Raw genomic sequence first — 230,686 nt, forward strand, 5'->3', positions numbered from 1 at the left:
AGTCATTACATCGTCATCAGATTCAGCAGCTAAGGCAAAGTTGTCTTTCTTAGCGATGTCAGTTAGCTCTGCACGAAGTTTATCTAACTCTGGCTCAATAAGGTCTGCTGGGCGGCATGTAATAGCTTCTGCGCCATCTAATACACGAGCTTGTAGCTCTGCATTAACTGGAGCTGGTGTAGCGCCGTATTCGCCTTTTAGTACGCCTTCAGTTTCTTTGGCCAGAGTTTTATAACGTTCGCCCATTAATACATTGATAACTGATTGGGTACCCACAATTTGAGATGTTGGGGTCACTAGGGGTAAAAAGCCTAAATCTTCACGGACACGTGGAATTTCTTCAAGCACAGCATCCATTTTGTCTGCCGCTCCTTGCTCTTTCAGTTGGTTTTCCATGTTGGTTAACATGCCACCTGGAACTTGAGCGCGGAGAATGCGTGAATCAATGCCTTTTAGTGCACCTTCAAAGCGCGCATACTTTTTACGTACTTCTCTGAAGTAAGCGGCTATCTCTTCGAGCGTTGCCATGTCATAACCAGTAGAGCGGCCATTATCTTCCGCCATCGCTACCAATGTCTCAGTGGCTGAGTGACCATAGGTTTGGCTCATAGATGAAATGGCCGTATCAAGCACATCAATACCCGCCTCAATGGCTTTTTGGTAAGTTGCAGTGCTCAAGCCAGTTGTCGCATGACAATGCATAGACACAGTTAAATCAGTTTGCGACTTTAAACGGCTAATAAGGTCGTAGGCTTCCATTGGCTTAAGTAAACCAGCCATATCTTTAATACAAAGCGAATCACAACCTAAGTCTTCAAGATTTTTAGCCATTGAAACCCAAGTATCAACCGTGTGAACTGGGCTAGTGGTAAATGAAATCGTGCCTTGTGCATGACCACCAACCTGTTTAACAGCTTTAACAGCGGTTTCGAGATTACGTACATCGTTCATGGCGTCAAACACACGGAACACGTCAACACCGTTTGTGTGGGCGCGTTCAACAAAGCGAGTCACTACGTCATCAGCGTAGTGGCGGTAACCTAATAAATTCTGACCACGCAATAACATTTGCTGTGGTGTATTTGGCATAACTTTTTTAAGTTCGCGAATACGATCCCAAGGATCTTCACCTAAATAACGAATACAAGAATCAAACGTTGCACCACCCCATGACTCTAAAGACCAAAAACCAACTTTATCCAGTAAAGGAGCGATAGGTAACATATCGTCTAAACGAAGGCGGGTTGCCAAAATAGACTGATGGGCGTCTCGTAGTACTACGTCGGTTAACGCTAAAGGCTTGCTCATAAAAACTCCTAAACTTTAATCTTTTGCACGATACTGATGAATAGCAGAAGTAATTGCCGCTATTAACTTAGGATCAAGTGTTGCTGATGCTGCGACAGGTGCTGGCACATGAGCAACGGCAGGTTGATTCTCTGACTTGCATAATCTGGCGACAATTTTAATGCCGACAATTAGCATACTTAAAAATATGAATACTAAGCTCATCCCCATTATCATCACGCCTAGGGCGTTAAATAATTGCTCAGATATTGAAGTCATACATCCTCTCTTGTCTTAATGTTCAATCAGCGATTGCACATAGGATCCATTTATACTGCGTAAAGCCGATGAAGTCTTTTAGGTCAATAAACGATGCACCATTTTTAAGCATCAAGTATTGGGTTAACGCCACTTAGAATAATTATTCAGTCCATATTAACCAATTTCAGATTATATAAAACTGTTTAAACTATTAGGTTTGGTTATATTAAAATTTTCACCGACGAAAAATATAACCAATCTATAACAATTTTTCCAACATCTTGTAAATTGGTCAGACCAAAAATAACAATATTCAACCACACTATATGATAATTCAATAAAAATATTGCGACTACACTGAGGATTATTCAAATTTGTAGGTTTTATTCAAAAAATGACAAGATTATGACGAGTTAGCTATAAAAAGAGATATCAAGAATAAGAACAACCAATCGCCCCAAACCTGTGCAGCCATGCTAAAAAGCATAAATATGTCATTTTTATCGCTCGAAGATGACTAAATATGAAAAAGAACGCTTGAATGGGATGCAAACTAGTGAAGTATTCTGGCCACTATGACTAATGGTACTAACTTTCTCTTTATGGCTTTAATTTAGTAGAGAGGAAATCTAAAGCGTATTCAGTCGGAACGACTTATATATAAGACGTGTTTGTAACAGATAAGCATTGAGGGGAATTATAAAAAGATCTGGAAGGCGTGAATTTCAGGTAAAAAAATACCCTGTAGTGATCTACAGGGTATTTTCTTAAACATGGTGCGGATGGGAGGATTCGAACCTCCGACCGCCTGGTTCGTAGCCAGGTACTCTATCCAGCTGAGCTACATCCGCAAATTTTTTACTATCACTTCATACTCAGTGCTAATTGAGCTTAGTTGCATATTCAATATATGCAAATAATGGCGGAGAGGGAGGGATTCGAACCCTCGATGGGAGTTAAAGCCCATACTCCCTTAGCAGGGGAGCGCCTTCGGCCACTCGGCCACCTCTCCGAATTATGGTGCGGATGGGAGGATTCGAACCTCCGACCGCCTGGTTCGTAGCCAGGTACTCTATCCAGCTGAGCTACATCCGCATAATTTGGTATGAATTTTATATGGTGCGGATGGGAGGATTCGAACCTCCGACCGCCTGGTTCGTAGCCAGGTACTCTATCCAGCTGAGCTACATCCGCATATATAAAATGGTAAAGCTTTTGAATAATTTAATGGTGCGGATGGGAGGATTCGAACCTCCGACCGCCTGGTTCGTAGCCAGGTACTCTATCCAGCTGAGCTACATCCGCTCATTAAATAACTCAAACACAAAAATAGCAATGGTGCGGATGGGAGGATTCGAACCTCCGACCGCCTGGTTCGTAGCCAGGTACTCTATCCAGCTGAGCTACATCCGCATCGCTTACTATTTTTTAAGAAATGGCGGAGAGGGAGGGATTCGAACCCTCGATGGGAGTTAAAGCCCATACTCCCTTAGCAGGGGAGCGCCTTCGGCCACTCGGCCACCTCTCCGTTTCTTGGGCGGTATATTACTGTTTGAAGAAAATAAGTCAAACCCTTTTTCAGAAACATATATTCATTTGAACTGTTTTTAATCATATTGCCGACTTAAGCCACAAATATTGTCAATTCACCGTGCCGATTTTTGTGTTTTATGATCAAAACAATTAAATCTAGTTTTAACGCTCGCAGGAAAAAGGTTCGTTTAAAATCTTTATATCCATTTCTAGCGATTATTTGATTTATACACAAACTACAAATAAGACTAGCAATACAATGAGTTTAGAAAACAGCCGTAATTAGCATCATTATTAATGAGTGAAGCCCTAAAGTTGAGAATATTGAGACTAAAAGAGAAGAATTGGAAGTCTCCAGAAGAAGATACCTTGAAGAATTTAGATAACTAAACTGCACTATGAAAGTAATAAGCAGGTTTAAAATAAAGCATTAAATTTTAGGTACAAAAAAACCAGCTTGCACTGGCTTTAATAGTATAACGCTTCACAATTCTGATTTATCAGAAATTGCCACCCTCAGGTGCAGTGTTTCCAGATTTTTCAGACTGAATACGTTGGTAAATTTCTTCACGGTGAACTGATACTTCTTTAGGTGCATTCACACCGATACGCACTTGGTTACCTTTAACACCCAGCACAGTAACAGTAACTTCATCACCTATCATTAATGTTTCGCCTACACGACGAGTCAAAATCAGCATTCGATTGCTCCTTTAGTCCAATCAGCATACACCAGCTTCTATCCGTAATATGCGCGTTTTAATAGTGTTAGCTTAATACAAATCATTAGTGACGACACTAAATCAATAAAAATTTTAAGCTTTTTAGCGTAAAAAATCGAAAATCGACGATATTTGGCAATTTACAGGTCTACTTGTATCAAGCTGTTAACATTTGCAGACCATTCTTTAGACAAAGCTAAAACAGAACCTTCAAAACAAGTTGATGCTTTCATAAACAAAAAAGCATAAAAAACTATACTCAATTAATTTACAGTGCTTTGAACCAGATTTTAATAAAAAACGATGTCTCATAACTCGTTAATCGACATCGATATTTATACTATGCCAAACCTTCAACAATCCCTCAAGCCATAAAGCAACAGACTTTAATTGTTGATGAAATAACGTAACTCAAATCACTTTATTAATCTCATTTCATTAATAACGCTTAACTTAGTTATTTCATCAATCTTTGCTTGGCAATATCGCTTTAGAGTTTTTATCTATGTTTAATTAGTTTAAGCGTTCACTTAACCAAGGTTGAACCAATGCTAAAGCATCATCGAGCTTCTCTGGCTGAGTACCACCAGCTTGTGCCATATCTGGACGTCCACCGCCCTTACCGCCAACCTGCTGTGCAACCATAGCAACTAGCTCACCAGCTTTAACTTTACCGACTAAATCTTTACTCACACCGGCAATTAAGTTCACTTTGCCTTCGTTTGCTATACCTAATACGATAATTGCCGAGTTAAGCTTTTGCTTCAGCTCATCTTGCAACCCACGTAATGATTTAGGATCAACACCCTCAAGCTTTTTAACTAATACTTTAACGCCGTTAAGCTCAATCGCTTCGCCAGCGATATCAGCACTTGCAGCAGCAGCCAGCTTATCTTTTAACTGCGACATTTCTTTTTCAAGTTGTTTCACTTTATCAAGCTGAGCTTTTAGTTTAACAACCACTGAAGCCGAATCTGACTTTAATAGTGAGGCCGCTTTATCAAGTTGCGCTTGTTGTTCAGCGACATACGCCATCGCAGCAGCACCTGTAACTGCTTCAATACGACGAATACCTGCAGCAATACCACCTTCAGAAGTGATTTTGAATAAACCAATATCACCAGTACGGCCTACGTGAGTACCACCACATAGCTCAATAGAGAAATCTCCCATTGTTACCACACGTACTTCACTGTCATATTTTTCACCAAACAAGGCCATTGCGCCCTGCTCTTTGGCTTCATCAATTCCCATAACCGCAGTTTTTAACTGATGATTACGACGAATTTGAGTATTTACCATATCTTCAACTTGCTTAAGCTCTGCAGCGGTAACAGCTTCAAAATGAGCAAAGTCAAAACGTAAACGTTCAGGGTTAACCAAAGAACCTTTTTGATTTACATGAGTACCTAATACATTGCGAAGAGCAGAATGTAATAAGTGGGTTACTGAGTGATTTAATTGCGTGCGGTGACGTAATTTCTTATCCACTTCTGCCGTAACAGTTTGGCCAACAGTTAAAGTACCTGAGGTTAACTTACCTTCATGACCGAAGGCTTGACCAAATATTTGAGTATCAGCAACTTTGAAAACATTCTCATCAATAGTCAGTTGACCTTTATCACCAACTTGGCCGCCTGATTCTGCGTAGAACGGCGTATTATCTAGTACGATAACAGCTTCTTGTCCTGCGCTAAGTGACTCTACAGCAACACCTTCAACGTAAATTGCAGTTACAGCACCTTGACCATTTAATTCGGTATAACCACAGAATTCAGTCTCACCTTCGATTTTCAGGCCACTATTATAATCAGTACCAAAGTTACCAGCTGCTTGTGCACGGCTTCTTTGTTCAGCCATTGCTGCTTCGAAACCTGTTTCATCAACGGTAATATCACGCTCACGGCAAACATCTGCAGTTAAATCCACAGGGAAACCATAAGTGTCGTATAGTTTGAACGCAGTTTCGCCATCAAGCACCTTGGTGCTTAACTGATTTAATGCGGTATCTAAAATGCCTAAACCACGTTCTAGCGTTCTAGCAAATTGCTCTTCTTCTGCTTTTAAAGATTTTTCAATTATCGCTTGCGCTTCAACAAGACCCTTACCTGCATCACCCATCACTTCAATCAGTGTTGGAAGTAACTTATAGAAGAAAGTGTCATTGGCACCAAGCTTGTTTCCGTGACGTACTGCACGGCGAATGATACGACGCAGAACATAACCACGGCCTTCATTCGATGGCATAACACCATCAGCGATAAGGAAAGAACAAGAACGAATGTGATCAGCAATTACACGTAATGATTTATTCTCTAAATCTTCAACGCCAATGATCTCTGCCGCTTTTTTAATTAACGCTTGGAAAATATCAATTTCGTAGTTTGAATGAACGCCTTGCATAATTGCAGCAATACGCTCGATACCCATACCAGTATCAACAGATGGTTTTGGTAGCGGCTTCATTTCACCGTCAGCTTGACGGTTATACTGCATGAATACGATGTTCCAAATCTCAATAAAGCGATCGCCATCTTCTTCAGGCGTGCCAGGACGGCCGCCCCAAATGTGCTCACCATGATCATAAAAAATTTCAGAACATGGACCACAAGGGCCTGTATCACCCATCTGCCAGAAATTATCTGATGCATATGGTGCACCTTTATTGTCGCCAATACGGATAATATTTTCAGCAGCAACACCAATCTTTTTATTCCAGATTTCAAATGCTTCATCATCTGTATCATAGATAGTGACGCATAACTTCTCTGTAGGTAATTTCAATGTTTCAGTTAGGAAGTTCCATGCGTAAGAAATCGCTTCTTCTTTAAAGTAATCACCGAAGCTGAAGTTACCTAACATTTCGAAGAACGTATGGTGACGAGCGGTATAACCCACATTGTCTAAATCATTATGTTTACCACCAGCACGAACACAGCGTTGTGACGTTGTCGCACGTGTGTAACCACGGTTTTCTAAGCCAAGAAAAGCTTCTTTAAACTGGTTCATACCAGCATTAGTGAATAATAACGTTGGGTCGTTATGAGGTACTAAAGAGCTACTATCGACAACTTGGTGTCCGTTGTTACCAAAATACGCTAAAAATGCGCTTCTTAATTCTGTGGTGGTCTGAAACATGAAATCGCCCTAAATGGATAAATTCTATTTATCATGAAGCTGTATATCAGCTCGAATATTGGCAACATTATATACTTAAACAAACTGAAGGTGCGAGAATCTAGCGGCTTAGATTAGCGATTTTATTACATTGAATGGCGATTGAGTTAATCGGCTATTCAATTTTGCTCACGTAGATACCATGAAAAATGACTAAATAGCTTATATTTTGACAACTAAGACAGTGCAGCTAATAGTGATTTCACGGAGATGATAAAAAAAGAACATAAAAAATCGCGATGGGCATGTGCCTATCGCGATTAAGATATTTGCATCAAGTGGCTAGCAATTCGCCTTTAACCAAAGTTTAGAAAACTTAAGTTAAACTAAACTTAAAACACTTCACCAGTTTCTAAGTCAATGTTTTCATCAGACTCAGCAGGAGCTGCATCTTTTTCTTTGCTTAGTAGCATTTGACGTAAGTTAGCTTCAATCTCTTCAGCAATTGCTGGGTTCTCAACTAAATACTTACCTGCATTCGCACGGCCCTGACCAATTTTATTGCCTTGGTAGCTGTACCATGCACCTGCTTTTTCAACAAGCTTATGTGCTACACCTAAATCAACTAATTCCCCTGTACGGTTAATACCTTTTCCGTAAAGGATTTGGAATTCAGCTTGTCTAAATGGCGCAGCAATTTTGTTCTTAACCACTTTAACGCGGGTTTCGTTACCCACTACAGCATCGCCATCTTTAATTGCACCAGTACGACGGATATCTAAACGAACAGAAGCATAAAACTTAAGTGCGTTACCACCTGTTGTGGTTTCTGGGTTACCAAACATTACACCGATTTTCATACGGATTTGGTTAATAAAGATAAGCAAAGTATTTGATTGCTTAAGGTTACCTGCCAGCTTACGCATTGCTTGGCTCATCATACGTGCCGCTAGGCCCATATGTGAATCACCAATTTCACCTTCAATTTCAGCTTTAGGAGTCAATGCAGCAACTGAATCGACAATGATAACGTCAACCGCGCCAGAGCGAGTTAATGCATCACAAATCTCAAGCGCTTGCTCTCCAGTATCTGGCTGAGAACATAAAAGGTTATCAATATCTACACCTAAATTCTTAGCATAGATAGGATCAAGAGCATGCTCGGCATCGATAAAGGCGCAAGTTTTACCTTGGCGTTGCGCTGCAGCAATCACTTCAAGTGTTAAGGTTGTTTTACCTGAAGATTCTGGACCGTAAATTTCTACGATACGACCCATAGGTAAACCACCAGCACCTAATGCAACATCCAATGAAAGCGAACCAGTAGAAATAGTTTCAACATCCATTGTGCGATCAGCGCCCAATTTCATGATTGAACCTTTACCAAATTGCTTTTCAATTTGACCTAGTACGGCGTTTAGCGCTTTCTCTTTATTTGGATCTGCTTTCATTCTCTTTATCCCTTTAAGGTGACTCAGTTCGGCATGCGAACTTGGTAACGAATAAATTTGTCTGTCTAACAATATGAGCTCAGTATACTGTATAATCATACAGTATCAATAGTTACTGTATACTTTTTTGACATTAATTGAGCCACAATAAAATAAAACCTTAAAAATCAATGGTTAGATGTAGATATAAATTTTTACCATCAAAACTCACTCACAAAAAACCACTGTATATACAGGTAGAGGATACTGTAAACATCTGAGATATAAACTATTTAACTTGTTTAAAATTCCACTAGTTAACCCTTTAAACACGACTGTATGAAGATAGCTTATTGGGAATCAAACTAATTATTGTTAAGATGAGCGCCGTAAACAATTCCGTGTTAAAGCCAGATTAAGAGCAACGACTTAATGACCGTAAATGAAGACCCAAGTTTAGAAAAGCATACCCCAATGATGCGTCAATATTTAACGCTAAAAGCACAGCATCCTGAGATGTTGTTGTTTTATCGTATGGGGGACTTTTATGAATTATTTTATGAAGATGCCAAGCTGGCTTCTGAATTACTTGGGATTTCACTTACAGCACGAGGTAAAAGTGGTGGTAATGCGATTCCGATGGCAGGCTTACCCTATCATGCAGTTGAAGGTTACCTCGCAAAACTGGTTCAAATAGGACAGTCTGTCGCCATTTGTGAGCAGGTTGGCGATCCTGCAACGAGTAAAGGCCCAGTAGAACGTAAAGTTGTACGAATCGTAACGCCGGGGACCTTAACCGATGAAGCTCTGCTACAAGAAAGACAAGACAATTTACTTGCTGCTGTTTATCAAGGTAAAACTGGCTACGGCTATGCGACCTTAGATGTGTCATCAGGTCGCTTTGTGGTTGTTGAACTTGAAAATGCAGAAACGTTGGAAGCTGAATTACAGCGCACAAGTCCAGCAGAACTACTTTACAGCGAAGACTTGGCTGATCGTCACTTAATCGAAAACCTTAAAGGAATAAGACGCAGACCTGAATGGGAATTTGATTACGATACTAGTATTCAGTTATTGCTAGAGCAGTTTGGTACTAAAGACCTACACGGTTTTGGCATAACAAACGCAAGGCTGTCGCTGCAAGCTGCTGGCTGTTTGATGCAATACGTCAAAGACACCCAAAAAACGTCTTTACCACATATCAATAGCATCACCATGTTTAATCAGGCTGATACTATTATTCTAGATGCTGCCACAAGACGTAATCTTGAGTTAACAGTTAACTTGTCAGGATCTCGGGATAACACACTTGCATGGGTATTAGATAAAACGGCTACACCGATGGGCAGTCGAATGCTGCAACGCTGGATCCATCAACCCCTTCGAGATCAACAGCATATCAGCCAACGCCAACAAGCCGTTGCAGAATTGATTGAAACAGGTTTATACGCCGATTTACACCAGCAATTAAAAGCCCTTGGCGACATTGAACGTATCATGGCTCGTTTGGCGATACGCAGTGCACGTCCTCGAGATTTTGCACGACTACGCCAAGCATTAGCATTATTACCTGAGATTCAACAAACCTTAAGCCATTGCAATCAAGATGAAGTAAAGCGATTAGCTGGGTTACTTGGTGAATTCCCTGAACAACAACAGCTATTAGAAGCGGCCATTGTAGATAGCCCACCTATGCTTATTCGTGACGGCGGCGTTATTCGCACTGGCTATAATGCACAGCTCGATGAATGGCGTGGTCTTAGTGAAGGTGCTAATGATTATTTAGTGCAAATGGAAGCCCGTGAAAAAGAGCAAACCGGGATAAACACCTTAAAAGTCGGCTATAACCGCGTCCACGGTTATTACATTGAAGTAAGTCGGTTACAATCAGATCAAGTGCCACTGAGTTATCAACGTCGCCAAACCCTAAAAAATACTGAACGCTATATCACTCCAGAGCTTAAAGAGTACGAAGAAAAAGTCCTTTCAAGCCAAGGTAAGGCTCTGGCAATTGAAAAACAACTTTGGGAAGAGTTATTCGATCTACTCTTACCTAAATTACACGAATTACAGCAATTTGCTCAAGCGGCTTCAGAATTAGATGTACTGAGCAACTTTGCAGAACGAGCTGAAACCTTAGGTTATCATTGCCCTCAAATCAGCAATGACATCGGAATTAATATTGAAGCAGGTCGTCACCCTGTTGTCGAATTAGTCAGCCAAGCACCGTTCATTGCTAACCCGGTTGTGTTAGCACCAGAGCGACGTATGTTGATTGTTACTGGTCCGAATATGGGTGGTAAATCGACTTACATGAGACAAGTTGCACTAATCACCTTAATGGCTCATATTGGCAGCTTTGTTCCTGCACAAAAAGCGGTTATTGGTCCTATTGATCGCATATTTACCCGTATTGGCGCATCTGACGATCTTGCCTCTGGTCGCTCAACCTTCATGGTAGAAATGACTGAGACAGCCAATATTCTTCATAATGCGACGTCAAAAAGTTTAGTGTTAATGGATGAAATTGGCCGCGGAACATCAACCTATGATGGATTATCTCTTGCTTGGTCAGCAGCGGAATACTTAGCCGAAAAAGTGGCAGCATTAACGTTGTTCGCAACCCACTACTTCGAATTAACCCAATTACCTGAACAGATGATAGGTGCTGCCAACGTACATTTAGATGCTGTTGAACATGATGACACGATTGCCTTTATGCATGCTGTTCAAGAAGGTGCTGCGAGTAAAAGCTACGGCTTACAAGTCGCATCTTTAGCAGGTGTTCCAGCTCATGTGATTAAAGCCGCTAAACAAAAACTGCATATGCTTGAAAGCAGAGACTTGGCAAACACTCACCAAGTCCCCATTCAAGAAGCCCTTAATCTGACAATGCCAGAGCCACAATCATCAGCAGCCACCGAAAAGCTCAGCCAAATTAATCCAGATGATTACAGCCCTAAACAAGCACTAGACATGCTTTACGAGCTTAAAAGACTAGCCAGTTTGTAAATAAGGTTACTTTCCAAGTGAAACAAAAAAGCCGCTACGATAAACTTTAGCGGCTTTTTGCTGTCATTAACTCGGAGTTAAAAGACCTACTTTTCAAGGGATTTTAATGCATCAGTATCAACATCTTTCATCACTTCACGCTCTAATGCATGTTGCGCAGCTAAGTCATTACTTTTCTTTTGTTGTTGTAGTTTTTGCTGCTCAATACTCATTCTGACTTGTCGTTGAATTGACTCTTGCTCTGTTTCGCACTGCCTGAAACCATCACTCCAACCTTGAGCATAATCAGCTTCTTCATTAAAACGTTTAACGTCTTTTTTGAATTCATCAAACAAACTGCCACCCGCTTTATTACCACTATCACAACCATCTTGAAAACCATCAGCATAGGCCAAAGGATAACCTTGCTCAATCATACTATCGCGAGTACTTTGACAAGCAGAAATAATAAATAAGCTTAGTGGTAATAAGATTAAAACGATTTTTTTATTCATAAAAAACCTCATATGACAGAATCAATAAATAATAAAAAAGGGCATAAATGCCCTGTTTACTTTGAAATTTTAAAAGTGTTAACTTCTAAATAATGCTTCAACAGACAAGCCTTGAGCACCTAAAACATCTTTCAATCGTTTCAATGCTTCTACTTGAATTTGGCGAACACGTTCACGTGTTAATCCAATTTCAGCACCAACATTTTCTAATGTAGATGGTTCATAACCGAGTAAACCAAAACGTCTTGCTAGCACTTCACGTTGTTTGGTATTTAACTCATTTAGCCATCCTACTATTGAATTAGATAAGTCTTCATCTTGTACTTTATAATCTGGCCCAACAGAATCATCATCAGCAATCACATCAAGTAAGGCTTTATCGTTATCACCACCTAAAGGGGTATCAACTGAGGTGATTTTTTCGTTTAGCTTTAACATGCGGCTTACATCGCTGGTAGAGACATCAAGAGTGTCAGCGATTTCTTCAGCCGTTGGCTCATGATCTAGTTTTTGAGCTAGCTGTCTTGCTGTACGTAAGTACACATTAAGCTCTTTAACGACATGAATAGGTAAACGAATAGTACGGGTTTGATTCATGATAGCTCTCTCGATGGTTTGTCTAATCCACCAAGTCGCATAAGTTGAAAAACGGAATCCTCGCTCTGGGTCAAATTTTTCGACCGCGCGAATAAGCCCTAGATTGCCTTCTTCAATAAGATCAAGTAACGCTAAACCTCGGTTGTTATACCTTCTGGCAATTTTAACAACCAAGCGTAAATTACTTTCTATCATGCGGTTACGAGACTTCTCGCAGCCTTTGAGTGCTTTACGTGAAAAGAAGACTTCTTCTTCTGCACTAAGCAAAGGGGAAAAACCGATCTCACCTAGATATAGCTGAGTGGCGTCAAGATTCTTTTGCAGATCATCTTGAACTTGTTGATCAATATCGGATTGCTGCCCTTCTTTGGCTTTTCCTGCCTTCGGCGCAACCTCTTGTGGTTGTGTAGCTAAATCCATAAGCTCTACTGCGACTGCAGCGTTTTGTTTTTGGCTCATATGGTGCTCTCCCAAACCTGGTAAATTTAATTAAACTAGTGCACTTGCCTATCCTCCGTTTTAATGTGAACTAAACAATTAGCGTTTAGGTAAGTAATTTAATGGGTTAACAGACTTACCATGTAGACGTATTTCAAAATGTAACATCACTTGGTTTGCCCCTGTGCTACCCATTTTCGCTACTGTCTGTCCAGCATTTACATATTGCTTTTCTTTGACCAATATTGAATCTGCATGGGCATATGCACTTAAATAGTCATCGTTATGTTTGATAATAACCAAATTACCATAACCACGAAGTGCATTACCTGCATAAACAACTCTTCCATCAGCAGCGGCTTTAATAATATCGCCACGAGAACCTGCAACCTTAATTCCTTGATTGCCCTGCTGAGTTGTAGAGAAATATCCTATTATTCTGCCTTTATTTGGCCAGTTCCACTTACTTACTTTCTTCGGTAAGCCCTGAACAGGATTTTTAGCTACTTGAACCGTTTTTTCTGGGGTAGTTTTTACAGAATACGCAGGCTTAGCTTTGTGATCAAGCTCTTTTTTTGTACTATTTTTGCTAGCTGACGTACTAGCTTGTTTTGGCACTGTAGTCTGTTTTGGCTGTGTTTTCTTTACGGGCGTGGGTTTGGTGTTCGCTATAGCAACCGGTTTAGAAACAGTTTTAGTGGCTGCAGGTTTATATAATTTTAAGGTCTGACCAGGATAAATTGTATATGGCGCTTTTAGCTTATTGTAAGCAGCAATATCACTGAAGTCCTTGCCTGCTCCCCATGAAATTGAATACAAGGTATCACCGCGCTTAACTTTGTAGCTTCCGGCGGTTATTGACCCTTTATTATATTTAGGACCAGCAGATGATGAAATGCTTTGTACAGGTGCAGGGCTATGAGCTTGAAAGCTACAGCCTGATAAAAAAATTATCAAAAAAATAATGCAAAGCCAATTGTGATACTTCAAGCATTCTCTCCAGCTAAAACAGGAAATATCATCCTAGTTAAGCAAGTTCGCCATTAACCAACGGTACAAATTTAACTGCTTCAATGATTTGCGATTTAAATTCATTATTATTTCGAGTTATTTTTAACAGTTGTTGTGAGTCTTCGCCTACGGGAATGACTAATACTCCACCTTCGGAGAGTTGGCTTAATAATGCCTCTGGTACTGAAGATGCAGCAGCGGTGACCATAATCGCATCAAAGGGGGCTTTATTTTGCCAACCTTTCCATCCGTCGCCATATTTAAATGACACATTGTGTAGATCTAAACGTTTCAATCTTTGCCTTGCTTGGATTTGCAAAGCTTTGATTCGTTCAATTGTGCATAGTTGTGGTACCAACTGAGCTAAGATTGCAGCTTGATAACCCGAACCCGTACCAATTTCTAACACTTTAGCGGGATTATGTTGCAATAATAGTTCAGTCATACGCGCTACAATATAAGGCTGAGATATCGTTTGTCCTTGCCCGATAGGCAATGCAGTATTTTCATAAGCTTTATGAGCAAGTGCACCGTCTAAGAATAACTCTCTAGGTGTATTAGAAACGGCTTCTAAAACCGCACTATTACAAATGCCAGCTTCCTGTAGTTTTCTCGCTAAATTGATAGCAACAGTTGAGGCTATCTGACTCATAGTTTTTTTACCCAGTTCTCTAAACCAGCAAGCTGGTTATATGCTGTTAAATCGACCGTTAGCGGCGTGATTGAAACATAACCTTGTTCAACTGTACCAAAGTCAGTATCCGCACCGGCATCTTGTTCTTTTCCTGGCGGGCCAAGCCAATATATATCGCGCCCAGCAGGGTCTTGAGACTTAATCATACCCTCGGCTTTATGCCTTGAACCTAAGCGAGTCACCTTCATTCCTTTAATTTGCTCTAAAGGCAAATCCGGAACATTTACATTTAAAATTTGATCGCTATTGATTGGATGATCAAGCAAACCTTGCACAATTTTGACAGCGTAAACTGCCGCAGTTTTATAGTGTATTAACTCTTTACCCACTAGAGAAACCGCAATAGCAGGTAACCCTAAGAATCGCCCTTCAGTCGCAGCCGCAACAGTGCCAGAATACAAGGTATCATCGCCCATGTTCGCTCCAGCATTAATACCAGAAACTACAATATTGGGCTCAGTTTCACATAATTCTCTTATGGCTAAATGAACGCAATCAGATGGCGTGCCATTGACCGAAGTATAACCATTATCTAAGTTATTAATTCTTAATGGGTTAGTCAAGGTCAAAGAGTTACTTGCTGCTGAGCAATTACGATCTGGAGCAACAACTTTTACTTTCGCAATTTGGCTTAATTCTTCAGCTAGCGCTTTTATGCCAGCAGCGGTTACGCCATCATCATTGCTAACGAGTATATTAATCACGCTGTTGGCTCTTGTTTAAGTTCTTGTTCAGACTCTTGTTTAGAAAGTGAGGCTGAAGCTTTGGCAAGCGCTTGTTGTTGAGCTGCAGCATTTTGCTCGGCCACCATTTGTTGGCGTTTCACCTCTTGCACGTCTTGATAATCCAGTAACTCTCTAAGAACTGACGTTGCATAACTGCCTGCCGGTAAAATGAATTCAATAATTAAGTTATTTTGTTCAAGTCGATATTTCATCGCTTGTGGCTTAAGCAATAAAGGACGACGCTCTTGTTCTAGCCCAGCTTGTTCAAGTCCTGCAAGATCTTGAGTTAATTCGGCTAAAGCAGCTTGCTCTACAGACGCTGCATCAGCTTGAGGAAGCATTGCGCCTCGACCCCATAACGGCGCAGATAATTGAATGTCGTTATCAGACAAACGTTTTAGCGTAGCAGGATCCCATTTTTCAGTGACAAAAAAGCTCTTACTACCTGCAAGCATTACGCAATCGCCCGTTAATGGTGCGACACTATGATGGTGTAATCGGTATGAGACAACCTGATTAAATACATTTGAACGAACAGCTGACAGATACATGCTACGTTTTTTGCGATCTTTTACTTTTTTACCAGCCAACATTTGTTGGCCAAAAATTAAATTTTTGCCTTGATGACCAAAACGTTGTTCACCAAAGTAATTTGGTACACCTGTTTCAATGACCTGTTGGATACGTTTTTCAACAGCATCTTTATCTGACACATTTCGTAATGTCAGCTCAAAGCGATTACCTAATAACGCGCCAATACGTAATTTTTTACTATGACGCTGGCTCGATAAAATAGTCAAACGAGCTTGGTTAGTGTCATTACCTCTACTTGAAGTATCTGCAGATGCTTCTGTATTTGGCGTTGTTAAGGATTGCCAATCAGGGGTTTCTTTACCAGGAATTCGCACACCGAACCATTGTTCGGTGACCGCATTTTTGTCTTTTTGACCTGCGTAAGTCACTTCTTTTTGATGTACCTTTGCAAACTTAGCCAGCATCTCAGCCACTTGATTGGTGTTCAAGCCCTCTTTACGAACATGGATCATATGATGCTCACCTTCCCCTGTAGGACTAAAAGGCAGCATTTCCTTCACGATAAAGTCGCTATTGAAAGTGCGTAAATCAGCGGTGCAGGTAGGTTTATCAAAAAGGTAATGTAACGAGCTCATGTCATGTTCTCAAAATATTAGGTTTATTGTGGCTAACGGCTAACTAACTTTTATAGTTTTATAATGCTTTGGACATCAAAACAACAGATTCAACCGCAATGCCTTCTTTACGTCCGGTAAAACCTAATTTTTCAGTCGTGGTCGCTTTCACATTAATGTTATCAATGGCTGTTTCTAAATCTTGCGCTAAGCATTCTCTTATCGCTTGAATATGCGGGAGCATTTTAGGTGCCTGAGCAATAATTGTGACATCAAGATTACCGATAACAAACTGCTTTTGCTTGGCTAATTTATAACAATGCCTTAAAAGTACTCTACTGTCAGCGCCTGCAAACTCTGAATCAGTATCTGGAAAATGCTTACCTATATCACCTAAAGCCATAGAACCTAGAATCGCATCTGAAATAGCATGTAAGACCACATCACCATCAGAGTGAGCAATCAGACCTGTTTCATAAGGTACGGTAACACCACCTAATATTAACGGCTTGTCACCACCGAATTTATGTACGTCAAATCCATGCCCAATTCGTATATTCATTATTTTTGATTACCGTTGATTATATTACTGTTATTGCTATAAATTTTAATGATTAACACTTTTTAACCTGAGTTATACCATTAAAGCGACTCAATGTTGGCTAAAAATAGCTTAGCTAATTGTAAATCATCTGGATGAGTGACTTTAATATTATCAGCCCTACCTGATACTAACCCAGGATTCACGCCTGCCCATTCCATTGCGCTCGCTTCATCGGTGATATTAACGCCTTGTTCAAGGGCTGCAGATAAATTTTGTTTTAGTTGCTGACTAGGGAACAATTGTGGAGTTAACGCATGCCACAAATTATCACGGCAAACTGTTTCAGCTATTTCAACTTTACTTACAGCTTTGTCCGCAGCATTAGCAACAATACTTCTCTTCATTGTGTCTCTCACTGGCATAGCTAAAATTGCCCCTTGGCTATGCACAGCACGAGACTCGAGTAACTTATCGATATCAGTTTGAGTTAAACAAGGTCTAGCTGCATCATGGACCAGTGACCAAGTCGAGTGCTCACTCGTAATATCAGTAGTTACATCATTGGTTTCATCATCTAAGCTATTCAATGCAGCAAGAACTGAGTCAGCACGCTCGTTGCCGCCTATTACTGTCAAAACTTTTTCATGATTGGCTTGTGTTAGTTTTGCAAAAAAGTCATCTTCAGGGTGCAATGCCACAATCACTTTGCTGATGTCAGGATGTGAAATTAAACTATCCAAGGTATGCGCTAATATGGTTTGTTCGCCAAGCATTAAGTATTGCTTAGGAATAGACGCGCCCATTCTGGCACCAATGCCAGCAGCTGGCACAATAGCGACAACAGATTGCTTTGCAGACTTCATAATGTTTACTGACCAAATGTAGAATTATTTCGGGGATTATTACCAACAACACGATAGAAAGTTTCACCTTCTTTGACCATACCCAACTCATTACGCGCACGCTCTTCGATGGCTTCTGTGCCACTTTTTAAATCTACGATTTCAGCAATTAGCACTTGGTTACGGGCGATCAGTTTGTTATTACTTTCTTGTTGGCTGGCAATCTGCTTTTGCAGATTCATATACTGGGAAAGATTGTTCTCGCCTAACCAAAGTCGATACTGCAACAAGCCTACTAAGATAATCAGTAATAGTAAAAGTCGTTTCATAAATCGGTTATCAGCGATATTTATTAGTAATTGTTACGTTATAGTACAACAAAAAAGGCCACCGAGTGGTGGCCTTTTTAAGATTTAGTAAAGATTAAGCTTGGCCTTTCACTTCTTTAAGACCGTTGTAAGGTGCTTTTTCACCTAATGCTTCTTCGATACGAAGCAGTTGGTTGTACTTAGCAACACGATCAGAACGGCTTAAAGAACCCGTTTTAATTTGGCCTGCTGCAGTACCAACGGCTAGATCAGCAATGGTTGCATCTTCAGTTTCACCACTACGGTGAGAAATTACAACGGTAAAACCAGCATCTTTAGCCATTTTTATCGCAGCTAAAGTTTCAGTTAATGAACCAATTTGGTTGAACTTGATTAAGATAGAGTTAGCAATACCATTATCGATACCACGCTTCAAAATCTTAGTGTTAGTTACGAATAAGTCATCACCAACCAATTGAATTTTGTCACCCATCAATTTAGTTTGATGTGCAAAACCTTCCCAATCTGATTCATCAAGACCATCTTCGATAGAAACGATTGGATATTCTTTAGTAAGATCTTGTAAGAAGTAGTTAAACTCTTCAGAAGTGAATTTCTTACCTTCACCTTTAAGATCGTAGATGTTGGCTTCTTTATCAAAGAATTCAGAAGCAGCACAATCCATCGCTAAAGTGATGTCTTTACCTAACTCGTAACCTGCATTCGCCACAGCCACTTTAATCGCAGCTAAAGCAGAAGCATTTGATGGAAGGTTTGGTGCGAAACCACCTTCATCACCTACTGCAGTTGAATGGCCGTCAGCTTTAAGTACTTTTGCTAGGCTATGGAAAACTTCAGCGCCCATTCTTAGGCCTTCACGGAAGTTAGCAGCGCCAACTGGTTGGATCATAAACTCTTGGATATCAACACTGTTGTCAGCATGCTCACCACCATTGATGATGTTCATCATTGGTAGAGGCATAGAGTAAACACCAGGAGTACCGTTTAAGTCAGCGATGTGCGTATATAAAGGTACTTTCTTTGAAGCCGCTGCCGCTTTTGCTGCTGCTAAAGAAACTGCCAAGATTGCGTTTGCGCCAAACTTAGCTTTGTTTTCAGTGCCATCTAGGTCAATCATGATTTGGTCAAGTTCAGCTTGAGCCAATGCATCTTTACCTTTTAACGCCTGCGCGATTGGACCATTAACAGCTTCAACCGCTTTTAATACACCTTTACCTAAGTAACGAGCTTTGTCGCCGTCACGTAATTCTAATGCTTCACGTGAACCAGTAGAAGCACCTGAAGGAGCAGCAGCCATACCGAAAGAACCATCAGCAAGATGGACTTCAGCTTCAACTGTTGGGTTACCGCGTGAATCCATGATTTCGCGACCAATGACATTAATAATGTTAGCCATAACTTCCTCGATAAATGTAATATAAAATTAAAATAGAAAATCAATACCAGTAATCAGCAACATTTCTATAATTGAAGATTGATTATTGGTATTTCACTTTCAGTTTGGTAATTAATTGTCAACTAGAAGCATAGCATAGACCTATTATCCTGACGCTTCAACTATCAAAGTGACAACTTGGAATACACCATGAAAAAAAAGCCATTGATGAACTCATCAATGGCTTTCGTTATCTAGCTAGCTTCACCTTTTTGATGAGCAGCAGCAGCGGCTACAAACCCTTCAAATAGAGGGTGACCATCACGCGGTGTTGAGGTGAACTCAGGGTGGAATTGACCAGCAACAAACCAAGGGTGATTTGGCAGCTCAATCATTTCAACTAATTTGCGGTCAGATGATAGACCACTGAATACTAAGCCTGCTTTCTCTAAGCGCTCAACATAATTGTTGTTCACTTCAAAACGATGGCGATGACGCTCAACACAAGTATTAGAATTGTAAGCAGCAGCAGCTTTAGTACCATCAGCTAAATGACATAGCTGAGCACCTAAACGCATTGTGCCACCTAAATCAGATTCTTCATGGCGAGTTTCAACATTACCTTCTTCATTGATCCACTCAGTGATCAAACCAATCACAGGATGATCAGTCTTAGAATTGAACTCAGTTGAATGAGCATCAGCAAGCTTAGCTACGTTACGAGCAAACTCAATAAGAGCCACTTGCATACCTAAACAGATACCGAAATAAGGGATGTTGTTTTCACGTGCGTATTGAGCCGCAAAAATCTTACCTTCAACACCACGCTCACCGAAACCGCCAGGAACTAAAATGCCGTCCAAGCCAGTTAAGACTTCAGCGCCTTTTGCTTCAACAGTTTGTGAATCAACATATTGAATGTTCACTGTCACGCGGTTTTTAAGGCCTGCATGTTTTAATGCTTCATTTACTGACTTATATGCATCTGGTAATTCAATGTATTTACCCACCATACCGATAGTGATTTCACCAGTTGGGTTAGCTTCTTGATAAATAACATTTTCCCATTCAGATAAATCAGCTTCTTTACAATCAATACCAAAACGCTTGATAACTAACTCATCAAGGCCTTGTGAACGAAGTAAAGCTGGGATTTTGTAAATACTATCTACGTCTTTTAACGAGATAACCGCTTTTTCTTCTACATTACAGAACAGCGAGATTTTCGCTTTTTCGTTTGCAGGAATTGCGCGGTCACCACGACAAACTAATACGTCTGGCGCGATACCAATTGAGCGAAGCTCTTTTACAGAGTGCTGTGTTGGTTTAGTTTTAATTTCGCCTGCAGCGCCTAAGAATGGCACTAACGTCAAATGCATGAATAAAGTGCGGTCACGTCCTAGCTCAGCACTTAGTTGACGAATTGATTCTAAGAATGGCAGTGATTCGATATCACCTACTGTGCCACCGATTTCTACGATAGCAACATCATGGCCTTCGCCACCTTCAAGTACTTTTTCTTTAATCGCATTAGTAATATGCGGAATGACCTGAATAGTTGCGCCTAAATAGTCACCACGACGTTCTTTACGTAGCACTTGCTCGTAAATACGACCAGTAGTGAAGTTATTACGACGGTTCATTTTGGTACGAATAAAACGTTCGTAATGACCTAAATCTAAATCAGTTTCAGCACCATCTTCAGTAACGAATACTTCACCATGCTGAGTTGGGCTCATGGTACCTGGATCGACGTTAATGTATGGGTCCAGTTTCATAATGGTTACATTGAGGCCACGCGCCTCTAAAATTGCTGCTAGAGATGCTGCTGCAATGCCTTTACCTAGTGAAGAAACAACGCCACCAGTTACGAAGATATACCTTGTAGTCATGCTGAACCTGAGAATGTGAGTTTGAAAAATACGTGCTTGTAAGAAAGCACTAGGACGGGGCGACATTCTACCAAAATTGCTCGATAACAACAAACAATAAACTCATTAAATTGCGATAATAATGTTTAATAAGCCAACAGCCTCATTCTATGTGTTTTTTAGGCCATCAAAGCAATGAGTACTAAGGCAGGTTGCCGTCACTTATACATCGACTCACGCTGATTTAAGCCTAAATTTTTAAAGCCTTTCCTGTTGTTTAACTTGATCCCAATATGCGTCTAACTCATCTAAAGAGTGTTCATTCATCGACTTTCCGCTTTGCTTAGCAAAGTGCTCTACACCACGGAAACGTCGTTCAAACTTTTGGTTTGCTTGTCTTAAAGCTTGCTCAGGTTCAACGCCCAAATGTCTTGCCATATTAGCAACAGCAAATAACAAATCGCCCATTTCATCGACCACACGTTCATGATAAATCTCTAGCTGCGTTTTAAGGTGTTGTGCCTCTTCCATCACTTCATCGATTTCTTCATGGACTTTAGCCACAACTGGCGCTAAATCAGGCCAATCAAACCCTACCTTAGCGACTCTTTTTTGAATTTTTATCGAACGATTTAATGCAGGCAGAGCCACAGGAATATCATCGAGTAATGAAAACTGCTGTTTTTGCTCGCGCTCCGTTTGTTTAATTGCATCCCAGGATTGTTTAACTTTTTCCGCATTGGCACGTGGCGAACTGGTGCCACTATCCTTAACGGTAAACACATGGGGATGACGCCGCGTCAGCTTGTCACAAATTTTCTCAACCACAACAGCAAAGTCAAACATGCCCTGCTCACTCGCCAACTGACAATAAAACACCACCTGAAACAGTAGATCACCTAGTTCATCAGGCAGCGATTCAAAATCAGCTTGTTCTATTGCATCCGCTACTTCATAAGCTTCTTCGAGCGTAAATGGCACAATCGTCGCAAATGTTTGTTGTTTATCCCAAGGACAACCGGTTTCAGGATCGCGTAACTTCTCCATAATCGTTAATAATGGTTGAATAATATTATGAGTTTGAGATGACTCTTTAGACATGGAAAATATCCAAATAATTAGGACTAAACAAAAAGGTGGTAAACCTAACGATTTACCACCTCTATTAATTCACATTAACTTACGTATTTGCGCATTATAAGCGCCTTGCTTCAATGACGCCTTCAATTTGGCCCAATTTCGCTAAGATACGCGATAAGCCATCAAGGTTATAAAGCTCTAATTCAAGATCAACCGCCGCAGTTTGGTTCTTTTCATCTGATGTTGAGCTCATTGCCATCACATTCGACTTTTCTGCCGCAAGTACTGTGGTGACGTCTCTTAATAACCCGCTTCTATCATGAGCATTTACTTGTACTTTAATGCGATATCCACCAGAGTAATTTTCACCCCACACGACTTCTACATTACGCTCAGGATGAGCACGCATTAATTCTTTAACTTGAGCACAGTCACTGCGATGTACTGAAACCCCTCGCCCCATAGTAATGTAACCAAAAATTTCATCACCCGGAACAGGTTTACAACAACTGGCAATATGGCTCAGTAAGTTACCCACGCCATTAACTTCAACTTGACCTTTCCCTTTACGGGCTGGTTTAGTGTGCGAACGCTTTATGATCTCTTCAACAATTTCTTGCTCTGAACTCGGCTCTTTACGCAGGCTGGTTTCGATATAATTAACCACTTGGTTAAGGCGAAGATCGCCGCCGCCAATAGCCGCTAACATGTCATCCATTGAGTTCATGTTAAATCGCTCAACAGCCACTTGCGCGTCTTTAATTTTTAATGATATCCGTGTGAGTTCAGCTTCAAGTAACTCTTTACCGGCAACCATGTTTTTATCGCGGTCTTGTTGCTTAAACCAATGTTGAATTTTAGAGCGTGAGCGAGACGACTTGATATAGCCTAAATTCGGGTTTAACCAGTCTCTTTTCGGATTTGGATGCTTTGAGGTAATAATCTCAATCCGCTCACCTGTTTCAACTTGATAAGTAAATGGCACAATACGTCCATCCACTTTTGCACCAATACATTTATGACCCACATGCGAGTGAATGTAGTAAGCAAAGTCCAGTACAGTTGAACCCAGTGGCAAATCAACCACTTCGCCGTTAGGGGTAAATACATATGCTCGGTCTTCGAAAACCTGACTGCGCACTTCTTCAACTAGGTTGCCTGTTTCGGCCACATCTTCTTGCCAAAGTAAGATCTTACGTAGCCAGTTAATCTTTTCTTCATAACCACTTTGTTTTCCACCAGCCGTACCTTCTTTGTACTTCCAGTGCGCAGCCACACCTAGCTCTGCATCTTGATGCATCGCTTCGGTACGAATTTGGATCTCAACAGTTTTACCTTCGGGCCCTACAACGACGGTATGGATTGATTGGTAGCCGTTAGGTTTAGGATTTGCCACATAGTCATCAAATTCACGTGGAATATGATGCCAAAGGGTATGGACGACACCTAATGCGCCATAACAATCTTGAAGGCGGTCAGTGACAATACGCACTGCGCGGACATCAAACAGTTCATCGAACTTAAGATCTTTGCCCTTCATTTTGCGCCAGATGCTGTAGATGTGTTTTGGGCGACCATAGACTTTTGCACGTATTTGATCGGCATCTAAACGTTCTTGCAGCTGGGTTACAAACTTTTCGACAAACACTTCTCTATCGACACGCTTGCCGTCTAATTGTTTAGCAATGTCTTTATAGACAACTGGATGAAGGTATCTGAATGAAATATCTTCTAATTCCCATTTAAGCTGACCGATACCTAATCTATTGGCTAATGGCGCATAAATATCGGCAACTTCACGCGCAACTAACACGCGAGTCTCTTCATCGACGTTTTTAATTTCACGTAGTAGGCGTAATCGCTCAGCAAGTTTGATCACGACAGCGCGGACATCTTCCACCATCGCCAATAACATTTTACGAATATTATCAATTTGCGGTTCTGCGGTGCGTGAATCTTGACTAACTTTTAAAGCGCCAATGGCTTCCATCGTGACAACACTTGCCACCAACTGACTTAAACTTTTACCAAACTTTTCTTCTATGTCTTCAATCGAAAGAATGCCTGCATCATGAATGATAAATAATAGGGATGCTTGCAGGGTTTCAATGTCCATATTCAGTGGAGCAAGGATTTCAACCATTTCACGAGCACGGTCTAATAGTTCGCGATGAATATCTGGGGATGGAGTCGGCAGCGCATCTAACTGTTTAATAAGATCCAGCAACATTTGGGCTTCTTCGGCATTATCTAAATAACGCATCACCCATTCGTCGATATTAAAATCGGCTGAATTAAAATGTGCTTCTCGGACTGAGACCATAATTAACTTCCTTATTGGTACTTATTAACTACCAGTAAAACAAACCTGTTTATTTTCAATAAACCGTCTATTGCAGACGCGCTCTGCAGTATGACAAAAGAATCATCTTGAATGTTCAGTAATCTATGTCAAATTAATATTAATCATTTTACAAATTCTTACTTAAAAAAACGAAAAAGGTTTAATTTTCCATCAATTTCTAGCTTAAATAAGATTTATATTCATCTGCTTTCAATAATAAAGCATCAGATTGCTAACGGATGTTCCCCTGGCAACACTCAAGCTATCTTAGCCTGCTTCATTTTGTCTCAAATAACGCCATTGCTTCAATATGGTGAGTTTGAGGAAACATATCTAGCATGGTAATTTTTTTCAATTTATAACCTTGCTCAATCAAAACTTGGCTGTCTCGCGCTAAACTCGCTGGGTTACAAGATACGTAAACCACTTTTTTGGGTTTCATTTTAGAAAGCCATTGCAAACTTTCAAAAGCGCCCGCTCTGGCAGGGTCAAGTAATAATTTATCGATGCGACCAAGCCATGATGCTTCAGATAAATCAGCACTGAGATCGGCGTGAAAGAAACTTAAGTTAGTTAAGTTATTGTCTTGGGCGTTTTGCTTAGCCTGAGCCACCATTTCAGGCACTCCCTCAACCCCAATAACATCTGCGGCTTGTGTTGCGAGTGGCAAACTAAAGTTACCGACTCCACAAAATAAATCTAAAATACGCTCGTTCGCTTGTGGCTCAAGCCATTCAATTGCCTGGGCAACCATACGCTGATTGATATCTGCATTAACCTGCACAAAGTTACCAGGGCTAAATCGGCAATCAACTTTACCATCAGCTAAACTGTATTGAGGCAACTCTAGCTCAGCTTGATGACTAGAGACAACCTCAGAATATAGTGAATGAATCGCACTTTCATTGTCTTGAACTAACAAATTAATCTGATGAGTTTGAGCAAAGCTCACTAACAGTTGTTTATCAGCATCTTTTAAATCTTTAGTAAGTCGCAATACAGCAAACAAGCCATTATCTGCTTCAGTAAGCTCTAAATGCCCTAAAGTAGTTTTAGCCTGCAGTTGGTTGAGTAACTCAGTAAATGGCGCTATTAATACCGATAAGGGTTTAGCTAACACATCACATTGCTTGATTTGCACGATATCGCTGCTATTAGCAGCACGAAAGCCTAGTTGTAAGGTTTTAGATTTTTTATCAAATAAGGTGGCTAAGCGCGCGCGGCGACGGTAATGCCAAGCTTCACCAATAACAGCTTCAGTCACCATAGATGAATCAACTTTGATAGCCAGCTTGCTGATTAAATTAGTTAATGCAGATTGCTTGTGTTCACGCTGAGCTTCAATGCTCATATGTTGTAAATCGCAGCCGCCACACTGCTGATAATGCGGACACTGTGCATCGACACGCTTGGGTGTCGATTTCTCAACTTTTATCAACTTAGCTTTAGCATATTTTTTCTTTTGCTCGGTTAACTGAGCTGTAACGGTTTCACCAGGTAGCGCACCCGGTACAAACACGACTTTCCCGTTATGTTGTGCAATACCAGCACCGAGATGATCGAGTTGTGATACCGTTAAACTCAACTTTGCTGATAACTGCTTAGTCTTGTTTGGTTTTGCTTTAAAAAATTGCGCCATTTTGGCCTCTGGTTTTGAATAAATTACTGGTCAAGAGTGCTGCATTTCTGGCAATCTAGACAACATAATTGATAAAAGTCTTTAGGAATAACAACTTCACGATGAATAAAGCTAACAACATGACCAAATACAGCCTCCGTTCATGGGTGCTGGTACTTGCGTTAGCGCCTACTGTAATGGTGGGTATTCTACTTGGAAGTTACTTCACCATAAACCGTTTTTATGAACTTGAAGAAACCTTAATCGCCCAAGGCAGAAGTATTGTCGAACCTTTAGCCATTGCAAGTGAATTTGGCTTAGTCACAGAAGACCGAGAAGCCAGCAAACGCTTATTAGCTGCTTCCCAACTTAATAACTCCTCTTTGATACATTCCATTGCCTTATTTGATATCGATAACCAGCTATTTGTTACCTCTCATTATCACAAAGATTTTGAGAGCATGCGTTATACCAGAGCCCTTGAGTCATTAATCGCCAGTCAATATGAAACCATAGACGACACTATGGTGATCCGCGTCCCCATTATTTCTAATACTGGTGTCAATCAACAAAATAACAATTACACGGCTACCGCTTCTCCTGGCCAAACGGTAACACCCACGATTACAAATGCTGAAGGTCAGCAGATACTTGGCTATATTGCGATACTGCTTAATAAAGAAAATGCACTGCTTGAACAACACCGCGCTGCTATTGCAGCTTTTGTCATCGTATTGATTGGTGTGCAATTAAACTTATTTTTCACATTTAGATTAGTAAAACACGTTAACTACCCTATTACTGAAATGGTTAGGGTGGTGGCGAAAATCCGTGAGGGTAAGCTCGATACTCGCTTGGATGGTCAACTGATTGGTGAACTTGATTTATTGAAGCGTGGTATCAATGCCATGGCAAGTTCATTATCTGAATACCATGATGAAATGCAGCAAAATATTGACCAAGCCACCTCTGATTTACGAGAAACCTTAGAACAAATCGAAATTCAAAATGTTGAATTAGATTTAGCCAAAAAGCGGGCATTAGAAGCCAGTCGAATTAAATCTGAATTTTTAGCCAATATGTCCCATGAATTAAGAACCCCGCTGAATGGTGTGATTGGCTTCTCAAGACAGCTTATCAAAACCCCTTTGCATTCAAGTCAGCTTGATTACATCAAAACAATTGAAAGAAGCGCCAGTAACTTACTTGGCATTATTAATGACATCCTTGATTTCTCAAAGCTTGAAGCGGGGAAAATGGTGCTTGAAAAAATGCCATTCGCACTGAGAGAAACCATCTCAGAAACCGTCAGCATTGTATCTGGAAGCGCTCAACAAAAGGGTATTGAGCTAGTTATAGATATCGATGATAACGTGCCAGAAAGCGTCAGCGGTGATGCCATGCGTGTCGGTCAAATCATGACAAACCTTATCGGTAATGCGATTAAGTTTACCGACCACGGTAGCGTGGTATTAAAAATTCATCTGGTTGGCCAAAAAGATGAAAACATCACCCTACGCTGTGAAGTCATAGATACGGGGATTGGCATTGATGAAAGCCAGCAAGAATATTTATTCCAAGCATTTGGCCAAGCAGACTCCTCAATTTCAAGACGGTTTGGCGGCACAGGACTCGGACTGGTGATCACTAAACGTTTGATCAACCAGATGGGCGGTCAAATAGGCTTTACCTCTTCGCCCAATAAAGGCTCAACTTTTTGGTTTATGCTGCCGTTAGACTTGAGTCAATTCCATATTGGGGAAGTACTGCACTTAGAAACTTTACGCGATAAAACGCTACTTTTATTTGAATCTCGTGAATTAACTCGTGATACCTTCAATCGCCGCTTTGAAGCTTGGGGATTGCACTTAACATCAGTGGGCCAAGTAAATCATTTAGAATCAACGCTATCATCTAGCCAAGTACACTATGATTATATTCTGATCAGTTGTCACGGCTTTGAGAATATCGAACAGCTAATGACAGTTTTAAAAGCTGCCAGACAAAAGACATCCTGCTTAGTGTTACTGCATGATTGCATCGAGCAACAAGAAATACTCAATCAAGCACTGCGTCCAAACTCAGATATTTTAATGAGTATGCCAACCAGTGACTATGATTTGGCAAACCAGCTGATCCATCCACCAACTCAAAAAGCACTGTTAACAGAGCAAACTCAAGGCGTGGTTTATGAACGTAAAAACTTAAGCGTGCTGGCGGTTGACGACAACCTTGCAAACTTAAAGCTAATCGATACTTTATTAAAAGAAATCGTTGTCAACGTAATATCTGTCAACAATGGGGATGATGCGGTTAAGCACGCTAAGCAGCAGGCATTCGATGTCATCTTTATGGACATTCAAATGCCTGGCACCGATGGCATTACCGCAACCAAATTTATTCGCCAAGAATCCCTAAATCGTAATACACCTATTATTGCGGTCACGGCTCACGCCATTGCTGAAGAACGAGAATTGATTTTAGGCAGTGGTATGGATGGTTACTTACCAAAACCGATTGATGAAGCCGCACTTAAAGGCGTCATAGACCGTTGGATCAATAAACCTAAGTTTACCCATTTCGATATACATACCCTTAATTGGGAGCTGTGCTTAGCGCAAACGAATCAAAAGCCTGATTTGGCTATCGAGATGCTACAAATGCTAGTCGACTCTTTACCCGATAGTGTTAATGACATCGAGACCGCTTTAAAAGATGGCAATAATGAGCTAATGCTGCAAACAGTTCATAAACTACATGGCGCCAGTTGCTACTGCGGAGTACCCAATACTCAAAAGCTTTGCCAAGAGATAGAATCAGCATTGAAGAAAAAAATCAGCCTTGATGATCTAGAACCGGAAATACTAGAGTTACTTGATGAGCTAACTAAGGTAGAATCAGCAGCAAATCAAGTGATATCACAGTTATCAGCGGATGTTCCCAATGAGTAATAAACCCGGCTTTTTTAAACGCTTAAAAGCGTTATCTTTACCTCAAAAGCAATTATTTGCGACCGCACTTTGTCAGCGTATGCTGCCTAACTACCAATTATTTTCAGAAGTGTGTGAGTTTGGCGAGCCAAAAATGTTAAGCACAGTCTTAGACTTGCTTTGGCAATCTCAGTACGACAAGAAGCTTAAGTTCAATTACGATATCCATTTACAACGCCTTGAGGATAATACTCCTGAGCCAAGTGACTTTGAAGCTTACGGTGTTTACCCAGCAATGGATGCAGCCGTTGCATTAACCACTCTGTTAGGTGGCATTCAAGGAAAAATCGAAGAAGACATTACTAATATCAGTAAGCTTTCTTCAAGCACTGTTGCCAATTACATTGAAGCTATCAGTGTTGAACAACTTCAAGATGAGTTGAACGAAGAAGTGGTTGAAGAATTTGTTTTCAATCACCCAGTGATGCAAGAAGAGAAAGAACTGCAAGGCATGTTATTGGATATCATAGAAGATAACCCAAAACTAACTACTGAGTTCATTAAAGAGCTACGTAAAGAAATCGTCGATGCTGGCGTATCCAATATTGGGATTAGTATTCAGCAATAATTTACAACCAAATGACTAATAACGTATTCGTTATTAGTCATTTGCGTGTTATCAAAGGGAGTCGCTATGGCCATGATTTAATTATGCTTCAGTCATGCATTAGACGCTCCCTTCACTTTAAAGGCATTAAGGCCTCAATTAACAACTCATACGCCATACTCTTAAGTAAAACGTAAAACCCTCATTTTAGTAATCCAAAACTACGCAAAATAGCCACCATGTCTTTTGTGTTCATTCTGCCAATTATCGTTTTTGATCGTGCATGGCGTAGATTAAGTTAACATGAGGCGCTGACAAGTTTTCAATAGAATTAACACTCGAAATTCGCCTATACTGATCACTTAATTCATTAAGGAAGGAATGAGGGATGTCCAGTATTCTTACCCCTCTTATAGCAGTATTCGGTATTATGCTTTTAGGCTTTGTTGTGCAAAAGCTAAAACTATTGCCACATGACACCGATTTTACACTTAATGAATATGTTTATTATGTTGCCTTCCCCGCTATTTTATTTATTGCCCTAGCCGAAACTGATATTAATGAAATCCTACAATGGGGTTTTATTTTCTCATTTGGCGCTGCAATGATTGTCACCTACTTTGTCACCGCAGTGTTGTCATTATGGGCTGATAAAAAACAGTCTGCACTTGCTGCAATTAGAGGCCTCAATACCAGCTTTGGTAATACAGCTTTTATCGGGATTCCCTTAATGATGATGTTATATCCAGGCAATAATCACGCGATTACCGCTGCTGCGATTGCCAGTTTGCTTTCCATTGTCATGTTTGCCTTTGCCATGGTAAGCATGGAGTTAGCGATTAACAAACAGCAGCAACGACATCCTATTTTAATCATGTTAAACGCACTTATTAGTAACCCTATTGTGATTGGCTGTATTCTTGGTGTAATGGCATCAGCGTTAACAATACCAATCCCTGATAGCATTAGCATGATGATGAGACTCATTGGTAACACGTCAAGTCCTTGCGCACTATTTGCTATAGGTATGGTGTTGGCTAAAGCTATGCACGGAGGTTCTGAAGAAACTGCACCTAGAAGACATATTGCAATCGAGATGACTTTGCTGAATATATTAAAACTCATATTTCAGCCGATAATCGCTTATGTGCTGCTACGTTATTTCGGCGTTAACCCTGAACTGCTTGTTATGGGGGTTATTCTGGCAGCGCTTCCAACTGCAGCAAGTGTTTACTTACTCGCTCAGCGTTATCAAACCTACGGTTTAGCAAGTGCTAAGTGTATTCTCATCAGTACTATCGCCACTTTTATCACCCTACCGATTATTGAAAAAATGCTGCATAGCTTGAGTTAACAGAGCTTAGCAATTGTTTTAATGGAGATTAAAAATCAAGCGGCAAAAATCTATCGCTGACGCTTTACTGTATAAAAAAACAGTGTACACTGTTTGTAGATACAGTGGTTTGATGATTATTCACACAAGGATTGATTATGCTTTGCCAATTAAGCATTAATAATTTCGCGATTGTACGTTTTCTAGAGCTCGACTTTAAAGCCGGCATGACTAGTATTACTGGTGAGACTGGTGCGGGTAAGTCCATTGCTATAGATGCTTTGGGTCTATGTTTGGGTAATCGTGCAGATGCCAATACAGTAAGACCTGGCGCTAATAAAGCTGAAGTCAGCGCACGCTTTACTTTGGATGATGTTCCATTTGCTAAACGTTGGCTTGAAGTCAATGATCTCGATGTGGAAGATGAATGTATATTACGTCGAACTATCAGCGCTGACGGTCGTTCTCGCGCCTACATTAATGGCAACCCTGTTCCACTTTCGCAATTAAAAGCACTGGGGCAATTATTTGTCGGTATTCATGGTCAGCATGCACACCACGCCATGCTTAAAAGTGAGCATCAACTTACCTTACTCGATAGCTATGCCAACCATAAACTCTTACTTGATACCGTTAGTAAGAGTTACCAACGCTGTAAAAATATCGAAAATGAGCTAAAGCAGTTACAACAAAACCAGCAAGAACGCATCGCCCGAAAGCAATTGGTACAGTATCAAGTTGAAGAATTGGATGAATTTGCGTTGTTACCTGGCGAGTTTGAACAAATTGAACAAGAACATAAACGCCTAGCAAACGGCACCGATTTAATAGATAGTTGTCAAAATACCCTGCAACTTCTGAGCGAAGATGACGAACATAATGTGGAGTCATTGCTTAATCGTGCTGTAGGCTTTGCTGATAACTTACAAAGTTTTGACCCTGCACTTAAAAATATTGCCGAGATGCTTAATGAAGCGTTAATTCAAGTTCAAGAAAGTAGCAGCGAAGTACAAGATTACCTCAGTAGAATTGAACTCGATCCTGAGCATTTTGCCTTTCTTGAGCAACGCATTTCTAAAGCAATGCAACTGGCTAGAAAGCACCATGTACAAACGGAAAATCTTGCTGCACATCATCAACAACTAAAAGCGGAACTCACAGAGTTAAGTAATGATGCTAGCCGTCTTGATGAAATACAGCTGCAAGTTGATGACAGTAAACAAGCTTATATCCAAAATGCGCAAAAACTCAGCCAGAGCCGTTTACGTTACGCTAAAGAGCTAAATAAATTAGTGACTCAATCAATTCATGAATTGAATATGCCTAAAGGAAAGTTCTGCATCACTGTTAACTTTAACCCTGAAATACAGTCTTTAACTGGCAGTGACCAAATTGAATTTCAAGTCACGACTAATCCGGGGCAACCACTTCAACCTATTGCCAAGGTGGCATCAGGTGGCGAGCTTTCACGTATTGGTTTAGGCATTCAAGTGATTACAGCTAAGAAAGTTTCTACTCCAACCTTAATATTTGATGAAGTCGATGTGGGAATTTCAGGCCCTACCGCCGCTGTTGTCGGGCGAATGCTTAGAAGCCTAGGCGAATCAACACAGGTTATTTGTGTAACCCATTTACCTCAGGTTGCAGGTAACGGTCATCAGCATATGTTAGTGAATAAGTTTACCAAGAGTGGCGGTACAGAAACACAAATGAAGCCATTGGATAAAGAACAACGTATTAGTGAATTAGCAAGACTGCTTGCTGGTGATGTTATTACCGAGAATACACTCGCCAATGCGAGAGAACTTTTGCATTAAACATTAAGGCTGATGAGCTTTGAATACAATGTAATGAATTTAAATTTAAGAGACCAAACTAAAAAGCCCACTATTAAGTGGGCTTTTGTATATGAATTCGTAGTAATTAATAGGGCTCTAAGACCTATTAATACACAAAACTGAAGACTTCATTTACACGAAGTAATAAATAGCCTGTAGACAGATTAACGCAAAGATCCCCGCTAGCACATCATCAATCATGATGCCGAATCCACCATGTACTTTGGCATCTAACCAACGAATAGGCCAAGGCTTGAGAATGTCAAAGAAACGAAATAAAGCAAAGCCAATCACCATCCATATTAGCCCTGCTGGCGCCGCTATCATGGTGATCATCAATCCCGCAACTTCATCCCAAACAATAGCGCCATGATCATGGACGCCCATGTCTTTTGCGGCTTTATCACAAATATAAAAACCTACCAGCGTACTGATAACAGTGATAATAATAAAAGCGGTTAAGCTTAAGTGTCCCATCAAATACACTAAAGGCACTGCAGCAAGGGTACCAAAAGTACCCGGTGCTTTGGCAGATAAGCCACTACCAAAACCCAGCGCTAAAAAGTGCACTGGATTTTTTAAAGATAGTTTTAATACTGCAGGATCAGTTGATAATAATTTCATTAAAAGTGCTCAAAGTGTTTCGAGTCGAGTTCAAAAGGTTGGCCATCGGCTACCAGTCGTAATTTATCACCTGCGCAAATTTGACCAATTTTGACAAACTTAACACCAGCATGAATTAACGCAGTATCCAACGCTCCTCGTTGCGACTCAGGTACAGTAAATAGTAGTTCATAATCTTCACCACCTGTCAGCGCATAATTGATCGCATCGTTTTTGCCTACTGACTCAAGAAGTGATTGCGATAACGGTAACTCATTCACATCAATAATGGCACCCACATTCGAGGCTTTTAAAACATGCTTAATGTCTGAGTTTAAACCATCTGATAAATCAATCGCACTGGTTGCTAATGTTCGAAGCGCTTGACCCGCTATAATCCTTGGTGTTGGATGATAATGGCGATTAATTAAAAAACCTCTGTATTGAGGATCAACCTCTTTTTTGCCCAGCAGCACATCTAGACCTAAGGCTGAATCACCTAAGGTACCAGTAACATAAATCCAATCGCCAATCTTAGCGCCGCCACGAGTCAATGCTTTGCCCGTGGGCACTTGGCCATGAATGGTGATGTTAATACAACGAGGTCCACGAGTCGTGTCGCCACCAATCAAACTCACGCTGTAGTATTCTGCAGCCTCAAATAAACCTTCACTGAATTCTTGTAACCATTGGTTATCAACATCAGGCAAAGTTAATGCGAGTGTCATCCAAGCAGGATCTGCACCCATTGCCGCTAAATCAGACAAGTTTACCGCTACAGATTTATAACCAAGCTCATGGGCTGGCATCGTTGGTAAAAAGTGAATATTTTCGACGAGAGTGTCGCAAGAAATTGCGATTGATTTGTTTTCGGCAGGTTGCACTATTGCGCAATCATCACCGATACCGAGATGTACATCACGGCGCTGCTGACCTTTATCACGGAAAAATTGTTCAATAATTTGGAATTCTTTCACGATAAACCTGGTACGGTTGCCCGCCCACCTATATTTTATAGAAGTATCTAAGCCATACAAAAACGGTATCCGAAGATACCGTTTTCATTCATTACTTACGAGTAACAAGCTTATCTAGCATACCATTGACAAACTTATGGCTGTCGTCAGCACCAAACGCTTTCGCTAATTCGATACCTTCGTTGATAGCCACTTTATATGGCACATCTTTACGATAAGTTAATTCATATGCAGCTAAGCGCACAATGGCTTTTTCAACTGGAGATACATCTTCAATATCACGATCTAAGTGAGGTTTTAGAAGATCATCAAGTTGAGTTGCTTTCGTGGCTACACCTGATAGCAATTCACGAAAATAAGCTACATCAACACCGTTAATGTTTTGCTCAGTTAAAAATTCATGTTCAACATCAGCAACGTTATTCTTGCTTAATTGCCACGAATAAATAGCTTGAACAGCTAAACGGCGTGCCTTACGGCGCTCTGAAGGCTTCATTACTTTTCCTACTACTATACCAACTGTTGTTCTAATTCTTGCAGAACGTTAACCATTTCAAGCAGACCTAGGGCAGCTTCAGTGCCTTTGTTACCTGCTTTAGTACCAGAGCGTTCAATTGCTTGCTCAATAGTATCTGTGGTCAACACGCCAAATGAAACAGGGATATCAAACTCTAAAGCAACTTGAGCTAGACCCTTGTTACATTCACCTGCAACTAAATCAAAATGCGGAGTACCACCACGAATCACTGCACCAAGTGCAATGATACCGTCAAACTTTCCACATGCAGCAACACGACGTGCAGCTAGTGGTAATTCAACAGCGCCAGGAACACGAACAACAGTAATGTTGTCATCTTCAACCTGACCAAAACGTTTTAGTGTATCTATTGCGCCATCAAGCAGACTCTCAACTAAAAAACTGTTGAAACGCGATACTACGATCGCAACTTTGGCATTTTTTGCTTCGATATTACCTTGAACTACGTTCATTATCTTACCTAAATTAGCTAAAGCACCCAGCTCTGGGCAAAAGTGGCGGTATAATACCACAGCAAAATGCCCTGAGTCCTGTGCAATTAATGATAAATGTTAACTTCACTAAATTAGTGAATTATTCTGCAATGTAATCAGTAACTTCTAAACCAAAGCCTGACAACGAATGATAATGTTTCGGTGAGCTCAATAGACGCATTGTGCTAACACCAAGACTTGATAGAATTTGTGAGCCGATACCCACCTTACGAGATGTTCCTTCCCACTTAGCCGATGCAGGCGCTTGACCATTGTCTTCTGCTTCAAACGCTTTTACTTTTGCCAGCATTTCACTTGAGTGCTCTTCATGACCCAGTAACACTAAAACACCGCCTTCTGATGCGATTCGTTCCATGGCTTTCTCTAAAGGCCAGCTACGTTTTTGATCGCGCTCTGAATGTAATAAGTCATTAAAGGTATTCTGTAAGTGAACTCGTACTAGACAGTTCTCTTCAACATCCCCTTTCACTAATGCGTAGTGTAATTGATTGTCGATAGTGTCTCGGAAAGTTACCATTTTGAACTCACCAAAACGCGTTGGTAAATTGCACTCTGCTTCGCGAACTACAGTAGTTTCTTTAGTGTTACGGTACTCAATTAAATCAGCAATCGTACCCATTTTAACGCCGTGCTTTTCACTGAAAAGTTCTAAATCAGGGCAACGTGCCATAGTGCCGTCATCATTTAGGATTTCAACAATCACACCAGACGGCTCAAGACCTGCTAATCGAGCTAAATCGCAACCTGCTTCAGTGTGGCCCGCGCGAGTCAGTACGCCGCCATCTTGTGCCATTAATGGGAATATATGGCCTGGTTGAACTAAGTCAGCCGCTTTCGCTTCTTTAGCGACTGCAGCTTGGACTGTAACAGCACGATCGTGGGCTGATATGCCTGTCGTCACACCTGTTGCGGCTTCAATAGAAACAGTGAAATTGGTTGAAAACTGAGCGTTATTATTGGTCACCATTAACGGTAAATTTAATTGCTGGCAACGGTCTCTAGTCATAGTTTGACAAATTAAACCACGTCCATAAGTGGCCATGAAGTTAATTGCTTCTGGCGTGACCTTTTCGGCAGCCATGATTAAATCGCCTTCATTTTCTCTGTCTTCATCGTCCATCAAGATAACCATTTTACCTTGGCGAATGTCTTCGATGATCTCTTCTATACTATGTAGTGCCATGTTAAGACCTTTATGTAGTTATTTCCCATATCTGCAATATAGGGTAAAAATAGGGTTATCGCATAAATCCAGCGCTGGCTAACATTTCCATCGTGACTCCGCCTGTTGCTTTGGCAGGCTTTCCCGGATTCATTAGTCGTTCTAAATATCGTGCAATGAGGTCAACTTCAATATTGACCTTATCGCCTGCTTTTAATACTGTCAGGGTTGTTTCTGATGCTGTGTGCGGCACTATCGTTAATCGAAAACGATGACCATCAATTTCATTCACAGTTAGGCTAACACCATCAATAGTAATTGAGCCTTTATGGGCTATATAATGGGCTAACTCAGCAGGCGCAGCTAACCAAAACTCTATGGCCTTACCGCGAACACTGCGTTGTTCTACAACAGCGATTCCATCAACATGGCCGCTGACCATATGACCACCAAGACGTGTGGTTGGCAGTACGGCTTTTTCAAGATTAACTTTTTGGCCAACGTGATAGTTAGCAAAACCGGTCAGCGCGACCGTTTCAGCCGAAATATCGGCGACATAGCCATCAGCTAAACACTCCACCACGGTTAAACATACACCGTTAGTGGCAATACTATCGCCTAACTTCACATCAGCTAAATCCAAGTGACCACTGGCAACGGTTAAACGAATATCATCACCTTTACGCTCGATTTTTCTCAATGTGCCTAAGGCTTCAATAATGCCGGTAAACATAAGTACTCACTTATTTGTGGTTCAGTTCTGATAGGTTGTATTCAGCTCAATTAGCTTTGTCAAAAAGGTTCATTCTCAACAAGGTTATTATCGTAAACGATGTAACCAGCTAAAGATTAAAAATCATCCGTTGATCTTCGCCTACTCGGCGCGAATCTACTAATTGTAACTCAGGAATTTGTTCCATAGTTTGATAGTCGTTCAGTTGTAATAAATTTCGGCCATGACTACCTAAAATTTTCATTGCTTGATAAAGATAAAGCTCATCTGCAAGTTTTGCATCTAGTACGCTACCAGCAAGACAGGCTCCAGCCTCAACCAGTACTGAGTTACATTGCTTACCTAAATAAGTAAATAACGCATGTAAATCAACGCGTCCATCTTCATTTGTGGCAATAGTGATACAACTAACATGATTGTTAAATTTTTCTTGTACTTCTGCGGGGTAATCCACACAGGAAACCAACAATACAGGTGATGTAAAATCAAATAGCTTCATTTCACTCGTTAGCCTTGCTTTACTATCTAAAATAACCCGCAAAGGCTGTTGCAGATCTGAGGGCACAAGTGAGCTTTTCAAGCTGCCTAACTCCTCATAACGCACATTTAGCGTTGGGTTATCAGCAAGTACTGTTTCAACACCCGTTACCAGTGCACAATGACGAGCGCGTAACTTTTGCACGTCAGCTCGTGCATCTGGACCTGTTATCCACTTTGATACTCCATTTGAAAGCGCTGTTTTACCGTCGATACTTGCAGCTAATTTTATGGTGATGCGAGGCAGGCCTGTGGTCATTTTTTTAGTGAAGCCTAAATTGAGTAATTTGGCTTGTTCGGTAAGTAAGCCAACATCAACTTGAATGCCCGCTTCTTTTAAAAGCCTTATACCATTACCGGCAACTTGTGGGTTCGCATCGACTTCGGCGACGACTACTCTTTTAACCCCTGCTTTGATTAATGCCAAGGCACAAGGAGGCGTGCGACCATAATGACTGCAAGGCTCAAGCGTGACATAGGCGGTGGCCAGAGAAAGTTTATGTTGGTTTTGCTTGGTGTCTACATCATGAAGGGCATGAATTTCAGCATGAGGGCCGCCCGCTTTAATGTGATATCCCTGACCAATGATTTTATCATCAACAGCAATAACACAGCCGACATTAGGATTAGGGCGGGTGGTATAACGCCCTTTTTCAGCCAATGAAATTGCTAGGCTCATCATTTCGATGTCAATAACGGACCACTGAGACATAAACACCTACTTGAATAGTGGCTGCAAAATATAATCTACAGCCTCAATATTGGGAACAGAAATTACTTTTGTAGTTTAGCGATGGCTTCGCCAAACTGAGACACATCTTCAAAGGCACGATATACAGAAGCAAAGCGAATATAAGCCACTTTATCTAGTACCATTAATTGTTCCATCATTAAATTACCAATCATTGCTGAGTCAATTTCGCGCTCACCAGTGCCACGTAAAGTAGATTTGATTTTAGTTAATGCTTGTTCAATTTGGTCAATAGATACTGGACGTTTCTCCACAGCACGAAGCATTCCGCCTCGCAGTTTATCTTCATCAAATGGTTGGCGAGTACCATCTTGTTTGATAACCCGTGGCATAACCAGCTCAGCACCCTCAAAGGTAGTGAATCTCTCATGGCACAATGTACATTCCCGACGGCGACGCACTTGATGGCCATCAGCCACCAGACGAGAGTCAATCACTTTGGTATCTGTCGCGCTACAAAATGGGCAATGCATATTCGCTCCTGGAAAATAAAATAAAATGGCTGTAAGCACAAAGTACTTACAGCCATTAAAGTTTATCCTATTTACTTTATAAGGTTAACCTTATCGATAAGATAATCCTACTTAGTTAAAATGGATCATGTGTCTAAATAAGAGAAGCAATACAAGCTTGGATTAATTAGCACGGTCTTGCTTAACGACTATCAACACAAATTAACGGTTTTATCCGTAATTTTTATCCGTAAACAGGGTATTTAGCACACAACTCAAGCACTTGGTTCTTAACGCGCTCAATTGTACCTTCATTAGTAATGTCATCTAGTACATCACACATCCAGTTTGTTAGCTCTACCGATTCAGTTTCTGTGAAACCACGGCGAGTAATCGCTGGAGAACCAATACGTAGACCAGAGGTCACGAAAGGTGAACGTGGGTCATTCGGTACTGAATTTTTGTTTACTGTGATGTTAGCTTTACCTAACGCAGCATCAGCATCTTTACCAGTCATATCTTTGCTAATCAAATCAAGCAAGAATAAGTGGTTATCAGTGCCACCAGAAACAACATCGTAGCCACGCTCAATGAAGGTTTTCGCCATCACTTTAGCATTGGCAACAACTTGCTCTTGGTAAGTGGTAAATTCAGGATCGAGAGCTTCTTTAAATGCAACCGCTTTAGCAGCGATAACGTGCATTAAAGGGCCGCCTTGGCCACCTGGGAATACTGCTGAATTTAACTTTTTGTAGATGTCTTCATCATTTGCAGCAGAAAGGATTAAACCACCACGAGGGCCAGCAAGTGTTTTATGAGTTGTTGTCGTTACAACGTGCGCATGTGGCAGTGGATTCGGGTAGATACCCGCAGCAACAAGACCTGCAACGTGGGCCATATCAACAAATAAGTAAGCACCGACTTTATCAGCGATTTCGCGGAATTTACCCCAATCGATAATACCTGAGTAAGCAGAGAAACCAGCAATAATCATTTTTGGATTGTGCTCTACAGCTAAACGCTCAACTTCAGCGTAATCGATTTTACCAGTCGTTTCATCGATACCGTACTGAACAGCATTATAAAGCTTGCCAGAAAAACTAACGTGAGAACCATGGGTCAAGTGACCACCATGGGCTAGGCTCATACCTAAAACAGTATCACCGCCTTGAAGTAGCGCCATGAAAACTGCTGAGTTTGCTTGAGAACCAGAATGCGGCTGTACGTTTGCGTATGTAGCGCCAAATAATTCTTTTGCACGAGAAATAGCTAACTCTTCTGCAATATCTACATGCTCACAACCGCCGTAGTAACGCTTACCAGGGTAACCTTCAGCATACTTGTTAGTTAGCTGAGAACCTTGTGCTTCAAGAACACGTGGGCTGGTATAGTTTTCTGACGCGATTAATTCAATGTGCTCTTCTTGGCGACGAGTCTCATCTTCAATGGCTTGAAACAGTTGTGGATCGTAATCCGCGATATTCATAGCTTTCTTTAGCATTGGTGTCTCCAACAGCAGTTCTTATATATAGGGTTGCGCGGTATTCTACTCTGCTCTGCGTCACAATCCCAGTATTTACAACATGAATTTCTTTGGAAATTATCATTATTTTAATTAATCCAAAATTTGAGTTAACCGAAAAATAAAGTAGAATTATCATCATCATTGGTCACCAAAGAACCTCAAAAATGGCTCAATTTGTCTATAGTATGCTGCGGGTAGGAAAGATTGTTCCGCCTAAGAAACAAATTCTTAAAGATATTTCACTCAGTTTTTTCCCTGGCGCCAAAATTGGTGTCTTAGGTTTAAACGGTTCAGGCAAATCCACTTTACTTCGTATCATGGCAGGGTTAGATACTGAAATCGAAGGCGAAGCGCGCCCGATGCAAGATCTAAAAATCGGATACCTTCCACAAGAGCCTAAGCTTGATGAATCGCAAACCGTACGTGAAGCCATTGAAGAAGCGGTAAGTGAAGCTAAGAATGCCCTCACCCGTTTAGATGAAGTGTATGCACTATATGCTGAACCTGATGCTGACTTTGATGCACTTGCTAAAGAGCAAGGTCAACTGGAAGCGATTATTCAATCTCAAGATGCGCATAACCTTGATGTGGTGCTAGATCGCGCAGCGAATGCTTTACGTCTTCCTGATTGGGATGAAAAAATCGAAGTATTATCAGGTGGTGAACGTCGCCGCGTAGCAATCTGTCGTCTGTTACTTGAAAAACCAGACATGTTGCTACTTGATGAACCAACCAACCACTTGGATGCAGAATCTGTTGCATGGCTTGAGCGCTTCTTACAAGATTACACAGGCACCGTTGTGGCCATTACCCATGATAGATATTTCTTGGATAATGCCGCTGGGTGGATTTTGGAACTTGACCGTGGTGAAGGTATTCCGTGGGAAGGTAACTATTCTTCGTGGTTAGAGCAAAAAGATGCTCGTCTACAACAAGAATCATCTACAGAAAGTGCGCGCCAGAAAACCATTCAAAAAGAATTAGAATGGGTACGCCAAGGCAGTAAAGGTCGTCAATCTAAAGGCAAAGCCCGTATGGCTCGCTTTGAAGAATTGAACACCAACGACTATCAAAAGCGTAACGAAACTAATGAATTGTTCATTCCACCAGGGCCTCGTTTAGGTGACAAAGTAATTGAGGTTAATAACTTAACTAAGTCATATGGCGATCGCGTATTGATTGATGACTTAACCTTTGCCGTCCCTAAAGGTGCCATTGTCGGTATTATCGGTGCTAACGGCGCGGGTAAATCAACTTTGTTTAAGATGATTTCAGGTGCAGAACAGCCTGATAGCGGCAGCATCGAAGTGGGTGAGTCTGTACAAATTGCGTCTGTTGAGCAGTTCCGTGATTCGATGAATGATAAAAATACTGTTTGGCAAGAAATTTCCGACGGTCAAGATATCATGCGTATTAATAACACAGAGATCCCAAGTCGCGCTTATGTTGGCCGCTTTAACTTCCGTGGTGGCGATCAGCAAAAAATCATTGGCACATTGTCTGGTGGTGAGCGTAACCGTGTCCATTTAGCAAAACTGCTACAAGCAGGTGGTAACGTACTCCTACTCGATGAACCAACCAATGACTTAGATGTTGAAACACTACGTGCGCTAGAAGAAGCGTTATTAGAGTTCCCTGGTTGTGCCATGGTTATTTCCCATGACCGTTGGTTCTTAGACAGAATCGCCACTCATATTTTAGATTATCGTGATGAAGGCCAAGTTAACTTCTATGAAGGTAACTACACAGAATATACCGCATGGTTAAAAGAGCATTTAGGCACAGAAGCGATTGAGCCTCATCGTCTTAAGTACAAGCGTATTGCCAAGTAGCACCACCTGTTAGTGTAAACAAAACGCGTTAAAATAATTAAGCCCCATTAAATCATCCTTTTTGTAAAGAAAGGTTGTTTAAACTGGGGCTTTTTAATATTTCAAACAAAAATAAAGACCTAATCGACTTTCATTTTAAGTGGTCATTTTACAATGGTTAGCAATAACTTCTTGAATATAAAATCATGAATTGTAAGCAAGTGGTAACAACCAAGATCGTTTAGCAACATTTGCGTTCACTTTAATAAACACTTTTGTTATCAGCATGTTTCGTTACAATCTTATATGCTTTGCTTTACATTCCTTTACCCTTATATGCCGTTTTTTAATTAAAATAGACCCTAATTCATCAACCGGTCTGATGATATTTTCTTAGAGTTCATAAAATGAAAAAATTGGCAATTGTTATCATAGTCAGCAGCCTTATCGCTGCGGTGGTGTCTTTTAGTGGTTTATCCCAAGCTGATAAAACGAAAGCTCAGTCGCAAGGGAAGCCGCAGAAAACTATTCCAGTCGTCACCGGCATTGTTGATCAGCATGAACTATCACAATCATTATCGCTAATAGGTAAGCTTGACGCTGAACAATCTGTCTATATTTCATCTCAAGTTGCTGGCCAAATTAGTAAAATTTTAATTAAACCCGATCAAGATATTCAGGCTGGCCAAATCATCGTTCAATTAGATGATGCTAAGGCGAAAGCTGCTACTGCCGAAGCCGCCGCTTATCTGGCCGATGAAAAGCGTAAACTCAAAGAGTTTCTAAAACTGATTTCAAGTAATGCAATTACTCAGACCGAAATTGATGCCCAGCGTGCCAGCGTGGATATGGCAGCTGCACGATTAGCTGCTGCTCAAGCCGATTTAAATTATCACTCTCTAAATGCGCCATTTTCTGGCTCTGCTGGCTTAATTGATTTTAGTGTAGGTAAGATGATTTCTGTCGGTACCGAACTTTTATCTTTTGATAACCTTTCAACCATGAGACTCGACCTACAAGTCCCAGAACATTACTTATCATTACTTTCAAATGGTATGCAAGTTACAGCTCAGAGCCGCGCTTGGCCATCTCAAGAGTTTAAAGGAGAAATTATTGCCATTGACTCTCGTATTAACCAAGACACATTAAATTTACGCGTCAGAGTCCAGTTTGTTAATCCCGACAACAAATTAAAGCCGGGCATGATGATGGCCGCAACGCTTAACTTCCCTGCTGTATCTGAACCTGTTATCCCAGTTCAGGCTATTGAGTACTCTGGAACTAAACGCTTTGTTTACCTCGTTGATAATAACAATGTTGCGAATCGCACCGAAGTCATTTTAGGCGCCCGTATTGATAATGAAGTGCTCATCACAGAAGGGCTCAGCATTGGCGATAATGTTGTCGTTCAAGGGTTAGTTAATATGCGTGATGGCGTGTCAGTTGATGTGTTAGAGCAGCAAAGCACTGCGTCACGTTTAGCTCATGAATCATCAGAGCAAGAACCCGAAACATCTGCAGATACAATCACGAATGCGGTACAGGAGAAAAGTTAATGTGGCTCTCTGATGTATCCGTAAAACGTCCTGTTGTTGCGATTGTTCTCAGCTTATTACTGGTAGTTTTTGGTCTCGTTTCTCTATCAAAACTGTCAGTAAGAGAGATGCCAGATGTCGAAAACCCTGTTGTTACTGTAATGACAACCTATAGTGGCGCTTCTGCGACCATTATGGAAAGCCAGATTACCACGACGATTGAAGATGAACTTACCGGTATCAGTGGTGTAGATGAAATTGAGTCTATCACTCGAAACGGCATGTCTCGCATTACAGTGACATTTCTTTTGGGTTGGGATTTAACTGAAGGTGTCAGTGATGTGCGTGATGCAGTTGCCCGTGCTCAGCGTCGCTTACCCGATGAAGCCGACGATCCCGTAGTATCTAAAGACAATGGTTCTGGCGAGCCATCTATATATGTCAATTTAAGTTCATCAATGATGGACAGAACGCAATTGACTGACTACTCCCAGCGAGTACTTGAAGATCGTTTCAATTTAATCACAGGTGTCAGCTCAATTTCGCTATCGGGTGGCTTATACAAAGTCATGTACGTACAGTTAAAGCCTGAATTAATGGCTGGCCGTAATGTTTCAGCCAATGATATTGTTTCGGCGCTTAATACTGAAAACGTGGAAACACCAGGTGGTGAAGTCCGAAACGACACCACGGTAATGACAGTAAGAACTGCAAGGCTTTATAACAATCCTGATGACTTTGATTATTTGGTTGTTCGCACCGCTGAAGATGGCACACCTATTTACTTAAAAGATGTTGCAGATGTCTTTATTGGTGCAGAAAACGAAAACTCGACTTTTAAAAGTGACGGCGTTACAAACATTAGCTTAGGAATCATTGCTCAATCTGATGCTAACCCACTTGATGTCGCGAAACTCGTCCACAAAGAAGTTGATAGAATCCAAGAATTTTTGCCACAGGGCACGGCACTCGTTGTTGACTATGACTCAACCATTTTTATCTCTCGTTCAATCGATGAGGTATATAACACTCTCATTATCACTGCCATTCTGGTTATTTTAGTGCTGTATATTTTCATCGGTCAAGTACGCGCAACCTTAATCCCTGCTGTCACGGTTCCTGTTTCACTTATTTCAGCCTTTATCGCCGCTAATACTTTTGGCTTCTCTATTAACCTTTTAACCTTAATGGCATTGATACTGTCCATTGGTTTAGTCGTTGACGATGCTATTGTCGTTGTGGAAAACATTTTCCATCACATTGAAAAAGGCGAGCCCCCTATTCTAGCTGCCTACAAAGGCGCACGAGAAGTTGGTTTTGCTGTAATGGCGACCACTGCAGTACTGGTTATGGTATTTTTACCGATTTCCTTCATGGAAGGCATGGTAGGTCTATTGTTTACTGAGTTCTCGGTCATGTTGGCAGTGTCGGTGTTATTTTCCTCTCTCATTGCACTCACCTTAACGCCTGTGTTGGGTAGTAAATTGCTTAAAGCCAATGTCAAACCAAACCGTTTTAACCTATGGGTTGATGGGTTATTCGACAAGCTTGAAAAGCAATACCGCCGTGTAGTCTCAAAAGCTGTTCAGTATCGAGCAGCAGCGCCTGTTGTCATCATTGCCTGTGTCATTGGTAGTGGTTGGTTATTAAATCAAGTACCAGCGCAACTTGCTCCACAAGAAGACCGCGGGGTTATATTTGCGTTTATTAAAGGCGCTGAAGGAACCAGTTACAACCGTATGGCTGCCAACATGGACATTGTTGAGGAACGCTTGATGCCGATGTTAGGTAACGGCATCATAAAATCTTTCAGTACTCAAGCTCCCGCTTTTGGCGGCCGAGCAGGCGACCAAACTGGTTTTGTAATCATTCAGTTAGAAGAATGGAAAGACCGAAACATCAATGCGCAGCAAGCTTTAGGAATTGTAGCTAAAGCTCTTGAAGGCATTCCCGATGTGATGGTTCGACCTATGCTTCCAGGTTTTAGAGGCCAATCAAGTGAACCAGTGCAGTTTGTATTAGGTGGTTCTGATTACAATGAACTATTTGATTGGGCCCAGAAGTTACAGCTTGAGGCTGATTTGAGCCCTATTTTAGAAGGTGCAGATCTTGATTATGCCGAAACCACCCCAGAGCTATTAGTTTCAGTGGATCGTGAACGAGCAGCAGAGCTTGGTGTAAGTGTCACGGAAGTGTCAGACACTTTAGAAATCATGTTAGGCGGCCGTAGTGAAACCACCTTCATTGAGCGTGGTGAAGAATACGATGTCTATCTTCGTGGCGATGAAAATAGCTTCAATAGCGTGGCAGATTTAAGTCAAATTTACATGCGAACGGCTACAGGTAAGTTAATTACCTTAGATACGATTACCCAAATTGACGAGGTAGCTTCAGCGCAAAAGTTAAGTCACCTTAATAAGCAAAAGTCGATTACATTGAAAGCAAACCTTGGAGCTGGGCACACCTTAGGTGAAGCATTGGATTTTCTCGATGCTAAAGCGATTGAAATGTTACCCAGTGACATTACCGTGTCATACACTGGTGAATCAAAAGACTTTAAAGAAAACCAAAGCAGTGTATTTATTGTATTTGGTTTAGCTTTGTTAGTTGCCTATTTAGTTCTAGCTGCTCAATTTGAAAGCTTCATCAATCCTTTAGTTGTCATGTTTACTGTACCTATGGGAGTCTTTGGTGGATTCTTAGGGCTCTTCCTTACCAGCCAAGGCCTTAATATTTACAGTCAAATTGGCATGATTATGCTCATTGGTATGGTAACTAAAAACGGTATCTTAATTGTCGAGTTTGCCAACCAGTTGCGCGATAAAGGATTAGCGTTAGAACAAGCAATTATTGATGCTTCTGCGAGACGTTTACGACCAATTTTGATGACGGCGTTCACCACATTAATAGGCGCTATTCCATTAATTATGTCTACGGGCGCAGGATCAGAAAGTCGAATTGCTGTTGGTACAGTAGTGTTCTTTGGGATGGCTTTTGCTACTCTAGTGACCTTATTGGTGATCCCTGCTATGTATAGGTTGATATCAGGTGCAACACACTCACCAGGATTTGTAGAACAACAACTCAATGACGCCATTGAGATGCAAAAGCGCAAAGCACTAAACGAGTCTTAAAATACAGACTCTTCTAATGGATAAACAGGTGTAATAATGGAAAAAGTAGCCGTATTTGTTGATGTACAAAACATCTATTACACCTGTAAGCAGGCTTTTGGCCGTTCGTTTAATTATCGCGCCTTATTTAAATTACTCTCTCAACAAGCACAAATTGAACATGCATTTGCTTACGCTATCGCCCCTGCTGATGATGGCCAAGTAAAGTTTCAAGATGCTCTACGACACATCGGTTTTGAAGTGAAACTAAAACCTTATATCCAACGAAGTGATGGTAGTGCTAAAGGTGATTGGGATGTCGGTATTACTATCGATGTTCTAGATTATGCAGAGCAAGTTGATAAAGTCATCCTACTTTCTGGTGATGGTGATTTTGATTTGTTAATGGCAAAAGTGGCTCAAAAGTTTGGATGCGATACTCAAGTAATCAGTGTTTCAAGTCTAACAGCTAAGTCTTTACTTGATGTTGTCGGTAGCCATTTACCTATTGAATCAAACCTCTTGCTTTAGTTGAAGCTCCGACGCTATTTAGCGTTCTCCCTTAGAAAACGCTTATCTGCTTTCTACAGGCTATTTATTTAGTCTATTCTTCTAGATTATTTCTATTATTTTCTCAATAAATTAAACGCTTTAAAAGCTCAAAAATTGTCACTCTCTATCCCCCACCTAAGTAAACTAAAAAAGTCACCTTACAAAAACACACTTGTTAACAATAAGTTAAATGCGGATATCAAACATGCAGTTTGCTTCTTCAGGATTCCATGAAGCATTTTTTTATGTAACAATTACGTTATGTTTATCATTGTAAATAGCAGAGAAGTTGATGTTACAGCGGGCAATTACCCTACACTGCATTGTCATTGCTATTTGCATCTATTGCAGTATTACTACCTTTGCTCATTCGGAGCAATTTCAACTTGAAACACTGAATGTTAGTGATGGGTTACTTTCTTCTAGCATTACCACCATTCATCAACAGCGAAGTGGTTATATTTGGTTTGGCTCTGACAGTGGAGCCAGTCGGTATGACGGTATTAACTTTATTCACTTTCAATTCTCACCCAATGAAAAGAACCATATATCCAACAACTATGTAACCGACATTTATGAAGATAAAGCCGGTAATATTTGGATAGCAACCGAAGATGGACTTAATCAACTCACCCCTGAAAATGAGATGATTCAACATAACACTCTCAGTAGTCAGAATGGCTTAAGCTCTAGTTGGATAACCCGCATCTACGAAGACAAAGATGGCAGTTTATGGTTTGGGACGGGCTCAGGTATTAGTCAATATGACCCCAAGACAAAAACGTTTACAGCTTTCTTCCTTTACGATGATGATAACCAGCGTTATGACACTTCCACATATAGTATATTTACTGATTATCAGGGCACAATCTGGGTAAGTACCGATTTTGGTCTTACGACCATTAATCGGGAAACTAAGCGTTTAGAACAGGTAACCTCTAGCAATCCAGATACCAATAAAATAATGACAGGTTCGGTCAATGCTATTCAAGTTGTGTCTGACGAACAAGTTTGGCTAGGAACATATCAACAAGGCTTGGTCGATTTTAACCCTAAAACCATGGAAGTCATCATTTATGAGGTTGACAAAAACAATCCTTCTATCGATCAAATAGCATCGAATAACGTAGTAGATATGCTCTTTGAAAATAGTAATACACTTTGGTTGGCTCACAATAAAGGCGCCACCAGAGTCAGTCTTGATACCATGAGTTTTACCCATCTCCAGCACCAAGAATATAATCACCATTCAATTGCCGATAACAGAGTACACGAACTACAACTTGATCAAGCCGGAGGGATCTGGTTCGCTACTTCAATGGGCGCTTCGTATTACTCGCCTTTTAAGCATGGCACCCGAATATTTAAACCTCATCCATACACCCCAGAACTTTCTAGTCCTTTTATTTATTGGGTCGATACTGATGAAAACAATAAAGTTTGGGTGACGACTTCAGAAAATATAAACCAAATCAATGATAAAACCGAAGCAATTAAACTAAACCCAATTGAGAACTTGTCATTAGAATCTCCCTATAGCGCAATTTTAGATAACCAAGACAATGTGTGGATTTCAGGTGAAAATGGCCTATCTTTGTACAATATCGCTAATGAGGAAATACAACATTTTAGTAATGCACCAGGTAATGCCCACCATTTTCCTAATAGTCCTTTTTATCTAGCGTTACCGGATAACAAAGGTAATGTGTGGATCTCAGGGTACTTAGATGTCGGCCTTATCTTGTTTAATCCCCAAGAAGGAATCAAACAACAATTACTCACAGAATATGATAATTCATACTCAGCTGGAGGTAACTTTACTTTTGACAAGCAATTCATCCATAACGGCGAATTATGGCTAGCAACGACCAATGCCATATACCGTGTGAACCCAGAAACATATGAAGTTAAACATTTATCGCTTGGCACCGATACTGAAAATATTAGAACCGTTAAAATTTATCAGGATGAAAAAAATGACATTTGGGTTGCTACTCAGGGTTTAGGGCTTGCCCGAATTAGAGTGGGTGAAGGTTGGGACGATCCTGTTAATATAAGATACTTCAATAAAGATCATGGTTTTACCACCAATACTCTACGAGGCGTAACGGGGAATGGTGATGGATTTGTTTGGGTAACCTCGCAATCAAAGTTCGCAAAAATGAATACCAGTACTTTTGAAGTCACTCAATACCCTAGCGCAATTAATGAAAAAGATAGCTCATTTTCTGATTCTGCTATTGCAATGAAAAATGACCACTTATATTTGGGGTCAAATAACGGTTTATTTAAGATTGACACCAAATCAATCACAAGTAATACCTTTAAACCCAAAGTTCATATTACCTCAGCGTTAATAGCAAACCAGCAGTTTATTGGCGCTAATAGCAATCAAAATATGAATGACGTACAACTTGAATACGAACAAAATATTGTTCAATTTTCCTTTGCATCAATGGATTTTACTGCGCCTAATAAAAACCAGTATCGCTACCGTTTACGCGGTTTTGATGAAAACTGGGTATATGCTGGCAGCAATACTTCAGCAACTTACACAAACCTCAATGCTGGAGATTACTCCTTTATTGTCCAAGGCAGCAACAGTGATGGACGCTGGAGCCCTCATGTTGCCTCTTTTGACTTTAAGGTAAAACAAGCATGGTGGTTTTATGCAATTATTACCTTAATCCTTATTTGTACCTTACTCACCTTATTGTATTTATTTACTCGATATCAAAAAATAACCGAACTGAGTAACCGAGCAAACTACGACAGCTTAACGGGTTTATCCAATCGCTTTCGATTTAATGCCAAGCTCGAATTAACCGTTACTGATGTGCATAAACCAGCGGCAGTCGTATTCATTGATTTGGATTATTTTAAAGAAGTTAATGACACTATGGGGCACGATATTGGCGATGAATTAATCATCGAGGTCAGTAAGAGGTTATCCAACACCTTAAGTAAAAACGACTTACTTGCGAGATTAGGGGGGGATGAGTTTGCAATCATCATTCAACACCCAGGCACGCAAGCCAAACTCATTAATGTAATAGAACGAATCCGTACCAGTATTAATACCGGTTATCAAATAAAAGCCCACTGGATCACTAGCTCCGCCAGTATTGGAGTCGCTTGCTTCCCTGAAGATGGTCTCGACTCTAAAACCTTACTGAAACACGCTGATACCGCCATGTACGCAGCAAAGCATGCTGGTCGTAATAACGCTTACTTCTTTAATGAGTCTCTTTCACAAGCATTACTTGAAAAAACCACTATAAAACAGCAATTAAAAATTGCACTGGTGAATGAGCAATTCAAGGTACATTATCAACCCAAAGTCAATCTAGTGACTGGTGAAGTATCCTCATTTGAAGCATTATTAAGGTGGTATCACCCAACCGAAGGGCTTATACCACCGGTTAAGTTTATTCCTGAAGCTGAAAGTAATGGCCAAATTATTGAGATTGGCTATTGGGTATTGCTGCAAGCATGTACCGATGGTCAAAAATGGCATCAACAAGGATTATTGAAAGACAATATCTCAGTTAATATTTCCCCCATACAACTCTCGCAGCCAGATATTTGCGAACACATAGAGTCAATTTTGCACCAAACAGGTTTCCCGGCTGAAAAGCTCGAGTTAGAAATCACAGAATCCTTACTGATTGAAAATTTTGACACTGCAGAAATCGTACTTAAACAGCTTAAAAAGCTTAATGTTCGAATTGCATTAGATGACTTTGGTACTGGATTTTCATCGTTGAATTATTTAACTCATTTTCCACTGGATACCTTAAAAATAGATCAAGGATTTTTGAAAGGATTACTGGATAACCACGCTACAGAAATTGTACTTAAAAATATTGTCAAACTCGGCAATGAACTTAATATGCATATTGTGGCTGAAGGCATAGAAACTGACTCACAAAAGCTCAAACTCATTGAGTTAGATTGCACTACAGGCCAAGGATATTTATTCAGTCCAGCTGTCGAGGAGCACCTTGCTAGCAAAATGCTCAAAAGTAAAAGTCGCTTTAACAAAGTCGACTAACATTACCCTAATTTATTACTTGTGGTCTGATGAGGTTCTTTTTCAGTGAAGTGGGCTAATTAGGGCTATAGAAACCCTTTTAAATAAGCGACAATAGCCTTATTCAACTACGATACCATAATGACAATGACTCAAAAAACAATTGAATACAGCCCTACCTTTCATTTTCCTGTGCAAATATATTACGAAGATACCGATTTTTCAGGCGTTGTTTACCATCCTAATTTCTTAAAGTATTTTGAGCGAGCACGAGAACATGTCATAGGCGCAAATGTCCTCAATGTCTTATGGCAACAACAACAATTGGGTTTTGCCGTATATCGAACCGATATGTTGTGTCATGACGGTGTCGAATTTGCGGATATTGTCGATGTAAGAACTAAATATTATTTCGAAAGCAAATATCGCACGGTATGGCTACAAGAAATTTGGCGCCCCAATGCAAAAAAACCAGCAGTAACTGCAACCATTGAAATGGTCTGCATGAACCAGCAACGTCAAATGGCACCAATGCCGATGAACTTAATTGAACAATTAACAGAAAAATTTAGCTGAATATCAATCTTTGATAGTGCTGAGTAAAGCGTTTATCCGTTTATGAGCCAATGACTCATAAACTAGATGATAGATAAACGATGATGGTAGTTTAACGATAATGGTAGTTAACAAGGTGATTCGTAAAAGCTATTTTAAGTGTTCAATCTTACTAATGCTTAGTGGGTATAGAGACGAATGGTTGTTGAATGAGTTGCGAAAAACGTAGCTCCAAATCCGCGGCTATCAGTGGTTTACTCACATATTCGCCTTGAATCGTATCTGTGCCAAACTCAATTAAGGTATCAAATACGTCCTTTGTTTCCACCCCTTCAACTGTCACATCAAAACCTAAGCTTTTGGCTAATTCAATACTTGTCTTAACGATTTTATTCGCTTGAATATCACAATTAAAATCATCCAAAAATGCTTTATCTATTTTAACTTCATCAATAGGTAAGTGGCGTAAATAAGCGAGTGAAGAATGGCCAGTACCAAAATCATCAATGGCAATTTTGACCCCAAGTTCTCTGATTTCTTTCAAGGTTTCAATTGTTCTAGCTAAATCCAGCATCAAAGCACTTTCTGTAATTTCAATCATCAAGTTTTCAGCAGGCACTTTGTATTGAGTCAGTAAATTACTGATGTCGATTGGCAAGTGCTGGTTCTCTAAATCTTTAGTCGATAAATTAACTGCGACTTTAATATTAATGCCTTGTTGCAGCCACTTCACTTGTTGCTTTAGTACCTGTTCTAGTGCCCATTTACTGATTAAATCAATAACACCTGTATGTTCAGCGAGCGGGATAAACTCAGTCGGCGGAATATTTCCTAACCCAGAATGTTCCCAACGTATTAAAGCCTCAACTTGCTCACACTTACCAGAACTAATATCAAGCTTGGGTTGATACACCATATGCAACTGATTCTGCTTTAAGCTTTTAGGCAGGCTATTAATAATCATCAATTCACGATACTGCGCTTTATCATCATCTTGATTATAAAAAGCAATATCCTTATTACTCACTTTCGCCTTTTTAAGAGCTAAATCTAAACGCCTCAACATTAAACTGACATCAGCATGATGATCGTGTAACTCTAACACCCCTAACTGAACCTTAATGCTGATTGGCGTTTGCTCAATCTCAAAAGGCTTTTGCAAATGTTGCTTGATGCTATTTAATTCAAAACTAGAAATCTGCTTTGGGTAAAACAGCAAAAACTCATTACCATTCATTCTTGACACAAACTGGGGAGGGTTGCCTAATTCTTTGATTCGCTTTGCAAACGATTTAAGTAGCTGATCACCAAATATAAACCCAAATAAATCATTCACAAATCTAAATTGCTGAATGTCCACCAGCACTAACATACCTTCTGTTGCTGGCATTTTGGCAAACATTTTTCTTTTAAACCCAACCCGATTTGATAAACCCGTCAATTTGTCTCGTTCAAGCGTGATAGGGTTATTTTGTTGAAACAAATTGAGGTTATGAACAAGTGGCTTAAACGCGCGGGGAGTATGCTTAAAATTCAGCGGTGATTGAGTCACATTATTAGACTCTAATGTCTGGGTTAATTCAGCAATAAACTTGCCTTGCTGGAAATAACCGCCTAATACAATCCCAAGCAACAGAATAAGTGCGATAAACAGTACAATGATAATTTCAATGCTTAACACAATTTACTGCTCCTAATTCTGTAACCGTTTATATGACCGTATTATAGTAAATACTTTCATTTTAATTTGAGTAAGGCGAGTCAAAGCGTTTCTAACTCAAGCTATCTTACGGTTTTATGCGTGGACTGATATTGACGTTGTTATTGATAACTTTGTTTAATAGAATGATAAACCTCTAAAAACTCATCACTCTCTAAATCTTCAGGTGTAACCGGCAACCCACGAGTAGCAAAAATATCTAAGCGTTGCTCAAGCTCTAGTCCAGCTCTTAGCTCACCTGTGTAATATGCTGCCGATCGAATAAAGTCTAAGTACGTTACGTTTTCTGGCATGTAATGTAAATCAGCCCATCGTTCCACAACTTCCATTACCTCTGGCGCAAAATCCCAAGTTTTTAAAATAGCGCGACCAATTGGACCTTGCATTTTACGGACTAAACCCCGCAATTGATCAATACTGCTAAATGCATCAGGCCTTGATTCGGCTTCAGACAATACAGGTAAAGCGCCAATGTTATGCACAAGCCCTGCAAGTGTCAGTGTTTCTGGGTCAAGCTTTTTACTTGGGTTGCGCTTATTGTACATCGACAACATCGCTCCTGAAGACGCAGTGACTTCAATTGATGTTTGCCAGACTTCATCCATCACTTGCCAAACCATTTCATTGGTCGAAATAAATAACTGCTCAAGAGCTACCGAAGTAACGATAGATTTAATTTGTATTAGCCCAATACGATTAACTGCAGCGCTGATATTTTCAGCTTTATTACCTCGGCTATATAAAGCACTATTTGCGACTTTAATGATACGCGCAGAAATCGCTGCATCTTGACCAATAATGTCACCGACTTGTTTTAAACTTGAGTCTGGTTGCGACACGACTTCCTGTACCCTCATGGCCACTTCAGGCAGTGTAGGAAGCACTAAAGCGTCGTCTTTAAGCTTCTTTAATAGCCCAACCAATAATTGGTGTTCAGTTGTCATGCATACCGCCTGTTATTTTATTGTTGTTGCTTTGTTCGGATTATATCAGTTATGTCACTTATTTGAATAAAGAAAAAGCACTAATCTTCATAAAACAGTTTATTTAATTAGTCATAGTTAAATTAGACAAAGCCCACAATCACAGATGAATTATTTGCATTAAGCAACCATACTTAAGTAAAATGCCGCCCCCCGCGCTGTGCGTGAATTTCCATCAAATTGAGAGTGATTATGTTTAGACCAGAGCTATTGTCTCCAGCAGGAACATTAAAGAACATGCGTTACGCCTTTGCCTATGGTGCAGATGCGGTGTATGCAGGTCAACCTCGCTATAGCTTACGCGTTCGAAATAATGACTTCAAAATGGAAAACCTTGCCATGGGGATTAAAGAAGCCCATGCGCTAAACAAAAAGTTATATGTGGTAAGTAACATTGCACCACATAACGCCAAATTAAAAACCTATATCCGCGATATGGCGCCAGTGATTGATATGAAACCCGATGCGGTCATCATGTCAGATCCGGGTCTTATCATGATGGTACGTGAAGCTTTCCCAGATCAAACAGTACATTTGTCTGTACAAGCCAATGCGATTAACTGGGCATCAGTTAAGTTCTGGCAGCAACAAGGCATTAAACGAGTCATCTTGTCTCGTGAGTTATCACTTGATGAAATTGAAGAGATTCGCCAGCAGTGTCCAGATATTGAACTAGAAGTCTTTGTGCACGGCGCTTTATGTATGGCTTATTCAGGTCGTTGCCTGCTTTCAGGTTACATCAACAAACGCGATCCTAACCAAGGTACCTGCACAAACGCATGTCGCTGGAAGTATGATGTTCATGAAGCTAAGCAAACTGAGACTGGCGATATTATTGCGGTTAACCCGCAAGGTATTGTCGATCAAAATGGCGTGCAAATAGAAACGCCTACATTAGGCGCTGGCCAGCCTTCTGATGAAGTAGTACTACTTCAAGAACCTGGTCGCCCTGGTGAATACATGCCAGCTTATGAAGATGAGCACGGCACTTACATCATGAACTCGAAAGACCTACGTGCAATTCAACATGTTGAGCGTTTAACGAAAATGGGTGTGGATTCATTAAAAATCGAAGGCCGCACAAAGTCATTTTATTATGTCGCTCGCACCGCACAACTTTATCGCCAAGCGATTGAAGATGCAGTTGCTGGCAATGACTTTGATCGTACATTGATGCATAACCTTGAAGGGTTAGCGCATCGCGGTTACACCGAAGGTTTCTTGCGTCGTCACGTACATGATGAATATCAAAACTATGACTACGGTTATTCAATTAGTGACACCCAACAGTTCGTCGGTGAATTTACCGGTAAGCGCAATGAAGCTGGCGCTGCAGAAATTGATGTAAAAAATAAATTCTTAGTTGGTGATAGTGTCGAAGTAATGACGCCACAAGGCAATTTAACCTTAACCATTTCAGAATTAGTTAACCGTAAAGGCGAGTCAGTGGAAGCTGGGCTAGGTTCAGGACATTTCGTGTTCTTATCTGTGCCTAATGAAGTTGAATTAGACAAAGCTATTTTGATGCGAAATCTTCCTCAAGGGCAAGATTCTCGAAACCCGCACCAAGAAACGGCACCAGCAGAGTAATATTTATGGCTTTAATAATTGACGATAGCTGTATCAATTGCGACATGTGTGAGCCTGAATGCCCTAATGAAGCTATCACCATGGGTGAAGAGATTTACGAAATCGATCCTGCTTTATGCACTGAATGTGTAGGACATTACGACAAGCCAACATGCATTTCGGTTTGTCCGATTGACTGTATCGATCCAGACCCTGCACATGCTGAAACGCCTGAAGAGTTAAAGTACAAGTACCAAGTGATTACCGGAAAAGTTTAAGCTCACTTACTACTAGTCTTACATTTATGACTTTAGGCCAAGGTATAAAGATCAAAAAAGGCGCTTTATTAGCGCCTTTTTTATTACTCATTTTTTATCACTTGCTTCAATAATCAAGTTTAAAACGTAATTTGCTTTACGCCATCGCAGAATTGTTGTCATTAGAATAGCTTTGCAGCGTTTGTAACGTAATGGCCAACTTTTCAATGCTTAACCGTACAGGTTGTGGCAGCGCTTCTAGCTCGATGCCTAATAGTAAATTCTTCACCTCTAAACCTAACTCAGTATCCCCTTCAATACGCAGTTTACGCTGAAAGAATAAGGTATCAGGGTCTTCTTTAGCTGCCGCAACAAGTAATAACTCAGGAACATTAGCAGTAAAAGTCACATCAGCTTTAGTTAGCGGACGTAATAACAATTGCCCATCAAAGCTGATTTCAAAATGTAAGCCAATATCTTGTACTGAAATAGCCACCCATTTAGATTGTAAGAAGTCTAATTCACCGAACTTAATTTGCTCAGATAATGTCAAAGTAAGCAGCTTAGCTAACAGATCCAATTTGACTTTTTCAGGCACGACTGCCAATGATTGTGTGGCCACTTTTGGCGCTAAACCTAATACATTTTTAGCAACTTTACTTGAAAAACTAATAGACATTCATACTCCTACACTGCCTAGAATTATATTTAAGCTAGTTTACTCACATTTTATCAATTGAAACCTGTTTCAAATCAATTCATGTGACGTCATTCAACTTTACACTCCCTTTCAACAGCAATTAGAGAGAGAGAAAATGGAACTCTTGTGCCCCGCAGGAAATTTAGCTTCGTTAAAAGCCGCTTTTAGAGCTGGTGCAGATGCGGTTTATCTTGGATTAAAAGATGATACCAATGCCCGTTCATTCGCTGGATTGAACTTTACTCCTGAACAAATAAAACAAGCCACCAAGCTTGCTCACAGTCAAGGTAGAAAGGTCTTTTTAACACTTAATACTTTTCCAAAACCAGGTGAAGAATCCCGCTGGTATCAAGCCATCGACTTAGCAGCCAATATAGGTATGGATGCACTGATCACCGCAGATATATCACTATTAGATTATGCAAGCCGTCGCTATCCACATTTGCCACTGCATTTATCAGTTCAAGCCAGTGCAACCAACCTTGCAGCTTTAGATTTCTATCAGCAAGCATTTAATATCGAGCGCGCCGTATTGCCACGGGTGTTATCAATTAAACAAGTTAAAGATTTAGCTAAAAATAGCAGTGTTGAGCTAGAAGTGTTTGCCTTTGGCAGTCTTTGCATTATGGCCGAAGGCCGATGCCACTTGTCTTCTTATGTTACCGGTCAATCACCTAATACTGGCGGCTCTTGCTCTCCTGCTAAGCATGTCAGATGGCAAGAACAAGGCGATAAATGCCTAACTCGGTTAAATGAAGTGCTAATTGATACTTCAGGCGTTAACCAACAACTTGGTTACCCTGTGGTATGTAAAGGCCGCTATATCGCTGAAGATCAGAGCCAAGCAAACTATTTATTAGAATCTCCAACAAGTTTGAATACCTTAAGTCTGCTGCCACAACTGGCATCAGCTGGCATTAAATCTTTAAAAATTGAAGGAAGACAGCGCAGCCCTGCCTATGTTGAGCAAGTCACACGAGTTTGGCGAGAAGCAATTGATAGCTTTTTAAACCACCCTGAATCTTTTACCGAGCAAGCTAGATGGAATCAAGTTCTCGCAAAAGTGTCTGAAGGACAAGTCACCACATTAGGCGCATACGAACGCCAATGGCAGTAAGGTAAATATTAATGAAGATTTCTCTCGCACCAGTAAGTTTTTGCTGGGATAAAGCTACGATTGAACAATTTTATCAAAAGGCAGCAAACAGCCAAGTTGATACAGTGTACTTGGGCGAAACCGTATGTAGCAGGCGCCGCTTGCTTAAATTTAATGATTACCTTGAATTAGCTCAGATGCTCAAAAGTCATGGCAAAAAAGTCGTGTTATCAACTATGGCATTAATTGAAGCCCAGTCAGAGCTATCAGAACTTAAAAAATATATCGATAATGGCGAGTTTAGTATTGAAGCGAATGATATGGCTGCTGTGCAACTTGCTAGACAGGCAAAAGTCCCATTCATTTGCGGGCCTACGATTAACAACTATAACCGTGCCAGTTTAGATATATTACAAACTATGGGAATGAAGCGGTTTGTTATGCCTTTTGAATTATCAAAAGTATGGTTGAATAATGTGATATCTCAGCCGGCTAAAGCAAACTTTGAAGTAGAAGTTATGGGGCATGGCTACATACCATTAGCGCATTCAGCCCGTTGTTTTACTGCTAAACATTTTGGTTTAAATAAAGACAATTGTGAAACAATTTGTCAGCAATACCCAAAAGGAATACTAGCTCAAACTCAAGAGCAACAAGACCTGCTAAGACTTAATGGCATTCAAACTCAGTCTGCCTCACATATTGACTTAACAGACGAGTTGATGACAATGCAAAAAATGGGCGTGGATTACTTTAGGATTTCTCCGAGCAGTATCGAATGTTTGAATATTGCTAATGAACTGGCAAATAAACTCACATCACCACAGTTAGAAAATGAACTTATCATGACAACTGCAGAGCTTAATAAAAAACTAAGCCCGCAAGCATGCAATGGCTATTGGTTTGGACAAGCAGGATTAGAGCAAATATAGTAACTGTAGACTATAGAATAATTAAGACCTTTTGCCTTGTCGGTGGGGCAAAAAATACCATCGACAAATACTCAGCATCCATATCCACATCGTTACAATACTGCACCAAAATAATATTGATAACCACCATATTTCAGGTTTAGGTGATTGCGACACTATGGCTTGAAACAACATACCTTCAGATATAGGTTTACCACCTATACTTTCACGCCAATACTCATGAGATAAAATAGCACCATGGATCAGTAAAATCATACAGCTCAAAATAAATGGCATACACAGTGGCATTTTTCGCTCTATAGCACACTCAATAAGACACAAAGCAGCACTCACAAAACCAAAGTAGATATAAATAGAAACTGCATGTATGTGTAAGTGATGCACATTAAGTGGAAACAAACCAATGGCAGCAAGGGAGATAAAAGTAATCACTAGTGACAACCAAAATAAGCCACTGGAGAATCGACTACTCATTTGTAACCCAAACAAACAGCTCATGGTTAAACTTAAACTTCCGAAGAATAAACCACCATTAATCAAAATCGCAGTAGATGAGCGATTATAAGTCCCCAGTTCACTTAATGAGAACTGCAATAAACTATATTTATCACCATACTGAATATATTCAATTGCAATAGATAAAACGATACCAAGAAAAAGGCCGAACAAACCCAACAAACCAAATAGGTAAGCTAACCTTGCGATATTTTCCGTTTTATTAATGATCACTGTTTGGACATTTCCTTATAAATTCAGCTCTATCATACTCAATCTTAATGGATAAAACCCCTACTCACATCTAAATGTATTAGATTTAGATTTAAATTTAAGTGTTCATTTCAAAAAAATACGCTATTTATAACCCCTTCTGTAACAGTTTCAAGCTGAAACAAGTCGCACTAACTCAGGCAACACCAAAGAAACCACAACAAAACAAACAGGCAACACATTGATTACAAACAAATTAATACGTGCATTTACCAATAAACCCTATAGAATATAGATAAGCAAAATAACTCAATAACTATTCGTTAAAGTGAATAGTTTTACTTAGACTAGATAAGCAGGTAACCTTGCCTCGCTTATTGCATCATTGAATGGACATTCAACATTTTTCCCACTGGACGGTTTGACACAATCAACCATAATTATGTGGTCAATTGGTAAGGCATATATAAAGTGACTCAAGAAACACAAAAACATAACATAAAGACAATACTGACCTTTATCATCCCGTCACTGATCGGTTTGTTATTATTCATGACTCCGATAAGTTATAACGACGCAATTACTATCCCAATTGCAATCTTGTCAAAAGCGGTTCAAAGTCAGTTTGCTGAAATACTGCCATTAATCGTCACCTGTATTGTCGTGTTTATGGCAATCATATCCGTGCTAACAAAAATCATTAAACCTAAATTGGTGCAAGATAAACCTTTTCTTAACACCTTACTCAATGTGTCACCTTTTTGGTTGATCGTACGCATTTTAGGCGCTGTATTTATTGTACTCACCTATTTAGAAATAGGATCAGAGGCCATTTATTCCGCTGATACTGGCGCGTTAGTTCTCAACGACTTACTACCGGTGCTATTCTCGGTATTCATTTTCGCTGGTATGTTATTACCTTTGTTACTAAATTTTGGCTTATTAGAGTTTTTCGGCACAATGCTGACCAAACTCATGCGCCCTATTTTCAATCTACCAGGAAGAAGTGCTATTGACTGTATGGCTTCGTGGTTGGGTGACGGTAGCGTTGGTATCTTAATGACCAACAAACAATACGAAACTCGTTTTTACACTGAACGTGAAGCTGCTGTGATTGGCACAACCTTCTCTGCGGTATCTATCACCTTCAGTTTAGTTGTTATTTCACAAGTTCAACTTGAACATCTGTTCGTGCCATTTTACTTAACTGTTTGTTTAGCCGGTTTTGTTGCCGCGATTATCGTGCCTAAGTTACCGCCATTATCGTGGAAAAAAGACTTATATATCGATAACACACCTCGTCATCCAGATGATGAAATGATCCCTAAGGGACATGGCGTAATGTCTTGGGGTTTTGAGCAAGCATTAAATAAAGCATCTCGCGCAGGCGGCGTTAAGCATGTTCTGCAAGAAGGTGTTAAGAATGTTGTAGATATGGTGTTTGGTATTATTCCAGTAGTAATGGCTATCGGTACCGTTGCCCTAGTTTTAGCGGAAAACACACCTATTTTTGATTACCTAGGTATGCCGTTTATTCCTTTATTAGAACTACTACAAATACCAGAGGCTGATGTTGCTTCAACGACAATTGTGGTTGGGTTCGCTGATATGTTCTTACCATCAATTTTAGCCAGTTCAATTGAGTCTGACTTAACTCGCTTTGTCATTGCCGCTTTATCAGTGACACAGTTAATCTACATGAGTGAAGTGGGCGCATTATTGATTGGTAGCAAAATCCCAGTTAACTTTTTCGAGTTGTTTGTGGTATTTATTCTACGTACGTTAGTGACATTACCTGTTATTGCGCTATGTGGCCATTTACTGGTTTAGTTAATAGTTATTCCCATAGCGATTGATAATCTGTATTACCAATAAAAAAAGGAGCCAAAGGCTCCTTTTTTTGTTTCAGTCTGTTTATGTGTAGGCTCTGGGTCATGGTGATAATGTTTCAACCCTTTATGTTGTAACTAAGTCATTATTGGCATTCATTTTGATATCGCGTATTCTTAATTTACTAATAAAACAACAATGATGACAGCTGACAAACTATGTCATCATTAATCTGTCGCTTCAGTAAGTGGGTGGAATAGTTTATGGATGAAAGAAGAAAGTTCACGCGTACCTTATTTGCCGCTACTGCTTCCATCACTATTGAAGGCAAAACTTATCGCACTGATATTTTAGATTTAAGTATCAACGGCGCGTTAGTATCGACTCCAAAAGGCTTTATTGCGAACCAAGGAAAAGAAGTTGCTTTAAGCTTTTTACTGCCTGAATCAGATATTGTATTAAGTATGGATACAATATTGGTTCATAAAGAAGTCAATCACTTAGGTCTAGAATGCCATCACATTGACCTCGACAGTATTAGTCACTTAAAACGCATTATTGAACTCAATATTGGTGATGAGGCTATATTGCAACGAGAATTAGCTCAATTGATTAGTTTGTAATGCCCCTCAATGGCGCTGAAAAATGATATAGATAAAGATGGCAGTTATCACAATCACCAGTGAGTACATTAGGCCCAAAGGTTAGACAATATAGGCTTTCAAGGCCAATGATTGTTCACTGTAATAATCTAGTTATCAAATAAAAAATACTCTAAGGCCACTTTCTGCATCAAATAGCAACCTTCCTAACCTCTACTGTATAAAGCTAATTAATTAACTCAAGTAATTCATGTATCGTTTTAATCGGGTGTATCTTAGCCCCTAAACCTTCCATGGACTTGTGATAGTTTCGGTGAGGAATATACACTTCAGTAAAGCCGTGTTGCACCGCTTCTTTTACTCTTGGCACTCCACTATCAATTGGACGGACATCACCATTCAAACTCAATTCACCCATAATACAAGTGGTTCTTGGCACAACAAAGTCATTCAAACTGCTGAGTAAAGCAGTCACTAAAGCTAAATCAATACAGGTTTCCGACTCATCAATTTTAAGGCCACCGACAAGGTTGAAGTAGGTATCATGAAAGATTTTGGTGCGGGTATGCTTACGCAGTACACCTGTCAGCATCTTGATCCGATTCATGTTTAATCCCACACAAACCCGCTGTGGAAACTCGCCTTCGGTTTCAGTAGTTAAACATTGGATCTCAAGCAATAAATTGCGATTCCCCTTTCGAATACAAGTAATCGCAGCGCCAGGAGATTCTGTTGTCGATCCTGATAAGAAAATTTCGCTTGGGTTATCGACACTTATCATGCCCCGCTCAGTCATTTTAAAAATGCCAACAGTATCGACATCACCAAAACGGTTTTTATTAGCTCTTAAGGTTCTTATCTGACCGTCATTACACTCAATGTGGGTAAGACAATCGACTATATGAATTAAGGTTTGTGGCCCAGCGGTTTCGTTATTTTTATTAACATGAGCAACTAAAAACATCGTCACGTTATTTTGCTTACAATATTGAGTTAAAGCTTGTGCGCTACTTTTAACTTGTGATGGTGAGCCTGGGCTACCATTTGCTGAGTCAGACACCACAGCTTGAATCGAATCGATAACTGCAAACTTAATTTTTTTTGCATCAAGCTCGGCAATAATAGCTTCAACATTGGTTTCTGCCATTAAATACAAATTATCTTCGTTATAGTTAAGCTTGAGTCGGTTAACTCGGTTTTTAAACTGCGACAATGATTCTTCAGCGGTACAATATAGCGATGGAATCACTTGTGACATACGGGCAATCAAATCAGACAATAAGGTAGTTTTGCCAGCCCCAGGATCGCCAGAAATAATATTGACAGACCCCGTAGTAAGTCCACCACACAGTACTCGATCGAGTTCGCCAATACCCGTTAATTGCTTTTGCGCTTCAAACTCTTCAACGTCACCTAGTTTTTTAGAGCCACCGCCCACTGAACCAGCATAACCTGCTACAGATGCTGAAGATGGCTTAACCGCAGCAATGCGCACTTCAGAAATAGTATTCCATTCTTGGCAAGCACTACATTGACCTTGCCAACGTGGAAAATCCTGTCCACATTCATTACATACAAACGCTGTTTTATTTTTTGCCATGCTTCTCTGTCGCTGAGTTAAACCCTTAAATTGAATTCAAGAGTAATATTTAACCTTAACGGGTTAATATCGTATTTAAATAATTATATTACTTGCTTTAACAGACACATAAATTAAATTTGTATAAAGTAAGTATGTATTGAGCCGATAAGATTACCAGTCAGGCTTAAATTTAGCACCTAGTTATCGCACCATAATTGAAAAGAGCCAATGAGCATAGAAGACCATAGTCAGCTGATAGAACAACTAAAGCCGCTACTGATGGAGCCAGACTTCAAAGATGTCTTTGAAAAGCTGACTATCGACGAATCTAATTCGACTCGATTTCTTCTAAAAATGGAGCTCAATCGTCTTTCTGCCTTGTGTACTCGCATTATCGATTTGCGCGAAAAAACAGAACTAGGGTGTGAAGAAGTCAAAATTGCTACGCAGCGTCACTTTCTAGATGAACCCGCAAAAGCTTCACTCGTTCAAGCCCTACAAATTTACCGTAATAAATACACTATCGGTGTTTATGAGCATGTACTTAATGAACATAGGCAGCGTAAGAAACAATTACGTCAAAATAAACAAGAACCAGTTAACGAAACCTCAGAGTTAGTGGTGCCTGGTGTTGTAATGGGAAGTTACTTTAATCGCAGTGAAGAACGCATGAACTACTCCATTCGTATCTCTGCATCTCAAAGTGGCGGCTCGGAGGTTTTCGGTGCAAGCCTTGATTTATCGGTGGGCGGAGCTAGAGTTCGACTTCCAACTAAACATCGCTTTGTTCAAGATAAGCCTTTGCGTATTAAGCTGCTGGAACTTAATGAAGAGTTCTTTTTTGAAGACCTACAAAATGGGGTTGATTATCAAATTGTAGATGTCCAAAACAAAGATGATAATGCCATTATGCGCTTACGTCGAATAGGCGATAGTGTTGAGTTAGATAAAGTTCTTACTGAATTAATCCGCGGTTATAAGTTTCGCTATAAAGTTGATGTAAATGACGTCATTGTCAATGCTACAGGCTTAGGGTTCGAGCGTCATTACCTGCCAATGTTAGCCCATATGCCGCTGTATATTTCAGTATCTAACGGCAAGCCATTTATCAGTCATCAATTATTAAGTCGAGGTAATCAACCAATATTACAATATTTTATTGATGAAAAAGAAGTGAGCCAACTGCCCAGCATGCTCACCAATAATCGTTTGGTTAACTTAATTAAATATCCCAATGAAACGGATCATAGCTTGTTTTTTTGTTTTACCCACCAAGCCAAAGGTGTTACCCAGTACTTTTCAGCTTCATTACATGAGTTAAAACAGCACGACTCCATGCAGCTATTTTTTGGCTTTGGTGCGGCAAAACTCAGTTGGCGTATTTTTAAAGTCGTTCAGCAAAAGGTTGATCATAAACTCAATTATAAAACCTCAACGTTGCCAGGTGACGAAGACCACTACTCAGCATTAACTGAGCAGCAATTAGCTAGATTCAGCTATATATTGCAACTTATTGATTTGACCAATGAAGATGTAAGACCCAATTACAGAGCATGGTTTAATGAAGGCGATAACGTTAATGAACTTAAACTCTTTAACCAAACCAAGCTGAAAAAGAACACAATAAAGCGTTTATCCATGCCCTTTAGTGAGCGAAGAAGAGAGGCTCGTTTCGCTTTTAAAACCATCATTGAAATTGAACAAAGCGGTAAGAAAAGTCGTGGGATCTCTCATGATATCTCGACACGCGGAATTCAGTTTACCCTTGAAGATAACACCCAGTTTTCAGCCCCTGCCGAAGTCAAATTAAACTTCCCTAAACTTCAAGCTATTGCAGGTAAAACCGAGCTGTCAAAATTACCATATCAACTTATCCGCAGTCGAAACGATCACCAAACGCTACATTTATCAGCAATTGTTGGTCACGAGCCACATGCTGGGGTTGAATTTCTGAACAAGCTCATTAACCATAATCGAGATAAATTTGAGCAGTTGTCTGATGACGAAGGCGAGTTAAAAGAATTGGCTGATGGGATGAAGAACTTATTGCTTAGACAACTTGTTGGTGTTCCCTACTTTGTTGAGAAAACCAAAAAGTCAGCTCAATTAGCCTGTATTGGTATTGGCACTAAAACCGATGAAATTAGCCATTTATTTGCAGCTGGCTCAATTAAACCTCTTAATTTTAATTTAACACCATTATTTGATGAAACTCAGTTTAAACAACTTATCATCGACCCCATTAGAGCGATGAAACCTATTGATGGAGCAAAATATTTTGAAGTTTTTCTGCAAATATCTCGTCAAGGAAGAGGCGCCATCAATATTCAATCACAATTAATGAATGACTTTGATAGTCGTACAGCGCAAATAAAGTTTATTAGCCATGCTCAAGCAGTTGGACGCTTTATGGCACTTAGAGTTTATTATGGTGCCACTGAAAAGCCAGACATGAGCTATATCCGCCGCGAAATGGAATATATCACCATTCATGCCAACCATAGAGCAAAGCAGCTTGAAGAACGCTTATGGCAGGTTATTGGTAGCGGAGAACTGTTAGATATTACCGCTGAAGTCGAAGTACGTTTCCCTGAATTACACCTTCACCATTAGCAAGAAAGCTAAACTATTCAGGTCAAAATTAAACGGCTCTGGTGATATTGATTAAACTAACACACATGCTAATTTCAAAATCGGTTATACCAATCACTTACAAGTGGAAAATGATCTGTCACAGCCAATTTATCCGTTAACATACCGCCGTGAGTGTAGTCACGTTTAAATCCTTTACGCTTAGCAAGCAAAGTATAATCTGCATTAGCAAGCCCGCACTCTTTCATCATATCTTTCACATCAGACGGATTACCTAACACAAAATCTTTTTTGCCGGCTATAAACCAGCTCTGCGGCCAAACAATGTTTTGCACCGCTTCGGTATAATTAAATTGATCATCAGCATCAATCCAATCGCCTCTTACCCAATCAATGGTTTGCAACAATGACAGCTTGCTTTCGTTATCCATCCCAAGGCGGTATTTATCAGCAGCAAGATAACCTTGATACTTAGTCATCAGCGGTGCGAGTCGATTCCAAAATAAATCCACCATCATGGTTTTGCGAAATGACTTCACTTTAATGGTTCGTTTACTACCAAAAGTCACAAAAGATGCGACTTGTTTTCGTAAATATGCCAAACGAATATAACTACTCGCCATCAATACCCCGCCCCATGAGTGCGCGCACCAATGTACTTTTTCCGCAGTAGCATGTTTGAGCACAAAATCGTGCGCTATTGGCAATTGCTCCAAAATGACCTCTGTTTGGCCCATATGATAATCAGGACTAATCCTAGGTTCACTTTCCCCTCTGCCAGCTGTATCGAGTACATAAACATCATAGCCTTGTTCAGAAAGATAACACCCTAAGCCTTTCCCTGACGGACTGTAAAAAACACGCCCATTAGACATAGCACCATGAAGCATCAAAATAGGGGCTCGATTATGATTCACAGATGAAGATAAAGGCAGTGCTTTAAGATGACGAAGGTGAAGTTTTCCGTCTCGATAAGGAAGGTAATGAGATTGCTGCATACAAATTTGGCTACATCCGACATCATGAATATAACTACGTTAAACACAGCGAGTGTTAATTTCAAGTTAATTAGAGTAAAAAATCTAATAACAAGTCAATCGAGTAAACTGCAGCCTTGAAAAGATTAGCCGCAGTTTAGTAACTCAATCAAGGAGAATTTGCTGTAAACATTTTAATCTATCATCAAAAACTAAAACAGTTACAGCTATCAACATTGATTGATAAATCAACTGACTAGAAAAAGTTAATTAACCTTGTAGATAAAACACTAAACAACGTAAATCGAGTTTTTGAATACTCGCATCTGCCGCAGCAAGCAGTTTAGGTTTGGCATGAAACGCTACTCCAAAGTCTGCTGCGTTAACCATAGGGATATCATTAGCACCATCTCCAATCGCCATGCGTTGCCCTATCGCTATTTGCCACTCAGCGCTGCATTTATCGATTACATCAGCTTTATACTGTGCATCAACCACTTGCCCTGTCACTTCACCTGTAAGCTTGCCATCTTCAATAACGAGTTCATTAGCGTAAGCAGCGTCCAGTTTTAGCAGTTCTTTTAAATGACCAACAAAGGGAGTGAATCCTCCTGACGCTAACACTAATTTCCAATCATTTGGTTTAAGTTCAGCAACTAAGCTTTCAAGCCCAGGCATTAACGGTAAGTTTTCACATAATGCGGCGATAATATCTTCACTTGCACCAGCTAACTTACTTACTCGTAATCTCAAGCTTTCTTCAAAATCCAATTCACCTTGCATTGCTCTTTCTGTCACTTCAGAAACGGCTTCGCCCACACCAGCCATAGCCGCAAGTTCATCAATGCATTCTATTTGAATTGCTGTAGAGTCCATGTCCATGACTAATAGACCCGGCTTAAAAAAGCTTGGTAATGGCTGAGTCACCTCAAGTAGCTCAGCTTTAATATCTGATGGGAAATGCGCTATTAAATCAGTTAACCGCGTAGATGAAGCAATCTCGAATCCCTTTAAGCTATTGTGACGCATCAATACTGCGATTGAACAATCTTGATTTAATAGCTCAAACCACTTACTGATTTGCTCTAAAGCTAATTCATCAAAGATAACTCTAAACCGGTGTGGCTGTTTAATTTGGATATTATTGAGAAACTCATCTTCAAAATAGCGAGTCAATGTAATATCACTGTAAGTAAAAGACGCATCAAACCCTGAGAATAACCACGTTAGCGCTTGTTTATTTTTCTGACTTTCCATCGACTGCATTTCCTCAATGATTGCGACTATCTACTATGATTTATTTCGATTAGTATTAATTAAATAGAAAATTTACCAAGGATTAAAGTGATTTTTGTTAAAGGTCTTAAGAAAAGTCAAAGAATCAGCAGGATTGTTCAAATCGTCTTGGCGATTATACTGTTAATTGGACTCACACACCTGTGGAAGTCAAGCCTCAATAATGGCCAGCAACTGCTTAACTCTCAAACTCAAATCATGGCTAGATTATTGGCTCAACAAGCAGCTAATGGGGCAGCCCCTGCTATGTACCTACAAAATGATGAGCAACTTCAGTGGCTTGCAAACGCGCTCATTGATGACCCTAAAGTCATGTCGGTGAACATCTATGATGCCCAAGGTGTTAGACTTGCCTTTGCACAATCAGTATCTGAAGATGAATTTGATGCTGATGACCAAGAATTAAAACAACTTCTTTCCCCTTATCCGCCGATGATAGAAAACGTACTCCAAGGCGAAAATAACTTGGGCTATATTGAGGTTCGACTCAATTTACGCATTTTCTTTGATGAAATAAAAACCTTATATCAAGAAAATATGAAGTTACAGCAAACTATGCTCATCGTCGCGGGCATCATTGGTTTACTACTATCAAGAGCATTATCCTTTAAACGCGCTGATTTTGATCGCCGTAAAACACGCGCGAAACAAGGTCGAAAAAACAGTAATTTATTGCAAAAAAATGCCGCTGAAAATGACGAATTAGATGAAGAACAACTTAATCAACAAGAACAAAGTGACAGTGAGCTAATTGACAGTCAACAAGGAAGTGACGAGCTAAGTAATTCTGAAATGACTGATTTAGAGTATCAAGAGCTCTCAGGTATGACAGATGAGCCGGTTAAGAAAGAAGACAACATTGCTTCAAAGAAAGCTTCAGATAAATAAGCAAATTAGCCATACTCAATAAAGACATTAAAAAAGGGATAACGACAACGTTATCCCTTTTTTGTGCTTAACAAAATAACTCGATATTAAAGAGTAATTGCCGCATCTAATGTCATTACGATCATGTCATTGAATGTAGTTTGACGCTCATCAGAAGACGTTTTTTCGCCAGTTCTGATATGGTCAGAAACAGTCACTACACATAATGCTTTAGCACCAAGTTCGTGAGCTACACCGTAAAGGCCTGCAGCTTCCATTTCGACGCCTAATACACCCATTTTTTCCATAGTATCAAACATAGAAGGATCTGGAGTGTAAAATAAGTCAGCTGAGAATACGTTACCAACACGGATGTTAGTACCGTGAGCTTTAGCTGAATCAACTACAGCACTCATTAGGCCGTAATCTGCAATAGCAGCAAAATCTTGACCTTTGAAACGTAGACGGTTTGCTTGTGAATCAGTACAAGCCCCCATACCGATGATCACGTCACGAACTTTTACGTCAGTGCTGATTGCGCCACAAGTACCAACACGAATCAGGTTTTTAACACCGTATTCTTTGATTAGCTCGTGAGCATAGATTGAACAAGAAGGAATACCCATACCTGAACCCATAACAGAGATGCGAGTCCCTTTATAAGTACCAGTGTAGCCAAACATGTTACGTACATCAGTCACTAGCTCAACATTTTCTAAGAACGTTTCAGCAATGTATTTTGCACGTAATGGATCGCCTGGGAATAAAACTGTTTCGCCAAAAGCACCGTCAACAGCATTAATATGTGGTGTAGCCATGAAAAACCCCTATATTTTTATCTTAAATCTTTAATATTAGTAATTAAGTCATCCCCTTAATTACCGAATGCGATTCTACTATATTTATTAACAAAATATCGTTAGAAGATAGTAATGTTTCATTGTTAAATGAAAGATTCACCATATTCCATCGGTTCAAGCCCAAAGTAACTAGCAATTGACTGACCTATATCAGCAAAACTATTACGACGACCTAATGAACCTGCAGCTAAACCAGCGCCTAATGCCAACACGGGCACCCGCTCACGAGTATGCTCAGTACCTTGCCAGCTTGGATCACAACCATGATCAGCAGTGAATACAATTAAATCTTCTGGATTTAATAATGCCAACAACTCAGGTAAGCGTTGGTCAAAATACTCTAACGCTTTCGCATAACCTGCGATATCACGACGATGGCCATAATGAGAGTCAAAATCCACAAAGTTGGTGAACACGATAGTGTTATCACCTGCACGCTTCACTTGTTCAAGCGTTGCATCGAACAACTCTTCAAGTCCAGTTGCCTTAAACTTTTGTGTAATACCACTGTTGGCATAAATATCGGCAATTTTACCGATACTCACCACTTCACCACCGGCATCTTTAAGCTTATCTAGTACAGTTGGTGCTGGGGGTAATACCGCATAGTCATGACGGTTACCTGTTCTAGCGAAATCATCAGGGCCAGTACCTACAAATGGACGCGCAATAACACGACCAATATTATAAGGTTCTAACTCTTCACGAGTGATCTCACATAAACGATAAAGGTTTTCTAAGCCAAAAGTTTCTTCATGACAGGCAATTTGAAATACCGAATCAGCTGAAGTATAGAAAATAGGTTTACCAGAGCGCATATGCTCTTCACCAAGCTCTTCAAGTATTTTAGTACCTGATGCGTGACAATTACCTAAAAATTCGGTTAAACCGGCACGAGCTAAGATTTTATCAGTTAACTCTTGTGGAAATGAATTGGTTAAATCAGAAAAGTAACCCCATTCATAAAGAACAGGTACACCCGCCATTTCCCAATGGCCACTCGGGGTATCTTTACCAGAGCTGAGTTCATCTGCATGACCATAAGCACCGATAACATCTACATTATCGCCAAAAGCGTCAGCAAATTTACCTGTGCTTTCAAAACCCGCATGCCCTAAGCCAAGCTTAGCCAAGTTAGGCAGTTTCAATGGGCCTTGACGACCAATGTCTGCTTTACCTTCTGCACATGCTTGAGCAATATGACCGAATGTATCAGAACCCACATCGCCAAATTTATCAGCGTCAGTGGCTGCACCTACACCGAACGAATCCAGCATCATAATAAATGTACGTTTCATAATTTAACTCCTTATAAATCCGAAGCACGGATATAGCGATAGATTTCAGGCGTTTTTTCAGGCGCTGAATCTTCAATTTTTATCGCTTGTTGAACCGCAGCAGACGCTTCATCAAACGCCGCTTCAGATTGTGCATGCACCATAGCAATAGGTTTATCAGTAGAAACAAAGTCACCTAAAGCACACACATCAGTTAAGCCAACACTATAGTCTAGTTTGTCACCAGGTTTTCTACGCCCACCACCTAGTGTGACTACAGCTAATCCTAATTCGCGGGTGTCCATACTATGAGCATAACCTTGTTTAGAGGCATACACAGGACGGATTATTTGTGAATGAGGTAAATATTTATCATATGACTCGATAAAGTCAGTCGGCCCGCCAAGACCAGATACCATGCGGCCAAATATTTCAGCAGCTTTACCGTTATCAAGTACAGTATTTAACTTATTACGAGCATCAGTATCATTTTGGGCAATACCACCTAACACTAACATTTCGGCACATAAGCCCATCGTCACTTCATAAAGACGAGGGTTACGGTATTGACCTGTTAAGAAGTTGATAGCTTCGCGCACTTCAACCGCATTACCAGCACATGACGCCAACACTTGGTTCATGTCTGTTAATAACGCTGTTGTTTTGGTTCCAGCGCCATTGGCAACGGCTGTAATGCTGCGAGCAAGCTCTTCAGATGCTTCATAAGTTGGCATGAATGCACCGCTACCCACTTTTACATCCATAGCTAAAGCATCGAGACCAGCAGCTAGCTTTTTAGATAGAATTGACGCTGTAATAAGCGAAATAGACTCAACGGTTGCGGTGTTATCACGAATTGAGTAAAAGCGTTTATCGGCAGGGACTAAATCACCTGTTTGGCCAATAATCGCCACACCAGCTTCTTTAACAACTTTTCTGAATAACTCACTTGAGGGTTCGGTTTGGTAACCAGGAATTGCATCAAACTTATCGAGTGTGCCACCAGTATGGCCTAAACCGCGGCCAGAAATCATAGGAACATAACCGCCACACGCCGCAGCCATTGGGCCGAGCATTAAGCTAATTACATCACCAACACCACCAGTGCTGTGCTTGTCGATAATTGGACCATCTAATGACAATGAATCCCAATTAAGCACGGTACCAGAATCACGCATACCTGTAGTTAAGGCTATACGCTCATCCATGTTCATATCTTGAAAGTAAACAGCCATACCAAAAGCGGCAATTTGGCCTTCAGAGACAGTATTTTGAGTAATACCATCTACAAAAAATTGTATTTCAGCATTGCTGAGAGCTTCACCATTACGTTTTTTACGAATAATTTCTTGAGCGAGAAACATACTACTTCCTCCAATGAAACCCTTTTATTCATACTTAAAATCAAGAGTTTCACCTTAACAAGATGGCACCAAATAAATAATGCAATGTTACTTGGTGCTATCAATTAAAACCGTTAAGACGTCTAACTAAGCAAATCGACCTGCTTAGTATCCTTGTTTACCCTGAGGAGCTTCAGCAAGGTCTAGAGTATGAAGTAAGCTAGTTAATAAGCTTGATGCACCAAAACGGAAGCTAGCTGGAGAAATCCACTCTGCACCTAAAATACGCTCTGCCACGCCTAAGAACTCAGCTGTTTGTGCAGCATCGCGCACACCACCTGCAGGCTTAAAGCCAACATTACGGTTTTTCTCACTGATAACTGTCAGCATAATTTCTGCAGCTTCCAATGTCGCATTAACAGGAACTTTACCCGTTGACGTCTTAATAAAGTCAGCACCTGCATCAATCGATAACTCAGAAGCTTTACGGATTAACGCAGGATCTTTAAGCTCGCCTGATTCGATAATCACTTTTAAGATAGCTTCATCACCACACGCTTCTTTACATGCTTTAACGAGCTCAAAACCTAAAGACTCGTTACCAGCCATTAATGAACGGTATGGGAAAACCACATCAACTTCGTCTGCGCCATAAGCAACAGCAGCGCGAGTTTCTAATACTGCAATAGCAATATCGTCGTTACCATGCGGGAAGTTAGTTACTGTAGCAATTTTAATATCTTCACAATCTAGCTCGTTTAACGTTTTTCGAGCAATTGGAATAAAACGCGGGTAAATACAGATTGCAGCAGTATGGCCAGCAGCGGTATTCGCTTTGTGGCATAAATCTATGACTTTTTGATCAGTATCATCGTCGTTTAATGTGGTTAAATCCATTAAAGAGATACCAAGTTGTGCTGCTTTTTTTAAATCACTCATGTTTGCTCTCCGAAACAAAAACCTAATAAAATCTTGTTTTGGCAATGCATAAAGCTGGCAGTAGTTTAATTGTGAGGCCGGGCCTTCGAGCATTGCCAGTAAATTAATTGATAAGTTACTGAACTAAGTATTCAATCTGATAACGAGTACCACGACTTGAATCCTTGAAGACCGGAAGAGGTGAAACAATGAAGCTTGCTTCATCCATTCCGCGAAAATTCCCTTTTAGCGCGCAAATCAATCCAAACTATTTATGTCGAATAAAACTCTGTTTGGACGTTAATATTTAACTAAATACACTGTATCAAATTTTAGGATGTATTTAAGTAAATACTAACATATTTTACAATAAATTTGGAGCCACACTCTGTGTGGCTCCAAGTGCTTACAAAGTAATATTAGAACTTGTAAGTAGCTGTTAGGTAGTGAGCCCAACCAGTTGTTTCTAGACCTACGATGCCAGCACCATCTTCAAGAAGGTATACATCTTTGTAACCTTTTAGGCCGTAACCTAGTGCGTAGTTATCTGAATGCCAGTGTAGACCGAAGTATGCTGCACCACCGTTAGAGCTCATAGGTACAAACTCATCACCGTACTCGTCATCAGCACCGAACTGGTAATCAACATAACCTTGGAACGCTACGAAAGTACCGTTGTCAAAGTTGTGAACTGGTTTGAACCAGTTAGCAGAGAACTGGTAACCATTCCAGTCTTTACCGTTCATGTCGTAATGAGCGTATAAGTTCATGCCAGTTTTACCTAACCATGGAACCATTACGTCAGCACCTAAACCCCAGAATGAAGCATTTACGTCTTCACCGATTGCTCCACCACCCCAGTTAAATAGAGTAGAGAAGTAAACTTCTTGGATAGGACCAACTGAAAGGTCAAGACCTGTGATTGCATCTAAAGAGAAACGAGGTGCAAACTTCATGAACATACGGCTTTCACCGTAACCTTTATCACCTGAATCTTGAGTGAATAAGTTGAATACGTCTACGTAACCGTATAAATCAACAACACCAGCGCGGCCGCCAAATTCCATTTCTAAGTAATCGTGACCACTTTCACCACCACTTGGTAATTCGTCAAATGCGTACATTGCATTGAACTGCATCCAGCTGTAATCACCAGAACGGATATCTTCACCACGGTCAGCAGCCATAGCAGGTGCAGACATTGCAGCGATAGTTGTAGCAGCTAAAGCTAAAGTTTTAACGTTTTTCATTATCAACCCCATTGATATATTTATTTTACCACCTTCGTGGGTGGCGATTTTTATAAACGTTTGCATTGTACATAGATTGGATAAAAGCTCAATATCATTTGGTAAAAATACGAATACTTAATCCCAAAATGTGAACAATATCTCTACTTTCTACTAACAACTTAGAACATTTATGACTAATAAACTGCATTTTTTGAGTAAAGTAATATAAAAAACTGGTGGTTTAACAAAGCAAGTCATATGCCAGCCAAAAGACTAGCAAGATTAAACTTCGATTAACTTAGGTAAAAAACCTAAAAAAAAACTGCTATTACCGAGGTAATAACAGTTTTTATTTACTCAACTCAAGGTCGTCTTAGGCAATTAAATCGCTAAGAATAAACCTGCTAGAGTCGCACTCATTAAGTTAGCTAAAGAACCGGCAATAACTGCACGGATACCTAGTCTAGCTAAGTCATGACGACGGCTAGGAGCCATAGCACCTAAACCACCTAATAGAATTGCGATAGAAGATAAGTTAGCAAAACCACATAATGCGAAAGAGATAATCGCTTTGGTTCTGTCTGTCATCATCATGCCTGTTTCTGCTACTACTTGGTAACCTTCTGCAGATGCGTCAAGTAAGTAAGGAGCAAAGTTAAGATATGCTACGAATTCGTTAACAACAATCTTCTGACCGATGAAAGAACCAGCAACAAGTGCTTCGTTCCAAGGTACACCGATTAAGAATGCTAAAGGCATAAAGATGTAGCCAAGGATCAGCTCTAAAGTAATACCTTCAAGACCGAACCAACCAGTAACACCACCGATGATACCGTTGATCATTGCGATTAGACCAACGAATGCAATCAACATTGCACCTACGTTAAGGGCTAAATGCATACCAGAAGAAGCACCTGCTGCAGCTGCGTCTAATACGTTAGCTGGCTTATCAGGGTCTTCAGGAAGTTCAGACATTTCGTTCTTAGCTTCTTCAGTCTCAGGATGCATTAGTTTAGCCATCATCAGACCACCAGGAGCGGCCATGAATGATGCAGCAACTAAGTATTCAATTGGTACACCCATTTGCGCGTAACCAGCTAATACTGAACCCGCGATTGATGCTAAACCACCAACCATGATTGCGAATAATTCAGAGTTAGTCATTGTCGCGATGAAAGGACGTACAACTAAAGGAGCTTCAGTTTGACCAACGAAGATGTTAGCCGTTGCAGACATAGACTCAGTACGGCTAGTGCCTAATGCTTTTTGTAAACCACCACCGATAATACGGATGATCCACTGCATAATGCCTAAGTAGTATAGGACTGCAATTAGAGAAGAGAAGAATACGATAACTGGTAAAACGTTAACTGCGAAAATGAAACCAACTTTAAATTGGGCTAAATCGCCGAATAAAAAGTTAATACCACTTTGTGCATAACCAATAACGCTTGATACAGCATCAGAAACACCTTTTAAGATGTCTTTACCGACTGGAACATATAAAACAAAACCCGCAAAGAAAGCTTGGATAGCTAAAGCACCACCAACAGTACGAATATTAATTGCTTTTCTATTATTTGATAGTGCATAACCGATTGCTAGTATGGTAACCACACCTACTAGACTCATTAGTATATCCATTAATCATCACCCTTATTTATGTTAACGATTTGTATATTTGTTGTTAACTCACCTATTTTCCGTTAATGATTATAACTGAGGAGCAGATGAAAATCGTGGATTAGATCATACTTTTAGAGTTTAATTTCAGGATCTTATGCAACATTAACATTAATTAATAACTGTGTTTAAAAAAAAAGAATTATAGCTCAAACAGTTGGGAGGCGTTTTCATTCAAGCGTTCTAATATAAAAACAGTTGTTTTTTTCTGTAAATCTGCGATCTCTGTGATGAAGTTTGGTAAATGAAGTGGTGTGTTTCGTTTTTCTGTTGCATTAAAGGGAGTCATACTCGGTGAATCTGTTTCAATTAAGAAATGTTTAATATCTATTTCAATAATCGTTTTACGCAACTTTTTAGCATTCGGGTTCATTAGCAATCCGCCGATCCCTAATTTATAGCCTAAATCAATGTAACGCTTGGCTAGCTCAGGTCCACCATAAAAGCCATGAATAACTCCGCCTTTAGAATTAGGGTACTTTGCCAATAAACTACACAATTCCTGATGGCATTTTACCCCATGCAATATGACAGGAAGATTAAACTGATTGGCTAATTCTAATTGACCTGAAAGTAACTCTAATTGCATAGTAAAATCTGGTTTCAGCTTATCTAAACCACATTCTCCCAATGCCACAAAATAATCATTACCTTGATATTTTGATATTTTTTGTTCCAATAAGGTTAATGATTTCTCAAGATTTGTTGGGATATACCAAGGGTGGATCCCCAATGCAAAGTAGCAGTTAAATTCAGTAGCTACAGCTATTTGCTTTTGCCATTGAAGCTCATTTATCCCAGGAATAATGGCCCCAGTTATTCCTTGTTCACGCATTTTAATAAACAAATCTTTGCGGTCATGATCAAAATCAGCAAGATCAAGGTGAGCGTGAGTATCAATCATTTTCAGGCCTACTTTTATTTACGCTACTTTTAATCGAATCGACTTTTCTAGAGTTCAATAGGTTAAGTTCAGGCTCTTCTAATCGAGGCGCGCAGCTCCGTTTATTCTCAAGTGTAAAACCCATTTGGTCGCACCAACGAATATAAGCCATCCAAGTTTTTACTAGAATCTTTTTCAAGCTACATAACATAGCGCCTCCTTTAAGCTGACCATATCAAGGATAATATTGCTTATATTAGCTAAACATATGCTCAACTTCTAAAATTTAGGCAATAAAAAAGGCGGTTACCCGCCTTTAAGATTAACACTAACATCTAACTCGATTTTAGTTCTCACGAGTCTTGGCAAATTCGACGTCTGGATAACGCTCCATCGACAAATTCAGATTAACCATAGTTGGTGCGATGTAAGTTAAGTTATCACCGCCATCTAAGGCTAAATTAGCGCTACATTTACGACGGAACTCTTCTAGTTTACGCTCATCCTTACAGTAAACCCAACGCGCAGTAGATACACTAATGCCTTCATATATTGCTTCTACGTTGTATTCACTCTTAAGACGGCCAACAACCACTTCAAATTGCAGTACACCAACAGCGCCTACAATCAAATCATTGGTATCAAGCGGTCTGAAGACTTGCACAGCCCCTTCTTCAGCAAGCTGAACTAAGCCTTTCAGTAATTGCTTTTGCTTTAATGGATCTTTTAAGCGAATACGACGGAACATTTCAGGGGCGAAGTTTGGAATACCAGTAAACTTAAGCTTCTCACCTTGAGAGAAGGTATCACCAATTTGAATAGTACCGTGGTTATGTAGGCCGATAATATCGCCAGGATAGGCTTCTTCGACTTGCTCACGGTCGCCAGCAACAAAAGTTAACGCATCTGAAATACGTACATCTTTACCTGCACGAACGTGGTGCATCTTCATACCTTTTTGGTATTTACCAGATACAATGCGCATGAAAGCAACGCGGTCACGATGCTTAGGATCCATGTTGGCTTGAATTTTAAATACAAAACCACTGAACTTTTCATCTTCAGCTTGAATCTCTTTTGCTTCTGTAGCGCGAGGTTGTGGCTTAGGAGCCCACTCAGTTAACCCGTCTAGAACATGATCAACACCAAAGTTACCTAATGCCGTACCAAAATAAACAGGCGACAATTTACCACTGAGAAATGCATCTAAATCAAACTCATGAGAAGCACCAACAACAAGCTCTAATTCTTCACGTAAGATTTCAGCAAGTTCGCTACCAATAGCAACATCTAACTCAGGGTTATCAATACCTTTCACTGTGCGAACTTCTTGGATCATGTGGCCTAAACCAGATTGATACAAAACAGCTTCGTCGCGGTGAATATGGTAAATACCTTTGAAAGATTTGCCACAACCAATAGGCCAAGTAATTGGAGCACAAGCAATTTTCAGCTCATTTTCTACTTCATCCATGACTTCCATAGGATCGCGAATATCACGGTCACATTTATTCATGAAGGTCACAATTGGCGTATCTCGTAATCGAGTCACTTCCATCAACTTTCGTGTGCGGTCCTCGACACCTTTCGCTGAGTCGATAACCATCAAACAAGAATCTACCGCTGTTAGAGTACGATATGTATCTTCAGAGAAATCTTCGTGACCAGGGGTATCAAGTAAGTTGACTAAGCAATCACTATAAGGAAACTGCATGACAGAAGTCGTGATGGAAATACCACGATCTTTCTCCATTTCCATCCAGTCAGACTTAGCGTGTTGCTTAGAGCCACGGCCTTTAACGGTACCTGCAGTTTGAATAGCTTGTCCGAATAAAAGAACCTTTTCGGTAATGGTGGTCTTACCGGCATCTGGATGCGAAATAATCGCGAAGGTACGACGCTTATCGACCTCGACTGTGTGAGCTGACATGAGTTACTTTGCCCTAGCGTGATAAAAATGGCGCAAATTATAGCGTTTCCGAGGATAGTTGGCTAGGTAAAGTCTTAAAGATTGCCATAAGACGTAAATAGGTTGTGATATGTAAAACATAGAAGGTTAAAAATAAAAAAGGCTAACGATTTTGTCGTTAGCCTTATCACGTCATTTAGCTAGTCGCTATTGAGTCTTTGCCATTTCTATTTCAGCTATTTTTTGCTGAGTTTGTGCAAGCTCTATTCGCGCGTAACGATGTTCAACAAAATCATAAATATTGGTTGCTAACGTTAGACGATAATAATCAATCGCTAATTCATAATCTTGTTGCTCTACCGCTTTCTTAGCCAAGTAAAAATAGGTTTCACATAAACGCTCAGTATATTCTTTAGGCTGAGTCAAATTCTCTTTAGCCGCCTCGAAAACTTGCTCTTTAGTCAAAGTACCTAAATAGTAATCAACCAGTACAGTTGACCAAGCTTGATCGTTTAATGATTTTCTGTTCTCAACTAATGCTAATTGAGCATTTTCAACACTTCGAGGAGAGTCCACTAAATATAACCATAATGCACGATATCCATCAGATGGTTCTTTTGCTAAAAAAGCCTGCATGTCTTGTGCTGCTAGCTCATAGCGCTCACCGTAATATAAGGCGATACCACGATTTAAATAGGCATAATCATACTCAGGAGATAACTCTAAAACACCATCGAAAGACTCATAAGCACTTTCAAATTCACCTTCTTGAGTGTAATAAATCCCTAGAAAGTTATAGGCATCTGCAAGGTTCGGCTGAAGTTTAATTGCTTGATGGAAATCAATCCGAGCTAATAAACGAAGTCCTACACTGTCGTAAATCACACCACGGTCATAATGAAAACGAGCGCGTTGCTCTGCGGTCAGTTCCATTGTGCCCAAAATCTCATTGAGCTTAGCCAGAGTCACTTCTAACTTGTAGTCAGGGACACTAGGAGCCACCATCACTTTGCCTGCAGCAGCACTATCTGCACTACCAGATAAAGAAGCACAACCTGACAATAACATACTGGCACCCACACATAATGCGACAACTGTGGTACGTAATTTCTGTTCCATTTAAATACCTTATCAGGTTCTATAATTACTTTGCATCATATCAACCTATCCCCATTAGGGCTATGCAGATACTAATAATTTTTCATATACATAATATCATGACGTAAAAGGTCAAAAATTCTTAAAGCATATTTTAAAAATGTTGATTCAATGATGTGACCATCACTTTCAATAAAGGGTTCAATAATAAAGCTAACTATGCCAAGTAAAACTATTATCACAAATTATAGGAACAAAAAAGGAGACCCTAAAGTCTCCTTAATATAGTAAAGCATGTTGTCAGATATTATTCCGCAGCAGCTTCTTCTTTTGCGTTAGCTTCTTTGATAGAAAGTCTTACGCGACCTTGACGGTCAACTTCCATCACTTTAACGTCGACTTCTTGATTCATTTCAAGGTGGTCAGAAACGTTAGCAACACGCTCTTCACTGATTTGTGAAATATGAACTAAGCCATCTTTACCAGGTAAGATGTTAACAAACGCACCGAAATCAACGATACGGATAACTTTACCTTTGTAGATACGACCAACTTCAACTTCAGCTGTGATTTCTTCGATACGACGGATAGCTTCTTTCGTAGCATCGCCATTTGAAGAGGCAATCTTAACTACACCATTATCATCAAGCTCGATCGTAGTTCCAGTTTCTTCAGTAAGTGCACGAATCGTAGCACCACCTTTACCAATCACATCACGGATTTTCTCAGGATTAATCTTGATAGTCGTGATACGTGGAGCGTGGTCTGAGATATCTTCACGTGGACCAGCAATTGCTTGATCCATTACGTTTAGGATATGAACACGTGCGCCATATGCTTGCTGAAGTGCGATATCCATAATCTCTTTAGTGATACCTTCAATCTTGATATCCATCTGAAGAGCAGTAATACCGTCACGAGTACCAGCAACTTTAAAGTCCATGTCACCTAAGTGATCTTCATCACCTAAGATGTCAGAAAGAACAACAAAGTCATCGCCTTCTTTAACTAGACCCATTGCAATACCAGCAACTGAAGTCTTGATTGGTACACCCGCATCCATTAATGCTAATGAAGTACCACAAACAGAAGCCATAGAGCTTGAACCGTTTGACTCAGTAATTTCAGATACTACACGAACACTGTATGGGAATTCTTCAGCAGATGGCATAACTGCAGCCATACCACGCCAAGCTAACTTACCATGACCGATTTCGCGACGCTTAGGTGAACCTACCATACCTGTTTCACCAACAGAGTATGGAGGGAAGTTATAGTGAAGCATAAAGCGGTTAGTGCGCTCGCCCATGATGCTATCAATCTTTTGTGCATCACGTTCTGTACCTAAAGTACAAGTTACTAGTGCTTGAGTTTCACCACGAGTGAACAATGAGCTACCGTGAGTACGTGGAAGTACACCAGCTAATACATTCAATGCACGGATCATATCTGGTTCACGGCCATCGATACGTGGCTTGCCACTGATGATACGACCACGAACAACTTTTTTCTCAAGACTGCCAAGTAAACCATCAACTTCGCGAGTATCCACATCAGGGTTGTTTGCAATTAATGCTTCTTTAGCAGCAGCTTTAACAACACCAACTTGTGCATAACGATCTTGCTTAACTTCGATTTGGTAAGCAGCAGTCAGGCCTTCTTCAGCTAACTCTTTAATTTGAGCAACTAAGTCTTGATCTTGAACTGGAGCAGTCCAATCCCATGCAGGCTTGCCAGCTTCTGCTTTGAATTCTGCAATAGCTTGAACAACAACTTGTTGTTGGTCATGACCGTAAGTCACAGCGCCAAGCATGATTTCTTCAGCTAATGATTTAGCTTCTGACTCAACCATAAGTACTGCTGATTCTGTACCAGCAACAACTAAATCAAGATCACTTTCAGCAATTTGATCTACAGTTGGGTTTAATAAGTATTCACCATCAATGTAACCAACGCGAGCCGCGCCGATAGGACCATTGAATGGAAGACCTGAAATAGACAGTGCAGCTGAAGTACCAATCATTGCAACCATGTCAGGTTCAATTTGAGGATCAACAGAAACAACTGTAATGATCACTTGAACTTCGTTTTTAAAACCGTTCGGGAATAAAGGACGAATTGGACGGTCGATTAAACGAGCAATCAGTGTTTCATCTTCAGAAGGACGGCCTTCGCGCTTGAAGAAACCACCAGGGATTTTACCTGCTGCGTAGGTCTTTTCTTGGTAGTTAACTGTTAATGGGAAAAAGTCACGGCTAGGATCCGCTGCTTTTTTACCAACAACTGTTACTAATACAGTTGTGTCGCCCATGCTCGCTAGAACTGCAGCGTCTGCTTGACGTGCAATAACACCTGTTTCTAAGGTGACGGTATGTTGACCATACTCAAAACTCTTTACTATTGGATTCACTTGACCCATTCCTTAATTATTTACCTTTAAATTACGCGCATAAGTATACTGCAATTTTTTACAATAGTTAAAGCGCATCGCAATATACCACTAAAAAATAATTAAAATTAATCTTCAAAGAGCCGATATAGCGACCAAATGTGGCACTGAATAGATAACTTAACCACAGCCAGCCATATCAAACACCATTTCTGATGATGAATTTGCTCAATAGATATCAATTGTGACAGCTATATTTAATGACTTTTAATCTTATTTTGTCTAGAGTTAGGTGTTGTTGTAACTAAATAAGAATATCAAAATAAGAATATCAAAATCATAGAGTTCAAGATGTTAAATATATCATTTATGCTTAAAGCTATGATTATCCAATAAACAAATGGAATCGTTTGAATGACACAAAGGTTTAAGTCTCTGACATGGAAGCAAACTAACTTAGTTGTATTTACTGCTTTGTTTTTTGCTATTGCCATATTTATCGTCGAGATTGCACTCGTTGTTGTAACGACAAAACAGCAGCTTACCGCTTCGCAACAAGAGCTGCTCAATTCCGTAGAACAAACTGCATCTAATGCTGTATGGGCACTAGATGACAAACAAACTGAACAAACCCTCGAAGGTATTATCAAAATTGATAATATAAGCTCAGCGGTTATCACCCTTGATGACGGTAGTTTATTCGTTACAGCAAGTAATAAAGTATCAAATTTTTCAAAAAGCTATGACAATTTAAGTCATTTTTTATTTAATGATTTAAATGAAATATCACGGCCTCTGTATAGGCCATTTTATTTTGAGGGTAATAAAAAACAGCAACTCATTGGCACTTTAACCATCTTTTACAACACACAAGAGATGACCAACAACCTGTTTAATCAACTTCAATTGGGCTTTATTGCCACCCTTGCCCGTGCGTTATTGCTGACACTAGTACTTACAATCGTTTTCCACCGATTTCTTACACAACCTATAGCTAGGATCAGCGAAGCCATTGATAAAATTGATCCTGACTTACCGGACGAAAATTTGTTGCCAATGTCCACAGCTCATAAAGATGATGAGTTAGGACTGGTGACATCTAAGTTTAACCAAATTTTATTACAGTTTAGCCAAACTCAAAATAAACTCCGAAAAATGGCAACTCGCGACCCGTTAACTAGCCTGCCAAACCGAACACTTTTGCTTGAAACCCTCAATGTCACCATTCAACGAGCTAGAGTTCATAAGAGACATTTCGCACTCTTGTTTATCGACTTGGATCGCTTTAAAAATATTAATGACTCATTAGGCCATGCCATTGGTGACCAATTCCTTGCCCGAGTTGCACGAATTTTAGAAACCGTTGTTGGCGATCGTGGTAGTGTGGCGAGGCTCGGTGGAGATGAATTCGTCATTGTTGCAGACGATATTGAAACTCCTGATCAAGCTGCTGACTTTGTGGATAAACTGCAACAACAACTTAATGCTCCAGTACAACTCAATGAGCATGCTATACACCCTGCTGCCTCAATTGGTATCTCAATCTACCCAGAAGATGGCTCAGATGCAGAAGATCTGATTAGGCATGCTGATATTGCAATGTATAGTGCTAAAGCAGCAGGTTCAAACCAGTGGGCTTTCTTTAAGCAGCAAATGACTGAAAATGCAGCTGTCAGACTTAGAACTGAAGCATCGCTCCATGACGCACTAAAGCACAATGAATTTTTACTCTACTTTCAGCCTAAATTAGACCTTAAAACCAATCGTGTAATTGGCTGCGAAGCGCTTATCCGTTGGCAGAAAAATGGCGAACTTGTTCCCCCAATGTCGTTTATTCCTATCGCTGAAGAAACTGGAATTATTATTCCCATTGGTAGATGGGTTATCGAGCAAAGTTGTAAGGTGATTCGCGAATGGGAAAAGAAATATAACTACGCGATTCCTATTGCTGTTAATGTTGCCTCACAGCAATTTGCTGATGCCAGTTTAGTTTCTGATATTAAGCAAATGGCGCTTCGTTATCAGATCCGGCCTGAGTTACTAGAAATAGAAATAACCGAAACATCGTTAATGAATGATGTTGACCAAGCTATTGCAAAACTAGAACAGTTAAAAAGTGCCGGCTTTGGTATAGCTGTAGATGACTTTGGTACGGGCTACTCTTCACTATCTTATTTACGTCACTTACCGATTACCACAATGAAAATTGACCGTGGTTTTGTTTCAGATTTACCTCACGATGCTGCTATAGCATCTACCATCTTAATGCTGGGTCAACACCTTAAACTAGATATTGTCGCAGAAGGTATTGAAAATGAAGAACAACTAGAATGGCTTCAGCAGCACAATTGCCAAATAGGTCAAGGCTTCTTTTTCAGCAAGCCGTTACCACTAGAAGAATTTGAGTCAAAATACTTTGTAGAAGTGCCTGTTCAGTTAGAGCAAGTTTAAAGCTCAATTCAACTCAACCTATGAGTTGAGCAATTAAATCTAGTCATAAATTTTACCCAATAAAAAAGGAGGCATAAGCCTCCTTTTTTACGGTTTGAATTTGAACACGTTAACCATGCTCAAATTAAACGTCGATATTAACGACGTAAACCTAACTTCTGGATAAGAGCAGTATAACGAGCTACGTCTTTACGCTTTAAGTAAGCAGTAAGTTTACGACGTGCGCTAACCATACGTAATAGACCACGACGTGAATGGTGATCATGGATGTGCTCTTTGAAGTGACCTTGTAGATGGTTAATCTGCGCAGTCAATAAAGCTACTTGTACTTCAGTAGAACCAGTGTCGTTTTCGCCACGGCTATATTCAGCTACGATAGCAGCTTTTTGTTCATTACTTAGTGACATATTTATCTCCAGAAAAAATTAAATTAACTCTAGCCAATCACTAACTCAGCCAGAGGGGGCGACATTCTAACTATATTCAGTCACTATCGCAATAAAAAACACCGATCAGCTTATAAAACCTATTAACTAGTCGTTACTGTGATCAACAACCAAACGTTTCGGAGCTAATAAGCCGTCATCATTCATCACGCCAATGCCGATAAACTCGCGAGCTTCACCCAAGGTCATTCTTACTAATTCATCAGCTTTTAAACCTGATGCTTGTACTGGTTGACCTTGCATAATGAATTGCCCACTTGCCTCAGGAATATTAACCTCAGGAAAATTAGCAACTGCTGTGTCCATTGGTAATAGCAGTTCGTCGAGTACAGCAAAAGAAGTTTCATCTTCTTTATCTGTGCCTTCAGCAAGCTCTGTTAGTTGTTCAAGTGACACCATTTTCGCATACGGATAATCAGCAACTTGCGTGCGCCTTAGCATAGTGACATGTGCGCCACAACCTAGCATTTCGCCCAAGTCATCGATGATTGTGCGAATATAAGTACCTTTCGAGCAGTGAATATCAAGAGTTAAGTCATCACCTTCAAGGCTCACAAATAACAATTCAAAAACTGTTATAGGACGTGCTTCGCGAGGAACTTCGATTCCTTCACGGGCATACTTATAAAGCGGCTGACCTTGATATTTTAATGCTGAAAACATTGAAGGCACTTGCATGGTGTCACCACGAAAATGCTCTAACGAATCCTCTAGCAACTTTTGTTCAAACTTGACAGGTCTAATTTGAACAACTTCGCCGTCTGAATCACTGGTGTCAGTTCGCTCACCTAACTTGGCTGTCACCAAATAACGTTTATCAGCGTCAAGAAGATGCTGTGAGAACTTAGTCGCTTCGCCTAAACAAACAGGTAGCATACCTGTAGCTAAAGGGTCTAAAGCACCAGTATGGCCAGCTTTATTCGCATTATAAAGACGTTTGACGCGTTGCAAAGCATGGTTAGAACTGATGCCAGTACCTTTATCTAAAAGGACAATGCCATTAATAAAACGACCTTTGCGACGACGAGCCATTAATCTTTATCCTCAGGCTTTTCTTCAGAAGCGTCAGCTTCTTCAGAACCAAACTCTTCATTTCTTGCTTTATCTTGCTTAGCTTTGTCTTGTGTAATCACTTGGCTAACAAGATTAGACATGCGCATACCTTCAACAAGCGAGCTATCGTAAACAAAACGAAGCTCAGGCATTACACGTAGTTTCATGCGGCTAGCAACCAATGTTCTTACATAAGGCGCTGCAGCTGTAAGAGCTTCAATTTTTTGATCAACTAACTCTTGATCTTCTTCAAAGAAAGTCACATAAACTTTCGCAAAGCTTAAATCGCGAGAGACATCAACATCGTTTACTGTCACAAAGCCAATTCGTGGATCTTTCATATCACGCTGTAATATCATCGCTAGCTCTTGTTGGAGTTGCTGCGCGATACGGCGAGTACGACTAAATTCTTTTGCCATAACATTAATACCTTATAGCTTTATATAAATAAAAAAGGCGGCTAACGCCGCCCTTTCTGTGTTACAGCGTTCTGGCCACTTCGACCGTCTCAAAGACCTCAATCTGATCGCCAACTTTGACGTCATTGTAGTTCTTCACACCGATACCACATTCCATGCCGTTACGAACATCGTTAACGTCATCTTTGAAACGACGTAGCGATTCAAGTTCACCTTCGTAAATAACCACGTTTTCACGTAGAACACGGATAGGAGCACTACGTTTGATGGTACCTTCAGTAACCATACAACCCGCAATAGCACCAATCTTAGGCGACTTAAATACATCACGAACTTCAGCAAGACCAATGATTTGTTGCTTGAATTCAGGAGCAAGCATGCCCGTCATTGCCGCTTTAACTTCATCAATCAAGTCGTAGATAACGCTGTAGTAACGTAAATCAACACTTTCAGCTTCAATAGTCTTACGTGCTTGTGCATCAGCACGAACGTTGAAACCAACCATGATTGCATTTGATGCTGCAGCTAGTGTTGCATCAGTTTCAGTTAGTGCACCAACGCCACGAGCAATAATGCTAACTTTAACTTCGTCAGTAGACAGTTTAGTTAATGAATCACAAATTGCTTCAAGTGAACCTTGAACATCAGCTTTAAGTACAATATTAAGCTCTTGTACTTCGCCTTCAGTCATGTTGGCAAACATGTTTTCAAGTTTAGACTTCTGCTGACGTGCAAGTTTAACATCACGGAATTTACCTTGACGATAAAGTGCAACTTCACGAGCTTTACGTTCATCACGTACAACTGTCGCTTCATCACCCGCTGATGGCACACCAGAAAGACCTAAAATCTCAACTGGGATTGATGGACCCGCTTCAGTGATGCTCTTACCGTTCTCATCTTTCATCGCACGGATTTTACCGTACTCAAGACCACAAAGAACGATATCACCTTGGCGTAAAGTACCTTCTTGAACAAGAACAGTAGCAACTGGACCACGACCTTTATCCAATTTAGATTCAATAACAACACCCGCAGCCATACCTTCACGAACAGCTTGAAGCTCTAATACTTCAGCTTGTAAAAGAATGCCTTCAAGTAACTCATCAATACCAGTACCTGCTTTAGCTGAAACGTTTACGAACATATGCTCGCCGCCCCAATCTTCAGACATAACACCGTGTTGAGCTAATTCACTCTTAACGCGTTCAGGATCAGCTTCTGGCTTATCCATTTTGTTAACCGCGATGATTAACGGCACGTTACCAGCTTTAGCATGTTGAATTGCTTCAATTGTTTGTGGCATCGCGCCATCATCTGCAGCAACAACCAATACAACGATATCAGTAGCCTTAGCACCACGAGCACGCATTGACGTAAACGCCGCGTGACCAGGAGTATCTAAGAAAGTGATCATGCCATTATCAGTTTCAACGTGGTATGCACCGATGTGCTGGGTAATACCACCCGCTTCACCATCAGCAACTTTTGCACGACGAATATAATCAAGTAATGATGTCTTACCATGGTCAACGTGACCCATAATGGTAACAACTGGAGCACGGTTTTCTAGTACAACATCATCTTCATCACGATCACCAAGTACTTGATGCTCTAATTCGTTTTCACGAAGTAGTACCACTTTATGGCCCATTTCTTCAGCAACCATTTGTGCTGTTTCTTGGTCCAAAATTTGGTTAATCGTAACCATTGAGCCCATCTTCATCATTTGTTTGATGATTTCAGTAGCTTTAATAGACATACGTGAAGCCAATTCTGCAACAGAAACGGTTTCGCCGATGCGGATTTCGCCTTTTACTACTGCAACTGGTTTGTTAAAACCATGCGCCATTGATTCTGGAGCAGTGCTTTGGTTACGTGCGCCTCTAGAACGGTTATCACGACCGCCTTTGCCACCACGTTTCTTGTTAGCATTTTTGTTGCGAGTACGACGACCGCGTTTTTCTTCAGCAGCATCTGAGGTATCTTCTGCAGCACGAGCGGCTTTAGAAGTCGTGATATGGTGGTCACTGTTTTTCTCAGCTTCAATACGTTGACGCTCTTCTTCAGCCCAACGCTTTGAGTTTTCTTCAGCTAGTTTACGCGCAGTTTCTGCTGCAGCTGCTGCTTCTTCTTTTTGCTTCTTGGTTAATGCTTCTTCTTGAGCTGCTTTGATGCGATCAGCTTCTGCTTTAGCGGCTGCTGATTCAGCATCTTCAACTTTAGCAGGCTTAGCTTCGGCTTTTGCTTTCGCGTCAGCTTCTTTCTTCGCTTTAGCTTCTGCGTCGGCTTTAGCCTTAGCTTCTGCTTTAGCTTTATCTTCAACAGCTTTTGCTTCTGCTGCAGCCTTAGCTGCCGCTTCTGCTTCTTGTTGCTGTTTAGCTTGAGCTTCTGCTTCTGCTGCTAACTCACTATCATCACGCTTAACGAAAGTACGTTTTTTACGTACTTCAACTTTAACGTCTTTAGATTGTCCGCCACCTGCATTGACACTTAAAGTAGACACTGTTTTGCGTTGAAGCGTCATTTTCTGAGGCTCTTTATCCGCACCGTGTTGCTTTTTTAAGTGATCTAATAAGGTTTGTTTCTCTGTTTCAGAAACGCTATCAGCTTTACTTTTCTTAATTCCTGCTTCGGCAAACTGTTCAATCAGTCTGTCTACATTCTTGCCCACTTCTGCGGCCAATTTATCTATACTTGTATCTGCCATCAATTAAATCCCCCTGTTGATCGACTTATGCTTCTTCGCCAAACCAACAGATATTACGGGCAGCCATGATGAGCTCACCTGCTTTTTCTTCTGTCAATTCTTCAATATCGATTAAATCGTCAATACCTTGTTCTGCTAAGTCTTCTAAGGTCGACACACCTTTACTTGCAAGAACATATGCTAAATGCTTTTCTAAACCATCTAACGCTAATAAGTCAGCAGCAGGTTCTGCACCATCAAGTGCTTCTTCTGTTGCTAATGCTCTAGTCGAAATCGCCGCTTTTGCACGTTCGCGCAATGCAGCAACAATATCTTCATCAAAACCGTCAACTTCTAACAGTTCTGCTTCTGGTACATATGCAATCTCTTCTAACGAAGTAAAACCTTCTTCTGCTAGAACAGTCGCGAAATCTTCATCTACGTCTAAAGTTTCAACAAATAAGTTAACAACTTTAGCGCTTTCAGCTTGATGCTTAGCAGTAAGTTCTTCAACCGTCATTACGTTTAGTTCCCAGCCAGTTAACTGAGTGGCTAAACGAACGTTTTGACCGTTACGACCAATTGCTTGAGCTAAACTGTCAGCTTCTACTGCGATATCCATAGAGTGGTTGTCTTCATCAACGATGATAGAAGCAACATCAGCAGGAGCCATTGCATTAATCACGTACTGTGCTGGATTATCATCCCACATTACGATATCAACACGCTCACCACTTAACTCGTTAGATACAGCTTGTACACGTGCACCACGCATACCAACACAAGCACCGATTGGATCAATTCGCTTATCGTTTGTTTTCACAGCGATTTTAGCGCGAGCGCCTGGATCACGAGCTGCGCCCATGATTTCAATCATTTCATCTAAAATTTCAGGTACTTCTACTCTGAATAATTCGATGATCATCTCTGGCTTGCTACGAGTTAAAAATAACTGTGCGCCTTTTGCTTCAGGACGTACGGCATAAAGTAATGCACGAACACGATCGCCAGGGCGGAAAGATTCACGGCTAATGATGTCTTCTTTGTAGATAACACCATCTGCATTGTTACCTAAATCAACGACAACACTTTCGCGAGTGCTCTTCTTGACAACACCAGTAACAATCTCACCTTCACGTTCGATGAACTGTTCTACGATTTGAGCACGTTCAGCTTCACGTACTTTTTGTACGATAACTTGCTTAGCTGTTTGCGTCGTAATACGGTCAAAAACAACTGAATCAATTTCATCTTCAATGAACTCACCAGGTTGAATCTCTGGGTTTTCAAATTGAGCAGCTTCAAGCGTAATTTCGCTATAAGGATTTTCTAAAGCTTCGCCTTTATCATCGACAACCATCCAACGACGGAATGTGTCGTAGTGGCCTGTTTTACGGTCGATAGCTACGCGAACTTCAATTTCGCCTTCGTATTTTTTCTTAGTTGCTGTGGCTAGAGCAATTTCTAGCGCTTCGAATATTTTTTCGCGTGGGACGGCTTTTTCATTTGATACCGCCTCTGCGACTAGCAGAATCTCTTTATTCATTGTGTTGCCTCGTTCACCTTGAAACTATCAAAACTTTGCAATAACGTTGCCTTTACGGACATTATCTAAAGCCACAATCAAATCTTCACCATCTACAGTTATCGTTAGCATTTGCCCTTCGATAGCAGTGATAGCACCTTTTAAATTACGACTACCTGCAACAGGCATCGTTAACTGTACTTTTGCATCTTCGCCGATATAAGCAGCGTATTGCTCAGCCGTAAATAATGGTCTATCTACACCTGGCGATGAAACTTCTAGTGTGTATTCTGTCGAGATTGGGTCTTCAACATCTAGAACAGCACTAACTTGGCGGCTGGCTTCAGCACAATCTTCAATATTGATCCCACTTTCACCATCAATAAATACACGTAATATTGAATGACGCCCTGCATGGACAAACTCAATACCCCAAAGTTGAAAACCTAACGCTTCAACAGGTACTGTCAGCATTTCTGTCAGTTTAGTTTCTAATGTTGCCAAAAATGACCCCCAAAAACGAAAAAAAGGGCAAATAGCCCTCGAAAAGTCCGTAAAATCACGGAGTTACTAAGCTCCATATAACAGAAAACCCCGTAATAACGAGGTCTTAAATATAGAACCTTTTAATTGAATTTACATTGCAGCACTGCAAATAAGTAAAAACAATAAGCTGGTTGCGGGGGCCGGATTTGAACCGACGACCTTCGGGTTATGAGCCCGACGAGCTACCAAACTGCTCCACCCCGCGACAACTTGCGCAATTATATTAACTTACGTCTTTGCTTGCAATAATTAATCAATTTAACTTTAAAATGATTAATTAAATTTAGTGGTGCGGATGGTGGGACTTGAACCCACACGACCTAAGTCACCAACCCCTCAAGCTGGCGCGTCTACCAATTCCGCCACATCCGCTTACTACTAAATTTTTACCAGTCGTTATCATATTTAATTGAGGAAATTAAGATAACTCAATGACTGTGGTCTTACTTTATTTGCTTCTATTAAAGAGGCAAATTAATCAGGGATTTTAGTCTCTGATGTTTCAGCCTGAGTAGGAGCTTGTTCAACTTGCTCTACTGCAGAACCTAAATCGTTCCAAGCATCATCTTTTTTAGAATGGTTTGCACTTAAGTTACCTAAAGTAAGACTTAAAGCAAAAAAAGCAATTGCTAAAACAGCTGTGCTTCGGGTCAGGAAATTACCTGCACCGTCTGAACCGAATAGCGTCCCTGATGCGCCAGCACCAAATGAAGACCCCATGTCAGCCCCTTTACCTTGTTGAATCAAAATCAGTCCAACAAGACCAATTGCTACAACCAAGTAAACTACAATTAAAACTTCATACATAATATTAAGCGCTCATCGCAATGGAACATAAACTTAAAAACTCGCTAGAGTTTAAGCTAGCTCCGCCAATCAATCCACCATCGACATCTGGTTGGGCAAATATATCTGCAGCATTTGATGGAGTAACACTACCACCATAAAGAATGCGAATATTTTCTCCAATAAATGGAGACACTTCAGAGAGTCTATTACGAATAAACGCATGAACTTCTTGCGCTTGCTCTGGAGTTGCACTTTTACCAGTACCTACAGCCCATAAAGGCTCGTAAGCGATAATGGCATTATCAAAAGCCATGGTGCCATTCTTTTCGATCACAATGTCTAACTCTTCAGCAATCACTTCAAAAGTTCGTCTTGCTTCACGAGCTGGACCTGATTCTCCAACACAAAGAATCGGCGTCAAACCATGTTTTTGTGCTGCAGCGAATTTCTCTGCAACGATATTACTTGTTTCGCCGTACATACGACGACGCTCGGAATGGCCGATAATGACATATCGACATCCTGAATCTTTTAGCATTTTACCGGAAATTTCACCAGTATAGGCACCAAAGTCATGTTGACTGAGGTTCTGTGCGCCCATTCTTACAAGCGCACCATCTAAGGTTTGCTTATTTGCTTCAAGTAGCTGTCTAACACTTTCAAGATAAATTGAAGGTGGACATAAAACTACTTCTGCAGAATCATTTTGGAGCTTAGTAGCAAACTTGCTGAATAACTCTTGCGCTAAAGGCGCATTGCCATTCATTTTCCAGTTGCCAGCTACCATAGGACGTCTGAGTGCCATTACTGTCTCCTTTGAAAGCGGCGTGAATAATAACGAACCGCCAAACAAGTTACAATAGCTAAGTCAGGAATATTTGTCATAACATGACAGAATGTTGTTTTTTTACTCTCTGACTTTAGATATTAATAAATAACCAAATATTAAATAAAACTGTTGTTGATTGTATATTCAACTTTGCGACAAACCTACCTTTTTAACCACATCAGCGATTTGGTTTGCAAAGGTTGTGACAAGGTCAATATCTTGCCCTTCCACCATCACTCTAATCAATGGCTCAGTACCTGATTTTCTTAATAAAACCCGACCTGTTTTACCGAGCTTTATTTCAACCTGGTCTTTTATCGTTTGAACAGCTACCGACTCAAGTGGGTTTAACTCACCTTCAAAACGAACATTAACCAAAATTTGCGGTAACATTTTTAATGGTGCAACTAACACGTCAAGTTCAGTCTGTTGATTTTGCATTGCAGCGAGCACCAATATAGCTGCAACAATACCATCACCTGTTGTGCCGTGATCAAGATTTAAAATGTGCCCTGAATTTTCACCGCCAATCCGCCAATCATTTTGACGCATTAACTCCATTACATAACGGTCGCCAACATTAGAACGCATGAAAGGTACATTAAGTTTTGTTAAAGCCAGCTCTAAACCAAGATTTGACATCAAAGTGCCCACTACACCGCCTTTAAGCTCATCATTCTTTATGGCATTGCACGCTAGAATATATAAAATTTGGTCGCCATCGATGACATGCCCATACTTATCGACCATCATAATACGGTCGCCATCACCATCTAATGCAATGCCCGCATCAGCTTGATGCTTAATGACTTCGGCACAAATAGCATCCATTGATGTTGCACCGACATCTTCATTGATATTAAGACCATTGGGTTTATCACCAATAGTAATTACCTCAGCTCCTAGCTCTTTAAAAACACTCGGTGCAATATGATAGGTAGCCCCATGGGCACAATCGACAACCAATTTCATGCCATTAAGTGTTAATTCAGCAGGAAAATGCCCTTTACAATATTCAATATAACGACCCGCAGCATCGTCGATTCGTGCAGCCTTACCAAGTAAATGGGACTCAACACAAATAAGTGGTTTGGCAAGCTCATTTTCAATCTCGAGCTCCAACTCATCATCAAGTTTACTGCCGTCTGCAGAAAAGAATTTAATGCCGTTATCGTAATAAGGGTTGTGGGATGCGCTAATGACAATACCCGCTTCGGCTCTAAAGGTACGAGTGAGATAAGCAATGGCAGGGGTTGGCATAGGACCGACTAATAAAACATCCAGCCCTGCAGCAGACAAGCCCGCCTCCAAAGCTGATTCAAATAGATATCCTGAAATACGAGTGTCTTTACCAATGATCACTTTTCTAGTACCACTTCGCGATAGTACTCGACCAGCGGCCCAACCTAACTTCAAAGCCAGTTCAGGCGTCATGACCCCTGCACCGACTTTGCCTCGAATGCCATCGGTGCCAAAAAGGGTTCGGTGTTGCAAGTTTTGTTTCTGCATTAGTACCTCACATTAAGTGAATTCACACTAACTCAATCAGCCAAACTAACAAATTACTAAATTTTACTGATGTAAACTCGCCATTGTTGCCGACATGACCGTTAATGCATCAACGGTTTCTTTTACATCATGCACTCGTAAAATCTGTGCTCCTTGCTGGGCGGCAATCATTGCGCCAGCAAGACTACCAGCGAGCCGTTCATCTACACTTCGCTGCAGTAAATCGCCAATCATGCTCTTTCTAGAAAGCCCTACTAAAACGGGTAGATGTAGGCTATGAAGTTCTGGCAACTTAGCCAATAACTCATAGTTATGCTCTAAGGTTTTGCCAAAGCCAAAGCCAGGATCAAGGATGATGTTTTCTCGCGGCATACCTGCAGCAACGCAGTAATCGAGACGTAAAGATAAAAACTCACTCACCTGGTCCATCACATTTTCATACTCTGGTGAATCTTGCATATCTTTTGGCTGACCTTGCATGTGCATTAAGCAAACTGGGACATCTAGACTCGTCGCCATAGCGACTGCGCCTGGCTCTTGTAATGCACGTACATCATTAATGATATGAGCCCCCGCAGCGACAGCTTTTTCCATCACTTCAGGTTTGCTGGTGTCAATTGAAATCCACACATCGTGATTCTTAGCGACATATTCAATGACAGGAATGACTCTTGATAATTCTTGGTCAACGGATACAGTATCGGCGCCAGGCCTAGTCGACTCTCCACCGATATCAACAATTAACGCGCCTTCAGCTATGACTTTATCTGCATGTTCACAGGCTTGTTTAACCGTCGCATGTTGACCGCCATCAGAAAAAGAATCAGGAGTTACATTGATAATTGCCATCACAACAGGACTAGTTAGCGACAATATTTTATCGCCAGACTTAATTTCAAACACACAACCTCACTTAAATAGAACTTATAAAAAGTATCTTTATAGAAATATGACTTAAATATGACACTAGTACAACAAATATAAAAAAACCCCTTTCGGGGCTTTTTTGAAACTTCAAATCAACAGCTTATTTTGCAGGTGACTCATCAGTTTTTGGTTCGGTATCTGGCTTTTCAGCTGCAGGTTCTTCAGCAGCTTCTTCTGTTGCATTTGCTTCAGGTGTTACCGGTGTACCTTTATCTTGGTCGTCCATTGAATCATCAGCTTGCCAATCGGCAGGTTGACGCACTTCACGGCGATTCATCAAGTCATCAATTTGCTCAGCATCAATAGTTTCATACTTCATCAATGCATCTTTCATTGAATGAAGAATATCCATATTGTCAGTCAAATATTGATTAGCACGCTCATAGTTACTGTCGATTAAGTGTTTAACTTCTTGATCGATCATGCCTGCTGTTTCGTCAGACATATTCTTAGATTTAGCCATACTGCGACCTAAGAACACTTCGCCTTCATCTTCAGCGTACAAAACAGGACCCAACTTCTCAGAGAAGCCCCATTGGGTAACCATGTTACGTGCAATAGACGTAGCATACTTAATATCTTGAGATGCACCAGTTGACACTTTTTCGCCACCATAAATTAGCTCTTCAGCTAAACGGCCGCCATAAGCAACAGAAATTTGGCTTTCAAGTTTACGTCGGCTTTGGCTAATAGCATCAGCTTCCGGCAGGAAGAAAGTCACACCTAATGCACGACCACGAGGAATAATCGTTACCTTATGAACTGGATCGTGCTCAGGCACCAAACAACCCACAATAGCATGACCGGCTTCATGATAAGCCGTCATTTCTTTTTCTTCCTCAGACATCACCATGGTACGGCGTTCTGCACCCATCATGATTTTATCTTTAGCACTTTCGAACTCTTCCATTCCTACTACGCGGCGATTACCACGAGCAGCGAATAAAGCCGCTTCGTTAACTAAGTTAGCTAAGTCAGCACCAGAGAAACCTGGCGTACCACGAGCGATAACACTGGCTTTAACACCGTCACCTAATGGTACTTTACGCATATGTACTTTAAGAATTTGTTCACGACCACGTACGTCTGGCAAGCCAACAACCACTTGACGGTCAAAACGACCAGGACGAAGTAATGCAGCATCTAATACGTCAGGTCTGTTTGTTGCAGCAATGACGATGACACCTTCATTACCTTCAAAACCATCCATTTCAACCAACATTTGGTTCAATGTTTGCTCACGTTCATCGTGACCACCACCAACACCGGCGCCACGTTGACGACCTACAGCATCAATTTCATCGATAAAGATGATACAAGGTGCAGATTTTTTAGCTTGTTCAAACATGTCACGCACACGAGATGCGCCGACACCAACAAACATTTCAACAAAGTCAGATCCTGAAATAGTAAAGAATGGTACTTTAGCTTCACCGGCAATCGCTTTAGCAATCAGAGTTTTACCTGTACCAGGAGGACCCACTAGCAACACACCAGTAGGAATACGACCACCTAACTTTTGGAATCGAGTTGGTTCTTTTAAGTAATCAACTAATTCTTTAACGTCTTCTTTTGCTTCATCACAACCTGCAACATCAGCAAAAGTGGTCTTAATTTGGTCTTCGCTCATCAATTTGGCTTTACTCTTACCAAATGACATAGCGCCTTTACCGCCACCGCCTTGCATTTGACGCATGAAGAAAATCCATACACCGATAAGCAGTAACATTGGGAACCAAGAGATGAATATTTGGGTTAAGAAACTAGATTCTTCAGCTTCCTGCCCTTTCATTGAAATCCCTTTGCGATCAAGATCATTAATTAAATCTTGGTCATACATAGGCATAATTGTGGTGAACTTCTCTCCAGAACGTTTGATTCCTTCAATAGTTCGCTGGTCACTTTTGATTTCAACCGAATTGATATTGCCATTACGGACACTATCTAAAAATACGGAATAGTCCATCTTCTGCGATGACGAAGAAGAGGGGGAGTAACCCTGAAAAACTGACATCAGCACAACGGCGATGACAACCCAGAGAATTAAATTTTTTGCCATGTCACTCAAATTTCTAGACCTCTTGAAGACCCACGATAATTAATCGTTAGACTACTATAACTTGTAACCAGTCGCCACTATATACACTTCACGTGAACGTGGTCGCGATGAATCTGGTTTTCGTGTTTTAACGGTAGTGAAAGCTTGTCGAACTGCTTTCATGTACTCGTCAAAGCCCTCCCCCTGAAAGACTTTTACTGCAAAACTCCCATTAGACGCCAATACTTGATGGCACATATCTAATGCTAATTCTACAAGATACATCGCCCTAGGTTGGTCCACTCCATCTGAACCACTCATGTTTGGCGCCATATCAGAAAGCACTACATCCACTTTATCCTCACCAACACGGTCAAGTAAAGCGTCAAGCACTTTCTCTTCACGGAAATCGCCTTGTAAAAAGTCAACTCCCACAATTGGATCCATTGGTAAAATGTCACACGCGACCAATTTACCTTTTTCACCAACCAATTTAACAGCAATTTGTGACCAGCCGCCAGGCGCAGCACCTAAATCAACAACTGTCATACCTTGTTTAATGAGTTTATCTTTTTGTTGGATTTCTTCCAACTTAAATGCTGCGCGAGAACGTAAACCTCGCTTTTGAGACAATTTAACGTAGTGATCGTCAAAATGTTCTTGCATCCATCGGCTCGAACTAGCCGAACGTTTTTTCGTTGCCATTTAAATTCCGTAACGATTTGGAGTTACATAAAGCTTATATAAGGGTAGAATAGCCGTTTTTCAACAGTAACATTCAAAAAGTTGGTACAAATGAACTTAACAACCAAACAAAAACAGCATTTAAAAGGCCTGGCGCATAACTTAAAGCCAGTAGTGCTGCTTGGTGCTAATGGTTTGACCGAAGGTGTGCTGGCTGAAATTGATAGTGCACTCACTCATCATGAACTAATAAAAGTGAAAGTAGGCTCTTCTGATAGAGAGCTTAAAAATGCTGTCGTTGACGCGATTATTCGCGAAACACAATCAACCAAGATACAGCTTATCGGACACACCTTAGTTATTTTCCGTCAGTCTGCTGAAATGAAAGTTGCCATTCCAAAAGCAAAATAATTTCGTCAAACAACTTAAGGTCTAATGTTCATCTTGCAGTCAATACGATTCAAATATTCATTCTGACCTAAAAAAACCACTGCCATGCAGTGGTTTTTTTATCACTATAAAATATCAATCTTAAGTAGTAATTAATATTGATATCAAATATGACTAGATATATTCAACCGCAGTAATTTCATACTCAGCTGTGCCACCTGGTGTTGTGATAGCAACTTCATCATCAATACTCTTACCAATTAAGCCGCGAGCGATTGGAGAATTAACTGAAATTAAGTTCTCCTTGATGTTTGCTTCATCATCACCAACAATGCGGTAAGTTGACTCAGCATCAGTATCAACATTTAAAATTGTCACAGTTGTACCAAAAATTACCCGTCCGGTATTTGGCATAGCTGTTACATCAATAATTTGGGCATTAGATAATTTGCCTTCAATATCACGAATACGCGCTTCACAAATACCTTGTTCTTCACGTGCTGCGTGGTACTCAGCATTTTCTTTTAAGTCGCCTAATTCACGCGCTTCAGCAATAGCAGAAGTAATACTTGGGCGACGTTCAAATTTTAATTCATCTAATTCTTTGCGAAGCTGCTCAGCTCCAATAATCGTCATAGGGACGGTATTCATAATGTCTTATGTCTCCTTTAAAAACAAAAGCACCCCGTGTCGACGTTTAGTCAACACAGTTAAATCTGGTTAATTCGCATAGCGCACGATCTTTACAACAAAAACGTTTTAATGATGCGGTGTCTTGCGTTGAGGATGCATCTAATGATGATGCTCTAAGCTTACATAAACTTGAGATTACTTACTACTGACTGTCAAAAAATAGTAATAAAAAAGACTGCACGAATGCAGCCTTTTTAATCAAATAAGCAAATAATTAAACAATATTAATTTTTTGCGATTCTTTCATGTAATTCTTGAACTGAACTCACATTATTTCTGTCGTCAGCTGAATGTGCCATACACGTTGCGAAAGCTGCATTCAATGTTGTCGTGTAATTCACTTTGTAACGAAGTGCTCCACGACGAATTTGACGTGAATCTTCAATCGCTTGACGCCCTTCTGTCGTATTAATGATGTAAGTGTATTCACCATTTTTAATACGGTCGAGAATATGCGGACGACCTTCATGTACCTTGTTCACTAGGCGAGGGTTAATACCCGCTTCGCCAAGTACTACTGCGGTACCATGACTAGCATCGATTTCATAACCTAGTGAAATTAGCTTAGCAGCCAGTTCAGCTACACGTGCTTTATCACTGTTACGTACTGAGATTAATGCACGACCTGACTTAGGAACTTCTGAGGTAGCACCAAGTTGCGCTTTAGCGTAGGCTTCAGCGAATGTGTCACCCACACCCATTACTTCACCTGTTGAGCGCATTTCAGGGCCAAGCATTGGGTCAACACCTGGGAACTTGTTAAATGGCAATACCACTTCTTTCACTGAGAAATAAGGAGGGATAACTTCTTTAGTAAAGTTCTGTGATGCTAAGCTTTGACCTGCCATAACACGAGCTGCAATCTTCGCTAATGGAATACCAGTCGCTTTAGACACAAACGGGACAGTACGAGCAGCACGCGGGTTAACTTCAATCATGTAGATTTCGTCATCTTTAACCGCAAACTGAACGTTCATCAAACCAATTACACGTAATTCCATTGCTAATTTAGCAACTTGCTCACGCATACGGTTTTGTACGTCTTCGCTTAAACTGTAAGGTGGCAATGAACAACCTGAGTCACCTGAGTGAACACCCGCTTGTTCAATGTGTTCCATGATAGAACCTACAACCACAATTTCGCCATCACAAACTGCATCAATATCAATTTCAATCGCATTATCTAAGAAGCGATCAAGCAATACTGGAGATGAGTTAGATACGCTAACAGCTTCGTTAAAGTAACGACGTAAGTCTTGCTCGTCATAAACGATTTCCATTGCGCGGCCACCTAGTACATATGATGGACGAACAACTAACGGATAACCGATACGCTCAGCTGAAATAACCGCACCTTCTACTGTCGTAACAGTATCATTTTCAGGTTGCTTCATTTCAAGACGTTGAATCGCTTGTTGGAAGCGTTCTCTGTCTTCTGCGCGGTCGATAGAGTCTGGGCTAGTACCAATAATAGGTACGCCAGCAGCTTCAAGAGCGCGAGCAAGTTTAAGTGGAGTTTGACCACCATATTGAACGATAACGCCTTTTGGCTTTTCAATACGAACAATCTCAAGTACGTCTTCAAACGTAACAGGCTCAAAGTATAAACGGTCAGATGTATCGTAATCAGTTGAAACTGTTTCAGGGTTACAGTTAACCATAATGGTCTCGTAACCGTCTTCACGCAATGCTAGTGCCGCGTGTACACAACAGTAATCAAACTCAATACCTTGACCAATACGGTTAGGACCACCACCAAGAATCATGATTTTATCGCGCGTTGATGGCGCAGCTTCACATTCTTCTTCGTAAGTTGAATACATGTAAGCCGTATCAGTCGCAAATTCTGCAGCACAAGTATCAACACGCTTGTAAACAGGGTGCATACCATAGCTATCACGGATCTTACGAACTTCGGTTTCGCTTACACCTAAGATTTCAGCTAAACGTGAATCAGCAAAACCTTTACGTTTAAGCTTAAGTAAGAATTCTTGATTTAGACCAGACATCCCTACTTCTGAAACTTTAGCTTCTTGAGCAATGAGATCTTCAATTTGAACTAAGAACCAATGGTCAACGTTTGTCAGTCTGAAAATTTCATCACGGCTAAGACCTGCACGGAATGCATCAGCGATGTACCAAATACGATCAGCACCCGGCTCTTTTAATTCATGACGAATTTGCTGCATGCTTTCTGGAAGCGTAATGTCGATAACAGAATCAAAACCATTACGACCGACTTCTAAGCCACGTAATGCTTTTTGCAGTGACTCTTGGAAAGTACGGCCAATCGCCATTACTTCACCTACTGACTTCATTTGAGTCGTCAGACGATCATTGGCACCAGCAAATTTCTCGAAGTTGAAGCGAGGAACTTTAGTCACAACGTAGTCAATAGCAGGCTCGAATGATGCTGGAGTTCGACCACCAGTAATATCATTCATTAGCTCATCTAGAGTAAAGCCAACAGCCAGTTTTGCAGCCACTTTAGCAATTGGGAACCCCGTTGCTTTAGATGCTAATGCAGATGAACGAGATACACGCGGGTTCATCTCGATGATAACCATACGGCCTGTATTTGGACAAATACCAAACTGAACGTTAGAACCACCAGTTTCCACACCAATTTCACGCAGTACTGCTAAAGAAGCATTACGCATTAATTGGTATTCTTTATCTGTTAATGTTTGCGCAGGAGCAACTGTGATTGAATCACCAGTATGTACACCCATTGCATCGAAGTTCTCGATTGCACATACGATAATACAGTTATCGTTGCGGTCACGAACCACTTCCATTTCATACTCTTTCCAACCAATGAGCGATTCATCAATCAATAACTCGCTCGTCGGCGAAAGCTCAAGACCTTGAGAACAAATGTCTTCAAACTCTTCTTTGTTGTATGCGATACCACCGCCACTGCCACCCATGGTGAAAGAAGGACGGATAATACATGGGAAGCCTACTTGCTCTAAAACGCCATGAGCTTCTTCCATTGTATGAGCAATACCAGCACGTGGACATTCAAGACCAATGGCTTTCATTGCAGTATCAAAACGACTACGGTCTTCAGCTTTATCAATTGCGTCAGCTGTTGCACCAATCATTTCAACGTTAAATTCTTTTAGTACGCCTTCAGCTTCAAGTTGAAGAGCACAGTTAAGCGCAGTCTGACCGCCCATGGTAGGCAAAATCGCATCAGGTTTTTCCTTAGCGATAATGTTACGAACCACTTCCCAATGAATCGGCTCGATGTATGTCGCATCAGCCATTTCAGGGTCAGTCATGATCGTTGCAGGGTTAGAGTTAACTAGAATAACTCGGTACCCTTCTTCACGCAGCGCTTTACAGGCTTGCGCGCCAGAATAGTCAAATTCACATGCCTGACCAATTACGATTGGGCCAGCGCCTAGGATTAGAATACTTTTAATATCAGTACGTTTTGGCATTGCTTCTATCTTCTCCGAGTGACCTAACTATTTAGCGTTTTGACGAAATTGCTCAATCAATTCAATGAAATGATCAAACAGCGGTGACGCATCTGTCGGTCCAGGGCTCGCTTCAGGGTGGCCTTGGAAACTAAACGCTGGCTTATCAGTAAGGTGAATACCTTGCAGTGAACCATCAAATAACGACTTATGTGTTACTTTAATGTTCTCTGGTAATGTCGCTTCATCAGCAGCAAAACCGTGGTTTTGGCTGGTGATCATTACATTACCTTTTTCGATATCGCTCACAGGATGGTTTGCACCATGATGACCAAACTTCATCTTCAAGGTTTTAGCCCCTGATGCTAGTGCTAGCAACTGGTGACCAAGACAAATACCAAATACTGGAATATCAGTTTTTAGGATTTCTTGAATAGCAGTAATAGCGTAATCACATGGCTCTGGATCCCCTGGGCCATTTGATAGGAATATCCCATCTGGATTCATCGCTAATACTTCTGCAGCAGAAGTTTGCGCAGGTACTACAGTCACATCACAACCACGGTCAACTAACATACGTAAGATGTTACGTTTGATGCCGTAATCGAAAGCAACCACTTTATATTTAAGTTCTGACTCAGGAGTCTCATCAGGTAAACCGCCAACTAAACGCCAGCTAGCTTTACGCCATTGATAAGTAGACTCGGTAGTGACTTCTTTTGCTAAGTCCATACCTTTTAAACCAGGGAATGCCTTCGCTGCCGCTAATGCTTTAGCTTCGTCGATATCGCCAACCATAATACAGCCGGCTTGCGAACCTTTTTCACGTAAAATACGAGTTAGTTTACGTGTATCAATATCCGCGATACCCACAACATTATTCGATTTTAAGTAATCGCTTAATGATTGTTGGTTACGAAAGTTGCTGGCTAATAGAGGTAAGTCTCGAATGATAAGACCACAAGCATGAACTGAATCAGATTCTGTATCTTCATCATTAGTGCCGGTATTACCAATATGAGGGTAAGTTAAAGTTACGATCTGGCGAGAATATGACGGATCCGTTAAAATCTCTTGATAGCCTGTCATTGAAGTATTAAAAACTACTTCACCAACAGTGAGTCCATCGGCACCAATTGCTGTGCCAGAGAATACGGTTCCATCTTCGAGTACGAGTAAGGCAGACTGTGTCAACGCGACCTCCAAAAAAAAGAGCCAAGCCACTGAAATTATGGCTGTTTTATTTTTACAAACCTACCAATTTACGAAATTTTGGCAAATTCCAGCGATTTTATATGAATTAAGTAAAAGCGTCTATGCTTTGTTATTTTATTTTGGGAACAATTATTCCCCAAAAAAAAACCACCGAAGGTGGTTTTTTTAAAATATTAATTGAGTCCTAACACTTGCTGCATGTCGTATAAGCCTGAATCCTGATCGGATAACCAATAGGCTGCACGCATTGCACCGTTAGCAAATGTCATTCGACTGGTCGCTTTGTGAGTTATTTCAACTCTTTCACCGATATCGGCAAACATCACGGTATGATCGCCAACAATATCACCGGCACGTATAGTAGAAAAGCCAATGGTATTCCTATCTCGTTCACCCGTCATACCTTCACGACCATAAACAGCGCACTCTTCAAGATCTCGGCCGAGGGTATCAGCAATCACTTCACCCATTTTTAATGCCGTACCAGATGGCGCATCTTTCTTGTAACGATGATGGCCTTCAGTAATCTCAATATCTGTGTAATCGCCCATGACTTTAGCAGTCAACTCTAATAGCTTTAGGGTTAAGTTAACGCCAACAGACATATTAGGAGCAAACACAACAGGTGTCAGTTCAGCAAATGCATTAATCATCTCTTTTTGAGCATGATTAAAACCTGTTGTACCAATCACAATCGCCTTATTATTTTTTGAACACCAATCAAGATGAACAAGCGACGATTCTGGAGAGGTAAAATCAATTAATACATCAAAGTGTTCTGATGCAATATCTAATGAATCTGTAATCGCGACATTCATAGTGCCAACGCCAGCAAGCTCACCCGCATCTACACCAATAAGGGTAGAACCAGTTCGCTCAACAGCTGCACCTAAATAAATCATTTCATGTTGCTTAGCAGCTTCAATCAATGTGCGACCCATTCGGCCACTGGCACCAACAACAGCGATTCTTACTTTTGCAGTCATGTCTTTCTCCCAGTGATACAAAAACGCCTAAGTTAGACTTAGGCGTTAATCATTAAACGATTTCTAATAATTCTACTTCAAACACTAACGCCGAGAATGGCGGGATTGAAGCACCAGCACCACGTTCGCCATAAGCTAAGTGTTGTGGAACGAATAATTTAAGCTTAGTACCAACTGGCATTAGTTGTAATGCTTCAGTCCAACCAGCGATAACACCAGAAACAGGGAATTCAGCCGGCTCGCCACGAGCTACAGAGCTATCGAATACTTCACCGTTGATGAAAGTACCGTGGTAGTGAGCACGAATAGTTGAATCAAGTGTTGGCTTTTCGCCTTCGCCTTGTGCAATAACTTCGTATTGAAGACCAGAATCAGTAACTGTAATACCTTCACGCTTAGCATTTTCAGCTAAGAAGTTTTCGCCTTCAGCAGAAGCTGCTGCAGCAGCTTCTTCTTGAGCAGCTTGTAAACGACGGCTGATTTCAGTGAAAGCCACTTGTAAGTCTTCCATTGCAACAGCGCTTTCTTTACCTGCAAACGCATCCGCTAGACCAGCTTGTACTGCAGGGATATCGATACCTTCGAAAGAGTTAGCAGCTAGTTGCTCACCCATTTGACGACCTACACCGTAACTTGCTTGCTGTTCCATTGTGTTGAACTCTGACATAACTTATTTACTCTCAATTCATCAGTTAAAATTTGCGGGGCAGTTTAGCACACTTTAAAGCGTGATGGGCGCTAATCTGCGGTGATATTGACTATTTTTCATTAGCCATTTTTACATTGTGTCAGTGACTGTTTTTTTGCAGACTCATATAAAGGGGCTGTCTTCGCCTGCAGCGCTTTTAAATCAGAAATACGAGTCGAATGCGATGGATGAGTAGAGAACAACTCAGGTCCTTGTTCGCCGCCAGCTTTCGCCATGTTTTGCCATAATGTCACGCTCATTGCAGGGTTAAAACCCGCTTTTGCCATTAACTCTAAACCTAACTCATCAGCTTCACTTTCTTGGTCTCGGCCAAAAGGCAGTAAAATCCCTACCTGAGTACCAAGGCCTAAACCTGCCATATACAAATCTTTATTAGAAACGCCGCCAGCGCCTAGTGCCACATCAGCCAGTTGCATGCCAGTGTTGGTCATTTGAGCCCGTGACACTTGCTCGTTACCATGCCTTGCTAATACATGCGCGACTTCATGGCCAATAACAGTAGCAAGCTGGTCAGGATCATTTGCCACTTCTAACAAGCCGGTATAGACCCCAATGTGACCACCTGGCAGTGCAAATGCATTCACCTGCTCAGAATCAAACAACACAACTTCCCACTGTAAGGATTGATCTGGTAGTACTGCTGTAATGCGGTTAGCTACACAGTTCACATAGGTTGTTTTTTGCTTATCATTACTGATTTTTTGTTCTTTCTTCATCGCAGTAAATGATTGCGCCCCCATTTCAGTCATTTGATTTTTATCAAATAACAACACTTGGCTTCGGCCTGTAGGTGACTTTGTCGTTGCACAACCTGCCAATAACACTGGGATCATTAATGTCAGCGCTAATTTCTTCATTTTACATCCCTTTAAATAATGACTTGTTAACGGAATAACTCTACCTATTTACAATATTTTAAACCGTTTCAGTTATTCAATACAATGAAACAGATGACTTGATTAAGGTGAGTTTGTGAATACAGAATCAGCGAGTGCTACGCTTTTTAGTAAAGTCACGACTGCTGCGTTTTTTGGCCGTTCGTCTATTTGCCTGCTTATCTTTAGCAGGGCGTGTGCTATTGGGATCCACCTGTTTATCAGTAACAGGGTAACCTTCTAACTCACTCAGAGGTAATGCCTGAGTCGTGAGTTCCCTAATGGCTGCTAACCTTTGCATTTCTGCATGGCTGATAAACGAGATTGCTTTACCACTTAATCCAGCGCGAGCAGTTCGGCCAATACGATGAACATACACTGAAGCCTGCTCAGGTAATTCAAAGTTAATCACTACCGGTAATGCTTCAATATGGATCCCACGTGCTAATACATCGGTCGCGACTAATGCAGTTAATTGCTTGGCTTTGAATATTTCAAGGATCTGACTGCGCTGAGCTTGCTCTTTGTTACTATGTAACGATGCAGCATTTATTTTCGCTTTTAGCAGTTTTTTACATAAGGCATCCGCATCGTCTTTGGCATTTACGAACACGATTACCTGAGCCCAATCGTTATGCTTAATCAGTTCAATTATCGCTTTCGCTTTGCTGCCTTTATTGATGTGATAAATCGTTTGAGTGATATCTTCAACTATGGTGTTGACCACATCAGCCTCTACACGAACTGACTTATTGCTCAATATTTGCTGAGTTAATACATTTAATTCATCAGGCATGGTTGCGGAAAATAACAATGTTTGCCTTTTTGGCATCTGAGCAATAAGTGCCTTAATATCTGCGATAAAACCCATTTCTAAAAGTCGGTCGGCTTCATCTAAAACCAAATACTTTAAATCATCAAACTGCACTACACCTTGCGTGACCAAGGCAAGTAATCTACCGGGTGTTGCCACAATGACATCGGCATTAGTTGATAAACGCTCTTTTTGCAGTTCAATGTCTTCTCCGCCACATACAAGCTCAACCCGAACATTTATCACTGCTGAAACTTGCGATAATCCATCAGCAACTTGCTTAGCCAGTTCCCTCGTCGGCACGATAATGACGGCAGATAACCCCATTGACTGATTTTGATTAATACTGTGCAAAATGGGTAAGCCAAAAGCATAGGTCTTCCCGCTACCGGTTTGTGCCAGCGCTATGACATCTCGTCCATTTAACACTTCGGGAATCGCTTTTCTTTGTACTTCAGTTGGTTTAACGACTGAAGCAGGCAAAGCACCTACTAGCATTGGGTTAAGCAAAAACGACGAAAACGACATGCAATTTGCACCTAATTGAAGGGATTTAATATGGAGAACTGTTTTGCAATAGTATTCAGTAGAATGATTTTTTTGCAATAAAAAAGGCTGTTTACTTAGTGTAAGCAGCCTTTATATGTGCCAGAAGTTATCAATGTGTCGATAACTTAGACCTTTTCGACGATTAGCTATTTAAATCGTGAAAGAATTTTTTAACGCCATCGAAGAAACCTTCAGCCTTAGGGCTATGCTTCTTAGATTGACCAGTCAGTGTCGCTTCAAATTCGCGTAATAACTCTTTTTGCTTGTCGTTTAGGTTAACCGGAGTTTCCATAACAACCTTACAAAGCAAATCACCTACAGCATGACTGCGAACTGATTTAACCCCTTTGCCACGCATACGGAACATACGTCCAGTTTGTGTTTCAGCAGGAATTTTCAGGTTCACTTTACCATCAAGTGTTGGTACTTCGATTTCACCACCAAGTGCAGCTTTGCTGAACGAGATAGGTACTTCGCAGTACAGGTTATTACCGTCACGAGTAAAGATGGCGTGTTCACGAACGCTGACTTGAACATATAAATCACCAGGAGGTGCGCCAAATTCACCAGCTTCACCTTCACCAGATAAGCGAATACGGTCACCCGTATCAACACCAGCAGGAATTTTAACTGATAATGTTTTGCTCTTCTCAACGCGACCTTCACCATGACATTTGTTACATGGATCTTTAATGATCTTACCGCGGCCATGACAAGTCGGACAGGCTTGTTGAACAGCAAAGAAGCCTTGACGCATCTGTACCTGGCCTTGACCATGACAGGTGCCACAAGTAGTTGCTGAAGTGCCCTTCTTAGCGCCACTTCCATCACAGGTATCACAAGCTGCTAGTGTTGGAATGCGTAACTCTTTTGATAAGCCACGAACAGCTTCTTCAAGCGATAACTCAAGGTTGTAACGTAAGTCACTACCACGAGCCGCTTGACGTTGCCCACCGCCACGACGTCCACCGCCAAAAATATCACCGAACACGTCACCGAAGATATCACCGAAATCGCCAGCGCCACCATGACCACCGCCGCCACGGTTAGGATCAACACCAGCATGACCAAATTGATCATAAGCTGCTTTTTTATTGGGATCCGTTAGAATTTCGTAAGCTTCTTTAACTTCTTTAAAGCTTGCTTCAGCTTCTTGATCACCAGGGTTGCGATCCGGGTGAAACTTCATCGCCAAACGTTTATAGGCTTTTTTGACTTCTCGTTCACTAGCGTCACGACCGACACCAAGAACTTCGTAATAATCTCGCTTTGACATAATCTCAGTTTTCTCAAGCAGGTATTGTACGAACGGGCGTTAGAGATTTCTCTCAACGCCCGCCTGAAAGTTAACTAACTATTTAGCTTACTTTTTGTCGTCTTTTACTTCTTCAAACTCAGCATCAACAACGTCATCTTCAGGCTTAGCTTCTTGAGCATCTTGTGCTGGAGCTTCACCTTGTTGTGCTTGTGCATTAGCTTGAGCAATTTCCATTAATTTAGCTGACGCTTCCATTAATGCTTGAGTTGCTTTATCAATTGCTTCTTTGTCGTTACCTTTAGTAGCAGTATCAACTTCAGCCATTGCAGCTTCAATCTTCTCTTTTTCTTCAGCAGGTAATGCTTCGCCAGCTTCTTCGATTTGCTTCTTAGTCGCGTGAACCATGCCATCAGCTTGGTTACGAGCTTGAACTAGCTCTTCGAATTTAGCATCTTCATCAGCATGAGCTTCAGCATCACGTACCATTTGCTCTACTTCTTCGTCGCTTAGACCAGAGTTAGCTTTAATAGTGATGTTTTGCGCTTTACCTGTTTTCTTATCAGTTGCTGATACGTTTAAGATACCATCGGCATCGATATCAAATGCAACTTCAATTTGAGGTTGGCCACGTGGAGCAGGCTCAATACCTTCAAGGTTGAACTGACCTAAAGACTTATTGTAGCTCGCTTGCTTACGCTCACCTTGAAGTACGTGAATAGTCACAGCACTTTGGTTGTCGTCAGCAGTTGAGAAAACTTGCTGTGCTTTAGTAGGGATAGTAGTGTTTTTCTCGATTAGACGAGTCATCACGCTACCCATAGTTTCGATACCGAAAGAAAGCGGTGTTACGTCAAGTAACAATACATCTTTAACGTCACCAGAAAGTACGCCTGCTTGAATTGCCGCGCCTACCGCTACAGCTTCATCAGGGTTAACGTCTTTACGTGGCTCTTTACCGAAGAAATCAGTTACTGCAGCCTGTACTTTAGGCATACGAGTTTGACCACCAACAAGAATAACTTCGTTGATATCAGAAACTGATAAGTCAGCATCAGCTAGAGCAACTTTTAGTGGCTCTAAAGAACGTTGAATTAAGTCATCTACTAAAGACTCTAACTTAGCACGAGTGATTTTAACCACTAAATGCTTAGGACCTGTTGCATCTGCAGTGATGTAAGGCAGGTTAACTTCAGTTTGAGTTGTGCTTGAAAGTTCAATTTTCGCTTTTTCTGCAGCTTCTTTAACACGTTGCATTGCTAGCGGGTCGTTACGTAGGTCTAGACCTTGCTCTTTTTTGAACTCATCAGCTAAATAGTTGATTAGACGGTTATCGAAATCTTCACCACCTAAGTGAGTGTCGCCGTTAGTCGCCAGTACTTCGAAAGTTTGGTCGCCATCGTTGCTATCGATTTCAATGATAGAGATATCGAAAGTACCACCACCTAAATCGTAAACAGCAACAACATTGTCGCCTTGCTTCTTATCGATACCGTAAGCTAATGCTGCAGCTGTTGGTTCGTTGATGATACGTTTAACATCAAGACCAGCAATACGACCAGCATCTTTAGTTGCTTGACGTTGTGAATCGTTAAAGTAAGCAGGAACAGTAATAACTGCTTCAGTTACTTCTTCACCTAAAAAGTCTTCTGCAGTTTTTTTCATCTTTTTCAAGATTTCAGCAGAAACTTGTGGTGGAGCCATTTTCTTACCGTGTGCTTCAACCCATGCATCACCATTGTCAGTACCAATGATTTTGAAAGGCATGATGTCAACATCACGTTGAACTTCGTCATCTTTAAAACGACGACCGATTAAACGCTTAATCGCGAAGAAAGTGTTAGTTGGGTTGGTAACCGCTTGACGTTTAGCTGGTGAACCCACCAATGTTTCATCTTCAGTGTATGCGATGATAGATGATGTAGTACGTTCGCCTTCAGCGTTCTCAATTACGCGAGCTTTGTCGCCATCAAGGACAGCAACACAAGAGTTTGTTGTGCCTAAGTCAATACCAATAATTTTGCCCATGAGGATCTCCGAAATATAAAATTTTAGTGTTTCTAAATTTGCTTATGGTTGTTGATATGGGGTCAGGATTTGTAATTTCAAGTCCTAATTTTTTGCCTCTCATATCAGCCTTACTGCATATATTGGGACAGCGATCAGAATTACAAGGGCTAGATCGTAAATTTATTTAAAATATCTTGAGCAAATAGAAATTAAATAGTGCACTCATATTGCATATTGCATACAATCTTGAAAAATATCTCACCTGCTTATTATTCTCAAATAGGAAAGACATTGTCGAACACTACTCTTGCTTACATTTATGGCCTTTTGGCCGTATTACTGTGGTCGACTGTCGCGACTGCATTTAAAATTGCACTAGGTTATTTCACCCCACTGCAACTGGTTTTTGTGGCAGTCATTACCTCTATTTTTGCGTTAAGTATGATCGTAATAGCCCAAGGTCATTTTGGTTTAATCGCTAAACAATTTATCAAACAACCGCTATTTTATTTATTCACTGGTCTATTGAATCCATTTTTATATTATTACGTTTTATTTGAAGCCTATGACTTGTTGCCCGCCCAGCAAGCATTGTCACTTAATTACACTTGGGCAATATTACTGCCAATTTTAGCGGTGCCTTTACTAGGCCATAAACAGACTAAAGTCGATGTAATGGCGGCATTTATTGCTTATAGCGGCGTTTACGTTATTGCTAGCAGTGGTAATCTCACCAGTTTTAATTTTGATAGCCCTACAGGCATCGCTTTTGTATTAAGCAGTACGGTGATCTGGTGTTTGTATTGGGTGATTAATACTAAAGATGATGGCGATGCGATTGTCAGTCTATTACTGAGTTTTCTCATTGGCTTACCATTTGTTACAGCTGCAATGATGCTGCATCAACCCATTGAAGCAATAAGCTGGTCAGCACTGGCAGCTGGTATGTATGTTGGGCTTTTTGAAATGGGCTTAACTTTCGTACTATGGTTAATGGCACTAAAAACCACCAATAAAACTTCGAATATCACCACACTGGTATTCTTAACGCCGGTATTATCTGTTGCTTTAATTTCAGTGATATTAAAAGAGCAAATCACCGTAAGTACATACATAGGATTATGTTTCATTCTAACAGGGCTAATACTGCAAAAAGCATTACCAAAATTAATTCAAAAACCTATGCCTATGCTAGTACATAAGCTTATGTCTAAAGTTAAACAATAGAATCAGTCGACTATTTAAAAATAAATACGCGAGATAGTTCTATCAGTACAGTAGCTAATTGGTAACTTTCAGTGTTATGTACTTAACGATATTTAGTAACTGATCTTATTAATACCTGACTATATTTAGTACTAACCTTAATAAGCTGGTTGTCAGCTAGCTTATTAGTTGTTATTAATATGTTACATGTAAATAATGGAGATATTGGCAATGGGAATGCCGCGGTGGAATTTTAGTGACACTGTCGAAACAAGGATCCGTATTACCAGTTTATTAATAACGGTATGCATCATGGTATTTGAGTATTGTTATGGTGATAGCTCAACTCAATACCCTGCTATGTATATCTGCGTTTTTATTTTTCCTGCTGTCTATTTTACTAACCGCATTCAATCTAAATACTTTCCATTCATGAAAGAGTATGTGCAAGCTACTCGTATTGCCGCGATCATCATGACATTAAGCAGTTTTGGAGTTTGGTGTTATGCCACCTATTTACGTTTAACAATTCCAGCCATGCCGAGCCACCTTATTTATACTCAATAGTCCGTCGTAAAGTAACCAAGATAGGCAAAACCTTGCCTGCTATTTCCACCCCTTAAACCGTAAAAGAAAAAAGCACCGAAGTGCTTTTTATTGTGACAGCTTTGAGTCAGGTGCTATACGAGCTTAATCATTAACTCAATACACATTAACTGCGAGCAGTATAATCACCCGTAGCCAACCACTTATAGGTCGTTAATGCATCCAGTGCCATTGGCCCGCGAGCATGAAGTTTTTGGGTACTTACAGCAACCTCCGCCCCTAAACCAAATTGAGAACCATCGGTAAAACGAGTACTGGCGTTAACATAAACGGCAGCTGAATCCACTTGATTCATAAAGTGACACGTTGCATTAATATCATCAGACAAAATCGCTTCAGAGTGACCACTAGAGTGCTTACGAATATGCTCGATGGCGGTATCAATATCAGATACCACTTTTACACCTAGGGTTAATGACAACCATTCAGTCGAATAGCTTTCATCAGTAGCTGAATGAATTTCAAATTCTTGAGTATCAACCAAAACTTTGGTTTTATCACACGTATAGAAACTCACTCCTAAAGCTGACATCTGCTTAAACAATACTGGTAGAAATTCAGCTGCAACATCTTGATGTATTAACAAAGTATCAAGCGCATTACATACTGTAGGACGCTGCACTTTAGCATTGATAATCACTTCAGCGCTGCGGCTAAGATCAGCCATTTTATCAAGGTACAAATGACAGATCCCGATGCCGCCTAAAATCACAGGAATACTGGCTTTTTCTGCACATAAACGTTGCAGCGTTTGCCCACCACGTGGAATAATCATATCAACATACTGATCTAAGGTAAGTAATCCAGTTACCAGCTCTCTATCTGTTGAATTGATTAACTGAACTGCATTTTCAGGCAAACCTTGAAGGGTTAATGCTTTACGAATGACATCACTTAATACTTGGTTAGAAGTCAGTGTTTCTTTACCGCCACGTAAAATAACCGCGTTACCGGTTTTTAATGCAAGAACCGCAATATCAACAGTTACATTTGGACGTGCTTCATAAATCACCCCTACGACACCTAATGGCACACGGCGCTGAGTTAATCGCAAACCATTGTCTAATAACTGACTACCAGATTCACTACCTACTGGATCGGCAAGGTTAATCACATTATCGATATCAGCAATAATGCCGTTTAACCTTTCATTATCCAGTAACAAGCGATCAATCATGGCATCAGTTAAGCCATTGACTTTCGCTGCTGCGACATCTTTGGCATTTGCAGCAAGGATGGAATCACTGTAAAGTGATAGCTGCTCACTAATACAATGTAATAATTCAGATTTTTTTTGACTAGATAGATTAGCCAAGGCAAAGCTTGCAGTTTTTGCCTGCTTGCCTAATGTTTGTAAATACTCTTTATGAGGCATGTTTGCTTCCCTTAAATTGTTCGCAGTCTAATAACACCATATCGTTACGGTGGACTATAGAAGCGCCATAATCATAACCAATCAATTCTTCTATTTCATTAGAATGCTTGCCAGCAATTATCACCATGGCACGTGAACAATAGCGGCTTAGACCTTTTGCTATCACATTGCCAGATTGATCGGTCAATAACACAATCGCACCACGTTCGAATTCGCCTTCAATGCTTACTATGCCTTTTGACAACAGACTACTGCCTGTTTCGACAACCGCATGACATGCACCGTCATCGAGTACAAATCGCCCTTCTGTTGCAGGTCCTACTAAAATCCACTGTTTGCGATAACTTAGTGGATTCTTAATCGCGCTAAAATGCGTGCCTATTGATTCATTATTGGCAATTTTTGTTATGACATCTGGGTGATGACCTGAAGCTATCACCACCTCTACCCCAGCTCTTTTAGCAATGTCAGCAGCTTCTAATTTTGTAGCCATGCCACCAGTGCCCAGCCCTGATACAGCGCCTCCAGCTAACTGACGTAAGTTGTCATCGATGGTGGCTACGGTAGTGATTAATTTGGCATTTGGGTTCGATCTCGGGTCGGCATCGAATAAGCCTTTTTGATCCGTCAGCAACATTAGCAGGTCAGCTTCACATAGCAATGCAGCTCTGGCTGATAAATTATCATTATCACCCACTTTAATCTCATTAGTGGCGACAGCATCATTTTCATTAATGATTGGAATTATGTTGTTTTGCAACAAGACATTAATCGTATCGCCAGCATTCATGTAACGCTCAAGATCATGCAAGTCAGCACCAGTTAATAACAGCTGCCCTACATGCAAACCATAAATACTAAAGACTTCACTCCAAGCAAGAATTAACTGACTTTGACCTACTGCAGCAAGGAGTTGTTTGTGAGGTACGTCATCGGGGAGCTCGGGGTGCTGCAGGTGCTCACGCCCAGCTGCAATTGCACCAGAAGTACAAAGAACAACTTCAAAACCTGAACGCACTAACAAAGACATTTGTCTTGCTAGCTCAACCATATGTGCTTTATCAAGCTTATTACTGCCTGATGTGAGCACGCTGGTGCCTAATTTTATTACTACCCGCTGGTAAGACATTTGGTACCTTTCCAAACAAACATTTTAATGGAAGATTTTTATACCTAATTAGACCAAAGAATAATAGCTATCCTTGGTATTGTTAAATGAAATTCATGACTTAATTTATGATTCTGCACAAAAAAGGGCTATGCAATGCATAACCCTTAACAAATACTTAACTAACCACTTTATTTTAGCTTACACCTTTCAATTAACAAAACCTTTAAAAGGCAGGCTTTATAAATAAAGCCTCAATATACCACTGCAAGCAAAACACTAAACATTAACCAAAAACAAACAAGTCATATCATTAACCGTATACGAATTTGATTAAAAATAATGCAGCAATAAATACAATGCCAAGGTTAAGGTCTTTGAAACGCCCAGTAAGCAATTTAATCACAGCATAAGAAATAAAACCAAAGCCAATTGCATTGGCAATTGAAAAGGTTAATGGCATCAGTAAACAAACAATCACTACCGGTGCGGCTTCTGTTAAATCTTCCCATTCAACGTTAACTAAACCAGACATCATTAAGATTGCCACATAAAACAGCGCGCCGCTGGTTGCGTAAGCTGGCACCATTCCCGCAAGCGGGGCGAAAAATAATGCTAGCAGAAATAAAACTCCTACAACCACTGCCGTTAAACCCGTTCTGCCACCGGCACTGACACCAGCTGTACTTTCGATATAACTGGTTGTTGTAGAAGTACCTAAGCTTGCCCCTGCAATTGTTGCTAAACTGTCCGCACTTAACGCACGCTTCACTCTTGGTAAGCGACCTTGCTCATCAAGAAATCCACCACGCTGAGCCACAGCAACCAAGGTGCCTGAGGTATCGAATAAATCAACAAACAAAAAGGCAAATATCACCGAAATCATACTGATTTCTAATACACTCGATAAGTCCATTTTCATAAATGTCGGCGCTATAGAAGGCGGCATCGACACCACACCGTTGTAGGCGACATCACCAAATATCAGTCCTAATGCAGTCACAATAAAGATACTTAAAATAACAGCAGCTTTAAGCCCACGTTGTACCATAGCAATAATTAAGAAGAAACCTAATGCTGCCATTACTGCGGGGAACGAAGTAATGTCACCCATGGTAACTAATGTTGCAGGGCTAGCAACGACAATGCCCGCTGCTTTTAAGCCTATAAAGGCAAGAAACAAACCAATACCAGCAGCAATACCCAAACGCAGACTCATTGGAATGCTATTAACTATCCATTCTCTAATTTTGACCAAAGACAAGATTAAAAAACAAATACCAGACATGAAAACCGCACCTAACGCAGTTTCCCAGCTATAACCCATTTCACCAACAACGGTATAGGTAAAGAATGCGTTTAATCCCATACCTGGTGCTAATGCAATTGGATAATTGGCCACAAACCCCATGACTAAACAACCCACCGCCGCAGCTAAACAAGTCGCAACAAATACTGCACCTTGATCCATGCCTGCATCCGCTAACATCATCGGATTTACAAAAATAATATATGCCATGGTTAAAAAAGTTGTAATACCCGCGATCACTTCTTGTTTTAAATTTGACTGGTTTTCTTTGAGTTTGAACAGTTTCTCTAACATGAAACTTAAATCCTTGAAAAGGGAATTGAACGAATTGGGGTCAACCTTATTTAGCCTCTTCAAAATACTAAAGAATAAAAAGATGACATTTTAATGACGAGGATTATAGGTATTTATATGCCGTATAGCCATATTCACAATATAAACACTCATATTTGCTAGCAAGACAATTTAATCGTTTGATTCGCTTGAGTTCGTGATAGACAGGCAAAAAAAAGCCTACTCAATGAGTAGGCTGACAAGTTAACAAGTTTTCCGGTATGGGGATGGGAAAACTGAATCACAATAAAGTGATAAAACTTCAAAATAAACTAGCAATAGAGAACTAGCTTACTGTTGTCTAAGATCGCCGTGAGGCGACAGAAAAAAGGGTTGATACGGGTAAAACTTACAATCAAGGATGGGTTAGCCCTTGAAGGTCATGGCATATAAACCACCTGCTAAAGCATCAGAACTTAACCAAGTGTTTTGCCAATAAATATATTGATTGCCTGTATAAGACATAGTAAATACTCCAAATAAAGTTGTTTAAAACCTAGTCTTGCTGGGCTCGGTTCCTTGGAACTTACTTTTCTCAATCCATTGAGACAACTTACTTACTCGATTCCTTGGAGACTTTATCCTTCCTGGATGAACTAGAATTGAAAAGCACCGTGCTCTTCAACGAGAGTAATAATACCAAAATGTAATTTTATTACAAGTATTATTTAAAAATAATTTAAAAACAGCCAAAAAAGAAACTAAATTACATTTAAAGGACTGTAAAAATACCAGCGGCTTTGTTACTTACGCAACAGAGCCACTATATATAGTGTTTGGTTAAACTTTAAGCTACCACAGGTTAGATTGTAACCTTATGTAATAAAGTTACCAACGGTGAAGCAGTAGGTTTACCGTATAAAGGGTGGCCTTCTGTGGCACTACCCGCAATATCAATATGTGCAAAAGGCAGAGGGGTTTGCGATTGAGTCCCATGTTCAGCTAAACCCGATGCATTAATCAAAAAAGCAGCAGGATATTGATGTCCGCGGGCTGTTATAGCAGATGGTCCGTTATTCGATGACAACAATTCACCTTGCCCTGATATATTGTTTACTTTAGCAAAATCATCATGACGAAGACGAGAAAGCTCAACCGACTCCCCCCATTGATCTGCAATTGCCGCAATACCTTCACCAATGCCCATCTGCTTTGACACCGCATTTTCAACTACTGCAGTATAACCGCCATAACAGCGCACTACATGACCTGTTAATGTAGCAACTGAAAATAGTTGCGGGTTCACAGCTGTTACCGCCTTTAATCTTAAATGTGATAATAAATCTGCTAACACTAAACGCCCTTCAGCATCAGTGTTACCAATTCTGACTCGAACACCTGCATGACTATTGATAATTTCATCAGGTACAAAAGCATCACTGCCAATACTGTTTCTAACCAAACCAAGCTCAGCAATAACACGAATACCTTTAGGCTTTAAAATCGATAAGGTTTTCATAAGTCCAGCAACGGCTGCTGCGCCGCCTTTATCTCTGCTCATGCCAGCCATCCCGCCAGCGACCTTAATATCTGCACCACCGGTATCGTAAATCACGCCTTTTCCTGCAAATAAGAAGGTTTTTTCAATTTCGCCTTCTGATGCATATTCAATTTTAACGACTCGAGGTTGATGTCTTGGAACACAAAATGACGCTCGTCCTACTGCGCACAACAGAGGGTAATCACGCTCAAGCTCCTCTTGTTCCTCAACAACTGATACACTCAAGCCGCTGCCTTCAAAAGCATCAACGCAATAGTCAGCAAATGCTGGTGCAGCCATTCTTTCTGGTTCAGTTCCGCATAAGTCACGAGCAAGTACTTTGCCGCTTTCAAGTGCATTGAGTAACTCACTGCAAGATTGAGTCACCAATAATCCTATATTAATCATTGCTGGTGAGCTTTGTTCAGCTTCGCGATACTCAAGTGATTGCCATAACTCTTGGCCGCAAGCTAAAGCCGAAACTTGCTTGGCATATTGATAACGAGTATCACTATGTTCACTGACCACAAGTAAAGGTTTAACTGAACCAGCGGCTTTAGCTATGGCAATACCTTCTCGGGCAGCTTTAGCAAATACGGTCACGTCACTATATTCGTTTTCAGCATTGATCACCGGCGATACAATTAAACGACCGCCAGCAAGTCCTGGGGCTAATAATAATGTTGCGCTGCGTCCAATACGTTGATCAATTTGTTTAGCATGATTGGCGAGTAGCTTGATTTCATCCTGCGCTACATTGTCTAAATTAGAAGCGACAACAATCACGGCATCCCAGCCATGTCCTTCAAAAATTGCTTCATCACTCTGAACGTCTACTAGATCCACTTGAAACATGAGCCTTCCTTTTTAGTATTTTTTATTAAGGTATGAACAGTCTGCTTTGAACAATAAATAATAGCGAGTAACCATCATCAAAGTATATAAATTTAAAACCTTACGAGGGTTAATATTTATTTACATATATTTGATAAAGAGCAAACAATCAAATGGCCACAGATCACAGTCAAACTTGCTTGATATGCTAGACTGTTGACCATCTATTCCCACCTCAAAAACAAATAAGGGAGTCTTCGTGACAGCGATCAATCAATTATATCCTCAGCCTCTATGGCAATGGTTTGAACAGATTTGTTCAATTCCGCATCCTTCAAAATTCGAACAAGCATTAAGTGAACATATTCAGCAATGGGCTAAGTCAAAAAGCTTAAGTGTTGTCGAAGACAAAGTGGGAAACCTCATCATTAAAAAGCCTGCTTTTCCAGGTATGGAAGATCGTAAAGTTGTGGTACTTCAAGCCCACATAGATATGGTGCCGCAAAAAAACGCCGACAAAGAACATGACTTCGAGAAAGATCCCATTGAAGCATACGTTGATGGCGAATGGGTTAAAGCCAATGGCACGACCTTAGGTTCAGATAATGGTATTGGTATGGCATCAGCTTTAGCAGTGCTTGGCGCAGATGATATCAAACACGGCCCATTAGAAGTGTTACTGACCATTGATGAAGAAGCCGGTATGACTGGCGCTTTCGGTCTTGAAGCAGGCATGTTGGATGCGGATATTTTAATTAATACCGATTCTGAACAAGAAGGCGAAATTTACATGGGTTGCGCAGGCGGTGTTGACGCTCAATTAAGCGTGCCAATGTCTTGGCAAGCCCCTGAGCAAACCAACGCAAGCTTTAGCTTGACCTTATCAGGGCTTAAAGGTGGTCACTCTGGCGTGAACATCCATTTAGGTCGCGGTAATGCCAATAAGTTACTTGCCCGCTTCTTATTTAGCTACGCTGATGACCTTGCTCTAGAGCTGGTTAATTTCACTGGCGGATCACTACGTAATGCCATCCCTCGTGAAGCCAGCATTAGCTTTATGTTACCAAGTGACAACCAAGCAAACCTTGAACAAGCGATAAGTGAGTTCCAAGCAATTGTACGCGCAGAATTATCAATTGCCGATCCAGATATGCTGCTAACACTTGCAACAGTGGATGCGCCAGAAAAAGTCATGAGTGAAGATGCGCAAAACACCTTAATTGATTTACTCCACGCATGCCCTAACGGCGTAATGCGCATGAGTGATGAAGTTGAAGGCGTAACTGAAACTTCATTAAATGTTGGTGTTATCAACACTGAAAATGAATCTGTTGAAGTGTTATGTCTAATCCGCTCATTAATTGATTCAGGTCGCGTTGAAATTGAAACTCAATTAACTGCACTTGCCAATCTTTCAGGTGCAAGTATTGGGCTATCTGGCGCTTACCCTGGTTGGAAGCCTGATAATAACTCCCCTGTTATGGCCATTGTTCGTGATACTTACAATGACATCTACAAAAAAGATCCTACTATCATGGTCATCCATGCAGGTCTTGAATGTGGACTATTTAAAGAGCCTTACCCAACAATGGATATGGTCTCGATTGGTCCTACGATTCGCTACCCACACAGCCCAGATGAAATGGTTAACATCACCACAGTGGGTCAATACTGGGAGCTACTATTAGCTGTACTAGAACGTATTCCAGCTAAAGACTAGGTTTCGAATTAGAATTCAATTAAAAGGCTGCCATTTGACAGCCTTTTTTATTAGCAAGTTTTCAGTCACCTTAATCTTAAAAGTTTAAATCTAATTGCTCACTACTACGTGATTGTTCAGCAGTTTCAATTACAATATCAGCAAGTCCAACGGAGACGCCCACCAAACGGATCCCCCTGCCATTAGCTCGCTCTAATGCTTGTGTCAGTAGCTCTTGAAATAAATTAACCGAAATCTCATCACTTCTATGCTCAATCGTGGTTTGTTTAAAATCATTAAACTTAAGCTTCACCACTTGTTTATGGATCTGTCTGTCTTTAGCACTTCGGTGCACCCTAGCAATCAACTCTTGAATAAGTTGTGGCATGACGTTATTACATTGCTCAAGAGTGAAAATATCTTGCGCAAGTGTCGTTTCAACCCCTACTGATTTTCGAATTCTATTTGGACTAATCAATCGATTATCAATACCTTGAGAACGCTCTATTAAAACACCACCAAACTTACCAAATGCCGTAATTAACTTATCACTTGGGTACTGCTGCACATCGGCACATGTATTCAGGCCTAATGCGGCCAACTTAGCCGAGGTAACTTTACCTACTCCTGGAATTTTATTTAATGTCAGAGGCTTAACAAAATCTGCGATGGCATCAGGCGGGATCACATACTGGCCATTGGGTTTATTTAAATCAGACGCTATCTTAGCTAAGAACTTAATCGGAGCAACACCTGCCGATGCTGTTAAGCCAGTCACGTCAAAAATCTCTTTACGAATGGCCTCTGCAATCAATGTAGCACTGCCCTTACACTCCTTACAATCAGTGACATCAAGATAAGCCTCATCTAACGACAATGGTTCAACTAAGTCAGTGTAACGATGAAAAATTTCACGAATTTGCACAGAAACAGATTTGTATACATTCATACGCCCAGGCACTAATGTAAGATTTGGGCACAATTTAAGTGCCTGGTAACTCGACATGGCAGAGCGCACTCCAAATTCACGCGCTTCATAATTGCAGGTACTGATGACACCTCTACGATCACTTCTCCCACCTACTGCTAAGGGCTTACCTCGAAGCTCAGGAAAGTCGCGCATTTCCACTGCGGCGAAATAACAATCCATGTCGATATGAATAATTTTTCGTACTGAGTTTGTCATCGTTAATCTATATCTGTTGCTGAGTCATCATTAGTTTGAGTGTTGTTCCATCAGCTATTGGTGTGGCTGACTTATCCGATGCAGCTTATTGGTCATTAGCGCTGTAGCATCTTGTGTAATGTCTGGCTTAGTTAATAACTGGATACTAGTGCCCACTAAGCGACTAAAAGAAGATAATAGCCAAAACATAGAAGTTTGTACACAAAACACTGTATATAAAAACAGTATCACTATTTATTGTTCAATGAGTTAATTATAAGTTTCTGTTTTAGTTGGTATCAGTTATTACCCCTCAAAAAATATCTACAAAAAAGCCAAACTGAAAAATAGACACAAAAAAGCCCAACATCGTTGGGCTAAGTATGATGACTTCGCGCGGCAAGCTAGTTTTTAATTAGCTGCCTGATAGAAAACTACATTTTTGTCTGTAGGTAATTCTGTAAACCAACGCGATCAATCAGTCTAATTTGTTTTTCTAACCAGTACATGTGATCTGATTCAGTATCATCAAGTAATACTTCTAAGATTTCGCGAGTTTGGAAGTCTTCTTTGGCTTCACATAGCGCTATCACTTCACGTAAATGATCTGCAACTGCGTATTCATAGTTTAGGTCGTTCTTCAGCATTTCTTCAACGTCTTTACCGATGTTTAATGCTTCACGGCTTGCAACATCAGGTGTGCCTTCAAGGAACAAGATGCGCTGAACAAGCTTAGCAGCATGGGCCTTTTCATCATCAGACTCATGAAGAATACGCGTGTATAGTTCGTCAAATCCCCAATCTTCATACATGTGAGCATGTACAAAGTACTGGTCCATAGCCGACAATTCACCGGTTAATAGTGCGTTAAGCGCTGCAATGACTTCTGGATTACCTTTCATGTTAATTTCCTATTAATCTTTAATTTGTGATTGAAGGTAGTTTTGAATACCTGTTTGATTGATCAATTCTTTTTGAGATTCAATCCAATCTAGATGTTCTTCTTCATCTTCGAGTAAATCTTCTAATAAGTCGCGGCTAACATAATCGCGCTCTGCTTCACACAACTTGATAGTTTCACGCAATACCACTAATTGTTCAGTTAGCGCTTGCTCATCACAATCAAGCATTTCTTCACAGTGCTCACCAATACGTAATTTGTCTAACTGTTGTAAGTTAGGCAGGCCTTCCAAAAACAATACACGCTCAATTAACTTGTCAGCATGTTTCATGTCTTGAATCGACTTTTTGTATTCTTTTTCATTGAGGTTTTCTAATCCCCAATGCTTAAACATGCGCGCATGCAAGAAATATTGGTTAATTGCAGTTAACTCACAAGTCAGCACACGGTTTAGCTGACTAATTACTTTTGGATGGCCTTTCATGATTTTGTCCTTTAAATGCAAGATTGATCTGGATCAATTTCCAACAGAATAGTACATACGTTCACAAAACACAAATATCGTTTAAAATCATGACCTTAGTTATTGATAATCATTATCATTATAACTTAGGTTATTAACTAGGTTCATAAATTCCTGATGCTAACTATCTTCAATAGAATCACGCCTCTATGGAAAAACGTCAATTATCAAACATGCGTAAAATCACAAAAATCAGTGAAATTGTTAATTGAAAACACCTCAAAATAGTTTTGTAAAGTTTGTATCTAACTGCATAGTTATTTCCTGAAAAAAAATCCAGATAAGCAAAAGCTCATCTGGATTTTATTTTTGACACCTTCTTGTTAAAGAAAATGCCAATAGAATTTTTCACTAGTCCACTGTGCCAATAACATGGCTAAAAGTGATTAAATGATGCGATTTTGATTTAACTTTGCTTCTCGCTCAGACTCAGCCATACGGCGTTTACGTTTATCACATGGGTCATCGCAGTCACAAGCTTTTTCAATACCTAATACACCTAAACCACCGCAGCTGCCTTCAACTGCTTTTCTCTTGATGATATAGCCAACAGACATCAATAGAAAAAATAATAACAACACAACGAACGCTGCAATAAAGGTACTCATAATGTTCTCCAACTTTTTCTTCTGATCTGGAAATATCGCATAGTGAAACTCATCGTCTTAATTTTGTCGCATTTATTGAATGTACGGTGCAAATGCTTCACTGTAAAACACATCATAATCTTCACCATCTTTTTCAATCAGCATCACTGGTAAGTGCTGATCGTGTGCCAAAGCTAATGAAGCCTCAGTACCTAACACCATCATAGCAGTCGCATAAGCATCTGCAGTCATACTGCTAGGGTGCAAGACAGTAACAGAGGCTAGCTTATGCTTAATTGGATACCCTGTGCGAGGATCGATTAAATGCGAAAAGCGTTCGCCATTTTCTTCGTAATAAATTCGGTAGTCACCAGATGTTGCCAGTGCCATGTTCCCTGGTTCAACAACTTGTTGAACCGACGCCCCTTCTGTTGAAGGTTTTTCAACAGCGATACGCCAAGGCGCACCATCATCTTTAACGCCTTTAACGCTGATTTCACCACCGATTTCGACTAAGTAACCTTCTACTTGGTACTTATCTAGTAAGTTCGCTATTTTATCGACACCATAGCCTTTGGCTAATGATGATAAATCGACATATAAATCAGGGTTAGTTTTAGTCAGTTTTAATCCATTAATAGTAAAACCGTTAATATCGGCTTTGGCTTTCACTCTTTCAATGGTTTCTGCGCTTGGTATTTCAGTTGGACGTTTATCTGGCCCAAAACCCCATAAATTGACTAATGGGCCTAGGGTAATATCAAGTGCGCCATCAGTAACATCATAGAGTCGTAACCCTTCTTTGAAGACTTCTATCGTATCTTCTGAAACGGTAATACTTTGATTAATTCCAAGCTGATTAAATTTTGATAATTCAGATCTCGGCCTATAAGTCGACATTTGATCATTCACCAACTCAAGCGCAATATCGATTTCAGCTTGCAGTAATTGTGTCGTTGGTAAACGGTCATTACGTACCACTTTAATATGGTAAGTAGTGCCCATCGTTTTTCCAGCAAGTGACACGATTTTATCTTCAGTTCCACAAGCTGTTAGGAATAATAAAACAAGGGATACAGCAATCGATTTTATAGCAATCTTTATCATTTCAAACTTCAAATTAGTAATATCTAAAATAAAAAATTGCAGCTTACTAACTAGAGTGACCTCCGTGTCAGCGAGCTGCAATTTATGACGTTCAATGTCTTTTGGTTAATTGCTAATCTTTAAGGATTAACGCATTAGCCACCAAAGTCATCGAGCAAGATGTTTTCATCTTCAACACCTAAGTCTTTAAGCATACCGATTACGGCAGCATTCATCATTGGAGGTCCACACATGTAGAACTCACAATCTTCTGGTGCATCATGGTCACGTAAGTAGTTTTCGTACAATACGTTATGAATGAAACCAGTGTAGCCATCCCAGTTATCTTCTTCTTGCGGATCAGATAATGCAACGTGCCACTCAAAGTTTTCATTGGTTGATGCTAAACCGTCAAAATCTTCAACATAGAACATTTCACGCTTAGAACGAGCACCATACCAGAAACTCATCTTACGCTTAGAGTTAAGACGCTTAAGCTGGTCGAAGATGTGTGAACGCATTGGCGCCATACCAGCACCACCACCAACAAACACCATTTCAGCATCTGTTTCTTTAGCAAAGAACTCACCAAATGGACCAGAGATAGTGACTTTGTCACCTTCTTTTAGGCTCCAGATGTACGATGACATTTTACCACAAGGTAAGGTCAAATTACGTGGCGGCGGCGTAGCAATACGCACGTTCAACATAATGATACCAAATTCTTCTGGATAGTTTGCCATTGAATATGCACGAATGGTCTCTTCATCAACTTTTGATTCTAAGTTGAAGAAGCCAAAGTGCTCCCAGTCGCCACGGTATTCTGCAGGAACATCAAAATCTGCATATTTAACATGGTGAGCTGGTGCTTCAATCTGAATGTAACCACCGGCGCGGAAAGGTACAGATTCATCACCAGGAATTTGCAGCTTAAGTTCTTTAATGAACGTTGCTTTGTTATCGTTTGAGATAACTTCACATTCCCATTTCTTGATGCCGAAAATTTCTTCATCAAGTTCGATGTCCATATCAGTTTTAACGTTAACCTGACAGGCTAATCGACAACCCTGACGAGCTTCACCTTTGCTAATATGATCAAGTTCGGTAGGTAGAATATCACCACCACCAGACTTAATGTTAACGCGACACTGACCACATGAGCCACCGCCACCACAGGCACTTGATACGAAAATACCATTATCTGCTAACGCACCTAATAGTTTATTACCCGCACCTGTTTTAATTGCTTTATCGCTATCATCATTGATTGAGATAGTGATATCACCGCTAGCGACTAACTTAGATTTAGCGAATAAAATCACTAAAACTAAAATCAGTACGATGGCGGTAAACATACTCACACCTAGATAAACATCTATTGGAGTAGCGTTAAGAATATCCATTAACTTTATCCTTTAAGGTTCAAATTAATACGTCGTAAGGTCTCTCTTAAAGAGATACACCTGAGAACGACATGAAACCTAGCGCCATTAAGCCTGAAGTGATGAAGGTAATACCTAAACCACGTAAGCCTTTTGGCACATCAGAATACTTCATTTTCTCGCGAAGACCTGCTAGCAATACGATTGCTAAAGCCCAACCAATACCAGAGCCAATACCGAATACTAAACTCTCGCCAAGGTTGTAATCACGCTCAACCATGAATGAAACTGCACCAAAAATCGCACAGTTTACGGTGATCAATGGTAAGAAAATACCTAACGCGTTATACAAAGGTGGAAAATACTTATCTAACGCCATTTCCAAAATTTGTACTAAAGCAGCGATAACACCGATGAAGGTAATGAACTTCAAGAAGCTCAAATCTGCATCAGGAACACCAGCCCAAGCAAGCGCGCCTGGTGCTAATAATCCTTGGTAGATGATTTGGTTAACTGGTACAGCAATGGCAAGAACCACAATTACTGCTACACCAAGGCCCATCGCTGTGGTGACTTTCTTAGACACAGCTAAGAAAGTACACATACCCAAGAAGAAGGCTAATGCCATGTTCTCAATGAATATCGAACGAATTAACAGACTAATATAATGTTCCATTGCGCTTACCCTTTTGCTTCTACTTGCTCTGGCTTATAAGTACGAATAATCCAGATCAACATACCGATCAAGAAGAACGCACTAGGAGGAAGAAGTAACAAACCATTTGGCTGGTACCAACCACCGTCAGAGACTTTGCTTAGGATTTCAACGCCAAATAATGAGCCGTTACCAAATAGCTCACGGAAGAAGCCAACTGATAATAGGATTGCACCGTAGCCTAAGCCGTTACCGATACCGTCCATGAAGCTCATTAAAGGTGGTGTTTTCATCGCATAGGCTTCTGCACGACCCATTACAATACAGTTAGTAATAATCAAACCAACGAATACTGATAACTGCTTCGCTACGTCATAGGCGTAAGCTTGCAATACTTGGTCTACCACAATTACTAATGAAGCAATGATGGTCATTTGCACAATAATACGAACACTACTTGGAATGTGATTACGTAAAATCGAAATAAATAAGTTCGAAAATGCCGTAACCGCAGTCAATGCTAATGTCATTACGATGGCTGTTTCCATTTTAGCGGTCACAGCTAGCGCACTACATACACCCAGAATTTGCAGAGCAATTGGGTTGTTGTTAATGATAGGTCCAGTTAGAACCTGTTTAAGTTCTTTAGCATCAGCCATTAGCTCAGTCCTCCATTGCGTGCTTTTTCGATAAAGCGTGCAAAACCTTCTTCACCTAACCAGAACGTAAGTGAATGCTGAACACCATTACTTGTTAGTGTTGCGCCAGATAAAGCATCTACGCCATGAACTGAAGAAGCAACAGTTGGGATCTTAGTGACTTGAATAGCTAACTCGCCATTGTCATCATAAAGTTTCTTACCTTGCCACTTAGCAACCCATTGTGGGTTCTGAACTTCACCACCTAGACCTGGCGTTTCACCAGAACCGGTGAAGTCGTAATACACTAAGCTACGAATAGTATTCATATCAGGTTCAACGGCTAAGAATGCAAACATGGTTGACCATAAACCGTATCCTTTAACAGGAATAATAACGGTTTGCAGTTCATTGCTATCATCTTTAACAAGATAAACAACACCTTGGTTTGCTACGCGCTTCACTGATGCAATATCATTTTCAGGCTTGAAAGATGTTGCTGGAGTACGTGCTGCTTTTTCAACATCAAAAGTATCAGCATCACCTTCTACGAAGTCACCTGATTTTAAATCAACTAGGCGTGCTTCAACATACTTGTTGTATGTTTCGATGATAACTTCTTTCTCTACTTTACCGGCTTTAGTATCCACTAAGCCTGCTGCTTCAAGAATGTACTTTTGCTTATCTAGCAATTTATTTTGCTGTTGAGTCGGCTTTAATAACACTGCTGCTGTCGAAACAAACATTGAGCAAACAAAGCAAAGACCAACAACAACAAATAATGTTTTGCCGATTGATTCTTTATTACTGGCCACGTGAAATCCTCCGCTTAACATTTGCTTGAACCACAAAATGGTCAAATAAAGGTGCGAATAAGTTAGCGAATAGAATTGCTAACATCATGCCTTCTGGGAATGCTGGGTTAATAACACGAATAAACACTGCCATGGCACCAATCAGAAGACCGTAAGCCCATTTCGCATTATTAGTGAATGAAGCAGAAACTGGGTCAGTCGCCATAAACATCATACCGAATGCAAAGCCACCTAAAACTAGATGCCAATACCAAGGCGTAGCAAACATTGCATTAGTATCACTACCGATAAGATTAAGCAGAGTTGAAACTGCAATCATACCCAGTAACACCCCAGCAATAATGCGCCAAGAAGCAATACGGGTATAAACGATAACCGCGCCGCCTAATAGGATAGCGAAAGTAGACACTTCACCGACAGAACCCGGAATGAAGCCAAAGAATGCATCCCACCAATCTTGAGTGATACCGTATTCTAGTGTGCCCTGTGCAGCTTGGCTCAGTGCAGTTGCACCAGAGTAACCGTCAGCCACAACCCAAGACGTGTCACCAGACATGTTTAGTGGGTAAGCAAAGAATAGGAAAGCACGACCGGCTAATGCAGGGTTTAGGAAGTTACGACCTGTACCACCAAACACTTCTTTAGCAACAACGACACCGAAGGTAATACCTAGTGCAACCATCCATAATGGAATTGTTGCTGGCAGCGTCAGAGCAAAAAGAATCGATGTTACAAAGAAACCTTCGTTAACTTCGTGGCCACGTACAGAAGCGAATAATACTTCCCAAAAACCACCAACTGCAAAGGTCACTGCATAGATAGGTAAGAACCAACAGGCGCCGTACCACATTAAGGCAGCTATGCCAGAGTCTGCTGTTAGCTCAGTACCGAATAAGCTAAATAGGCTGACTTGCCATACATCAGGAGTAGCAAAACCAGCAATAAGCGCATCTTGAGCTTGTAAGCCAACGTTGTACATACCAAAGAACATCGCAGGGAAAGTACAGGCCCAAACCGTAATCATCATACGCTTAAGGTCAAGGTTATCACGCACGTGCGTGCTACCTTTGTTTACTTTACCTGGAGTATAAAACACAGTAGCTGCCGCTTCATAAAGGGCATACCACTTTTCGTACTTACCGCCTTTTTCAAATTGCGGTTCAATACGCTCGATAAAATCTTTCAAGCTCATTAGCCTTCCCTCTCGATCGTATCTAAACAATCACGCAGGTATGTACCGTAGTCATACTTGCCTGGACATACGAAGGTACATAATGCCAAGTCTTCTTCGTCTAGTTCTAGTGCGCCCAGTGCAGCTGCACCGTCATAATCACCAGAAACTAAATCGCGAAGTAACATTGTCGGTAAGATGTCTAACGGAACAACACGTTCATAGTTACCAATCGGCACCATTGCACGGTCAGAACCACCAGTACTGGTGGTCATATTGAACAGACCAGTACGGTTTAAGTGACCTAAGAAAGCACGAGTGATAGAGAACTTATCGCTGCCAGGCATTGCCCAACCGAATAATTCTTTTTCAGTCCCTTCAAGCAACAAACTAATTTGTTGATGATAACGACCAAGGTAAGCGTGAGGACCTGCAGCTTGACGACCACTTAATACTGAACCTGAGATAACACGAACCGTATTACCTTCAACTTCACCAGCAGTGATTTCAGTCGTGCTTGCACCTAGAACCGTACGAATTAAACGTGGGTTCTTAGCTTCTGGGCCACCAATAGCGATAACACGTTGAGTGTTAAGTTCGCCTTGAGTAAAAAGCTGACCGATTGCAATCACATCTTGATAGCCAACATGCCACACAGTGCGTGTTGCAGATGCAGGAAGTAAGTGATGAATATGAGTACCCGCTAAGCCAGCTGGATGTTTACCAGCAAACTCTTCAACTTGAGCATTCCCTGAAGGAATATCTGCACCAGGTGCTTTAGCAAGGAACACTTTGCCTTCAGTCAATTTAGCAAGGAGGGTTAAACCGTTTGCAAAATCTTCTTTGTGCTCAGCAATCACAATTGCAGGGTCTGCAGCTAGTGGTTGGGTATCTATTGCGGTGACGAAAATACCAGCGGCGACAGAGTCGACTGCAGGTACTTTACTGAAAGGGCGAGTACGCAAAGCTGTCCATAGACCTGATTCAATCAAGTTCTCTTTGACAACAGCTGCATCTAACGTGTTTAAAGCGTCAGCACTGTATTGAATAAAGCTGACTTTATCGTCACCTTCCACTTCAATTACAACTGACTGAAGTACACGTTTCGCACCCCGGTTAATTTCTAATACAGTCCCACTAGCTAAAGCAGTATATTTTACGCCTAGGTTTTTTTTATCTTCAAAAATAACCTGGCCTTTCTTAACTTTTTCGCCAACCTTGATTTTCATCGTTGGACGTAAGCCAATATACTCTTCACCCAAAGTGGCGACATTCTTAATGGCTGGGCCATTATGGATAACTTGCTCTGGGCCACCTGCTAGAGGTAGTTCCAATCCTTTCTTTATTGTAATCATATCCACAAGCACTACGTTTGAAGGAAAGACAATGCGCCGCGTTCCTACCCAAAAAAAACAAAGTGTTAACAAACACTTCAGTGTTGAGCTAGCGCAGATTTATCACGGAAATGCGATCGCAATCACGCTGGTCGCGCGCATTTTACCCCAAAATGTGCGCTATCGCCACGAAAATAATAGGTGATTGAAATTTATGATTGTTCATTTTTAAACAATTACACCTATTTAGGGTGTGGAAAAGACTGATATCAAGCGATCCGATGCAATAATTCAGTAACAAGAGCACTATAGCATTAATTTTAAAAGAATTAATACAAGAAGTGGTTTATCTATTTTTTAACAAATGTAGCAGTTAGTATGGGCTTAAACCGCCCATACTAAAGCACTTTTAAAACAGTCAGGTAGGTAATATTGAGGTGATTGTATTTTTTTAGAAACGCGCTTGATAGCCTAAGTAACTCAACATTTCACCTTGAGAACTTATTCCTAGGGAAGATTGTTGGCTCACTAAATCTTCATCCAGTACATTTTCTACGCGTAAATAAATTTCATGCACTTCTGAGATATGATAATTGGCAGCAATATCTACTTTCCATTGCTCATCTATTTGCTGACCACCATTAAAGGCTGTCGCATAGCCTAGCTCTGACTGATAAAGACCTTGCGCCATAAAACTGAATTTACCGACGATAATGCCACTACTTAACGCTAATTGTTGCTCAGGCACCCAAGGCAATTGCTCGCCTTCCACATAAAGCCCAATTAAGTCATTAGTCCCTGACTCACCAAACTCAGCTTGACTGTATTGATACTGAATTGAAATTGGAATTGCAAAGCTGTCGAATGCAAACTGATAGTCAGCGGATACATCAACACCGTTAACACTAACGTCCTCAATGTTCTCTTGAACGTAGCGCTGCGAATAATCACACGCCATACTCCACATACAGCTAATATGCTGATTATCAAAATCTTGCATATATATGTTCACACCAAGATTAAGCGTGTCAGTCTGATAAGTTAGCCCTAATTGATACTGCATTGACTCTTGAGCTTGTTGAGTAGCATTACCAGCAGCTGCAGCGCTCCAAGCTTGTTTAGCAGCAATTGCTGCTTTCCAAGCACCTGTAGCATAAGCAATTTCAATTGATGGGATCCAACCATCATCAGAAAAGTCAGCAGCTTCAATTCCGTAAGCTTCAGTACTCACTTCACGAGTGGTGCTGACATTTTCAAAGGCAAGGCCTAAATTAAATGACAAGGCGCCATAATTTAACTTTGCATCCGCTGTGGTAGTGAGTACGTTGACATCATCAACATACGCAAGCACAGCTTTATCAACATTAATGCTAGAAAGGCTTCTATCGTCACTCCATAACCAATCTTGCTGACCAAATTTCATTTCAGCTTTATCGGAATGATAAAGCGCGCCGTAAGTTACTTGATGTTCACCGTATTGGCTCGTTCCTTCAGTTTGCAGTCCATAACCCGCATAGTGGTTATCTTCTAACATTGAAGAAAGATTATTGCTGCCAACAGGGTTCATATCAAAATCAGCAATGGTTTGTAATTCACTAAGACCAATAAAGGTGCCGTCCAATGAATTAAGTTGAGATTTTTGTTCATCATAAGATTGATAGTAAAAGTCTGACACCATTTGAGTGCCACCCGTTAAGTCGACGATATGACTGACTTGATATTTATGGCGCTGGCCTTCTTGTTTGTCATTTTGAGTCGCTGAATAGCGAGTGCCAGGATTAGTCGCCCAGTCCTGCGCCGTTAGGCCAATATTCGAGAAGCCACTATCTGAATTTGTATATTGATACATAAACTCAGTTTGTTGTGGATTACGAGCGCCCACTAAGCTGTCGGCATTAATCTTAAACATAATGTCAGTATGGGTTTGTTCGTCATCAAAGCCACTGACGAAGCCAGTTTCTTGAGCAGTGTTTTGATAGTCCACCGCTAGCATCATGCCGTATTCTTTATTTAAACCGCTGGCAATAGCACCTACATGGCCATCGCCATTTTCATTGATCTCGATATTAGCTCGGCCACCAAGTTCTGCAGAGCTAATTTGCGCACTGGTGTAATTGACATGGCCAAATGCGCCCATCCCACCTTTAGTGACATCGCTTAAACTCAAGGTCGATATTTTACTTTGCAGAGCTAAATTGGGCTGAAGTACCAGTTGAGGTGCTGCATAAGGAGAGGGAGAAAAGCTCACACGATCTTGAGTGATTGCAATACCATTCATCGCGCCGCGATGGGTCACGTCTGTCGCTTGACCATGACTATTTGGTAAAACAGTCATGCCTGAAAACGCTAACGGAATTGTACTATCTCGATAATGTAACGGAGCCGTCTGCGGCTGATTTAGTACAACAGTATTGTTTGACTCATCCATTGAAGCAGTAACTGAGGTTGCTGCAAAGCTTGAACCTGAATGACAAACAAAAAGCACAGCAGAAGCAATTACAGACAAGCTGAATTGACTTTTAGACATGATTAACTCCCAAAATACATCACCAGCATCGTATATTTCGATGCTTTATTGTTATGAATAACATCCTATTATCAACTGATAACAATAACGTCTTCAAACAAATAAGAACAGTATTTTAATAAAAAATTAACCACTTAAAAACAAAGCGGCAAAAGCCGCTTTTTATAAAAAAAATCACCGTAAAAAATATAATCTAAATTAAATCAAAAATGATACTTAGAGTGTACCTAAAATGTCATCACTCAGTTTCAAGTCGTCATTACGATTAACGCTAACGCCTGCAGCAATTATCGCACGTGCGATATCTTGGGCTTGTTCAAGCGAGTGCATTTCAAAGGTGCCACATTGATACTCATTTAATTCAGGAATTTCAGTTTGCTCAACAACATTGAGTACATCTTCCATCGCAGCTAACCAAGCGTCAGCTACAATGCGCTCAGATGGCACACCAATTAGGCTCATATAAAAGCCGGTACGACAACCCATTGGTGAAATATCAATAATCTCAACACTGTCACCATTTAAATGATCACGCATAAAGCCTGCAAACAAATGCTCTAATGTATGAATACCACGTTCACTTAAAATGTCTTTATTAGGTGCACAAAAGCGTAAGTCAAATACTGTGATGGTGTCACCTTTAGGTGTACTCATATGCTTAGCGACACGTACTGCTGGTGCTTCCATGCGTGTATGGTCAACGGTAAAACTATCAAGTAAAGGCATTACTCATTCCTTAAGGTTGGTAAATAATCTGCTTGGCATCATAGCATCAAAATTAACTGTGAACAGCTATGCACTAAGGCTGAAGATACTCATGGTTACCAGTACAAAATGACAAGTTGATGACACAAGCAAAATCTGGGATAAGTCGTCGCACTAATTCTAAGGGCTGAAGTATATTTAAGACCAAGTTAACAAGGAGACAGAAAGGAGTTTTAGGCAATAAAAAACCCCATACAGATATGAGGTTTTAGATAAGGTTTAAGCAATCAAAAATTAATATTTACTCTAACTTTAAAAGAGAAAAATTAACCTTTACAGTTTGGCGTTTTAGGCACTGCATCAAGGGCTTTCCACTCTTCTTGAGTGTAAGCATTAATCGATAATGCGTGAACACCATTAGCCAATTCTTCAGCCAAAACACCATTGACAGCGCGGTGGCGTGAGATTAGACGTTGTGATTCAAACTCGTCACTGACGACAACGACTTTAAAATGGGTCTCTGAGTTTGGTGGCACATGGTGACGATTGCTTTCATTAAGCACGTCTAGATGGATGGGGCTAAAAGACTGGTTCAGTTTTTGGGTTATCACTTGTTCAACTGACATAACGAACTCTTTCTATCGACATCTGAAAGTCTGAAGACTACTGTTTAATGTTTTAAAAATCAAACCGACTTCGACTCAATAAGATCTGTTTGGCAAAAAATTGTTACAGCGCAAACCAGCTCACTTTTCATCCTATTGTATCAAGGTGAAAATTATTCATGAAAACCAACAATTAACTTGCGAAAGGTCAAATTGATTCTAGGCTCTAATACTTTCACTCTTTTTGGCACACTGTGTTGCCATTTTTGCTGCATATCGCCATGCATGATTAACATATCGCCTGACTGTAGCTCAAATACTTGCTTTGCTTGCGTGAGTTTGTGCCTCAATACAAAACTTCGTGTTGCCCCCAAACTAATAGATACAATATCACTGTTAGTATCAATTTCTGGCTCATCATCACTATGCCAGCCCATACTGTCAAAACCATTTTGATAGCGATTAACCAACACCCCATTAGTCTCAATATTAAATTGCTGATATAACAGCTTTCTTAATGACATTAAGCCCTGCGGCCAAGGTGTTGGGGTAATCAAGAGTGAAGAGTATCGATAAGCGCAACCAGAATCAGCAAACCAAACTTGACTTCGCGGAATAGGATGCTGCTTACCAAATACCGTGATGACAGGCTGTTCAAAAGGGTACGTTAATGACTCTTTTAACAATAACTTCTGCTGTCCATTAGTTAAAAAGCCTTTAATAAACGTCACTGGCGCATTAAGCTGCTCAGTACTACGACTGACATTTATTGCCTCCTTTTCTGTTATTAACTCCAAGCCTAATTGTTTCATTGAAGATTTACCCTTTGATTTATAATGCCTTTAATCTTTGACAACCTCATCTTTGTGGCTAATTCTTTAGAATATAAACAAGTATTTTTACATATTCATCATATTCAGATTCTTTATATTATGAGAATCTTAAATTGGGTAACACACCTATTTGCTCCGGTGCTAACTTACCTACTCTAACTTCAGCTTCAAAACGTTGCTCTTGCTAGAATATGGATTTACAGCCTTAATAAGATAAATAACGGTATTTTATCGAACTTATGAAATGGATATTGCCACTCGCTGTTAGTTTACTTTTTTGGTTGAGCTGTAATCCAGCTCAGGCAGAAGTGTTGTACGTATCTGAAAAACATCCCGACCCCATTGGATATTCCCTCTTACATTATGTAGAACAAGACAGACTTAATGCTACGCAAGCTTATGAGTTATTAAAAAATGGCCAGTTTACCCCCGTCAACCAAAGCATCAGTAATTACGGAATCAATGCGAATCCCGTTTGGCTTAGTCTAACTATAGACAACGACACCTTAGCGTCCGTTACTAGAATTCTGCATGTTGATAACTTTTGGCTCGATGAAGTCAGCACATTCTGGCTCAAAGAAGGCAAAATAGTCCACTTTGAACACCAAGGCGACTTATCACTTTTCTATCAACAAACCTCTATGCAACCGAGTTTTAATTTTAATTACCTGTATCCTCCCGGTAAAACTCACGTGCTTATAAGAGTGCAAACGCCAGACCCTATGGTTATTCCCTTGTACTTATTGGATCAAACAGAAATGGTACAAAAAAGTGTATTTAATCATTATAGCTACGGTTTTCTTTATGGCGCGATAACCGCATTACTAATTTATAACTTCATTCTCTTTTTAGGATTAAGAATCAAAAGTTATTTATTCTATAGCCTATATTTATTCAATTTTTTACTCGTTAATTTTGCCTACAGTGGCCATGGCTTATTATGGTTATGGCCTAACTCACCACTATGGCAACAATGGTCGATCCCACTGCTTATGGTGACTTTTTGTACCAGTGGTATCTTATTCGCCTGCCATTTTTTACGGCTCAAATATCAGCTTCCAACCCTCAACCGCATTTTAAAAAGCTTGTGTGTCATCTTCCCTGCTTTAATGCTATTGGCTGTATTGCTGCAAGATAGAGTATTAGGATTGATATTAGCTTTCGACCTTATGCTGCTATTTAGCGGTTTGATGATTGTATTAGGCATACTTTCGCTTAACTTTGGCAATATTTCTGCAAGGTTTTTCTTAATTGCTTCTATCTCATCAATGGTAGGTGTCGCAATAACTTGTTTAGCAGTGTGGAATTATATTCCATTTAATCATTTCACTTATCGGGCTGCTGAAGTGGGAGTATTTATTGATGTGCTATTACTGGCTCTTGCATTGACCGAACGATTCAGACGAGTTGAAAACGAAAAAATCATTGCAGAAAAGATGGCCAATATGGATCCGCTCACTCGCCTCAATAATCGCCGTGCTTTTTATCAATTGGTTGAACCTATGTTTACTGAAGAGCGGATTCAAAAGTCTGCTTCTATATTAATGATCGACATAGACCGATTTAAAGGCATTAACGATACTTACGGGCACAATTTTGGCGATGAGGTATTGGTTAAAGTTGGGGCATTAATCAGGGACACTCTTCGAAAAGATGATGTATTAGCCCGCTGGGGCGGTGAGGAATTCATAATTTTCTTACCCCATACACAAGAGCAAGAAGCTAATACTCTAGCAGCAAGACTGTGCGAAAATATTGGCAAGTTACAATTCACTCAAATGCAGCGCAAAGTTACAGTTACTGCCAGTATTGGCATTGTGACCAGCTGCAGTGCCATTAACCAACTGCCCACGCTCATCGAAGTGGCTGACAAACATTTATATCAAGCTAAACGCTCGGGCCGTAACCAGATTTGCGGTGGTCTATCGCCTGATGCCAATAGAGTAGCTGGCTAATGAGTGCTAACCCAAGTCAATTTCTAAGTTGCGGTAAATGTCATTAATATTGGATTCAATCCACTGATGATGAATGGGTCCCCAATCTACCAATTGATAATAGCCAGCATTATGTCTTTCTCCGTTTTGTACGAACTTGATCTGAACACCGATATCTAACATGGCAACTAACGTATCTTGAATGGTTCTTCGCGGCATTTTAGTTAATTGATGTAAAGATAATAAATTGTGCTGCTGGTGATGGATTAAATAACACAGCAGCAACTTACGCAAAAAAGCTTTATGCGCTTTAGTGATAGGTTGTGATATCGCAGTATCATTAACGGCTGAATGACTTGAAGATTCCATAGTTACACTTTCCATTTTTACACTTTCCATGCTTAGATATAAACAAAGTAATAGATTGAACATTGATTAGAAAGCACTTTTGGACTTAATTGCTTCTATTAACGGCTTTACTTTCATACAAGAAATTAAGCTTAATGGCTCAATATCGTAATAAGGATAACCAATGACTTCAAAGTCTGATATGCCAGGGACATCAACGCCTGAGGTTTCGCAAAACAATAAATCTTTGGGTTCTATTTCTGAAAATGTTGGAACTGAAACGATTAAAAGTGAAACGATTAAAAGTGAAACAGATGAAGAAGCTGAACCCACCGAAGTTGACCAACTACAAGTTGATGCCATGCACGCTGAACACATTAGTACACCCAATGAAAAAACCTTGCAAATGAAGCCTCAATGGACACCTTATACTGAGCTATCTTTAACGCCTGTCGATAAAAATTATCCTAAGCAAATAGCCATACAAACAGCTGGTTTAGTGTGCATCGTTATTGCCGCTGTTATGTTTATCATGAACATTAAAGAGCAAGCAGGTTTATTAGTGTCATTAAAAGTATCTTCAGTACTGGGATTGCTTGGTTTTATAGCTGTTTATATTCAATTTAAAGCCGCAAAGAACCTTAGCTACGGTGTGCTTGAACATGAAATAATCGTACGAAAAGGCCTATGGTGGATTACAACGACAACATTACCTTTTACTCGACTGCAGCACGTGAGTTTGTCTCAAAACCCACTGCAGAGAAGATTTTCATTGGCAACATTAAAGTGCTTTAGTGCTGGCAGTGGCGCCGCAGAGATTTATCTACCAGGGTTACTTTATACAACAGCTGAACATCTAAGGCAGCACTTGTTAAATAAAGCGACTTCACATCAAACAAAGCAAGTTGTCGATAACGGCACTAGCGGTGATATACAAAATGATTGAACATGATGAGACTCAAGCTTCTGAAATATTAGAAAAAAATCAAAAATTCAGTCAATGGCAATCACTTTCCCCATGGTCAATGCTAAGCTTTAGTTTTGGTACAGCAAAAGCCATTTTATCCAATGGCTATGCCATCATTCCGATAGTATTTGCCGGCTGGAAAAATGGTTTTAATCTACAATTAGGTTTAATTGCAGCCATAATCATGATGACATTGTTAAGTGTGTTTGCATTTATTCAATGGCGAAAATATCGATTTAAACTGAATGAACAGCAGCTTAATATCAAACGTGGCCTGCTGTTTACCCGCAAAGACGAAATCCCATTTAACAAAATCCAGAATATTCGTTTTGAGCAGCCCTTTTATTTTAAACCATTAAAGTTAGGCACTCTGGTCATTGAAACCGCAGGTTCAAAAGATGACGAAGCCCACTTAGCAGCGTTAAATGCTGATGATGCCGAGCTGATTAAGCAACAATTATTACAACTGACAAACACTTCACCTCGGAGCATAAATCCAAATAATGAAGCGAGTTTTAATGATAAACATATTGTTGATATTGATAGCGCTGACACTAATGCTCAGCTAACTTCATCCAAAAATAAGCCTGTAATTAAGCGCAATTTAAAACAATTGATTCAATTTGGTTTTTATCAAAACAATTTAATTTGGTTAGCTGTCATTGCAGGGCCAATTTTAGGGCAAGTTAATTGGGAAGATATAGCTGAAATGCCTCTTATTCAGCAGTTTTGGAACTCGGTAGTAAGCTTTAGTGGTGAAAGTATCGCACTACAAGTCGCCAGTGGAGTACTAATATTCATAACGATTTATTGCTTGTTTTCACTTATATCCATTTTAGCTGCAGTGCTAAAATATTACCCTTACCGCTTAGATAAAAGGCAGCAAACCCTACAACGAAGTGGCGGAGTTATATCCCACCAGCAAGATGCATTAGCGACTAAACGCGTGCAACTATTACATTTTAGCCAACCCGTACTTGCTAGAATTTTTGGCGTTTGGACACTTTACCTTAAACAAGTAAAGGGTCAGGAAGTCGAACAAAAAACGGCACAGCACATGCTAATACCCAGCATAAAAGCAGCTGAAATAGCGCCTGTTTTAGATAAGATACCTGAACTCGCAGGTGGTAGCACAAGTATCCCCAAACGTTACCAAAATATTGCTTTAGCTTGGTTTACTCGTCGTGGGTTTATTGCTTTTCTACCCGCCATAATATTAACAGCAATCGAAGGTATTACCGTTCTAACTGAAATAACGTGGTTAATTGCCTTGGCTGTTATGGGATTAACTTTTTTAAGATATAAGCAATGGGGTTATGTCATCGAAAATGATGTTGTGTGGCAACACTGTGGTTTGTTCAGCCGTAATTGGAAAAGAGTCCCATTTAGCAAAGTGCAGCATGTCTCTATAACTCAAACACTGGCCCAAAAAGAAAAAGGCTTTGCTTACATAACACTGGGACTTGCAAGTGGTAGCTTAACCTTACCCTACATTAAGCAGCAAGATGCCCACTTTATTGCTGAACAAGCTATGGCTCGGACTAAAATTGATCCAAATAACTGGATTTAACCGACGGTATTCAAATAATTTGTAAAACTGATTTCAATAAGGTGAATGCTCAAAGTTAAGTGCGTGAACAGTGTTCTTTAGCAAAGGTCGTCACAAGAAGTGTTCAAATTTGATAGTCGATAAGCTAACGTCATAAGCAAATGTAATAGGCAAATGTAATAGGCAAATGTAGTGCGCATGCTTACAAAGAATGGCTATTGAGCTATCGTGATATACTGTTGATAGCTCAATCCAATTGAGCATGATTTACTGCTTTGTAGGTTATTTAACAACTAATACTGGGCAATCAGCTTGGTTAGCCACTTCTTCTGCAACATTATCATGTAAAAAATGAGCCAATCCAGTTCTGCCATGACTGGCAATGACTACCATACCAATATCACCACTGTTCGCTTCTGCAACAATTTCTTCAATAGCATCGCCGCGCCTAATCAAGGTTTCAATTGGAAGTTCTGTTTTCAGCTCTGCTAATAAACTGCGCATTTTATCTGCTGCAGCATCTTCCATACTTTTAGCCAGTTCTTCTGGAGTGATGGCTAAAATCATGTAGTTCTCATCTCCCAAAGGCTGATCGACAACATGTAATATGCGGATCCCAACTTGATATAAATTGGCCATTTCGATGGCATAGCGTAAGGCGTGAGATGCTGTTTCAGAAAAGTCTGTCGGCCATAAAATATTACGTGTACGCATAGTGGTTTCCTCCTGCAGTTTGAAAAACAAATGATTCATCTATTTTATTCAGATAATTCGTTGTTACCGATACTGCTTAACCTTTATCAGGCTAACGGTACTCTTTTTGAATGTACCAACGTTTGCACATACTAAGAGTTAATATACCAAGCTTTTTTTAATTTATGCTTAATAATTACACTGATGACACGATAAAACTATTGTATTGATTTAGTGAATTTATCCCCTAATAACCTACTATAAACTTACTTTCGACTCGCTAATATGCCCCTAATAAAAGTGTAGTGCAAATAGAAAAAATCCTCCTTGATACAGCGCAAACTTTCAAATTACTTGCCATTTACATAATACTAAGCCATAGTAAACCGACTAATCAGTCGAGTGAATTATAAACCGTTAATTACGAAACTAATCCATTTGCATTTATCTACGAAAATTACCCACTCACAAATAATGCTAGGAGTATTTATGAATATGGCAGTCAATGACAATCAACTAACACCTTTGCAGCAGTTACTTGAATTGCAGCGTAGTGCCTACCTTTCTATGCCCGCTCCTAGCTATCAAACTCGTATTGATAAGTTGAAAAAGCTTAAACAAGCTTTACTCGACCACAGTGAGCAGTTAGTTACTGCGTTGGCAACTGATTACGGCCACCGTTCAAGTAACGACACCATGATTTCCGATATCATGCCGTGTATTAACAATATTAATTACTCGCTAAAGAATCTGAAGTCTTGGATGAAACCAAATAAGCGACATGCTGGATTGTTACTCGCTCCTTCTTCTGTAACGGTTCACTATCAACCACTAGGTGTTGTCGGCATTATCGTTCCATGGAATTTTCCAGTAATGTTAGCTGTGGGCCCATTGATTACCGCCATTGCTGCGGGGAATCGCGCAATGCTGAAAATGTCAGAATTTACCCCTGCCACTAACCAAGTATTAATTTCTTTATTGGCTGGTATATTTGATCAAAATGAAGTTGCTGTTGTAGAAGGCGAAGCCGATATTGCCGCTCAATTTTCTGCTCTGCCGTTTGACCATTTATTATTTACTGGCTCAACTACCGTAGGTCGTCATGTGATGCGCTCAGCGGCTGACAACCTCACTCCCGTCACCTTAGAACTTGGTGGTAAGTCGCCGGTAGTTATTGCTCCAGACATTGACATTCCAACCGCTGTTGAGCGATTAATTTATGGTAAGTGTTTAAATGCAGGTCAAATCTGCGTTGCACCGGATTACATTTTATGTCCTGAAGATAAAGTCAATGAATTCATTAGTGAATATAAAAAACGCTTCAACAAAATGTACCCTGACTTTGCCAGCAATCCTGATTACGGTAATGTCATCAATGAACGTCAATACTCGCGTTTATTAGCCGTAATAGAAGATGCAAAACAAAAAGGTGCTGACATTCACCCTGCTGCTGATTACGAAATTGACGCTAATATTCGTAAACTACCGACTCAACTTATCACCGCAACAAGCGATGATATGACTGTTATGCAAGAAGAAATATTTGGCCCATTATTGCCTATCATTAGTTACCAAAATATCGACAAAGCCATTGGTTACATTAATGAAAATGAACGCCCATTAGCGCTTTATATCATGAGTTTCGACAGTGCCACTCAGCAACGCATTATTCAACATACTCATTCTGGCGGTGTTTGTATCAACGAAACCGTATTCCATGTTGCTGCCGATGATGCACCATTTGGTGGTATTGGTCCTTCTGGAATGGGACATTATCATGGCAAAGAAGGCTTCTTGACCTTTAGCCATGCTAAAACAGTACTAAAAAGCGGAAAGTTCAATTCAGGCATATTTGTGCATCCGCCATATGGCACAAAAATCCAAGCACTACTAATGAAGATGTTTTTGCGATAAGCCTCTATCAAGCTTGATGAGCCATTTAATCGATTGATATCTGGCTCAACAGCTCAAAATTGTGGAGAATACTATTCTAAATAGACTTCTTCTGACTCTTGAGCACTTCAAACATAATAAATAGGTAACCAATGGAAAATTCAGTGAAGTTGGCCAAAACTGACAAAAAACAGGCGATTTTAGATGCCGCATTAATTCTTTTTGTTGAACAAGGTTTCCATGGAACTTCAACTGCCTCTATCGCTAGAAAGTCTGGCGTAGCCACAGGTACTTTATTTCATCACTTTCCGACTAAAGAAGCTTTATTGAATCACCTCTTCGTAGCCGTCAAGCAAGAATTTGCTGACTCAATTACGTCATCTATGGCAAAATTATCTGCTGACGAAGTAGCTATTCAGCTGAACGACGACACCATTACAGGCTCTACAGAGTTAAATCCAAGTCAGTCACTGTCTGCTGATGTCAACAATGCTGCAACGCTTAAACATAGCGCTAATAGTTTGTGGCAACATGCCATCGACTGGGCATTACTTTACCCTATAAAACAGCGATTTTTCTTACAGTTTTCACTGTCATCTGAGATCGACGCTGAAATCCGCTCCCAAGCCATGAGCAGCATTTTACATTTTATTATTGAGCTTATTGCCAAAGGCCAGCAGCTTAATATTATTGCCAACTTCCCTTTAGCCTTAATGTTAGAAAATTGCCACGGTCAATACCTTGCCGCAATTCGATATTTCACTGACAACCCCCAATGGGGTCATGATAAAACTCATCGTGACGCGAGTTTTGAAATGTTTTGGCGTTCAATGAAGATATAAGTCTAAATCAACAGCATTTTTGTGATTTTAACAAAAGTGATTTGTAATAATTGTAGTTTTTGAACGTTAGCTTTCCCGTTAAGATGATTTCAATTCGCAAATCATTGAGGAAATATCATGACTGCTGCACTTTTTAATCCTATTCAACTTGGCCAACTCACTTTGGCTAACCGTATCGTAATGCCGCCAATGACCCGCTCACGTGCCAGTCAACCAGATGATAGCGCCAACGATATGATGGCCACTTATTATGCTCAGCGAAGTACTGCAGGGCTAATTATCGGCGAAGGTACTCAAGTTTCAGCCATGGGTAAAGGTTATGCTTGGACCCCTGGCATTTATTCAGATAACCAACTCACAGGCTGGAGAAAAGTTACTTCTGCCGTCCATGCAAATAATGGGGTCATGTTTGCGCAACTTTGGCATGTAGGCCGCGTCACGCACCCAGAGAATATTAATGGCCAACAACCCATATCATCATCAGCAATCAAAGCCGAGAACGTTAAAGTCTTCATAGATGATGGCGAGAATGGCCCAGGTTTTGTTGATGTAGTAAAACCACGGGAAATGACTAAAGCCGATATTCAACAAGTCGTTGAGCAATTTAGGCAAGCTGCACTCAATGCCATTAAAGCAGGTTTCGATGGCATTGAATTACATGCCGCCAACGGTTACCTGATTAATCAGTTTATTGATTCTGAATCAAATCTTCGTACGGATGAATACGGTGGCTCACTTACTAATCGTTTACGCTTTTTAGACCAAGTGATTGGCGCAATGGTTGAAGCAATTGGCGCAGATAAAATTGGCGTACGTTTAGCGCCATTAACGACCCTAAACGGCACTGTCGATGCAACGCCTGAGTTAACCTATACCGCAGCCGCAAGCTTATTAAATAAGCACAATATTGCTTATATCCATATTGCTGAAGCTGACTGGGATGATGCTCCTGTTATGAGTGTGGAGTTTAAACAAGCATTAAGAGCAGCTTTTAAAGGAGTCTTGATTTATGCCGGTAAATACACCAGCCAAAGAGCGGTTGATGCAATCGAGTCAGGGCTCGCCGATATGATCGCTTTTGGGCGCCCTTTCGTAGCAAACCCAGACTTACCAGCGCGAATTAAGCTTGGCCAACCATGGGCTCCCCATAACCCTGAAACATTATTTGGCGGTGATGAAAAGGGCTTAACGGATTACCCAGTTTTTTCATAATTAAGCATCTCAAATCAATATTTTTATTTTTGTGTTCAATTTGGCTTTTAAAGCAAAGTGAGCTCAGCAAAAGCAGGAAGTAATATGTTATTTTCAAAATTTCCATTGGCAGGTGGCACACTTGCTAATCGCATCATCATGGCACCAATGACCCGTTCTCGCACCTCGCAGCCTGGTGATGTTCCAAATGACCTAATGGCGACCTATTATCAACAGCGCGCCACAGCAGGACTTATTATTGCTGAAGGTACACCTATTTCGGCTGTTGCACGTGGTTACTCATTAACACCTGGAATATACAGCAAAGCTCACATTGAAGGCTGGAAGAAAACCACTGAAGCAGTACACCAACAAGGCGGTAAAATCTTCTTACAGCTATGGCATGTTGGCAGACGTTCACATACTGATATTGCAGGTGAACAACCTGTTGCACCTTCAGCGATTAAGCAACCCGATCAAGTATACGGCCCATTAGCAGAAGGCGGATTCGGTATGGTTGAAACCTCAATCCCTCGCGCCATGACCACCGAAGATATTCAACAAACCACCGCTGATTTTGTTCAAGCGGCGCGTAATGCAATTGAAGCAGGATTTGATGGAGTAGAACTCCATGGTGCTCATGGTTATTTACTGGACCAATTTATGCGAAGTGCCAGTAATCAACGCCTTGATAACTATGGCGGTAGTCAACAAAATAGATTACGTTTTCCACTTGAAGTGATTAAAGCTGTGAATGATGCCATTGGTGCAGACAAAGTCGCGATTCGCTTATCACCACTTGTCGGTGAAGGGTTTAAAGAAACCGACAGCGATATTATTGAACTCACTGAACTGTTATTAAAGCAACTTGCACCGATGAGTCTTGCTTATGTGCATTTTTCAGAAAATATTGGCGAATACACTGAAGCCACAGATAGCTTTAGACAAAAAATCCGCCAGATATATCCAAACCCGATCATGGTGGCTGGCAAGTTAACTAAACAAAGTGCACAAACCATACTTGATAAAGGTTATGCAGACTTAGTTGCGTTTGGAACGCCCTATGTCAGTAACCCTGATTTAGTGCGAAGATTTAAGCACAATATCGAACTCACTGAGTTTGATGCTGACGCAAGATTAACCTTATATGGCGGCGACGAAACAGGTTATACCGATTACCCAGCAGCCAACTAGATTGTCATAGAGCATCAGACATAAAAACGGCAACAAAAAAGCGCTTACTGTGAGTATCCACAATAAGCGCTTTTTATATATAAAACGTATATTTACTCGCTAAAAAGCTCACTTAAAAGTAGGCTTTAATGCTGGCTCAAATATTAGCTCAAAAAGCTTGAAAGAAAATACCGAAGGCGCTAAAAATACCTACAAACCAAGAAAGCGAACGCATGGTCGCGCTCCCTTTTAGGTAAAGTAAATGATAACTCACTCTGGCAATAATATGCACAATCGCTAAGGTAGAAACTAACGAAGAGACCTTGTCTGTGGCGATTACAGCTAAACAGCTAATGCCAAAAATAATCAAAGATTCGAACGCATTTTGATGACCTGCTAAAGCCCTTGCACCAAAGCCAGTTAATTGCGCTTGCTGAGTTCGAGGGTGAGCATTGTCATAACCGCCCAGCTTCGCCATTGCCACAGCCACTGGCCCTTTAGCTAAATAAGGTAATAACATTGCGATGAATAAACAAATGAGTAGAGTTTGCATTGATGCTTCCCAGCTTGCAGAGGACAATTAGCCGACAGTAAATCATCTTTTAATGATATTAAAAAGCACTTTTATCGCTCAGCCTCTTAAAGATTAATTCAATTTTTAGCCTATATCTCAGTAAGCCCCAACCTTTTACCATTCAATAAATAGCATTTTATCTGAGAGTTTCACTCCAATATTAAAGTATATTTCAGCTAATTCCATTTGCCATAAACTTGTTTTAAATCAACTATAAAGTACAGCTTTTTACAGCAAGCCGATTAACATACCGCTAACTTTAAGTAACTATTTTGAAATATCTCACCAAGGGCCACGGTCAATATAGGTACCTGCTATTAAAACAGATAACCGCGGATAGTATCTATTAATCAGTAGGAGCAAGTTAAGCATGGCATAGAAATGTCTACTTACTCACTAATTGAGCTTACAACTTATTTGAACGTAACTGTCTAATCAAAACCTTCAAATTTAAGCAAGTAAGTACGGAACTATTACTCAAAAATCATCAAGTGATTTTCAAGGAATTAACATGAATACGAAAGCACAAACGGCACTTTCAGGTGCAGCACTTGCGATGGCAATGGCGGGGTTATCAGGTCAAGCAGTCGCTGGAGAATCCAACACCGCGCCTTTAGCCGCAGGTGAAACTGACTTAGTCCACTGTTATGACGTTAATGTTTGTAAAGGCCATAACGATTGCGGTACAGCAGATAATGCCTGTAAGGGCCAAGCAAGTTGTGAAGGTACCGGCTTTGTTGCTATGCCTTCAAAAGCCTGTGGTGACGTAGGCGGTAAAGTTAAAGATGATTGGGTAGGCAAAATAACTAAAGCAGATTTGGTCCATTGTTATGGAGTGAACGTATGTAAAGGTCACAACGATTGTAAAGGTGCAGACCACGCTTGTGGTGGAATGGCAAGTTGTAAAGGTTCAGGTTTTGTCAATACTACAGCAAAATCTTGCGCTGATATCGGTGGTAAAACGGGCTAACGTTCAAGCCTAAACAGCGTTTACAGATAATCGACAACACGAGTTGTAACAATGGCTTGGTAAGATTCATCTCCTTATTACCAAGCCGTTTATTTTGCTTAAATTCATTCGATAACAAACATTTCAACAGCTGTCTTCCACCAGTATGAAGGTTTGTATTAACCTAAGGAAAGCCCATGTCAGACTCAAAGATTACTCAAGACTTTATTGGTTTTGGCTTAGGGCTACGTACCGACCATTTTGAATATATCTTGCAGCATCAACCTGCTATTGACTGGTTTGAAGTGCTTTCTGAAAACTATTTAGTTGCAGGTGGTAAACCCCGTTATTATCTAGAAGCCATAGCTGAACAATACCCTGTTGTGATGCATGGGGTTTCTATGTCAATTGGTAGCACGGACCCATTAGACATGGATTACTTAAAGTCACTTAAAACACTCAGTAATAACATAAATCCTAAATGGATTTCAGATCATATTTGCTGGACTTCGATACACGGGGTTAACAGTCACGATTTATTACCGCTGCCATATACAGAAGAAACCGTTAAGCATGTCGCTGAGCGTGTGAAAGTAGCCCAAGATGTACTTGGTCGCAGACTATTACTTGAAAATGTATCCAGTTACCTTTCATATAAAGACTCCACTATGGATGAATGGGAGTTTTTATCGCAAGTTGCCGAAGAGGCTGATTGCCTCATCTTGTTAGATATTAATAATATTTATGTTAGCGCGCGCAACCACTTCTTTAATCCACTAGATTACTTAAACAAGATTGACCCACGTCGAGTACAGCAGTTTCACTTAGCGGGTCACTCAGATTATGGCGAATACGTGATTGATACCCACGACCATGATGTGCCACCTAGTGTGTGGACCTTATATCAAGCAGCCCTTGAACGCTTTGGCCCCGTGAGCACTATGATTGAACGGGATGCCAACATTCCTGACTTTCCGGTGTTATATCAAGAGTTATTAGAAGCGCAAAATATTGCTGAAATAACCTTACCAGGCCATCCCGACCTTGAACGCTCAATATTGACGCCTATGACACAGTCAAAAGCTCAGCCACTTATTAGCGAATCTGTTTCAAGTCGTCAATCAATTATTCAAACTCATCATCAGTTACCCACTAAAAAGGTTGCGGTATGAGTCAACTGAAGCAGATTCAACAAGAGTTCATGCAATATCTTTTAGCTGACGCTAATGCCAACAAAAGTGCGGATTCTAGTGTAATAACGAGCGATCGTCGTTTTGTGGATATTAGATCACGAGTGTCTGAACAAAGTGGCATCTCAGTCGAACATCGTTTACAGATTTATGCTAATGCCTATCGAATTCGTCTTAAAGAAACCATGGAAACAGACCATCAAATTCTCGGCTTATATTTAGGTGATGAATTATTTGATAAATTAGCTGCAGAGTACCTTAATGCTCATCCTTCATCGGCAAAGTCGCTGCGGAGGTTTGGCGATAACTTAGCCGGATTTTTACGTCACGATAAATTTTTTAGTCAATATCCAATATTGGCTGATTTAGCACAGTTTGAGCGACTTTTATTAGCTGCATTTGATGCTGCGGAGTCATCACGCGCAGAGTTCAGTACATTGCAAAATTTACCACCTGAGCACTGGCCTAACTGCTGTCTACGCTTCCACCCCAGCCTGCAATTGTTTAGCTGTAAAAGTAATGCAGTTGAAAGTTGGCAAGCATTAAAGGCTGAGACTTCCCCTGACGCACCTTATTATCAGCAGCAAAAATATTGGATGCTATGGCGTAATGAAGAAAGGCTCACTCAATTCGAATCCTTAAATTACAGCCAATATGTGTTGTTAACAGGGTTTATTGAAGGCAATAACTTTGCCGAGCAATGTGAGTTAATGCTCGAATGGTATGATGAACAAACCGCACCTATGATGGTGCTGCAAACATTACAATCTTGGTTTGCTAAAGGTATTATTCGTGAGTTAGTTATTTCTTAGTGCTTATCGTTAGATGCTAGTGCAAAAGTTAGTTTTAACTATAACAATAAAAAATTAGGTTAAATCGTTTTCAGTAAAGTTACTTTTAAACGTAAAAGCGTATGCCGAGTCACCATTTTCTCTTAAGTGTAATAACCTCTCTTTTGCTTCTTTAATATCTGGGATATGTCCTTCTGCAACCCACCACAAAACATAGCTGTCTTCTGATAAGTGCTCAAACCACTCGTTTTTTCGGCGCATAAAATCACGGTGATGGGTGCGAAACATAAAATTTTTTAAGGCTTCAACATTATCCCAAACTGACATATTTACAATCAGGCTTGGGTCATCAAATGCTAGGATTTGAGTGGCGTCGCCAGACTCATCTTTTAGGCGCCAAACAAAACCTGCACTGATTTCAGCGATCCCGTTAACCTCATCCAGATTATCAACAAAGTCTTTCATTTCTGGAGTATCTAAGGCAAATTTACACTTTGCGATATTCAGTTGTGCCAGTTGCATCTTATTCCTTATTCCTTCGGTAACCATAGCTTAACGCTAAGCCCGCCTTCCGTTCGGTTCTGCATGGTAATATGGCCACCATGAGCTTCAACAATTTCTCGACACAAAGGTAAACCAATACCGGTGCCAGATTGTTTCGTCGAGTAAAACGGCAATAATGCTTGGGATAATACTTCACTAGACATACCGCTGCCGTTATCTTCAACAGTAATAATAATCCCTTCTGCTGGATGTTTTATCTCTTGTATCAGTAAACTGACCTTATCTCTATCAGCACCTGACTCATGGGCATTTTTCAATAAATTAATTAATACTTGTTCAAGCTGAACACCATCTAATTCAATGGCCAATGTCGGTAACTTTGACAACAGATCAAAAGGATATTGAGCAGCTAATTGCTCAATAAAATTATCCCAATTTATTAATGCTTTGCGAGGTAAAGGCAGTTTGGCAAATTCGGCATAATGAGAAATAAATTGGCTTAAATGCGCGGTGCGATTTTCAATGGTATCGAATATCAACGCCAACTTATCGTTCTCTACATTTTTGGTTAATACTCTCCCTGAGTTAACCATAGAGGCGATTGGCGCCACTGAGTTGTTCAACTCATGGCTGATAATGCGAATGACCTTTTTCCATACAGCCACTTCTTGGCGGTTAAGTTCTTTAGTCAGTTGCTTGAGTAGAATTAAATGATGTTGCTGATTGTTCTGACTGAATTTCCCCCGCGAAATATGCCAGGTTTCAATATCGTCATTATTGATATCATCATTATGACTATCGTCAGACGTCTCAGAAGCTGAGTCAGCATTAATTGAAAACAGCCCTTCATGCTCACTGTCTAAAGCTTGTCTGAGTGCACGAGGTAATTCTGCAATTAACTCCGCTAGCAACATGCCTTCAATTCGGACACCTTGGTTAAATAAATGCCTTGCAGCATCATTGGCATAAATAATTCGTTGCTGATCATCCACCAGCAACATGATGTTTGGCGAGTTTTGAATGACTTTATCTAACATCAACTCTCGCTGATAAATGAACTGTCGTTCATTACGTAGTTTTTCGGATGCTTGGTTATACAAGTCAGCAATTGAATCTAATTGTGGCTCACCATAGCCATGCAAAGACACACTAAATTCATTATCTTTAAAGTTGAGCAAGCCTACTTCTAATGCACTTAAACTGTCACTTAAAGTACTAGTCAGTCGCATACTGATTAAGAAACAAATACCTGCACTGACCACAATGGCGAGCCATAATTGCTCTGGCCCAAATGAAAACCAAATACCCCAACCACATAGTCCGCTGACAGCAAGGCTTAACAGATTACCAAGCACTAACTTACTACGTAGTGGAAGCGTTTTTCTCATCATTGATATTCACTTTTATCGGTGTTATTTGAGTCGACGTTTATTTAGCGTGCTATTTGGTCGAAATGCCATATTTATCCATACGGCGATACAATGCTTGGCGGCTTAAGCCTAACGACTTTGCCACTCTAGCAATGACCCCATTATGAGTCACTAATGCTTGCTCAATATCCTGTTTATCGGGCTCAACCATGGCAGCTCTGTTAGTTTCAGTAGCTTCGTTTTTAACTGCGCTTGCTGTACTTGAAGTCACTTTATTTGAAGTCACTTTATTTGAAGTCACTTTATTTGAAGTCAAAGGCATCGCAGAATAGGGAGTAGGAGCTACTGTTCCCGCAGAATTCAGCCCTTGTTCTGCAGTCTGTAATAAGCCCAAATCTGTCATGGTCAAAACGGCATTCGTTGTTAATAACACTGCTCTTTTACAAACATTTTCAAGCTCGCGAACATTACCTGACCAAGCATGAGTCAGCAGCGCTTGTTGCGCAGGCTTATCAAAACTAAAGCCTTCGCCGACAAAGTGCTGCGCCAAAGGCAAAATGTCATCAACGCGTTGATTAAGTGGTGCTAATGGCAATTCAATGACGTTGAGACGGTAAAATAAATCCTCTCTAAAATGACCTTTGGCAATATCATCGGCTAAGTCCGCATTAGTCGCGCTTATTACTCGCACATTCACTTTACGGGTTTGATGACTCCCAAGTCGTTCAAACTCACCGGTTTGCAACACTCGCAGTAACTTTACTTGGCCAGATAATGGCAAGTTGCCAATTTCATCTAAAAATAATGTGCCACCATCAGCAGCTTCAAAACGGCCTATGCGCACTTTATTTGCGCCAGTAAACGCGCCAGCCTCAGCGCCAAATAATTCGGCTTCCAGTAAGTCCATTGGCAAGGCGCCAATATTCACTTTGATAAACGGTTTCTTGTTCAATAACGAGTTAGCTTGGACAATATCGGCAATTTTATCTTTGCCGGCACCATTAGGACCGGTGATCATGACTGATACATCAGACTTGGCGACTTGTAGGGCTAAATCAATACAGCGCTGCATCGCACCGCTTCCAAATACCATGCCACATAAATCGGCATCATTAATCGCACTCATGCGATCAGAGTCCATTCGGGTAAGCTGATTATTTTGCTTAGAAAGGTGATAAATAGATAGCAGGTTATTGATACTGGTGAGTAACTTAGCATCATCCCATGGTTTACCCATGTAATCAGCTGCGCCAGCTTTAACTAACTCAACTGCCGTTTCTAATTGGGTCCACGCCGTCATCAGAATGATTGGTAAATTCGGCTGCTGCTGACGCAAGGTATAAAACAGTTGCTTGCCCTCTTCGCCTGATGTCGTATCGCGGGTGAAGTTCATATCTTGAATAACAAGGCTAATATCGTGTTTTGAGACAATATCTAACGCTTGTTCAGGCGTTTCACAGCTCAATGCTCGATAACCATGGATATCTAGCATCAGCGTCAGTGCACTACATATAGCATGGTTGTCATCAACCACTAAAATACTATCCATGTGTATTATTTTTTCTCTCTTTATATAGGGTTTATACCCTAGGTTTATGCATTAGGGTAATGTTATCTGGGTAACGTTACTGTAAAACGGCTACATTTACGAGTTGCGATGATTATTTACAGTAATTTCAGTGGCAGATAATCTGTTAACTAACACGACAGATAAAACCTAATTTAGCAATTAAATATATGACTATAAATTAAATACTTACCAATGAAAGCCTGTAACTTGTAACATGCTTTCATCGGCTAATTTATATCATAACGTGATTTTAAAACTGCTTGTTATACACTGCGTGTCGCCATTGCTGGTGATATTTTTGCGGCTTTCATCGCAGGCATAATCACAGCTAGGGTAGTCACCACTAACAAACCTACAATAGCAGCTATTGGATACGTTATTGGCAACATAGGTAGGCTATATAAGCTCATCAATTGTTGGCCTAATTGCAATGACAGTAAGCCACCAATCAGTCCACCAACGATACAAATGAGATAGTTTTCTACCATAAAGTAATGAACGATATCACGCTTCTTAGCACCCAACGCACGGCGAGTACCAATCTGTTTAGTGCGGCGTTGAATATTAAACATCACCATACCAGTCAGTCCTAATGCCGTTATTAATAGTAATAAAATTACCATCATGCTTAATAATGTCGCCATTAAACGATGGTTGCTGTACGACTCTTTTTTCATATCAAGCAATGACGAGAATCCATCAATCACCCGATTTGGGTTTTCTGCATGGAACGCCTTTACAATCGCTTCTTCCAATGCCGGAATATGCTCAGGTAACGCGCGAACCATGTAGGTTTTATTTTTTAAACCACCACCAAAATCAATATTTTGAATCACACTGTACTCAAAGTTTTCATGATTCACCCAAGCACCTTGAAGTTTTTCTATCACGCCAATAATTTCAATGGTTTGCTTGCCTTGATACATGGTTTTACCCACGGGTGACTCATCCCCCCAAAACGCTTTAGCTAAGGGTTGTGACACCATCGCCACCATGCCGCTTTGATCTAACTGGGTATTAATTTCTTCAGGGCGAAAGTTGCGCCCTTCTATTAACTTCGCGCCCATTACATTCAGTAAATGCTCATTGCCTAAATACAATGCAAAACCAGGCATGCTCTCAGCTATTTCTTCATCTGCATTATCAACATAACGGTCCATCCAACCACTGCCGCTCAGTGGCATCATGTTAGTTGAACTGGCATGAATCACGTTCGGTAAACCGCGCAGTATTTGTTGGTCAATGATATTTTGCTGAATGTTGTCGATCGCAGGGTCAAAATTATAAACATTAAAGCTCAATATCTGCTCTTCCATTAAGCCCGAACTTCGCTGCATCATGGTTAAACGTTCATGAATAATAAAGCTCGCATTCGCCACTATGGCAACCGATAAAATAATCTGCAGTAGCAATAATATTGGGGCACTTTTGCTGCGCATTAAACTCGATAAAATAGGTTTGATATGTAACATGTCGAATTCCTTTCTTTAGTCGTTATTGCGCTTTTAAATACACACTGGGTTTAGTGCGGCACACGACCCAAGCAGGATAAATACCCGCAATAATAGCCGTCGAAATAGCAATTAAAGGCGTAATAAACCACATACTTGCATCAAGTCCAGTCACGCTTTGCTTCATACTAAACTCTGCATGCAGTATCGATAGCGCTCCCCAAGCCCACAGTAGTCCAACAATGCCTCCAATAAAGCCGATAATCCCAACTTCGACCATATATTGGCTGAATATTTGTGCACGACTTGCACCAATGGCGCGGCGAACCCCCACTTCTGGAGCACGTTTTAAGAACTTAGTCAGCAGTAAACCGAGAATATTCACCAAACATACACTCAAGAACAGCACACTGAGGCCAACTAAAATTTTGTTATCTCTTGGCACCACATCGTTATTTTCAAGCCATAGCGCAACATCGCTAATTTGAGCTGATTCTTGTGGTGACTTAGCTGTATCGGTGTAGCGCCCAAAACTTCTTTGCTCTTCTACATAACGCCCTAGCCAGCTCTGTAATTGTGATTTCTGCTCTGGGGTTTCAAGGAAAGTCCAAAACTGAATCCAGGTCTTTTCCGAATTTAAGCGATCTTGATGTGTCAGCATCGGCTCAAACTTCCAGCCACTGGTGTTGCCCCATACATCAAACTCTTCTTGCTCAGTCAGCGAAAAAGGAATAAAAATCTCTTCTGCATCATTGAATGCGCCATTAAGCGGGTCGTAATATTTAGGCTGCGGATTCCAATCTTTGATCACACCCACCACCTGATAAGGCTTGCGGTTGAGGTAAATAGTTTTACCCACACTATTTTGACCGTCAAAAAAAGTTTGATTAAGCTTCTCACCAATCACCACCTGATATGCGGGGTGGCTATCAACGCTTTTCCCCCAGCGATCACCATATAAAAATGGCACTTCAAAAATGGTGAAAAAATCTCTATCTGTGACACGTACGCTTTCTAAAACAGGTTCGATATCCTGATTATCAGATTGCATTGCAAGCCCTGTACGATATGAGGCTGCTTTCACCGACAGTTCATTGTTATTACGAAGATTCACCACATCCTTGTAGGTAATATTTGACTGGTATTCATCCCAAGTATCTAACCCTTGGCTCCACAACTGGATTGAATTGATCTGATCACTTCGCTTCTCAGCAGGGTTATAAGACATGGTTTTATAGACATTCAAAGTGGTAATCGTAATGCCGATACCAATTGAAATCGCTAATACCATAAGCATGGATAACATGGGGGTTTTCTTGATGCTGCGCCAAGCAAGATCGCAATAATATAAAAACATAAGCTTATCTCCTACTTGTGTTATCCGTTGCTGCTGGCAACTTTTTGCAAATCAGCCACTTGTTGTAAGTCGGTGGCTTGTTTTAAATCAGATACAAGCGTTTGGTCTGCTTTTTGATACATCGAGAAGTCACAAACTTGACCATCGACAATTTGAATATTGCGTTGAGCACGACGCGCAAGTTCAGCATCATGGGTTACCATGATGATGGTGGTTCCCGTTTGGTTAATATTCTCTAATAACTCCATGACTTGGCGCGCCATTAGGCTGTCTAAATTACCCGTTGGCTCATCGGCTAATAAAAATCGCGGCTCACCCGCTAAAGCTCTAGCAATCGCAACGCGCTGCTGTTGACCACCTGATAATTGTGACGGTAAATGCTTCATCCTTGCAGCTAAACCGACTTGCTCTAATGCTGACTCCACACGGCGATTACGCTCTGCCCGATTAAAACCGCGATAACGTAATGGCACTTCAACATTCTCAGCGAGGTTTAAATCAGGAATAAGATTAAACCCTTGAAAGATGAAGCCGATTTTTTCATTTCTAACTTTCGCGCTATGATTATCACTAAGGTTTGAAACGTTGACGCCATCAAGACTAAACTCGCCAGAAGTAAATCCTTCAAGTAAACCAGCAATGTTCAAAAAGGTCGTTTTACCTGAACCAGATGGCCCTGTAACTGCCACAAACTCGCCCTCTTCAACTTCAAGATTAAAATCACGTAGCGCATGAGTTTCTACTAAGTCCGTTTTAAATACTTTGCTAATATTCTTCATTGATAACATGAGTCTGTCCTTGTCTTATTGGCTCTGTGTTTTGCCAATTTTTGTTTATTCAATTAATCGGTGAATTCGCGCTTAAAAATGCACTATGATTTGCAGTGCAGTGGCAAAATCTAATTCAAATAACACCTGCACCATATCGCTGCTTAATCCATAACTAACCTGATCTGCGAGTTGATCTGTTAGGTCAATAATTTGAAAGCTAAATGACAACCAGTTAAAGCTTTCATCAATTCTGTAACTCACCGCTAGGCTCAATAGCATCAACGCAACAAAGCCTGTCATCGGTTTGGTTTGAGATGATTTCATTTTTGTGTCCTTACTTATTGTCGCAATCCAATCGGTTTAATTTGTTTATCTAATTTGAATTTGTTCATCGTTTTTAAACGCTTCAGTGCCTGAAACCACCCACACATCACCCTCCTTACCTCCATCAACGACTTCGACTTGGCTCATACTCCTTGCGCCGAGTGTCACTGGAGTTTTAACAGCTATATCATCGTTCATAACAAATGCTGTTGAACCGCCGCGATTTAAAAAGTCACCGCGTTTTACCATTAATACATTAGGGCGATTTTCGAGTAATACTCGCGCTGATAAACGCTGATTTTGACGAAGCGATAAACTGGTTTCAGCGTTAAAACGCACTCGAGCTGTCACTTCACGGTTTCTTACTTCTGGTGAAATAGAAGATAAATGCCCCATCACTTTAAGACTGCCAAAACTTAACTCAACATCCATGCCTATGCCTAAGTCATCGGCATAAGATTCAGGCACTGCAAGCTCAGCTTCAAAGGCGCTCAAATCCACGACGGTAAGTATTGGCTGACTTGCGCCGATACGGGCTTTTTGTTCAACCAACCAATTACCAATAATCCCTTTTACCGGCGCCTTAATATCTAGCGCAGCAATCTGACGAGCTAACTCGGTCACCACCAATGCTTGTCTGTCGACTTCTAGGGCACGGTTTTTAAGTTCAAACGTTAAGGTATCGCGCATCAATTCCACTTCTTGAATGGCATGTTTGTGCAACAACTTAGCTTTGTGTAAATCGTCTTTACTTTTTTCATAATCGATGCGGCTAATGAGACTATTTTGAATCAATTGATCGCCACGGCGACTTTCTCTATCGGCAGCTTCTAAATCGACCTTGGCCATATCCAGTACTTGGCTCACTCGTAACTGTTCGCGGCGGGCATCTAACTTGGCGCGCTCCAAATCACTTTCCATTGCGGCAAATACTGACTGCTCTTGTTGAAAGCTACTGCGTAATTTAGGGCTGTCGATTTGTGCAACGACTTGATCTTGTTCGACCTCATCACCTGGCTGGCTAAGTAACGTCACCACACCTTGTTCAGTGCTGTATAAAATGGGCGCATTGGCTGCCACAATTTTACCTGTTGTCGCGATATCACGTACTAAAGTACCTCGAGTGATTGTGGCTAAACGTAGGTCTTTACCTTCGATGGAGCGAATAGAAGAGTCATGACCAATGCTTGCCCACACTAGCGCACTCATTAACACACAGATTGTGCCAATAATGATGGGCATACGTAGCTTTTGAGAAGCGCTTGCTTTAATGACCGTATCTTGTCCGCTGGTATCTTTAATCATCTCGGTTCCTTGACTCTCACTAGGGGCTTTCTGTTTGCTGGCAGTCCGTTTACAAGCTATCCGCTTACAAATAGTGACCGTTCTAGAAAACCTAGTGTGCTATTTCGATATTGTTCCCTTGATAAAGCACAGGCTATGCCAACAATAACAAAACCTTTAATATCATAAGGATAGGCGCAATTGCATTTATTAGAATATACGAATGTGTCCGCGGACACTGATTTAAAGTGTCCGTAAAAAAGAAAAGTGTCCGAACAATAAAAAAGTGTCCGACTGGACACTTTGATTGGTTTAGGTGTAAAAATCTGTACGGTGAAGCAGTTTACTCCGAGGCAGCTACTGTGTGGACCTAACTTTATCTAACGACTCACACAAAGCTTGTACGCCTAATATTGCTCTTGGCGAAGCCCTGTGCAGCAAATCAGCATTAAGCTGATAAATATGATTATTCTTAACCGCTGGTAATTCTGGCCATTTCGACCAATCTACGCCAATAACATTACCTTCATCTTGGCTCTGTAATATCACCTCAGCCCCAGTCAGTAAGACATTTTCAACACTGATTTGCGGGTATTCACTTGCTGCATCAATAAACACATTATCACCATGACAAGCGCTGATGATATGTTCAATCCAACTGCCTTTAGAGACCGTCATTAACGGTGTAGACCATAATTGATAAAAGACTTTTACCGCAGATTTTTGCTGATTCTGACTGCGAATATTGGCCAGCTGTTGGCGATAATCGTTCGCGACTTGCTCAGCTTGTTGCTGGCGGCCAGTTAACTCGCCTAATTGCTCAAGCTCTTTGGCCACATCATCTAAACTTTTAGGATCGCTATTGAAAACCTTAAAACCTAACTGAGTTAACTGGCTAATATCTTCCATTTTATTACCACTTTGCCAGACCACAATGAGATCAGGATTTAACTCAATAACTCGCTCCATCTGAATACCATAATAGCCACCAATACTTGGAATAGTTTTAGCTTGCTCAGGAAAGTCTGCATGATCTGTGGTGGCAACAATTGTTTCGCCAGCACCAATGGCATAGAGCATTTCAACGGCATGAGGTGATAACGCAATCACCCTCTTTGCAGGTTTAACATTTGTTGCAACAACATCAGAACTAAATAAAGTGAGTAACAAGGTAAAAGTGAATGTGAATAAAAAAGAGCGATTAACGGAATGAGTCACTGAAATACCTTTAATAAGTTTGAGTAGCAAGCTAATAGTTATGAGCACGAAATACTTAAAACCGCATCGTGCTCATTCTAGCAATTTTCGCACAGGATTAACGAATAAGTGATTTAACGAGTTAAAGAATTAATTTAAAGCCTTATAAAGCTAACTCTGTTGGCCAACCAAACTTATCGACTAAAGCTTGTAGGTTTTTAGGACGATAATTTACGTCATTATCCCAACGCTGTTTAACTGATTGATGAATGAGCATTGGTTCACCCATAGGTGCCATGTCTCTATAAAGCTTACGTTTAACTCGATAGAAATTACGACGAGAATTATGCAGTTTAGCCATAGGCGCCGGTGAAACCTGATTAATTAAATGTGATTCAACTGATAGCTTATAAGCTTGAGCTTCTTCTAGCATCCAGTGTAAGGCATTGTCTGACAGCATTAATCCTTGGTTGTCAGGTTGATAACTGCCACCAATATTACTGTGAGCACCAGCAAACCAAACTTGCTTCATATCCATCGTGTCTCTTGGTCGCCAAATAGTCGGTTCAAAATCCTGTCGATGTTCATCTATCGCTAAAGCATGACGAGCGACTTTGACATTACTGCCAATTTTAGTGTCATAGAACTCATCTTTATCTTCAAATAAACCTAAAAATGAGCTGGGGATCCCCATCGCACCAACGGTATCCCACACGCCAACAAATTCAATCTCCCGTGAAGGGTGTGAATGCTGTTGCCTAAAGAGCAGTGACTTCTCACCTTCAGGTGCATAAGCTTTCGCTTGGGTTTTATAATGTTCAAAGGCTTGTTGAATAAGCTTGGCGTCAGGGCGTTTTACTATGCCGCAATTGTTTATCAAGCCGCAAAGGCTGCGCATGGTGTATGAGCCACGGCTAAAGCCAAATAAGTAAATCTCATCACCTGCTTGGTAGTTCTGCACAATGTAGCGATAACCATCAAGAATGTTTTTATGCAGCCCTCTTCCTGTCGCTCCACCAATGAGGTTGTCGTAGTAAGAGCCAACTCCCCAGTCATAAAAAACTTGTTGAGGTTTACCATCCTGCGCAACAGGACTAATGGCTCTGGCAAGCCTAAGTACATTGGTCGCCTGATCTTGATTAATGTCTTCTTCAGGGCGATTCCAAGTACCATCAGCACAAATAACAATCCGTTTATTCATCACTCTTCCTTGTTCGCTTATGATTTGAATCAAATTAGGCCATTGCACGGGCTAATGTTACTGCATCACTTTTCTAAAGAAGAAAGTTACAACGCCTTATTTAAGTAGACACGATTGACACAATTAACGTGTGATAAATCATACCTTGTTCGACTTTTAGACAATAGTCATTCCTGCAAAAGTATCGTTTACTCATTAACGACTTACTTCTAGCAGTAAAGGAATCCCTATGTTAACGACTCAACAGTCAGTTTTGGTGATCATTGACGTCCAAGGTAAGCTTGCCCAAGTGATGCAGCAATCGCCCGAATTACATAAACAACTCGGCATTTTAATCCAAGGGGCGCAATTGTTTGATATACCTATTTTATGGGTTGAACAACTGCCCGATAAACTCGGCGGAACCAGTGAGGAATTAGCAGCTCTACTCAGTAAAACCACACAGGTTATTCCCAAATCATATTTTAGTGCTTGGCAAAACTCTGAATTCCAACAACAACTAGCTAGACTCAATCGTACTGATATTATCCTTGCGGGCATTGAAACCCATGTTTGCGTCTATCAAACTTGCCAAGACTTACTGGCTAATCGTTATAACGTTCACTTAGTTGCCGACGCTGTATCGTCACGCACCAGCGAAAATAAGCAGCTAGGGATCCAAATGATGACTCAATTAGGCGCGAAGGTAACCAACACTGAATCTTGTTTGTTCGAGCTTCAACATCAAGCCAGTGGGGAACGCTTCAAGTCTCTTCTAAAGTTAATAAAGTAATTAATTTAATAGCTTAACTTACCATGACAAATGTCATCGACTCTAATGACAATATTCACTTACCGCAAAAAGGCAAGTTTAATAGACTTATTCCATCGACATAACACATCGGTTTGAAAACTTTCATCATTACAGTAAATTAAAGGAGCACGTCATGGGATGGGAACATATTGCAATATTAAGTCTATGTATTGGAGCTATTAATCAGGTGGTGCCAGTAATTTTAGCCTTAATCGAGAAAGAAAAAAGCTAACATCAGAGCAAATTATACGGAGTTACTCTCCTATTTTTTACTAAGAACACTTTATTAACTAAGACACATTTTTTAACTTAGAGCGCCTCGGGTGCTCTTTTTTATTTTTAGTGAAAAAATGAGCTTTAATAAAGCAAGTGTCAGCCAAAGTGGACAATCAGAATATTAAATTTGTATTATTTTTATTCAATTTGAACATCTGAATTTTGTAATAAGCTAAACTAGTTGATAGTTTTATGGAAATGATTGTATTTCTGTTATTATTTACAACCAAATAATCATAATTTAATGGATTAGCAGCAGTCTATCCAAGTTCATATACCATAGGTAAAAATATGATTAACCACTTCACTGTCCTCGGTGTTAAAGCCAGTGCCAAAGAAGACGAAATAAAAAAAGCCTATAAACGTTTATCAAATAAGTTTCACCCCGATAAACTGATTAATGCTTCAGAAGAAGAAAAACATCTCGCAGCACAGCAGTTGCAACGCGTTAAAGATGCCTACGATGTTTTGTCTGATAAAAAGTTAAGAACTGCGTTTATTAAAGATTTTAATAATGTCATCGTAACCAATCCTACAGCGGCTATGACCGAACTGTGGGATCAATTTTATTCTTGAGAAACCCATGAGCAAACCACTTAATATCTCACGTATTAATGAGTTAAAAAATAATGCCTATGACAATATCGATTCGTATAACGATCCCGATAGCCCAGAAGCATTAGCCAAATTCACTGACTCAATGAAAGCGATTTTGTTAGCCGATCCTTCGATGTTGGCAGCTGTGCCTGAATATTTGCCTGTGGCACTATTCAATCGAGTTCGCTTTTCAGATGCCGCTAAAACCAAGTGGGCGACATGGATTGATACTGCGACCTTGCCGTCGTGGGATGAGTTTAAAGTTACGATTCAATTTAATAATGATGATGTTCCTTTAGTACTTGCAGTACGTAAGTACTCTGAAGAATTACTCATCGAAAGCTGTGCGGTCGTTTACTTGCTTAACACTCAAGATAACGTGGTGGCGCCAAGTAAATCTTTTAGTGCCAATGAAGCAAGTGACACTAATGATGACGGCTATGATCCCTACAATGATGATGGGGACTATGATGACAGCGATGAAGAAGGTTATTACGACCAATATGATGACGAGGAGCGATAATGAACAATCTTATTGAACTCACCGCAGCAGAGATAAAAGATCTAGCTGATGTAGAGCCGCAACAAGCCAGTAAGCGCTTCGAAATTATTGCTAATACTATGTCAGACGATCAACTTGTTGATGTCATTGAACATATGGATATTGTGACCCTGACGCAAATTAACAGTCATCACGATATTTCGTGTCCATCAATCATGTCAGAACTGATGTCTCCTGAGCAAATTCGTGACATCGTCTGTCAGCAACCTCTGTATTGGGAAGAGCAAATCAAAACCAATGCAGATGAGTTAATGCATCATACTTTTGAGTTCCTAACTTACCTTATTCGTATTCAAGGAACCGAAGAAAAGCAGGCTGCTATTTTAGAGTGTATCGCAGAAGATCCTGCGGGCTTATTCTACCTATCAATTCCGTTTATTGAACTCATTCTAGCCCCTTCAGGTGAGCAAGATGGCAATACCATCTATGAAAGTTTCGATGACGAAGATGACGGTGAAACTGTGGGTTATAGTAACTGGCAAGCCGATGAAGAAGCTCACAGCTTAGCCATTGACGACCCACGCAGTTTATACGCTTTGGTTAAACAGCTAACCCCTGATGTCGCTTCATCAATTAAAAACTTGCTGCGTAATGAAAGTTCTGGCTGGGAGCAAATCATTGGTAAATTCGTTAACGAGCTTGTACTGCAAGCTAAAGAGAAAAACGAAGTGGCTGATGAATACGCTGAAGTCGATGACATGTTTACTTTTCTTGATTAAGGAATCGACTTAATGCAATTAGCATTACGTGATAATAACCAAGGTCCATATTTTAGCCGTGTACTTGAATATGGACGCACAGAAGCACTATTAACCGACGAACATGTCGCTCAGATAAAATCCAAAGCGATTTTAATGAGTTTAAAGTTAGCAGATAAGTTTTATAACAAACACAAAATGCATTTGCTTGAGCATGCTGCTCACGATGTTATTGGCGTTGTGAGTTTAGGGCTGGTTGCACTTACCGGTGAGGAGCCCGCTGGCTCTGTTGCTTTATTGCAAACTCCAGATGGTGTGCTTAAGTGTTTCCAGAAAGGCTGGAACATGTTGACCATTGTCAGCAAGCATATGCACGGCAATGAAAACTCGCTATATGGTGATATTAACCAGCTACTGTTAGAAAAAATATCAACACCACCCGATAGTGAAATTTGGCTAGGTTGGCAAGATTATCAAACAGCACTGAAAGATCACCACAATCAAGAAGCCACTAAAGTTTTACTTGAAACTTTTTACGCTAAAGTCGAACTAGACCCATTATTTAGTCTTGGGCTTGAAAGCGTTTTAGCAGAGGCGGTGTTGTATCGCATCATGTTTGACGACGCTAGAGTGCGTGAAGACATGAAAAAGCGCTTACGCAAGATTGAGCTAGATGAAAAGTGGTTCAGCATTGATGCTATTACCATTCATACTGAACGCGCATTGAGCCATTTGCCAGCAACACTTGCTGACACCATTCGTGAAGATTTAGGTAAGCATTTTTATCAAGAGTTATTGCGTACTCTCAAGTTTGCCAAAAAGTATCGCGAACTGGCTCTTGATGATGCGAGCCCTGAAAAGCTTGAACGTTATGAGCAAAAACATGGTCTGCAAAGTGTATTGTTAGGTTGGCAGGATACAATTGAATTCTAGCCTCAAGCAGAACTCAATAATGACTAAGGGCAACAAAGGCTGACTTTGCTGCCTTTTTTTATGCCTATAGACCTATCACTCTACACTAGGCTACCTCTGCAGATATATTTATTATGCTCAATTAACTGATTGATCTAAATTTGATTAAACACGTATTCTTAATAGACCGTATTATTGAAGCAGATTGATGGCAAATTATCCTTCAGCAGTACCTGACTCCTTCATTAAATGAGTTTTCACTATGACTAAAGACGTTGCCAAAGTTCCAAGTAGTCGCTTATCAAGGCTGAGTAAAATCGGTGGCCTCGCCTCTCGTTTAGCTGGCAATGTACTGGTCGAAGGTGCTAAACAGCTGAGTAAAGGTCAATCACCTAAACTTCAAGAGTTAGTGCTTACTCCTAGAAATATCTCCCAAGTAGCTGAAAAGCTCGCCCAGCTTCGCGGTGCTGCAATGAAAGTTGGCCAAATGATATCAATGGATACAGGGGATTTATTGCCCGCAGAGTTAAGTGAAATCATGGCGAGATTACGTGATGACGCTAAAGCCATGCCTCACAAACAATTGGTCGAGATACTCAAGCAACAATGGGGTAACGACTGGCTAATGCCTTTTGCGCAGTTTGAGCTACGTCCTTTTGCCGCTGCATCCATTGGTCAAGTGCATTTAGCCTATTTAGGTTCTGGTGAAAAGCTTGCAGTAAAAATCCAATACCCTGGCATTAAAGACAGCATCAATAGCGATATCGATAACGTCGCTACATTATTAAAAGTGGCTCAGCTAGTACCTGATCATGTCCAGTTTGATAAGTTACTCACCGAGGCAAAAGCGCAGCTTCACCATGAAGCCGATTATGAGTATGAAGCAAATCTTTTAAAGCAATACCAACAATGGGTCGCTGGCGATGAAAGGTTTATCGTACCTAAAGTATATGAATCTCTTAGCACCGACAGTATTTTAGTCATGGAGTTTATTGAAGGTGAAGCCATTGAAAATGTTGCTCGTCTCGACCAACAAACCCGAGACAATATTGCCACTAACTTACTAGCACTGTTTCTTGATGAACTTTTCGAATTTAAATTAGTACAAACCGATCCGAACTTTGCCAATTTTATGTATCAAGCCAACAGTGGCAAAATTGTATTATTGGACTTCGGTGCAACTCGTCAAATTTCCGAACCACTCTCTGCTGGATACAGAAAGCTCATGCAAGGTGCAATGACCAACGATAAAGCCTTGATGACTCAAGCCGCATCAGAAATTGGCTTCTTTCAAAAAGACATCACCATTGAACAGCAGCAGTTAATTGTCGATATTTTCTATCAAGCATGTGAACCGCTTCGAAGTGAAGCTGAATACGATTTTGCCAGCAGTAACCTCGCTAAGCGTATCACCGATGCTGCTAAATCAATGAGTACTAAACCAGACGAATGGCATACTCCACCAACCGATGCAATTTTTGTACATCGAAAATTGGCGGGGATATACCTACTAGCCTCGCGTATTAAAGCCAAGGTCGATGTTAAAAAACTTTTTTTAAGCCACCAATAAAGGCCAACCTTTGCTATATCAACAAATATTAATCTGTACGAATATCGGTAATTGTTCATATCGGGCTAAGTTGTGGCAGTATAGAATTTCAATTAAGTAATCTAACCCAAATACTAATGCGCATCTTCGGCAGTGGTTAATCTTTCGAGACTCTAAAATGTTTACATTTTTCAATATTAAGCCCACTCAGTTATTAGCTACGTTAGTGTGTATTAGTATCGTAACAGTTGCATCTTTAATGCCTGCTCAAGCAGCTACGGATTCAAGTTCAGATTCAAAGTTAATCCAAACACAGGAACAGCCAGTTAAAGGAGAATTAACCATTACTCCATTATCTAAGAGCTTGTTTGTGCACGAATCATTTATGCAAACTCAGCAATATGGCTTTGTTGGCTCTAACGGTCTCATTTTAGTCGATGGCAAAAGTGCATACTTAGTTGATACCCCATGGAGTGAGACTGACACGATAAAACTCGTTAAATGGATATCAAGTCAAGGCTATAAACTCGTTGCAAGCGTATCGACCCACTCCCATGATGATCGCACTGCAGGTATCGATTATTTAAACCGCATTGGTGTCGCGACTTACGCATCAGACCATACCAATAAATTACTGCAACAAGCAGGTAAACCTACCACAAGTCATAGCTTTAAAGAGGGCCAATTTGATTTTGTTGAATCGAAAATTGAAGTCCATTTTGTCGGTGCAGGCCACACAATAGATAACCTTGTAGTCTGGTTTCCGCAATCAAAATTGCTTTATGGTGGCTGCTTAGTTAAAAGCTTAGGGAGTAAAAGCCTAGGTTATTACGGTGAAGCAGATTTAAATGCTTGGCCTCAATCAATCGCTAATCTACAAAGCCAATTCGCTCAAAGTAATCAAGTGCTTCCGGGCCATGGAAGCATGGGCGATAAGCAGTTATTGACTCATACCATTTCACTGCTAAAGCAGCATGCATTAACAAGCGCAGAAAAATAAATGTAATAAAAACCTATCAATCGCTGTCTACCTACAGCGAAATATCAACTTAACGGATCACATACCTATCTGAATAAACGCTAAATGATTCAGATATAAATACACTCAAGGAGAGTTAGCTATGTTCAGCCATATTATGATTGGTGCAAATGACATCGATACATCAAAAACCTTTTACGATGCCACCTTAGCCACTTTAGGTCATGCCCCTGGTAATATTGCCCCTAAAGGCCGCTGCTTCTACGTTACAGACACTGGTGTGTTTGCATTAACAAAACCGATAAATGGCGAAGAATCAAGTCATGGTAACGGCACTACCGTAGGTTTTGCAGCATCAAGTGAAGAGCAAGCTTTGGCTTGGCATGCTGCTGGACTTGCTAATGGTGGAGTGACTTGTGAAGAGTTACCTGGTTACCGCGAATCACCAATGGGGCCATTATTTTTAGGCTATTTACGCGACCCTGCTGGTAACAAGATTTGCGTACTTTACCGCCCAAAGTAATCGGCAAATAATGAGTAAGCAGTAAATCAAGCTATTCAATAAAAGCTGAGTTCGCTCAGCTTTTTTAATTCAAGCACATGGCTTTTATCGGCAATCAAGGTAAAATTAGCCAGCAAATTTTTATGATGTAAGCAAAGTCGACACTAATGAGTTTGCATACTCAAGCGTCACTTGCCGTTACCATTTTAGATTAACGCCAATGTCTATTTTCAGTTCCGATTTCAGCTAAACGTTTAAGGCTTTCCTTCATGTCACAATTCGATCCCCTTTTTAATCAATTCAATGAGTCGATTGCAGACATAAGCTTGCCTGAAAATTTTACTTTCCCATTTTATTATCAGCCTCACCCTTTAGCCGTTATTGCGTCTGAGCAACTGCAACTACATCTGCTGCAACAAACGGACTGGCATCATAACTTTGGATTAGAAGACAAAACTAACCCTTGCCAGCAAGCACAGCTGCTTAAACCCATAGGTAAAATGTTTGGGGTATTGGTGGTAAAAAATTTACAGGGCGAATTAGGTTACTTAGCAGCTTTCTCTGGCAAAATTGCCGAGCAAAACATCCTGCCACACTTTGTACCGCCAGTATTTGACATGCTCAGTAAAGACAGCTTCTTTAAATCAGAATACGAGCAAATAAATCAGTTAAGTCATCAACTTAAAAAACTAGAATCAGACCCTAGACTCACTGAATTCGAGCAAGATTTGAATGCGGTTACACAAGCTGCCGAACAAGCTATTGCCCTGCATCGTCAGCAGATGATTGAAAACAGAAAAAGCCGTAAAGCCAAACGTAATAACTTAGCGGGTTTATCAGAGGCTGAGCAAAAATCTATCTCTATTGAGATGAGCAGACAGAGCGTAGAAGACAAGCACCAATTAAACGCATTAAAACGAGACTGGGATGCTCAGATTAAGCAATCTAAGCAGCAACTTGACAGTATTGCCGACCAAATAGATGAAGTTAAACAAGCCAGAAAACAGCTTTCTAATGCGCTGCAACAAAAGCTATTTGCCCAGTACAATTTTTTAAACATCAAAGGTGAATCTCGAGATCTTAGTGATATTTTCCATGATGCTCCTAACCATCAACCTCCTGCAGCAGCAGGCGAATGTGCAGCACCTAAGTTACTTCAGTACGCATTTAAAAATGGGTTAACTCCAGTGGTCATGGCTGAATTTTGGTGGGGCGAGTCGCCAAAATCTGAGATAAAGCAGCATCAAAATTACTACCCTGCTTGTCATGGTAAATGCCGCCCTATTTTAGGCCATATGCTTGATGGGATGAAGGTAGACGAAAACCCCTTACTGACTAATCCAGCAGAAGGTGTCGAGCTGCCTATTATTTATCAAGACGATTACATCGTTATCATTAATAAACCTGCAGAATTTTTATCAGTGCCAGGGAAAAACATAACCGACTCGGTATTTAGCCGTATGAAGCAAAAATTCCCTAATGCGACAGGACCGTTAATCGTACATAGATTAGATATGTCGACATCAGGACTAATGGTAATCGCACTTTCAAAAGAGGTGAATAAACATCTAGTACAGCAGTTTATCAATCGAACTGTTACCAAGCGTTATATTGCCAAAATAGACGGTGAACTGAGTACTGAAAGTGGCACTATCAGCTTACCTCTTAGGGTAGATCTAGATGACAGACCCAAACAGCTTGTATGCTATGAATATGGAAAGCATGCAGAGACTTTTTGGCAGAAAGTTGCGGTAAAAAATGGCAACACTTTAGTACACCTTTACCCAAAAACAGGACGAACTCATCAATTGAGAGTTCACTGCGCGCATCATGATGGATTACATATGCCAATTTTAGGTGATGATTTGTATGGTAAAACAGAAAAGCGCTTACATTTACACGCACAACTGTTATCACTGCATCACCCTCACACCAACCAGTCTATGACGTTCGAAGTGAATGCTGATTTCAAATAAAACAACCGTTTGAAACGAACATTTAAATAGTCAAAAAAATGGCTAGTCTACTGCCCTGTAAAAACTTGTTAAATTACCTATTTCGAAGTGGATATGTTAATCAATATGGGTTAATGTAACCAGTTCGTATGATATGCGGTTTTATAAACAATAACCCTGCGAGCTGACGTTTTCCTTCGTTGTATTTTTGAAATCACCAAAAGCTGTTGATTGTATTCATAAAAACATTAGCTTACTACACGATTAAGGATAAGAGTGGACTATGAAAGAGTGGTATTTCTCAAATAATGGTGAAATCAGTGGACCTTTAGGCTTAGCTGATTCCAATAAATTTATTGCATCAAATCCTGATGTCTATGCTTGGCACCCGTCTTATGCACAGTGGGTACCAGTAAGTCATGTTGAAGAGTTTGACATCAATGTATCTCCGCCACCGCCTCCTGCGGAGATTCCACAGCAGTTAATCGAACGTTTTACTGCTAAAGAGCGTGAACTCAATTCTGCGTTAGGTCGAATTGATACCACCCTTAAGACGATTAATTCTTCAATGTCAGATATCGGACGAGATTCTAGCCGTTACAAAGTAACGACAAAAGAATTGAACGAAAAAGTTGAAGCGACGCTTCGTAGCGTTAATGAACAATATGCTGCACTACAGAAAACACTTTCAGGTGTAGGTTAATTAAGTTTTACCCGACTTAAAACACTAGATAATCTGAGTGGCATATAACAATTGTTGTTAACTAAATAAAAAGAATACGACTATGAAAAAATGGTATTTTTCGAAAAATGGTCAAGTAACAGGGCCGTTAAACGAAGTTGAAGCAAAAGAATTTCTATTGAAAGATGGCGACTGTTACGGTTGGCACCCTTCATTTACACAATGGAAACCAGTAAGTTGCATTAAAGAGTTCGCTCATATAGTGCCTGCAATGGTTCCGCCAGCGCTGATCCCTCAAGCATTAATTGAAGAATTTGCAGCTAAAGAAAAAGCACTACAAGTCAAAGTCGCTAGCATGGAAGAAAGCGTCTCAACGACTAAAAGTGTGCTGGTTGAGTTTGAACAAGAAATTAATCAATACAAAAAGCTCACCATCAATTTAACTGATGAAGTTAAATCAAACATTGACCCTTTTGAGAGCAAATACAACTCATTCAAAGGCTCATTTGATGAGTTAATTTCGGCATTATCAATTGCGAAAACAGAAGTGAATGAAGTCACAACAGACTTTAATCAACGTGTTGCCAAGCAAGTAGCTGAAAATACTAATAGCATCAGTGCTCCAACTGTTGCTTCAGTAGCTGCACCAGCAGCAAAAGCAGAAAGCGCGAGCATTTCGCCAGATAACGTGTCAGAAATCAGCAACCAGATCCAAAAAGCACTTGCTGAAAGCATGCTTAAATCAGCTGAAGAAGACAGCGCAGTTGCTGAACTAACAGCAACGAAAACAGTCAGCGCGACCAAAAGCCTTGACCCTGTGGCAGTAGCGCCTAAAAAGCCTAAGCCGAAAATTGATAAAATTGAATTCTCTGAAGATATCTCTGAAGACAAGCAAGCTGATGAAACTGGTGTAACAGGTGTTACTAGCATCATCAAGTCCGTCTTCAAGGGGGACACTAAGAGAAATGAAAAAAAGTCCGAAACGCCGGATGATGTAAATCAACTGGCGGCGAGTACCGAAGCAAAAGCTAAAACTGAAAAGTCTGCAGATTCAGCAAATGATGGAACAGCAGAGGAAAGTGAAGAAGAGAAAGAAGGTCGTATGAGACGCCGAAGAAGACGTACTCATTACATTGCCTCTTAATAGATTGGCATTGTATGGCATGACCTCTTAAGACATTCTAATAATCGTACTCGTGCAGAAATCTGTGTTTGAAAGTCAAACTGATGTATAGATTAAATAAAAAGGCTTATCTTGCGATAAGCCTTTTTTTATTCGTTTTAAGCGGGCTTTATTATTTCTGATTTAATCTCTGCAAACACGACAGCTGAGCAGTATCAATTAAACAACGACTAAAGACTCTGACTCTGTAACCGTTTTAGCATCTGCTCTATCAATGATTTTAATCAATGCCGTTTGAATTACTTCATCTTGTCTAGCGTCTGCCGTACTTTTAAATACTTCCTGCTGCGCTTCTGCACCTTCTTCAAAGACAAACTCAACCACAACTTGCTGAGCGATATCGGCGCTGTCACCTTGGTAAATAATATTAATTAGCGGGTAGCCTTTAAAACCTGCTTTCACTTTCTTAGCAATTCTCTTCTTTGATTTGTCTAGATTCATTTTCGATTCCTGAGATACAGCTTAATGTGGTTTACATCATTCGGCGCAAGATACTATAAGGCGCTTATTCTATTATTACCAATAAAGGGTCCAAGTATCTTATCGGTTTTGGTTACAATGAGATAGCCCTATGAGATAGCCCTATGAGATAGCCCTAGGAATTAGCCCTAGGAATTAGCCCTTTGAATTAGTGCTTACAAAAATCGTTATACCGCAACATCTGCAAAACGACCTTGGGTTAGCGAGCAAAGAGCAACTGGCGATAAACCGATATCTAACCCTCTTTTTCCCGCACTAACATACATGGTCATAAATCCTTGAGCGGAGAGATCAATTATTGTCCGTAAACGCTTCTTTTGCCCCAATGGACTCACGCCACCTAAAACATACCCTGTTGTTTTCTCAACTAAAAGCTTATCAGCCATAACTGACTTTTTCGCAAAAGCGGCTTTTGCGATCAGCTTAAGGTTTAGCTTTTTGTTTACAGGTATCACAGCAACCACCAGCTCTTTAGTGTCCAGCATCACCACTAATGTTTTAAAAACTTGTTCAGCAGGTAGACCCAGTTTTGCCACAGCTTCATCACCAAAAGACTCAGCATTCGCATCATGCTCGTAGGCAAGTACTTCATGCTCTATTCTATGCTTTTTAACTAGGTTAATCGCGGGAGTCATTAGTTACTCTTCTTTGTTTAATTTTTCGCTAATTCACGAATAGCATCATAATCAAAGCTGGTGATTTCAAAAGGATTACCATCGGGATCGCAAAAGTAGATCGACCAAGTAATTTCATGGTCACTCACGGTAAAGCTCACCCTGTGGTCAGTTAACTTTTGTTGCCATAAAAAGAAATTAGTCGCATCAACACCAAACGCCACTGTCGTTCTTTTGTCGGCCTGAGATTCAAATAATGCGAGATGCAAATGTTGATGAGCAAGCACTAATGGGCCATTACCTACAGCCCAAAATGCTAATGTTTCAACAGCATTAAACCCAAGCACTTCTCGATACCAAACCTCAGCAGCTTTCCGGTCTTTTACATAAATATGAATATGATCAAAACACGCTAACGTTGCCATAAAAACCCCTTAATACAGTTCAAATGTTTGAACTGTATTCTTTAGTTGAATACCGTCAAGTATTGCTCGTATCATATTGTATCTCAAATACATTAAAAACAATGCTTTACACTTTTTATTCGCCTTGTAATATATCACTACTCATTGAGGTAAAGATGTAGACAAGGATAAACATGTCTCAAGTTCAATCGCCAGAGCCTGAACTCGTCGCAACCGACAAACCAGCAAATAATAAAGCACTGAGCCAATTTCTCACTCAACTTAAGTCACAAGTGTCTCGTTCAGAGTCAATTGATGTCGTGAAGTCGGCGTTAGATAAAGCCATCGACTACCCAAATCAATTACGGTATAAAAATACTAATTTATATATTGGTATGGCAGCAGCTATATTTGCAGCGATTGGCTACTGGTTCTATCTAGAGCAGCAAGGCCGTTATTATAGATACTCTGATATAGATTTTGGTGTGTTTATCTTCTGTATCATTAGCCTAGTGGTCGCTATATACATATTTGTAGCACGGCGTAAAAAAGTCGATAAAGTATCACGGCTGCTTCGTGATGAAACCCTCAAACACCTTTATAATATGACCGATTGTCAGCAACAGTTTTTAAATAACGCTGAAAATAAATTTGTCGACTTTAAACGTGGTAATTACTCACAAGATCTTGAGTGGGGTAAAGAGATCGACTTTCATTCCGACTTAGGGTTAATTCGTGCCAGCGTGGTGTATCATCATTACGTTGATAGAAGAACCGAAACTTATACAGAGTCAGATGGCAAAGGTGGAACACGCACCCGTACTCGCACGGTATACGACCATTATTACCGCCAGGGAGTCATACTGCCACCGCTGAATAAAACCACCCATCTTGTCATTAGTGAGTCGCGTTTATCAAAACAATGGTCGCAAAGCTTTATGCCTGCATCTAGAGAGTTTGAAAAGAACTTTAGAGTCCAAGCAAACTCACAGTTTGATGCTGCAAAGTTTCTTGAGCCAGCTGTGGTGGTAGCGTGTGAGCAATTGGGTAATAAACTTAAAAACCTCACTATCGAATTTGCCCACGATGGCAGTGTATTGATCAATCAGCATAATACTAATTTATTGAATCCAGCAATGGATCACGACATCACCAATCCTGCTGCGTTTAAAGAAGAGTTACTCAATGACACCTCATTGTTTACCGTAAACAGCATTTTTGGCTTTGTGAACCAAATTATACGCCACACAAATTAAGCTCGCTTTTTAACTATATTCTCTGATAATTACAGATATATTCTCTGATAATTACAGACAGTCACACTCAAGGAAGCACCATGGAAATGTCTTATATTATACTCGCAATCGTTGTCATCGCTGCTATTGCAGGTTTTATGATTTACAACGCCATAGTCAAAGAGCACAACGCCGTTCAGCGTGGTTGGGCTGATGTGTTAACCCAAGAAAGACAGCGCAGTCGAATTATTCCTGAGCTTGATAGAGTGCTTCAAGAGCACAAAGATTATGAGAAAGAGTTGCTGCCTAAAATCACCGCGTTGCGTCAAGGGATTAATGCACTGCAAGACAATAATATTGATACCAAACTGCAAAGTGATGTAGATAGGGCTTCACAGGATTTAATTAAGGGTATTAACGTTGCCGTTGAAGCCTACCCAGAACTTAAAGCCTCTGAGTCTTTTTCTAAGTTTATGAATGAGATCACCGAGCAAGAAGAAAATGTCGGTGCTGCAGTGCGAATTTTTAACCAAAATGTAGCTAACTTTAATTCGTGCATTCAATCTTTCCCGAACAACATCGTCAATTCAATGTTCAACAAGAAGCAAGTGATTGAAGTATTCACTGATAGTAAAGCACAAGCCGCTTTTGAATATACGCCCAAATTCTAATATAAGTTCTAGTACGAATACCTTTAAATAACGAAACGGGGCACTATGCCCCGTTTTTGTATATCGGTATTAATTAGAATTAGTTCGCAATAGCTGCGGCTCACCAAAAAACTGCTGCTTGTTACCTAACACGGTTACCGCATCATTGTCGCTCAACAATAACAATTCATGCTCACTGCTCAGCTGAAACAGTTCAAATGTTGTTAAGTCTTTTATGGGGCTAGCCCCTGTAGAGTTAGTCACTGTAGAGTTAGTCACTATAGGTTTAGTCACATGAGGCACTATGCAATAACTGACTAAGTTCAAACCTTTAGTATCGATTAAGCCCACATTATTTTCATCGCCACACAACACTGCAGAATCAATGCTTGGCGTCATTATCATCGCACCCGCACTTACGCCAACAATAGGTTTACCCTCATCAGCTAGGTATCGTAATACCTTATCTACTCCGCGATGTTTCAGCCAATGTAAAAACCGATAAGTATCTCCGCCAGACAGGTGCACCAATGAACTTTGCTTTAATGCTGTACTGGTACTCGGTTCAAAGCCCTGCTCAAGCTCAAGGTAAATAACCTCTTCAAACCCTAACGCTTGGTACATTTTCTTAATTGGCGCAAAATACTCACCGTGCGGATCTGGTTCAGAGGCAAGATACACCACAGGCTGCTGATGAAAGTCATTCGGCATATGCTTAATCAAGTGTGAAATTGCCGCTTCGGCGACGTGTGAGTCAGTACTGCTGAGTAAAACCAAATTCATTAAATATTAATATCCCTATCTTGTTTTGTCACAACCTAATGGCTTTATCGTAATCTTAGTCATTTGGTAATGCATCAAACTGTTTTCGTTTGTCGTCCATAAAGGCTTGCATAGCTGCAGGATCTTGCATTAAGTGCGACATCTCAGCCATCACCTTCATGTGAGCAGGCTCTTGCTGCTGAAACATCGCCATACCATGTAGCTTGCTTAACTGCGCCATGTCTTCAAATGTATCAGCCTTAAACCTCTCGTCGCAAGCACCACCGAGTTGTTTACAAGTCATTGTTTTCATCTGTCACTCCTTAACGACAACACCTTCACTTATTCTGAGTATTCAGCTTAGCATTAACTGAAAAAATAGATGGGTTGCTATCTCTTACCTAGCTAACTTTTGGACAATTGCGTGTTATATGTCTTTCTAAATTAGAACGATATTGATTAGTTTCAGTATTGCAAAACGTAACCTAACAGCGTTGAACGCGGTGCTGGTCACATGAAAGGAGGTGGTAAAAAATACGACCAGCCCTGATTAATGATGCTCTTGCCACAGAGAGCTTGCCCTAGCCCCTAGCCATTGAATCGTCGGGGGCAGTTGTTTGACTAGCAAACCTTCATTCCAGCAGTAATCGTTGATTTGAACCTTGTCTGACGCCAACAAGGTTGTGTGATTAGTCTATCAATTTGGGTTGCTTGTCACTACTTACCAGAAACAACAAGGTTAGAATCATTGAAAACACATCTGCTATCAGAGTGGCTAACCACACCTTGCTAGAGATTTCACTAAATTACCACTCAACGGATTAATTGAGTGTTTCACTTACCCTAGTACAACCTTAACATTGCTAGCCTGTTGCAGTTGGTTCATTTCGATATTGCCGTGGGCTTACTCCTGTTTTTGCTTTAAAGAGCTTTGAAAAATGTTGTGGGTATTCAAAACCTAGCTCATAGGCTATTTGAGTAATGCTGTCATTGGTTTTCAAAATCAGACTCTTAGCTCGCTCAATTAAAAACAGATGAATATGCTCTAAAGCATTTTTACCTGTCTCTTTTTTCAGTAAATCACTTAAGTAGTAAGGCGACAAACCAATCTCTTTACCGCAGTATTGAACCGTAGGTATGCCTTCTTCAAAAGGTTTGTCGCTTTGGTAATATGAGTCTAAAAGCTGATTAAAGCGTCTTATGTAATCGTGATTTAAATCAGAACGCACAATAAATTGGCGGTCATAAAATCGAGTACAATACTTAAGTAACAATTCAAGATTCGAGGAGATCAACGATTGAGTATGCTTATCCACATTCATTTCGGCTTCATTTGCGATACTAGAAGCAATATCAGTGGCCATCACACGCTCACGTTCTGAAAGGTGTAAACCCTCGTTAGTCTGGTACTCGAAGAAAGAATAATCAGACATTTTGTTATAAAGGTCAGACCTTGCTATCAGTTTAGGGTGAAAGGCAATAGTCCAACCCAACGAATCTTCAAGTGGCTCCGTTGCTGCAATTAACACTTCTTGACCGGGAGCCATAAACGTCATCGTTCCTTTATCGAAATCATAGGTTGTATGACCATAGCCAACCGTGCAATGAGCGGAATCCTTCAAAGAAATTAAAAAGAGATCAAAACAGATTTTGACATCTTCCTTTACTCCCTGTTTGACCTGAGATGGTTTGAAAAAACTCACTAACGGATGAGTAGGAGCACCTAGCCCTAACGCAGCATGTAGGTCAGAAATTGAATTTATGTGCAGTGTGTTGGTCATTTGTCTACTCTCAAATAATTTATCTAATCGGCCTAAAGGACGACTGCTTTCATCGTTTTTTCCAATTCGGTGTAATAAGGGTTCCAAGTTAGTCGAGCATGAATACGATCAGCCTCAGTGTAACCCCATGCTGAAAACCAAGTTTGCTCCCCCTGATTGCACGCCTTTACAGCAGAAGAGCTCAAACTGTTTTCACAGATTATTTTTTCTCCATACTGTCCATAGTAGCTATTGCCGGGTGCAAATAAAGGGCTCATGTGAGAAGCTGTGCTAATTCTAAGATCATCTCTTTGCATTGAGTAGTATTCTACTTTTTTCGGCAGGTTAAATTCGGTGTTCTCCCCATACCAAACCAACTTACTTTTAGAGTGAGTAAAATGTTGATCAAAGTATTTATTTAGAGCATTCGCATCAATCACACTATCCGCCTCTGATATAACTAACATCACGGGAATATCCAGTTTTCGACCAGCGATTTTATTGCGGAACACCTTAGCACTTTCTGAATAAGCTAATGCACTGGCAAGAAGCCCAGAATTGTACTTAGCAAGGTTACTCTCTTCTGTGAACCAGCCTTCAGTAAAGATGGCTGCCAATGGCGTTAATTTTTCTAGTATTGGCGTCATCGTTTGAAACCCAGGTGAAAATAGCATTAAACCATCCACTCCCTGATTTTCTAATGCATGAATAGATACTAAGTTACCGCCCGTGGAGAAGCCTCCTAGCCAAACTTCATCGTATTGTTGTTTTAACTTCTGGGCATAATGATCAACCATTATTTGCCAATCTTGATAGTTCGCCATTTCCATGTGTCTAGGGTTACTGCCGTGACCTGGCAAAAGTACCACTTGCACATAAAAGCCCTGCTCAGCAAGAGAATCTGAAATATCAGTAAAACTAAAAGGCGAGTCACCAAGACCATGTGCAAGCAAGATCGCTTTTTCTGAGCTTGGATTCCCCTTAGTGTAAGGTGCGTTCATTGCTAACTCTATTGTGTGCTGCTCATGTTCAGTGATAAAAGCTCGATTTTCCTTTAACCACTCCGTTGTCGTTTCCACATATTGGTCAAAAGTCGGCTGTAAGTAATTGAAGTACTGCTTTGACTCATACATTGGTACACGGGAGATGTCGTTGCTGGAACAGCCACCGATAATCATGAATAAAGTCGCTAAAATTAATATCAATGAAGATTTGTTCGCTTTCATTGCTAGGTGTTCCTCTGTAGGCCTTAGTTACAATGTATAAGGGAATTCTAATTGAAATATCCAACCGAAACTTATTCATATCTTAAAAAGTTATGAGCCTTTCAATAGAAAGAAACCCATTAAACTCTTGATTAAATTGGACTTACAAGCAAGCACCAATAATCGTGGAAATGTATAAGTTTATGAAAAGGTAAGCGGCTATAATTTCGACATCTTTACAGCAGCCTAAAGTACAAGGTTGATACTGAGGGACTCATTAATGAAAAAGTACATATTATCCATAGGGGTCTGCATGATTTCAGCAACAGCTTCATTAGCCAACGACATGAATAAAGAGCTATATCAACTAGAGGACACGGTTCAAGATGTAGAAGAAAATAGCTACCGTACCGTCACAATAGGCGATCAAACTTGGTTAGCTGAAGGGCTTAGAAGTACAACATTTCAAGACGGCTCTGCGGTAAGAACAGGGGTAATCCCTGAAGATGAACCAGATAACCTATTGAAGTATGGCAGGCTATACGATTGGCATGATGTCTCTGATGAGCGAAAGCTTTGCCCTGTGGGTTGGCGCGTAGCAACCGATGATGATTGGAAGCAATTAGAGCGCAATATAGGCATGTCCGAAGAAGAAATTAACCAAAATGGTTGGCGTGGAGGTGAGCAAAACATTGGCGTACAACTGAAAGAATCCCAAAACGATGGTCTGTTTAAAGAATTCGATCCATCAATAGTAAATAAACATCGATTTTTTGCACGACCTGCCGGAGTGAAGTGGAATGGATTCTACATCACTCAAGGTGCTTACACTGAATTTTGGACAGCTAGTGCTTCAACTGACAATAAAGCGATTATACGAACCCTTGCTTACTCTTGGTGGAATGCTCATAAAGGCGAGATCCGCCGAGCGACAAGCACCAAGGACTACATGTTTTCTGTTCGTTGCGTAAAAATTGAAGACTGATTTTTAGAACGTCGTAACAATTAATTCATGGCCTTGCGCCGCCTTTACACTTTTTAATAATGGTAAACACTATGAACTATTCATCAGTTTTAATTACAGGTGCAAACTCAGGACTTGGGTTTGAAGCAGCACGACAATTCGCTGAAAAAGACAGCATTTCGAGAATCGTATTGGCATGCCGAGATAAAAAACGCGCTGAAGAGGCGCTTCACCAATTAGAAGATTCAACAGGTAAGGATATTTTTGAGATTTTACTTGTTGATGTTGGCGACGTCGAATCATGCCGTCAAGCAGTCGATAACCTTGATACGCCAGTGGATGCCATTATCTTAAACGCAGGAGGTGGCGGAGGAACAACCCCAACTCAGCTAACTAAAGATGGCGTAATGTTTATATTTGCGATCAATGTTTTAGGACATGTTCAATTTACCAATCACCTGATTAAAAAAAATAAACTCTCAACTGGTGGTTCAGTTATGTACGTCGCAAGCTTTGCCGCAAGAGGTGCCCCTGAAGTTCGGGCAGGTCGTCCTCCAATTCAAAAGGGGTCAATTGAAGAGTGGACGAGCGTGGTTAATGGTGAAAAATTTGCTGAAAACAAAAACTATACGGATATTTATGGTTCGGTGAAACTCATGGGCGCATTATGGACGATGAGCATGGCGCGAGAGCATACAGATAAAAGATTTATCACGGTTGATCCAGGTATGGCTCGTGGCACTTCTGGTACGGCGTCACTACCTTGGCACCAAAAGTGGGTCATGGATTCCGCTATGTGGGTGATGCAGAAGCTTGGAAAGGCACACTCTGTAGATGTTGGTGCTAAACGTTATGTCGATGTGCTATTAAACAGCGATGAATTTAAGACAGGCGCTTGGTGGGGAAGTAAGAAAGGGCTGACAGGTGCACTGGCGAATCAGGTAGACCACTGGCCTGAAATTATAGGTAGCCAATCAGCACAAAACAACGCTAACACTGTCATCAATCAATTTCTAACAGTTTAGTACCGATGTTGTCCATGACGTGTGCACCGAAGATGTAAAACCGAATAAATGCATCTGTATAGCTATCGACTTGATAGAACCTTTTGCAGGCATAGTACTATGAATGAGACAAATGAGGTCGTTCTTGCTAGTTACCACTCATTAGTTTTCTATATTAAAGAGACTTGAACATAATTTTGCGGACTTGAAGCGTAAACCATAACGGTGCATAAACGTGTTATAACCACTAACTTTTCACTTCATTTATATTGGGTTGGTTAAAGAAGATCACTACTTCAATCTAATCCATTGCCTGCCGCTGGGATGTACAAGACGAACGAAATGTCGCGATCACATGGTCAATGATGTTCCATACATCATAAAGACATTTACCATATCCCTATGGTTCAGATGTGAAAGAGCTACCTTATGTGCAGATACAACTGCGAGACGCTGCATTCTTTATTTAAAGCAGGGTCCCTGTAAGCTCTGTCAAAACATCCATGTTTTTGAAGCTCGCTGCTGCATCTACACTGGGATTATTACTTCTTCGATTTGGCTTTATTTGTGTATCCAGTAGGCTTGAGAGCATCACAAGAGAATCGCGTGAGTCCTGACATGGCCTTTCTCGCACATCCATGTGCTTTAAGGCATTTAGTGCATCCTGCACTTAAGATTCTGGCTAGTTTTCGAGGCGAAGGGACGCCCCCATCGGAAGCGTTAGTGATTTTTGAAGATGATCGAAGCGGAATACAAACGAAGTTTAAAGCTGGATGATTCTCCGTTGGAAATTTTGCTGTTTAAATTTCGCCGGAGCTGCTGGGGAGATGCAAGAGGGGTGAGCAGTTTCACCTTTCTTGCTCTGGTGTGGGCGAAGCGCCACGACGTTAATCCAAACGGAGTTTGGAAATCCAGTGTGAAATCCACATGTCTAAACCTGATTCTTACTAAGTACCATGACGTAGAGTTTTCAAAATAGTAAACAAGGAAAGGGGCAAAAATGAGTCAGCGTTGAAGCCGCTGACTCGAAGTTTAATATTTCTTTGTTAGAAATTCGCTAAAGCTTAGTTAGGCTTGAAAAACAAACTCTAAACATAAGCTCTAAGCACAAGCATTAGATTAATAATCAAATCCGAGCTGCGCTTTCACGCCATCATTAAAAGCATGTTTGATGGGTTGTACTTCACTGACGGTATCTGCAAGCTCTACTATTTCTCGATGACAAGCGCGGCCAGTAATAATGACATGTTGCATTGGTGGACGGTTTTTAAGGGCTTCGATAACCCGCTCTAATGCAATGTATTTATAGGTCACCATGTAAGTTAGCTCATCTAATAACACTAAGTTAAGCGAATCATCTTTGAGTAACTTCTCGGCATCCTGCCAAGCTGATTCAGCAGCTGCAACGTCTTTTTCACGGTCTTGAGTTTCCCAAGTAAAACCAGTACCCATCACGTAAAAATCAACGCCGACTTTTTCAAGTAGGTTACGTTCACCACATTCCCAGCCGCCTTTGATAAACTGCACAACCGCCGCTTTTTGACCATGACCTACACAGCGAGTTACTGCACCAAACCCTGAAGTTGATTTGCCCTTACCGTTGCCTGTCAACACCAATAAAATGCCTTTCTCTTCTTGAGCTGCTGCAATTTTAGCATCGACACCTTCTTTGAGCTTTTGTTGGCGCGCTTTATGACGCTCAGCTTTGGTGTCTGAGGTTGTCGCTTCGTTGGCGTCTATTTGTGTGGTTTCATTTTCGTGAGCGCTATTTTCAGTGTCATTATTAGCACCATTGTTAGCGTTGCTGTCAGACTGTGTCATGCAAGACTTCCTGTTAGTTTGTCCATATCTAAATGCGCTTCAAGCACATCGGCTAATCGTTCAAGTTGTTGCTCTCTAAGTTGATTAATATCGATGGCATCAACATATTGTATACCTGCCCAGTTCAATATTAACTGGCAAGCTTGTGGGCTATCAAATAGGCCATGAACATAAGTGCCTAAAATCTGATTATCTGCAGTGATAAAACCTTCGGCAAATTCACTAGTGGCTTGGTCACTTTTAATCATAGTTTCAGCGCTATTTAGGACATGGTGACGAAGCGTCAAAGGCTGAGGTAAGCGTGTTTCGGGGCGATTAAATTGTGTTTCGCCGCAATGGATTTCATATCCAGCCACTTGAGCTTGCTGATTGTTAAGAGAAATCACCCCTTGCACTTGTTGAAGCCGCTTATCATCCGTTAGCAATGTTTCGGTATCAATCAATCCTAAGCCTTTGGATGAACCTGCGTTGTCTTCAACTCCATTGGGGTCGTGTATGGCGTTACCTAACATTTGATACCCCCCACAAATACCAATCACTTTACCGCCATAGCGAAGGTGTCGACTCAGTTCAATATCCCAGCCTTGCTCGCGCATAAATGCTAGATCAGCCCTGACATTTTTACTGCCTGGCAGAATAATCACATCAGCTTGAGGGAAAGCGGCGTTCGCGGCTTGAGTTTGCATACTGACATAATTGAACTCCACATTAGGATTAAGCCTTAATGGATCGAAGTCAGTGTGGTTGCTGATACGCGGAAATACCAATACTAATACTTTTAGTTTTTCTGTCTTAGTTTGCGCTACTGTTTGCGGGCTATCCACCAGCGCATCTTCCGCATCAAGGTGTAAATCATGTAAGTAAGGCAGCACTCCTAACACAGGTTTATTAGTATAGTTTTCAAGCCAGTCGATGCCCGGCTGCAATAAACTAATATCACCTCGAAAACGATTAATCACAAAGCCTTTTACGCGGTTTTGCTCTGATACACTGAGTAGAGCTAACGTGCCGACCAAATGAGCAAACACGCCGCCTTTATCAATGTCGGCAATAATGATCACTGGGCAACCTACCGCTTCAGCAAAGCCCATATTGGCAATATCACCTTCACGTAGGTTTATCTCGGCAGGACTGCCAGCACCTTCAATAATGACCATTTCATATTGCGCAGTTAAGCGCTCAAAAGATTGCAGTACTGCATTCATGGCAACGGACTTGTAGTTCTGGCTTTCGGGTCCAAAAAAAGCTTGCGCCTCAAGTGTGGTTAACGCTTTGCCATGAATAATAACTTGCGAGCCAGTATCTGAACTTGGCTTTAATAAAACAGGGTTAAAGTCAGTATGAGGTTCAAGCTTACATCCTACTGCTTGTAAGGCTTGGGCGCGGCCAATTTCACCACCATCACTGGTTACAGCACTATTGAGCGCCATATTTTGTGGTTTAAATGGTGCAACCTTGATTGCTTTTCTGGCAAATAAACGACACAAACCAGCGACTAAGGTGCTTTTACCCGCATCAGATGTGGTGCCTTGCACCATCAAGGTTTTAGCATCGCCAGCTTGATAAACGTGTTTAATGACGGATTTAGTGGCGAAATTAGAATCTGAATTAGTATCGTGCTTCATCTCAGCAGCACTTTTCACAACAGTATTTTTCACAACTGCATTTTTCATTGCAGGAATTAAATTATCTTGATTGCTCATTAACGCCAATCACCCTTAAGCTTGAATAGGTATATGAAAATGGATTTAATAAACCACAGTACAAAACTGAGTGATTTACTTAAGCGCTAAAGGCAAGCCTGCAATCACTAAAGTGACTTTATCAGCTTGTTTCGCAATAGCTTGATTGAGCCAACCTGCCTCATCAGCAAAACGTCGAGTGAGCTCACCTAATGGCACTATGCCAGAGCCGACTTCGTTACTGATAAAAATAATCTGCCCTTTAAGATTTGGTAAGCATGAAAGCAGGGCTTGTTTTTGTTGTTGCCACAAATCGTCGACGCCATTGCGATGAGTTTCTTCACTGGCAATTAAATGGTTGGTTAGATACAGAGTTAAACAGTCAACCAAAATGACTGTATCATCGGCGTTTTGCTCTATTAAAGTTGACGCTAAGGCAAGTGGAGTTTCAATTAGCTCCCAACTTATATTCGCGTCTACTCTATCTTGTTTATGCTTTGCGATGCGCTGGCTCATTTCCTCATCTAAGGCGGTGGCCGTAGCAATATAAACGCAACGAATGCTTGGCTTAGAATCTTTTTCAACATGCTGTTCGGCACTGTTCTCGACATTATTTTCGCCATAGTGCTCAACAGATTGCTTGAGATGCTTTGCAATCTGCTCTGCAGCATAATTTTCAACAAGCGACTCGCCATAACGACTTTTGCCAGAACGAGCTCCGCCTAAAACAAGATGGATCATTAATTCAAACCTATGGTTAAAAAGATGCAATAACACATCAGTTCACTAATTTGTTGTGCTGCCCCTAAAGTGTCACCTGTATAGCCACCAATTTGGCGATTGAATCCCCAAATCAATAATTGCCTTAACGCGACCAAAGCCAGTAATAAGACAAATGCGACAAGCCCATTTAAGCAGGCTAAAACAGCAAAGCCACTCAAGCATAAGATCAATAAGTCATTGATATGTTGGTGCTGAGCTAAAGGCTTAGATTTACTGCCGTCATCTTCAGTGACATATTGCTCAGAAAAAATCATACTCGCCGCAACAACTCGACTTAAAGGATGCGCTACTATCAAGGCTATTGCTGCTTTTAATGGGCTATAAAGTGCAATTTCAACCAATAGTTGCCACTTTAATAGTAAGGTTAATCCCACCGCTAAGGTGCCATAAGTACCAATGCGAGAATCTTTCATGATTTTCAATTTATCTGCGACTTTCCAGCCACCACCAAAACCGTCGGCGGTGTCAGCTAAACCATCTTCATGAAAGCCACCTGTTATTAATACGCCAGTGATAATGGCTAAGATCACTGCCACACTGTTGGGGAAAATAAACTGAGTTAACCAAAATACCAAAGCACTAGCAGCGCCAACAATAACTCCAACAACGCCAAAATAGCGACTGGCTTTATTAAGTTTATCGCTATCAAATTCAACCCAAGCAGGAATTGGGATCCGCGTAAAAAAACTAACCGCGATTAACAGCAGGTTTAACTGTTTTCTGAGCCAGCCCAGATTTAAAAATGCGCCAGTTTGCGGATCATGAGACATGTGTTAATCCTTGATGAGTTTACTTATCGCTAGCGGGTAAGCTTAAAAATGTTATTTCTAAACCACATTGCTCACACCTGCATTTTCAAAGCTGGCCATTTCATTGTAGAAATTTACCGAAGCTTCAATAATTGGCAGTGCAAGCGCTGCGCCTGTGCCCTCACCTAGTCTTAAACCAAGTGATAGAACTGGCTTGGCATCTAATGCTTCAAGCATTTTTACATGGCCTTGCTCATCAGACTGATGAGCAAAAATCAAATATCCACGTGCATCTGGGTGCAATGCAACGGCAGCTAAAGCGGCAGCAGTTGCAATAAAGCCATCAATCACCACTAACATTCTTTTCTCGGCAGCAGCTAAAATTGCTCCGGTCATTTGCACAATTTCAAAGCCCCCCAAACACGCCAAGATATTTACTGGGTCATTGAGTTTACTTCGATGTAAGTTCATCGCTACAGTTAATAATTCAGTTTTCAACGCAAAAGCTTCATCGTTAATACCAGTGCCGCGGCCAACGCAGTCTTTCACATTAAGCTTTAATAATGCAGCCATAACAGCAGCGGCTGAAGACGTATTACCAATCCCCATCTCGCCAAGGGCAATTAAATTACAGCCAGAGTCATAATGACGTTGCACCACTTCATTGGCATAACTAAAACCATCTTTAACCGACAATAAACTCATGGCAGGCTTTTGGTGAATAGCTTGTGTGCCTGAACCCAATCGATGATTAGTGACACTTGGATGATCACTTGGAGTTAACATTCCGCAGTCAATCACTTCAAGGTTTAAGCCCATTTGACGACAAAAGACATTAATTGCCGCACCGCCAGATGCAAAGTTTGCCACCATTTGTTTGGTAACTTCACTTGGTGCGATAGACACACCGTGAGCAGCAATTCCATGGTCACCAGCAAATACCAACATGGCAGGCTGCTTAATAAACAATTTGTGTCTGCCATTAAATTGTTTAGCAAACTGCACTTTAGCAATTTGCGTTGCCAGTGTTTCTAATAGGCCTAAAGCCCCTAGAGGCTTAGTTTTTTGGTTTATTTTATGTTGGATCTGTTCATCGATATGATGGTTAATAGGATCTACTGCAAACATTTTTATACTCCAAAACAGCGTCTTATCGACGATGGCGTAAAACAAATAAGAAGAACACACTACCAATTGCAGCTGTGATTATCCCCACTGGTAATTCTTGATTGGCAAGTAAACAACGGGCGAATACATCAATCCACACCATAAATAATCCACCGACGAGTGCGGTGGTTAAAATGGGTTGTTGCCCAGGAAACAGTAACCTTACGGTATGAGGGATCATTAGCCCCACAAAGCCAATACCGCCACAACTTGCGACTAATACCGCAGTAATTAACGAGCACAAAATCAACATATATAAACGTAATTTCGAGACGTTAACACCTAAGGAATGTGCAGTTTCATCTCCTGCTTGTATGGCAATAACTTGACGCTTAAATGCCAGAATAATCAATATACTACTGCTTACGACTACAGCAGGTATAACCAGCCCTTGCCAGCTCGCTTTCGCAAAACTGCCTAGACTCCAAAACAATACAGATGCCGCCGCTTGAGGGCTTGAAAAATACAAGACTAAACTGGTGAGTGCGCCAAACATAAACGAGGTAGCCACACCCGATAACAGCATTCTTTCCACTTGGCTTGCGCGGCCAAAACCCGATAAAGACAATACCAATAACACTGAAAAACAAGCGCCAATAAAGGCGCCAATTGGCAAACTAAGGGATGACCAAGACCACCAAGCATCATGGCTAAACCAGCCAGAACGCAATAAAGCATTAGCTAAATGACTGCCTGACTCCGATAACCACTGGTGTACTAGCCCTTGGCTACCAAAAAAGCTCAACACTAAAACAGCGCCAAAAGAGGCACCAGAACTTATACCAAATAAATAGGGATCTGCTAATGGATTTCGGGTGACAGTTTGCAACACACTGCCCGCTAACGCTAAACCTGCACCGGCGATAAAGGCCAGCATTATCCGTGGTAAGCGCAGTTCAAACACAATTCGCTGAGTTATCGCGCTCGTGCCGTCAGAGTTTATTGGGTCTACGCCCAAAATAGATGAAGTAAACAAACTGAACACTTGCTCGAAACTAATATTAGCTGCACCGAAACTCGCAGCAGCTATAGGGGTTATCAGGGTTAATAAAGCCGTTGTCACTATCAACGCTTTATATTTTATGGATGAGGCTGCCAATGTCATGAACCATTCTCCATGTCATGGGAATGTTCGCTTTGATAGCCATAAAAATAAGTAATCAAAGGTTTACCATGTTGAGGATGTTTAGATACCTGACAGCAAACACCAAAAACATCACCGATTATCGCTTCGGTTAACACCTCATCAGGTAACCCCTGCGCCACGCATTGGCCTTTATCTAATAGCAACAAACGGTCACATACCGCACTAGCCAAATTCAGATCATGAATCGAGGTAATAACGCTAATACCTAATTGCCTCACTAACTCTAATATTTGAATTTGATAACGAATATCCAAATGATTTGTCGGCTCATCAAGGATCAATAGTTGCGGCTGTTGCACAATGGCGCGCGCAATTAACGCCCGCTGTTTTTCGCCACCCGATAACTGTTCATATTGTTGTTTGGCTTTTAGTTGCAACCCCACCTTTTCAAGTGCATCGACAATATGACGTTTGTCTGCTTGGGAGTCTGATTCGAACAAGCCTTTATGGGGCGTTAATCCCATAGCAACTATTTGCTCAGTAGTCATTTCAAAATAGTGCGGTGTTTCTTGCTGGACCACTGCCACTTTGGTAGCGAGCTGCTTTTGAGTAAAGTCGCTAATATTTTGCCCAAACAACTTAACTTGGCCTTGTTCTGGGGTTATATAACGATAGAAACAACGCAGTAAGCTAGATTTACCTGCGCCATTAGGCCCAATAAGCCCTAGCATTTCACCTTGTTGTAAGGCAAAGTTCACCCGTGAGAGGATTTGATTATCATCAACAGACCAGCTGAGATGTTCAACGCTTAACGCTGAAGAAAGTTTTGAACTCATAGATTAATCGCCTTAGCCATTAAATATGCAGCTCTGCCCGTTAAGAGGGACGTACTTATTAAAAACATTCACACTCCGCCTGAGTCACCCGCACAGGTTGTATAACGCTGATTACAGCTAGAAAAATAGCGCTAGGTATCTGACTTTATGAAATAACACGCTGTTTAAGCTAAGTGTATTTCACATTACAGTTGCGGGTACAGTTCATGCTAATCATCGTAAGTGAACTTACGTGAACCATGATTCCCTATTCATTTGCTGCGAGTTAATACAGATAGATTTTAGCAACAAATTAACGCAATTTTGTTTGTATAAATAACCTGATTTCAGGCTGACAATCTTATCGCACTATTGTACGACATATCTCACTGAGTTAATGACCTTTTAAGTAACTTTTTAACTTGGCCAATTCAGACGATACACTGGTTTAATTTTGTCGCTAGCTACTTTTTTATCAGCATTAACACTATTACCATCAATGCTGTTATGACTTAATGATTGAGCTTCAGGCCAATACACATCAATGACCACACTAGCAGCATAATCAATGGCTAATTGCGCATATAGGCCTTTGCAGCGTTCAAGACCAAGTATATGACCAATAATATGCCTTATCACGCCACCATGGGTGACGATTAACGCTGTAGCGATATTCTCTTGCGAGAGCTTAATCGACTCTTGCTGCTTTTGATTCAGCAGCAACTTAGACTCCAGCTGCTGAGTCACTTCAGTAAGTCCGCTTGTGACTCTGGCTTCAAATTCCGTCATTGGCTCACCCTTAGGCGGCGTATTTCCCCACGGATTGTCCCAGTATAAATCTAACGCCTTCGGATCATTTTGATATAAAGCATCAAAGGTTTGCCCATCCCAATCACCAAAATCAATTTCTTGAAACTCTGGCATGAGCTTTATTTCCAGGGGGGGGACAGTAGTTGATTTAGCAACTTGCTCAGATAAGTTAAGCGCGAACAAACCTGACTGATTAATGTCAGCGACCGTTTCTTCGGCAAATTGACGACAGCGCAGTAAAGGTGAGCTATAGATTGAAAGAGACGGAGCTTGGCGAACCAAATCCAGATTTTTAAGAGCAGTTTCCATATTCGCCCAACCTAGCGGCGATAAGGTAACATCTGTTTTTCCCCGTAGAATATCACCGCCCTCGCACTGACCATGGCGAAGTAATATCAATTTGGCCTGTTTCATCTCAACGACTCACCTTTTCAAACATTCTCTTGGAAACACTTAACGTTAAGCATTAGCTATAAGTAATAGCTGTAAGTATTAGCTCGCTGTATTGTTCTCACAGCATTAGCTATCAGCAATAGCAGTAACTATTGCAATCAAAGTGACAAGAAAAATCACTATTTTCATCAGCAACTTGCCGACATTTCATCTTCGTAATAATACAGTCTACTTGGTAAAATCAGCGATTATAAAGATTTCAAAGACACAGAATTCAAATTTGTAGTCCGCTTACTTCTGTTATGCCCTTGCTCTTACAATCTATTTAAACGTATTATGGACGTCTATACGTTTAAATGTCCAAACAAATATCTAACCCATCATAAAGATAAGATTAGAGATGAGATTGGGGCTGAATATTTTTGCAGGGATTTTCATTATAAGCCGCCTTTTATTTACCAAATAAAGGTATGCTATTTTTATTAATCGCACTGCTTCATCACTCAATTGATTGGCCAATAGCACCAATTAAATATTGCAATAAAGGTAATCCGATATGACGAAGTCGACTTCCTACAGTCAGGTTCTAGAACAACTTACCAATACGCTAAATGAACGTATTGTGATTCTTGATGGCGCTATGGGCACCATGATCCAAGACTACAAATTGGAAGAAGCAGATTACCGCGGTGAACGTTTTAAAGATTGGCATTGCGATGTTAAAGGTAACAATGACATGTTGGTGTTAAGCCAACGTCAAATCATTAAAGACATTCATACCAAGTACATGCTGTCTGGCGCAGACATCATTGAAACCAATACATTTAACGCCACCACTATTGCTATGGCCGATTACGACATGCAATCGTTATCTGCCGAAATTAATCTTGAAGGTGCTCGCGTTGCCCGCGAAGCTGCTGATGAAGTGGCAGCACAAACGGGTAGCCCACGTTATGTTGCCGGTGTTTTAGGCCCAACCAACCGAACCTGCTCAATCAGCCCTGATGTAAATGATCCAAGTTTTCGTAATGTTAGCTTTGATGAGTTAGTTGATGCGTATGTTGAGTCTACTAATGCGTTAATTGAAGGCGGCGCAGATATCATCATGGTCGAAACCATCTTTGATACCCTTAACGCTAAAGCCGCTTTATTTGCTATCGAAAAAGTCTTTGATGACTTGGGCGATCGCCTACCCGTGATGATTTCTGGCACCATTACCGATGCATCAGGCCGAACCCTTACCGGACAAACTACCGAAGGTTTTTACAACTCACTACGTCACATTAAACCGCTGTCGATTGGCCTTAACTGTGCGTTAGGTCCAAAAGAGCTGCGTCCATACGTTGAAGAATTATCACGTATCTCAGAATGTTTTGTTTCTGCTCACCCTAACGCAGGCTTACCAAACGAATTTGGTGGCTATGATGAAACTCCTGAAGAAATGGCTGAAGTCATTAGCGAGTGGGCGCGCGAAGGCATGCTTAATATCGTTGGTGGCTGTTGTGGTAGTACACCAGATCATATCAATACCATTCGCGAATCAGTGATTAATCACCAACCTCGTCAAATACCTGATATTCCAGTGGCTTGTCGCCTTTCAGGATTAGAGCCATTAACCATTGATGGCGACTCGTTGTTTGTTAACGTCGGCGAACGCGCCAACGTGACAGGTTCTGCCAAGTTCCTTAGATTAATCAAAGAAGAGAAATTTGAAGAAGCGCTAGATGTGGTGCGCGAGCAAGTTGAAAACGGCGCCCAAATCATCGACGTCAACATGGATGAAGGCATGCTAGATGGCGCAGAGTCGATGAAAAAGTTTTTGAACTTAATCGCCTCAGAGCCTGATATCTCACGTGTGCCTATCATGATTGACTCATCAAAATGGGACGTGATTGAAGCAGGTCTTAAGTGCGTTCAAGGTAAGTCCATCGTTAACTCAATTTCGATGAAAGAAGGTGAAGAAGCCTTTATTAAGCAAGCGACTTTAGTTAAACGCTATGGCGCTGCAGCCATTGTGATGGCATTTGATGAAGACGGCCAAGCCGACACTCGAGCCCGTAAAACCGAGATTTGTACTCGCGCATACCGTGTGCTTGTTGATGTGGTGGGCTTTCCGCCAGAAGACATTATTTTCGACCCCAATATTTTTGCCATTGCTACAGGTATTGATGAGCATGATAACTATGCCGTCGACTTTATTGAATCGATTAAAGACATCAAATCAACGCTACCCTATGCAATGATTTCAGGTGGTGTGTCTAACGTATCGTTCTCGTTCCGAGGCAATAACCCTGTACGTGAAGCCATTCATGCGGTGTTTTTATATCATGCGATTCAAGCTGGTATGGACATGGGTATTGTTAACGCTGGGCAATTGGCGATTTATGACGATATCGACCCAGAGCTTAAAGAAAAAGTTGAGAACGTGGTTCAAAACTTACCTTGTCCAGTTGTAGATTCAACCAATACTGAGCAGCTGCTTGATGTTGCTGAGAAATTCCGCGGCGACGGCAAGCAAGCCGCTAAAAAAGAAGATTTAGCATGGCGCAGCTGGCCAGTAGAAGAACGTTTATCCCACGCGCTGGTAAAAGGTATTACAGAATTTATTGATGACGATACCGAAGAAGCAAGGCTGCAAGCCACTCGCCCATTAGATGTGATTGAAGGGCCATTAATGAATGGCATGAACGTGGTTGGCGACTTATTTGGCGCTGGTAAAATGTTTTTGCCACAAGTGGTTAAATCAGCCCGAGTCATGAAAAAAGCCGTGGCTTACCTTAATCCATACATTGAAGCCGAAAAAGTAGAAGGCCAGTCTAATGGCCGTATTTTGATGGTCACGGTAAAAGGCGATGTGCATGATATCGGCAAAAACATCGTCGGCGTCGTACTGGCTTGTAACGGTTATGAAGTGGTTGATTTAGGTGTCATGGTCGCCGTTGATAAAATCCTTGAAGCGGTAAAAGAGCACGATATCGATATTATCGGTATGTCAGGCCTTATCACCCCAAGCCTTGATGAAATGGTACATAACGTGAAAACTTTCCACCGTGAAGGTTTAACCATTCCAGCCATTATTGGCGGTGCAACTTGTTCAAAAATTCACACCGCGGTGAAAATTGCGCCCCACTATCCCCATGGCGCCATTTATATTGCCGATGCCTCACGCGCAGTACCTATGGTGTCAAAATTAATTAATAACGACACCCGCCAAGCCACCATTGATGCCGCTTATGAAGAATACGACATCATGCGTGAAAAGCGCTTATCACAAACTAAACGCAAAACCATCGTGCCTATTGAAGCAGCCCGCGAAAACCGCTGTCAGCATGATTGGCAAAACCATACACCATTCAAGCCTAATGTATTAGGTCGCCAAGTGTTTGATGACTATCCATTAGAAGACCTAGTGGATCGTATCGACTGGACACCGTTTTTTAGAAGCTGGGAACTGCACGGTCGTTTTCCTGATATTTTAGATGACAAAGTCGTCGGTGAAGAAGCACGTAAACTCTACGCTGACGGTAAAGCCATGCTAAAAACCATCATCAGTGAAAAGTGGCTAACCGCTAAAGCGGTAATGGGACTCTTCCCTGCTAACACTGTTAATCACGATGATATTGAAATTTACACTGATGAAAGTCGCAACAGCGTTGAAATGACCACCCATCACCTGCGTATGCAGTTAGAGCGTGTAGGCAATGACAACTTCTGTTTATCAGACTTTGTTGCGCCAAAAGACTCAGGTGTAGCCGATTACATGGGCGGCTTTGCGGTCACAGCAGGTCATGGTATTGATGAGCATGTCGAGCGCTTTGAAGCCAACCATGATGACTACAACGCTATTATGCTTAAATGCCTTGCAGATCGATTAGCCGAAGCGTTTGCCGAGCGCATGCATGAACGTGTACGTAAAGAGTTTTGGGGCTATGCGGCAGATGAAGTGTTAGATAACGAAGCGCTTATTCGTGAAAAGTACAAAGGTATTCGCCCAGCCCCTGGTTACCCAGCGTGTCCTGATCATACTGAAAAAGGCTTACTGTGGGATTTGCTCAAGCCAGATGAAACCATCGGCTTAAACATCACCGAAAGCTATGCCATGTTCCCAACTGCAGCGGTATCTGGCTGGTACTTTGCCCACCCGAAATCACGCTACTTTGGGGTGACTAATGTGGGTAAAGATCAAGTCGAAGATTATGCTGCTCGTAAGGGAATGAGCCTTGAAGAAACGGAGAGATGGTTGGCACCGGTTTTGGACTATGATCCTGAGTAAGGAGTGATGTTGAGTAATCACTTGATTACTCTTTGGGGTTCCAAACTTCGTTTGGATGATGGCGCTGCCATTTCAGCCTAACGGCTGATTAAGGTCGTGGCGCTTCGCCCACACCAGACGAAAGGGAAACAACAGCATTTCCCTTTTCGATATCCCTTGCCGCCCCAACCAAGTTATTCTTTCAAAGCGAATAAGCCTCATACTTCAATAAAAATACCTACGCCTCAGACGGGACATCCATGTCCCCCTGAGCCTTAGCCATCATCCATGATGGCTATACGGCATTTTTATCTACATATTTCAGCAACTTGGAATGGGGATTATTGGAGACTGCGGCGGTCTTTGGATTAGTTACTAAATTTATCACTTTAACCCCCACTCACTCTATATGAGCTCGTGATTATCGGGTTTGCACTTGAGAAGTTCAAAGTAGATTTAACTAAACAATGAATCATCATAAGGAACTATTTTAAGTCGGAATGTTTCTAGATCGATTTCAGCAACTTGTAATTTGCTATGCAGATTAAGTTTTGTTGCTACTTTCAATAACTCAACTCTATTTTCTTCACTCATTTTTTGTCCAATAGTAATAGATTTTATGCTATCTGGTGCATAGTTTATTTCTAACCCTCTGGGAGAGTGTTCGTCTATTAAAAGTTTTTTGGACGGACAAATGGTAATTCGATATTCCTGCTCATACTCCCACTCTTTGCACTTCATTAACAATACAGCAGCAGGACCATTACCTTTTCGACTTTTACCGTATTCGAGCATTAGCGATAATGTATCCATTTTATATTGACCATCATAATCCATAGGGTCGCCATCTAATACTATATTATTTTCACTGTTTAAAAGTTCTCGGTTTAAATTGGAGATACTCGCGTGTAAATCTTTTTGAGTAAATTCAATCGCCATTCCCCGTAAACCATTACCGTAGTGAGACCACATAAGTTTAGACTCTATAGCTTTTAATACGTTTGATTTAACCCATCCATGTTTACCACTCAGCTTCTGAAGCTTGTCTTGGTTAAAGCAGCAGACATAATTAAGTTCTTTCATTTCAAGAAGATCATTGAATATTCTATTTGTTGCGAAGGCGACATGTTGCTTTTGAGAAAATAACTCCTCAGAACTTAAGCTAGATACATTAAAATCTGAAGTTCGTAATATCGTTTTGTCTTTTTCCGCTGCAACCAATCGTAAAACATGCTGTACTTCTTCAGAGGTTATATCCTCTGCTTTCCGAAACTTCAAACGTTCAACATATAAACCTTCAAAGGGGTCATTGAGGTCTTTTAGCTGAACCATAGGTAAGATTTGGCTAGAGTATCAATATCGCGATTTACGTTAGGGGAGTCTTTCTTTGATTCAGTACAACTAAAAAAGCGATATAAAGATTTCATTGCTATTACTCATAATATCAGTAACTTGAATATACATTGATAAAAAATTAGGAACAAGTGTACTTGAGTAAACTTAACTCAATTAAAATGAAGTCAGAAGCTGTATGCCCCCCCGTTAGAAGTGTCCGAGTGAGTTAAGTGAATTGAGGTGATGGAGGCAGGTCATATATGCATCCATGCACTACATGACATTAAGGCTTCCTGCCTATCGATGCCAACATAGCCTTAAATTGAGCCATGTTCACTCTTAGGTATCCCAGCCATCGTGACATCAGTAAACCCGCTTACAAGCGATGGCCAAAATAAATAGAATCAGATTATGCCCCTTCTTATTTCTACTTCTTCGCATATCACCACTGATTAAGTTTTTTTGTATTTTTGGTTTGCTAATTAAGAGTTAGCTAAACTCACTACTTAGGTGGTTAAAATGACTAATTGTTCATTTATTGCACAAGAGCGAATTGAATATGATTTGATTTATTTTTGATTTGCTTTTGATTAAAACTATTTAAAAATAATTTAAATCAAGCATTTAATTGACCAGCTCAAAACTTGGCACGCAGCTTGTAATAACCTAGGTGTACCCCATAATTGAAAAGGAAGACACCATGTTTAACTCAAGCTCAAATACAAATTTAGTCACTCGCTCAGTATCTACAAAAACTAACCGTACATTTAAAAAGTTAGCGTTAATTACAGTTATTGCAACAGCAAGTGTTGGCGCCCAAGCGAACGAATTGAGTAGTGCTGATGTCGTAAGTGCATTAGAAACACGTTTTACTGAAGCAACCACAGAAATGCTACAAACTGCGACACAAGAAATTACTTTGAATTTGCAAAGTCACATCGCAGAGCAACTATTTGAGCTAAGTACTTCTCTTCAGTTGACTGAATCAGTAACGGAGTCAGATACAGCATTAGTAAGTAATGAGGACTAATAAATGGATTTAATGATGTTACTTAATTTAGCAGACCCATTAATCTCATTGCTTCTGCTTCCCGTTATCAGCTTTATTGTGTGTTCGTTGTTGATATGCGGGTTGCAGTGGTACCAATTTAGAAGCATCAATGCTGTTTCCAAAGAGTTTGTTTCACTGGAGATGGCGAGAGAAAGAGCATAACTTAACATGCCACTCATTGTAAGAAAGTAAAGTAACAACTCTTACCTGGATTGCGATCATCTTTATGACAATTTGCTATTCAAATTCAATAAAGTCTGACGCTAACTACTCCCCCGTAAACATTTAACATGCCACCCATTGTAAAAAGTAACGTAATGACTTTTAAATAGGTGCGTCAGAACAAACTTCAGTTAAAACTCATCATTTCAAATTAGGTCGAATCCAATGAGGTCAAAAGCGGTATAAATTTTCTTGGGCACTTATTTTAGGGCTGATTTTGAGCCTGTAGCAGGTTTGGTGCCTCTGGTGTGTCTACCATCTAACAAGCCGACAGATAAGCCAAATCATTACCCCTCTCCTGCGCCCCATCAGCTGAACCATCAGCTGAACCATCAGCTGAACCATCACTCGTTAATTTTCTGTTAATGCTAGACAGTTTGAAGAATATCCAATAGGATTTAAGTGTGACCTAGATCACATTTATTGCGTATTAATCAGTTCAAAGAAAATCGATGATAGGAGTTTTTATGAAGCATTTCTCTAATAGTCAGGGTGCTACTAGTCATGGGGAGAAAAGTCAGGTTGCAACAAATAACCTTTCTATCAATAACCTTTCTATTAATAAAAAAGTCTTGATGAATTTATCTTTTGCTACATGTGTTTTAGTTGCTTCGTTTTTCTTGGCATCAAGCGCTTCTGCTGCGGTTATCGAATGTAATGATTGCTCTGCTGAGCAGCGAGATGCTTCTATCGCTCAATTAGAGACTGGCTCTGTTTTTGTGGTGGATTTTGTTAATAAAACCATTGATAAGTATATGATTAATGATGATGGTACTACTGAGGTATTGGATCCGACTCGAGCTGATGTGAGTAAACTTAATCAGCAATTTTCCCATCGTAAAACCTATTTACGCGATCCAAAATAAATAAGCGCTAAGCGCTAGACTGAATATCGTTTATGCCGCACTTGGCTCGTATTTGTGCATAAACGATATCCGTATTTCAACTCAACATACTTTTGTCATTAAAGCAGACCTGATTAAAAGTGATATTTCACCAGTAAATTCGTCACGCTTTGATCTGTATTAAAGCCTGAACTGCTTTTAATACCGTATTTATTCTTCCAGTAGTCATACTCAATACCCACGTATAACGCACTTTCTCGCATGCCGACTTGTTTACCTAAATCATATTTAAGCTGTGGGTTAAAATGGAAGTTTTTCTCGTAACTGCCGTCTGAATCTACTACCCAATCAATAAATCCATCAAACACAATCTTCGACTCACCTACTGGCCAACTCATCTTCCAAACTGGGGTAATTTGCCATGTATCGCCATCACGGCCATCAGGAAAACGCTTATACATATTTAATTGGAAAAAATCGAAACCTGGAATCGCTAAATCAACGCCTGCGCCAATTAAGAATGATTCAACATCACCTTCGCCAAACTCCACGGTAGTCGCAATTAATACGTCTTTTACAAAACCCATTTCTACAGGTTTATCTAACATTTTGCTAAAACTAAAACGTGGGGCGAACTCACCGTAATAGGTTGTTTCACCATTTAAAAAGTCTTCTTCACCATTATATTTAGTAAAGTCCACAAACATGAACAAGTCACCGATATTCCAGCCGCTGGCATGTTCATAAGTGATTGTTTGTTGTGTTTGAGGATTAACTTTAAAGTTATCGCCATAAAGATAAGACAGGCTATTGTCTTGCCAATGCAGTATCTCATTAGAAGTCGTGTCATTTGCTGCAACAAAAGGAGCCTGACAAAGCAGTATCAGGGCGAGCAAGCGTTTCATATTAAGTCCTTGTAAATATAATATTTTGCAATATCGAATAGTTATGTTTATCAAAGGTAAAACATCGCGTAACCGACATTATTCTCTTAACAAAACAATGCTAACTATTATGACAGTTTGTTTACAGTTAATTAAGCGTTAGATGTCCGCGTAAAGCGAAATGTTATTTTCCGTTTTAACCCCTTTCTGCTGATTTTAAATTCAACAAATAAGCCAAATGCATAAGTTATAAACAATTAAATGTAAATCCAAATTCACATTTAATTGTTTTTATAATACCATTGCCAAAATTTCTACTCAAAAAATAAGTTACTTAACGTTAATCAGTGACGATTAAGCTTATAAAGGGAGTTTAATAAAAGATGAAAAGTATCGTTATATTAATAACTTGCATAGCAGTTACTTCAAGCTTTTTTCCGCAACAGGATTTATACGCAGCGCCTTATCACTCTGCGTTAGCAAAAGATAAAGTGGTAGAGTTCGCGCCAGGCATTATTTCAACTAAAGCCAATTTTGAAATTAATACAGTGTTCAACAAGGCCGGTGATAATGTCATTTTTGCAAGATGTAAAGATGATTTTAGCCACTGCACTATGATGCAGTCATCGTTTGTATCAGGTGAATGGCAGCAACCAACTGCACTTGCAATATCAGGTGAATACTTAGATGCAGACCCTTATTACAGTGCTGATTACTCACAGCTATACTTTGTGTCTAAAAGGCCATTAGAGGGTGAGCAAGAGGAAGCAAAAGAAGTCAATATATGGCGCTCAACGTGGAAAAATGATCAATGGCAGCAACCTGAGTATCTTGATATTAATTCAGATGCCGCCGATCTATATCCATCACTGACAGACAAAGGCGAGCTCTACTTCCCTTCATTTAGAGACAATGGCAGACATATGTTTGTTGCCCAACCCAAAGGCAATGGATTTGCGACACCAGAACCTTTATCAAGTCATATTTATGGAGTGAACGGTAATATTGGCGACTCAGCAGTATCTCGAGACGGAAACACCATTGTTTTTAGTATCAAAGATCGCGAGGACAGCCGAGGTAAAGGCGATTTATACATCTCAAATCGTGTTAACGGTAAATGGACTATAGCGAATAGTTTAGGCGATAAAGTAAATACAGCAGATCATGAGTTTACGCCGATTATTTCTCCCGATGGTAACTACTTATTTTTTACTCGTATTGAGAACGGTAAAGGCAATTTATATCAAATTCATTTATCTGCATTAGACATTTAAGCAATAATAATCAGCAAGGGCGCTGCCCTTGCTGTATTCAAATAGCTGTTCCCTTTCATTTTTCCCTTTGCCTTCACTTCCACCTCAAAGTGATCTATTTGGCCTGAATAACACTATTGTAATTAAGCGGTTTATTAAAAGAGTGCTCAAGCCGACTCAAGCATCTACTGAAGTTAAATAATGCTAAAAGCTCATGCTTACACTTATCATTATTTAAGCAATGATTTAAATACCTCTTATACTCATTACATTAATACGTTTTTTCAGCGCAACAACAGGCTAACTATTTAACTCATCAACCTAACAGAAAGATTTAAAAAGCCACTCCATTAACCTAGATTACGGACAAACAATGGAAAAATTAAAAGCATTATTAAATACAGTTTGGCAAGTAATCAAAAAGCCCAGTGTGCATTACAGCTTAGGTTTTTTGGTCATTGGTGGTTTTATTGCGGGGATCGTATTTTGGGGGGCATTTAATACCGCTCTTGAAATGTCGAGTACCGAAGAGTTTTGCAGTAGTTGTCATCAAAATGTTTATGAAGAAATGAAGCCCACGATTCATTACACCAATCGTAGCGGCGTGCGAGCCACTTGTCATGACTGCCATGTTCCCCATAAATGGACCGATAAAATTGCCCGTAAAATGCAAGCGTCTAAAGAGATTTGGGCACACCTTGTCGGCTCGATTAATACGCCAGAGAAGTTTGAAGCTAAACGACGTGAGCTTGCCGAACATGAGTGGCGCCGTTTAAAAGCAAATAATTCATTAGAATGCAGAAATTGTCATGAATTTGATTATATGGATTTCACCCGACAATCTGAGCGGGCAGCAAAAATGCATTCAACCTACTTAGAAAGTGGTGAGCAGACCTGCATTGATTGTCATAAAGGGATTGCGCATCATCTGCCTGACATGGCTGGAGTAGAAGGCTTTTAAATAGGTTGAGCAGTCATAAAATGACTTATATAAAATAACTGGCATTATCTTGCGTTACTTTAACGTTAATCTATTAAGGCTTTAACTTTCAAAGCCTTAAATAATTAAAGCCTTAAATAGTCAAAGCCTAATTGAGTCAACAAAATTAGTTTTTCAACTAACAAGCTTTTCTATGATTAGCTTTTCAAAAGCAGCGGCGTTCCAGTAAAACGAATACCAGCCCATCCATGTTGCATAAACTGGCGAATATTCTGATGGTCCGCACCTTGAGGCGTGGCTAACACATCTTGGTAGTATTGGCCGAAAAGCTTAAGCGTTTGCGATTCCGACAATTGATGTCGCATTGCAAATGAAAACACTTTGCAAGATCCTAAGTTTTGTTCTGCACTGTTTTGCTGCTGGCCATTACTAAATGCAGTCGGAGTAAACTCATAATACATGTCGATGATCGCCATTGTATCTTCAAAACGGCGCTCTTCTTGGCGATCAATACCGCTAATAAAACGGACTAACTCTGCTTGATGCATTAACGCTTCCTTATAAAGTTGGTTAACTTCATTGTATTCGTCATTGAATTAACTGCAGCTTAAAAGGAGGCAATAACAAGGTCAATTGAAACATTTTCTTATTCATCAGTGTTTAAATGACCAACTTTAACTAGGATAACGGTGTCTTGCTCAACATACGGATTATGCTGGCTTAAATGCGGGCTTCTAATCCAACTTCCAGCTGGATACCGTCCATGCTCATCGATAAATTCACCGCTAATCACGTATATTTCTTCTCCGCCAAAATGACGGTGGGGCTGAAATTGACACCCCGCAGGCCAAAAGACTAAAGCGGTAGATTCAGTTAAATGTTGATGCAACGGCATGACCTGTAATTCGCCTTGGCCAGGTAACCAATCTGTATTACGGGTATCAACTCTGACTTGCTCTTTATCACTTGGTAAAAATTGATGTAACTTTACTAATAACTCACAGCCTTGCTCGCTAAAAGGGGCATGACTAAAACCTTCAGGATTACGAATATACGTGCCAGCAGGATAGTCACCTGTTTCATCTGAAAATATCCCTGACAATACAAAGATTTCTTCACCTAATGGGTGTGGGTGAGATTTAAAACTTGCGCCAGCATCATACTTAACCACACTGGTAGCATGACCTCGTTCGGCTTCCTCGCGTGCCAAACGTTTACGCCATACGCCTTTGGCAGGGCTTTTATCCCAATTCAGCTCATGAGTATTTACCACGACGCGTTGGCTAAAATCCATATTGATAGTGTTCATATATGACCTATTAAATCTTGTACTGTATCTCTAGGGTTATCATAGGGGGATTAGCCAATAAAACCTAGTGGGCACAAAACCGTACACTAGGTACTTTTTGGTACTATTTATTGATTAATAAGATAAAAAATAAAAAGCCTGTTCAATAAGTTGAACAGGCTTTGCTAGGGGAAGTACAACAATCATCAATTAAGCGATGAAACTAATTGAAAATACCTTACTTGAACGGCACTGGGCGTGGCGTATTTTCATTTGAAGGCGGTAAAATCGGTAACATGATTTGCGGCTGGTCACCGGTTAAGCTCTTTAAGAAATCAACCATTTGCTTGGTTTCTTTTTCGCTCATTTCCTGACCTAATTGGATATCAGCCATGGTGTTAACCGCTTCTTCAAGTGTCCAAACACTACCATCGTGGAAGTATGGATAGGTCAGCTCAATATTACGTAGTGTTGGTACTTTAAAGACGAACTTATCCGCTTCTTTACCTGTTACGCCTTTACGGCCAACGGCTGGGTTATCGGTATGGAATGGTTTAACTAAGCCCATTTTCATGTACATAGTACCACCAACAGCAGGACCGTTATGACAAGCTACACAGCCTTTATCTTTAAATAATTGATAACCCGCTTGAGCGTCGGCTGTAATGGCTTTCTTATCGCCTTCTAAATACTTATCAAATGGGCTGTTTGGTGTTACTAACGTTTTTTCAAATACCGCAATGGCGTCTGTAATTCTGTCGATGTTAACTTCTTCAGAACCATAAATTGCTTTAAAGCGTGCAACATAAGCTGGCATTGAAGCAATAGTACCAACAGCGAGTTCATGGGTATAACCCATTTCTTTAGGGTTATCGATAGGACCCGCAGCTTGCTCTTTTAAAGTTGCCGCTCGACCATCCCAAAACTGCGCCAACATGTAATCAGCATTTAATACTGTAGGCGAGTTAATTGGGCCTTCTTGCCACTCATGACCGATAGACGTTGGCAATGCATCCACACCACCTAACGATAAGTTATGGCAAGAGTTACAAGAAATAAAACCAGACATAGATAAACGTGGTTCAAAGAACAACATTTTACCCAATTCTACTTTTTCAGGTTCGGTGATAACAGCAGGTTTAATCACCTCAATTGGCTCACTTGCTTGAGCTGTAGAAATTGAACAAATTGAACAAATTGAAGCAATAATAAAAGCAACAGAGGTTAGCTTGAACATAACGAATAACCTTTTAAAGTTTGTGGTTTAATTGCAGCTATCTTATCCTCGCTTTTTTAAGAGATAAAATGACAAAATCCGATTGACTCCATCGCAGATTTGGATGATAAAAACGAGACTTAAATCACTGTTATTTTTAGCAAATAAGATAGGTTAACCACATAACAGATTAGCCATCAGCTCCACATCAAAAATACCGATTACAACCAGAATAGATCACACTATTTTGTATCAAAAAATCGTCTTTTCCAGTTACACTCTTCCCTGTAAATGTCCAGTTCCTATCTATACAAGCAGAAGTTATTTGTGTTGTGTACACTCGAATTGAAAAAAGCGATTAATTTAACCACAATTAACTATGTGAATAACTATGCTAGAGTTAAGTGATACCAATGGAATAATGAGCTTTTTGAAGACATTAGTCGTCAGGAGGCCGAAATGAAGGCTGCCACTAAATGGATGTTCAATTCCCTCTCGTTTCTAAAGCATGGCAAACGATCAAAAGCTTACTATCAGGGCAAGCTCCTATAAGCTCAGATAGCGATAGTATTGAAGGAAAACTATCACTCAAAGAAATCACTCAACTTTATCCTCGTAATAAACCAATCGCATCAGAAGTAGAAAAAAGTCTGCTTTATAATCCAATAAGACCCGATCGCCAGTTTCGAACAGACTCGACTTTCATATCCAGTACTGAGCCAACTGCAGAACTAAGCTCAGAACTAAGCTCAGAATTAAGCTCAGAATTAAGCGCAGACATAGGCTCAGATCAACACCTTCAAAAATTATCAGAGCAAACGAACCAGAATTTGGTTACAACATCATTGGCATATGACAGTCTTTTTATTGGCCGAGATATTCAACGACAAAAAGTCATTGATGCGATAACGCGCTGGCAAAACAACAAAGGTGAGTTAACCGCAGTCATAGGCCCATTTGGATCTGGTGTGAGCTCATTTCTGAATCAATTTCATTACCAGTACCATTTAACAGAGCCTGTCACTTATTTAAGCTTCTATCATGCAGCACTATCCACTAAAGAGGCCATCGCAAACCTGTGCTATTGCTTCAACATAACCGATGAACCTAAATCGATCACTGCGGCTATTTCACTGATTAACCAGCAAGACTCACATATCATTATTATTGATGATCTTCACAAACTGATGTTGAGAATGATGGGAAATTACCAAGCCTTAGTGACGTTCGCCACTGTGATTATGGAAACGAGGCAACAGCATTGCTGGATATTAGGTTGCGAAACTTACGTATGGCATCGTTTATCGTCGCAATACTCCATCACTAACTTTGTCAAAACGATCATCAGATTAGACTATTTTTCTTTGCTAGAGCTTAGGGATGTAATTCAATGTAAAACCACTAATATTGGCCTGATATTAACCCACGATGGCAATGAAGATGCTGAAAAAACAGCATTTGAACAACTCACTAAGCAGCTACATCAAGTCAGTGGCGGTCATAGTAAATTGGCCTGTGTGTTACTGTTTAATGCGTTAACTGAAGACCCAAACCACCCGTTAAGCATTGAACCTATTTGCACGCCCGATACCACCACACTTAAACAATGTTCAGATGAAGACTTATTTAGTTTAGCGGAGCTATACGTCCATGGCGGCCTGCGTATATTCCAGCACGCCGAGATATTTGCCACCAGTGTTGAACAAAGCTCTTTAAAACTTGAGTACCTATCACGGCAAGGATTATTAAAAGCGCATTACTCAAAACAAGATTTTGCCCAGCATAATTATGTTATCACCCCCACGTTAACTCGACTTATTGCGACCCATTTAGTCAACCACAACAAGCTTTATTTGTAGGAGCGCAACATGGAAGACTCTCGTAAAGCCTTACAAGCCATATTAGATATCATCTCATTTGATAAACTATTTGCCTTTGCCTTGGTGTGTTTTTTCGCTTGGATAATCATGGTTATTGTTCAATTTGCTCTGAAGCAGTTAACCATAAAGCTGCCTAAGTACCGATTACTCTGGAGCCGGCTATACCCTTTTGTACGCCTGTTTGTATGGGCGACAGTGATAATTTACACCATCACTGAGATCATAAACCCCCACGAAAATCTGGTTTTAGCCGTTATTGGTTCAATCGGTATTGTATTGGGTTTAGCTACCCAAGAGCCCGCCAAAAATATGATTGCTGGCCTAATCATTATGATTACCCCGCCTTATCGAGTGGGCGACATGGTGACGCTGTCTGGTCACTACGGTGAAGTAATTCAACTTGACTGGAGTGTCACTTGGCTGCGGACTTTTGATGATAATACTGTAATGATACCTAACGCTGAGGCGCTTAAAACTGCGGTGTCGAATGCTAACAGTGGTGCATTAGATGAAATGGTGGTGGTGACATTCAATCTCCCCATTAAAGCAGATCACTTAAAAGCAATACAGCTCGCAAAAGAGGCAACTCAATGCTCACCTTATACTTTTTTAGATAAACCCATTACTGTCAATATTGCTACCGATTACCAGTATGGCGAACATCTTATTCAGTTAACGATTAAGGCCTATGTGATGGATATCAGGCTAGAACGAAAGTTTGCCAGCGATATTAATTTTCGAGTTTTAAATGCCTTTAAACAGGCAGAACTTTATTCTAAGTCAACTTCTGAGACCGCTGAGGCAATTAATTAAAATACTGCCATATCTTGAACAGCACGGCATTTGCTATACTCTTGCCAAATTTAATACTTACCATTGCAAATTTACCACCTTAGGATGTTGATATGACCCAAGATGAAATGAAAAAAGCTGCCGGCTGGGCTGCGCTTAAATACGTTGAAGAAAACAGTATTGTTGGTGTTGGCACGGGTTCAACGGTAAATCACTTTATTGATGCATTAGCAACGATGAAGCATGACATTCAAGGGGCAGTTTCAAGCTCTGAAGCGTCAACAGAAAAACTGAAGCAATTAGGTATTGAAGTGTTCGACATGAACAGTGTTGCAGATTTATCTGTGTATGTTGATGGCGCTGACGAAATCAACGCTCACATGGATATGATTAAAGGTGGCGGCGCGGCATTAACTCGCGAAAAAATTGTTGCTGCAGTAGCAAAGAAATTTGTTTGTATCGTTGATAATACCAAGCAAGTTGACGTATTAGGCGAGTTCCCACTTCCAATTGAAGTGATCCCTATGGCACGTTCTTATGTTGCCCGAGAACTGGTTAAACTTGGCGGTGATCCTGTTTACCGTGAAGGTGTAGTAACAGATAACGGCAACGTTATTCTAGATATGTACAACTACAAAATTCTTGACCCTAAAGCACTTGAAACTCAGCTAAACGCTATTGTAGGTGTGGTGACTAACGGCTTGTTCGCAAACCGTGGCGCTGACGTATTGCTTGTTGGTTCACCAGATGGTGTTAAAACCGTTTTGCCAGAATAAGTCGTCTGAAAGCAACAGTTTAAACAAATACGTTTATTAAACAAATACGTTTATTAAACAAAAAGCCCAATCATTGATTGGGCTTTTTTATTGGCTTTAATAAGCGGAATTAACCCACTTTAAATAAGCTCACAGCTTCGTGTAATGTCTCAGCTCTCTGTCTTACATCTTGGGTAGCTGCTGAGTTCTCTTCGGTGGCATTGGCTGTCTCATCAGCAATATCTCGAATAATCACGACATTCTTATTCACTTCAGCCGCGACCATACTTTGCTCTTCAATGGCTGTTGCGATTTGAGTGCTCATATCAGAAATAGTTTGCACATCTTGAGTAATAGATTGCAATAAATTCCCTGCCCCTGCAGCCTGATCGACACTGTCACTACCTTGTTGCTGACTCGCTTCCATTAATTGCACTATTGAGTGGGTTCTAGATTGCAATGTAGTAATAATTTTGGATATTTCCTCAGTTGACTCTTGAGTGCGCATAGCAAGGCTTCTCACTTCATCGGCCACAACCGCAAAACCACGCCCTTGTTCGCCTGCTCTGGCAGCTTCAATGGCGGCATTTAATGCCAGTAGATTAGTTTGCTCGGCAATGCCTCTAATAACATCTAACACACTACCTATGGTTTCACTATCACGTTCTAAATCTCCAACCACTTCAGATGAATCACTTAATTGGCTAGCTAAGGTTTGAATTTTCTCAATGGTTTGCTCAACGCTGACTAAGCCTTGCTGAGCATGATCGTTGGTTTCGTTAGCTTTCAGCGCGGCTTGCTCAGTATTACTGGCAATCTCTTCAATTGTCGCGCCCATCTCAGTAATGGCAGTTGCGACCATGTCGGTTTCACTCAGCTGTCTTGACACCCCTTCTGAGGCCACAACTGCATTTTGGGTTAACTCTTCGCAAGAGATATTCATCGCATCGACAGATTCATTAACTTGCTCAATCAAGGTCTGAAAGCTAACCACCATGGCATTAAAATGTTTAGCTATTCTAGCGAGTTCATCATTTCTAGTTTCGTCACATCTAAGGGTCAGATCTTTGTTTTTTTCGACTTCAGAAATCACTTTATTAATATCATTAATTGGCACCACAATACTGCGTAATATCATGTAAGCGAAAACACATAAAATGAAGGTGATTAAAATAAATATACTGGCACCTAAGATGAGGGCGTTATTCTCAGCGGCACTGATTTCTTGATGGGTTTGTTGCTGTAAGGTGGTTAAATCTATATCAGTTTTTTTAATGGCTTCTCTTAATTTGAGCATATCACCATCGTAAGCAGTTAAACCGAATTCTTTTTCTTTGTTTGTCAGTAAATCAAAGCTTTTTTGATAAGAATCCACTAAAGAATTTAATTGTTTTTTAATTTGATAATCGAGCGTTGAGGCACTCAATTGAGATTTAAATAAGTCGATATTTTTATCAAATCTATCTAAATAACTTTGGGTGCGGCGCAACATAAAGTCTTTCTCGTTTCGGCGCAGTTGTAGCATAGTTACCGATAGTAAGTTTTGATTTTGCTGCTTAAGGATAGATTCAACGTTATGTACCGATTGACGTAAATCACCATACAAACCTGTTTTGGGTGTTAAGCCTATTTCTGTTTGCAGCGTAACTAATTCACTAAACAGCCCTTTATAGATCCGTAAACTTTGACTAAAACTGGTCAAACTTTGATTAGGCAATCCACGTTCAATAAGCACTTCATCGAGCACCTGAATAATCGTATTTATTTCAGCAAAAGTACTGTCATGCTGCTGCGTGTATTTTGTATCTAAGCGCGCAAAAAAATCTTTTTCAATCACTCTAAGTTGTAATACTTCACGCTCAATTTCAGTTACATGATTAGCCGCGCTGGCTAATTTTGACTTCACGTCACTGGTATATAACTGCAAACCAAACATGGCAGTAAAAGCCACCAGAGACACGGCTACACTAAGTATTAATTTGGTACGAATTAACATATAAATCCCTAATATCCTTCAGGTACATTAAAAATATAGATGCTTAACTCAGTATTAGACAATTTTTAAGCAAACTAAATTTGTGCTGGAAATACAAGCTATTACTTTATTAGTACAACCTTAACACTGTATATTTATCGACCAAGTAACAATTATCTTCATATATTTTTTAAATACGAGTAAACCTTTTAAGTACTTGCTAATGTCTAATCTAGTAACTCGCACTCAAACGGATAAAACGGTGAACCTGAATTCCAGCAACATCACTGAACATGATCAGCCACTTCAGCAGCAAACGCTTACAGCTGAAACTAGCCATGATCACATCGACGGACCTATGTCTGACGAGGCATTAGTGAACCAAGTAAAATCGGGGAATAAGGCCGCATTTAAAGCCCTCTATCAGCGTCACCAAGGTCGGGTATATGCGATTAGTTTTCGCTTAAGTGGCAGTCATGACCATGCTGACGAAATTTGCCAAGACTGCTTCGTCAGATTATGGCAAAAGTTGGATCAATTTAACGGTGAAAGTCAGTTTACGACTTGGCTGCATAAATTGTCGGTTCATCAAGCCATCAACAGCATGAAAGCCAAACAACGTTTTTGGCATCGTTTTTTACCTGACAGCAATATTGCTGAAGAAAATGAGCAAGACTCAAGTCAACAATACGAGTACCACCGTTTAGATAAATTGATTATGAAGTTACCAGAAAGAACCAGAGTGGTTTTTGTATTAAGCGCCATTGAAGGCTATCAGCATCAGGAAATTGCACAAATATTAAATATTGCAGTGGGTACCAGCAAAGCCCAGTACCACAGAGCAAAACAGATGTTACAGGAGATGCTGTCATGAAAAGAACACAGTCTAAGCTTCTAGAGCAGCAAGATAATAACCAGAATCAACTTGATGAGCTCATTGCAAGCTTGCCAAAAGAGATAACGCCCCCTGTTGATTTATGGCAAAACATTGACGAAGGAATCAGTGCTAAAACGACTCATGATATCAGCCATTCAAATAGCGCCAGTCATCAACAGCATTGGAAAATGCTCGCTATGGCTGCAAGTCTCGCTTTTGTGATGGTCTTAGGTTGGAAACTATCAACTTCAGCCGTAACACCCATTCAAGAGCCTTTGACGGTTAACAATGCCTTATCGAATCAGTCAACTGAAGATTTAATCGCATTGGTGGATCAAATTGCTCAGACCCACCAGCAACAAATAGCCGCCTTTGATGACAACAAATATACCGTAGGTATGCAGCTTGATAATCAAGCGAATCCTTTCAATAAAGGGTTTTCAGAACTAGAGCTTGCATCAAAACAGATCCAACAAGCCTTAAAAAATGATCCAAATAACAAGCAGGTATGGGATTTATGGCTTTGGATCATGAAGCGAGAAATCGAATTGTTACAACAGCAGCAACGTACGCCAATTAATACGACTCCACCGACTCAAGGAAATCTAATATGAACGCAAAATTTAGCCAACTGCTAGGCCGCATTATTATCGGCTCTAGTGTGTTATTCACCTCACTCATGGCCCAAGCGGTAGAGCAAGTTGACCGTGAAATTTCGGTTTCAGCTAACCCGCAGATTGAATTAAAAGTTCAGCGTGGGAAAGTAGAAATTATTGGCTGGGATAAAGGTCTCATAAGTGTAAAAGGTCATTTAGATGAGTTATCTGAAGGGTTTGTTTTTGAACAGAAAGGCGATGAGGTCATTATCGAAGATAAACTACCAAGTAGCTACCGAGGTAATAATAAACAAGGTTCTAATTTGGTGATTTACGTGCCATCAGAGCTAAAGATCAATGCTGAAGGGGTCTCTGCTGATTATGCGATGGAGAAACTCACCGGTAAAGTCGAGCTATCTTTAGTCAGCGGCAATATGAAAGTCGAAGATATTGAAGGAAAAATCAGCCTTGCTAGCGTATCAGGTAACATCAAAGCAGAAGGACTAAATGGTAAAATTGAGCTAGAAACAGTTTCTGGTGACATCAAAGATAAGGATATTCAAGGTAAAGCAAAATATCGCTTAGTTAGTGGTGAACTTGAGTCTGAAAATAATTTAGTCACTGATTTAAGCATTGATCAAGTTTCTGGTGATGTCGAAGGCAGTTTTATTGCGGCAGAAAAAGTCAAAGTCGTCACAGTAAGCGGTGATATCGAAGTTAAGCTTAGTAACGCGGTATCTAAAGTGTTATTGGATACCGTTAGTGGCGACATTGAAGTCAAGTTTACCAATATGCCTAATTTAACATTTGAAATTGATGGTGGCCCAGGTGGCAAAATTGAAAACCGCTTAACCAGCGATAAACCAATGAAAACTAAATATTCTTCAAGACAGTCTATTCAGTTTAAAACTCAACAAGGTGACGGTAGCTTTAATGCCAGCACAATTAGTGGCAAAGTAAAACTAGAGAAGTAGTCATAAATACTTAGCTAACTTAGCCCTTAATTAAACTCTATTTGATTAAGGGCATTTAGCTCCAAACAATATTTGCGCCCTTTTTTACTATCAATTCAATGTATCGATTCAATGTATCAATTCAATGTATCAATTACTCACTTTCGACATTTAAGCTCAATGGCAATACACTGAATACACCTTGTTTCGGCATTGCTATTAAATTTAATGAATAAAACGCCATTTGAAGCTCTCGATCTTAATTTGATCAATGTTTTTTTCATTTTATATGAAGAGCTAAACACCCATAAAGCAGCCGAAAGGCTCCACATCAGCCAACCTGCTGTGAGTAGAGCATTACAGAAGTTACGTGATGCTTTTAACGACCCCATATTTGTTAAAACCAGACACGGCTTAACTGCAACCGATAAAGCCCATTATTTAGCGCAAAAGTTGCCTAATACTTGGCAAGAGCTGACCGATATTATTAACCACATGGAAGAGTTTGAGCTTAAGGCGCTCACGGGTAAAATTAATGTCACTCTGCACCCTGCTCTCATAGGATTAATTAGTGACCAATTATTTTTAGCCTTGCATCAATTAGCACCAAAAATTGAATTAGTGGTTTCGGTGTGGAGTAGTAACACAGAGCAAGAGTTACTATCAGGTAAGCAAGATATCGCCGTCACAATGGTTGAACCTGATTTTTCCAAAGAAATGACAGTTAGGACATTACCAAAGTTATTTGCCAAAGCTTATTTAAACAAGCAACATCCTTTAGCGAGGCATGTCATTAATGAACAATCATTTGCCGATTATCCACTAGCTGTTTTACATGTGACAGGGTGGAACGAAAATACAACCTATGTTGAAAAGTATCTTAGAAATGCTGGATTAACACCGAAGATAGCTTATCGAAGTCCGCATCCTGATTCAGTATTAAGTGTGGTTTCGCAAACTCATTTAATTCATGCAGCAGGTGCGCAATACCACGGCATTAATACTGATAAAGTGTGTAGTAAAATTATTCATATCAATAACAAACCTGTCGAGCTGAATAGCTATTTTTGTCACCATTATCGCCATAGAAACAAACCGTTATTTCAGTGGCTATTCGACACGATTGAGGCAATAGTTAAGCAACAACATTTATCAGAGAGAAACCTGTCGAGCTGAATAGCGATTTTTGTCACCAATATATCCTTAGAAACAAACCGATATTTCAGTGGCTATTCGACATGATTGAGACAATAGTGAAACAACATTTATCTGAGAGAAACCTGTAAAATTAGCACTCTGCTGGATGAATAAAATCGATAAAAGCTTTAGCTGCCGGTGTCAGTTTGCGGCTTTTTAAATACACTATGCTGAACGATGCTCTGATATCTGGCATATCGGTTATCGGCAATGCGACTAACGAGCCATTAACGAGCTCTTTTTTGACCGAAACATCTGGTGCTAAAGAAACTAAGTCACATTCGCTCAATGACTCTTTAATTGCTTGAAACTGCTCAAATTTAACCAAACCAGAAAACCCTTCACGATACTTATTAAATAAGTCGCCAAATTGCTCATATAGAGCCTTAGGCAAGGCTGAAGGAATCGCGATGGGGTACTGCTTAATTTCTTCTAAAGTCAGTGGAATTATTTGTGTTAATGGGTGTGCTTCACGGCAGCAAAAAATAGCTTGAAAACTCGGCAGTGGCACCACTTCAATATCATCTCTTTGTTCTAACTCTGTCGCTTTAGTTTCGGCAATAAATAGCGAGACTTCAGCGTTACATAGCTGCTGATAAAGCGATAACCAATTACCCACTTTTAGTTCTACATTCACATTGGGAAAAGTATGAATGAACTGACCTATACTTGGCCCGACGATACTGTTTAATGGAATAGCACTAGCGCCAATAATTAGCTCACCGGTTTCAAGCCCTTGAATCGCTTGTATCTCACGCTTTAAAAAATCGACATCGCGTATTATTCGGCTGCCATGTTCCACAACAATCTCACCAAATGGCGTCAATGTCACAGAGCGAGAAGTTCGCTCCAATAATTTAGCCCCGAGTAAGTCTTCCATTTTTTGGATACTTCGAGATAACGATGGTTGGGCTAAGTTTAATTCCAGTGCAGCTCGATGAAAATGTTTTAAATCAGCAACAACAAGAAAATGTTTTAAATGACGCAATTCCATAACAAACCCAATTTAAATAAGAATACAAAAACAATTAATCAATAGCATTCACGTCAACCTACTATTAAAAAACAATTTATAAAAACAAATTAAAAATATTAGAAAGTAATTTATTAATTTAATATTAACTATAAACACAATAACAAATCAATATAAATACCCCCAAAAGAAAAACCATCATAACCCACTGTTTTTAATGGACATAAACAAATCGCAACACGTATCAATATGTATCAATTAATCTACAGTTAATCGATTACTTATAAACATCAAACCGATTCAAAAAATGTATTAATAAAATCATAGACAGAATATTAATTAATAGTTTTTGTGCATCATTAAATGCTTAATTTCGCATTGGATTATCGGTTAACATTTTTGCAAACTCTATTTAACTGCCAAATATTCATTTGCAGTTATTAAAATAATAATTAATAGGGAAGCATCATGAAATTAAAAAAAATATCACTCATGACATTAGCTGCAATATATGCAGGCGGTGTTGGAAGTGTTGCTGCAAGTAGCCCTCCATCTGCAAATGATAACGTGCAATTGCAAGGCGTTAACTTAATGGAAATGTACCTCGCCAAGAAGGAAACTCAGGCAAGAATGGGTACCGATACAACTGCGCCGCTTCGACGTGGTGACATGCGCAATATTCATTTCCAAGCTAAACAAGCAAAAGACAAGTTTCAAATTGAACAAGGCATTGTTGGCAAACAGACCTACATAGTAAGAATGCATGGCAATTCTGTAGCAACTTACAAAGGTGATATTCCAGGTTTACAAGCAACTCAAGCAACACTTAATAATAAAAAGACTAAACTATTCACTGCTGGCGTCGCCACTGGTGCAAGCGTTAATGCTATTGATGCTTATACCAATCATTTACTATCGAAACAGCAAAGTCTTATTCAAAAAGCAGGCTTAGAGGTAAAGCAACAATTTACCTTAGCTGCGAACGCTTTTACAGTTGAAATGACCCAAGAAGAAGCAATGCAACTGTCTACCATGTCAGAAATTGCTTACATTCAACGTTCAAAAATCTATCAATTACATACCGATGTTGGTCCTGAGCATATAGGCGCAACTGGAGTTTGGGATGGTACCTCCACTGCAGATGGTACAGCCTACCAAGGTGAAGGCATGATAGTCGGTATTATTGACACTGGCATCAATACTGATCACCCTTCTTTTGCTGCCGTTGGCGGTGATGGTTTTGAACACACCAATCCATTAGGGCAAGGAAATTATCTCGGGGATTGTAGTCTTGAGGAGTTTGCAGTCCGCTGTAATGATAAATTAATTGGTGTATATACTCACAAAGACATTACAGCTGAATTTAAAGATGAATGGGGAAACCCATTAGCACCAGATTTTGGTGAAGATTTTCAAGGCCATGGTAGCCATGTAGCAGGCACAGTTGCGGGTAATGTTTTATATGATGTAGATGTCGTAGGTTCACAACTTGGCGGTGGTCCTGGTAATCCCATTGGCGTGCAAATGCCATCAATTTCAGGCGTTGCACCACATGCAAATATCATCTCATACCAAGTGTGTATGGTAAGTGGCGGCTGTTCTGGCGATGCCATGTTATTTGCTATCGAGCAAGCGATTAAAGACGGTGTTGATGTCATCAACATGTCAATTGGTGGCAGTGAAAGTTTCCCGTGGGATGATGCGTTTGAAATGGCGTTTCTTTCGGCCCGAGAAGCGGGTGTCGCTGTTGCACTATCTGCAGGTAATTCTGGCGCGGCAAATGGTGAAGACTCACTTTATACCGTCGACCACACATCACCTTGGGTGTTGAACGTAGCAGCAACGACTCATGCACGCTCAATTGCGATTGAAGATAAAGCACTAGATAATTTTGTCGGTGGCGACGAAACGCTAGTTCCAGATAGGCTGGATGCCGCAGGAATTTCAGAGTCGTTTACCGGTAACTTTGTTATCGCCGCTGATTTTGGTGATGCACGTTGTAATTCACCTTTCCCTGCCGATACTTTCCAAGCGTCAGACATTGTTATTTGTGAACGTGGTGATATTGCACGCGTTGAAAAAGCTTTAAATGCTGCAGCAGGTGGCGCTGGCGGATTTGTACTTTATAACACTTGGAACGAAGCCGATGACGTCGCTAATGACACTTATGCAATACCAGGTGTACATATCACGGCAAATCAGTGGTATGGCAATTGGCAAACGAAAGGCCTTCAACCTTGGCTTCAATCAGGCAGTGAATTACAAGGCACCATTACCGCATCGACAGCTACGCGCGTTATCACTCCAGAAAATGCCGATCAACTTGCGAGCTTCTCATCTCGTGGCCCATCAAGCACTATTGAAGAGCTATTCTCACCTGGAATTGCGGCGCCAGGGGTCGATATATTTGCTCCATGGAATGATGAAAACCCATTAAACCCGCAAGCAGATACCCGTAACTATAACGCCATTAGCGGCACTTCAATGGCAAGTCCACATGTTGCAGGTGTTATGGCTTTAGTGCGTCAAGCAAATCCAAGCTGGACAGCATCAGAAGTGCAATCGGCATTACAAATGACCGCCAATAGCCAAGCAATTAAAACCGTTCATCCTTTAGATAGAAAAGTTGAAGTCGCTGGCCCATATAGAGCAGGACATGGCCTAGTCAATGTTGAACACGCGATTAACAGTGGTCTAGTCATGGATGAGACTGCAGATAACTTCCGCAGAGCTAATCCACAAAATGGTGGTCAGGTGCGTGAGCTTAATTTACCGCAACTTATTAATAAAGATTGTGGTTTAAGCTGTAGCTGGATCCGCACAGTCAAAGCCACCCGCGATGGAACTTGGAGTGCTGAAGCACAATATTCTGATCGCTCGCCTCTGTTTTGGGATTTCACCTTAGATCCAACCGTAAAAGTTAACGTGACTCCATCAACCTTTACCCTTAAAGCTGGCGAAACGATAGACTTAACCGTCACTAGCCTATTTAAAGAGTCAGACATGGCTTGGTACGATGGCACAGTGCAAACGGCTGCGGGTGAAATTCAATTCACACCTCAAGATCAAACCATTCCTGCTGCACATTGGCCATTTTTGGCAACGTACAACGGAAAAACACTGCCAAATACCATCAATATTACCGCAAACGATGACCAATCTCAGCACGTGATAGCTGATGTCCCGTTTGGCGCACCTGGTTCGAGTTTAACTGGTGTTGCTTATACTCCCGTTGAAGCGACAACCGAAACCTTTGATCTACCTCGCCGTCAGTTTAGTGCGATAACCATTGATGAAGAATTTTATTGGGATACCACATTACCTAACATCAAAACCTTCACTGTCGACGTACCTGAAAACAGCGCAGTATTACGTGCTGAATTACTAGGTCGCGTCGCCTCTGAGACTGACCATCCATTTAACCAGTACCTTCAATCAGATGTTTATATCTTTAGAGATTTCAACAATGATGGGCGTTTACACCAATCTGAAGCCATTTGTGGTTCAATGCTTGGGCAAACAACCAAAGGTCAATTCTGTGCTTTAGAAGAGCCTGAAGCGGGTGAATACACTATCTTAGTAATGAGTGCCTACCCATTATTCCCATACGATAATGTCGATACGATTGAAATGGCTCATGTGGTCATTCCTAAAGAAGCTTCATCAGCTATTAACCTTAATTTTGAAGATACTAGCGAGCTAAATTCTTCATTAACTATCGACTGGAATATGGAGATGGAACAAGGAAAGCATTACTACTCAGCAGCTGCTATTTCAGCAGGTGATAATGCACCAGGTTCTTTAGCAATCGTTCCGTTAAACATTAAGCGCGATGTGAATAGTGTTTCAATTAATAGCTCTCAAGATGCTGCTAGAGTAGGTGACATTATTGATGTGAGTGTTGTGGTTCAGCCTAACTTATCTGGTAATGACCGTTCTTTAGAGCTCGATGCAACATTGTCTGCAGGTCTTAAGTTAGTACCAGGAAGCATCGCAGCAATTGAAGGGCTGACTGAAACTGAAAACGGATTTAGCTTACTCCGTAGTCAGCTTGATACCTCAGCACGTGAAACCAATTACACCATTACGACTAACCTTGAAGATGCAATGTGTCGTACGCCATTGGATATTGACTATCCTGACGGAACACCAGTAGATGGTGGATACCTAGACTTGGCAAAATTTGGCATTAACGTGTCGTGGGGTAGCTTCTTTGAAACCACTGAGTGGGGCGGAAACTGGGTTCATGATGTTGAAATGCCATTAAACGCAGGTACATTGACTCCATTTGATAATCAGGATTACTTTAGTACTGACTCTATGATTCTAAGTTCTAAAGGTTGGTTGCAATTAGATACGGGCAACTATAACCCTTGGGATTTTGTCCCTATGAATATGTACTTAGAGCTTCCAACTAATGATTATTCAACTCCACCAGATTTTATCATTGCGCCTTTATGGGGCGGCTTAGATGCTACAGATCCTATGGCCATGTTTGGTCCACAAAAGTGGACATTGTCGATGTATGAGCAAAGCTGGGATATCAGCCAAGAAAAAGGCGTGACACTAGCCTTTGCGGATGATTTCACCATCATTGAATGGAATAAAGCAGCAACTCATGACAAGAGCTGGGATGAAAACTGGAATACAGTGATAACCCCAAGAAGTGATAGCTATGATTACCAAGTATTTTTGAAAAACAATACTGGTCATGCGCCAGGTGAATATGAAATTGTCATGGCTTATGACAACATTGATTTTGCAGGTGAATCGAGTGAAGGTTCAATTGGTGTTCGTGGATATAACGGCCCTCGTGGCACGTATGGCCCATTAAAAGGCCACACTGGTGTGAGCTATGCCTTCAATGATCTTGAAGACAAAGTGTCTAACAACCTAGTGGTGTGTTATGACATTACCGGCCCAAGTGACAGTATTGTGGTTGTGAATATGCAAGCTGAAGTCACAACAGACGCCCTTGGCGTTAATCAAAGCGTCACCGTTACTGGTGATATCGAAGGTATTGCTAATGCCAATGCAGAGCAAATGATTAATGTCGCCTCAAATATCATTATGTCTGATATTAGCGATAAAATGACTGATGAAAACACCACACTCGAAGGTATTACGGTTACCTATGCTGACAATGATGGAGGTGTTTCAGCCAATACCATTACAGTCACAGGTGACAATATTACCGCTGTCGTGAACGGTCATACTTCGGGCTCAAGCTTTGACATTACGCCTGCAGCTGACTTTTGGGGTGAAACAATGGTCACAGTTACAGTATCTGACAATATTTTCCCTAATGACATGAGCTCCACAAGCTTCATGCTGACGGTAAACTCAGATGGTATTGAGCCAACGCCACCAGCAGCAGAAAACCCAATTGAGCCAGAAGCACCCAAATCTGATTCTGGCGGTAGCTTAGGTTTGTGGAGTTTGTTATTGATGTTGAGATTAACGACCATCCGTCGTCAAAAACGTCATTAAGCTCAATACCTTCACATAATATGTCAATGCGATATCGATAAAATCAAAAGGCCTTCATATGAAGGCCTTTTTCGTTATGCAAACACATTATATAACCTGTTGTAAGCAACTCAGTCACACAATGCATGAAATCAAGCCAGCACAGTTTCTTGCTTTTCATTTTGCATTGGTGACTCCAATTTAACATCCTCTGCACGCTTAACCAGAAAATTAATAAAACCCTCAGCGGCATTAGAGTGAGATTTTTCTTTTAACGACACCACGCTAAATCGTGCATAAATCAGTGGCATGATATAGGGTGACAATTCAACCAGAACTCCTTTTTCAAGCTGGTTTCTCACCGAAATCTCAGGAGTTAAAGCAACTAAATCACCATTAATTATGGACTCTTTAATAGGATGAAATTGATCAAAACGCACCATACCAGAAAAGTCTTCCCGTTGTTGCTTAAACAAATCCTCAAACGCATCGGCAATGGATTTCGGCATATGACGCGGAATAGCTAATGGGTAATCTCTAAATGAAGGCAAAAATAACCGTTGTAGTTGCGTTAACGGATGATCGGGGCGACAGCAAAATATCACTTTAAATGGCGGTAATTCGGTCACCTTTAATAATTCACTTTTCTCAAGTTCAGTGATTTTTGTTTCAGCAACAAAAAAATCAATATCGCCGTATATCAACTGTTGATATAAGTCCTCCCAAGGGGCGACTTTTAACTCAACACTCATATCAGCATAATGGCGTAAAAACTGACCGACAATTGGACCAACAAGACTATTTGACGGTATTGGACTCGCTCCCACACGCAGTTCTTTGTTATCAAAACCTTGGAACAAAGTTACCTCTTGCTCCATTTCTTCAAACTCTTTAAGAATTTTTTGACCATGCTTAAGTAAAACTTGCCCTAGTGCCGTGACCGAAACCGATTTTGAGTCTCGATTTAATAATTGCCCACCAATCAGCATTTCGAGTCGCTGAATACTCTTAGATAATGAAGGTTGGGTAATATTGAGTACTTCAGCCGCTTTATTGAAATGTTTCACCTCTGCAAGCAACACAAAATGCTTAATATGCCTCAGCTCCATATGCTTATCCTCCCCGATGTTGAACATTTAAAAATTATTAAATTCGGCTCTAATTTTCAAAATGCAAAACACATTAATTCTCTTGTTATTTGGGTAACACGACCTTAGCAAAAGCAAATAACTAATCAATCACAAACAAGCCTCCATTCTGTGACCATTTGTATCCCAAAGAACACTTTCAGCCACAAATTAACATTGGCAACCTAAATGTAACAATCAAACATCAAGCAATACAAATAAAATTAAAAACAAACAAAACAATACGTTAAACATTAACACCATACGTTAACACACCCTTAACAAATGATTTGTTGCATCAAAATTTCTCTTTATGCATTCCATTTGAGCATTTATGCATAGCTCAAAGACATTGGATGTCGATTGTTCTGAAAGATAAAAAGGGAAAGACAGGATTGTGCTTGACCTGCTCAAACAACAATAATAGGGAAGATTTCAATGCAACTAAAAAAAATAAGTCTAATGACGATAGCAGCAATATATGCTGCTGGAGCGGGCTCTGTTGCCGCTTCGGGTTCCCCAGAGCCCGAATTCCGAAGTATCGAAATTACTGATGCAATTATCAAATTCAATGAAGATCTCAACAATGGTAAGGACAGAGCAGGTAATAGCCTTAATCGTCCAAACAGTAATGGTAAAAATGTTCATCGCGCCATTGCCACTAATACCAATAGTAAAGTCCCATTTAAATATCAGGCAGGTCTACAAGGTGAACATACCTATATTGTAGAGCTTAGCGACAAACCTGTATCTCTTTATCGTGGTGGTAACGCGCAGTATGCTGCTACATCACCTTCAATGAGCACTGTTCCAGCCATGCTTAATGCTCGTGGCTATAATAAATTAAACCTACAAAGTAGTGCAGTTAAAAGCTACAGCCAATATTTGACCAGCAAACAAGATCAAGTTTTATCACAAATTTCAGGTACCGTTGGTGGACAGCTCGACGTTAAAAATCGTTATACCTTAGCCTTTAACGGCATGGCATTACGTATGACTCAAGCACAAGCTGCAAACGTTGCCGAATTACCGGGTGTAAGAAACGTTAGTATTGAAAAGCAATATGAGCTTCATACTGATAATGGCCCAGAACACATTGGTGCAGATGGATTATGGACTGGTTCAGCTGCTGATGATAAATACAAAGGTGAAGGCATCGTCATTGGTGTTTTAGATACCGGTATTAATTCTGACCACCCTTCTTTTGCAGCAACTGCTGGTGATGGTTATGTTCATACTATGCCTGCTCGCTATGATGGTTACCTTGGCGATTGTGAAAAAGCAGAATTTGCAGACATGTGTAACGATAAACTGATTGGTATTCGTTCTTACGAAAGCATTACCGACAGTTATATGGACCCATTATTCCAGCCAGATGAACCTTCTTGGAATATTACTAACCCTAAACGTCCTCAGAATGGTGAGGATTATAATGGTCATGGTTCTCACACAGCATCTACCTCAGCAGGTAACGAATTATTTAATGTAAATCATGTAGTCGGTGCGCCTGGCGAAACAGGTGACGGAGTCCCAACAGGACTAGAGTTTGCCAAAGTATCTGGTGTCGCTCCACGCGCTAATATCATTATGTATCAAGTGTGTTTTCCTGGTGATGGAAGCTTTGGCGATGGCTACGGTGGTTGCCCTGGCTCGGCACTACTTGCAGGTATTGAAGACGCTGTTGCTGATGGCGTAGATGTTATTAACTATTCTATTGGTACTACTTACGGCTCTTTCCCATGGGATGACCCTATGGAACTAGGCTTTTTAGCGGCTCGTGAAGCAGGTATATCTGTATCGGCTTCTGCTGGTAACTCATATGACCCAGTCTATGCTAGCCAAGCTCGAGGCGCTATTGATCACTTCTCTCCTTGGTTAACTTCAGTTGCAGCAACCACTCATAGTCGTGAAATTGCAGTTGAAGGAAAAGCATTAACTGACGCTACAGGCGGTGAGCAAGACCTAGAACTTGTCGGTGGTGGCATCACTGGTGCTTATACTGGCCCTGTTGTAGAAGCTAAAGCATATGGTAGCGAGTTTGAAAAATGTAATGACCCCTTCCCTGCTGATTTCTTCTCGGTAGACCCAGATGGTAATCCGTACTCTGTAGCGCCCATTGTTGTCTGTAAACGTGGCGATATTCCAAGAGTCACTAAAGCCACTAATATTGAAGCTGGTGGTGCTGGCGGATTAATTTTATGGAACTCTGGCTACTCAGAAACAACCGCCAATGATCCGTTCTCAATTCCAGGTATTCATATTGACTACAACAGCTATTACGGCAGCTATGACAACGGATACTACGGTCTACAGGATTGGTTAAGTAGTGGTGCTGATCATATGATCACCATTACTGCATCTGAAGTTGTCAGTAAAGAGCGTACACCTGATTACGTTGCAGACTTCTCTTCACGTGGACCAAACTTTGAAGCGCCTGATGTTATGTCACCAAGCTTAGCAGCCCCTGGGGTTGATGTTTATGCAGCTTGGGCTGATGACATGGCATTTAGCACTCAAGGTATGCCAGCTGATTGGGCTGCAATCAGTGGTACTTCAATGGCAGCACCTCATGTCGCTGGTGCGATGGCATTGCTATCACAAGCACACCCAGATTGGACTCCTGCTCAAATTCAATCAGCATTAATGATGACAGCCTCTATTGATAACGTAACCCGCGCTCGTGATGCTTCACCATACGACCCTGTTCCAGGAGGTTATAGCGATGCAGGTAGCGGTGTGATTAATGTATCACGCGCCAATAATGCTGGTTTATTAATGGATGAAACTGCAGAGAATTACCGCGCAGCGAACCCTAGTAATGGTGGTAATATTCATACCCTTAACTTGCCTTATTTCTATCAAGATAATTGTGCAGGAACTTGTAGCTGGATGCGTATCGTCACCGCAACTGAAGACGGAACTTGGACTGTTGATGCAGAAGCGATGGAGATCGATGGCGCCCCAATGCTTGAGTTAGAGGTATCACCTAAATCCTTTAGTCTTAAAGCTGGCGAAAGCCAAGCAATTAGTCTGAAAGCTAAAGTACTTGAAGTTGAAGCCATTGGCGCTGACTCTTCTTCACTACAGCTAACAGGCTCGGTTAAACTGACTCCTGCTGACACCAGCACACCAATGCAGCATTTACCCGTTGGTGTTCGTTACAGTGGTGATAATTTACCTTCAGAAGTATCTGGTATTATCCACCGCACACAAGGCCACACTTTAACACCTATGCTAAATACGGCCGAAATTCAGTCATTAAACTCTAAAGTGTTTGGCTTAACAAAAGGTGAGAAATTTACCTTTAACTTACCGCTTGCTAACGCTCGATTATATTCTGACGGCCTAACCGTTGAAGAAATTGAAGCTGATGGCGGCGCGAAAGTGACATTCTTCGATGTACCTGAAGGCACTAAGCGCGTGGTATGGGAAGTGTTGTCAGCACCTAAGCATGCTTATACTTCAATCGACCTTGGTATGGACATTAATAATGATGGTGAAATCCAATGGTTAGATGAAGCAATTTGTTATTCTTATACTGATAATGGTGATTTCTGTGCCATCAATAATCCTACTCCTGGTCGCTACTGGGCAATTGCGGCGAACTGGAAATATGATTATGAAGATCCTAAGAACCAAGCTGATGAATTTATTGTCAGTTTAGGTGTTGTCACTGAAAATGATGATGCAAACCTTACCGTTGAAGGTCCTGCAACCACTGATGGTTTAACACCATACCAATTAACCCTTAACTATAACCTGCCAGATGTGATGGAAGGTGAAACATATTATGGTGTTGTTGGATTAGGTAGCGATGACTATAACGAAACAAACCTAGGTGACTTTGCGGTTAAGTTACAGCACATGGGTACTGATACGGTTATTGAGTCATCTCAAACGGCAGCAAAAGTCGGTGATGTGGTTGATTTTGTCGTAGAACTTGCACCTAACTTACTTGGCGCTGAACGTGAATTCACCATGACAGCTAACCTTTCAGAAGGTATGCAGCTAATTGAAGACTCAGTAGTTGTCGGTGGTGTAGGTAATTATGAAGAAGGGTTATTAATTGAAGGAAATAACATTTCAATTAATTCAGCTCAACCATCTTCAAGTGATATGCAGCGTCATTATGTGTTTACTACAAACCTAGATGATGCAATGTGTAAAGTGCCTTATGGTGATGATGAAACCTTCTACGATTTACCGATGCAAGGTTATCAAGACTTAGGTATTTCAGGTCTGTCTAATCAAGTATTCTACATACCAATGGCTGAAAGCGGTCTGCCGTATATTCCGCTTTATGCTAACCCAGAAGTGTTCTCCCAGAATGTACTTGGTATTTCACCGTTTGGTTATATTCAATTAGATACTAACCCTGAATTCTGGAACTTTAACCAACCATTTACCGATCAATTCCAAACCTTCCCTGACACTATTATCGCTCCGTTATGGCGTGGTGACGTGTCAATGCCGCAAGGAACAATTGATTGGGAAACCTTCCGCTACAAAAACGTAGTTTACGGTATCACAACACCTGATCATTACATCTTCCAGTGGGATGGTGGTGAAGAGTGGAATAGCTTCTTAGTGGGTAATAGCAACCCGGATCCAGATGCTAAGTTCAACATTCAAACGATTATTTCAACAGATATCAGCTTTGACCCTGGTACACCTGAAATGATCTTTGCATACCAAACCTTGAAATCTGCAAACGACCACTTTGGCTCTATCGGTCTTCATGGTTACTGGGGTGAGCGTGGCGCATTTGGTCCATCATTTGGTTACTTAAATGACGGATTCGCTTATAACGATGTAGATGAGAAAGTCAGTGAAGGTACAGTCGTTTGTGCTGATTATCGCGGTCCAGAGCAAACAGCTGTTTCATTGAAGTTCTCAGCTCGTGTATCTGCTACATCAATAGGCTCTGACAACATGCTTGCGGTTGAAACTCAGTATGCTGACTCAGAACTGGTATCTGTTTCTCAAACTATCTCTACGCCTAGCAACATTACTGTTGCGGCTATGGCTGATATGACGATGGAAGAGAACACGATTCTTGAAGGCCTAAGTGTCATGTATAACGACGTGAAAGGTACTGCAAATGGCATGATGGTATCTGGTGAGAATATTACCGCAGAGATAACAGGTGAAACCTTCTCAATCACTCCTGATGCTGATTGGCACGGCACTACTGAAGTCACTGTCACAGTTCATGATATGGCTTATCCATCAGATAGTGCTTCTACCAGCTTCATGCTAACAGTGAACTCTGACGGTGTTGACCCAGCACCAGTTCCACCAGCAGCAGAAGAGGCTCCTGAAGAAGCTGATTCTTCAGACGGTGGTAGCATGGGGATCTTAAGTCTGATTTTAGTGGGCTTACTAGGCGCTAGCCGCCGTCGTAAACTACACTAGGATAGCGTTCCAAAACTAGTGTTTGGGCCTTCTGTAAAGAAGGCCCTTTTTTTAAAAGCCGTTTATGAATGCAGTTTATGAAGTCTATTCTTGGATAGAATTCTTCTAATAAATGGAAAACTAAACGGATTTCACTTCTTCGTCAGTTAAGTAACGCCATTCACCTTCCAATAAATCATCTTCCATTTCAATTTTACCTATGGCTTCACGATGAAGGTTAACCACTTTATTACCCACCGCAGCAAACATTCGCTTCACTTGATGATATTTACCTTCGCTGATAGTTAAGCGAGCATGAGTTGCATCGATAATGTCTAGTACCGCAGGCTTTGTTAAGCCATCTTCACTGCGAAGCTGAACGCCTTCTTTAAAGGTGTCTACTAAAGATTCATCTAATGGGTCAGCGACTTCAACATAATAACGTTTGCCACAATCTTTTTTAGGTGAAGTGATTTTATGCGACCACAAGCCATCACTGGTGATCAGCACAAGTCCAGTAGTATCAACATCCAGACGTCCAGCGATATGTAAAGTGTCGACCTTTTCAATATCCATTAAACTCAACACTGACTGATATTCCTCATCAATTGTTGAGCAGATTATATCGGCAGGCTTATTCATCATAATGTAGCGTTCGCCAATGATGTTTATCTTACGGCCTTCAATACAGACTTCGGTATCATCACCGACTTTAAAGCTAGCATCCTTGACGACAATGCCATCACAGGTTACTTCACCTGACTTTAAAACCCTTTTTGCCAATGAACGTGTGAGCTCAGTACTTTCACAGATAAACTTATCTAAACGCATTACTACAACCAATTGAGAGTTTAATTAAGCGCTATTATGAGCTGTCAGTAATTAAATGAACATCAAATATTCATCTATCGCTGTAAAACGGTAATTTTTAGTTACATATCTTCCTATTAAAAGCTCACATTTTATCAACAAAAACCAGCTATCCACTTGTTAAATGACCTTTTCAACACTTAACATAGGATTCACAACTATAAAGACTCATTTTTTATTTACTATTTCTCGTTGGAAGCTCTTTAGCGAGTAAGAGTAAATGAAAAATTAGCATCTAAAGCTCATAGAAGGGCTTATTAAAACAATGCAAAGGGAAACAACATGAAAAAGTTGGTTATTGGAGGTCTTTGTGCCTCACTTATCGCAGGCCTAAGTGCTTGTAGTAACAATGAAGTTCAAACCACTTCAAAAACAGCCACAGCAGAAGCTGTTCAAACTGCATTAACTTCAGGGATCGATTTTCAAAACATTGATAAATCTGTCCGCCCACAAGATGATTTCTATGAATATGTAAATGGTACTTGGTTAAAAACAGCTGAGATCCCAGGCGATCGTACCAATATTGGTGCCTTTTACGACTTACGTGAAAATGCCCGTGAAGACGTAAAAGCCATTATTGAAGAAGTGGCTGCTATGCCAACTCTAACTGCGGGCTCAGATGAGCAAAAAGTTGCAGATTTGTACCGCTCTTTCATGGATGTAGAGACATTAAATAAGCTTGGTGTCACACCTATTCAAGCTGAGTTTGATAAAATCGCTGCGATTGATTCAAAAGCTGACTTAACCAACTTTTTTGCTTACAGCCAAGTCAATGGTTACGGCACACCACTTGCCTTTTACATTAACGTTGACGCCAAAGACTCAACTCGTTACGCCACGCATATTTGGCAATACGGTCTAAGCCTTCCAGAAAAAGATTACTACTTTAACCAAGAAGAACGTTTCGTTAATATCCGCAAAGCCTATGTTGAGCACATTGAGAAAATGTATAACTTAGCTGGCCTTGCTGATGGTAAAGCGGCAGCCGAATCTATTTTAGCTCTTGAAACCGCCATTGCAGAAAAACATTGGGATGTGGTTGAAACGCGCGATAGCACTAAAACTTACAACAAGATGATGGTGTCAGAATTAGCTGAATTAGCACCAAATATTGACTGGAATCAATACCTAGCCACTATGGGTGTTGCAGACCAAAAAGATATCATTATCAATCAACCTAGCTATGTAAGCGGTTTAAGTGAAGTGATTGGCTCGACCGATTTAGACACTTTAAAAACTTATATGACGTGGAATGTGTTAACTCACTCAGCCAGTAACTTATCTGAAGCCATTGATGCAGAAAACTTTGATTTCTTTGCTAAAACCTTGAACGGTCAAGAAGAACAAGAGTCTCGCTGGAAGCGAGGTGTAAATACCGTTAGTGGCACTTTAGGCGAAGTAGTGGGTAAAGTGTATGTTAAGCGTCACTTCACTTCTGCAGCTAAAGATCGCATGAGTGTTTTAGTTGAAAACTTACGCGGCGCCTACGGTACTAGTATTGATTCATTAGATTGGATGAGCGCTGACACTAAAGTCGCGGCTAAAGATAAATTAGCTAAGTTCAATCCAAAAATTGGTTACCCAGATAAATGGAAAGACTATAGCAAGCTCACCATCAAAGGTGATGATTTAGCCGGTAATGCTAAGCGTGCAAGCATTGAAAGCCACAATAAAGATATTGCCAAATTGGGTGGCCCAATTGATAAGGGTGAGTGGCACATGACGCCACAAACCGTTAATGCTTATTACAATCCAACCATGAATGAAATTGTGTTCCCAGCAGCGATTCTGCAACCGCCATTTTTCAACATGCAAGCAGATGACGCAGTTAACTACGGTGGCATCGGCGCAGTAATCGGCCATGAAATGGGCCATGGGTTTGATGACCAAGGTGCTAAGTTTGATGGCGAAGGTAACATGCGTGATTGGTGGACCGAGTCTGACTTAAAAGCCTTCACAGCTAAAGGTAATGCACTAATCGCTCAATACGACGGTTACCAAGTGTTTGACGACTTACATGTCAACGGTGAACTAACCCTAGGTGAAAACATCGGTGATTTATCAGGTGTGACGATTGCTTATAAAGCTTACCAAATGTCGTTAGACGGTAAAGAAGCACCTGTCATTGACGGTTTAACTGGCGATGAGCGCTTCTTTATGGGCTTCACGCAAATTTGGCGCGTTAAAATGAAGGAAGAAGCTTTGCGTAACCGCGTTGCGACAGATCCGCATTCGCCAGGTCATTTCCGTGCTTTAGGTGCATTATCAAACATGCCTGAATTCTACAGCACTTACGATGTAAAAGAAGGCGATAAGATGTATATCGAGCCAGCTAAACGCGTAAAAATTTGGTAATAAATTAAGCTAACAGCTATTCCAAAAGGAATAAGCATTATTAAAAAGGACATCATTCAGATGTCCTTTTTCTTTTTCTAAAAATTGTAAATCTAACCCAGCTCTACATCCCTGTCACACTATTAAAACTGACTTTGTAAAGAAGCGTAAACCCACCCAATCTCGATAAAATATTCAGCATTGATTCAGCTTCAACCAGTTAAAGTAATCACATATCCCAAAAGGGTTATATATAAAAACTTTATTACTCATGCATTCATTACTTATAGAGTCAGTGGTAACGCAAATGAACAGAATTTTTCGTACCTTTTTTATCTTTTTATTACTGCTTACGACCCGAAATGCGGTTGCAGTGACGGTAGATACCAGCCCTGTTAAACCCATTTATGATGTGAATCATACTCTAATTGATGATTTAGATAGTCTGCTCAA

At 40.6% G+C, this 230,686-nt stretch carries 187 protein-coding genes and 9 tRNA genes (2 of these 196 cut by a window edge); 65 read left to right on the plus strand and 131 right to left on the minus strand.

Annotation, left to right across the window (positions count from 1 at the left end):
* The 12 genes from oadA to recA all read right to left on the minus strand — a co-directional run.
* Positions 1 to 1,308, minus strand: partial view of a sodium-extruding oxaloacetate decarboxylase subunit alpha gene (oadA, locus tag QPX86_RS15395; RefSeq protein WP_285163142.1) — the 5' portion only. The gene continues 489 nt to the left of window position 1, outside the view; the window shows 1,308 of its 1,797 coding nt (coding positions 1-1,308); its start codon is at positions 1,306 to 1,308; the stop codon falls past the left edge of the window.
* A 15-nt stretch (positions 1,309 to 1,323) separates the two neighbouring features.
* A complete protein-coding gene (locus tag QPX86_RS15400) occupies positions 1,324 to 1,566 on the minus strand; it encodes an OadG family protein (RefSeq protein WP_220752763.1) in 243 nt (80 codons plus the stop codon).
* Positions 1,567 to 2,322: 756 nt separating this feature from the next.
* Positions 2,323 to 2,399, minus strand: a tRNA-Arg gene (locus tag QPX86_RS15405).
* A 69-nt stretch (positions 2,400 to 2,468) separates the two neighbouring features.
* Positions 2,469 to 2,560, minus strand: a tRNA-Ser gene (locus QPX86_RS15410).
* A 6-nt stretch (positions 2,561 to 2,566) separates the two neighbouring features.
* Positions 2,567 to 2,643 (minus strand) — tRNA-Arg (locus QPX86_RS15415).
* A 22-nt stretch (positions 2,644 to 2,665) separates the two neighbouring features.
* Positions 2,666 to 2,742, minus strand: a tRNA-Arg gene (locus QPX86_RS15420).
* 34 nt (positions 2,743 to 2,776) lie between these two features.
* A tRNA-Arg gene (locus QPX86_RS15425) sits at positions 2,777 to 2,853 on the minus strand.
* Positions 2,854 to 2,884: 31 nt separating this feature from the next.
* A tRNA-Arg gene (locus QPX86_RS15430) sits at positions 2,885 to 2,961 on the minus strand.
* A 23-nt stretch (positions 2,962 to 2,984) separates the two neighbouring features.
* A tRNA-Ser gene (locus tag QPX86_RS15435) sits at positions 2,985 to 3,076 on the minus strand.
* A gap of 505 nt (positions 3,077 to 3,581) precedes the next feature.
* On the minus strand, positions 3,582 to 3,782 hold the full coding sequence (csrA, locus tag QPX86_RS15440) for a carbon storage regulator CsrA (protein ID WP_220752765.1): 201 nt from the start codon (positions 3,780 to 3,782) through the stop codon (positions 3,582 to 3,584).
* Between the two features lie 534 nt (positions 3,783 to 4,316).
* Entirely contained in the window at positions 4,317 to 6,941 is a 2,625-nt protein-coding gene (gene alaS / locus QPX86_RS15445; protein ID WP_285163143.1) for an alanine--tRNA ligase, read from the minus strand.
* A 371-nt stretch (positions 6,942 to 7,312) separates the two neighbouring features.
* Positions 7,313 to 8,371: a recombinase RecA gene (gene recA / locus QPX86_RS15450; RefSeq protein WP_220752782.1), complete on the minus strand. Its 1,059-nt coding sequence runs from the start codon at positions 8,369 to 8,371 to the stop codon at positions 7,313 to 7,315.
* A 411-nt stretch (positions 8,372 to 8,782) separates the two neighbouring features.
* On the opposite strand from recA, the gene mutS reads away from it, so the two are divergent.
* On the plus strand, positions 8,783 to 11,362 hold the full coding sequence (gene mutS, locus QPX86_RS15455) for a DNA mismatch repair protein MutS (protein WP_285163144.1): 2,580 nt from the start codon (positions 8,783 to 8,785) through the stop codon (positions 11,360 to 11,362).
* Positions 11,363 to 11,448: 86 nt separating this feature from the next.
* Here mutS and QPX86_RS15460 read toward each other — a convergent pair whose 3' ends face one another.
* The 14 genes from QPX86_RS15460 to rlmD form a co-directional block, all read right to left on the minus strand.
* Entirely contained in the window at positions 11,449 to 11,856 is a 408-nt protein-coding gene (locus QPX86_RS15460) for a hypothetical protein (protein ID WP_220752788.1), read from the minus strand.
* Positions 11,857 to 11,934: 78 nt separating this feature from the next.
* On the minus strand, positions 11,935 to 12,912 hold the full coding sequence (gene rpoS / locus QPX86_RS15465; RefSeq protein WP_220752789.1) for an RNA polymerase sigma factor RpoS: 978 nt from the start codon (positions 12,910 to 12,912) through the stop codon (positions 11,935 to 11,937).
* A gap of 78 nt (positions 12,913 to 12,990) precedes the next feature.
* Positions 12,991 to 13,881: a peptidoglycan DD-metalloendopeptidase family protein gene (locus QPX86_RS15470; protein WP_220752791.1), complete on the minus strand. Its 891-nt coding sequence runs from the start codon at positions 13,879 to 13,881 to the stop codon at positions 12,991 to 12,993.
* Between the two features lie 37 nt (positions 13,882 to 13,918).
* A complete protein-coding gene (locus QPX86_RS15475) occupies positions 13,919 to 14,554 on the minus strand; it encodes a protein-L-isoaspartate(D-aspartate) O-methyltransferase (protein WP_220752792.1) in 636 nt (211 codons plus the stop codon).
* Positions 14,551 to 15,300 (minus strand): 5'/3'-nucleotidase SurE, encoded by a 750-nt coding sequence (gene surE / locus QPX86_RS15480; RefSeq protein WP_285163145.1) that lies wholly within the window; start codon positions 15,298 to 15,300, stop codon positions 14,551 to 14,553. Before surE ends, QPX86_RS15475 begins: the two co-directional genes overlap by 4 nt.
* Positions 15,297 to 16,490 (minus strand): tRNA pseudouridine(13) synthase TruD, encoded by a 1,194-nt coding sequence (truD, locus tag QPX86_RS15485; RefSeq protein WP_285163146.1) that lies wholly within the window; start codon positions 16,488 to 16,490, stop codon positions 15,297 to 15,299. The genes surE and truD overlap by 4 nt, the downstream gene beginning before the upstream one ends.
* Before the next feature lie 58 nt (positions 16,491 to 16,548).
* Positions 16,549 to 17,031: a 2-C-methyl-D-erythritol 2,4-cyclodiphosphate synthase gene (ispF, locus tag QPX86_RS15490; RefSeq protein WP_220752797.1), complete on the minus strand. Its 483-nt coding sequence runs from the start codon at positions 17,029 to 17,031 to the stop codon at positions 16,549 to 16,551.
* 80 nt (positions 17,032 to 17,111) lie between these two features.
* Positions 17,112 to 17,876, minus strand: a complete 765-nt coding sequence (gene ispD / locus QPX86_RS15495) for a 2-C-methyl-D-erythritol 4-phosphate cytidylyltransferase (protein ID WP_220752798.1) — start codon at positions 17,874 to 17,876, stop codon at positions 17,112 to 17,114.
* A gap of 5 nt (positions 17,877 to 17,881) precedes the next feature.
* The gene (gene ftsB, locus QPX86_RS15500) at positions 17,882 to 18,184 is read right to left on the minus strand and encodes a cell division protein FtsB (protein ID WP_220752804.1); all 303 of its coding nucleotides are present in this window, start codon (positions 18,182 to 18,184) and stop codon (positions 17,882 to 17,884) included.
* Positions 18,185 to 18,278: 94 nt separating this feature from the next.
* On the minus strand, positions 18,279 to 19,580 hold the full coding sequence (gene eno, locus QPX86_RS15505) for a phosphopyruvate hydratase (protein ID WP_220752805.1): 1,302 nt from the start codon (positions 19,578 to 19,580) through the stop codon (positions 18,279 to 18,281).
* Between the two features lie 233 nt (positions 19,581 to 19,813).
* Positions 19,814 to 21,451 carry a CTP synthase gene (locus QPX86_RS15510; RefSeq protein WP_220752806.1) on the minus strand — a complete coding sequence of 546 codons (1,638 nt, stop codon included), beginning with the start codon at positions 21,449 to 21,451 and terminating at the stop codon, positions 19,814 to 19,816.
* Between the two features lie 237 nt (positions 21,452 to 21,688).
* Positions 21,689 to 22,531 (minus strand): nucleoside triphosphate pyrophosphohydrolase, encoded by an 843-nt coding sequence (gene mazG / locus QPX86_RS15515; RefSeq protein WP_285163147.1) that lies wholly within the window; start codon positions 22,529 to 22,531, stop codon positions 21,689 to 21,691.
* Between the two features lie 94 nt (positions 22,532 to 22,625).
* Positions 22,626 to 24,833, minus strand: a complete 2,208-nt coding sequence (gene relA, locus QPX86_RS15520) for a GTP diphosphokinase (protein ID WP_220752812.1) — start codon at positions 24,831 to 24,833, stop codon at positions 22,626 to 22,628.
* Positions 24,834 to 25,131: 298 nt separating this feature from the next.
* On the minus strand, positions 25,132 to 26,493 hold the full coding sequence (gene rlmD / locus QPX86_RS15525) for a 23S rRNA (uracil(1939)-C(5))-methyltransferase RlmD (protein ID WP_285163148.1): 1,362 nt from the start codon (positions 26,491 to 26,493) through the stop codon (positions 25,132 to 25,134).
* Between the two features lie 101 nt (positions 26,494 to 26,594).
* Between rlmD and barA the strand changes: the two genes are divergently transcribed.
* The 4 genes from barA (at position 26,595) to recN (ending at position 33,159) form a co-directional block, all read left to right on the plus strand.
* Positions 26,595 to 29,423: a two-component sensor histidine kinase BarA gene (barA, locus tag QPX86_RS15530; RefSeq protein WP_220752819.1), complete on the plus strand. Its 2,829-nt coding sequence runs from the start codon at positions 26,595 to 26,597 to the stop codon at positions 29,421 to 29,423.
* Positions 29,416 to 30,030 (plus strand): YjaG family protein, encoded by a 615-nt coding sequence (locus QPX86_RS15535; RefSeq protein ID WP_220752820.1) that lies wholly within the window; start codon positions 29,416 to 29,418, stop codon positions 30,028 to 30,030. The genes barA and QPX86_RS15535 overlap by 8 nt, the downstream gene beginning before the upstream one ends.
* A gap of 367 nt (positions 30,031 to 30,397) precedes the next feature.
* Positions 30,398 to 31,363, plus strand: a complete 966-nt coding sequence (locus tag QPX86_RS15540; RefSeq protein WP_220752822.1) for an AEC family transporter — start codon at positions 30,398 to 30,400, stop codon at positions 31,361 to 31,363.
* Between the two features lie 137 nt (positions 31,364 to 31,500).
* Positions 31,501 to 33,159 carry a DNA repair protein RecN gene (gene recN, locus QPX86_RS15545; protein ID WP_285163149.1) on the plus strand — a complete coding sequence of 553 codons (1,659 nt, stop codon included), beginning with the start codon at positions 31,501 to 31,503 and terminating at the stop codon, positions 33,157 to 33,159.
* 153 nt (positions 33,160 to 33,312) lie between these two features.
* On the opposite strand, the gene QPX86_RS15550 is transcribed toward recN, so the two are convergent.
* From QPX86_RS15550 to glyA, 9 genes are all read right to left on the minus strand, one after another.
* Positions 33,313 to 33,804, minus strand: a complete 492-nt coding sequence (locus tag QPX86_RS15550) for a phosphatidylglycerophosphatase A family protein (RefSeq protein ID WP_285163150.1) — start codon at positions 33,802 to 33,804, stop codon at positions 33,313 to 33,315.
* Positions 33,804 to 34,760 carry a thiamine-phosphate kinase gene (gene thiL, locus QPX86_RS15555; RefSeq protein WP_285163151.1) on the minus strand — a complete coding sequence of 319 codons (957 nt, stop codon included), beginning with the start codon at positions 34,758 to 34,760 and terminating at the stop codon, positions 33,804 to 33,806. The genes QPX86_RS15550 and thiL overlap by 1 nt, the downstream gene beginning before the upstream one ends.
* 91 nt (positions 34,761 to 34,851) lie before the next feature.
* Complete coding sequence (gene nusB / locus QPX86_RS15560) at positions 34,852 to 35,256, minus strand: transcription antitermination factor NusB (protein WP_076543020.1); 405 nt, start codon at positions 35,254 to 35,256, stop codon at positions 34,852 to 34,854.
* A 14-nt stretch (positions 35,257 to 35,270) separates the two neighbouring features.
* Positions 35,271 to 35,750, minus strand: a complete 480-nt coding sequence (gene ribH, locus QPX86_RS15565) for a 6,7-dimethyl-8-ribityllumazine synthase (protein WP_055023789.1) — start codon at positions 35,748 to 35,750, stop codon at positions 35,271 to 35,273.
* Positions 35,751 to 35,871: 121 nt separating this feature from the next.
* Positions 35,872 to 36,975 carry a bifunctional 3,4-dihydroxy-2-butanone-4-phosphate synthase/GTP cyclohydrolase II gene (gene ribBA, locus QPX86_RS15570; RefSeq protein ID WP_220752829.1) on the minus strand — a complete coding sequence of 368 codons (1,104 nt, stop codon included), beginning with the start codon at positions 36,973 to 36,975 and terminating at the stop codon, positions 35,872 to 35,874.
* 55 nt (positions 36,976 to 37,030) lie between these two features.
* Complete coding sequence (locus QPX86_RS15575) at positions 37,031 to 37,687, minus strand: riboflavin synthase (RefSeq protein ID WP_220752830.1); 657 nt, start codon at positions 37,685 to 37,687, stop codon at positions 37,031 to 37,033.
* A gap of 109 nt (positions 37,688 to 37,796) precedes the next feature.
* Positions 37,797 to 38,936 carry a bifunctional diaminohydroxyphosphoribosylaminopyrimidine deaminase/5-amino-6-(5-phosphoribosylamino)uracil reductase RibD gene (gene ribD / locus QPX86_RS15580; protein WP_220752831.1) on the minus strand — a complete coding sequence of 380 codons (1,140 nt, stop codon included), beginning with the start codon at positions 38,934 to 38,936 and terminating at the stop codon, positions 37,797 to 37,799.
* A gap of 62 nt (positions 38,937 to 38,998) precedes the next feature.
* Entirely contained in the window at positions 38,999 to 39,448 is a 450-nt protein-coding gene (gene nrdR / locus QPX86_RS15585) for a transcriptional regulator NrdR (RefSeq protein WP_153914843.1), read from the minus strand.
* A gap of 223 nt (positions 39,449 to 39,671) precedes the next feature.
* A complete protein-coding gene (glyA, locus tag QPX86_RS15590) occupies positions 39,672 to 40,928 on the minus strand; it encodes a serine hydroxymethyltransferase (protein ID WP_285163152.1) in 1,257 nt (418 codons plus the stop codon).
* A 188-nt stretch (positions 40,929 to 41,116) separates the two neighbouring features.
* Here glyA and ettA point away from each other — a divergent pair, with 188 nt between their 5' ends.
* The 6 genes from ettA to QPX86_RS15620 all read left to right on the plus strand — a co-directional run bounded on the left by ettA (position 41,117) and on the right by QPX86_RS15620 (position 52,572).
* Positions 41,117 to 42,784 (plus strand): energy-dependent translational throttle protein EttA, encoded by a 1,668-nt coding sequence (gene ettA / locus QPX86_RS15595; RefSeq protein WP_102526936.1) that lies wholly within the window; start codon positions 41,117 to 41,119, stop codon positions 42,782 to 42,784.
* Positions 42,785 to 43,170: 386 nt separating this feature from the next.
* The gene (locus QPX86_RS15600) at positions 43,171 to 44,319 is read left to right on the plus strand and encodes an efflux RND transporter periplasmic adaptor subunit (RefSeq protein WP_285163153.1); all 1,149 of its coding nucleotides are present in this window, start codon (positions 43,171 to 43,173) and stop codon (positions 44,317 to 44,319) included.
* The gene (locus QPX86_RS15605) at positions 44,319 to 47,432 is read left to right on the plus strand and encodes a multidrug efflux RND transporter permease subunit (RefSeq protein WP_285163154.1); all 3,114 of its coding nucleotides are present in this window, start codon (positions 44,319 to 44,321) and stop codon (positions 47,430 to 47,432) included. Before QPX86_RS15600 ends, QPX86_RS15605 begins: the two co-directional genes overlap by 1 nt.
* A 36-nt stretch (positions 47,433 to 47,468) precedes the next feature.
* A complete protein-coding gene (locus QPX86_RS15610; RefSeq protein WP_285163155.1) occupies positions 47,469 to 47,942 on the plus strand; it encodes a LabA-like NYN domain-containing protein in 474 nt (157 codons plus the stop codon).
* Positions 47,943 to 48,255: 313 nt separating this feature from the next.
* Positions 48,256 to 52,017 (plus strand): EAL domain-containing protein, encoded by a 3,762-nt coding sequence (locus QPX86_RS15615; protein ID WP_285163156.1) that lies wholly within the window; start codon positions 48,256 to 48,258, stop codon positions 52,015 to 52,017.
* A 120-nt stretch (positions 52,018 to 52,137) separates the two neighbouring features.
* Positions 52,138 to 52,572 carry a thioesterase family protein gene (locus QPX86_RS15620; RefSeq protein ID WP_259651240.1) on the plus strand — a complete coding sequence of 145 codons (435 nt, stop codon included), beginning with the start codon at positions 52,138 to 52,140 and terminating at the stop codon, positions 52,570 to 52,572.
* A gap of 151 nt (positions 52,573 to 52,723) precedes the next feature.
* Here the strand turns inward: QPX86_RS15620 and QPX86_RS15625 are convergent, their stop codons facing one another.
* Complete coding sequence (locus QPX86_RS15625; protein ID WP_285163157.1) at positions 52,724 to 54,232, minus strand: putative bifunctional diguanylate cyclase/phosphodiesterase; 1,509 nt, start codon at positions 54,230 to 54,232, stop codon at positions 52,724 to 52,726.
* Positions 54,233 to 54,372: 140 nt separating this feature from the next.
* Positions 54,373 to 55,215 (minus strand): HDOD domain-containing protein, encoded by an 843-nt coding sequence (locus tag QPX86_RS15630; protein WP_220752860.1) that lies wholly within the window; start codon positions 55,213 to 55,215, stop codon positions 54,373 to 54,375.
* A 231-nt stretch (positions 55,216 to 55,446) separates the two neighbouring features.
* On the opposite strand from QPX86_RS15630, the gene trhP reads away from it, so the two are divergent.
* Both trhP and QPX86_RS15640 read left to right on the plus strand, forming a co-directional pair.
* Positions 55,447 to 56,844 (plus strand): prephenate-dependent tRNA uridine(34) hydroxylase TrhP, encoded by a 1,398-nt coding sequence (gene trhP / locus QPX86_RS15635; RefSeq protein ID WP_220752861.1) that lies wholly within the window; start codon positions 55,447 to 55,449, stop codon positions 56,842 to 56,844.
* Between the two features lie 5 nt (positions 56,845 to 56,849).
* Complete coding sequence (locus QPX86_RS15640; RefSeq protein WP_220752867.1) at positions 56,850 to 57,101, plus strand: YfhL family 4Fe-4S dicluster ferredoxin; 252 nt, start codon at positions 56,850 to 56,852, stop codon at positions 57,099 to 57,101.
* 136 nt (positions 57,102 to 57,237) lie between these two features.
* On the opposite strand, the gene ubiT is transcribed toward QPX86_RS15640, so the two are convergent.
* Positions 57,238 to 57,759 carry a ubiquinone anaerobic biosynthesis accessory factor UbiT gene (gene ubiT / locus QPX86_RS15645; protein ID WP_220752874.1) on the minus strand — a complete coding sequence of 174 codons (522 nt, stop codon included), beginning with the start codon at positions 57,757 to 57,759 and terminating at the stop codon, positions 57,238 to 57,240.
* A 136-nt stretch (positions 57,760 to 57,895) separates the two neighbouring features.
* Here ubiT and ubiU point away from each other — a divergent pair, with 136 nt between their 5' ends.
* Both ubiU and QPX86_RS15655 read left to right on the plus strand, forming a co-directional pair.
* Positions 57,896 to 58,897, plus strand: a complete 1,002-nt coding sequence (gene ubiU / locus QPX86_RS15650; protein ID WP_220752875.1) for a ubiquinone anaerobic biosynthesis protein UbiU — start codon at positions 57,896 to 57,898, stop codon at positions 58,895 to 58,897.
* An 11-nt stretch (positions 58,898 to 58,908) separates the two neighbouring features.
* Positions 58,909 to 59,808 (plus strand): U32 family peptidase, encoded by a 900-nt coding sequence (locus QPX86_RS15655; protein WP_285163158.1) that lies wholly within the window; start codon positions 58,909 to 58,911, stop codon positions 59,806 to 59,808.
* Between the two features lie 21 nt (positions 59,809 to 59,829).
* On the opposite strand, the gene QPX86_RS15660 is transcribed toward QPX86_RS15655, so the two are convergent.
* Positions 59,830 to 60,537: a hypothetical protein gene (locus QPX86_RS15660; RefSeq protein ID WP_220752879.1), complete on the minus strand. Its 708-nt coding sequence runs from the start codon at positions 60,535 to 60,537 to the stop codon at positions 59,830 to 59,832.
* Between the two features lie 531 nt (positions 60,538 to 61,068).
* Between QPX86_RS15660 and QPX86_RS15665 the strand changes: the two genes are divergently transcribed.
* Positions 61,069 to 62,346 (plus strand): YjiH family protein, encoded by a 1,278-nt coding sequence (locus tag QPX86_RS15665; RefSeq protein WP_374758480.1) that lies wholly within the window; start codon positions 61,069 to 61,071, stop codon positions 62,344 to 62,346.
* A gap of 263 nt (positions 62,347 to 62,609) precedes the next feature.
* Complete coding sequence (locus QPX86_RS15670) at positions 62,610 to 62,969, plus strand: PilZ domain-containing protein (RefSeq protein WP_285163159.1); 360 nt, start codon at positions 62,610 to 62,612, stop codon at positions 62,967 to 62,969.
* Between the two features lie 205 nt (positions 62,970 to 63,174).
* Here the strand turns inward: QPX86_RS15670 and radA are convergent, their stop codons facing one another.
* Positions 63,175 to 64,548, minus strand: a complete 1,374-nt coding sequence (gene radA / locus QPX86_RS15675; protein WP_285163160.1) for a DNA repair protein RadA — start codon at positions 64,546 to 64,548, stop codon at positions 63,175 to 63,177.
* A gap of 210 nt (positions 64,549 to 64,758) precedes the next feature.
* Here radA and QPX86_RS15680 point away from each other — a divergent pair, with 210 nt between their 5' ends.
* The gene (locus QPX86_RS15680; RefSeq protein ID WP_285163161.1) at positions 64,759 to 67,143 is read left to right on the plus strand and encodes a PilZ domain-containing protein; all 2,385 of its coding nucleotides are present in this window, start codon (positions 64,759 to 64,761) and stop codon (positions 67,141 to 67,143) included.
* A gap of 74 nt (positions 67,144 to 67,217) precedes the next feature.
* Here the strand turns inward: QPX86_RS15680 and QPX86_RS15685 are convergent, their stop codons facing one another.
* Positions 67,218 to 68,120 (minus strand): alpha/beta fold hydrolase, encoded by a 903-nt coding sequence (locus tag QPX86_RS15685; RefSeq protein WP_285163162.1) that lies wholly within the window; start codon positions 68,118 to 68,120, stop codon positions 67,218 to 67,220.
* 249 nt (positions 68,121 to 68,369) lie between these two features.
* Entirely contained in the window at positions 68,370 to 69,356 is a 987-nt protein-coding gene (gene serB / locus QPX86_RS15690) for a phosphoserine phosphatase SerB (protein ID WP_220752897.1), read from the minus strand.
* An 87-nt stretch (positions 69,357 to 69,443) separates the two neighbouring features.
* On the opposite strand from serB, the gene QPX86_RS15695 reads away from it, so the two are divergent.
* Complete coding sequence (locus QPX86_RS15695) at positions 69,444 to 70,283, plus strand: AhpA/YtjB family protein (protein ID WP_285163163.1); 840 nt, start codon at positions 69,444 to 69,446, stop codon at positions 70,281 to 70,283.
* An 86-nt stretch (positions 70,284 to 70,369) separates the two neighbouring features.
* On the opposite strand, the gene deoD is transcribed toward QPX86_RS15695, so the two are convergent.
* The 10 genes from deoD to pnp all read right to left on the minus strand — a co-directional run bounded on the left by deoD (position 70,370) and on the right by pnp (position 83,875).
* Positions 70,370 to 71,080, minus strand: coding sequence for a purine-nucleoside phosphorylase (gene deoD / locus QPX86_RS15700; protein WP_102526917.1), 711 nt, complete (start codon positions 71,078 to 71,080; stop codon positions 70,370 to 70,372).
* 125 nt (positions 71,081 to 71,205) lie between these two features.
* Positions 71,206 to 72,420, minus strand: a complete 1,215-nt coding sequence (locus QPX86_RS15705; protein ID WP_285163164.1) for a phosphopentomutase — start codon at positions 72,418 to 72,420, stop codon at positions 71,206 to 71,208.
* 11 nt (positions 72,421 to 72,431) lie between these two features.
* Positions 72,432 to 73,763: a thymidine phosphorylase gene (deoA, locus tag QPX86_RS15710; RefSeq protein WP_285163165.1), complete on the minus strand. Its 1,332-nt coding sequence runs from the start codon at positions 73,761 to 73,763 to the stop codon at positions 72,432 to 72,434.
* 144 nt (positions 73,764 to 73,907) lie between these two features.
* Positions 73,908 to 74,681: a deoxyribose-phosphate aldolase gene (gene deoC / locus QPX86_RS15715; protein WP_285163166.1), complete on the minus strand. Its 774-nt coding sequence runs from the start codon at positions 74,679 to 74,681 to the stop codon at positions 73,908 to 73,910.
* 398 nt (positions 74,682 to 75,079) lie between these two features.
* Positions 75,080 to 75,910, minus strand: a complete 831-nt coding sequence (locus QPX86_RS15720; protein ID WP_119968458.1) for a nucleoside-specific channel-forming Tsx family protein — start codon at positions 75,908 to 75,910, stop codon at positions 75,080 to 75,082.
* A gap of 363 nt (positions 75,911 to 76,273) precedes the next feature.
* Complete coding sequence (locus tag QPX86_RS15725) at positions 76,274 to 77,536, minus strand: NupC/NupG family nucleoside CNT transporter (protein ID WP_220752907.1); 1,263 nt, start codon at positions 77,534 to 77,536, stop codon at positions 76,274 to 76,276.
* Positions 77,537 to 77,717: 181 nt separating this feature from the next.
* Positions 77,718 to 78,479, minus strand: coding sequence for a TatD family hydrolase (locus tag QPX86_RS15730; RefSeq protein ID WP_220752909.1), 762 nt, complete (start codon positions 78,477 to 78,479; stop codon positions 77,718 to 77,720).
* Positions 78,480 to 78,804: 325 nt separating this feature from the next.
* The gene (prfC, locus tag QPX86_RS15735; RefSeq protein WP_220752917.1) at positions 78,805 to 80,388 is read right to left on the minus strand and encodes a peptide chain release factor 3; all 1,584 of its coding nucleotides are present in this window, start codon (positions 80,386 to 80,388) and stop codon (positions 78,805 to 78,807) included.
* Positions 80,389 to 80,574: 186 nt separating this feature from the next.
* Complete coding sequence (gene nlpI, locus QPX86_RS15740) at positions 80,575 to 81,486, minus strand: lipoprotein NlpI (protein ID WP_285163167.1); 912 nt, start codon at positions 81,484 to 81,486, stop codon at positions 80,575 to 80,577.
* A 286-nt stretch (positions 81,487 to 81,772) separates the two neighbouring features.
* Positions 81,773 to 83,875 (minus strand): polyribonucleotide nucleotidyltransferase, encoded by a 2,103-nt coding sequence (pnp, locus tag QPX86_RS15745; RefSeq protein WP_220752921.1) that lies wholly within the window; start codon positions 83,873 to 83,875, stop codon positions 81,773 to 81,775.
* A gap of 393 nt (positions 83,876 to 84,268) precedes the next feature.
* Here pnp and QPX86_RS15750 point away from each other — a divergent pair, with 393 nt between their 5' ends.
* Positions 84,269 to 86,305 carry a putative bifunctional diguanylate cyclase/phosphodiesterase gene (locus QPX86_RS15750; RefSeq protein ID WP_220752923.1) on the plus strand — a complete coding sequence of 679 codons (2,037 nt, stop codon included), beginning with the start codon at positions 84,269 to 84,271 and terminating at the stop codon, positions 86,303 to 86,305.
* Positions 86,306 to 86,442: 137 nt separating this feature from the next.
* Here QPX86_RS15750 and rpsO read toward each other — a convergent pair whose 3' ends face one another.
* From rpsO to rlmE, 14 genes are all read right to left on the minus strand, one after another.
* Positions 86,443 to 86,712: a 30S ribosomal protein S15 gene (rpsO, locus tag QPX86_RS15755; protein ID WP_055023715.1), complete on the minus strand. Its 270-nt coding sequence runs from the start codon at positions 86,710 to 86,712 to the stop codon at positions 86,443 to 86,445.
* Between the two features lie 126 nt (positions 86,713 to 86,838).
* A complete protein-coding gene (gene truB, locus QPX86_RS15760) occupies positions 86,839 to 87,783 on the minus strand; it encodes a tRNA pseudouridine(55) synthase TruB (protein WP_220752924.1) in 945 nt (314 codons plus the stop codon).
* Positions 87,783 to 88,223, minus strand: coding sequence for a 30S ribosome-binding factor RbfA (gene rbfA / locus QPX86_RS15765; RefSeq protein ID WP_285163168.1), 441 nt, complete (start codon positions 88,221 to 88,223; stop codon positions 87,783 to 87,785). The genes truB and rbfA overlap by 1 nt, the downstream gene beginning before the upstream one ends.
* A gap of 61 nt (positions 88,224 to 88,284) precedes the next feature.
* A complete protein-coding gene (gene infB, locus QPX86_RS15770) occupies positions 88,285 to 90,933 on the minus strand; it encodes a translation initiation factor IF-2 (protein WP_220751716.1) in 2,649 nt (882 codons plus the stop codon).
* 25 nt (positions 90,934 to 90,958) lie between these two features.
* Positions 90,959 to 92,458 carry a transcription termination factor NusA gene (nusA, locus tag QPX86_RS15775; protein WP_220751718.1) on the minus strand — a complete coding sequence of 500 codons (1,500 nt, stop codon included), beginning with the start codon at positions 92,456 to 92,458 and terminating at the stop codon, positions 90,959 to 90,961.
* 27 nt (positions 92,459 to 92,485) lie between these two features.
* A complete protein-coding gene (gene rimP / locus QPX86_RS15780; RefSeq protein ID WP_153915166.1) occupies positions 92,486 to 92,941 on the minus strand; it encodes a ribosome maturation factor RimP in 456 nt (151 codons plus the stop codon).
* A gap of 170 nt (positions 92,942 to 93,111) precedes the next feature.
* Positions 93,112 to 93,188 (minus strand) — tRNA-Met (locus QPX86_RS15785).
* A gap of 82 nt (positions 93,189 to 93,270) precedes the next feature.
* Positions 93,271 to 93,355, minus strand: a tRNA-Leu gene (locus QPX86_RS15790).
* Between the two features lie 102 nt (positions 93,356 to 93,457).
* Entirely contained in the window at positions 93,458 to 93,790 is a 333-nt protein-coding gene (secG, locus tag QPX86_RS15795; RefSeq protein WP_220751720.1) for a preprotein translocase subunit SecG, read from the minus strand.
* A 4-nt stretch (positions 93,791 to 93,794) separates the two neighbouring features.
* Positions 93,795 to 94,577, minus strand: a complete 783-nt coding sequence (gene tpiA / locus QPX86_RS15800) for a triose-phosphate isomerase (protein WP_220751722.1) — start codon at positions 94,575 to 94,577, stop codon at positions 93,795 to 93,797.
* 168 nt (positions 94,578 to 94,745) lie between these two features.
* Complete coding sequence (gene glmM / locus QPX86_RS15805) at positions 94,746 to 96,110, minus strand: phosphoglucosamine mutase (RefSeq protein ID WP_374758467.1); 1,365 nt, start codon at positions 96,108 to 96,110, stop codon at positions 94,746 to 94,748.
* Between the two features lie 63 nt (positions 96,111 to 96,173).
* A complete protein-coding gene (gene folP, locus QPX86_RS15810; protein ID WP_285163169.1) occupies positions 96,174 to 97,013 on the minus strand; it encodes a dihydropteroate synthase in 840 nt (279 codons plus the stop codon).
* Positions 97,014 to 97,137: 124 nt separating this feature from the next.
* Positions 97,138 to 99,096 carry an ATP-dependent zinc metalloprotease FtsH gene (gene ftsH, locus QPX86_RS15815; RefSeq protein WP_285163170.1) on the minus strand — a complete coding sequence of 653 codons (1,959 nt, stop codon included), beginning with the start codon at positions 99,094 to 99,096 and terminating at the stop codon, positions 97,138 to 97,140.
* Between the two features lie 54 nt (positions 99,097 to 99,150).
* Positions 99,151 to 99,780, minus strand: a complete 630-nt coding sequence (rlmE, locus tag QPX86_RS15820; RefSeq protein WP_220751728.1) for a 23S rRNA (uridine(2552)-2'-O)-methyltransferase RlmE — start codon at positions 99,778 to 99,780, stop codon at positions 99,151 to 99,153.
* Between the two features lie 90 nt (positions 99,781 to 99,870).
* Between rlmE and yhbY the strand changes: the two genes are divergently transcribed.
* Positions 99,871 to 100,170: a ribosome assembly RNA-binding protein YhbY gene (yhbY, locus tag QPX86_RS15825; protein ID WP_055023703.1), complete on the plus strand. Its 300-nt coding sequence runs from the start codon at positions 99,871 to 99,873 to the stop codon at positions 100,168 to 100,170.
* Between the two features lie 153 nt (positions 100,171 to 100,323).
* Here yhbY and greA read toward each other — a convergent pair whose 3' ends face one another.
* The 9 genes from greA to dnaK form a co-directional block, all read right to left on the minus strand.
* Entirely contained in the window at positions 100,324 to 100,800 is a 477-nt protein-coding gene (gene greA / locus QPX86_RS15830; protein WP_220751730.1) for a transcription elongation factor GreA, read from the minus strand.
* Between the two features lie 266 nt (positions 100,801 to 101,066).
* Positions 101,067 to 104,291, minus strand: a complete 3,225-nt coding sequence (gene carB, locus QPX86_RS15835) for a carbamoyl-phosphate synthase large subunit (protein ID WP_220751732.1) — start codon at positions 104,289 to 104,291, stop codon at positions 101,067 to 101,069.
* Positions 104,292 to 104,318: 27 nt separating this feature from the next.
* Complete coding sequence (carA, locus tag QPX86_RS15840; RefSeq protein WP_220751733.1) at positions 104,319 to 105,476, minus strand: glutamine-hydrolyzing carbamoyl-phosphate synthase small subunit; 1,158 nt, start codon at positions 105,474 to 105,476, stop codon at positions 104,319 to 104,321.
* A gap of 182 nt (positions 105,477 to 105,658) precedes the next feature.
* A complete protein-coding gene (gene dapB, locus QPX86_RS15845; RefSeq protein WP_220751735.1) occupies positions 105,659 to 106,471 on the minus strand; it encodes a 4-hydroxy-tetrahydrodipicolinate reductase in 813 nt (270 codons plus the stop codon).
* A 52-nt stretch (positions 106,472 to 106,523) separates the two neighbouring features.
* Complete coding sequence (locus QPX86_RS15850; RefSeq protein ID WP_153916385.1) at positions 106,524 to 107,138, minus strand: FKBP-type peptidyl-prolyl cis-trans isomerase; 615 nt, start codon at positions 107,136 to 107,138, stop codon at positions 106,524 to 106,526.
* Positions 107,139 to 107,239: 101 nt separating this feature from the next.
* Positions 107,240 to 108,037: a M48 family metallopeptidase gene (locus QPX86_RS15855; protein WP_285163171.1), complete on the minus strand. Its 798-nt coding sequence runs from the start codon at positions 108,035 to 108,037 to the stop codon at positions 107,240 to 107,242.
* 127 nt (positions 108,038 to 108,164) lie between these two features.
* The gene (locus QPX86_RS15860; RefSeq protein WP_285163172.1) at positions 108,165 to 109,397 is read right to left on the minus strand and encodes a DEAD/DEAH box helicase; all 1,233 of its coding nucleotides are present in this window, start codon (positions 109,395 to 109,397) and stop codon (positions 108,165 to 108,167) included.
* A gap of 163 nt (positions 109,398 to 109,560) precedes the next feature.
* The gene (gene dnaJ, locus QPX86_RS15865) at positions 109,561 to 110,694 is read right to left on the minus strand and encodes a molecular chaperone DnaJ (protein WP_220751741.1); all 1,134 of its coding nucleotides are present in this window, start codon (positions 110,692 to 110,694) and stop codon (positions 109,561 to 109,563) included.
* A gap of 87 nt (positions 110,695 to 110,781) precedes the next feature.
* Positions 110,782 to 112,701, minus strand: a complete 1,920-nt coding sequence (gene dnaK, locus QPX86_RS15870) for a molecular chaperone DnaK (protein ID WP_220751743.1) — start codon at positions 112,699 to 112,701, stop codon at positions 110,782 to 110,784.
* A gap of 273 nt (positions 112,702 to 112,974) precedes the next feature.
* Here dnaK and QPX86_RS15875 point away from each other — a divergent pair, with 273 nt between their 5' ends.
* Positions 112,975 to 113,910 (plus strand): DMT family transporter, encoded by a 936-nt coding sequence (locus QPX86_RS15875; protein ID WP_285163173.1) that lies wholly within the window; start codon positions 112,975 to 112,977, stop codon positions 113,908 to 113,910.
* A 216-nt stretch (positions 113,911 to 114,126) separates the two neighbouring features.
* Positions 114,127 to 114,456 (plus strand): hypothetical protein, encoded by a 330-nt coding sequence (locus QPX86_RS15880; protein WP_259651193.1) that lies wholly within the window; start codon positions 114,127 to 114,129, stop codon positions 114,454 to 114,456.
* A 145-nt stretch (positions 114,457 to 114,601) separates the two neighbouring features.
* Here the strand turns inward: QPX86_RS15880 and QPX86_RS15885 are convergent, their stop codons facing one another.
* The 4 genes from QPX86_RS15885 to QPX86_RS15900 form a co-directional block, all read right to left on the minus strand.
* Positions 114,602 to 115,870 (minus strand): glutamate-5-semialdehyde dehydrogenase, encoded by a 1,269-nt coding sequence (locus tag QPX86_RS15885; RefSeq protein ID WP_285163174.1) that lies wholly within the window; start codon positions 115,868 to 115,870, stop codon positions 114,602 to 114,604.
* Positions 115,860 to 117,014: a glutamate 5-kinase gene (gene proB, locus QPX86_RS15890; protein WP_220751751.1), complete on the minus strand. Its 1,155-nt coding sequence runs from the start codon at positions 117,012 to 117,014 to the stop codon at positions 115,860 to 115,862. Before proB ends, QPX86_RS15885 begins: the two co-directional genes overlap by 11 nt.
* Positions 117,015 to 117,291: 277 nt before the next feature.
* Positions 117,292 to 118,581, minus strand: a complete 1,290-nt coding sequence (locus QPX86_RS15895) for an NCS2 family permease (protein ID WP_220751753.1) — start codon at positions 118,579 to 118,581, stop codon at positions 117,292 to 117,294.
* 841 nt (positions 118,582 to 119,422) lie between these two features.
* Complete coding sequence (locus QPX86_RS15900; RefSeq protein ID WP_285163175.1) at positions 119,423 to 120,955, minus strand: M17 family metallopeptidase; 1,533 nt, start codon at positions 120,953 to 120,955, stop codon at positions 119,423 to 119,425.
* 238 nt (positions 120,956 to 121,193) lie between these two features.
* On the opposite strand from QPX86_RS15900, the gene QPX86_RS15905 reads away from it, so the two are divergent.
* On the plus strand, positions 121,194 to 122,654 hold the full coding sequence (locus QPX86_RS15905) for an aminoacyl-histidine dipeptidase (protein WP_220751757.1): 1,461 nt from the start codon (positions 121,194 to 121,196) through the stop codon (positions 122,652 to 122,654).
* A 76-nt stretch (positions 122,655 to 122,730) separates the two neighbouring features.
* Here QPX86_RS15905 and dinB read toward each other — a convergent pair whose 3' ends face one another.
* The 15 genes from dinB to QPX86_RS15980 form a co-directional block, all read right to left on the minus strand.
* On the minus strand, positions 122,731 to 123,819 hold the full coding sequence (dinB, locus tag QPX86_RS15910) for a DNA polymerase IV (protein WP_220751760.1): 1,089 nt from the start codon (positions 123,817 to 123,819) through the stop codon (positions 122,731 to 122,733).
* Positions 123,820 to 124,232: 413 nt separating this feature from the next.
* On the minus strand, positions 124,233 to 124,700 hold the full coding sequence (bfr, locus tag QPX86_RS15915; protein WP_102528441.1) for a bacterioferritin: 468 nt from the start codon (positions 124,698 to 124,700) through the stop codon (positions 124,233 to 124,235).
* Between the two features lie 12 nt (positions 124,701 to 124,712).
* Positions 124,713 to 125,183 (minus strand): bacterioferritin, encoded by a 471-nt coding sequence (bfr, locus tag QPX86_RS15920; protein ID WP_220751761.1) that lies wholly within the window; start codon positions 125,181 to 125,183, stop codon positions 124,713 to 124,715.
* A gap of 425 nt (positions 125,184 to 125,608) precedes the next feature.
* Positions 125,609 to 125,830 carry a (Na+)-NQR maturation NqrM gene (gene nqrM, locus QPX86_RS15925; RefSeq protein WP_055023787.1) on the minus strand — a complete coding sequence of 74 codons (222 nt, stop codon included), beginning with the start codon at positions 125,828 to 125,830 and terminating at the stop codon, positions 125,609 to 125,611.
* Positions 125,831 to 125,902: 72 nt separating this feature from the next.
* Positions 125,903 to 126,916, minus strand: a complete 1,014-nt coding sequence (locus tag QPX86_RS15930; protein WP_220751763.1) for an FAD:protein FMN transferase — start codon at positions 126,914 to 126,916, stop codon at positions 125,903 to 125,905.
* A gap of 134 nt (positions 126,917 to 127,050) precedes the next feature.
* Entirely contained in the window at positions 127,051 to 128,298 is a 1,248-nt protein-coding gene (nqrF, locus tag QPX86_RS15935) for an NADH:ubiquinone reductase (Na(+)-transporting) subunit F (RefSeq protein WP_220751764.1), read from the minus strand.
* 46 nt (positions 128,299 to 128,344) lie between these two features.
* Positions 128,345 to 128,953, minus strand: coding sequence for an NADH:ubiquinone reductase (Na(+)-transporting) subunit E (gene nqrE / locus QPX86_RS15940; RefSeq protein ID WP_153916808.1), 609 nt, complete (start codon positions 128,951 to 128,953; stop codon positions 128,345 to 128,347).
* Between the two features lie 5 nt (positions 128,954 to 128,958).
* Positions 128,959 to 129,591 (minus strand): NADH:ubiquinone reductase (Na(+)-transporting) subunit D, encoded by a 633-nt coding sequence (locus QPX86_RS15945; protein ID WP_055023682.1) that lies wholly within the window; start codon positions 129,589 to 129,591, stop codon positions 128,959 to 128,961.
* Positions 129,591 to 130,385, minus strand: a complete 795-nt coding sequence (locus QPX86_RS15950; RefSeq protein ID WP_220751766.1) for a Na(+)-translocating NADH-quinone reductase subunit C — start codon at positions 130,383 to 130,385, stop codon at positions 129,591 to 129,593. The genes QPX86_RS15945 and QPX86_RS15950 overlap by 1 nt, the downstream gene beginning before the upstream one ends.
* Positions 130,375 to 131,577 carry an NADH:ubiquinone reductase (Na(+)-transporting) subunit B gene (locus QPX86_RS15955; RefSeq protein ID WP_220751768.1) on the minus strand — a complete coding sequence of 401 codons (1,203 nt, stop codon included), beginning with the start codon at positions 131,575 to 131,577 and terminating at the stop codon, positions 130,375 to 130,377. Before QPX86_RS15955 ends, QPX86_RS15950 begins: the two co-directional genes overlap by 11 nt.
* Positions 131,577 to 132,911 (minus strand): Na(+)-translocating NADH-quinone reductase subunit A, encoded by a 1,335-nt coding sequence (locus QPX86_RS15960; protein ID WP_285163176.1) that lies wholly within the window; start codon positions 132,909 to 132,911, stop codon positions 131,577 to 131,579. Before QPX86_RS15960 ends, QPX86_RS15955 begins: the two co-directional genes overlap by 1 nt.
* 430 nt (positions 132,912 to 133,341) lie before the next feature.
* The gene (locus tag QPX86_RS15965; RefSeq protein WP_285163177.1) at positions 133,342 to 135,417 is read right to left on the minus strand and encodes a TonB-dependent receptor; all 2,076 of its coding nucleotides are present in this window, start codon (positions 135,415 to 135,417) and stop codon (positions 133,342 to 133,344) included.
* A gap of 216 nt (positions 135,418 to 135,633) precedes the next feature.
* Positions 135,634 to 136,143: an S-ribosylhomocysteine lyase gene (gene luxS, locus QPX86_RS15970; RefSeq protein WP_285163178.1), complete on the minus strand. Its 510-nt coding sequence runs from the start codon at positions 136,141 to 136,143 to the stop codon at positions 135,634 to 135,636.
* Positions 136,144 to 136,448: 305 nt separating this feature from the next.
* A complete protein-coding gene (locus QPX86_RS15975; protein ID WP_220751776.1) occupies positions 136,449 to 136,748 on the minus strand; it encodes a BolA family protein in 300 nt (99 codons plus the stop codon).
* Positions 136,749 to 136,900: 152 nt separating this feature from the next.
* On the minus strand, positions 136,901 to 137,539 hold the full coding sequence (locus QPX86_RS15980) for an alpha-ketoglutarate-dependent dioxygenase AlkB family protein (RefSeq protein ID WP_285163179.1): 639 nt from the start codon (positions 137,537 to 137,539) through the stop codon (positions 136,901 to 136,903).
* A 260-nt stretch (positions 137,540 to 137,799) separates the two neighbouring features.
* Between QPX86_RS15980 and QPX86_RS15985 the strand changes: the two genes are divergently transcribed.
* Positions 137,800 to 139,515: a sensor domain-containing diguanylate cyclase gene (locus tag QPX86_RS15985; RefSeq protein WP_285163180.1), complete on the plus strand. Its 1,716-nt coding sequence runs from the start codon at positions 137,800 to 137,802 to the stop codon at positions 139,513 to 139,515.
* A 6-nt stretch (positions 139,516 to 139,521) separates the two neighbouring features.
* On the opposite strand, the gene QPX86_RS15990 is transcribed toward QPX86_RS15985, so the two are convergent.
* Positions 139,522 to 139,878 carry a winged helix-turn-helix domain-containing protein gene (locus QPX86_RS15990; protein WP_259651194.1) on the minus strand — a complete coding sequence of 119 codons (357 nt, stop codon included), beginning with the start codon at positions 139,876 to 139,878 and terminating at the stop codon, positions 139,522 to 139,524.
* A 148-nt stretch (positions 139,879 to 140,026) separates the two neighbouring features.
* On the opposite strand from QPX86_RS15990, the gene QPX86_RS15995 reads away from it, so the two are divergent.
* Positions 140,027 to 140,788 (plus strand): PH domain-containing protein, encoded by a 762-nt coding sequence (locus QPX86_RS15995; RefSeq protein ID WP_285163181.1) that lies wholly within the window; start codon positions 140,027 to 140,029, stop codon positions 140,786 to 140,788.
* Positions 140,781 to 142,379 carry a PH domain-containing protein gene (locus tag QPX86_RS16000; RefSeq protein ID WP_285163182.1) on the plus strand — a complete coding sequence of 533 codons (1,599 nt, stop codon included), beginning with the start codon at positions 140,781 to 140,783 and terminating at the stop codon, positions 142,377 to 142,379. Before QPX86_RS15995 ends, QPX86_RS16000 begins: the two co-directional genes overlap by 8 nt.
* A gap of 261 nt (positions 142,380 to 142,640) precedes the next feature.
* Here the strand turns inward: QPX86_RS16000 and QPX86_RS16005 are convergent, their stop codons facing one another.
* Positions 142,641 to 143,072 (minus strand): universal stress protein, encoded by a 432-nt coding sequence (locus tag QPX86_RS16005; protein ID WP_220751786.1) that lies wholly within the window; start codon positions 143,070 to 143,072, stop codon positions 142,641 to 142,643.
* A gap of 468 nt (positions 143,073 to 143,540) precedes the next feature.
* On the opposite strand from QPX86_RS16005, the gene QPX86_RS16010 reads away from it, so the two are divergent.
* From QPX86_RS16010 to QPX86_RS16025, 4 genes are all read left to right on the plus strand, one after another.
* Positions 143,541 to 144,965: a coniferyl aldehyde dehydrogenase gene (locus tag QPX86_RS16010; protein WP_285163183.1), complete on the plus strand. Its 1,425-nt coding sequence runs from the start codon at positions 143,541 to 143,543 to the stop codon at positions 144,963 to 144,965.
* A gap of 143 nt (positions 144,966 to 145,108) precedes the next feature.
* On the plus strand, positions 145,109 to 145,786 hold the full coding sequence (locus tag QPX86_RS16015; protein WP_259651195.1) for a TetR/AcrR family transcriptional regulator: 678 nt from the start codon (positions 145,109 to 145,111) through the stop codon (positions 145,784 to 145,786).
* 117 nt (positions 145,787 to 145,903) lie between these two features.
* A complete protein-coding gene (locus QPX86_RS16020; RefSeq protein ID WP_285163184.1) occupies positions 145,904 to 146,998 on the plus strand; it encodes an alkene reductase in 1,095 nt (364 codons plus the stop codon).
* An 84-nt stretch (positions 146,999 to 147,082) separates the two neighbouring features.
* Positions 147,083 to 148,171, plus strand: coding sequence for an alkene reductase (locus QPX86_RS16025; protein WP_285163185.1), 1,089 nt, complete (start codon positions 147,083 to 147,085; stop codon positions 148,169 to 148,171).
* 148 nt (positions 148,172 to 148,319) lie between these two features.
* Here the strand turns inward: QPX86_RS16025 and QPX86_RS16030 are convergent, their stop codons facing one another.
* On the minus strand, positions 148,320 to 148,703 hold the full coding sequence (locus tag QPX86_RS16030) for an MAPEG family protein (protein WP_220751796.1): 384 nt from the start codon (positions 148,701 to 148,703) through the stop codon (positions 148,320 to 148,322).
* Between the two features lie 532 nt (positions 148,704 to 149,235).
* Here QPX86_RS16030 and bufA2 point away from each other — a divergent pair.
* The 3 genes from bufA2 (at position 149,236) to QPX86_RS16045 (ending at position 151,675) form a co-directional block, all read left to right on the plus strand.
* Positions 149,236 to 149,694 (plus strand): BufA2 family periplasmic bufferin-type metallophore, encoded by a 459-nt coding sequence (gene bufA2 / locus QPX86_RS16035; RefSeq protein WP_285163186.1) that lies wholly within the window; start codon positions 149,236 to 149,238, stop codon positions 149,692 to 149,694.
* A 176-nt stretch (positions 149,695 to 149,870) separates the two neighbouring features.
* A complete protein-coding gene (bufB, locus tag QPX86_RS16040; RefSeq protein ID WP_220751800.1) occupies positions 149,871 to 150,845 on the plus strand; it encodes an MNIO family bufferin maturase in 975 nt (324 codons plus the stop codon).
* Positions 150,842 to 151,675, plus strand: coding sequence for an HvfC/BufC N-terminal domain-containing protein (locus QPX86_RS16045; RefSeq protein WP_285163187.1), 834 nt, complete (start codon positions 150,842 to 150,844; stop codon positions 151,673 to 151,675). The genes bufB and QPX86_RS16045 overlap by 4 nt, the downstream gene beginning before the upstream one ends.
* 54 nt (positions 151,676 to 151,729) lie before the next feature.
* Here the strand turns inward: QPX86_RS16045 and QPX86_RS16050 are convergent, their stop codons facing one another.
* The 10 genes from QPX86_RS16050 to QPX86_RS16095 all read right to left on the minus strand — a co-directional run bounded on the left by QPX86_RS16050 (position 151,730) and on the right by QPX86_RS16095 (position 162,682).
* Positions 151,730 to 152,176 carry a DUF3291 domain-containing protein gene (locus QPX86_RS16050; protein ID WP_285163188.1) on the minus strand — a complete coding sequence of 149 codons (447 nt, stop codon included), beginning with the start codon at positions 152,174 to 152,176 and terminating at the stop codon, positions 151,730 to 151,732.
* Positions 152,177 to 152,184: 8 nt separating this feature from the next.
* The gene (locus QPX86_RS16055) at positions 152,185 to 153,549 is read right to left on the minus strand and encodes a sensor histidine kinase (protein ID WP_285163189.1); all 1,365 of its coding nucleotides are present in this window, start codon (positions 153,547 to 153,549) and stop codon (positions 152,185 to 152,187) included.
* Positions 153,550 to 153,598: 49 nt separating this feature from the next.
* On the minus strand, positions 153,599 to 155,077 hold the full coding sequence (locus tag QPX86_RS16060) for a sigma-54-dependent transcriptional regulator (RefSeq protein WP_285163190.1): 1,479 nt from the start codon (positions 155,075 to 155,077) through the stop codon (positions 153,599 to 153,601).
* A 284-nt stretch (positions 155,078 to 155,361) separates the two neighbouring features.
* A complete protein-coding gene (locus QPX86_RS16065) occupies positions 155,362 to 156,570 on the minus strand; it encodes an ABC transporter permease (protein WP_220751810.1) in 1,209 nt (402 codons plus the stop codon).
* A gap of 22 nt (positions 156,571 to 156,592) precedes the next feature.
* Positions 156,593 to 157,906: an ABC transporter permease gene (locus tag QPX86_RS16070; RefSeq protein ID WP_285163192.1), complete on the minus strand. Its 1,314-nt coding sequence runs from the start codon at positions 157,904 to 157,906 to the stop codon at positions 156,593 to 156,595.
* Between the two features lie 20 nt (positions 157,907 to 157,926).
* Positions 157,927 to 158,694, minus strand: coding sequence for an ABC transporter ATP-binding protein (locus tag QPX86_RS16075; RefSeq protein ID WP_220751814.1), 768 nt, complete (start codon positions 158,692 to 158,694; stop codon positions 157,927 to 157,929).
* A 72-nt stretch (positions 158,695 to 158,766) separates the two neighbouring features.
* Complete coding sequence (locus QPX86_RS16080; RefSeq protein ID WP_285163193.1) at positions 158,767 to 159,000, minus strand: hypothetical protein; 234 nt, start codon at positions 158,998 to 159,000, stop codon at positions 158,767 to 158,769.
* Between the two features lie 45 nt (positions 159,001 to 159,045).
* Positions 159,046 to 160,305, minus strand: a complete 1,260-nt coding sequence (locus tag QPX86_RS16085) for an efflux RND transporter periplasmic adaptor subunit (RefSeq protein ID WP_285163194.1) — start codon at positions 160,303 to 160,305, stop codon at positions 159,046 to 159,048.
* A gap of 336 nt (positions 160,306 to 160,641) precedes the next feature.
* Positions 160,642 to 161,454 carry a cobalamin-binding protein gene (locus tag QPX86_RS16090; RefSeq protein WP_285165183.1) on the minus strand — a complete coding sequence of 271 codons (813 nt, stop codon included), beginning with the start codon at positions 161,452 to 161,454 and terminating at the stop codon, positions 160,642 to 160,644.
* 190 nt (positions 161,455 to 161,644) lie between these two features.
* Positions 161,645 to 162,682 carry a DUF2235 domain-containing protein gene (locus QPX86_RS16095; protein WP_285163195.1) on the minus strand — a complete coding sequence of 346 codons (1,038 nt, stop codon included), beginning with the start codon at positions 162,680 to 162,682 and terminating at the stop codon, positions 161,645 to 161,647.
* A gap of 229 nt (positions 162,683 to 162,911) precedes the next feature.
* On the opposite strand from QPX86_RS16095, the gene QPX86_RS16100 reads away from it, so the two are divergent.
* From QPX86_RS16100 to QPX86_RS16150, 11 genes are all read left to right on the plus strand, one after another.
* Positions 162,912 to 163,454, plus strand: a complete 543-nt coding sequence (locus tag QPX86_RS16100) for a hydrolase (RefSeq protein ID WP_220751822.1) — start codon at positions 162,912 to 162,914, stop codon at positions 163,452 to 163,454.
* Positions 163,455 to 164,042: 588 nt separating this feature from the next.
* Positions 164,043 to 164,327 (plus strand): cold adaptation protein ActJcold adaptation protein ActJ, encoded by a 285-nt coding sequence (gene atcJ, locus QPX86_RS16105; RefSeq protein WP_220751824.1) that lies wholly within the window; start codon positions 164,043 to 164,045, stop codon positions 164,325 to 164,327.
* A gap of 7 nt (positions 164,328 to 164,334) precedes the next feature.
* Positions 164,335 to 164,871: a cold adaptation protein AtcA gene (gene atcA / locus QPX86_RS16110; protein WP_285163196.1), complete on the plus strand. Its 537-nt coding sequence runs from the start codon at positions 164,335 to 164,337 to the stop codon at positions 164,869 to 164,871.
* The gene (gene atcB, locus QPX86_RS16115) at positions 164,871 to 165,629 is read left to right on the plus strand and encodes a cold adaptation protein AtcB (protein ID WP_220751828.1); all 759 of its coding nucleotides are present in this window, start codon (positions 164,871 to 164,873) and stop codon (positions 165,627 to 165,629) included. Before atcA ends, atcB begins: the two co-directional genes overlap by 1 nt.
* 12 nt (positions 165,630 to 165,641) lie before the next feature.
* Positions 165,642 to 166,541 carry a cold adaptation protein AtcC gene (gene atcC / locus QPX86_RS16120; RefSeq protein WP_220751830.1) on the plus strand — a complete coding sequence of 300 codons (900 nt, stop codon included), beginning with the start codon at positions 165,642 to 165,644 and terminating at the stop codon, positions 166,539 to 166,541.
* 241 nt (positions 166,542 to 166,782) lie between these two features.
* Positions 166,783 to 168,090, plus strand: a complete 1,308-nt coding sequence (locus QPX86_RS16125) for an ABC1 kinase family protein (RefSeq protein WP_285163197.1) — start codon at positions 166,783 to 166,785, stop codon at positions 168,088 to 168,090.
* Positions 168,091 to 168,247: 157 nt separating this feature from the next.
* Positions 168,248 to 169,069, plus strand: coding sequence for a subclass B1 metallo-beta-lactamase (gene bla, locus QPX86_RS16130; protein ID WP_285163198.1), 822 nt, complete (start codon positions 168,248 to 168,250; stop codon positions 169,067 to 169,069).
* Between the two features lie 121 nt (positions 169,070 to 169,190).
* Positions 169,191 to 169,571 carry a VOC family protein gene (locus QPX86_RS16135; RefSeq protein WP_285163199.1) on the plus strand — a complete coding sequence of 127 codons (381 nt, stop codon included), beginning with the start codon at positions 169,191 to 169,193 and terminating at the stop codon, positions 169,569 to 169,571.
* 248 nt (positions 169,572 to 169,819) lie between these two features.
* Positions 169,820 to 171,526: an RluA family pseudouridine synthase gene (locus QPX86_RS16140; protein ID WP_285163200.1), complete on the plus strand. Its 1,707-nt coding sequence runs from the start codon at positions 169,820 to 169,822 to the stop codon at positions 171,524 to 171,526.
* A gap of 262 nt (positions 171,527 to 171,788) precedes the next feature.
* Positions 171,789 to 172,208, plus strand: a complete 420-nt coding sequence (locus QPX86_RS16145; RefSeq protein WP_220751840.1) for a GYF domain-containing protein — start codon at positions 171,789 to 171,791, stop codon at positions 172,206 to 172,208.
* A gap of 82 nt (positions 172,209 to 172,290) precedes the next feature.
* Entirely contained in the window at positions 172,291 to 173,331 is a 1,041-nt protein-coding gene (locus QPX86_RS16150) for a DUF4339 domain-containing protein (RefSeq protein ID WP_220751842.1), read from the plus strand.
* 198 nt (positions 173,332 to 173,529) lie between these two features.
* On the opposite strand, the gene QPX86_RS16155 is transcribed toward QPX86_RS16150, so the two are convergent.
* The 3 genes from QPX86_RS16155 to QPX86_RS16165 form a co-directional block, all read right to left on the minus strand.
* Positions 173,530 to 173,811 carry a hypothetical protein gene (locus QPX86_RS16155; protein ID WP_285163201.1) on the minus strand — a complete coding sequence of 94 codons (282 nt, stop codon included), beginning with the start codon at positions 173,809 to 173,811 and terminating at the stop codon, positions 173,530 to 173,532.
* A 206-nt stretch (positions 173,812 to 174,017) separates the two neighbouring features.
* Positions 174,018 to 174,485: a Cys-tRNA(Pro) deacylase gene (gene ybaK, locus QPX86_RS16160; RefSeq protein ID WP_220751846.1), complete on the minus strand. Its 468-nt coding sequence runs from the start codon at positions 174,483 to 174,485 to the stop codon at positions 174,018 to 174,020.
* Positions 174,486 to 174,502: 17 nt separating this feature from the next.
* Positions 174,503 to 174,889 carry a VOC family protein gene (locus QPX86_RS16165; RefSeq protein WP_220751848.1) on the minus strand — a complete coding sequence of 129 codons (387 nt, stop codon included), beginning with the start codon at positions 174,887 to 174,889 and terminating at the stop codon, positions 174,503 to 174,505.
* Positions 174,890 to 175,062: 173 nt separating this feature from the next.
* On the opposite strand from QPX86_RS16165, the gene QPX86_RS16170 reads away from it, so the two are divergent.
* Together QPX86_RS16170 and QPX86_RS16175 are read left to right on the plus strand one after the other, a co-directional pair.
* Complete coding sequence (locus QPX86_RS16170; protein ID WP_285163202.1) at positions 175,063 to 176,124, plus strand: DUF3137 domain-containing protein; 1,062 nt, start codon at positions 175,063 to 175,065, stop codon at positions 176,122 to 176,124.
* Positions 176,125 to 176,210: 86 nt separating this feature from the next.
* A complete protein-coding gene (locus tag QPX86_RS16175) occupies positions 176,211 to 176,774 on the plus strand; it encodes a LemA family protein (RefSeq protein WP_285163203.1) in 564 nt (187 codons plus the stop codon).
* A 69-nt stretch (positions 176,775 to 176,843) separates the two neighbouring features.
* Here the strand turns inward: QPX86_RS16175 and QPX86_RS16180 are convergent, their stop codons facing one another.
* The 4 genes from QPX86_RS16180 to QPX86_RS16195 form a co-directional block, all read right to left on the minus strand.
* Positions 176,844 to 177,536, minus strand: coding sequence for a Type 1 glutamine amidotransferase-like domain-containing protein (locus QPX86_RS16180; RefSeq protein WP_285163204.1), 693 nt, complete (start codon positions 177,534 to 177,536; stop codon positions 176,844 to 176,846).
* 55 nt (positions 177,537 to 177,591) lie between these two features.
* Entirely contained in the window at positions 177,592 to 177,828 is a 237-nt protein-coding gene (locus QPX86_RS16185) for a hypothetical protein (RefSeq protein ID WP_220751856.1), read from the minus strand.
* A 550-nt stretch (positions 177,829 to 178,378) separates the two neighbouring features.
* Positions 178,379 to 179,296 (minus strand): helix-turn-helix domain-containing protein, encoded by a 918-nt coding sequence (locus tag QPX86_RS16190; protein WP_285163205.1) that lies wholly within the window; start codon positions 179,294 to 179,296, stop codon positions 178,379 to 178,381.
* 32 nt (positions 179,297 to 179,328) lie between these two features.
* Complete coding sequence (locus QPX86_RS16195; protein WP_220751859.1) at positions 179,329 to 180,501, minus strand: alpha/beta hydrolase; 1,173 nt, start codon at positions 180,499 to 180,501, stop codon at positions 179,329 to 179,331.
* Between the two features lie 259 nt (positions 180,502 to 180,760).
* Between QPX86_RS16195 and QPX86_RS16200 the strand changes: the two genes are divergently transcribed.
* A complete protein-coding gene (locus QPX86_RS16200; protein WP_220751861.1) occupies positions 180,761 to 181,465 on the plus strand; it encodes a fibrobacter succinogenes major paralogous domain-containing protein in 705 nt (234 codons plus the stop codon).
* A gap of 71 nt (positions 181,466 to 181,536) precedes the next feature.
* Positions 181,537 to 182,469 carry an SDR family NAD(P)-dependent oxidoreductase gene (locus tag QPX86_RS16205; protein WP_220751863.1) on the plus strand — a complete coding sequence of 311 codons (933 nt, stop codon included), beginning with the start codon at positions 181,537 to 181,539 and terminating at the stop codon, positions 182,467 to 182,469.
* Positions 182,470 to 183,567: 1,098 nt separating this feature from the next.
* Here QPX86_RS16205 and cobO read toward each other — a convergent pair.
* The 8 genes from cobO to QPX86_RS16245 form a co-directional block, all read right to left on the minus strand.
* Positions 183,568 to 184,269, minus strand: coding sequence for a cob(I)yrinic acid a,c-diamide adenosyltransferase (cobO, locus tag QPX86_RS16210; RefSeq protein WP_285163206.1), 702 nt, complete (start codon positions 184,267 to 184,269; stop codon positions 183,568 to 183,570).
* A complete protein-coding gene (locus QPX86_RS16215) occupies positions 184,266 to 185,807 on the minus strand; it encodes a cobyric acid synthase (protein WP_259651201.1) in 1,542 nt (513 codons plus the stop codon). The genes cobO and QPX86_RS16215 overlap by 4 nt, the downstream gene beginning before the upstream one ends.
* A gap of 240 nt (positions 185,808 to 186,047) precedes the next feature.
* Positions 186,048 to 186,692: a bifunctional adenosylcobinamide kinase/adenosylcobinamide-phosphate guanylyltransferase gene (gene cobU, locus QPX86_RS16220; protein WP_285163207.1), complete on the minus strand. Its 645-nt coding sequence runs from the start codon at positions 186,690 to 186,692 to the stop codon at positions 186,048 to 186,050.
* Positions 186,692 to 187,504 carry an adenosylcobinamide-GDP ribazoletransferase gene (locus tag QPX86_RS16225; protein ID WP_285163208.1) on the minus strand — a complete coding sequence of 271 codons (813 nt, stop codon included), beginning with the start codon at positions 187,502 to 187,504 and terminating at the stop codon, positions 186,692 to 186,694. The genes cobU and QPX86_RS16225 overlap by 1 nt, the downstream gene beginning before the upstream one ends.
* Positions 187,505 to 187,561: 57 nt before the next feature.
* Positions 187,562 to 188,629, minus strand: coding sequence for a nicotinate-nucleotide--dimethylbenzimidazole phosphoribosyltransferase (gene cobT, locus QPX86_RS16230; protein ID WP_407696636.1), 1,068 nt, complete (start codon positions 188,627 to 188,629; stop codon positions 187,562 to 187,564).
* Between the two features lie 4 nt (positions 188,630 to 188,633).
* Entirely contained in the window at positions 188,634 to 189,755 is a 1,122-nt protein-coding gene (locus tag QPX86_RS16235; RefSeq protein WP_285163210.1) for a FecCD family ABC transporter permease, read from the minus strand.
* Positions 189,752 to 190,573: an ABC transporter ATP-binding protein gene (locus tag QPX86_RS16240; RefSeq protein ID WP_220751875.1), complete on the minus strand. Its 822-nt coding sequence runs from the start codon at positions 190,571 to 190,573 to the stop codon at positions 189,752 to 189,754. Before QPX86_RS16240 ends, QPX86_RS16235 begins: the two co-directional genes overlap by 4 nt.
* 396 nt (positions 190,574 to 190,969) lie before the next feature.
* Positions 190,970 to 191,776, minus strand: coding sequence for a histidine phosphatase family protein (locus tag QPX86_RS16245; RefSeq protein ID WP_285163211.1), 807 nt, complete (start codon positions 191,774 to 191,776; stop codon positions 190,970 to 190,972).
* A gap of 535 nt (positions 191,777 to 192,311) precedes the next feature.
* Between QPX86_RS16245 and metH the strand changes: the two genes are divergently transcribed.
* On the plus strand, positions 192,312 to 196,028 hold the full coding sequence (gene metH / locus QPX86_RS16250; RefSeq protein WP_285163212.1) for a methionine synthase: 3,717 nt from the start codon (positions 192,312 to 192,314) through the stop codon (positions 196,026 to 196,028).
* Between the two features lie 435 nt (positions 196,029 to 196,463).
* On the opposite strand, the gene QPX86_RS16255 is transcribed toward metH, so the two are convergent.
* Positions 196,464 to 197,339, minus strand: a complete 876-nt coding sequence (locus QPX86_RS16255; RefSeq protein ID WP_285163213.1) for a DUF2971 domain-containing protein — start codon at positions 197,337 to 197,339, stop codon at positions 196,464 to 196,466.
* A gap of 703 nt (positions 197,340 to 198,042) precedes the next feature.
* Between QPX86_RS16255 and QPX86_RS16260 the strand changes: the two genes are divergently transcribed.
* Both QPX86_RS16260 and QPX86_RS16265 read left to right on the plus strand, forming a co-directional pair.
* Complete coding sequence (locus QPX86_RS16260; RefSeq protein ID WP_285163214.1) at positions 198,043 to 198,372, plus strand: hypothetical protein; 330 nt, start codon at positions 198,043 to 198,045, stop codon at positions 198,370 to 198,372.
* A 710-nt stretch (positions 198,373 to 199,082) separates the two neighbouring features.
* A complete protein-coding gene (locus QPX86_RS16265) occupies positions 199,083 to 199,481 on the plus strand; it encodes a hypothetical protein (protein ID WP_285163215.1) in 399 nt (132 codons plus the stop codon).
* Positions 199,482 to 199,594: 113 nt separating this feature from the next.
* On the opposite strand, the gene QPX86_RS16270 is transcribed toward QPX86_RS16265, so the two are convergent.
* Positions 199,595 to 200,365, minus strand: a complete 771-nt coding sequence (locus QPX86_RS16270) for an outer membrane protein OmpK (protein ID WP_285163216.1) — start codon at positions 200,363 to 200,365, stop codon at positions 199,595 to 199,597.
* A gap of 362 nt (positions 200,366 to 200,727) precedes the next feature.
* Here QPX86_RS16270 and QPX86_RS16275 point away from each other — a divergent pair, with 362 nt between their 5' ends.
* A complete protein-coding gene (locus QPX86_RS16275) occupies positions 200,728 to 201,618 on the plus strand; it encodes a TolB family protein (RefSeq protein ID WP_285163217.1) in 891 nt (296 codons plus the stop codon).
* A gap of 352 nt (positions 201,619 to 201,970) precedes the next feature.
* On the plus strand, positions 201,971 to 202,558 hold the full coding sequence (locus QPX86_RS16280; protein ID WP_220751888.1) for a NapC/NirT family cytochrome c: 588 nt from the start codon (positions 201,971 to 201,973) through the stop codon (positions 202,556 to 202,558).
* Between the two features lie 176 nt (positions 202,559 to 202,734).
* Here QPX86_RS16280 and QPX86_RS16285 read toward each other — a convergent pair whose 3' ends face one another.
* The 3 genes from QPX86_RS16285 to QPX86_RS16295 form a co-directional block, all read right to left on the minus strand.
* Positions 202,735 to 203,085: a HopJ type III effector protein gene (locus QPX86_RS16285; RefSeq protein ID WP_065108718.1), complete on the minus strand. Its 351-nt coding sequence runs from the start codon at positions 203,083 to 203,085 to the stop codon at positions 202,735 to 202,737.
* A 98-nt stretch (positions 203,086 to 203,183) separates the two neighbouring features.
* Entirely contained in the window at positions 203,184 to 203,846 is a 663-nt protein-coding gene (locus QPX86_RS16290; RefSeq protein ID WP_285163218.1) for a cupin domain-containing protein, read from the minus strand.
* Positions 203,847 to 204,063: 217 nt separating this feature from the next.
* A complete protein-coding gene (locus tag QPX86_RS16295; protein ID WP_285163219.1) occupies positions 204,064 to 205,062 on the minus strand; it encodes a cytochrome-c peroxidase in 999 nt (332 codons plus the stop codon).
* A 455-nt stretch (positions 205,063 to 205,517) separates the two neighbouring features.
* Between QPX86_RS16295 and QPX86_RS16300 the strand changes: the two genes are divergently transcribed.
* From QPX86_RS16300 to rpiA, 3 genes are all read left to right on the plus strand, one after another.
* Positions 205,518 to 206,900, plus strand: coding sequence for a hypothetical protein (locus QPX86_RS16300; RefSeq protein WP_285163220.1), 1,383 nt, complete (start codon positions 205,518 to 205,520; stop codon positions 206,898 to 206,900).
* A 9-nt stretch (positions 206,901 to 206,909) separates the two neighbouring features.
* Positions 206,910 to 207,734, plus strand: a complete 825-nt coding sequence (locus QPX86_RS16305; protein ID WP_285163221.1) for a mechanosensitive ion channel family protein — start codon at positions 206,910 to 206,912, stop codon at positions 207,732 to 207,734.
* 92 nt (positions 207,735 to 207,826) lie between these two features.
* Entirely contained in the window at positions 207,827 to 208,489 is a 663-nt protein-coding gene (rpiA, locus tag QPX86_RS16310) for a ribose-5-phosphate isomerase RpiA (protein ID WP_220751898.1), read from the plus strand.
* Between the two features lie 109 nt (positions 208,490 to 208,598).
* Here the strand turns inward: rpiA and QPX86_RS16315 are convergent, their stop codons facing one another.
* Complete coding sequence (locus QPX86_RS16315) at positions 208,599 to 210,464, minus strand: methyl-accepting chemotaxis protein (RefSeq protein WP_220751899.1); 1,866 nt, start codon at positions 210,462 to 210,464, stop codon at positions 208,599 to 208,601.
* A 337-nt stretch (positions 210,465 to 210,801) separates the two neighbouring features.
* On the opposite strand from QPX86_RS16315, the gene QPX86_RS16320 reads away from it, so the two are divergent.
* The 4 genes from QPX86_RS16320 to QPX86_RS16335 all read left to right on the plus strand — a co-directional run bounded on the left by QPX86_RS16320 (position 210,802) and on the right by QPX86_RS16335 (position 214,045).
* Positions 210,802 to 211,317, plus strand: a complete 516-nt coding sequence (locus QPX86_RS16320; RefSeq protein WP_285165184.1) for an RNA polymerase sigma factor — start codon at positions 210,802 to 210,804, stop codon at positions 211,315 to 211,317.
* On the plus strand, positions 211,314 to 211,934 hold the full coding sequence (locus QPX86_RS16325) for a hypothetical protein (protein ID WP_285163222.1): 621 nt from the start codon (positions 211,314 to 211,316) through the stop codon (positions 211,932 to 211,934). Before QPX86_RS16320 ends, QPX86_RS16325 begins: the two co-directional genes overlap by 4 nt.
* Entirely contained in the window at positions 211,931 to 212,890 is a 960-nt protein-coding gene (locus tag QPX86_RS16330; protein WP_285163223.1) for a DUF4097 family beta strand repeat-containing protein, read from the plus strand. The genes QPX86_RS16325 and QPX86_RS16330 overlap by 4 nt, the downstream gene beginning before the upstream one ends.
* A gap of 207 nt (positions 212,891 to 213,097) precedes the next feature.
* Positions 213,098 to 214,045: a LysR family transcriptional regulator gene (locus QPX86_RS16335; protein ID WP_055026425.1), complete on the plus strand. Its 948-nt coding sequence runs from the start codon at positions 213,098 to 213,100 to the stop codon at positions 214,043 to 214,045.
* Between the two features lie 112 nt (positions 214,046 to 214,157).
* Here QPX86_RS16335 and QPX86_RS16340 read toward each other — a convergent pair whose 3' ends face one another.
* The gene (locus QPX86_RS16340) at positions 214,158 to 215,060 is read right to left on the minus strand and encodes a LysR family transcriptional regulator (RefSeq protein WP_285163224.1); all 903 of its coding nucleotides are present in this window, start codon (positions 215,058 to 215,060) and stop codon (positions 214,158 to 214,160) included.
* A gap of 447 nt (positions 215,061 to 215,507) precedes the next feature.
* Here QPX86_RS16340 and QPX86_RS16345 point away from each other — a divergent pair, with 447 nt between their 5' ends.
* The gene (locus QPX86_RS16345) at positions 215,508 to 220,529 is read left to right on the plus strand and encodes a S8 family serine peptidase (RefSeq protein ID WP_285163225.1); all 5,022 of its coding nucleotides are present in this window, start codon (positions 215,508 to 215,510) and stop codon (positions 220,527 to 220,529) included.
* A 131-nt stretch (positions 220,530 to 220,660) separates the two neighbouring features.
* Here the strand turns inward: QPX86_RS16345 and QPX86_RS16350 are convergent, their stop codons facing one another.
* Complete coding sequence (locus tag QPX86_RS16350) at positions 220,661 to 221,617, minus strand: LysR family transcriptional regulator (protein WP_285163226.1); 957 nt, start codon at positions 221,615 to 221,617, stop codon at positions 220,661 to 220,663.
* A gap of 456 nt (positions 221,618 to 222,073) precedes the next feature.
* On the opposite strand from QPX86_RS16350, the gene QPX86_RS16355 reads away from it, so the two are divergent.
* A complete protein-coding gene (locus tag QPX86_RS16355; protein WP_285163227.1) occupies positions 222,074 to 227,050 on the plus strand; it encodes a S8 family serine peptidase in 4,977 nt (1,658 codons plus the stop codon).
* Between the two features lie 120 nt (positions 227,051 to 227,170).
* Here the strand turns inward: QPX86_RS16355 and rsuA are convergent, their stop codons facing one another.
* Entirely contained in the window at positions 227,171 to 227,860 is a 690-nt protein-coding gene (gene rsuA / locus QPX86_RS16360) for a 16S rRNA pseudouridine(516) synthase RsuA (protein ID WP_285163228.1), read from the minus strand.
* Between the two features lie 321 nt (positions 227,861 to 228,181).
* On the opposite strand from rsuA, the gene QPX86_RS16365 reads away from it, so the two are divergent.
* Together QPX86_RS16365 and QPX86_RS16370 are read left to right on the plus strand one after the other, a co-directional pair.
* Positions 228,182 to 230,254 (plus strand): M13 family metallopeptidase, encoded by a 2,073-nt coding sequence (locus tag QPX86_RS16365; protein WP_220751914.1) that lies wholly within the window; start codon positions 228,182 to 228,184, stop codon positions 230,252 to 230,254.
* 286 nt (positions 230,255 to 230,540) lie between these two features.
* Positions 230,541 to 230,686 carry the 5' end (the start) of a RelA/SpoT domain-containing protein gene (locus tag QPX86_RS16370; protein ID WP_285163229.1) on the plus strand. Its footprint extends 649 nt past the window's final position, so only the first 146 of its 795 coding nucleotides appear in the window; the start codon lies at positions 230,541 to 230,543; its stop codon lies off the right edge, out of view.

The organism is Shewanella goraebulensis (genome assembly GCF_030252245.1).
Taxonomy (GTDB): domain Bacteria; phylum Pseudomonadota; class Gammaproteobacteria; order Enterobacterales; family Shewanellaceae; genus Shewanella; species Shewanella goraebulensis.

Coding starts and splice junctions, on each gene's coding strand:
- QPX86_RS16005 (WP_220751786.1), bottom strand. CDS start 143,072: ATGCGTACACGTAATATTTTATGGCCGACAGACTTTTCTGAAACAGCA.
- dinB (WP_220751760.1), bottom strand. CDS start 123,819: ATGACAAACTCAGTACGAAAAATTATTCATATCGACATGGATTGTTAT.
- nqrF (WP_220751764.1), bottom strand. CDS start 128,298: ATGGATATTCTTAACGCTACTCCAATAGATGTTTATCTAGGTGTGAGT.
- QPX86_RS15400 (WP_220752763.1), bottom strand. CDS start 1,566: ATGACTTCAATATCTGAGCAATTATTTAACGCCCTAGGCGTGATGATA.
- glmM (WP_374758467.1), bottom strand. CDS start 96,110: ATGCAGAAACAAAACTTGCAACACCGAACCCTTTTTGGCACCGATGGC.
- atcC (WP_220751830.1), top strand. CDS start 165,642: ATGCAATTAGCATTACGTGATAATAACCAAGGTCCATATTTTAGCCGT.
- QPX86_RS15615 (WP_285163156.1), top strand. CDS start 48,256: ATGTTACAGCGGGCAATTACCCTACACTGCATTGTCATTGCTATTTGC.
- QPX86_RS16350 (WP_285163226.1), bottom strand. CDS start 221,617: ATGGAGCTGAGGCATATTAAGCATTTTGTGTTGCTTGCAGAGGTGAAA.
- QPX86_RS15605 (WP_285163154.1), top strand. CDS start 44,319: ATGTGGCTCTCTGATGTATCCGTAAAACGTCCTGTTGTTGCGATTGTT.
- QPX86_RS15975 (WP_220751776.1), bottom strand. CDS start 136,748: ATGTCAGTTGAACAAGTGATAACCCAAAAACTGAACCAGTCTTTTAGC.
- glyA (WP_285163152.1), bottom strand. CDS start 40,928: ATGCTAAAGAAAGCTATGAATATCGCGGATTACGATCCACAACTGTTT.
- metH (WP_285163212.1), top strand. CDS start 192,312: ATGACGAAGTCGACTTCCTACAGTCAGGTTCTAGAACAACTTACCAAT.
- QPX86_RS16270 (WP_285163216.1), bottom strand. CDS start 200,365: ATGAAACGCTTGCTCGCCCTGATACTGCTTTGTCAGGCTCCTTTTGTT.
- QPX86_RS15860 (WP_285163172.1), bottom strand. CDS start 109,397: ATGTCGTTTTCGTCGTTTTTGCTTAACCCAATGCTAGTAGGTGCTTTG.
- barA (WP_220752819.1), top strand. CDS start 26,595: ATGAATAAAGCTAACAACATGACCAAATACAGCCTCCGTTCATGGGTG.
- ribH (WP_055023789.1), bottom strand. CDS start 35,750: ATGAACGTAGTTCAAGGTAATATCGAAGCAAAAAATGCCAAAGTTGCG.
- QPX86_RS16055 (WP_285163189.1), bottom strand. CDS start 153,549: ATGATGAGAAAAACGCTTCCACTACGTAGTAAGTTAGTGCTTGGTAAT.
- QPX86_RS15930 (WP_220751763.1), bottom strand. CDS start 126,916: ATGATAAAGATTGCTATAAAATCGATTGCTGTATCCCTTGTTTTATTA.
- QPX86_RS16125 (WP_285163197.1), top strand. CDS start 166,783: ATGACTAAAGACGTTGCCAAAGTTCCAAGTAGTCGCTTATCAAGGCTG.
- QPX86_RS16265 (WP_285163215.1), top strand. CDS start 199,083: ATGAAGCATTTCTCTAATAGTCAGGGTGCTACTAGTCATGGGGAGAAA.
- QPX86_RS15510 (WP_220752806.1), bottom strand. CDS start 21,451: ATGACTACAAGGTATATCTTCGTAACTGGTGGCGTTGTTTCTTCACTA.
- dnaJ (WP_220751741.1), bottom strand. CDS start 110,694: ATGTCAAAGCGAGATTATTACGAAGTTCTTGGTGTCGGTCGTGACGCT.
- ybaK (WP_220751846.1), bottom strand. CDS start 174,485: ATGACTCCCGCGATTAACCTAGTTAAAAAGCATAGAATAGAGCATGAA.
- ubiT (WP_220752874.1), bottom strand. CDS start 57,759: ATGTCTATTAGTTTTTCAAGTAAAGTTGCTAAAAATGTATTAGGTTTA.
- prfC (WP_220752917.1), bottom strand. CDS start 80,388: ATGTCAGCTCACACAGTCGAGGTCGATAAGCGTCGTACCTTCGCGATT.
- nusA (WP_220751718.1), bottom strand. CDS start 92,458: ATGAATAAAGAGATTCTGCTAGTCGCAGAGGCGGTATCAAATGAAAAA.
- QPX86_RS16150 (WP_220751842.1), top strand. CDS start 172,291: ATGAAAAAATGGTATTTTTCGAAAAATGGTCAAGTAACAGGGCCGTTA.
- QPX86_RS16010 (WP_285163183.1), top strand. CDS start 143,541: ATGAATATGGCAGTCAATGACAATCAACTAACACCTTTGCAGCAGTTA.
- QPX86_RS15980 (WP_285163179.1), bottom strand. CDS start 137,539: ATGAAACAATTAGGCTTGGAGTTAATAACAGAAAAGGAGGCAATAAAT.
- QPX86_RS15750 (WP_220752923.1), top strand. CDS start 84,269: ATGACACAAAGGTTTAAGTCTCTGACATGGAAGCAAACTAACTTAGTT.
- QPX86_RS16275 (WP_285163217.1), top strand. CDS start 200,728: ATGAAAAGTATCGTTATATTAATAACTTGCATAGCAGTTACTTCAAGC.
- QPX86_RS15685 (WP_285163162.1), bottom strand. CDS start 68,120: ATGCAGCAATCTCATTACCTTCCTTATCGAGACGGAAAACTTCACCTT.
- rpoS (WP_220752789.1), bottom strand. CDS start 12,912: ATGAGCCAAAAACAAAACGCTGCAGTCGCAGTAGAGCTTATGGATTTA.
- QPX86_RS16365 (WP_220751914.1), top strand. CDS start 228,182: ATGAAAAAGTTGGTTATTGGAGGTCTTTGTGCCTCACTTATCGCAGGC.
- deoC (WP_285163166.1), bottom strand. CDS start 74,681: ATGAGTGATTTAAAAAAAGCAGCACAACTTGGTATCTCTTTAATGGAT.
- QPX86_RS16225 (WP_285163208.1), bottom strand. CDS start 187,504: ATGTCTCATGATCCGCAAACTGGCGCATTTTTAAATCTGGGCTGGCTC.
- QPX86_RS16335 (WP_055026425.1), top strand. CDS start 213,098: ATGAATAAAACGCCATTTGAAGCTCTCGATCTTAATTTGATCAATGTT.
- QPX86_RS15960 (WP_285163176.1), bottom strand. CDS start 132,911: ATGATTACAATAAAGAAAGGATTGGAACTACCTCTAGCAGGTGGCCCA.
- QPX86_RS16325 (WP_285163222.1), top strand. CDS start 211,314: ATGAAAAGAACACAGTCTAAGCTTCTAGAGCAGCAAGATAATAACCAG.
- secG (WP_220751720.1), bottom strand. CDS start 93,790: ATGTATGAAGTTTTAATTGTAGTTTACTTGGTTGTAGCAATTGGTCTT.
- relA (WP_220752812.1), bottom strand. CDS start 24,833: ATGGTCTCAGTCCGAGAAGCACATTTTAATTCAGCCGATTTTAATATC.
- QPX86_RS15630 (WP_220752860.1), bottom strand. CDS start 55,215: ATGACAACTGAACACCAATTATTGGTTGGGCTATTAAAGAAGCTTAAA.
- QPX86_RS15990 (WP_259651194.1), bottom strand. CDS start 139,878: ATGGAAAGTGTAACTATGGAATCTTCAAGTCATTCAGCCGTTAATGAT.
- recA (WP_220752782.1), bottom strand. CDS start 8,371: ATGAAAGCAGATCCAAATAAAGAGAAAGCGCTAAACGCCGTACTAGGT.
- QPX86_RS16280 (WP_220751888.1), top strand. CDS start 201,971: ATGGAAAAATTAAAAGCATTATTAAATACAGTTTGGCAAGTAATCAAA.
- QPX86_RS16260 (WP_285163214.1), top strand. CDS start 198,043: ATGTTTAACTCAAGCTCAAATACAAATTTAGTCACTCGCTCAGTATCT.
- atcB (WP_220751828.1), top strand. CDS start 164,871: ATGAACAATCTTATTGAACTCACCGCAGCAGAGATAAAAGATCTAGCT.
- QPX86_RS15575 (WP_220752830.1), bottom strand. CDS start 37,687: ATGTTTACCGGCATTATTGAAGCCTTAGGCACATTGAGAAAAATCGAG.
- QPX86_RS16165 (WP_220751848.1), bottom strand. CDS start 174,889: ATGGCAACGTTAGCGTGTTTTGATCATATTCATATTTATGTAAAAGAC.
- QPX86_RS15955 (WP_220751768.1), bottom strand. CDS start 131,577: ATGAGCTTGAAAGATTTTATCGAGCGTATTGAACCGCAATTTGAAAAA.
- QPX86_RS15850 (WP_153916385.1), bottom strand. CDS start 107,138: ATGTCAGAGTTCAACACAATGGAACAGCAAGCAAGTTACGGTGTAGGT.
- QPX86_RS16075 (WP_220751814.1), bottom strand. CDS start 158,694: ATGTTATCAATGAAGAATATTAGCAAAGTATTTAAAACGGACTTAGTA.
- QPX86_RS16195 (WP_220751859.1), bottom strand. CDS start 180,501: ATGAAAGCGAACAAATCTTCATTGATATTAATTTTAGCGACTTTATTC.
- QPX86_RS16065 (WP_220751810.1), bottom strand. CDS start 156,570: ATGTTACATATCAAACCTATTTTATCGAGTTTAATGCGCAGCAAAAGT.
- QPX86_RS15885 (WP_285163174.1), bottom strand. CDS start 115,870: ATGCCTCATAAAGAGTATTTACAAACATTAGGCAAGCAGGCAAAAACT.
- ubiU (WP_220752875.1), top strand. CDS start 57,896: ATGGAACTCTTGTGCCCCGCAGGAAATTTAGCTTCGTTAAAAGCCGCT.
- QPX86_RS16155 (WP_285163201.1), bottom strand. CDS start 173,811: ATGAATCTAGACAAATCAAAGAAGAGAATTGCTAAGAAAGTGAAAGCA.
- QPX86_RS15460 (WP_220752788.1), bottom strand. CDS start 11,856: ATGAATAAAAAAATCGTTTTAATCTTATTACCACTAAGCTTATTTATT.
- rpsO (WP_055023715.1), bottom strand. CDS start 86,712: ATGTCACTAAGTAATGAACAAAAAGCTGCTATCGTAGCTGAATATAGC.
- serB (WP_220752897.1), bottom strand. CDS start 69,356: ATGGAAAGTCAGAAAAATAAACAAGCGCTAACGTGGTTATTCTCAGGG.
- nusB (WP_076543020.1), bottom strand. CDS start 35,256: ATGAAGCCTTCAGAGCGCCGTAAGGCACGCCGTTTAGCTGTTCAAGCT.
- QPX86_RS16355 (WP_285163227.1), top strand. CDS start 222,074: ATGCAACTAAAAAAAATAAGTCTAATGACGATAGCAGCAATATATGCT.
- QPX86_RS16215 (WP_259651201.1), bottom strand. CDS start 185,807: ATGGTGCAAGGCACCACATCTGATGCGGGTAAAAGCACCTTAGTCGCT.
- QPX86_RS16095 (WP_285163195.1), bottom strand. CDS start 162,682: ATGAATAAACGGATTGTTATTTGTGCTGATGGTACTTGGAATCGCCCT.
- QPX86_RS16345 (WP_285163225.1), top strand. CDS start 215,508: ATGAAATTAAAAAAAATATCACTCATGACATTAGCTGCAATATATGCA.
- QPX86_RS15965 (WP_285163177.1), bottom strand. CDS start 135,417: ATGTCTAAAAGTCAATTCAGCTTGTCTGTAATTGCTTCTGCTGTGCTT.
- QPX86_RS15540 (WP_220752822.1), top strand. CDS start 30,398: ATGTCCAGTATTCTTACCCCTCTTATAGCAGTATTCGGTATTATGCTT.
- QPX86_RS16315 (WP_220751899.1), bottom strand. CDS start 210,464: ATGTTAATTCGTACCAAATTAATACTTAGTGTAGCCGTGTCTCTGGTG.
- luxS (WP_285163178.1), bottom strand. CDS start 136,143: ATGCCTTTACTTGATAGTTTTACCGTTGACCATACACGCATGGAAGCA.
- QPX86_RS15720 (WP_119968458.1), bottom strand. CDS start 75,910: ATGAAAAACGTTAAAACTTTAGCTTTAGCTGCTACAACTATCGCTGCA.
- QPX86_RS15680 (WP_285163161.1), top strand. CDS start 64,759: ATGAGCATAGAAGACCATAGTCAGCTGATAGAACAACTAAAGCCGCTA.
- dapB (WP_220751735.1), bottom strand. CDS start 106,471: ATGACTGCAAAAGTAAGAATCGCTGTTGTTGGTGCCAGTGGCCGAATG.
- QPX86_RS15855 (WP_285163171.1), bottom strand. CDS start 108,037: ATGAAGAAATTAGCGCTGACATTAATGATCCCAGTGTTATTGGCAGGT.
- cobU (WP_285163207.1), bottom strand. CDS start 186,692: ATGATCCATCTTGTTTTAGGCGGAGCTCGTTCTGGCAAAAGTCGTTAT.
- QPX86_RS15895 (WP_220751753.1), bottom strand. CDS start 118,581: ATGTTAGAGAAACTGTTCAAACTCAAAGAAAACCAGTCAAATTTAAAA.
- nqrM (WP_055023787.1), bottom strand. CDS start 125,830: ATGAGTACCTTTATTGCAGCGTTCGTTGTGTTGTTATTATTTTTTCTA.
- QPX86_RS16295 (WP_285163219.1), bottom strand. CDS start 205,062: ATGTTCAAGCTAACCTCTGTTGCTTTTATTATTGCTTCAATTTGTTCA.
- truD (WP_285163146.1), bottom strand. CDS start 16,490: ATGAGCTCGTTACATTACCTTTTTGATAAACCTACCTGCACCGCTGAT.
- QPX86_RS16340 (WP_285163224.1), bottom strand. CDS start 215,060: ATGGAATTGCGTCATTTAAAACATTTTCTTGTTGTTGCTGATTTAAAA.
- QPX86_RS15995 (WP_285163181.1), top strand. CDS start 140,027: ATGACTTCAAAGTCTGATATGCCAGGGACATCAACGCCTGAGGTTTCG.
- QPX86_RS16330 (WP_285163223.1), top strand. CDS start 211,931: ATGAACGCAAAATTTAGCCAACTGCTAGGCCGCATTATTATCGGCTCT.
- ispF (WP_220752797.1), bottom strand. CDS start 17,031: ATGAATATACGAATTGGGCATGGATTTGACGTACATAAATTCGGTGGT.
- QPX86_RS16025 (WP_285163185.1), top strand. CDS start 147,083: ATGTTATTTTCAAAATTTCCATTGGCAGGTGGCACACTTGCTAATCGC.
- QPX86_RS16145 (WP_220751840.1), top strand. CDS start 171,789: ATGAAAGAGTGGTATTTCTCAAATAATGGTGAAATCAGTGGACCTTTA.
- QPX86_RS15670 (WP_285163159.1), top strand. CDS start 62,610: ATGGATGAAAGAAGAAAGTTCACGCGTACCTTATTTGCCGCTACTGCT.
- rlmD (WP_285163148.1), bottom strand. CDS start 26,493: ATGGCGCAATTTTTTAAAGCAAAACCAAACAAGACTAAGCAGTTATCA.
- QPX86_RS16305 (WP_285163221.1), top strand. CDS start 206,910: ATGGAAGACTCTCGTAAAGCCTTACAAGCCATATTAGATATCATCTCA.
- rbfA (WP_285163168.1), bottom strand. CDS start 88,223: ATGGCAAAAGAATTTAGTCGTACTCGCCGTATCGCGCAGCAACTCCAA.
- bufB (WP_220751800.1), top strand. CDS start 149,871: ATGTCAGACTCAAAGATTACTCAAGACTTTATTGGTTTTGGCTTAGGG.
- QPX86_RS16205 (WP_220751863.1), top strand. CDS start 181,537: ATGAACTATTCATCAGTTTTAATTACAGGTGCAAACTCAGGACTTGGG.
- QPX86_RS15880 (WP_259651193.1), top strand. CDS start 114,127: ATGCCGCGGTGGAATTTTAGTGACACTGTCGAAACAAGGATCCGTATT.
- mutS (WP_285163144.1), top strand. CDS start 8,783: ATGACCGTAAATGAAGACCCAAGTTTAGAAAAGCATACCCCAATGATG.
- QPX86_RS16300 (WP_285163220.1), top strand. CDS start 205,518: ATGGATGTTCAATTCCCTCTCGTTTCTAAAGCATGGCAAACGATCAAA.
- truB (WP_220752924.1), bottom strand. CDS start 87,783: ATGGCTCGTCGTCGCAAAGGTCGTTTTATTAATGGCATTGTCCTTTTA.
- QPX86_RS15475 (WP_220752792.1), bottom strand. CDS start 14,554: ATGAGTCAGATAGCCTCAACTGTTGCTATCAATTTAGCGAGAAAACTA.
- rpiA (WP_220751898.1), top strand. CDS start 207,827: ATGACCCAAGATGAAATGAAAAAAGCTGCCGGCTGGGCTGCGCTTAAA.
- tpiA (WP_220751722.1), bottom strand. CDS start 94,577: ATGGCACTCAGACGTCCTATGGTAGCTGGCAACTGGAAAATGAATGGC.
- bfr (WP_102528441.1), bottom strand. CDS start 124,700: ATGAAAGGTAATCCAGAAGTCATTGCAGCGCTTAACGCACTATTAACC.
- QPX86_RS15945 (WP_055023682.1), bottom strand. CDS start 129,591: ATGGCTGATGCTAAAGAACTTAAACAGGTTCTAACTGGACCTATCATT.
- trhP (WP_220752861.1), top strand. CDS start 55,447: ATGTTTAGACCAGAGCTATTGTCTCCAGCAGGAACATTAAAGAACATG.
- ispD (WP_220752798.1), bottom strand. CDS start 17,876: ATGAAGTCTGCAAAGCAATCTGTTGTCGCTATTGTGCCAGCTGCTGGC.
- QPX86_RS16070 (WP_285163192.1), bottom strand. CDS start 157,906: ATGTTTTTATATTATTGCGATCTTGCTTGGCGCAGCATCAAGAAAACC.
- QPX86_RS15725 (WP_220752907.1), bottom strand. CDS start 77,536: ATGGATATACTAATGAGTCTAGTAGGTGTGGTTACCATACTAGCAATC.
- QPX86_RS15640 (WP_220752867.1), top strand. CDS start 56,850: ATGGCTTTAATAATTGACGATAGCTGTATCAATTGCGACATGTGTGAG.
- QPX86_RS16245 (WP_285163211.1), bottom strand. CDS start 191,776: ATGAAACAGGCCAAATTGATATTACTTCGCCATGGTCAGTGCGAGGGC.
- QPX86_RS16175 (WP_285163203.1), top strand. CDS start 176,211: ATGTCTTATATTATACTCGCAATCGTTGTCATCGCTGCTATTGCAGGT.
- csrA (WP_220752765.1), bottom strand. CDS start 3,782: ATGCTGATTTTGACTCGTCGTGTAGGCGAAACATTAATGATAGGTGAT.
- QPX86_RS15600 (WP_285163153.1), top strand. CDS start 43,171: ATGAAAAAATTGGCAATTGTTATCATAGTCAGCAGCCTTATCGCTGCG.
- QPX86_RS15705 (WP_285163164.1), bottom strand. CDS start 72,420: ATGAAACGTACATTTATTATGATGCTGGATTCGTTCGGTGTAGGTGCA.
- QPX86_RS15610 (WP_285163155.1), top strand. CDS start 47,469: ATGGAAAAAGTAGCCGTATTTGTTGATGTACAAAACATCTATTACACC.
- QPX86_RS15985 (WP_285163180.1), top strand. CDS start 137,800: ATGAAATGGATATTGCCACTCGCTGTTAGTTTACTTTTTTGGTTGAGC.
- QPX86_RS16060 (WP_285163190.1), bottom strand. CDS start 155,077: ATGGATAGTATTTTAGTGGTTGATGACAACCATGCTATATGTAGTGCA.
- QPX86_RS16235 (WP_285163210.1), bottom strand. CDS start 189,755: ATGACATTGGCAGCCTCATCCATAAAATATAAAGCGTTGATAGTGACA.
- QPX86_RS16140 (WP_285163200.1), top strand. CDS start 169,820: ATGTCACAATTCGATCCCCTTTTTAATCAATTCAATGAGTCGATTGCA.
- nqrE (WP_153916808.1), bottom strand. CDS start 128,953: ATGGAACATTATATTAGTCTGTTAATTCGTTCGATATTCATTGAGAAC.
- bufA2 (WP_285163186.1), top strand. CDS start 149,236: ATGAATACGAAAGCACAAACGGCACTTTCAGGTGCAGCACTTGCGATG.
- nlpI (WP_285163167.1), bottom strand. CDS start 81,486: ATGGAACAGAAATTACGTACCACAGTTGTCGCATTATGTGTGGGTGCC.
- yhbY (WP_055023703.1), top strand. CDS start 99,871: ATGAACTTAACAACCAAACAAAAACAGCATTTAAAAGGCCTGGCGCAT.
- QPX86_RS15730 (WP_220752909.1), bottom strand. CDS start 78,479: ATGATTGATACTCACGCTCACCTTGATCTTGCTGATTTTGATCATGAC.
- QPX86_RS16020 (WP_285163184.1), top strand. CDS start 145,904: ATGACTGCTGCACTTTTTAATCCTATTCAACTTGGCCAACTCACTTTG.
- QPX86_RS16320 (WP_285165184.1), top strand. CDS start 210,802: ATGTCTGACGAGGCATTAGTGAACCAAGTAAAATCGGGGAATAAGGCC.
- QPX86_RS16200 (WP_220751861.1), top strand. CDS start 180,761: ATGAAAAAGTACATATTATCCATAGGGGTCTGCATGATTTCAGCAACA.
- cobO (WP_285163206.1), bottom strand. CDS start 184,269: ATGACACAGTCTGACAGCAACGCTAACAATGGTGCTAATAATGACACT.
- QPX86_RS16085 (WP_285163194.1), bottom strand. CDS start 160,305: ATGATTAAAGATACCAGCGGACAAGATACGGTCATTAAAGCAAGCGCT.
- QPX86_RS15665 (WP_374758480.1), top strand. CDS start 61,069: ATGACTCCGATAAGTTATAACGACGCAATTACTATCCCAATTGCAATC.
- QPX86_RS16290 (WP_285163218.1), bottom strand. CDS start 203,846: ATGAACACTATCAATATGGATTTTAGCCAACGCGTCGTGGTAAATACT.
- rsuA (WP_285163228.1), bottom strand. CDS start 227,860: ATGCGTTTAGATAAGTTTATCTGTGAAAGTACTGAGCTCACACGTTCA.
- QPX86_RS15535 (WP_220752820.1), top strand. CDS start 29,416: ATGAGTAATAAACCCGGCTTTTTTAAACGCTTAAAAGCGTTATCTTTA.
- recN (WP_285163149.1), top strand. CDS start 31,501: ATGCTTTGCCAATTAAGCATTAATAATTTCGCGATTGTACGTTTTCTA.
- bfr (WP_220751761.1), bottom strand. CDS start 125,183: ATGAAAGGCCATCCAAAAGTAATTAGTCAGCTAAACCGTGTGCTGACT.
- rlmE (WP_220751728.1), bottom strand. CDS start 99,780: ATGGCAACGAAAAAACGTTCGGCTAGTTCGAGCCGATGGATGCAAGAA.
- QPX86_RS16285 (WP_065108718.1), bottom strand. CDS start 203,085: ATGCATCAAGCAGAGTTAGTCCGTTTTATTAGCGGTATTGATCGCCAA.
- deoD (WP_102526917.1), bottom strand. CDS start 71,080: ATGGCTACACCACATATTAATGCTGTTGACGGTGCTTTTGGCGAAACA.
- ftsH (WP_285163170.1), bottom strand. CDS start 99,096: ATGGCAAAAAATTTAATTCTCTGGGTTGTCATCGCCGTTGTGCTGATG.
- atcJ (WP_220751824.1), top strand. CDS start 164,043: ATGATTAACCACTTCACTGTCCTCGGTGTTAAAGCCAGTGCCAAAGAA.
- greA (WP_220751730.1), bottom strand. CDS start 100,800: ATGAATACCGTCCCTATGACGATTATTGGAGCTGAGCAGCTTCGCAAA.
- bla (WP_285163198.1), top strand. CDS start 168,248: ATGTTTACATTTTTCAATATTAAGCCCACTCAGTTATTAGCTACGTTA.
- mazG (WP_285163147.1), bottom strand. CDS start 22,531: ATGTCTAAAGAGTCATCTCAAACTCATAATATTATTCAACCATTATTA.
- QPX86_RS16080 (WP_285163193.1), bottom strand. CDS start 159,000: ATGAAATCATCTCAAACCAAACCGATGACAGGCTTTGTTGCGTTGATG.
- QPX86_RS16045 (WP_285163187.1), top strand. CDS start 150,842: ATGAGTCAACTGAAGCAGATTCAACAAGAGTTCATGCAATATCTTTTA.
- QPX86_RS15620 (WP_259651240.1), top strand. CDS start 52,138: ATGACAATGACTCAAAAAACAATTGAATACAGCCCTACCTTTCATTTT.
- nrdR (WP_153914843.1), bottom strand. CDS start 39,448: ATGCATTGCCCATTTTGTAGCGCGACAGATACCAAAGTGATTGACTCT.
- ettA (WP_102526936.1), top strand. CDS start 41,117: ATGGCTCAATTTGTCTATAGTATGCTGCGGGTAGGAAAGATTGTTCCG.
- QPX86_RS16185 (WP_220751856.1), bottom strand. CDS start 177,828: ATGAAAACAATGACTTGTAAACAACTCGGTGGTGCTTGCGACGAGAGG.
- dnaK (WP_220751743.1), bottom strand. CDS start 112,701: ATGGGCAAAATTATTGGTATTGACTTAGGCACAACAAACTCTTGTGTT.
- QPX86_RS15900 (WP_285163175.1), bottom strand. CDS start 120,955: ATGTTTCAAGTGGATCTAGTAGACGTTCAGAGTGATGAAGCAATTTTT.
- QPX86_RS16135 (WP_285163199.1), top strand. CDS start 169,191: ATGTTCAGCCATATTATGATTGGTGCAAATGACATCGATACATCAAAA.
- QPX86_RS16190 (WP_285163205.1), bottom strand. CDS start 179,296: ATGACCAACACACTGCACATAAATTCAATTTCTGACCTACATGCTGCG.
- QPX86_RS16000 (WP_285163182.1), top strand. CDS start 140,781: ATGATTGAACATGATGAGACTCAAGCTTCTGAAATATTAGAAAAAAAT.
- QPX86_RS16180 (WP_285163204.1), bottom strand. CDS start 177,536: ATGAATTTGGTTTTACTCAGCAGTACTGACTCACACGTCGCCGAAGCG.
- alaS (WP_285163143.1), bottom strand. CDS start 6,941: ATGTTTCAGACCACCACAGAATTAAGAAGCGCATTTTTAGCGTATTTT.
- QPX86_RS16030 (WP_220751796.1), bottom strand. CDS start 148,703: ATGCAAACTCTACTCATTTGTTTATTCATCGCAATGTTATTACCTTAT.
- radA (WP_285163160.1), bottom strand. CDS start 64,548: ATGGCAAAAAATAAAACAGCGTTTGTATGTAATGAATGTGGACAGGAT.
- QPX86_RS15550 (WP_285163150.1), bottom strand. CDS start 33,804: ATGAAATTATTATCAACTGATCCTGCAGTATTAAAACTATCTTTAAAA.
- QPX86_RS15655 (WP_285163158.1), top strand. CDS start 58,909: ATGAAGATTTCTCTCGCACCAGTAAGTTTTTGCTGGGATAAAGCTACG.
- eno (WP_220752805.1), bottom strand. CDS start 19,580: ATGGCTAACATTATTAATGTCATTGGTCGCGAAATCATGGATTCACGC.
- ribD (WP_220752831.1), bottom strand. CDS start 38,936: ATGTCTCAGTGGTCCGTTATTGACATCGAAATGATGAGCCTAGCAATT.
- deoA (WP_285163165.1), bottom strand. CDS start 73,763: ATGTTTCTCGCTCAAGAAATTATTCGTAAAAAACGTAATGGTGAAGCT.
- QPX86_RS16170 (WP_285163202.1), top strand. CDS start 175,063: ATGTCTCAAGTTCAATCGCCAGAGCCTGAACTCGTCGCAACCGACAAA.
- QPX86_RS16255 (WP_285163213.1), bottom strand. CDS start 197,339: ATGGTTCAGCTAAAAGACCTCAATGACCCCTTTGAAGGTTTATATGTT.
- QPX86_RS16240 (WP_220751875.1), bottom strand. CDS start 190,573: ATGAGTTCAAAACTTTCTTCAGCGTTAAGCGTTGAACATCTCAGCTGG.
- atcA (WP_285163196.1), top strand. CDS start 164,335: ATGAGCAAACCACTTAATATCTCACGTATTAATGAGTTAAAAAATAAT.
- ftsB (WP_220752804.1), bottom strand. CDS start 18,184: ATGAAACGACTTTTACTATTACTGATTATCTTAGTAGGCTTGTTGCAG.
- infB (WP_220751716.1), bottom strand. CDS start 90,933: ATGGCAGATACAAGTATAGATAAATTGGCCGCAGAAGTGGGCAAGAAT.
- carB (WP_220751732.1), bottom strand. CDS start 104,291: ATGCCAAAACGTACTGATATTAAAAGTATTCTAATCCTAGGCGCTGGC.
- QPX86_RS16100 (WP_220751822.1), top strand. CDS start 162,912: ATGTTAACGACTCAACAGTCAGTTTTGGTGATCATTGACGTCCAAGGT.
- ribBA (WP_220752829.1), bottom strand. CDS start 36,975: ATGGCACTACATAGTATAGAAGAGATCATCGAAGACATTCGCCAAGGT.
- QPX86_RS16050 (WP_285163188.1), bottom strand. CDS start 152,176: ATGCAACTGGCACAACTGAATATCGCAAAGTGTAAATTTGCCTTAGAT.